We start from the raw sequence: 230,686 nt of genomic DNA, 5'->3' as shown, positions 1-230,686 counted from the left end.
TGATCCCGTTCAGCATGCGGCCGGCGCAGCCGATGCCGGTGCGCACGTTCCTGGTCAAGCGCTTCTTCCGCATCTTCCCGGCGTACTGGCTGTCGATCCCGTTCGGTGCGCTGACCGGCTGGTGGCTGTGGGGGCGCGAGTTCGGCGCGGCGGATTTCCTGGTCAACCTGACCTTGCTGCAGGACGTGTTCGGCATGCGCTCGGCCGAAGGGCTCTACTGGACCTTGCTGGTCGAGTGGGTGTTCTACGCGGTGTGCGTCGGACTGCTGCTCAGCGGTAGCCTGGACAAGCCGCGCCGGCTGCTGGCGCTGGCGGCGGCAGCCGGCGCGGTGCATTCGGCGGCGATGGTCGCGCGCTGGCTCGGCACGCCGCTGATGGGTTCCACCGCGGCGTTCTGGTTCCTGAACCTGTCGATCATGCTGTGCGGCACGTTGTATCGGCAGGTCGTGTTCGAACGGACGCCGGCGACCGACGGCGTCGCGCGCATCGGCACCTTGCTGCTGCTCGGCTACTACCTCGTGGTGCTGCCGCTGGCCGCGGCCTGGGCGGTCGGCTTCGAACACAATCCGCTGATCGCCTACGCGCTCGGCCTGCTGCTGTTCGTGGTCGGCACGCGCTACGTGCGCATCCAGACGCGCCTGACCGACTGGCTCGGCGCGCTCAGCTATTCGATCTACCTGTTCCACCCGGTGGTGTTCATGTCGCTGCTGTGGCTGCTGTCGCGGCAGCCGGCCGGATCGTGGTGGCGCACGCAGCACCTCGGCGTCTATCTCGCGCTCGTCGTGGCGCTGACGATCGCGATCGCGGCGCTGGTGCATCGCTGGGTCGAGCAGCCGTGCATCCGCCTCGGCCGTCGGCTGGCGCGGTCGATGCGGGATCGTGCCCGCATCGACCTTTCCCGCGACAACGCGGCTGCCCCTACGCGAGCGATGCCGCTGCGCGGCGATCGGTGATCGCCGCGGCCGCGTTCAGTGGCACTGGTAGTCGCCGCTGCCGGGCGTGCCGGTGATCCGGATCTGGTCGAGGAAGAAGCCGTCGAAGCCGGTGTTCTGGTCCGACGAGAAGCGCCAGCGGATCTGTACGGTCTGGCCGGCGTAGCTCTGCAAGCTCGTCGTGAACGGTTTGAACACGGCAGTGGCCGTCCCGTTGCCTGGATCCGAATTGGATGACGCAGTCGAGACACCGCTGAACGCTCCCTGCGCGGCGGAGTAGCCGCAGGCGTTGATCGGCGCAGCGCCGGTGCGCGCGAACGAACTCGGATAGCCGCCATCGGGCGGCAAGTCGGTCCAGCTGACGCCGCCGTCGGTGGAGATTTCCTGTGCGACGCCGTCCCACTGGTATTCGAGGTCGTAGCGCGCCTGCAGGCTCAGCACGGCATCCGCGGTCAGGGTCAGCGGCGGCGTGCTCAGGCTGCCGCAGGTCTGGTCCGGATAGGGCGCGCCATCCGCGCCGGTGAGATAGCTGTAGGTTCCGGCCGCCGCGGCGGTGTCCGTGACCCGCCACGGCGTCTGCAGCACGGCATGGCTGCGCGTGTCGACGTCGTCGAGATAATCGCTCGGGTCCGGGCCGTCCGGGCCGGTCGGCGTCACCACGATCGGATACGAAGTCAGGCTCGGATTGCCGGCGGCGTCGTGCGCGGTGACGCGGTAGTAGTACGAGGTGCCGTTCGCCACTGCCGTGTCGACGTACTCGGGCGTGCTCAATGCCGCGGCCACGGTCTGCGGATTGCCGAAGTACGGATCGGTGTCGCGCTCGACCTGGTAGGTCATCGTCGTCTGCGTCGGGCAGCTCGACGTCGCCGCGCTCCACGACAGGTCGACGCTGCACGTGGCGTGCGCGCCCGACGCGGTCACCGACGCGCGATTGAAGTCCGGCGTCAGGCCGCAGTCGTCCTGCGACACGACGTCGACGCATTCGGACAACTCGCCTTCTACGTCGTTGCGCACGCCGCGCAGGCGATAGGCATATGCGAAGCCGCCCTCGCTGTGCGTGTCGGCGAGCGGCAGCGCCGGCCCGTTCGCGACCAGGTGGAAATCGCCGCGCGCCGCCGTCGCGCAGTGGCCGTCGGCGCGATACAGCTGGAAGCCCTGCGCATCGCCGGCGGCGTTCGCGTCGACGCTCACGCCGTCGCTGCTGTTGGCGGCGATCGACAGTGCCGTCGGCGCCGGGAACGCCGGCGCGTCGGGCAGGCCGAACGCGCCGGACACGGCGACGGCGTAGCCTTGCCGGTCGGTGTCCGCCTCGCCGTTGCCGGGCACGTCGGTCGCCTTCACGCGGATCGTGTACGCGCCGGCGAGCGGCGCGGTGAAGCGCACCTGTTCCACCGTGTCCTTGCGGTCGCCCGAGCCGCCGGGAACCGAGACGCCGTTGCTGAAGCGGTTGCCGCGGTAGACGGTTCCGTTCGGCGCGACGACTTCGAGGTCGAGGTTGTTGACCAGCGCGGCGGCCGTGCCGGTCGAGGCCGCCGGATCGAACCAGGTCAGTGTCGCGCGGAACTCGATGCCGGCGGCGACCTCGGCGATGGCGTACTCGTCGGCCTCGCCGGTGACCAAGCCGGCCGCGTTGCTGCGCTCGAACACGCGCAGGCGGCGGCTGTCGTCGCCGCCGGGCAGCGTTTGCTTGAACCAGACGTTGCCGTCGAGCCACGGGCGGCCCCAGCCGGTGCCGGTATTCGGGAAGGCTGCCGGGGTCGTGGTCGGCACGGTGCCGTTGAGCAGCACGGCCTTCAGCATCGCGCCGGTCGGGTTGAACGCATCGACCGCCTCGCCGCCGGTGAGCGGCGGCGGCGCGACGCCGTCGAAGCCGTCGGCGAACACGCGATCGGCCGCGGCGGCGGTATTGGCGAAGCCGCGCGGATAGAAGCCGTCGACGAAGTATTGGCGCAGCAGCACGGCGTTGCCGGCGACGACCGGCGTCGCCATCGAGGTGCCGGTGTTGGGCACGGTTTGCGGGGCGGTAACCTGCGCGGTGACTTCGCCGACGGCCGCGGCGGAAATCGTCTCCGTTCCCGGCGCGGCGAGGTCGGGCTTGAGGCGACCGTCGGCGGTCGGGCCGGCATTGGAAAGCGAGGACTTGACCAGGCTGCCGCCGTGGCCGAGCGCCGCGACCGTCACGCCGTTCTTGGAATTGCCAGGCGAGCCGACGGCCATCGCGCCGGTCTGGTTGTTGCCGGCCGCGATCACCACCAGCAGATCTTCGAGCCGGTGCGTCATGCGGTCGACATTGGCATCGACGGCGCTGTATTGGCCCGAGGTCGACCCGCCCCAGCTGTCGCTGTGGATGCGCACGCCGCCGCCGTGGGCCTGCTGCAGCGTACCCTCGAAGTCCTGCACGATCAGCTCGATCGGATTGTCGCCGCCGATGTCCTGCATCAGCAGCTGCGCGTTCGGCGCCATGCCGTCGGCGAGGTCGTGGTTCGGCAGCCACGGCGTCGACGGCAGGAAGCTGTCCGCGCCGAAGGTGCCGGCGGCGTCGCCGACCAGGGTGCCGCTTGTATGCGTGCCGTGGCCGGAAAAGTAGTCGTAGTCGATCGGACCGCCCGGCTGCGTCCAGTACGCGACGATCTTGTTGTCCGGATGCAGCGTGCCGAGCGCGGGCGGCAGCGGCGGCGGATTGTCGGCGAAGGTCACTTCGGTGTGCGGCCCGTCGCCCTTGTCCAAGGAGGTGAACCAGGCCGCGTTCGGCGTCGTGCCGGAATCGGCGATGCCGACGATCTGGCCGCTGCCGGTCAGGCCGTGGCCGAACATCGGCGAGGTGCCGCAGAGACGGCCGCTGCCGGCGCAGTCGTCGGTCATGTTGCCCTGGATCGCGCCGATGCTGGCGGCGTTGCTCGTGCGCAGCGGATGCCACGGCGAGACGAAGGCGACGCCGTCGATCGCTGTCGCGCTGGTCAGCAACGCGTCCAGCGCGGCGGCCGGCACGCGGGCGCGCACGTAGGGCGTCGCCTCGCTGCGCTGGCTGCGCATGGGAATCTCCACGTCCGGCACTTCGCGGCGCAGCGTGGCTTCGATCTGCGCCGCGGAGACGCCGCGGAAGGCTTCGACGAGGATCTCGTAGCGGCCGTCGTTCTGCAGCGCGGCCGAGTTCGTGCGCGCCGCCGTCCACAGGTTCGGATCGAGCTTCATCGCCGGACGCAGCGGCCCGGCCCAGCGCACGGCGGGATCGCTCGTCAGCGCGGGCAGCCCCTCGCGTCCGAGACGGACGAAGTAGGCGTGGTTCGGCACGTAGCCGAGCACCTCGATGCCGCGCGCGGCCAGCGCCTTGTGCGCGGCCGTCTTGCCCGGCTGGAATTGCACGATCGCGTAGCGCGTGGGCGCATCCGGTGCCGCGCCGACGGCGGAGACGTTCAGCGATTGCTGCGTCGGATCGAAGATGCCCGAGCGCAGGATCAGCTGCGTCGAGTCGCCGCGCGCCGCCTCGACGGCGTCGAGCGCGGGAGGCGAAGCGGGTACATGTTCCGAAGCGATCGCCTGGCCGAATGCCAGCATCAGCGCGGCGGCGAGGGCGGTGCGGGGGAGGGACGGGCTGGGCATTGAGATGTTCCGAAGAGGATGTGTTCGCGAATGGGCGCGGCGAGTCGTGCTCGACGCGGCATTTGAAACTCGCCAAGGTGAGGCAGCGCTCCGCTTTCCCTCACCCCGGCCCTCTCCCGCAAGCGGGAGAGGGAGAAAGGCCACGCAAGTTTTCATCTCTCCCGCGTGCGGGAGAGGTCGCGCCGAAGGCGCGGGTGAGGGCAGTAGGAGCACAGCACTCCGCTTTCCCTCACCCCGCTACGCTGTCCTGCTCCGCATGCCGCCAGCGCATCCCTGCGCTGGCCCTCAGCCGCCGGGGGGCGGCCTCGACCCTCTCCCGCAAGCGGGAGAGGGAACAATGCAGCATCAGGGGCGCGCGTCGAACCCGTCATTGAAGATCGCATCGCCTGCTTCGCTCACCGTCAGCTCGACCGGCACGCGCATCATCGACGGCAGCGGACCCTTGGTCGCCACGCACAGTTCGGTCGAGTAGCGGCCGGGCGCGAGGTCCGAGGCGTCGATCGTCACCGCGAGATCCTGCGAGGAACCGGCCGCGATGCGCCCTTCCGTCGGCGCGGCGACACGGAGCCACGGCGTGCTCTCCGGCGTCGCGCAGCGGATGCCCGAAGCGGCCGGATCCAGGTGCGGCGAAATCAGGATGTGCGAGGTCTGTCCCGCATACAGGTAATCGCCGCGGAAGGAAGTTATGAACGTCGAATGCGTCTGCGGCGAGGCGTTGGCGCCGGGCACGAACGCCGGCAGACCCGGATGCTCGTCGACGTGGTATTCGACGACCAGATCTTCGAAGGCGGTGTCCTGCACCGTCACGGTACCGTCCATCGGAACGCGCAGCAGGCTGTGCGGCGTGCCGTCGGTGACGGCGGTGCCGCCGCCGATGTATTCGAGCTGGAAGGAGTCGAGCGTGTCGACCGCGCCGTCGTCGTGCGGCTTGGTGTACAGCTTGACCGACACCGGAATGCCGGCCTGCGAACCTTCGATGCCGACGGTGACGGCGTCGATCGTCGCGCTGGCGCCGACGTGCGGGTACTCGCCGAAGTAGAAGCGGCGATACCAACTGGTGGCGGCGGTGCCGATCACTTCGACGCACTCCTGTACGACCTCTCCGCGCAGGCGGCATTGCGGCATGCCGATGCCCATGCCGGGAATCGGCGCTTCCTCGCTGATCTGTGTCAGCGTGCCGCCGTCGGTCAGGCTGAAGGTCAGCGCGGCGCCCGCGCCGGCATTGCCGATCCGCACCGAGGCCGAGGTCTGCTCGCCCGGTGCGAGCGAGAGCGTCAGCGATTCCGGCGCAGCGGTGGGCTGCGCCGGGAAATCGAAGATGCCGACGCTGCCGAAGTCCACGCCGACGTCCCTGGCGGCTGTCGACACCACGGCGCTGCCGTCGATTCCGATCACGCCGATACCGCCGCTGTTGTCGTTCAGATAGCCCGGCCCGCCGCGAACGACCTTGTCGGATACGCTCCAGCCCGATCCGCTTCTATTGAAGACGTAGATGATGCCGCCCGCGAGATACGGATCGCCGCCGAAGGATCGAACCGAACCGATCGCCAGAAGATCGCCATTCAGCGCGGAGGATATGCCGAACAGGTCGCCTGCCGTCGGGTCGTCCGCGGTCAAGGCCTGGCTTGGGGTCCAGGTGCCGTTCGATCGCGTGTAGACGCAGGCGATGCCGGTTTGTTCGCTGACATCGGGCGTGGTCAGGGATCCGATGGTGTCGGCGATCACCGCGGTGTCGCCAGCCAATTCGATCCTTCCGGTGCCGAAATTGTAGACGTAGCTGTCTTCTTCGGTGAGCCCGCAACTCGTCAAGCTTTGCGTGGCATTCCATTGGCCGCTCGATACGTCGAGTTCGTAGGCATAGACGACCGGATTGGTATGTGGCGTCGGCTCCCATCCGACCATGGGGGCCGTGATCATGGCGGTCGAGCCGTTCAGGCCGAGGCCGTTGCCGAACTGCGCGAGTTCCGGCGCATCGGCGAGCACCAGTCGTTGCGTCTGCATCCAGGTGCCGTCGCCGGATTTGCCGAATGCGTATACCGCGCCGCGCAATCCGTTCTCGGCGACGTCGGCGATGAGCGCGCGGTCGCCTTGCAAGGTCATGAACGCGCCGAAGCCCGAGCCGTGGTTCTGCACGACGCCGTCGGTCAGGATTTGCGTTTGCTGCCAGACTCCGTCGGTGCGTTTGTAGACGTATACCTTGCCGGGCCGTGACGCGGCGACATTACCTCTCGGGGCGCCGACGAACAGCGTGTCGCCGGAAATGGCCAACATCTTGCCGAAGTTGGCATTCGTTCCAATAACTTCCGCCGGGAATTCCAGCTTCTGGACACGTTGCCATTTTCCATCGCGCTTCTCGAAGAAATGAATCGCGCCCGGACCTTCTTGCGGACCGTTTTCCGGGTCCGGATAGAGCGGATTCACTCTTTCTGTTTTGGCCAGGATGACCATGGTGTCTTCGGATAAGACGATGGCGTTGAATCGATTGTTTTTCTGGAATGTCCAACCCGTATCCAGGGGAATGACGCCGTCGTAGATCTCGCTGGTGATCACCTGAACTTCGCGTCGCGTGGCGCTTCCCAGCGGGCTCGCCAGCAGCCCGGCACCGACACTGTCGGCCCAGCGTCGTCGCGCCGTGCCGTCGTGCTGGAAGTCCGGCGCCCACGGCACGAAGGCAACAGGATCGGACTCCATCGGATCGTCCGCGGCCACGCGCAGATAGGGAGAGCTCGTCGCGGAGGCAGGAGACGGCTGGGATGAAGCGGCCGCCGGAGCGAGTGCTGAAGCGCTTGCGGCGGCAGGAATGGCGAAGCCGATCGTGGCGAGTCCCAGCACGGCGGCCACGGCCGTGCAGCGGGCGAAGCGGATGTTCATGGGCGGTCTCTCGATGATGGTTCAGGCGAGGCTCGCCCCTCCGCCGGTCTTGCGGACCGATGGACGGGGCAGATTCATGGGCTCCTCAAAGAGTGAAGCGGAATGGGCAGGGCGGAACCTGACATCGGGTTTTTGGACGCAGTCGTCTCGCTTGCGTGCGGGCGCGCAGGCGGGGCAAATGGATGCCCGCGTTCGCGGGCATGACGTCGGCGGGCGGCGTGGGTCTTGCTTTGCCTTTCCGCAAGCGAGACAAGAGGGTCGAGATCGCCCCGCAGATTCAGAACGGGCTGAGGCCGACATAGGCCGGCGCCTTCGAACTGCCGGCGATGCGGCGCAGACCCGCCTCGGCGCGCGCGCGCCGCTCGGCGTCGATGCCGGGCCGGCCGAGGCGGCGGGAAAGATCGTCGAGCAGTTGATCGAGCTGCCAGACCTGCAGCTTGTCCTCGCCGCCGAGCGCGGCGACCAGTGCGGCGCGCTTTTCCTGCAGGCGGTCGAGGAGCCGTAGATCCTTCGTTGCCAGCGCGCGCGCCCACAGTTCGTGGATCTCGCTGCGCAGCACGCCGGCCTTGTCGGGCCCCTGCATTCGACGAAAGCCTTCCGCGGCGCGTTGCAGCGGTTCGATCGCCGCTGCGGCGTCGCCGTCAGTCAGCCGCGCTCGGCCGATGCCGTCGTCCAGCAAGGCGCGGCGGATGAGGCTGTCGCGCACGTTCACATCGTCCGACGCGCTTTCGAACGCCGCCAGGGCCGCCGCGGGCCGCCCGAGTTGCAGCTCGGCTTCGCCGAACCGGCGCAGCACGTTGTTGTGGGGGCGCTTGCTCGCCGGATTTCGCCCCGTCGCGTCGAGGAAACTGCGCGCGAGCCGCGAGGCCTCCTCGAAGCGGCCGATCGCGAGCTGGTAGTCCAGCATTCCGATCACGACATAGAGCCGCAGACGGATCTGCTGCGGATCGGTCGTCACCGGAATGGCCCGCAGCTCGTCGTAGATCGGGCGGGCGCGAAGCGGGTCGCCGCTGGCCAGATAGCATTCCAGCAACGTCGCCTTCGACGTCACCACGTCGAAACTCGATGCGCCGCTGAGCGTTTCATGTTGTCGCAAGGTCGATTCGAGCAGTTCGATCGCCTCGGCCGTTTCGCCGGTGCGATACAGGCTGGCTGCGAAGTTCTCCTTCAGCGACAGCCGCACCGACGTGCCGATCGACGGATCGCGCTCGGCGATGGCGATGGTACGGCGCCAGGCACCGTTGGCCTGCCGGTAGTCGGACTTCAGCACGGATGCGGAGGCCAGCGTGTTCAACGCCATGATCGCGTCCTCGCCGTTGTCCTCGCCGCTTTCCTCGAGGGATTCGATCGCCGCGCGCGCATCGGCTTCGGCGTCGTCGGCCTTCCCCATCAGCGCATGCGCGAAGCCCCGCTGCGCGAGTAGGGCGGCGTGCCAGTTGTGCCCGCCGCCGCGCGTGCGCTCCGCCAGCGGCAGCGCTTCGGTCGCGCGGTCGATCGCGTCCTGCTGGCGCGCGAGGCCATTGTCGATCAGCAGCAACGGCAGCAATGCGCCGAGAAATTCGACGGCGTGGCGGTCGCGCTGCGGTTGCAGCATCGCGACCGCGCGCTCGGCTGGCGCCAGGCCGAGCTTCGGTTCGCCGAGATTGTTGAACGCGTCGGCGATCTCGGCGAGCAGGACGGCGTGCGTCGGCTCGTCGACGTCGGTGCGCTGGTCGAGCGCGTCGGCGGCGCGCGCGAGCAGAGCGGGGGCGGAGATGTCCAGAGTGCCGAACTGGTCCGGATTGGCCTGCCGAAACACGCTGCGCAAGAAGCCGACCATCGCCTCCGACCGCTCGCGCTGACTGCGCGCCAGATCGCGTTGCTGCTCGGCTTCGCGCCGCTGGGCTTCGGCCTGTTCGCGCTGGTGCCGCTCCGAGGCGGCCTTGTCGAACGCGACCACCGTCGCGGCGACCAGGCCGAGGCTGAGGACGACGATTGCCGCCGCCGCCCACGCGTGCCGGCGCAACAGCTTGCCGAACGAATAGGCCAGCGACTTGCGGTGCGCACGCACCGGCAGGCCGGCCAGCCAGCGGTGGAGGTCGTCGGCGAGCGCCTGCGCGGTGTCGTAGCGTTCGGCCGGCCGCGCGGCGGTCGCCTTCGCCACGATGTTGCCGAGGTCGCCCTTCAGCAAGCGCACGAGCCGGTCCGGCGATTCGCCGCGTGCGCGTGCCGCCTGTTCGGCGGCGCTGCGGTCGCCGACGATGCGCGTGGCGAGCGCCTGGTGCGGCCGCGGCAGCTCGCCGTTGCTGTCGGCGTCGCGCGCGGCGGCGCTGCGCGCCTGCTGCACCGGCACGCCGCTGAGCAGTTCGTAGAGCACGCTGCCGAGCTGGTAGACGTCACTGGCGGTGGTGGCCGGATCGCCGCGCAATTGCTCGGGCGCGGCGTAGGCCGGCGTCAGCGCGAGCGTGCGCGTCTCGTCGGTCTGGTCGGCGTCGATGACCTTGGCGATGCCGAAGTCGAGCAGCTTGGGCACGCCCTCGTTGTCGATCAGGATGTTCGACGGCTTCAGGTCGCGATGCAGGATCAGGTTCTTGTGCGCGAACTGCACGGCGTTGCAGATGTGCACGAAGCGCCGCACACGGTCGCCCACGCTGGAACGGCGGCCGTCGCACCAGGCGATCAGGCGTTCGCCGTCGACGTAGTCCATCGCGAACCACGGCCGTCCGCTGTCGCTGACGCCGGCGTCGATCAGGCCGGCGATGTTCGGGTGCGACAGCTTGGCCAGGATCTGCTGCTCGCGCCGCGCGCGCGCGCGCGACATCGCGCGGCCGCCTTCGTGCAGCAGCTTGATCGCGACGTACTGCTCGATCTCGTCGGTGCGCTGCGCCAGGAACACCTCGCCCATGCCGCCGCTGCCGAGCGCGCGCAGCAGGCGGAAGCGTCCGCCGACCAGCGAGTCGGGACCGAGGCGGTGCGGATCGGGCGAGGTGTCGTCGACGGCCTCGTCGACGTCGATGGCGTCCGCCGACGACAGCAGCTCGCGCACGGCCGCGGCCAGTTCGGCGTCGTGCGCGGCGAGTGCGGCCAGTTCCGTCTCGCGTGCGGAAACCGGCAGGTCGAACAGGCGGTTCAGCCATTGCAGTTGCGCGAGACTGCGCGTGCGGTCGGGCGAATTCGTCACGGCGCCATCTGCGTCTGCAGCCAGCTGCGCGCGACCGCCCAGCCGCGGTAGACGGTGCGTTCGTCGACGTCGAGCGCCTTGGCGATGTCCTGCATGGTCAGGCCGACGAAGTAGCGCAGCTCGACGATGCGCGCCAGGCGCGGCTCGACCTGATCGAGATCGTCGATGGCGACGTGCAGCCGCTCGATGTCCATGTCGTGCGGCAGCGGCAGGTTGATCGCCTCGATCAGGTCGACGCGCTCCCAGTCGCCGCCCCGCTTCTCGGCGCGCGCTTCGCGGATGCGGTCGACGATCAGATGGCGCATCAGCCGCGCGGATGCGCTGAAGAAGTGCTGGCGGTCGACGATGCGCAGCGCGTCGACGCGCAGCACCTTGAGCAGCGTGTCGTGCAGCAGTTCGGTCGGCTGCAAGGTGCTGGCCGATTCCCCGGCCAGGAGGCGCGCGGCCATCGCGCGCAGGTCGGCATAGACCAGCGGCAGCAGCTGATCCAGCGCGCCGGCGTCGCCGCCTTGCCACGCGTCGATCAGCAAGGTCACGTCACCGCTTTGATGCATCGACGCCGCCCCGAACACCCCACCAGTGCGGGGCATTGTAGGGACGCGGGCGAGCGAACGTCACGCGAGTTCCGTGCTCGCGCGTATGGCGCCTCCCGTGCCCGGTCGGCGCGGAAGCCGGTGGAAAAAGCGGGCTGAATCGCGACGACGCGCCGTCTCCCCATGCATCGTGCGGCCGCGGATCCTCGCTCGATCGAAGAGGCCGGCGATGACGCCGGCCCGGCGTCAGCCGTCGCGGCCGAGGGGCCGCGACGGCTGCGGGAGGCTAGTGGCAGACGTAGTCGCCGCCACCCGAACCGGCGCCGTCGAAGCCGTCGGCGAAGAGGCGGTCGACGACGGCATTCGCGTCGCCGATGCGGATCTGGTCGAGGAAGAAGCCGGCGAACTCGGTGTTGCCGTCGCTGGTGAACCGCCAGCGGATCTTTACCGATTGGCCGGCGAAGCTCGCCAGGTCGACGGCGAACGGCTTGAACACCGGCGTCGCGGTGCCGTTGCCGGGATCGGCATTGGAAGCGGCGGTGGAGACGCCGCTGAACACGCCGCGCGTGGACGGGAAGCCGCACGCGTTGTTGTTCTGCGTCTGCGCCAGCGTGGTCGGATAGCCGCCGTCCGGCGGCAGGTCGGCCCAGGTCGCGCCGTCGTCGGTGGAGATCTCCAGGACGGCGCCGTCCCACTGGTACTCCATGTCGTAGCGCGCCTGGAAGCTCATCGTGGCGCCGGCGGGCAGGGTCAGCGTCGGCGTGGTCGCGCTGCTGCACGTGTCGGACGGATAGACGCCGCCGTCCGGTCCGTTGTGGTAGCTCAGCGTGCCGTCGGCGGCGAACGTGTCGGTGGCCTGCCAGGCCGGATCGAGCGTGAGATAGGTCGCGTCGTCGACGTTGTCGAAATAGCTCGACGGATCGGGGCCGGCCGCTCCGCTCGGCGTGACGCCGACGGCCGGCGTCGGCGCGCTCGGATTGCCGAGGCTGTCGCTGGCCGTCACGCGGTAGTAGTACGGCGTGCCGTTGGCGACGGTAGTGTCGGTGTAGGACGCGGTCGCGAGCGCACTGGCGAGCGGTTCGGGTGTCGTGAAGTACGGATCGCTGGCGCGCTCGACCGCGTAGGTGATCGAGCCGCCGGCCGGGCAGGAGGCAGCGGCGGTCGGCCAGTTCAACGTGACGCTGCAGCTCGCATGGGCGGCGCCGGCGCTCACCGCGCCGGCACCGAACAGCGGCTGCAACGTGCACGGCGCCGCGGAAACGACGTCGACGCAGGCGGATGCGTCGCCTTCCACGTCGTTCTGGATGCCGCGCACCTTGTACGCATAGGAAAAGCCCCCTTGCGTGTGCGTGTCCGTCAGCGGTGCCGCCGTGCCGTTGGCGACGAAGCGGAAATCTCCGGGCGCTGCGCTGGCGCAGGTGCCGGCCGCGCGATAGAGCTGATAGCCCTGCGCGCCGCTGCTGCCGGTGAAGCCGATGGCGACACCGCCGGCGTCGTTCGACGCGACCGCCAGGGCGCTCGGCGCCGGCAGCGCCGCGGTGTCGGGCAGGCCGAAGCCGCCGGTGACGGCGAGCGCGTAGCCTTGCGCGTCGGTATCGGACTGGCCGTTGCCCGGCACGGCCGTGCCGCTGACCTTGATCGTGTAGGCGCCGGCGACCGGCGTGGTCAGCCGCACCTGCTCGACGGTGTTGATCGCATCCGCGTCGCCGCCGGTGGCGGATTGGTCATTGGCGAACACGTTGCCCTTGTAGACGCTGCCATCGGGCGCGGTGACTTCGAGATCGAGGTTGTTGACCAGGGTCGTGGCCGCCGCCAGCGCCGCTTGCGGGTCGTACCAGGTCAGGCTGACGCGCAGCTCCTTGCCCGCTTCGACGTTCTGGATCGTGAAGCTGTCGCTTTCGCCGGTCGTGAGGCCGGCCGAGTTCGGGCGGTCGATCAGGCGTGTGCGGCGGCTGTCGTCACCGCCGGCGAGGGTGCTGCGGAACCACAGGCTGGCATCGAGCCACGGGCGGCCCCAGCCGCTGTGCTGGTTCGGCCATGGCAGGGTCGTGCCGGTGGATTTGGTGTTGCTCAGGTTGGTGACGGTCGCATTGACCAGCACGGCCTTGAGCAGCGCGCCGCTCGGGTTCAGTGTGTCCGCCGGCGTGCGTTCGCCGCGCGGGTAGAAACCGTCCTGGTAGAACTGCCGCAGCAGGGTGGCGTTGCCGGTGATCGTCGGCGCCGCCATCGAGGTGCCCGAGAGCAGCTTGGACACCGGCGCCTGGATCGTGTCGCCGTCGTTGCTGTTGCCGGCGGCGGAGCTGATGCCACCGGAGCCGAGGATGTCCACGGATTCGGCGCCGGCGCCGGGTGCGACGATGTCGGGCTTCTGGCGGCCGTCGGCGGTGGGACCACGGCTAGAGAAGCTGGTCATTTCGTTGAGGCCGCCATGCGTGGAGGCGCCGATGGTCAGCACATTCTTGGCGTTGCCGGGCGAGCCGACCGTCTGCAGGCACAGGTACTTCGAGTTGCCGGGAATCGGCTCGGTCTGGCCGGTAGCGCAGGCGCCGACGATGCCTCCGGCCATGCCGTCGTTGCCGGCCGAGACGACCAGCAGCATCGTGTCGAGATCGCGCGAGTGCGCGTCGGCGATGGTGTCGCTGGCGCTGTAGGCGCCCTGGGTCGGCCCGCCCCAGCTGTTGTTCTGCAGGCCGGCGCCGGCGGCATGCGCCTGGTCGATCGAAGCGCCGAGATCCTGGATCGCCAGGCAGCCGGTGCTGTCGTTGCCGATATCCTGGAACAGCAGTTGCGCGTTCGGCGCCATGCCGTCGGCGAGGTCGTGATTGGCCGCGTTCGGCGTCGCGGCGAGATAGGTCGCCGAGCCGAACGTGCCGGCGGCGTCGCCGACGATCGTGCCGGAGGTGTGCGTGCCGTGGAACGAGAGGCCGCCGGCGCCGGGGGAGCATTCGACGCCGTCGCTGTCGTACGCGGTCGATCCGGGCTGCACGAAATAGCCGACGATCTTGTTGTCCGGATGCAGCGTGCCGAGCGCCGGCGGCGTGGTGTCTTCGGCGGGCGTCAACGCGGTGACCGGTCCGCTGCCCTTGTCGAGCGTGGTGAACCAGGCTTCGTTGTGGTCGACGCCGGAATCCATGCTGGCGACGATCTGCCCGCTGCCGAAGATCTGGTGATCCCACAACGGCGTCGGTGCGCCGACCGCCCCGACGCCGGCGACGTCGCCGCTCATGTTGCCTTGGATCGTCGCGATCGAGCCGCTGTTGTCCAGGCGCGGCGCGACGAACGGCTCGATGTAACCGACCGCATCCAGCGCGCTGGCCGCCGCGACCGCGCGCGCGAGGTCGTCGGCGGCGACGCTGAGACGCAGCGTCGGCAGGAAGCGGTCCGCCGTGACGTCGGCGATGCGCACGTCGGGCAGTTGCGCCCGCAGCGTCGCCGCGGCCGCGTCCAGGCTCTGACCGGCGAAGCCGGACACCTGCAGTGCGTAGCGCTGGTCCGTGCCGGCCTTCAGCGCCGAGCGCCGGCTGGTCCACAAGCCCGGATCGACCTTGAATCCGGCCCGGTAGGCGCCGGCCCAGCGCACGCCGGGGATCGCGCGCAACGTGTCCAGCGACGTGGCGCCGAGCCGGACCAGGTAGGCGTTGTTCGGAACGTAGCCGACGATGTTCACGCCGAGCGCGGCGAGCGCCTTGCTCTCGCCGAGCCGTCCCGCCTCGAACTGCACGATGCCGAGCCCGCTCGCTGCGGCCGCTGCCGCGCCGGTCGCCGTCAGGTCGAGCTGCTGCGCGGCCGGATCGAAGATCCCTGCACGGAGCAGGATCAACGAGGCGTTCCGGCGCGCCGCGGCCAAGGCGTCGATCGTCGGCGAGGTGGCCTCGAGGAAGTGCGGTGGCGGGCTGGCCTGCGTCGAGGAAATCGCGGCGGCCAGCGCCAGGGCGAGACCGCTGCGGCGGAGGTTGATCGAGCGGGAAGACGGAGAGGCGGTGACGCGGCGGTTCGATTTCACGATTCGGACTCCGGGTGGATGGTGTCGCCGGGTGCGCGGGAGTGGAACGCGGACGTTCCGTGGACGGCGCCCGGCAAGATCGAAGATCGCCTGTGTCTTGCCGGGGGCGACGGCTCCGGGTTTCGGCCAGCCGTCGCCGAGGGCGGGCGGACGGCTCGCGAGACACTCGCGTGTGGTCCGCCGGCCGTCGAGGGTAGCGGCCGGCGGACGTTGCGCTACCAAGTGCTCACGGCGCGTCTCCGTCGAAGCCGTCCGCGAAGATGTCGTCGCCGGCCGCGCCGAGGTCGAGATCCAGGCACCAGGTGTTCAATGTGCCGGGCAGGAACGCGCCCAGGCCGTCGGTGATCGTCAGCGTCCAGTCGCCGGCCGCCGCCTGCCCGGCGAACGCGGCGCCGAGCGGATTGAGCGGCAGGTAGGTGCCGCTTGCCGGCGCGAGCAGCGGGCAATCGACGGGCGCGCTCGCCGCGTCGTCGAAGACGACGTTCATCGAGCTGGCATTGCACTGGTCGTTCTGGAACACGGTGACGGATTGTCCGCCGTGGCTCAGGGAGATGCCGACGCCGCTCAGGATCAGGCCGCTCGTCTGATCGACGCGCACGCGCACGCCGTCGACCGTCTGCTTCTGCGCGACCGTGATCACGTCGCTCAGTTCGGCGCCGATCGACGCGGCCGGATTGCGGCAGAGCGTGGCGCTGGTGGTGAAGGAGAACACGGCCGAATCGCTGCCGCCGCCGCAGACGTTGGTCGCGCGCACGCGCCAGTAGTAGCGGGTCGTCGGACTGAGGCCGCTGGCGTGCCAGCTCGTGGTCGTCAGTCCGCTCTGGCTGGCGACGATCTGCGTGAAGGCCGCGTCGGTCGCGACTTCGATCGTGTACGAGGCGGCCTGGTCGCTCGCCTGCCAGGTCAGCGTCGCGTCGCTGCTGTTGACGCTGTCGGCGCCGTCGGCGGGACTGGTCAAGGTCGGCGCGCCCGGTGCCGCGGTGAACACGGTCAATTCGGCGTGCGTGCCGTGTCCGGGGCTGTCCTGCGCGGTGCCGGCGATGTCGATCGTGTAGTCGCCCGCCGCGCTGGCGCCGGTGCCGCCGATGGTCAGCGTGGTCGCATTGCCCGGCACGACGGGATTGGTCGAGAAGCTGGCGCTGGTGCCGCCCGGCTGTCCGCTGGCCGCGAGCGTGACGGCGTTGGAGAAGCCGAGGGTCGAGCGCACCTCGACGTTGAAGCTCGCGTCGGTGGCGGCGCAGATCGCCTGCGGACTGTCGGTCACGCGCAGGGAGAAGTCCGGCGCGTCGACGGTGCAGACCGGCCGCTCGCCGCAGGCGATGCCGTGTGCATTGAACGCGTCCCAGATGCGGCAGGCGTTCGGCGTGCCGTTGTCGAGGTCGCCGTCGTCGTCGTCGACCGCGAGGTAGACGGTGTACCAGTTCGTCGCCGCGCAGCCGTTGACGGTCGCCTTCGGATTGCACTGGCCGCCGTCCTGCACCTGATAGGCGCTCTTCGACGGCAGCAGGCTGCCGTACCAGATGCCGTCCATCGCGGCGTAGCCCTCGTCGGTGCCGAAGCGTTCGGCCAGGGCGTTCTTCAGATCCCAGTTCGCCGACCCGGCGATGTAGCTTTCGCAATGGCCTTCGTAGCCCATCGGGCCCTGGTAGGGGATGAAGCCGCCCACCAGCCACGGACAGGTCAGCTGGCCGCCGCGGCAGTTGATGCCGTCGCTGGCCTCGACGTTCGGCGGCGAGGCGATCGTGCGCGTGCCGGTCTGCGAGAAGTCGTTGAGGTCGCGCACGCCGGTGCAGGTCGTGCAGCCGCTGCAGGTCTGCCCGCTGGCGTAGAAGCCGGGGCCGATGCAGGACTCCTTGGTCTCCAGGAACGCGAAGGTGTCGCCGACCGCTTCGCCCGAGCCGTTCTCGCTGGCCGCGCCGCCCTCGTTGTTGTCCAGGCCGTGGCCCCACTCGTGCAGGAACACGGCGGCGATTTCGCCGGTGTTGCCGCAGTGGATCGACGGGTCGCTGGGATGCGTGCCGGACTTGTAGAAATTGACCGTTCCGTTGAGCGGGCTGTAGCCGGCATTGCAGACGTCGTCGACGTTCATGTTCGCCGTGACCTTGCCCTGCAGCCAGGTGTTGTCCGGCAGGATGCCGCGCGCCTTCTCGTTGATGCGCGTCAGATGGTAGAAGCCGGTGCGCGAGGCGTGCGTGTTGCCCGGTCCCGCCGTGTTGCCGTCCGGCGTGGCGCAGTCGGTGCCCGGCCCGGTGCCGAAGGCGAGGTTGCCGTCGGTGCTGCTGGACAGCAAGATCGCGCCGCAGTTGTCGACCATCTTGAAGTACTTGCCGTCGAGCGAGGTGCTGGCGGTACCGCCGGTGTAGTCGTAGATGCCGAGCGTGTCGGTGATCGTGGTGGCCGCGTCGACGGTCACGGTCGCGAACGGAAACGGCATCACCACTTCCGCTTCGAGATTGGTGGTCGGATACACGCCGCCGCTGACCGTCGCGTCGGCATTGAGGTTCAGGTCGCGCACGTCGAGCACGCGGTTCGACGTCGCATCGACCAGCACCTGCCAGCTGGCGTCGTTGCCGTCGACGCGGAAGACGTAGCGCCAGGCGAGCACGTGCCGATAGCCCTCGCCGCGCGTGCCGGCGAAGGCGGTGGCGGCGAGCTCCTGCGGCGGCGCGCTCGGATAGATGCGCAGCTCGCCGCGCTCGCCCCAGGTCTGCACGACGGTGCCGGCCGGAAAGCCGAGTTCCGACCAGGCGGCACGGAAGGCTTCCTCGCGCGTGGACTTGGGCAGCGCGTCGATGCGCACCTCGCCGACGCGCTCGGCGCCGAACTGCACGACGTTGCCCTGCGACACGCGCGCGTAGACGAACGCGCCGTCGACCGGCACATTGCCGACGACCTGCGCGAACTCGATCGTCCAGAAGCCCTTGTCCTTGCCGTAGGAACCGCTGCGCTTGGGGTCCGGGCGCAACTGGATGCCGTCGAGCTTGAGCAGGTCCTTCTGCGCGTCGAGGAAGCGCCGCGCTTCGCGGGTGACCGTGGCGAGGTCCATTTCCTGCGCCGCGGCGACGCCGAAGCGGCTCGGCGCGAGCCGGTTGCCGCGCCCCGGAATCAGTGCGACGCCGCTGCCTTGCACCAGGTTCGGGCGATCGCCGCGCGAATCCCAGCGCACTTCCCAGCGGCCGCCGACGCGGCGCTCGAACGCGGCCACGCGCGCGGTCACCGCGGCGTCGTTCTGCGCGCTCGTCGTCAACGACGGTTTCACGTCGAGCGAGGGCTCGACGAAGGCCCGCGCCGGGCGGTGAAGATGGTCGAGGCTTTCCTGGAGGGTGACGGCTCCCAGTGGAACCGCCGCGCAAGCAGCGATCATGGGCGCCGCGCAACGCAGCACCATGCGATAGATCCCCATCGTTCGATCTCCCGTTCAGTCATCGTCGGCGGATGCGCGAGAGCGCTTCAGGCCTTTCGGCCTCGCCGTCGCGGATGTCCGACTCGTGCCTCCAGCCGTCGGCGGCTCGAGGCTCCCAGACGCCAGCCCGTACAGCGGGAGATGCGCGGTCGCGGAGACTGCCGATCCGCACCGCCTCCCGCCCGATTGCCGCAGACCGATGTCGAGATCGGCGAGCGAGGCATCGGGCGGCTCGATGCTAGCAATGGCGAGTGGGTGGAAATCCGACACGGCTGATGATCGCCATGTGCGTACGGGTTCACATTCGGCGCGTGCGTCGTGCGCCGTGGAACGGGATTTCCAGCGCCGCGCCCGGCGAATGCCAGATTGGGAAGATGTAACAAAGTGATACGTGGGCGGGGGTGAGGCGCGTTCTCGACAGTCTGTGCTGTTCTGATCGCTCCGCTCCCGCCGCGTCGAGGCATGCGTGATGCTCGCTGCGGCTTTCGCGTCGGATTTCGGCCATTGCCATGCCCACGGACCCGCAACAAGACAGCGAAGGCCTGCGCGTCATCGGCCTCGCCGACGAAGAACTCCACTTCTACGAAGTCATGCTGCGCCGGCCGGGCGCTGCGCTGGACGAGCTGGCCGCCGCCGCCGGCTGGCTGCCGGCCGACGCGCAGCGCGTCCTGCACGCCATCGAGAGCAAGGGTCTGGCCAGCCATACGCTGGAGCAGCCGCCGCGCTACCGCGCGGCACCGCCGGACGTGTGCTTCGGCGCGCTGATAGACAAGCAGCAAACCCGGCTGCAATCGGCGCGCTCGCTGGTCGACCGGCTCGGCAAGATCCGGCCGTCGAGCGGCGCCGAGGACGAGGAAGCGCGCGCCGAGGTCATCACCGGGCACCAGTCCTTGCTGCAGGTCATGGAGCGGCTGTACGCATCGGCGCGCGAAGAGGTGCTGTGCTTCGACCGCCCGCCGTACGTCAGCGAGCTGTCGACCCAGATCGACCAGAAGAAGCAGACGCTGCGGCAGGGAGTGAGTTACCGCACGATCGTCGACACCGAGGCGCTCGCGGTGCCGAGCCGGCTCGACCACCTGCGCATCGAGATGGGACTCGGTGAACAGATCCGCGTCTGTCCGGGCATTCCGATCAAGGCCCTGATCGTCGATCGCCGCCTGGCGCTGGTGCCGCTGCACATCGAGTACACCTCGCAGGCCGGCTTGCTGCTGCGGCCGTCGTGGCTGTTCGACGCGATGTACGCGCTGTTCGAGCTGCTCTGGAATCAGGCCGCCTCGTTCGGCGCCGACGGCGCGCGCGACAAGGTGGAGAAGGAGGTCGGCGAGCTGGTTTCGCTGCTGTCGAGCGGCAGCAAGGACAAGGTGGTCGCGCACCAGCTCGGCATTTCCGACCGTACGCTGGAACGCCGCATCAACGAGATGTACCAGCACCTGCAGGCGCGCTCGCGTTTCCAGGCCGGCTGGAAGGCCGCCATCGCCTCGCTCGGCAGGGCGCCGAAAGGCTAGTCCTGCGACGGCACGTAGGGATTCGCAGCGCGGCGCGCCGGCGAAGAACGGGACTCCGCCTCGGGATCGCGACGTCGCCCGCGCCGCGAATCTGGCGCGAGCGAAGCGTCATGTGGTCGCTCAGCGCGCCGAAGACGCGCCGCCGGCGCGGCGCCCGTCCTCGCGCAGCACGTGCGCCAGCGTGTCGATGCTGTCGGTCATGCGGTCGAAGGCCTCGGTGATCGCGCCGGCGACGTTGCGCGCCTCCTCGTCGGTGGCGGCGGCTTCGAGCGCCGCGACCAGGGCGCGCTCCTCCTCGCGCAGACTGCCGATCTGCGGCGGCGTGCCGCCGCGCAGGTCGCGCGCCAGCGCCGCGAGGCTCATGTCGATGCGCTCGATGAAGGCGAGCACGGCGTCGCGCTGCGGCAACGTGCGCGCATCCAGCGTGACCGCTTCCAGCGCCATGCCGGCGCGGATGAAGCGGTTCGCGTTGGCGAACACGCCTTCGGCGAGCGCGATCAGCGCGCGGTCGCGGCGCGGTTCGCCGCGCAGGCGTTCCAGCGAGGCCTGCGCGTTGGTGCGCGCCGCGCGCGCGGAGGTGCGTGCGGCGGCGCGCTGGTCGGGCTCGCCTTGCAGCAGCACGGCGAAGTAGGCGCGATAGGCGTCGAGCATCGCCGCCAGCGCGGGGCGCACGCGCAGGTGCTCCCAGGTCGGCCAGACCACGTAGGCGACCAGCGCCAGCGCGCTGCCGATCGCGGTCGCCAGGCCGCGCGCCTGCAGCACGTCGGCGGGCGCGGTGCCATCGAAGGTGAACAGCAGCACCACCAGGCCGGTCAGCATCATCACGCCGATGCCGTAGTGCACCGTGGTCAGCAGGCGGAAGCCGAACGCGAACAGCGCGACCAGCACGACGCGCTCCCACACGCCGCCGAAAGCGTAGTGGACCAGCGCGGTGACCAGCACCAGGCCGAGCATCGTGCCGATCACGCGCAGCAGGCCGAAGCTGAAGGTACCGGCGAAGTCCGGCTTCAGCACGATCGCCGCGGTCATCGGAATCCAGTAGCCGTGCGGAATGCCGGCGAGGCGCTCGCCGACGATCGCCAGCGACAGGCAGACGCCGCAGCGCAGCGCATGGCGGAACGCGATCGAGGAGAGGGTCAGGTTCGCGCGCAGCGTCTGCGCCGCGTTGCCCGGCCGCATCGCCGCCGGCAGGCGCAGCTCGGCCGCGCCGGCGCGCAATTCGCCGCGGCTGCCGGCGAAGTCGGCGTTGCGCGCGGCGGCGCGCAGCTGGCCGCCGAGGCCGTCGGCGCGCGCCAGCGCGATCATCACTTCGCGCGGCGCGTGTCCGGACGCGCAGATCTCCCGCAGCGAACCCAGGGCGGCGTCGAAGCCTTCCATCGCCGCCGCCGCGCCGTGTGCGCTGGCGCCCTGGTCGAGCGCGAGCGCGATGGTCTCCAGCGCGCGCGCGGCGTACTCGAGCACGCGCGCGAGGGTGCGCTTGGCGTCGCCGTCTTCGAGCGTCTCGTGCAGGTCGTGCAGCGCCAGCAGTTCGAGCCGGATGCGCTCGACCAGCTCGGCCAGCACGCGGAAGGTCTCCATCACGCCGCCGCGCGCGCGGTGCTCGCCGTGCAGCAGGCTCTCGACGTCGAGCAGGGCCTGCGTCACCGGCGGCGCGCTGCGCGAATCGTCGCCGCCGCGCACGCTCGCGGCGAGCTGGCGGCAGACGTCGGCCAGCGCCTGACGCTCCGGCCGGTAGCGCTGCAACGGCCAGGCCGCGATCGCGAACAGCATCTGCAGCACGCCGCCGCCGACGATCAGCGCGGCCGGCCCGAGCGCGGTCAGCGGATCGAGCGGCGTCGCCGCGCTGATCACCAGCAGGATCATGCAGGCGAGCCCGGTGCGACCGGCGTTCGGGCCGAGCGCGACGAGCAGGCCTCCGGTGACGCCGCAGAGCAGCGCGGCCAGTGCCAGCAGCACGATGTGCGCGCCGAGCAGGCTGCCGACGTAGGCGGACACGCCGGAGGCGAGCGAGGCCAGCAGCATGCGCTGCATGCGCAGCCGGTACGGGCCGGGCTGGTCGATGAACATCGTGTTCAGCGCGCCGGCGGCCATGCCGAGGCCGATGCCGGGCCGGCCGGCGAGGATCGCCAGCGCCAGCGGCAGCACGATCGCCAGCGTGTTGCGCAGCGCGACGCGCAGCGGCACGTCACGGGGCTTCAGTTCGAGCAGCGTATTCAGCATGCGCGCGTTTCCGCGGCGCCGATGCGGGCGGCGGAGCGATCGTTCAGCGGTACTTTTCCGGCGCCGGGTTCAGGTGGGCGCAGGCCTTGCAGGTGCGCGCGTCGAGCGAGCGGTAGAAATGCTCGAACACGCGCGGGAAATCCTTCTCGATGTCGACGAGGTGGAAGTATTCCTCGTACAGCGGATGGTTGCAGCGCTCGCAGAACCAGAGTAGGCCGTCCTGCTCGTGCGGCAGGCGCTTGCGTTCGATCACCAGGCCGACCGAGTCCGGCATGCGCTGCGGCGAATGCGGCACGCGCGGCGGCAGGTAGAACATCTCGCCGGCGCGGATCGGGATGTCGCGCACGCGGCCGTCTTCCTGGATCTTCAGCACCATCTCGCCTTCGAGCTGGAGGAAGAACTCGGGGCCTTCGTCGAAGTGGTAGTCGGTGCGCTGGTTCGGACCGCCGACCACCATCACGATGAAATCGCCGTCGACGATGCACTTGTTGCCGACCGGCGGCTTGAGCAGGTGGCGGTGCTCGTCGATCCAGGCTTGCAGGTTGAACGGGGGAACCAGCATGGCGTGTCCTGCATGGGTGCTCGGCGGGAGAGTTTACCTCGCACGAGCGCGGCGGCCGCAGGAAAAGGCGCGTGCGGAGAGAAGGCCTTGCGAAAGAGCGTTCTCTCGCAGAGGCGCAGAGGGCGCAGAGAGAGAGAAAGATTCAGGCGAGGAGAGAACAAAGAATGCTCTTCTCTGCGCTCTCTGCGACTCCGCGGGATCAGCTTCCTGCTTCAGCCCCAGGCCGCATCACCGCGATGCACTTCAGCTCGATCGCGATCGGCGTCGGCAGCGCGGTGATGCCGAGGGTGGTGCGGCAGGGCGCGCTGGCCGGGTCGGTGAAGTGTTCGGCGTAGACGCGGTTGTAGGCGGCGAAGTCGCGCTGCATGTCGGTCAGGAACACGGTCACGTCGACCAGGTCCTGCCAGCGCGCGCCGGCGGATTCGAGCACGGCGCGCACGTTGGCGAACACCTGGCGGCATTGCGCCTCGATGTCGTAGGCGAGGAGGCCGCCGTCGGCGTCGTAGACGTTGCCGGGAATCGCGTTGCTGCCCGGCGTGCGCGGGCCGACGCCGGACAGGAACAGCAGGTCGCCGACGCGGCGCGCGTGCGGATAGGCGCCGACCGGAGCGGGGGCGGCGGCGCTGTGGATCGGGCTGGACGTGCCCTCACTCACGGCGAGCCGCCGACCGTGTTGATGGTGCTGCCGAGCTGGCGGTTGCTGGCGTCGCGGGCGACGATGCGGTAGCGGCCGGGGCGCAGGTAGAAATCGCTGGCCGGCACCGGATCGGACGAGGTGCGCACGCGGTCCTTCGCGTCGCCCATGTTCGAGTTGAGCTCGAACACCAGCCGGTCGGCCGGGATCGCGTCTTCGCCCTCGTCCGCGTAGCGCGCCTCGACCAGGCACGGATAGGTCTGCTTACACAGGTCGCCGGTGATGGCGTACGGCACGCGCAGGTCGCCGATCGTGGCCCAGGTCGGCCGGCCGCGGCGATAGACCTCGGCCGGGAACACGACGCTGACGTCGAACGCCTGCGGCCGCAGCGACCACAGCGCGCCGGCGTCGTTGCGGAACACGATCGGCGCGTCGAACTGCACTTCCTGCGCGATGCGGCGGTAGACCGGATGGTCGCCGGTGATGATGTCGTGCGGAATCATCACGGTCTGCTCGACGGAGATCGGCTCGATGCCGCTGAGCGTGCTGAAATGCTGCGCCATCGCCGCGCCGTCGAAATACTTGCCGGCCTTCTGGATGTGCGTGAAGCCGGCGTTGACGACCAGCCGCGCCTTCGGATGCTGCTTGTCGTAGACGCGCTGGTAGAGGTTGCGCGCCTGCTCGCGCTCGCGCGCGTCGCCGGTGGCCATCGACTCGGATTCGTAGGCGACCACGCGATAGCCGAGCTTGAGCGCGGTGCGCACCATTTCGGCGTAGATCGGTTCCTGCGTGTAGAAGCCGGTGTCGGCGTTCGGATAGCCGCGCTTGGCGAGGTTCTCGTCGTCGTGGTACAGCGTCTCGGCGGCGAAGGTGTCGTAGCCGGCCTCGCGCAGCTTGCTCAGCAGCTGCACGGTCAGCGTGCGCGTCAGCGCGATGTTGTGGTTCTCGTTGAGGAAGATCGCCTGGCGATCCTTGGCGAGCGCGACGATCGCGTCGAGCGCCGGAGTCTGCTTGTAGCCGGTGTCCATCGGCGCGGCGCTGTCGCCTTTCTCCGGCGGCTGCGCGATCGAGAAGGTCGTGCGCGAGCCGGCGTAGTCGCCGACCCAGGTCTGGAACCAGCTCAGGTACTGGTTGAAGATCAGGCGGAAGGCGACGTCCGGATCGCGCTGGCGCGCCTCGCGCATGTACAGGTACTCGGAGAGGATGCCGGGACGCTTCAGCGCCTCGGCCATGAGGCGCTCGGACTTGGCCACGGCCGCGCGCTGCTGCGTGATCGAGGCGCCGCTGGTCGGCGCGGGCGGCGGTGCCTGCATGAGCTGCGTGGCGAACAGCACCGTGGCGATGCTGGTGGTGATGGACATGGTCATTCCCCCGTAGGTTCGGCGCCGCTTCGCGGGCTGCGCTCGAGCTGCGCCAACGCGAGCTCGTGTCGTTCGGCGATCAGCGAAGTGTCCTTCACGTCGAGGCCGAGATCGCGAACGCGGCCGTTGCGCAGGCTGTAGATCCAGCCGTGGACGGAAAGTTTCTGGCCGCGCTCCCAGGCATCCTGCACGACGGTCGTGTGGCAGACGTTGACGGCCTGCTCGATCACGTTCATTTCGCACAGGCGCGCGTGGCGCACGGACGGATCGGGCATGCCGCGCAGCGTTTCGAGGTGCTTCTGGCGCACGTCGGCGACGTGCCGCAGCCAGTTGTCGACCAGGCCGAGGCGCCGGTCCTCGAGCGCGGCCTGCACGCCGCCGCAGCCGTAGTGGCCGACCACCAGGATGTGCTCGACCTTCAGGACGTCGACGGCGAACTGGATCGCGCTGATGCAGTTGAGGTCGGTGTGCACGACGACGTTGGCGACGTTGCGGTGCACGAACACCTCGCCCGGATCCATGCCGATGATCTGGTTCGCCGGCACGCGCGAATCCGAGCAGCCGATCCACAGGTACTTCGGTGCCTGCTGCTCGGACAGGCGCTTGAAGAAATCCGGATCCTGCGCGCGCAGCGCCTCGGACCAGGCGCGGTTGCGTTCGAGCAGGTCGTCCAGTTCGGCCATGATGGTGGATCCCTTTCGAGTCGTGGCGAGGGTCAGCCCAGGCGCAGGCAGACGTTCTTGGCGTCGGTGAAGAAGCGCAGCGCCTCGAAGCCGCCTTCGCGGCCGACGCCGGAGTTCTTCACTCCGCCGAACGGCGTGCGCAGGTCGCGCAGCAGCCAGCAATTGATCCAGACGATGCCGAACTCGAGCCGTGCCGCCACGCGGTGCGCGCGGTCGAGGTTCGAGGTCCACAGCGACGCGGCCAGGCCGTAGTCGGTGCCATTGGCCAGCGCGATCGCATCGTCCTCGCCGTCGAACGGAATCAGGCTGACCACCGGGCCGAAGATTTCTTCCTGGTTGGTGGCGGTGTCGTTGGCGAGGCCCTCGATCACCGTCGGCGCGACGAACCAGCCGTCCGCGCAGCGGCCCTCGACCCGCACTGGCGTGCCGCCGCAGAGGATCGTGCCGCCTTCCGCGCGCGCGCGCTCGATGCAGCCGACGACCTTGTCGTAGTGCGCCTTCGAGACCAGCGCGCCGAGGTCGCTGCCGGAGTCGCGCGGATCGCCGACGCGCAGGCTGCGCACGCGCTCGAGATAGCGCCGCTTGAACGTCTCGTAGATCGAACGCTGGACCAGCAGGCGCGAGCCGCACAGGCAGATCTCGCCCTGGTTGGCGAAGCCGGAGCGCACGATCGTGTCGAGGTCGGCGTCGGACAGCTCCGCGTCGGCGAACACGATCGCCGGATTCTTGCCGCCGAGTTCCAGCGACAGCTTCTTGAATTTCGGCGCCGCCGCGGCAGCGATCGCCGCGCCCGTGCGCGTGCTGCCGGTGAAGGAGATCGCCTTGACCTGCGCGTGTTCGACCAGCGCCTGGCCGACGCCGGCACCGTGGCCGTGCACGATGTTCAGCACGCCCGGCGGGAAGCCGGCTTCGACTGCCAGCTCGCCGAGTCGCGCGGCCGTGCACGGCGTCACCTCCGACGGCTTCGCCACGACCGCGTTGCCGGCGGCGAGTGCCGGCGCGATCTTCCAGGTGAACAGGTAGAGCGGCAGGTTCCATGGCGAGATGCAGGCGACGACGCCGAGCGGTTGGCGCAGCGTGTAGTTCAAGGTGCGCTCGTCGGTCGCGTGCGACTCGCCGGCCCATTGCGTGATCGCCGCTGCGAAGAAGCGCAGGTTAGCCACCGCGCGCGGGATGTCGAGGTGACGTGCGAGCTGGACGGGTTTGCCGGAGTTGCGCGATTCGAGTTCGGCCAGGACATCCAGCTCGCGCTCGACCAGGTCGGCGAGGCGGTTCAGGCATCGCGCGCGCTGCTCGGGCGAGGTCGCCCCCCAGGCCGCGGCGGCGTTTCGCGCGGCGTCGACGGCGGCGTCGACGTCGGCCGCGTCGGAGTCCGGGCAGCGCGCGAACACGGCGCCCACGGCCGGTTCGAACACGTCGAGATAGCGACCGCTGCGCGGCGCCTGCGCACGGCCGTCGATCAGGTTCGCGAGGAGAGAGGTCATCGCGCGCAGCTTAACGATTCGCGCTGGGCGGTGAAATGCCGATCGTCATCCCCGGGAGGTTTCCGGTCCCGGCGGGTTTCTCGAGAAGCCGTTCTCGCAGAGTCGCGGAGAACGCCGAGAAAAAAATACTCTTCTCCGCGCCCTCTGCGGCTCCGCGAGCGATCGCCTTTCGTCGTCTTCGGCGGAACGCATCGCGGCTGCGCCGCGCCGGGCTCAGCCCTGCTCGGCGACGGGACGCAGCGAGGGATCGAGTGCGACGCGCTCGTCGAAGACGAAGCAGGCGCCGTCGTAGCCGGCGCCGCCGACGTCCTCGAAGTAGCCGAGGATGCCGCCGTCGAGCTGCCAGACGTGCTCGAAGCCGTTCGCCTGCATCCACAGCGCGGCCTTTTCGCAGCGGATGCCGCCGGTGCAGAAGCTGACCACGGTCGCGTCGGCCAGCGCCTCGCGTTCGGCCGCGAGCGCCTCGGGAAGGTCGGTGAAGCGGTCGATCGGCAGGGCGAGCGCGCCGGCGAAGGTGCCGTGGCGCACTTCCTCGCGATTGCGCGTGTCGAGCAGCACCAGCCGGCGCCCGTCGTCGTCCGCGCCGCGCTCGATCCAGCGCGCCAGGGTGGCCGGCGCGACGGCGGGCGCGCGCTCGGCCTTCGGTGCCGTTTCCGGGCGCCGGAACGTGATGATCTCGCGCTTGCGGCGCACCTTCAGGCGCGCGAACGGCACGCTGTCGCTGCGGCTGAACTTCACGCGGATGCCGGCGAAGCGCGTGTCGCCACGCAGATCGACGAGAAAGCCGTCGACGGCCTTCGCCGCGCCGGCGAGGAACAGGTTGATGCCTTCCTCGGCGACCAGCACCGTGCCGCGCAGCGAACGGCTCTCCGCCGCCTCGCGCAGACGCGCGACGAGCGCATCGGCGTCGTCGATCGGTACGAAATGGTAGGCGGCGATGTTGAGGATCATCGGAGGATTGTCGCGAGGAAGGGTTGTGGCGGGCAAGGGAAGGTCCGACCGACCCTCGTGGCGTCATGCCCGCGAATGCGGGCATCCATTGAGAAAAGCGCCGGAGGCGATCGTTCCGTTTCGTATGAGCGATTGGAAGAGTGCCTTCGAGCGAAGCAGCAGTTGGATTCCCGCGTTCGCGGGAATGGTGTCGCCAAGGGGCTGAAGGTTTTGCCGTCAGGCGAGGCGCGGGGCAGCGAGGCACTCGAATCGCGCTCCTCGCAAGAGATGCCTCGATGAGTTCCCTACGTCGTGCTTTCCATGAAAAGTGCGGCCATGGATGGCCGCTTCTGGACTCTCCAGTGGCATCGGCGACACACGCCCGAAGGGCCAAACCAGATCGCAGCGATCACGGACGATCGCAAAAGCTACAGCGAAAGCGTCCGGCCGCCGTCGACGGGCACGTTGATGCCGTTGACGTACGCCGCCGCCGGCGTCGCCAGGAACGCGATCACGTTGGCGATCTCGCTGGCCTTGGCGAAGCGGCCGAGCGGCACGGTGGCGAGCATCGCCTGTTCGATCTCGGCGCCGTTCTTGCCGGTCGCGCGCGTGCGCTCGGCGAGGATCTGCTCGAGCCGCTGCGTCTGCGTATAGCCGGGCAGCACGTTGTTGACCGTGACGCCCTGCGCGCCGAGTTCGCCGGCGAGCGTCTTGGCCCAGCTCGCCATCGCGCCGCGGATCGTGTTCGACACGCCGAGATTCCGGATCGGCTCCTTGACCGAGGTCGAGATCACATTGACGACGCGACCGTAGCCGGACGACTTCATGCCGGGCAGCACGACCTGCAGCAGGACCTGCGCGGCGACGACGTGCTGGTCGAACGCGCTGCGGTAGTCGTCGGCCGCGGCCGTGTTGGCCGGACCGCCCGGCGGGCCGCCGGTGTTGTTGACCAGGATCTGGATCGGCTGCGCGTTGACGATCGCTTCGACCTTCGCGCGCAGTTCGGCGTGGTCGAGCATGTTGACCGCGACCGTCGCGTGCTGCTGCGCCTCGTGCGTCTTCGGCAGCGCCGCGACGGCGGTCGCGAGCGCTTCGCGCGAGCGCGCGAGCAGGGTGACGTCGGCGCCGAGCGCGGCCAGTTCGATCGCCGCGGCGCGGCCGATGCCTTGCGAGCCGCCGCAGACGAGCGCGTGTTTGCCGGTGAGGTCGAGGTTCATCGTATGGGCCGTTTGCGGAGAGGGTGGAAGTGTGAAATACGAAGGACGGAGAGGAAAGGATCGCGTGTTCGCCGGGTCGATGAAGGATTTCTCTCGCAGAGCCGCGGAGCACGCGGAGAAGGGCGGAAGCAAGTTTCCTCTGCGTTCTCTGCGGCTCTGCGAGAAATTCTTCTCGTCGGCTTCGAATCTGCCTCGCGATCAATGCCGCGGCGGCAGCTTCTGCACCATGTGCTTGAGCAAGTCCTCGTCGCTGTCGCCGGACGGCGGCTCGACGCTGTCGAGGTCGAAGCCGAGCGCTGCGGCGTCGTCTTCGTCGAGGCCGTCGAAGGAGCGGAATTCGGCGTCGAGTAGGGCCATGCGTGCCGCGGTCTCGTCGTCGTAGCGCAGGATGCGGCCGTCGCTGTCGAAGACCTCGGCGATGCCGGAATCGAGGACGCTCAGGCGCGCCCAGATCAGCGTGTCGCCGAGCGCCGCCAGCCACCACCCGGCGCTGTTCACAGCGCGGCTCCGTTCGAGGCGAGGAACTTGACCGCGATCGCGCACAGCGCGCCGACCGCGATGCCCCAGGCGCCGATGCTGCCGAGCACGGCGAGCGCGCTGAGGCTGCGGTCGTGCAGCTTGCGCCAGGCCGCGCCCAGGTACCAGCCGAACGCGCGCGGCGCGAACAGGAAGCCGCCCAGGCGCTCGCGTTCGCCCGGGTGGTGGTCGCGCAGATGCACGGCGACCAGCATCCAGGCGATGACGTAGGTGGTCAGGCCGGCGACGGCGACGCCGAGGCCGCCGGTGAAGAGGAACTGATGCCAGGCAGAGGCGCTCATCGACGGTTTCCGAAGCGGAGGGCGGTGTGCATCGCGCGCCGACGTCCGCCGCGCGGATCGAGCGCTCGGCAGGCGAGATGTGGGATGCGGCGGGTCCATTCCCCTGCGGCAGGAACGAAGGCGGACATCGGCTAGAACTCCGCCGAACCCGGCGCGCGCGGATACGGGATCGCGTCGCGGATGTTGGCCAGGCCGCAGACGTAGACGACCAGGCGCTCGAAACCGAGCCCGAAGCCCGCGTGCGGCACCGTGCCGTAACGGCGGAAGTCGCGGTACCACTGGTAGTGCGCCGGATCGAGGCCGAACTGCGCCATGCGGCGGTCGAGCACGTCCAGGCGCTCCTCGCGCTGCGCGCCGCCGATGATCTCGCCGATGCCGGGCGCGAGCACGTCCATCGCGGCGACGGTGCGGCCGTCGTCGTTCACGCGCATGTAGAACGCCTTGATCTTCTCCGGGTAGTTGGTCACCACCACCGGGCGTCCGACGTGCTCCTCGGTCAGGTAGCGCTCGTGCTCGGTCTGCAGGTCCGCGCCCCATTCGACGGCGTAGTCGAATTTCCTGCCGGATTTCTTCAGGATCTCGACCGCGTCGGTGTATTCGATGCGCTCGAACGGCGCCTCGACGAATGCTTCCAGGCGCGACACCGCGGTCTTCTCGACGCGGTCGGCGAAGAAGGCCATGTCGTCGGCGCGCTCGGCGAGCACCGCCTTGAAGACGTACTTGAGCAGCTCCTCGGCGACGCGCGCGTCCTCGGCGAGGTCGGCGAACGCGATCTCCGGCTCGATCATCCAGAACTCGGCCAGGTGCCGCGTGGTGTGCGAGTTCTCGGCGCGGAACGTCGGCCCGAAGGTGTAGACCTTGCTGAGCGCGAGGCAGTAGGCCTCGACGTTGAGCTGGCCGGAGACGGTCAGGAAGGTCTCCTTGCCGAAGAAGTCCTTGTGGAAGTCGACCGCGCCCTTGTCGGTGCGCGGCAGGTTCATCAGGTCCAGCGTGGAGACGCGGAACATCTGGCCGGCGCCCTCGGCGTCGGACGTCGTGATGATCGGCGTATTGACCCAGAAGTAGCCGCGTTCGTGGAAGAAGCGGTGGACGGCGTTGGCCAGCGTGTGGCGCACGCGCGTGACCGCGCCGAACAGGTTCGTGCGCGGACGCAGGTGCGCGACCTCGCGCAGGAACTCCGGCGAGTGCGGCTTCGGCTGGATCGGGTAGGTCTCCGGATCGTCGACCCAGCCGAGCACCTCGATGCGGCTCGCCTGCAGCTCGAAGGACTGGCCCTTGCCCTGCGAGGCGACCAGTTCGCCTTCGGCGGCGAGCGCGCAGCCGGAGGTCAGGTGCAGGATCTCGCCGTCGTAGTTCGGCAGCGTATTGGGCGCGACGACCTGGATCGCATCGAAGCAGGAACCGTCGCTGAGATTGATGAACGACAGCCCCGCCTTCGAGTCGCGCCGCGTGCGCACCCAGCCGCGCACGCGCACGCGGGTACCCGCGGCGACGGCGCCGGACAGCGCGCGCTTCACATCAATGGTTTCCACGGTGTCGACCGCCGGCATCGCTTGAAACTCCTGGAATGGGCGCCCACGTTCGATGGGCGCGAAGGACTTTCGATGATAGCGGAATCGTCGTACCGGCAAAGGCGCCGCGCCGCGCAAGGCGATACAATCGTCCGCGAACCGAATCCTGAATCTCCAATCCCCAATCGCCGCTCTCCCATGGCCATTCAGCTCACCGCCGCCGCGCGCCAGCGCATGCAGGACTTCCTCGCCAAGGAGCCGTCCGCGGTCGGCGTGCGTTTCGGCATCAAGCGCACCGGCTGTTCGGGTTTCGGCTACACGGTCGACCTGGCGGATGCGATCGCCGAGAACGACCAGGTGTTCGAGCAGGACGGCCTCTCGATCGTGATCGACCGCAAGGCATTGCCGTTCGTCGACGGCACCGAGATCGACTTCCAGCGTCAGGGCATCAACGCGAGCTTCGTGTTCCGCAATCCGAACGCGACCGGCGAATGCGGTTGCGGAGAGAGCTTCACGGTAGGCTGAGCGTCGCCGCCGCGCAGGGGGCATGACGGGGAGCGGACGGGGTGATGGAACCAGACAGGGGCGGCGGCCTTCCGTCGGCCGATGCCGGGGAAAGAAAGCGCGATTCGGCGCTGCACAGCCTGCTGCCGCATCTGGTGAAGCTGCTCCGGCGCGAACCCGCGCTCGGCATCACCGTGGCCTACCTGCTCGTCGCGATGGCGGGCATTTTCTACAACTACCGCTACTACACGAAGTTCGACATTCCGGTGCTGAGCCTGTCGCAGATCAGCGATTTCCTGATCGCCGGGATCCAGCAGCCGGTTGCGCCGCTGCTGGTGCTGTCCACCTTCGCGGTCATCTGGGTGTTCGACCGCATCAACGTCTGGTCGCGGCGACGGCATCTGGCGCGGCGCGAGCGGTTGCTGGCGCAGGACGGCGCGCCGTCGTGGCGGCAGCGCGCGATGCTGGCCTGGGCGCGCTGGAACCTGGTCGGGCACGGACACGCGGTCACGCAATGGGCCTACGCCGCCATCGTCGTCTGTTACGGCTGGCTGTTCGTGGCGATCTACGCCGACCAGCGGGTGGAGCGGATGCGCGCAGACGGGATGGCGCAGGTGCGGGTGCGTCTCAACGGCAGCGAGACGGATCTCGCCGCGTCCAGGTCGCCGACCTGGACCTACCTCGGCGCGGTGTCGAACTACGTGTTCCTGTACGACGCGGCGGCACGGCAGTCCCTGATACTGCCGACGAACAACGTCCTGCGCCTCGAACCGGTCAGCGCGGCGGGCAAATCCGCTCCCGATCCGGCGAAGGCGGGCTCGGCGAAGCCGGTGGCGGATCCCAGGCTTGCGCCAAGTTCGTGATTTCGCCTAGAATTTGCGGTTCTCCGCCCGGTTCGTTCACCGGCGGAGCCTTGCCTCACCGCGCCGCGGGAGGCTGTCGAGCGGAATCCTCCGCGCCGATACCCACAAGGAGTTTCCATGCGTCATTACGAAGTGGTGTTTCTGGTCCACCCTGACCAGAGCGAGCAGGTGCCGGCGATGGTCGAGCGCTACAAGACGCTGATCGAGAACGACGGCGGCAAGGTGCATCGTCTCGAAGACTGGGGCCGCCGCCAGCTGGCCTATCCGATCCAGCACCTGGCCAAGGCGCACTACGTGCTGCTGAACATCGAGTGCAGCGCGGCCGCCCTGGGCGAGCTGGAGTCGGGCTTCCGCTTCAACGATGCGGTGCTGCGCCACCTGATCGTCAAGCGCGAGAACGCGGTGACCGAGATGTCGCCGATCATGAAGAACAAGGACGACAAGGGCGGTCGCCGCCGCGACGACGAAGGCGTCGGCTTCGGCGACACCGACGACGAGCCGCGTCCGCGCCGTGAACGCGCGCCGCGCGAAGAAGCCGCGGCCGCCGAACCGGCCGCCGAATAAGCGCCTGCCCAGGTCCTCAAGGAGAATTCATCATGTCCAAGTTCTTCCGCCGCAAGAAGTTCTGCCGTTTCACCGCCGAGAACGCCACCGAGATCGACTACAAGGATCTCAACCTGCTGCGCCAGTACATCAGCGAGACCGGCAAGATCGTGCCGAGCCGCATCACCGGCACCAAGGCGCGCTACCAGCGCATGCTGGGCAGTGCCGTCGAGCACGCGCGCTTCCTCGCGCTGCTGCCGTACAGCGACGCGCATTGATCTATCCCTTCCGTCCGGGCGCGCGCCCGGACGAAGGCAACGCATTCGGACAGCGCAAGCTGCGCCGGACCATCCGACGCTAACGAATAGGAACATCCCATGGATCTGATTCTTCTGCAGAAAGTGAAGAACCTCGGCAACCTCGGCGACAAGGTCAAGGTCAAGCCGGGTTACGGCCGCAACTACCTCGTGCCGCAGGGCAAGGCGACCGCCGCCACGCCGACCAACATCGCCGAGTTCGAGCAGCGCCGCGCCGAGTACGAGGCGCGTGCGAACCAGCAGCTCGCCGGCGCCGAAGCGCGCAAGGCGCAGTTCGAGAACCTGTCGGTCACGATCAAGGCGAACGCGAGCCCGGAAGGCAAGCTGTTCGGCTCGGTCGGCCCGCGCGACATCGCCGACGCGTTCACCGCCGCCGGCGCCGCGCTCGACAAGAGCGAGGTCGTGATGTCGGAAGGCCCGCTGCGCCACATCGGCGAATTCGAGGTGCAGGTGCACCTGCACGCCGACGTCAACACGACGGTCAAGGTCGTCGTCGCGAACGACGACTGATCCACCGCCGCATCGGTACTGAAGACAAGGGCGCCTCTGGGCGCCCTTGTCGTTTCCGCGTCCGGTGAGCGGTGATACGACTGCGTGCGAGCGCGCGAAGAGTACGAAGCAGGAACGCCGCCGGCCTTTCTCCGCGCCTCTGCGTCTCTGCGAGGGTGTCTTTCTTGGGATGGTGGCAAGAAAGCAGTTCTCGCAGAGGCGCAGAGACGCAGAGGAAGAAGGGCGATAGGAGGAGGGATCGGATCGTCGGCGGCATGCTGCGGCTGGGACTTCCTGTTTTTCGTGCCGTTCGGTCGCCTGCTGAGCGCACAGGTTTTCCACAGGTTGTTGTCTCGACAGCTGAGACCCGCCCGCGGATGATGCGTGGCCGAATCTCGCGCGCGCGCCATGGCCCAGACCGAACGCAAATCCTCCGCCACCATCGAAGCGCTGCGCGTGCCGCCGCATTCGATCGAGGCCGAGCAGGCCGTGCTCGGCGGCCTGATGCTGGCGCCCGACTCGTGGGACCGCGTCGCCGACCGCCTGGTCGAGGACGACTTCTACCGGCGCGACCATCGCCTGATTTTCCGCGCGATCGGCGACCTCTCCAGCAAGAGCATGCCCTACGACGCGGTCACGCTCGGCGAGTGGTTCCAGTCGCAGAATCTCTCCGAGCTGGTCGGCGGTTCGGCCTATGTGATCGAGCTGGCGAACTCGACGCCGAGCGCGGCGAACATCACCGCCTACGCCGACATCGTGCGCGAGAAGTCCGTGCTGCGTCAGCTGATCGACGCCGGCACCGAGATCGCGGGCGACGCGTTCCAGCCGGAAGGGCGCAGCAGCCAGGAGCTCCTGGAGACCGCCGAGCAGAAGGTGTTCCACATCGCCGAGGCCGGCGCGCGCGGGCGCAAGGGTTTCGTCTCGATGCGTTCGGCGGTCAAGGAAGCGTTCCAGATCCTGCACCACCGCTACGAGAACCGCGGCGCGGTCACCGGCCTGCCGACCGGCTTCATCGATCTCGACGAGATGACCGCCGGCCTGCAGCCGTCGGACCTGATCATCGTCGCGGCGCGCCCGTCGATGGGCAAGACCGCCTTCTCGGTCAACATGGCCGAGAACGCGGCGATGCGCACGAAGAAGGCGGTCGCGATCTTCTCGATGGAAATGTCGGCCTCGCAGCTGGCGTTCCGACTCATCTCCTCGATGGGGCGCATCGACGCGCGGCACCTGCGCACGGGCGACCTCGCCGAGGAGGAATGGCCGCGCGTGACCAATGCGATCACGCTGCTCAGCGAGGCGAAGATCTTCATCGACGACACGCCGGCGCTGAGCCCGAGCGAACTGCGCGCGCGCGCGCGGCGGCTCAAGCGCGAGCACGACCTCGGCCTGATCGTGATCGACTACCTGCAGCTGATGCAGGTGCCCGGAACCAAGGAGAACCGCGCCACCGAAATTTCAGAAATCTCGCGTAGCTTGAAGGCGCTCGCGAAGGAACTGAACATCCCGGTGATCGCCCTGTCCCAGCTCAATCGCTCGCTCGAACAGCGCACCGACAAGCGTCCGGTGATGGCCGACCTGCGCGAATCGGGCGCCATCGAGCAGGACGCCGACGTGATCATGTTCATCTACCGCGACGAGTACTACAACCCGGAATCGGGCGAGAAGGGCGTCGCCGAAATCATCATCGGCAAGCAGCGAAACGGCCCGACCGGCGCGGTCAAGCTCGCCTTCCTCGGCCAGTACACGAAGTTCGAGAATCTGGCCAGCGACAGTTATGTGGGGTCGTTCGAGTGAAAGCCGTGATTGGTGATTGGGGATTGGTGATTCGGAAAAGCGGGCTGGCCGCACGCGGCTGCAGTACGCAAGCACGTCTTCCACCAATCTCCAATCCCCAATCACCAATCACGGCTCCCCGCTGATGCGCGCCACCTGCGCCACGATCCATCTCGGTGCGCTGCGCGAGAACCTGCGCCGTGTGCGCGAGCTCGCGCCGGGCGCGAAGGTCATGGCCGTGGTCAAGGCCGACGGCTACGGTCACGGCCTGGAGCGCGCCGCGCGCGCGCTCGAAGGCGCCGACGCGTTCGGCGTCGCGGCGATCGCCGACGGCCAGCGCCTGCGCGCGGCCGGGACGTCGCAGCGCATCGTCGTGCTGTCGGGGCCGGACGAGGCGGGCGATCTGGCCGAGATGCGCCGCCTCAGGCTCGACGCGGTGATCCATCACGAATCGCAGATCGAGCTGCTCGCCGCCGACGCCGATCCGCGGCCGCTGCGCGTCTGGCTCAAGCTCGACACCGGCATGCACCGGCTCGGCTTCCCGCCCGAGCGCGCGCGCGACGTGCACGCGCGCCTGCGCGCGCTGCCGAGCGTCGATCGCGACGTCGCGCTGATGACGCACTTCGCCAACTCCGACGTGTTCGACGACGCGTTGACCACGCATCAGATCGAGCGCTTCGAACGCAGCGTGTCCGGTCTCGACGGCGAGCGCTCGCTGTCGAACTCGGCCGGCATCCTAGGCTGGCCCGAGGCGCAGGGCCAATGGGTGCGCGCCGGCGGCGCGCTGTACGGCATCTCGGTCGTCGCCGGCAAGATCGGCGCCGATTTCGGCTTTCGTCCGGCGATGACCCTGTCGACGCGGCTGGTCGCGATCAACCGCGTGCGCCGCGGCGATCGCGTCGGTTACGCGGCGACCTGGGAAGCGCCGGAGGACATGCCGGTCGGCATCGCCGCGGTCGGCTACGGCGACGGTTACCCGCGCCACGCCGGACCGGGCACGCCGGTGCTCGTCAACGGCGTGCGCGCGAGTTTGATCGGACGCGTGTCGATGGACCTGATCACGATCGACCTGCGCGACGTGCCGGCGGCGAAGGTCGGCGACGCGGTCGTGCTGTGGGGGCGCGGGCTGGCGGTCGAGGAGATCGCCGAGCACGCCGACACGATCGGCTACGAGCTGACCTGCGGCGTGACGCGCCGCGTGCGCTTCGTCGAAGACGAAAGCTGAATGGGCGTCCGCGACGCGCAAATTCCCGCGCGAGGGCTGCGGTAGTATCGCCGGACGGCCCGCTCGGGTCGCCACGCGGAGGCGGGCGATGAAGCGCGATTCCGAAACACGCCCCGAACGGGCGCCGCGAGACGACGATGCGACGCGAGCCGGTGCGCCGTTCGACGGCGAGCACGGCCGCGACGGCGCCTTGGCGGCCGCGGCGACGCTGGCGTCGGTCGTGCCGGGATTGCGTCTGCTCACGGGCCTGGCGATCGCGACGATCCTGATCGCCGCGCTGTATTTCGGGCGGTCGCTGCTGATTCCGCTCGCGCTCGCCGCGCTGCTCGGCTTCCTGCTCGATCCGCCGGTGCGTCTGCTCTGCCGCTGGGGTCTGCCGCGCACGCTGTCGGTGTTCTTCGTGGTGCTGCTCGCGGTCGGCGCGCTGGTCGGCGTCGGCGCCTACGTGACCAATCAGCTCACCGCGCTGAGCGGCGACCTGCCCACCTACCAGAGCACGATCCGCAGCAAGCTGCACGTCCTGCGCGAGGCGGCGACCCGCCCCGGTGCGTGGGAAGGCGCGCTGAAGACGCTGCAGACCGTGCAGAAGGAAATCGACACCGCGCCGAAGGCCGGCCAGGCGGCCAGCGTGCAGAGAGTGGAGATCGTCGGGCCGGAATCGCGTCCGACGCGCGTGGTGCTGGACTGGCTCGGCCGCGTCAGCGAGCCGGTGGCGACCGCGGGCATCGCGCTGCTGTTCGTGATCCTGATGCTGATGGATCGCCGCGACCTGCGCGATCGCCTGCTGCGCCTCGCCGGCGGCGACCTGCACGTGGCGACCGATGCGATGGACGAAGCCTCCGGGCGCATCGGCCGCTACCTGCGCATGCAGTTCCTCATCAACGCGTGCTACGCCGTGCCGATGGGGCTGGGGCTGTGGTGGATCGGCGTACCCGCCGCCGCGTTGTGGGGTTTCGTCGCCGCGGTCATGCGCTTCGTGCCGTACGTCGGGCCGATCGTCTCGGCGGTGTTCCCGATCGCGCTGGCCTTCGCGGTGTCGCCGGACTGGGGCATGGTGCTGTGGACGATCGGCCTGATCGTCGCGCTGGAAGTAGTGTGCGGCAATCTCGTCGAGCCGTGGCTGTACGGATCGAGCACGGGACTGAGCGCGATGTCGATCATCGTCGCGGCGATGTTCTGGACCGCGTTGTGGGGTCCGCTCGGCCTGATCCTGTCGACGCCGCTGACGGTGTGCCTGCTGGTGATCGGCCGCTACCTGCCGTCGCTGCACTTCCTCGAAGTGCTGCTCGGCAGCGCGAGCGCGCTGGCGCCGCCGCAGCGGCTGTATCAGCGTCTGCTCGCCGGCGACGTGGAGGAGGCGCTCGATCTCGCCGACGAAGTGATCGCCGAGCGCGCGTCGAAGAACGGCGCCGACACGACGGCCGATGCGCTGGCGCGCTTCTACGGCGAAGTCGCCGTGCCGATGCTGCGCATCGCGACCGCCCATCACGCCGACGCCGCCAGCGCGGAGCATCGCCTGCGCCTGTCCACCGGCGCGGCCGAGCTGGTCGAGGAACTGCGCGAGCAGTACCCGCCATTGCCGGTCGTGCAGGAGGAAGCGGCGTGCGTTCTCTGTCTCGGCGCACGCTGGGAGGTCGACGTGCTCGCCGCGGCGATGGTGGCGCACGCCCTCGAGCTGCGCGGCCGCGACGCGCGCGCGGCGACGCAGGCGATCCTGTCGGCGCCGGCCTTCGACGTGCCGGCGGATTGCCCGCGACCGGAGGTGATCTGCCTGTCGGTGTTCGGCACGCAGCCGCAGGCGCGCGTACGCCTGATCGTGCGGCGTCTGCGCCGCCGCCTGCCGGACGTGCGCGTCGTCGTCGCGGCGTGGAATTCCTCCGCGGCGATGTTCGAAGAGGACATGCCGCGCCGCCTCGACGTCGAGGCGATCGTCTCCGACCTCGGCAGCCTGGCGCTGCACGTCGATCATTTGCTGAGCGACGCCGACGGCATCGGCGCCACACCGGTTCCGCCGGACGACGCGGCACGCGTCGAAGCCCTGCAGCGCAGCGGTGCACTGTCACCGACACACGAGGCGCTCTACGAGGAAACGATCCGCCGCGCCACCAATGCGTTCGACGCGAAGTACGCGGAGATTTCCTGGGTCGACGCGGAGCGCGTGCGCAAGCCGGCGAGCGCGCTCGCCGGCGCAGGCGACGGCGTGCCGCGCGAATCGTCCGTCTGCGCCCATGTCGTCGGCGGCGATGCCGACGTGGTCGTCGCCGATCTCGCGCGCGATCCTCGTTTCGCCGGCAGCGCGCTGCTGCGCGAGTACGGCATCCGTTTCTACGCCGGTACGCCGATTCGCGATCGCGACGGCCGCGCGCTCGGCGCGCTGTGCATCATGGATTCCGCCCCGCGCGAGATGAAACCTGCCGAGATGGAATTGCTGGCGGAGATGGCGGCCGAGCTGATGCGGCGCGTCCACGAGCGCGCCACGGACGCCGCCGCCGGCTGATTCGCATCCGGTCTCGCCTCCTGCGACGCGCCGGCACGAACCTGCGCCGTGCGCATCGGCTTCGCCGCCTCGATCCGGCGATCCCGGGTACGATTTCGGCGGGTACGATTCTTTTGAAGGCACTCGCAGCCGCGGGGCCGCACGATCACGGAATGTTCCGCGTCCGGCCCGCCGCCGGCGCGGCGAATGGAGCCCCGATGGCCAAAGCGAAGACCGCCTACGTCTGCACCGAATGCGGTGCGGAACACTCCAAGTGGCAAGGGCAATGCGTCGAATGCGGCGCGTGGAACACGCTGACGGAGTTCGTCGTGCAGCCGGCGGCGAAATCGGCGGCCGCCGCGCGCTCGGGTTACGCCGGTGCGTCCGGCGCGGCGAAGGTCACGCGGCTGGCGACGGTCGCGGCCGAGGCGGAGCGGCGCAGCGCGACCGGCATCGGCGAACTGGATCGCGTGCTCGGCGGCGGCCTGGTCGCGGGCTCGGTGGTGCTGATCGGCGGCGATCCGGGCATCGGCAAGTCGACCCTGCTGCTGCAGATGCTCGGCACGCTCGGCCAGAGTCTGCGCGGCCTCTACGTGACCGGCGAGGAATCGCTGGCGCAAGTCGCCGCGCGCGGGCAGCGGCTGGGTATCGCGCTGGACGGTCTGGAGGCGCTGGCGGAGACCTCGATCGAGCGCATCCTGGCCGAAGCCGCGACGGCCAGGCCCGAGGTGCTGATCGTCGATTCGATCCAGACGATCTGGACCGAACTGCTGACCGCGGCGCCGGGCTCGGTCTCGCAGGTGCGCGAGTCGGCCGCCCGTCTGGTGCGCTTCGCCAAGGAGAGCGGCACCAGCGTGTTCCTGGTCGGTCACGTGACCAAGGAAGGCGGCATCGCCGGGCCGCGCGTGCTCGAGCACATGGTCGACGCGGTGCTGTACTTCGAGGGCGAGTCCGGTTCGCGCTTCCGCGTGCTGCGCGCGTTCAAGAACCGCTTCGGCGCGGTCAACGAACTCGGCGTGTTCGCGATGGGCGACAAGGGCCTGCGCGAGGTGCCCAATCCGTCGGCGATCTTCCTGTCCGCGCACAGCGCGCCGACGCCGGGCAGCGCGGTGATGGTCACGCGCGAAGGCACGCGGCCGCTGCTGGTCGAGGTGCAGGCGCTGGTCGACCAGAGTTCACTCGGCAATCCGCGTCGCGTCGCGCTCGGTCTCGAGCAGAACCGGCTCGCCATGCTGCTCGCCGTGCTGCATCGGCACGGCGGCGCGGCGGTCTACGACCAGGACGTGTTCGTCAACGTCGTCGGCGGCATCCGCGTGCAGGAGACCGCGGCCGATCTGCCGGTGCTGCTGGCGGTGCTGTCGAGCTTCCGCGACCGCCCGCTGCCGGACAAGACGGTGGCGTTCGGCGAGATCGGCCTGTCCGGCGAGATCCGCCCGGTGCCCAACGGCGAGGAACGCCTGAAGGAGGCCGCCACGCACGGGTTCCGTCGCGCGATCGTGCCGAAGTCGAACGCGCCGAAGAAGAGCCGCGTCGGCGACATGGAGGTCGTCGCGGTCGAGCGGCTCGGCGAGGCGCTCGCCGCGGCCTGGGAGCTGTGAGGGAAAAGTACCAATAGAGGGAAAAGTATAGAAGTGCGCATCCCGTCAGCATTCCGTCCGCCGGCGCCGGCTACGCTGCCGCGAAGGATCGGGGGAGGGCAGGGGCGATGCGCATTCTTTTCCTGTGTACGCGGCACAACAGTCTGTCGCAGCGGTTGCAGGTCGAACTCGAGGACTGCGGCCACGAGATCGTCGTCGCCGAGGTCGCCTCGGGCGAGCAGATGGAGGCCGCCGCGCTGGCGGCCGATCCGGCGCTGATCGTCGCGCCGATGCTCAAGCGCGCGATTCCGCCTTCGGTGTGGAAACGCTGGACCAGCCTGATCGTGCACCCGGGCATTCCCGGCGATCGCGGCCCGTCGGCGCTCGATTGGGCGATCCTGGACGGCGCGGCGGAGTGGGGCCTGACGGTGCTCGAGGCACGCGCCGAACTCGACGCCGGACCGGTGTGGGCCAGCGCGGAATTTCCGATGCGCGCGGTGAGCAAGAGCGCGCTGTACCGGCGCGAATCGACGCAGGCCGCGGTCGACGCGGTGCTGCGCGCGGTCGCCACGTTCGACGGCGGTGCGCGCCCGCCGCGCCTGCCGGTCGGCGAGCAGCGCGGACGCGAGCGGCCCGCGTGCCGGCAGGCCGACCGTCGTTTCGACTGGCGCGAGTCGAGCGCCCGCATTCTCGCCTGCATCCGTTCCGGCGACAGCGCTCCGGGCACGCTGGCGCGCGTCGCCGGCGAATCGCTGCACGTGTTCGGCGCGCACGAGGAAGGCCGCCTGCGCGGCGAGCCGGGCGCGTTGCTCGCGCGCCGCGACGAGGCGATCTGCGTCGCCACCGGCGACGGCGCGATCTGGCTCAGCCACCTACGGCGCAAGGACGGCATCAAGCTGCCGGCGACGCAGGTGCTCGGCGAACGCGCGCAAGCGCTGCCGGAGCTGGCGCTGCCGGCGCAGGAGCAGCCCGATCACGCCACGTACCAGGACATCCGCTATCGCGAGCGCGGCCGCTTCGGCCTGCTGCATTTCGATTTCCTCAACGGCGCGATGAGCACGACGAACTGCGCGCGCCTGCTCGCTGCGTATCGCCACGCGTGCGAACGTCCGACGCGCGCGATCGTGCTCTGCGGCGGTGGCGACTTCTGGTCCAACGGCATCGATCTGAACGCGATCGAGGCGGCGGCCGATCCGGCCGAGGAATCCTGGCGCAACATCCTCGCGATGAACGCGCTGGTGCGCGCGATCGCGACGACGTCGGACAAGCTCGTGATCTCGGTGCTGCAAGGCAACGCCGGCGCCGGCGGCGTCACGCTCGCGCTCGCCGCCGACCGCGTGTACGCGCGCGACGGTGTCGTGCTCAATCCGCACTACAAGCGCATGGGCGGCCTGTACGGCTCGGAGTTCTGGACCTATCTGATGCCGCGCCGCGTCGGCGAAGCGACCGCGCGGCATCTGACCGATTCGCTGGCGCCCGTCGGCACCGCGCGCGCGGCGCGCATCGGCCTGATCGACGGCGCGCTCGACGGCGACGCGCTGATCGAGCGCGTCCTGCGCATCGTCGAGCCGGAACTCGGCTTCTGGCGCTATCGCGCCGCCCTGGCGCTGAAGGTGCGCCAGCGCGAACAGGACGAGCGCAGCAAGCCGCTCGACCGCTACGCCGAAGAGGAACTGGCCGAAATGCATTCCAACTTCTTCGGCGCGGATCGCAGCTATCACGAGGCGCGGCGGCGCTTCGTGTGGAAGCTGTGCGCCGAACCGGTGTGCGCTGCGGTGACCGCGCGCGAGACGGCGTGAGGCGGACGCCGCGATCCTAGGCGGTCCGGTGCAGCACGACTTCGAGCACGAACTTCGAGCCGAAGAACGCCAGCAGCAGGATCGTCATGCCGATCAGGGTCAGGTTCACCGCGCGGCGGCCGCGCCAGCCGTAGCGCCAGCGGCCGAGCAGCAGCGCGCCGAACACGAACCAGGCGACGATCGACAGCGCGGTCTTGTGCACGAGGTGCTGACCGAACAGGTCGTCGACGAACAGGATGCCGCTGAGCAAGGTCAGCGTCAGCAGCACGAAACCGGCGCCGATCAGGCGGAACAGCAGCGCTTCGGTCAGCGTCAGCGGCGGCAGCGCGCGCAGCCAGGCGCCGAACTGGCGATGGCGCAGGGCGCGTTCCTGCAGCGCGAGCAGGATCGCCAGTGCGGCCGCGATCGAGAGCACGCCGAAGGCGAGCAGGGCGACCGTCACGTGCAGCTTGATCTGCCAGTCCATCGCCAGCGGCGTCGTGCGCGGCGAGGCGAACATGTCGATCGCCAGCAGCACGGCGGCGAGCGGGAACACGATCACGCCGAGCGCCGCCACCGGGCGCGTCAGGTTCACGATCAAGGTCAGCGCGGCGACGACGCCGGCGACCAGCGACAGCGCGGCGAAGAAATGCAGGTCCAGCGCGCCCGGATGCATGCCGAACAGCACTGCCGCGTGCGTCACCACGGCGAGCGCCGCGGCACCGTCCGCGCTGCGGCTCAGCGGTTCGCCGCCGCCGAGCAGCGGTCGCGCGAGCAGTCCGGCCGCGGCGAGATAGAGCGCGATCGCGAGCAGGGCGAGGAGGGAGATCAGCATGCCCGCAGTGTCGCACGAGCGGGAATCGGGATCGAGAATCGGCAAACGGGGGAGCACGCATTGCCCTCCGTCACTTGCGCCGATCCCCAGACCTGCGAGCCTCGCCCGCTCACCGCTCACCGCTCACCGCTCACCGCTCACCGCTCACCGCTCACCGCTCACCGCCTCCCGATCCCCGATACAATAAACGGCTCACCCGCCACACCGGTCCACCCATGTTCGAGTCGCTCAGCCAACGTCTTTCCGCCACCGTCCAGCGCCTGCGCGGCAAAGGGCGATTGACGGAAGCGAACATCCGCGAGTCCCTGCGCGAGGTGCGCATCGCCCTGCTCGAGGCCGACGTCGCCCTGCCGGTGGTGCAGGCGCTGATCCAGCGCGTGCAGGTCAAGGCGCTGGGCCAGGAAGTGCTGCGCAGCCTGACGCCGGGCCAGGCCCTGGTGAAGGTGGTGCGCGACGAGCTGACGGCGGTGATGGGCAGCGCCAACACCGATCTCAACCTCGCGGCGGCGCCGCCGGCGGTGGTGCTGATGGCCGGCCTGCAGGGCGCCGGCAAGACCACCACCGTGGCCAAGCTCGCGCGCCTGTTGAAGGAGCGCAAGAAGAAAAAGGTCATGGTGGTCAGCTGCGACGTCTACCGCCCGGCCGCGATCGAGCAGTTGCGCACGCTCGCCGAGCAGGTCGACGTGCTGTTCCATCCGTCCACCGGCGAGCAGGACCCGGTCGCGATCGCGACCGGCGCGCTGGATGCGGCGAAGAAGAATTTCGCCGACGTGCTGCTGGTCGACACCGCCGGCCGCCTGCACGTCGACGCCGAGATGATGGCCGAGATCAAGGCGCTGCACGCGGCGCTGAATCCGGTCGAGACGCTGTTCGTGGTCGATTCGATGACCGGCCAGGACGCGGCGAACACCGCCAAGGCGTTCTCCGAGGCGCTGCCGCTGACCGGCGTGGTGCTGACCAAGACCGACGGCGACGCGCGCGGCGGCGCGGCGCTGTCGGTGCGCTACGTGACCGGCCGGCCGATCAAGTTCATCGGCGTCAGCGAGAAGCCGGACGGCCTGGAGCCGTTTCACCCCGACCGTATCGCGCAGCGCATCCTCGGCATGGGCGACGTCCTTTCGCTGGTCGAGCAGGTCGAGCAGAGCGTCGACCAGGAGAAGCAGCGCAAGCTGGCCGAGAAGGTCATCAAGGGCAAGCGCTTCGACCTCAACGACATGAAGGACCAGCTCGAGCAGATGGTCAACATGGGCGGCATGGCGTCGCTGATGGAGAAGCTGCCGGGGGTGTCGAACCTGCCCGATCAGGTCAAGTCGAAGGTCAACGATCGCGAGGTGCACCGCATGATCGCGATCATCGGCTCGATGACGAAGAAGGAGCGTCGCCATCCGGACCTGCTGAACGGTTCGCGCCGCGCGCGCATCGCGCGCGGCTCCGGCACGCAGCCGGCCGACGTCAACCGTCTGCTGAAGCAGTACCAGCAGATGGAGAAGATGATGTCCAAGCTCGGCAGCGGCGGCCTCAAGGGCCTGATGCGCCAGATGGGCTCGGCGATGAAGGGCATGGGCGGCGGCGGCTTCATGCCGCCGCGCTGATTTCCCGCGTCGTCATTCCTCGCGCAGCCGCTCGAAGCGCGTGACCAGATAGTCGAGCAGGGCGCGCACCGACGGCAGCAGGCAGCGTCGCGAAGCGTAGACGGCGTGGATGATCTCGCGCCGCGGCGCCCACTGCGGCAGCACGTCGACCAGGGTTGCGGCCGCCAACGACTCGCCGACCATCATCGTCGGCAACTGCACCACGCCGACGCCGGCGATCGCCGCGCTGCGCAGCGCCAGCATGCTGCCGGTGACCAGGCGCGGGCGATGGTAGATCTCCGCCTGCGCGCTGTCGGGACCGTACAGCCGCCACAGGTATTCGGCCTGCGGCGCGCCGAGCGCGAGGCTCGGATAGCGCGCCAGGTCCGCCGGCGACTGCGGCAGGCCGCAGCGCTCGACCAAGTCCGGGCTCGCCACCAGCGACTGGCCGCGTTCGGCCAACGTGCGCAGCACCAGATCGCTGTCCTGCAACGGCGGCGGGCGCACGCGGATCGCGATGTCGACGCCTTCGCCGATCACGTCGACGCGGCGATTGGTCGATTCGACGTGCAGCTCCACGCGCGGATTGGCGACCATGAAATCGGCCAGCATCGCGTCGACGCGCGTGTCGAGCAGGGCGGTCGGGCAGGTGAGGCGCACGATGCCGCGCGGTTCCGAGCGCGTGATGTCGATGGCTTCCTGTGCCGCCTCGGCCTCGACCAGCATCGCCTTGCAGTGCGCGTAGTAGGTCTGGCCGACTTCGGTGACCGAGAAGTGCCGCGTCGAGCGCTGGATCAGGCGCACGCCGAGGCGTTCCTCCAGCAGCGCGATGCGTCGGCTCAGTTTCGACTTCGGCAAGCCCAGCGCGCGGCCGGCCTGGGCGAAGCCGCCGTGTTCGACGACCTGGACGAAGTAGTAGAGATCGTTGAGGTCTTGCATCCCGCGCCTCCCAGTGTTCCATGGATAGGACTCTGAGGGCGCATTTTGCCGTCTACCGGCCTCAGTGTCCTGAATCTATCTTGTTCGCCATGAAGCCGCTCCCAGGGAGCGGCGTGGAGAACGAGAGATGAGAAACGTGATCGGCCTGTTCAGCGCGCCGCGCGGCCATTGGGTCGGCGACGGTTTTCCGGTGCGCTCGATGTTTTCCTATGACAGCCAGGGGCGGAATCTGAGCCCGTTCCTGCTGCTCGACTACGCCGGTCCGTACGCGTTCGACGCGACGGATGCCAAGCGCGGTGTCGGACAGCATCCGCACCGCGGCTTCGAGACCGTGACGATCGTCTACGAGGGCGAGGTCGAGCACCGCGATTCGACCGGCGCCGGCGGCAAGATCGGCCCCGGCGACGTGCAGTGGATGACGGCCGCGTCCGGCATCCTGCACGAGGAGTACCACTCGCGCGAATTCGCCAGGACCGGCGGCAACTTCGAGATGGTGCAGCTGTGGGTGAACCTGCCGGCCAAGGACAAGATGGCCGCGCCGGGCTACCAGACCCTGCTCGACGCCGAGATCCCGGCGGTCGCGCTGCCCGACGACGCCGGCAAGGTCCGCGTGATCGCCGGCGAGTACGACGGCCATCGCGGCCCGGCGCGCACGTTCACGCCGATGAACGTCTGGGACGTGCGCCTGAAGCACGGCCAGAGCGCCGCGTTCGACGTCGAGGACGGCCACACGCTCGCCCTGGTCGTGCTGCGCGGCGCCGTGCAGATCAACGGCAACCAGATCGCGCGCGAGGCGCAGCTGGCCACATTCGGTCGCAGCGGCGGCGGCATCCAGGTCGAGGCGAACGGCGATGCGACCTTCCTGCTGCTCAGCGGCGAGCCGATCGACGAACCGATCGCCGGCTATGGCCCGTTCGTGATGAACACGCAGGAGGAAATCGGTGATGCCATCACCGATTTCAACAGCGGCAAGTTCGGCCGCATGCACTGACTGTGCGCCGGGTCCGCAAGGGCCCGGCATTTCCCGTCACCGCAACCGATCCACGACCACCGAGGAAATCGCCGTGAGCACCCCCGCCAACTTCGACGGCCGCAAGCCCGTCATCGACCCGAACGACGTCGCGATGCTGCTGATCGACCACCAGAGCGGTCTGTTCCAGACCGTGCAGGACATGCCGTTCACCACGCTGCGCCGTCTCGCCGGCGCGCTGGCGAAGGTCGCCTCGCTGGCGAAGATTCCGGTCGTCACCACCGCGTCGGTGCCGCAAGGCCCGAACGGTCCGCTGATTCCGGAGATCCACGCCAACGCGCCGCACGCCAGGTACGTCGCGCGCAAGGGCGAGATCAACGCCTGGGACAACCCGGAGTTCGTGCAGGCGGTCAAGGACACCGGCAAGAAGCAGCTGATCGTCGCCGGCACCATCACCAGCGTGTGCATGGCGTTTCCGTCGATCGCCGCGGTCGCCGACGGTTATCAGGTGTTCGCCGTGATCGACGCCTCGGGCACCTATTCGAAGATGGCGCAGGAAATCACGCTCGCGCGCATGGCGCAGGCCGGCGTGGTGCCGATCGACACCGCCGCGGTGGCATCCGAACTGCAGAAGACCTGGAACCGCGCGGACGCGGCCGAATGGGCGCAGGCCTATACGCAGATCTTCCCGAACTACCAGTTGCTGATCGAGAGCTATTCGAAGGCGCAGGAAGTGGCGCAGAACCACGAGCCGCTCGATTCGCAGCGCACCTGATCCGGGGCCGGTGCGAGCCGCGCTCGCATCGCGCCCGGACGAGCGCCGCGGTCGGCGCGCATTCCTTCAACCCAACGGAGACTTCCCATGGCCAGCGAGCCCATTCGCGATCCGAAGAGAGACGATCTGCTGACTCCGCAGAACTCGGCGCTGATCGTCATCGACTACCAGCCGGTGCAGGTCAACTCCATCGCCTCGATGGACCGGCAACTGCTCGTCGACCACATTGTCGGCGTGTCCAAGGCGGCCGTCGTCTACGGACTGCCGATCGTGCATTCCACGGTGAACGTCCAGACGGGTCTCAACAAGCCGCCGATTCCGCAGCTGCGCAAAGTGCTGGGCGCGTTCCCGACCTACGATCGCACCACGATCAATTCGTGGGAGGACGTCGAGTTCCGCAAGGCGGTCGAGGCGACCGGGCGCAAGAAGCTCATCATGACGGCGCTGTGGACCGAGGCCTGCCTGACCTTTCCTGCGCTGGACGCCTTGCGCGAGGGTTACGAGGTCTACGTCGTCGCCGATGCGGTCGGCGGCACCTCGGTCGCGGCGCACGAAATGGCCTTGCGTCGCATCGAACAGGCCGGCGGCAAGATGATCAGCGTGGCGCAGCTGTTCTGCGAATTGCAGCGCGACTGGGCGCGCAAGGACACCGTGCCCCAGTTCATGGACCTGTTCGTGGAGACCGGCGGCACGGCCGGCATCCAGTTCTCCTACGACAGGACCGAGTGATCTTCCGCGCGGGCGGCGCATGATCGCCGCTCATGGAGATGCGCATGTCGCCGCGGTCGAGTCGGCGGCAGCATTCCGTAGAGCATTATGGAGTGCTTCGCGTAACGCGGGCCAGCGTGCGTGGGATGCGAAGGTGCGGCGGATGACAGGCGCCTTCGCGTCGATGATGATGCTGTTCGCGGTCCGCGGTGGGGAAGCGACAGTCGCCGCGAAGTCAAGGCGGGTGCGGCGAGGCCGATGGCCTAACCCCGCGCGGGGCTTTATTTTTCCCTGAGTTCCGCTAAAATGCCCGGCTCCCTCGGGGGTGGCCAGCGGCTTCGCTGCGCCCAAGAAAAAAATCCTAGAGAATTCAGAGAGCTACGATGGTCAAGATTCGCCTTTCCCGTGGCGGCGCGAAGAAGCGTCCGTTCTATCACATCGTCGTGACCGACGGGCGCAGTGCGCGCGACGGCCGCAACCTGGAGCGCGTCGGCTACTTCAACCCGATCGCTGCGGGCAAGGAAGTGCGCCTGGAGCTCGACACCACCAAGGTCAAGGCCTGGGTGGAGAAGGGCGCGCAGATGACCGACAAGGTCAAGGCGCTGTACAAGGAAGCCGGCAAGCAGACCGCTGCCGCTGCCTGATGGCCTCCGGCGGAGCGGGCGAAAAGCTCGTCCTGCTCGGCCGCGTGGTGGGAGTTCACGGTGTACGTGGCGAGCTGAAGCTCGAGTCGTACACCGAGCCGAGAACGCAGATCTTCCGCTACCAGCCGTGGCGGATCCGATCCGCGGCCGGCGAGAAGACGATCGAAGGTTGCCGTGGGCGTGCCCAGGGCAAGGGCATCGTCGCCGAAATTCCCGGCATCGCCGATCGCGATGCGGCGGCGGCGCTGGTCGGTACGGAAATCTGGGTGGCGCGCTCGGTTCTGCCGGCGACCAAACCCGGCGAGTATTACTGGTCCGACCTGGAAGGACTCGAGGTCGTGACGACGGACAAGGTGTCGCTCGGCCGCGTCTCGCATCTGATCGCGACCGGCGCGAACGACGTGATGATCGTGCGGGACGGCGAACGCGAACGCTTGATTCCGTTCCTGCCCGGACGCTACGTCGGCGACGTGGATCTCGAAGCTGGCCGAGTGACGGTCGATTGGGACCCGGAGTTCTAGTTTTCCGGGCTTCGGAATAGAAAAAAGCGCAGACAGGACGTCCGCTCTTGATTTCGTGCTCGGGGATGAGCGTACGAGCACATGCGTATCGATGTAATCACGCTGTTTCCGGACTTCATCGAAAGCAGCAGCAAGATCGGCGTGGTCGGGCGCGCGCGCGAGCGCGGCCTGATCGAGATCGCGACGTGGAACCCGCGCGATTTCGCCAGCGACAACTACCGTTCGGCCGACGACCGGCCCTACGGCGGCGGTCCCGGCATGGTGATGATGATCGATCCACTGCGCAGAGCGCTGGCCGAAGTGCGCGCCGCGAGCGGATCGAGCGAGGCGAAGGCGATTTATCTGAGTCCGCAGGGAACGCGGCTCGACCAGGCCAAGGTGGCGGAACTCGCGCGGCGCGACCATCTGGTCCTGCTGAGCGGACGCTACGAAGGCGTGGACGAGAGATTTCTGCAGCACGCGGTGACCGAGGAAATCTCGATCGGCGACTACGTGCTGTCGGGCGGCGAGCTGGCGGCGGCGATCCTGATCGACGCGGTCGGGCGCTTGCAGGACGGCGTGCTGAACGATGCCGAGTCGGCCGCGCAGGACTCGTTCTCGAACGGCCTGCTCGATTGCCCGCACTACACGCGCCCCGTGCGCGAAGAGTGGGGCGAGGTGCCGGCGGTGCTGCTGTCGGGCGATCATGCGGCGATCCGCCGCTGGCGTCTGAAGCAGTCGCTGGGGCGGACCTGGCTGCGCCGGCCGGATCTGCTGGAGCGGTTGGAGCTGGACAAGAAAACACGCGCATTGCTGGTCGAGTTCCAGCACGAGCATGCGCAGCAACGGACGACGCCGGACGCCGACGTCGAATCGAAATAGTCACATCCTTTTGGTGAGTGTCATGAGCAACCTGATCCAGCAATTCGAAGCCGCCCAGATGACCCGTACGCTGCCGGAGTTCAGCCCGGGCGACACCGTCGTCGTCAACGTCAAGGTCAAGGAAGGCAACCGCGAGCGCGTGCAGGCCTACGAAGGCGTCGTCATCGCGCGCAAGAACGCCGGCCTGAACTCGGCCTTCACGGTGCGCAAGATCTCGCACGGCTTCGGCGTCGAGCGCGTGTTCCAGTCGCACAGCCCGACGATCGACTCGGTCGTCGTCAAGCGTCGCGGCAAGGTGCGTGGCGCCAAGCTGTACTACCTGCGCGGCCTCGAAGGCAAAGCGGCGCGCATCAAGGAAGACCTCAGCGCGCACACGAAGGGCTAATCCTTCCCCTACATCCCTCTTGGAGCATCGAGTCGCGTCTGTGCTCCTCGTCAGAAGCGGCCATCGGCAACGATGGCCGCTTTTTATTTGTGCGATCGTCCGTGATCGCTGCGATCTGCGGGGCCTTGGGCCTCGCTGGACAGCAGCTTCGGATCGTCTACCAGCGGCCATCCATGGCCGCACTTCTCAATTTATGCAATCGTCCGTGATCGCTGCGATCTGCGGGGCCTTGGGCCTTGCTGGACAGTAGCTTCGGATCGTCTACCAGCGGCCATCCATGGCCGCACTCCTCAACTAACAGCAGGCTTCGGTGGGGGTTTCGTCGGTTGGCTCGAAGCTCAAGCCGCTTCTTCCGCGCTCGTGGGAGGAAGAGCCCGGCAGGGCAGAACGGCGCATGAGCGCGAGTCTTCGGTGCGCGGGTCGACTTGAACCCGCCGCTGCGGGCTACCATCTGCGCCGCATTCCAATTCGAAGGGAAACCGCATGAATTCCGCCACCGAAACCCGTGCGTTCGAGGCCGAGGTCTCCCAGGTTCTGCACCTGGTCACGCATGCGCTCTACTCGCACAAGGAGATCTTCCTGCGCGAGCTGATCTCCAACGCGTCCGACGCCTGCGACAAGCTGCGGTTCGCCGCGCTGTCCGATGCCGCGCTGACCGCCGACGACGCGGATCTGCGCATCGAGATCGTCGCCGACAAGGACGCGCGCACGCTGACGATCCGCGACCACGGCATCGGCATGACGCGCGAGGAGGTGATCGAGAACATCGGCACGATCGCGCGCTCGGGTACGCGCAAGTTCCTCGAATCGCTGTCCGGCGACGCGCGCAGGGACACGCAGCTGATCGGCCAGTTCGGCGTCGGCTTCTATTCGGCCTTCATCGTCGCCGACAAGGTCACGCTGACCACGCGCAAGGCCGGCGCGGCGGCGGACGAGGGCGTGCGCTGGGAGTCGGGGGGCAGCGGCGAGTACACGCTGGAAAACGTCGAAGCGCCCCGGCGCGGCACGTCGGTGACCTTGCACCTGAAGGAAGACGAGAGCGAATTCCTCGACGCCTGGAAGCTGCGCGAGCTGATCACGCGCTACTCCGATCACGTCGCGTTCCCGATCCGGCTGCCCAAGCAGCAGGACGGCGGCGTGTCCGACTCAGGCAGGACCGACGAGTTCGAGACGGTCAACCACGCCGCGGCGTTGTGGACGCGGCCGAAGAGCGAACTCACCGACGAGGACTACCAGAGTTTCTACAAGTCGATCTCGCACGACTACGGCGACGCGCTCGCCTGGACCCACAACCGCGTCGAAGGCTCGCAGAGCTACAGCCTGCTGCTGTACGTGCCGGAGAAACCGCCGTTCGACGCGGTGTTCAGCGGCCGCGACGAGCGCAAGGGACTGAAGCTCTACATCCGCCGCGTGTTCATCATGGACGCGAGCGAGCAGCTGCTGCCGGCCTACCTGCGCTTCGTGCGCGGCGTGGTCGATTCCGACGACCTGCCGCTCAACGTCAGTCGCGAGATCCTGCAGGAAAACCGCCTCGTCGCGCAGATCCGCAGCGCCTGCGTCAAGCGCACGCTCGACCTGCTCGAGAAGCTCGCCAAGGACGAACCGGAGAAGTTCGCCAAGTTCACCCAATCGTTCGGCAACGTGCTGAAGGAAGGCATCGCCGAGGACGGCGCGAACCGCGAACGCATCGCCAAGCTGCTGCGTTTCGCCTCGACCGCCTCCGAAGGCGAGGCGAAGACGGTGTCGCTGGACGACTACGTCGGTCGCATGCAGGCCGGCCAGGAAGCGATCTGGTACATCACCGCCGATTCCTACGCCGCGGCCAAGGGCAGCCCGCAGATCGAAGGTCTGCGTGCCAAGGGCGTCGAGGTGTTGCTGCTCAGCGATCGCATCGACGAATGGATGATCGGCTACCTGAGCGAATACGCCGGCAAGAAGCTGCGTCACGCGGGCAAGGGCGATCTCGAAACGGACGTGGACAGCGCCGAGACCGAGCGCCGCCAGCAGGCGGCGGACGCCGCGCAGCCGGTGGTGAAGAAGCTCGCCGACCTGCTCGGCCCGCGCGTCGGCGAAGTGCGCGTCAGCCATCGCCTGACCGAGTCGCCCTCGTGCATCGTGCTCGGCGAGCACGACATGGCGCTGCACATGCAGCGCCTGCTGCGCGAAGCCGGCCACGACGTGCCCGGCAGCGAGCAGGTGCTGGAGATCAATCCGCAGCACCCGCTGGTGCGCGCACTGGCCGAGGAGGCCGACCCGGCGCGTGCCGAGGATCTCGGCCTGCTGCTGCTCGAGGAAGCCCAGGTCGCCGCCGGCGACCAGCTCGCCGATCCGGCCGGTTTCGTCGCGCGCGTGAATCGGCTGCTGCACGCGTAGCGATCGCGATGCGGCGGGCTCGAAGGACCGGTCGGTCCGGTGAGTCTCCCGATCTCGTGCACGCGGAAGGGGAGATCCACGTTCCGGCGCTCCGGGAGCACGATGGACATCCGCTGTCGCAGTGCGACGTCGGTCCGTAGCGGGAGCGACCGAATAAGGTGAAACGAAAACGGCGGCCGGTTCGCACCGGCCGCCGTTCGTCTTTGGCTTCGTCGATCGCGCTACGGCGTGTAGTTCGGCGTCAGCGTGACGCCGGAGAACGTCGAGTAGGCGCGCACGGCGACGTAGTACGTCCCCGCCGTCGGCGCGGTCCACGAGCAGGTCTCGCTATTGCCGCTGAGGTACGGACGGCAGGTGTAGCTGGTCGTCGACGGCGCGCCGCCGAGACGGACGTACAGGTCCGCATCGCCGGTGCCGCCGCTGATCGCGAACGACAGGTTGGTCGCGCCGGACGGCACCACCAGCGTGTACGTCGGCGTCCAGCTGCCGCTCGCCGCCGCCAGGCCCGTCACCGGCACGCCGTTCGTCAATGTCGTACCGCCGCCCCCGCCGGCGCTGTAGCTGCCGGTCAGGCTGAGCCCGCTGAAGGTCGAGTAGGCGTAGACCATCACGTAGTAGGTGCCCGCCTGCGCGGTGGTGATGGTGCAGGTCTCGCTGTTGCCGGAGTTCCACGAGCGGCAGTCGTAGCTCGAGGTCGTCGGTGCGGAACCGAACTTCACGTACAGGTCGCCGTCGCCGCTGCCGCCGGAGGTGACGAACTTCAGGTTCGTCGCGCCAGCCGGCACGCTCAGCGTGTAGGTCACCGAGTTGCCGGTGCTGGCGGTGAGACCGGTCGCGGCGACACCGTTCTGCAACACGTTGCCGCCACCGCCGCCGGAGACCGTGACCGACTGGGTCTTGGTGTTGGTCAGTCCGCCGTTGTCGGTCACCGTCAGCGCGACGCTGTAGGCACCGGCCGCACCGTACGTGTGGCTCGGACTGGTCGCGGTCGAGCTGGTGCCGTCGCCGAAGTTCCACGAGCGCGCGGTGATGCTGCCGTCGCTGTCGGTCGAGGAATCGATGAAGTTCGCCGTGAGCCCGCTGGTGGTGAAGCTGAAGTTCGCGACCGGCGGCACGTTGGTGGCCGGCGGCGTGCCGGTGAAGTCGGCGCCGCTCACGTTCGCACCGCTGACCGTCACGCTGCGGCTCGCCGGAGAGAACGTATAGCCGGACAAGCTCGGCGTCAGCGTGTAGCTGCCGTTGGCGAGGCCGCCGAGTGTGTAGGCGCCGCTGGAGTTGGTCGTCGTGCTCGACGCGCCGGTGCCGACCGTGACGCCCGAGATGCCGACGCCGGCGCTGGTGGTCACCGTGCCGGATACCGACCAGGTGCTCGGCGCCGCGCCGCAGTCGTTGAACTTGAAGTCCTGGATGCGCGTGTTCCAGCTGCCGGACGGGCGGTACATGCCGACCATCCAGAACGTGCAGTCGTCGGTCGGATCGACCGCCATCTGATAGTAGTCGCCCCAGCGGCCGGAGGTTTCCGCGGCGCTGCCCGCGGCGACGGTATTCTCGCCGAGCGTCATCACGCCGGACGGATCGGACGCCTTGCGGCCGGTGTAGCCGAGCGTCGCGTAGATCGTCGGCGAGCTGGTCTTGGTGACGTTGTAGCCGAGGCCGATGTTGCCCTTGTTGTCGGTGGCGATCGAGCCGTCGAAATGATTGGTGGCGGTGTCGCCGGGACCGAACGTGCCTTCCTGCTGCAAAGTCCAACTGCCGCCGCCGGTGCGGCGCAGCTCGAACCAGCGGATGCCGGCGTTGACCGTGCTGCCGCTGCGCGCGGAGTTCATGTTGGTCGAGAACTGGCCGACGATCGACTCGTAGCTGCCGAGGTTGCGGTAGACCAGCGAGTTGAGGATGACTTCGCGGATCGGATCGAGCTTGGACGTCGAACCCGGCTGCGGCACGGTCGCGAAGGTCGAGTAGTTCACGAACCAGCTGTTGAACTCGGTGATCGCGATGCGCGGCAGCGCGGTGACGGCGCTGTTCGCCGGCGTGTTCCAGTCGACGTTGATCGAGTACAGGTCGATGAAGTCGCGGCTCGTGTCGGCCGACGTGCCGGCGTGCGCCTCGTCGTCGTTGTGGCGCGCGAGGATCTGCTGCGTTCCGGCGGCGGGCGCGTGCGCGCTGTCGCCCATGAAGGTGGCCGGCGTCAGCGCCTGGAAGCCGTAGCCGGCGAGCTTGGGCACGCTGACGAAGCGCTGCTGCGGACGCGCGGTCGCGCCGTTCAGCATGTTGGCGCGGTCGTAGGCGTAGGCGGTCACGTTCGCCTGGCCTTCGTTGTCGGTACACACGTAGGCGTTGGTCCACACGCCGCAGTGCGGATAGTCGTTCTGCGTCGGCGTCGAGAAGCCGTAGAACCACCAGCCGCCGGAGACCGGGTTTTCGGTCTTGGAGATGTAGATGCACATCTTCGGCGCCGACGAGGTGCCGCCCATCTCGAGCAGGAACCAGCGATTGGCGAGGCGATCGAACAGCACGATCGGATCGCTGACCGAGGTGCGGCAGCCGTCGCCGGACGGCGCCAGCGACGCGAACGTGGTCGGCCCGGCGAGCTTGGTGCCGCTCTTGTCGTAGACGGTGAAGTTGGTGCCGCTGCTGCCGTTGACGCCGTACAGGATGTAGTTGGCGCTGACGTCGACGACCGGGTCGCCCGGCGAGACGCCGGTCGAGCCGTTGTTGATGCTGACGCGGGTCTGCGCCGCGGCGCGGTTGGCCGGCGCGTCGTCGTCCCACATCTTCTGCAGTTCGGGCAGGGTGTCGGGGGCGGCCTGCAGCCAGTCCGGTGCGGCGGTGTCGAGCCGGTCGGGCGGGAAGAACTGGCGCTTGTGCGCTTCCTTGATCGCCATGCCGGCGCGCCACGCGGGCGTCACGGGCAGCGTGCGCAGATCGACGTCGATGCTGACCGGCGTCACCGGCTCGCCGAGTTCGACGGGGACGGGCGCCGGCGCGACGGGAGCGGCCGCATGCGCCGCGCCGCAAAGCAGTATCGACATCGCCGTGCCGGCGAAGACGGTCCTGAAGCGTTTCATTCGCGATTCCTCCAATGGAAGGGTTTTGCCGAGGGTCGTTGCCGACGTCCGTCGACGCGCGCGCGCGTCAGTCGCTGTCGTCGTCCCCGTACTCCTGCTCCGCCGGCTTTCCGGCCGGCGAAGTGAATGCGCTCCGGCGCAGCAGGCGGATCTCGCCGCGCCGGCTGGCCAGTTCGATGCGCGCCTTGTCGGCGCCGATGACGGCACGCGCGCGCTTGTTCGGTTCCTGCCCGGCGAGGGGTTCCACCTCGAGCGAGAATTCCGTCGCGAACACGCCCGATGTGGCCAGTTCGAGCGCAGCGTCGAGGCGGTCGTCGACCGCCAGCACGATGTTGCCGGTGGTGGTCTCCAGGCGCTGCCGGGAACCCGGCGGCGCGCCGTCGAAGGAGGCTTCGATGCTGCCCGCGCCGGTGGCCGCGCGTACGCGGCCCTGCGTGCCGCGGATGGCGATGTCGCCGGCGACGCTGGAGAGATCGACGTCGCCGCGCACGCCGCGGCTTTCGATCAGGCCACGCTCGGTGCGCACGCTGACCGCGTGTCCCAGCGGAACGAAGGCGACCAGGTCGATGCGCTGCCCTTCGGCGAGCAAGGCTCCCGCCGGCAGGCGCGGCGCGAACCGGTAGCGCGTCGCGTCGCCGGCCGGTTCCATCGCGATCGGCGAAGCCCCGGCCGGCTGCTGCACGACGGCGTGGATTTCCAGGGCGTGGGCGTAGCCGCCGAAGCGCAGGCGCACGTCGCCGTAGGGGTTGTCGATGGTCAGGCCCTGGCCGTCGGCGAGCGTGGCGCTGAAGTCGCGGCGTTCGGCGGAAGGCTCCGGCGAAGGCTGCGCCGCCGCGTGCGCGCAGGCTGGTGACACGCACAACAGTGCGCCGAATAGGACCGCCTTCATCCTTAAGCTCTCCCCGAAATGCGATGGCCCGACCATCGTCGCCCGGCGACCGCGCATGCCGGACTTACGCCTTAAGGCTTAGTGTCAATAGGCCTAAAGTCCCAGGTTGCACATCTGGTGGGCCGAATTCAATTGGGGCTTACCCGAATTTGCGCGATCGATTGCACAAAACATCGTGCTGCGGCGCGTCATGTCCGTGTGATCCGCGGCGGCCGGGGCGGCAGCTCCCGAGGGCGCAATACCGGCGTGCTACCATCGGCTGTTCTGGCCATTTGGCCGTCCAAACGCGCGAGCGACATGCAGATCGAGACGAAGCTGCCGAAGGTCGGCACCACGATATTCACCGTCATGAGCCAGCTCGCGCTGGAGCACAAGGCGGTGAACCTGGGCCAGGGCTTCCCCGATTTCGACGGTCCGCAGGCGCTGCGCGACGCGCTCGCCGCGGCGATGAACGCGGGGCGCAACCAGTACGCGCCGATGACCGGCGTGCCGGCGCTGCGCGAGCAGATCGCACGCAAGACCGAGCGGCTGTACGGCCGCAAGGTCAATCCGGATACCGAAGTCACGGTCACCTCCGGTGCGACCGAAGCGCTGTTCGCGGCGATCGCCGCAGTGGTGCGCGCCGGCGACGAGGTGATCGTGCTCGATCCGTGCTACGACAGCTACGAGCCGGCGATCGAACTGAACGGCGGCCGCGCCGTGCACGTGCCGCTAGATCCGCGCGATTTCTCGCCGGACTGGCAGCGAATCAAGGATGCGATCACGCCGAAGACGCGCATGATCCTGATCAACACGCCGCACAACCCGTGCGGTTCGGTGTTCGGCGCGGCCGATCTGGATCGGCTCGCCGAACTCGTGCGCGGCAGCGAGGTCCTGGTGCTGTCGGACGAGGTCTACGAGCACATCGTGTTCGACGGCGCGCCGCACCAGAGCGTGCTGCGCCATGCGGAGCTGGCCGAGCGCAGCTTCGTCGTCTCCTCGTTCGGCAAGACCTACCACACCACCGGCTGGAAGGTCGGCTACTGCGTGGCGCCGCGCGCGCTGTCGGCCGAGTTCCGCAAGGTGCACCAGTACCTGACCTTCTGCACCTTCACGCCGGCGCAGGTCGCCTTCGCCGACATCCTCGAGAACGATCCGCAGCACTATCTCGACCTGCCGGCGTTCTACCAGGCCAAACGCGACCGCTTCCGCCAACTGCTCGCCGGCAGCAGGTTCACGCTGCTGCCGGTCTCCGGCGCGTATTTCCAGGTCGTCGACTACTCGGCGCTGAGCGATGCCGACGACCTCGCGTTCTGCGAGTGGCTGATCAAGCAGGCCGGCGTCGCGGCGATCCCGATTTCCGCGTTCTACGAGACGCCGCCGGCCGAGCAGCGCCTGATCCGCTTCTGCTTCGCCAAGAGCGACGCGACGCTGGAGCAAGCGGCCGAACGCCTGCGCGCCCTCTGAACGGAAACGCGCGGCGGGAACCGCCGCTGCGAGACCTGCGCGGCCACGGACGGCCGCATCCCGGAAGCCGACCATGACGATGCAACCTCTGCGGATCTCCCTCGTGCAAGGCGCGACGCGCTGGCACGACGCGGCCGCCAATCGCGCCTACTACGGCGACCTCGTGCGCGGCCTGAAAGGGCAGGGCGATCTGGTCGTGCTGCCGGAGACCTTCCTTTCCGGCTTCACCAACGAGACGCTCGGCAATGCCGAGACGATGGACGGCGAAGGTCTGCGCTGGCTGCGCGCGCTCGCGGGCGACGTCGGCGCGACGATCACCGGCAGCCTGGTGGTGCGCGAGGGCGAACGCTGCGTCAACCGCCTGGTCTGGATGCGTCCGGACGGCAGCCACGCGCAGTACGACAAGCGCCACCTGTTCCGCATGGCGAAGGAACACGAGCGCTATGCCGGCGGCGAGGAGCGTCTGATCGTCGAGTTGAACGGCTGGCGCATCTGCCCGCAGGTCTGCTACGACCTGCGCTTCCCGGTCTGGCTGCGCAACCGCTACGACCGCGCGGCGCAGCGCTTCGACTACGACCTGTTGATCTTCGTCGCCAACTGGCCGAGCGCGCGCCGCCATCCGTGGAGCACGCTGCTGCGCGCACGCGCGATCGAGAACCTGAGCTATTGCGTCGGCGTCAACCGCGTCGGCGTCGACGGCAACGAACTGCACTATTCCGGCGACAGCGCGGCGCTCGATTTCCTCGGCCAGCCGCTGGTCGAACTCGGCGCGCAGGAGCAGGTCGTCACCGTCACGCTCGATCCGGTCGCGCTCGCGGCGCATCGCGAGCGTTTTCCGGCGTGGATGGACGCGGACGAATTCACCATCACGCGTTGAGTCCGCGTCGGCGTCGATGCGTGCATCGACGCCGATCCGCTCAGAGGATCGAGAGCACGTTCTCCGGCGGGCGGCCGATCGCCGCCTTGCCGTTGGCGAGCACGATCGGGCGCTGGATCAGGCGCGGGTGCTCCTGCATCGCGGCGACCAGTTGCGCGCGGCTCAGCGACGGGTCGTCGAGATTCAATTCCGCGTAGTCCGGCTCGTCGCGGCGCATCAGCGCGCGCGGCGGCAGGTCGAGCTTGCCGAGGATGCGTTCGATCTCGTGCGTCGACGGCGGTGTCGCCAGATAGTCGACGACTTCCGGTTCGATGCCGCGCTCCTGCAGCAGCGCCAGGGCGGCGCGCGATTTCGAGCAGCGCGGGTTGTGCAGAATGACGATCTTGCTCACGTTCAAGCCGCCGCCGCGCGCGGCAGCGCCGCGAGTTCACGCGTGACGATCGCGCGCTCGGCTTCGGCGCGCTGCGCGAAACGGCCGAGCAGGCGGCCCGATTCCGGCGCCAGCACTTCGTACCATTGCATCGTCACTTCGTGCTGCGCGTCGATCTGACGGACGCGTTCGATGCGATAGCCGAGGACGTTCACTTCGATGTGGCGCTGATGACGCATGGCGTACTCCTGATTCGATGGCGCGAACGATACGCGAGAGCGGTGTGCCGACGCGGTTAACGCGGCGTTGCGAGCCGGTTAACCGCATCGCCCCGCCGTCGATCGACGGCGGCGGGGCCCCTGTTTCCGACAGGAGTGCTTCGCGAAAGTTGCGTGCCGCCGATCGCGTTCGAGCCGCGTTCATCTCAGCGTGCGGCACCTCCGTCGAAGCCGTCGGCGAAGATCGTGTCCGTGTCCGGCGCGTCGTAGCTGCCGGTGATGCTGAAGTCGCTGAGGTCCGAATACGCATTCACGATCGCGGTGTATGTGCCGGCTTGCGGCGACGGCGTTCCGCAGCTCTCGTCCGCCGTCGGACCGGCGGATTGGCAGATGACCTGATCGCCGAGCTTGACCACCAGATCGGCGTCTTCGCCGGCGGCGCCGTCGACGACGAAGTTCAAGTTGGTGGCGCCGTCGGGAACCACCAGCGTGTAGTACAGATCGTCGCCCTGCGGCGCGTGCTGCGCGGTCAGGGTGACGCCGTTGCTGAGCGGAATCGGCGGCAGCGGGAAGCGCACGATCTTGGCGTAAGTGCCGCTCAGGCCGCCGTCGTCGGTCACGGTCAGGCTGACGGTGTATCTGCCGTAGGACGCATAGGTGTGCGTCGGGTTGACGTCGGAGGAAGCGGCGCTGCCGTCGCCGAAGTCCCACTGGTGCGAGACGATGCTGCCGTCGTCGATCGAGCGGTCGGTGAAGCTGGCGTCGAGGTCGGCGACGCTCGCCGTGAAATCGGCGGTCGGCGGCAGGTTCGTGCTGCTGCCGCCGAGCACGACGCGCCAGGCGCCGCGCGCGTAGGTGCCGGCGGTCAGCACGTGCGGATCGTCGTCGATCTCCAGATCCTGCACCACGACGCCGAGCGGCATGCCGGTCGAGAACGCGGCGAAGTTGTCGCCGCCGTCGACGCTCTCGTACACGCCGATGTCGGTGGCGACGAAGATGCGGTCGGTGTCGAGCGGGTCGATCGCCACGCTGTTCGCCGGCACGTTCGGCAGGCCGGCGCCGACCGCGTCCCAGGTCGTGCCGCCGGTGGTGGAGCGGTACAGGCGCGAGGCGTTGAAGCCCTCGCGGGTGAGGAACACGCGCTGTGGGTCGACCGGGTCGATGGCGATGTCCGACACGTAGCCGCCGGCGTAGTTGCCGGTGACGTTGGTGAACACCGGCGACGGCACGCCGGCGTCCGGGCTGGCGTAGATGCGGCCGCCCGAGGTGCCGACGTAGGTCGGCGTCATACTGCCGTGCAACTGCGGCGTGATGACCGAGGCCGGCGAGCCCATGCCCGGCGAGATCGCGGTCCACGTGTTGCCGGTGGTCAACGTGCGGTAGAGGACGTCGGAAGCGACGAACAACTGGTCGCCGGCGGTCGCCAGCGGCGTTACCCAGGGAAAGTTGCCGGCGACCAGGCCGGCGTTCGACATGCCGCTGTAGCTGCCGTTGCTGCCGCCTTGCGTCGAACGCACGATGCTCGGATACCCGCCGCTCGGATAGCTGGTCTGGAACACGATCAGCGGGTTGATCTGGTCGAACGCGTTCATGAAGCCGTCGCCGCTGGCGAAGGTGAGATCCCACAGCAGGCTGGTGCGCCGGCCCGAGGAACCGTTGTCCTGCGCGCCGCCGAGCACGATGTTCGGGTCGCTCGGATGCACGGCGATGTCGTAGAACTGCGTGATGTTGAGGTTCGCGTTCATGTTGCGGAACGACGCGCCGTCGTCGTCGCTGCGCCAGATGCCGCCGTCGCTGCCGACCCAGAAGCGATCCGGATCGTTCCGCGAATAGCGCACCACGTGCGTGTCCTGGTGCACGCTCTGGTTGGTGCCCCAGGTGTCGGTCAGCGGCGTGAAAGTGGCGCCGCCGTCGGTCGAGCGCGCGGCGCGGATCGTGCCGACGAGGATCGTGTCCGGATCGGTCGGGTGCACGGCCAGGGTCTGGTTGTAGGTGCACTGGCCTTCGCAGACCGCGGTGTTGCGCTGCGTCCAGGTCGCGCCGCCGTCGCCGCTGCGGAACACGCGGCTGCCGTTCGAGCGGCCGACCAGCGCGTACAGCACGTTGCTGTCGCTCGGCGCGATCGCCAGGCGCATGCGCGAACCGGTCGCCACCAGGCCGGTGCCCGAGCTGGCCCAGGTGGCGCCGCCGTCGGTGGACTTGAACACGCCCTGGCCGATCAGGCCGGCGTACACCGTCGCCGTGCCGGGCACGAACACGATGTCCTCGACGTTCTTGTCCAGCACCTGCGTCCAGGTCAGGCCGCGGTCGGCGGAGCGGTAGACGCCGGGGTTGATCATGCTGCCGTTCGCGTCGCAGCTGCCCGCGCCGCCGGCCAGGATCACGTTGCCGTCGGTCGGCTGGATCGCGACCGCGTTGACGACCGACAACGGCATCGCGCCGGTGCCGCTGCCGTTGCGCGCGTTCCAGCTCGCGCCGCCGTCCTCGCTGAGGTAGACGCCCTGGCCGAAGTAGCCGGCGCAGCCGCCGCCGTTCTTGTCGCCGGTGCCGACCCAGACCACGTCCGGGTTGCTCGGGTCGAGCGTGACGGCGCCGGCCGGCAGCGTGCCGACCTCGTCGAACAGCGGCGTCCAGTCGGTGCCGCCGTTGGTCGTCTTCCACACGCCGCCCGCGGCAGCGGCGATGTAGACGGTGTCGTCGTCGGTCGGGTGCGGCGTGATCGCGTTGAGGCGGCCCGCGACGCGGCCCATGATCCAGTCGACCATGTCCATCGACGACGGTCCGAGCTCCTGCCAGACCTCGCCGCCGGCGATGTGGCGCGCCTGCGTGATGCTGCGCTGGCGCTGCAACTCCTTGGACGCGTTCGCGCGCAGGCGGGCCGCATCGGGCACCTGGCGCAGGCCGCGCGTCTGCTCGAACCAGCGCTGACGCTGCTCGATCTGCCAGCTTTCCTCGCGTGGATTCTCGCCTTTCTCCCGTTCGACCGCCGTTGCCGGCAGCATGGCGAGAAGCGGTGAGGCGGCCAGGACGAACCGGCCGAGCCGGCGCAAAACGGAGTGCGACATGGACTTCCCCCGGAAGTCAGGATTCGAAAGCCGAGCGTGACGTAGCTCCGTCGAAAAGACCAGGGTTCCATACGTCCCCGGGCGTACGATCGACTGATCAAATTGGCCGAAATGTCCAGGCTGGTACTATGCGCGCCCGCCTCACGCGCCGATCGCCATGTACCGCACCGATTCGCCCGATGTTCCGGCCGCCGTCCAGCGCCGCGAGTTCTGGCTGTTCATGCTGTTCGCCCTGGTCCTGCTCGGCGTCGGCATCGGCTTGCGCGATCCCTGGCCCTCGGACGAGCCGCGCTTCGCGCTGACCGCCAAGCAGATGGTCGAGTCGGGCGACTGGCTGTTCCCGCATCGCGGCCGCGAGCTGTATTCGGACAAGCCGCCGGTGATGTTCTGGCTACAGGCGAGCGCGTACGAGGTCGTGCGCAACTGGCGCATCGCCTTCCTGCTGCCCTCGCTGCTGGCCGGCCTGCTGACCCTGGGGCTGACCTACGACCTCGGACGAAGATTCTGGAACCACCGCGCCGGCCTGTACGCCGCGATCGCGGTGCTGTTCGCGTTCCAGTTCATGTACCAGGTCAAGCGCGCGCAGATCGACCCGGTGATCATGGGCTGGATCACCCTGGCCAACTGGGGACTGCTGGTGCACTTCCTGCGCGGGCCGAACTGGCGCGCGTACTGGCTCGGCTGTTTCGCCGCCGGCGTCGGCGTCATCACCAAGGGCGTCGGCATTCTCGCCTTGCTGATGTTCGCGCCGTACCTGTTCGCGCGCGTGAGAGGCTGGGACGGCGTCACGCGCACCTCCGACTCGGCGCTGCGCTGGCTCGGCGGCGCGCTCGCCTTCCTCGTGCCGATCCTCGCCTGGGGACTGTCGGTGATCGTGATGGCGAAGGCGCGCGGCGGCGCGGAATACCAGGCCTACATCGACGACCTGTTCTTCCGCCAGACCGCCGGCCGCTACGCGAAGTCCTGGGATCACGCGCAACCGGTCTGGTACTACCTGCCGATCGTCCTGTTCAACTGGTTCCCGCTGTCGCTGGCCTACTTCGGCGCGGTGCCGCGCTGGTGGAAGGACCTGCGCCTCGGCGAGGCGCGCGTCATGCTGCCGCTGGCCTGGGGCCTGCTGACGATCGTGTTCTTCAGCATTCCGACCGGCAAGCGCGACGTCTACCTGATGCCGACGCTGCCGATGATCGCGCTGGCGATGGCGCCGTATCTGGTCCAGCTCGCCGGCTCGCGCTGGTTGCGCAACAGCGCGTTCGCGATCGCGCTCGGCGTCGGCCTGGTGGTGGTCGGCGCCGGCGTGTGGGCGGCGCTCGGCCACTCGGCGCGCTTCGAGGACATGCTGCAGCGGCGCGAACTGGAAGACCTCGATCACGCCGTGTGGGGCATGTTCCTCACCGTCGGCGCCGCTTTCGTGCTCGCCGCCGCGTGGTTCCGGCCGCGCCGCGGCGTGCACGCGCTGCTCGCCGGCATCGCCGCGCTGTGGATCGTGTGGAGCGTGTGGGCGTATCCGCTGCTCAACGATTCCAGCTCGGCCGCCGCCGTCATGCGGCGCGCGCGCGAGATGGCCGGGCCCGACACCGAGATCGGCCTGGTCGCGTGGAAGGAGCAGAACCTCCTGATGGCGAGCGGACCGGTGCGCGAGTTCGGTTTCGTCGCCGGCTGGAACCGCCAGTACGAGGAAGCCGTGCACTGGCTGGCCGAAGCGCCGGACAAGCGCCGCCTGTTCATTCTCGACGAGGCGATGGGCACCTGCGTCGACCAGTCGAAGGCGACGCGCGTCGGCCGCGCCAACCGCCGCGAATGGTGGCTGCTCGGCATCGACGCGGTGGTGCCGGACTGCATTCCGGTGACGCGCAAGGACGAGGACGCGTTCAAGGACGGCGGCGACCCGTGAGCCGCCGCCGCGCGCCGATTCATTCCGCGCGATCGGTGCGCAGCAGCAGCCTGCTCGCGCCGTAGGCGACCGCGAAGGTGATGCAGGCCAATCCCAGATTCGCCTGCCAGCGTGGCGCCAGTCCGGCCGGTCCCTGCGCGAGAAGGACGACGGGGACCGGCAAGATCACGAACGCGTTCTTCGGCTCGGGCACGACCTGCAGATAGCTCGGCGAGACGAACGCGATCGCGGCGAGGCCGACGACGATCCACGCCGTCGGCGGCCTCGCGCCGAGTTCGCGCGCCGCCAATCCAGTCAGGACGACGCAGGCGAGGCCGACGCACCACGCGGCGACGGCGAAGATCGCGTAGAAAGCGAGCGCGAACTCCATCGTGCGTCACCCGCCCGTCGACGACGAGGTTTCGGTTTCGAGCGGCACCAGCCGCACCAGCTGCTCGCGCATGCGCCGGAACAGCTTGCGCGTATTCCAGGCATTGAGGCGGCGGCTCATCGACGAGCGCGGCAGCACGTGCTTCTCGCCGAAGCCGTCGATCAGCACGAAGCGCGGGCCGCCGCGCGAATCCACGCCGTGCACGATGTTCCAGGCGTGCATGTCGCCGACGATCACGTTGCAGGCGAGCAGGCCGTCGAGGAACTGCGCCAGGTCGCGTTCGAGGTCCGCGCTGAAGCCGCCTTCGCGCCCGTACCGCGCGGCCAGCGTCGGCGCCAGGCTGCCGTCGGCGGCGCGCACTTTTTCCGAGACCAGGCCGAGGCCGAGATCGGTTTCGGCGAGTCCCACCATGCGCGCGATCGGCGCGTTGCCGGCGGCGAAGCGCGCCTGCGCGGCGATGTATTCCTTCAGCTCGCGCACGTAGCCGGCGTACTGGCGCGCGCGCACGAGTTTCTTGTACCAGCGCCCGCCGGCGCCCCAGCGCGCTTCGACCGCGTCCTCGCGCATCACCTTGACGACGAAGTCGGGCTCGAGCGGGTGCTGGTACACCTTGCGCAGATGGCCGACGGCGAGTGGGTCGACCTGCGCCAGCCGCAGGATCGACGCGGACGCTTCCGCCGCCGCCATCAACGCCGCCCGCCGAGTTCGTCGATGTGTTCGAGCAGGTCGGCGGGATCGTCGAACACGCGATAGGCGCCGGCGCGTTCGAGTTCGTCGGTCGAATAGCCGCCGGAGAGCAGGCCGATGCCGAGCGCGCGCGCGCGGCGCGCGGCGAGCATGTCCCACACCGCGTCGCCGACGACCGTGGCCTGTTCGATCGGCACGCCGAGTCGATCGGCCGCGGCGAGGAACAGGTCCGGATCGGGCTTGGCGTACTTCACCTGGTCGCGCGTGACGACCGGCGTGCGCGCGAGGTCGACGCCGAGCGATTGCAGTACGGGACCGGCGGTTTCCATGCGCCCGCTGGTGGCGATCGCCCACGGCAGCTTCGCGGCGTCGAGCCAGGCGACCAGTTCGCGCGCGCCGGGCAGCGGCCGGATCGCCGCGGAGCGGCGGTTGTAGGCTTCCGCGTGGCGCCGGCGCAGGCGTTCGGCGCGCGCCTCGTCGACCTCGACGCCGCTTTCGCGCGCGAGGATGTTCAACATCAGTCCGCCGCTCATGCCGATGCGGCGATGGATGCGCCAGACCGACAGCACGATGCCTTCGGCGTCGAGCGCTTCCTGCCAGGCCAGCACGTGCTCGTACACGCTGTCGACGAGCGTGCCGTCGAGATCGAACAGGAAGGCGGGCGGTGGCGAAGTTTTCATCGGCGGCGACGATCGGGCGGCGGTGAACGTCCAAGTGTATTCGCTGCGGCGCGGATTCGCGCGCGGCGATCCGCAAGCGGCTAACCTAGGACGGATGATCTACCGTTTCGACGATTTCGTACTCAACCCCGCAACCCGCGAGCTGCACAAGGGCGGCGAACCCGTCGTGCTGCCGGCGCGCGCATTCGACTGTCTCGCCTATCTGATCGAGCATCGCGAGCGTGCGGTCGGCCGCGACGAGTTGATCGCGGCGGTGTGGGGGCGTGCGGAAATCAGCGAGGCCTTGCTCAGTCACACGGTCGTGAAGATCCGCCGCGGCCTCGGCGACACCGGCAACGAGCAGCGCACGGTGCGCACGGTGCCGCGCTTCGGCTATCGCTGGGGCAGCGCGACGACGGTCGAATCGGTCGAATCCGACGAGGGGATTGCCGCGACGCCGGCGGACGACGCGCCGGACGCGAATGTGGGCGATGCGTCCGCCGTGATCGACGAGCCGTCGCCGCTCGCCGCATCGTCTCGACCCGAGATCGAACCGGCGGGCGCGAACACGGCGGAACAGCCGTCGACGACGATACGCCGCGGTCGTCGTGTCGCCGTTCCGCTGGCCATGGCCGCCGTCGTCGTCGCCGTTGCGGCAGCGACGTTCCTCGGTGCATCGCGTCGATCGCCGGTCGCGCCGCCGCCGCTGCCGGTCGTCGAGATCGCCTCCGCGGCACCGGCGATGGTGCTGCCGGCCGAAGTCGACGCGCCGGACGACTGGCGCTGGCTGCGCTTCGGCCTGATGGACCTGATCGCCAATCGCCTGCGCGACGGTTCGGTACCGACCGCGCCGAGCGAGAGCGTGGTCGGCCTGCTCAAGCAGCGGCCGGCGACGGACGGCGAGGCGCTGCTGCACGATGCCGGCCTCGCGCAGTTCGCGGCGGTGCGCGTGCTGCCGCGCGTGCGCAAGGAAATGGGCGTGTGGAAGGTGCGCCTGGATGCGTTCGGCGCGCAGCATTCCTTCCGCGTCGACGCGGAGGCCGGCGATGCGATCCAGGCCGCGCGCGAAGCCACCGACGCCTTGCTGCGGCGGCTCGGCCGCGCCGCCAACGCGACCTCCGCGCAGCCGCGTTCGCTGGCGCTGGAGGAACTGTTGCAGCATTCGGGCGCGGCGATGCTGGCCGACCAGCTCGACCAGGCGCGCGACCTGATCACGCGCGCGCCGCCGGAGATGCAGCAGGAGCCGTCGGTGCAGCAGCGCATGGCGCAGATCGAGCTGCGCGCCGGCGACTATCCGGCGGTCGAGGCGCGCCTGCACGCCTTGCTCGACCGTCTGCCGCCGGAACGCGACGACGCGCTGCGCGCACGCGCGATGATGACGCTGGCCGTGTCGCATTCGCGCCGCGGTCAATCCGATCGCGCGCTGGAGCTGTACGAGGAGGCCATCGCGCTCCGCCAGCCCGCCAACGATCACCACGTGCTCGGCGTCGCTCGCCTCGGGCGGGGCGCGATGCTCGCGCAGCGCGGCCGCTTCGACGAGGCCACCGCCGAGCTGGCGCGCGCGCGCACCGAACTCGAAGCCGTCGGCGACGGACTCGCCGTCGCTGCGGTTGACGTCAATCTCGGTGAGTTCCAGCAGTTGCAGCATCGGCCCGCCGACGCCTTGCCGATCCTGAAGAGCGCCGTGCGCCAGTTCGAGCGGCTCGGCGCGCGCGAGGGCCGCGCCTACGCGCTCGCGCAACAGGCCGGCGCGGAGACCGAACTGCTCGACGCCGACGCCGCGCTCGCGACCAGCGAGCGCTTCTGGCCGCCGGAATCGAACACCAACAATCTGCGCATGCGCTGGAGTCTGGCCGCCGCACGCGCGGCGGCGCTGTACGGCGTCGGCCGCTTCGACGAGACGCAGGCGCTGCTGGAGCGCATCGATCGCGACGCCGATCCGAACCAGGACGCGCTGGCGCGCGCGCGGTCGCGGCTGCTGGCGGCGCGGCTGGCCTTGCAGCGCGGCGACGCGAAGCTCGCCGTGGATCGCGTCGACGCGGCGCTGGTGCCGGCGCTGCGCAACGAGGATCCGTCCGCGTGGACGCGCGGCCTGCTGCTGCAGGCCCGTGCGCAGCGCGGCAGCGACCGCGCGGCCGACGCCGCGCGCACGACGCAGTCGCTGCAGACGTGGGCCGCGAACGACGACTGGCGTTCGATCTATGCCCACCTCGCCGCCGCCGAACAGGCCGCGGCGGAGCGGCGGCGCGAGCCGGCGCTCGGCCAGTTCGCCGAGGCGATGCGCACGGCCGAGAAGATGAACGTGCCGGAGGATCTGGTCGCGGTCGGCGCGTCCTACCTCGATCTCCTGATCGAGGCCAGCCAGCTCGACACCGCGCGCGGCGTCAGCGGCCGCATCGCGATGTGGGCGGAGCGCGACGTGCGTGCGGCCGCCGCCCAGGCGCGCCTGTTCCGCGCGCTCGGCCAGGACGACGCGGCGCGCAAGGCGGAGGAGAACGCGGCGCGCATCCGCACGGCGCGCTCGGCGCAGCTGTGAGCCGAGGGTGCGGGCACTCGTAAAGAGCGTCTCTCGCAGAGACGCGGAGAACGCAGAGTCAAATGCCGTTTGCCGGTGCCTTTCTCCGCGCCCTCTGCGTCTTTGCGAGAAATCGCTTCTGCGGTCCGCCTTCCACGCATTCGGCCCGCCTGGCTCGGATGTTTGAAGAGAGCATTTTCTCTTGGAGACGCGACGTTCGATGTCGCTTGCCGGCGCTTTCTCCGCACATCCGGCATCTCCGCGAGAAAATCGCTCCCGCCGCGCGACTTCACACGCTTGTAGCGGCTTCCTAGCACGACGGCCATCCATCGCACATCGATCCCTCATGTCTGCGCGCCCGCGCGCGTCGAGCATGCCGGTTCGGCGCCGGCCCGCGCGGCAGTGGCGTTTCCTTCATGACCACGGGAAGAAGCTCGATGGACGCAAGACCGGTTTGGATGAGCGCGGCATCGTTCGCCGCCTGCGTATTGACCACCTCGCTCGCCGCCGCGCCAGGCGCTCCGCGGCCGTCCGGCGCGACGCCGCCGCCGGCGTACGAGATCGTCGACCTCGGCGATTTCGGCGGCGAGCTGGCCAACGCGCATTCGATCAACGACGCGGGGCAGGTCGTCGGCACGGCCGAGGATCCGGAGCTGGACACCTTGCCGTTCCTCTGGCGCGACGGCACGCTGACCGATCTCGGCACCCTGCGGCCGGATCGCGAGCACGGCCACGGCATCGCCTATTCGATCAGCGCGAACGGGCAGGTGGCCGGCTATTCGATGGCGCCGTCGCCGAACGGCATCGGCACGCTGGCGCACGCGTTCTTCTGGTCCGAGCAGGACGGCATGGTCGACGTCGATCCGCGGCCGGGCACGATCATCAGCTCGTACGCCTGGGGTGTGAATTCGGCAGGCCAGGTGGTCGGCCAGATCCTCGGCCAGGACGGCGGACCGTTCCTGTGGACGCGCGAGGGCGGCGTCACCATGCTGAGGCTGCCGGACGCACCGGTCGGATACGGCGGCATGGCCGAGGACATCAGCGAGACCGGCCTGGTCTGCGGCGAGCAGTACAACGCGAACTTCGACTACGTCGGCTGGGTGTACGACAGCGCGACCGGCGAGATGCGCGAACTCGGCCACATCGGCAAGCCAATGTCGGAAGCCCGCTCGATCAACAACGCCGGCCAGGTGGTCGGTTCCTCCACGCGCGAGAACAACCAGCAGCGGCCGGTCCTGTGGCTCGACGACGGCGTCATCGTCGACCTCGGCTTCCTGTCCGTGCCGAATTTCTCGCAGGGCGTCGCCGAAGGGGTCAACGACCAGCTCTGGGTCGTCGGCGAGGACAGCTACGACGGCAACGGCGTGCCGACCAAGGGCTGGCTGTGGATCGACGGCAGCAAGCACGAGCTGCGCACCCTGGTCGCCGACGCCGCGGAACGCGACCGCTGGGACGAGCTGACCGCCCCGCTGGACATCAACAACCGCGGCGAGATCGTCGGCATCGGCATCCGCGAGGGCGTGCCTGGCCGCGCCTTCCTGATGCGGCCGCTGCCGGCGGACGCGATCTTCGCCGACGGCTTCGACTGAGCCTCCGCGCGGCCCGGCCGCGAGGGTACATCGTTCGTACATCGAGTTCGCATCGTTCGTGCATGCGCCAGGGTTGCGCCTGACCGCAGGATTGGGTTGCGCCGCGGCGCGTTACCTTCATACCTGCGTTCCGGCCCGCCAACAGGGGCCGGGCGAACGATACGGGAGTTCTGATGTACGCAAGACAGACTTTGCTCGGGGCCGTTTCGACCGTCGGACTGCTGTTCGCCGCCTCGGTGGCGGCCCAGCCCACCGTGGTCGGCTTCGACGACGGTGCCGAAGGCTGGCTCTGGACCGGCGGCGACCTTTCGATCGAGGCCGACGGCGGTCATCCGGGCGCGCACGCGCATCTGGCCGGTTCGGACCTCGGCTCCTTCGAGCTGCGCACGGACGCGAACGCCGCCTTCATCGGCGACTTCAGCGCGTCGAAGGGCGTCGGCTTCTCGCTCGACGTCAAGGTCGAGTCGCTGAACGCGAACGGCAGCCCGGTCTCGCGCGACCTGATCGTCGAGCTGCGCAGCCGCGCGCTGGCGCAGGACGGCTATCCGTGGGCCTCGGTCTGGACCACGCTCGGTACCTTGCAGGCGACGCCGGACTGGACCCGCTACACGGTCAGCTTCGACCCGCGCTCGACCGTGCTGCCGAAAGGCTGGCACGGCACCGGCGCCGAGGACCCGGTGACCTTCGATCCGACCCTGCCGCCCGGCGTCAGCTTCGCCGACGTGCTGGCCCAGGTCGACGAGATCCTCGTCACCACCGACAAGCCCGGCCTCTCGGTCGGCCTGATGGACGTCGACCTGCGCGCCGACAACCTCAGCATCGACCGCGCCGCCGGTCCGGCGCCGGTGACGCCGCCGCAGTACGAGATCGTCGATCTCGGCGACTTCGGCGGTGAACTGGCCAACGCGCACGACATCAACGACGCCGGCCACGTCGCCGGCACCGCCGAGGCCACCAACCGCGAGGCGCAGGCGTTCTTCTGGCACGAAGGCGCGATGCTCAACATCGGCAGCCTGATGCCCGACAACGCGCCCAGCTACGGCGTCGCGCGCGGCATGAGCGAGAACGACTTCCTGGTCGGCGAGTCGATGACGCCGATGGTGGGCTTCCCGGGAGCGAGCGTCAGCCACGCGTTCTTCTGGTCGGAAGACACCGGCATGATCGACCTCACGCCCGGCACCGACAATATGTCGCAGGCCTGGGACGTCAATTCGTCCGGCCAGGTCGTCGGCAGCTACACCGGTGCGTTCCTCTGGTCGCAGGCCGACGGCCTGCGCAACATCGGTCTCGGCGGCGGCGACGGTGCGGCCGAAGGCATCAACGAGAACGGCGAAGTCTGCGGCTACGAGTGGAACGTCGAAGGCACGCGCGTGGTCGGCTGGGTCTACGACAGCCGGACCGGTGCCATCCGCGAGCTGCCCTCGTACGGCGGCACCTCGCAGACGCGCCGCATCAACAACGCCGGCTACGTGGTCGGTTCCAGCCGCGAGGCGAACTTCAGGCCGCACTCGGTGCTGTGGGCACCGGACGGGCAGATGACCGACCTCGGCGTGATCCCGGTGCCGGACTACTCGCCCGGCGAGGCGAACGCGCTCAACGAGGCGTTGTGGATCGTCGGCGCCGACGACTACAACGGCGGCGGCAATCCGATCGGCTGGCTGTGGCTCGACGGCAGCAAGTACGTGCTGCGCGACCTGATCGCCGACTCGGCGCAGCACGAGGCCTGGAGCGACCTGACCACGCCGCTCGGCATCAACGCCAACAACGAGATCGTCGGAATCGGCATCCGCGACGGCATTCCGGGACGCGCATTCCTGATGCGCCCGCTGGTCGTCGATAGGATCTTCGTCGACGGCTTCGAAGCGAAGTGACTCCGATCCGCTGCGCGAGCCGCGTCGCGGCTCGTGCAGCGGATCGAATGAAAAGAGAGGTGGCGGCAATGAACGGTGCGGCTCGCGCGATCCTCGGTATGGCCGGACTGCTGTCCTGCGGCGTCGCCGCGGCGCAGTCCACGGTGGTGACGTTCGACGACGGAGCGGAAGGCTGGGACGGCAACGCCCTGGTCGAGCCGGACGGCGGCCATCCGGGCCCGAACGCGCATTTCTTCCTCGAAGCGACCGGCATCGAGTACCGCACCGACTCGAATGCGGCCTTCCTCGGCGATCTGACGCAGGACGCCGTGCTCGGCGTCGGACTCGACGTCAAGGTCGATTCGATGACGTACGAAGGCAGCGAGATCACGCGCAACCTGATCGTCGAGTTCCGCAGCCACGCGCTGGCGCAGGACGGCTATCCCTACACCGCGGTCTGGACGCGCCTCGGCGTGCTGCAGGCCGGCCCGGACTGGGGCGGCTACGCGATCAGCTTCGCGCCGGGGGCGCCGCAGCTGCCGGCGGGGTGGGGCGGCTACGGCGCCGAAGATCCTTCGACCGGCGAGCCGGTGCTGCCGGACGGCGTGACCTTCGCCGACGTGATGGCGCAGGTGGACGAACTCGCCTTCACCACGTTCGAGCCCGGTTACATCTACGGCTTCGCGATCTACGACGTGCGCTTCGACAACCTGCGCATCGAGCGCGGCAGCGACACGATCTTCGCCGACGGCTTCGATCCGGCGCCGACCCTCGCGCACTGACGCCCGCGCCGCATCGGCGCGCGTCGAGGTTCGCCGCGGGCAGGCGGCACGGCTACACTGGATGTTTTCCGGAAGGCCGAGCACCATGGACGAAACGAGCGCGCAGGAATCGGACACCACGCTGCCGCCGCTCGACGCGGCCGAAGCGCGCATCCTCGGCTGTCTGGTCGAGAAAGCGGCGATCACGCCGGAAGTCTATCCGCTGACCCTCAACGCACTGGTCGCCGCGTGCAACCAGAAGACCAGCCGCGAGCCGGTCATGAACCTCGAGCCGGGCGCGGTCGGCCACGCCTTGAACGAGCTGGAGCGCCGCTCGCTGGTCAAGATCGCGCCGACCTCGCAGCGTGCGCTGCGCTACGAACACCGCTTCGACACCGTCTACGGCACCACCGCGCGCCAGCGCGCCGTCCTGTGCGCCTTGCTGCTGCGCGGGCCGCAGACCTTGAGCGAACTGCACACGCGCACCGATCGCCTGGCCGACTTCCCGAGCATCGAGGATCTGCGCGACACGCTCGACCGCCTGATTCAGCGCGAGCCGGCGGCGTACGTGATCCGCCTCGGCCGCGGCCCCGGCCAGCGCGAGGATCGCTACATGCATCTGCTCGGCGGCCCCGTCGATGCCGAAGCGTTCGCGAGCGCGGTGCCCGCCGCACCGTCGTCGCGTTCCGGCGCCGGCGAGCGGATCGATCAGCTCGAAGCCGAGATCGCCGAGCTGCGTGCGGAAATCGCCGAGCTGCGGCAGCGGCTGGATGCAGCGGGCGCGTAAGAGGCGGCGTCAAAGCGCCCCTCACCCGCCGCGCTGCGCGCGTCGACCTCTCCCGCAAGGGGAGAGGCGAAAGCCGCGCTGTTCCCCCTCTCCCGCTTGCGGGAGAGGGCCAGGATGAGGGCGCTTTTCGCGCAGCCTCCATGCGCGTCGAGAAAGCTTCCCTCGCAGAGCCGCAGAGCGCGCGGAGAAAAGCGTTTCCTTCCACATCATCTTTTCCCCCTCTCCCGCTTGCGGGAGAGGGCCGGGGTGAGGGCGCTTTTCGCGCAACCTCCGTGCGCGTCGAGAAAGCTTCCCTCGCAGAGCCGCAGAGAGCGCGGAGAAAAAATCATCTTTCCTCTGCGCCCTCTGCGCCCTCTGCGCCCTCTGCGGCTCTGCGAGAGAGGCTTCTAGACGAGGCCGGAGAAGGCCACGAACACACCCAGGCCTTTCGACCCATCCCAATCCCGCCCCAGGCAAGGCAGACTCGGACGTTCCGGTCCATCAGGGGTGTCACGATGAAGCTTGCCCAGTCCATCGCCTGCGTGTCGTTCGCCGCGGCGTTCGCGTTGTCCGTGCACGCGGCCGACGCGCCGCCGAAGAAGCCCGAGGCTGCCGCCGGCATCGAGTCGGCCACGCGCGGATTCGCGCGCACGGCGGGTTTCTTCGACGTCTACCGCGACGAGGCGAAAGGACGCGTGCTGCTCGGCCTGCGCGCGTTCGAGCAGCCGTTCCTGATGACCAGCTCGCTGCCGTGGGCGCTCGGTTCCAACGACATCGGCCTGGATCGCGGGCAGAGCAGCGATTCGCATCTGGTCGAGTTTCGCCGCGTCGGTTCGCGCGTGCTGCTGGTCGAGGACAACACCCGGTTCCGCGCCGTGTCGAACAATCCGGACGAATCGCTGAGCGTGCGCCAGGCGTTCGCCGAGTCGGTGCTGTGGGCCGGCGACGTCGTCGCCGAGCGCAAGGGCGCGAATGCCGAAGTGCTGGTCGACGTGAGCTCCCTGCTCACCTCCGATCGCCACGGCATCGCGCAGCGCCTCGGCGACACCAAGCAGGGCAAGTACGAAGTCGACGACAAGCGCAGCGCGGTATCGCTCGCCGATGCGAAGAGCTTTCCGGACAACACCGAGCTGGAGGCGCTGCTGACCTTCCGCGGCCCCGGCGAAGGCACCTTCGTCAAGGACGTGGCGATGGATCCGCAGAGCCTGACCGTGCGCCAGCACCTCAGCTTCGTGCGCCTGCCGGCGCCGGGCTATTCGCCGCGCGCGTATCACCCGGCATCGGGTGGATTGAGCGTCGGCTGGTACGACTTCGCGCAGCCGCTCGCGTCGAGCATCGACCGCCGCGTGCAGCCGCGCTTCCGCCTGGAGAAGACCGATCCGTCCGCCGCGCTGAGTCCGGTGAAGAAGCCGATCGTGTTCTACCTCGACCGCGGCACGCCCGAGCCGGTGCGGTCGGCCCTGCTCGAAGGCGCCAACTGGTGGCGGAGCGCGTTCGAGAAGGCCGGCTTCAAGGACGCCTACCGCGTCGAGCTGTTGCCCGAGGGCGTCGATCCAATGGACGTGCGCTACAGCCTGATCACCTGGGCGCACCGCTACACGCGCGGCTGGTCCTACGGCCAGCCGATCGTCGATCCGCGCACCGGCGAGATCATCCGCGGCAACGTCACGCTCGGTTCGCAGCGCGTGCGCCAGGACATCCTGATCGCCGAAAGCCTGCTCGCGCCGTACGACAAGGCGAACGCGGCGGAACTGAAGAACCAGGCCGAGCAGATGGCGCTGGCGCGCCTGCGCCAGCTGGCCGCGCACGAGGTCGGCCATGCGATCGGCTTCGCGCACAACTTCGCCGCCAGCCGGCACGGCAACGGCTCGGTGATGGACTATCCGCATCCGCTGCTGAAGGTCGGCGCAGACGGCGCGCTGTCGCTGGCCGATGCGTACGGCGTCGGCGTCGGCCCCTGGGACGACTTCATCGTCGCGCACGCCTACGCCCAGTTCGCGCCGGGCGCGGAAGCGGCCGCGCTGGCGAAGCTGCGCACCGACATTGCCGCGGCCGGTTTCGGCTACGTCAGCGACCAGGACGCGCGCGGTCCCGGCGACGCGGAGCCGGACGGCCTGCTGTGGGATTCCGGCAGCGACAGTCTGCAGACCTTCGACGCGCTGATGACGGCACGGCGCAAGGCGCTGGCGGATTTCTCGCTCGGCGTGCTGCCGCCCGAGCGCCAGGCCGGCGAACTCGAAGCGCGGCTGGTGCCGGTGTACCTGCTGCATCGCTACCAGACCGAAGCGGTGGCGCGCCTGCTCGGCGGTGCCCGTTACGCCTACTCCGAAGGCGGCGATCGACGCGCCGGCGCGAAGCCGGTGCCGGCGCCGATGCAGCGCGAAGCGCTCGCGCGTCTCGTCGGTACGCTCGGCGCCGACGCGCTCGCATTGCCGGCGAACGTGCTCGATCTCGTTACGCCGCCCGCCGCCGACTACGCGCGGAGCCGCGAATACTTCGCGACCCGCACCGCACCGCTGTTCGACCCGCTCGCCGCGGCCGAGGCGGCGACGGCGCAGACGACCTTGTTCCTGTTCGCGCCGGAGCGGCTGAACCGCCTCGCCTGGCAGCACGCGCGCGACGCGCAGCAGCCCGGCGTCGCCGACGTGCTGGCGGCGACGTTCCGCAGCACCTGGCAGCAGGCGCCGCGCGACGCGTCCGCGGCGGCCGTGCAGGAGGCGGCGAACTGGGTCGTGCTCGACGCGCTGCTGCACGCGCTCGACGACGGCAAGCTGCACGCGCAGGTCGACGCCGAGCTGCGCGCTTCGTTGCAGGCGTGGCAATCCACGCTGGCGAAGCAGGGCGGCGGCGATGCGGTCGCGGCCAGTCGCGCATCGGCGGCGGAGACGATCCGCAAGTACCTGGCCGATCCGAAGTCGGTGAAGCTGCGACCGCTGCCGGCGATTCCGCCAGGCGCGCCGATCTGAGCGGTACGGCCGGCGGGTTTTTCCGGTGTAGTGCCCGCGCAAGCGGGCATGCCCGCACGAGGGCGCGTGCGTCCTGCTTTCGCGGGCGAGGCGTCGTCGGCCTCGCCCTCGAAGCGCAGCGGCACCGGCAGAGCGAATGCGTTTCCGATCCCCGCCGGCCGATCGCTCAGGGCGGATCGCCGGCGTTCTTCAGCGTCTCGCGCACCGCGTCGAAGCGCGGATCGAGCGCGATGCGCCGCTCGGACATGACGGTGCCGGCCGGCAGGCGCAGCAGTTCGCGCAGGTGCCGTGCGGCCTCGTCGAGATGGCCGGTGGCCGTTTCGATCTCCGCCAGCGCGGCAAGATAGGTCGGGCCGTCCATCGCGTCGCGCGAAACCGGGAAGCGCTCCAGCGCGCGCCGCCCGTTCGCCAGCGCAGCGTCGTTCTCGCCGAGGCCGGCCTCGGCCAGCCCGAGCAGGCTCAGCAGGTGCGCATCTTCGCCTTGCGCGCGCAGCTTTTCCAGCAGCACGTCGCGCGCTCGCGCGTACGCCGCGTGCGCCTGCGTGGCGTCGCCCTTGAGTGCGAAGGCGTGCGCGCGCAGCAGGTCGCTCGGCATCGTGGCTGGAAAATAGACCGCCTCGAGCCACTCCGGCGCCGAGGTCAGCGCGGCCAGCGCGCCGTCGGCGTCGCGTTGCATGTAGCGCGTGGTGGAACGCAGCGCCGTGCTCAGGCCGCCCGGATCGAAGCCGGCCGGCAGCGTGTCCAGGGCGCGCTGCGCGCCTGGCAGGTCGCCGGAAATCAGCAGCGCCAGGGTGCGGTACAGCGCCGGGCCGTGGTTGTTCGGATCGGCCGATTGCGCGCGGTCGTAGGCTTTCAGCGCGTCGTCGTAGCGGCGCAGCATCGCGTAGGAGTCGCCGAGCACCATCGGCCAGCGCGAATTGCGCGGATCGAGCGCGGCGATGCGTTCGTAGCCGGCAATCGCTTCCTGCACCTGGCCCATGCGGCGCTGCACGCTGGCGATCGCCGAGCCGATCTCGACGTCGCCGGGCAGGGCCTGGCGCACGCGTTCGAACTCGCGCAGCGCGGCGGCGTAGTCGAGATCGCGGTAGTAGTGCACGTAGCCGCGCGCGAGATGCGCCTGCGGCAGGTCCGGCGCGAGTTCGAGCGCCTTCTTCGCGGCGTCTTCGGCAGCGGCGATGGTCGCCGGCGAAGGATCGAGATGGAACCAGTAGGCCAGGCTGTCGAGATAGGCGAGCCGCGCCCAGGCCAAGGCGAACTTCGGATCGCGCGCGATCGCCTGCCGATACAGCGCCCGCGCCTGCGCCGCCGCGCCGGCCATGTCGTCGGCGCCGACGCGACCGACCTGCTCGGCCAGGTACTCGGCCTTGAGGAAGTCGTCGTAGGCCTGCGCGTCGCGCGTGGGCACGTAGGCGACGTGCTCGGCTTCCGAATGCAGCAGCTTGGCCTTCAGCGCCGCGGCGACGTGCTCGGCGATCTCGTTCTCGACGTCGAACAGGTCCTCGATGCGGCGCGTATACGACTCCGCCCACAGGTGATTGCCGCTGCCGCCGTCGATCAGCTGCACGTTGACGCGGAAGCGCTCGCCGTCGCGCTGCACGCTGCCCTCGAGCAGGGCGGCGACGCCGAGCTGCGTTGCCACGGCGCGCGCGTCGGCCGGATGGCTTTCCTCGTTCTTGGTCGCGGCGCGCGACATCACCTGCAGATCGCCGATCGCGGCGAGCTTGGTCAGGATCGTGTTCTGTACGCCGGCGGCGAAATACGCGGCGTCCGGATTGCGCGCGAGTTCGGCGAACGGCAGCACCGCCAGGGAGTGCGGCGACGCCGCCGGCGCGCGCAGGCTGCGGTAGGCGAGGCCGATCGCGCCGGCGATCGCCGCCAGCGTGAGCAGGGCAATGCCCGCGGCGAGGCGCCATCGGCGCCGGTTCGGCGTCGGCACGGCCGGAGTACCCGCCGTTGCCGGCGAGGTTCCGGCGTCGACGCCGCTGTCGGATTCCTCCTCGATCGGCGGCGAGACCGGCCCGGCTTCCGGCTCCGACCCGGACTTGCCGACGAAGCGGTAGCCGTGCCCGCGCACGGTCTCGATGTACAGCGGCGTTTCGCCGGTGTCGCCGAGCGCCTTGCGCAGGGCGCGGATGTTCCAGCTGAGGTTGTTCTCCTCGACGATGGTGTCCGGCCAGACCTGGCTCAGCAGCGTCTCGCGGCTGCGCAGCTTGCCCGGCGCCTCGGCCAGGGCCAACAGCAGGTCGAACGCCTTCGGGGTCAGCGCGATCGCGACGCCGTCGCGGTACAGGCGCCGCTCGGTCGCGTCGATGCGGAACGGGCCGAAGGTCGGCAGGTACTGCGTTGCCGGGGACGACGGCGGTTCCAAGCGAAGACTCCCACACAAATCACAGAGAAATACCACGCGCCCCACAGGCGCTGTCGGCACCGTCGCAGGCAACATAATTTACCCCATCGCGTCCGCCCGCTCGGCGCGCGCGCCCGCCACTCCGACATTCCCGCGAGGTCTCCCCTTGAAGTCGCCCTTGCTTGCCGTCGTCGCGTTGACCGCCGCGCTCGGCGGCGCTTTCACGCTCGCCGCCGCCGATCCGATCTCCAGTCCGCTCCCGTGGGACGACGTGCGCGGCGAGGCCGGCTATCGATTCGAAATGGTCGCGCCGATGCCGCAGGCACTGGTCCTGCACAGCGCGACCGTGCTCCCGTCGGATCAGGTACTGGTCGCCGGAGGGACGAATGCCTTCCTGTACGACCCGGCGCAGCGCAGCTGGGCGACGACGGCTGCGATGATCGAGGCGCGATCCGGCCACGGCGCGGTGCGCCTGGCGTCCGGCCGGGTGCTGGTGTTCGGTGGCGGCACCGACAGCACTGTGGCCAGCGCCGAACTGTACGATCCGGCGAGCGCAACCTGGGCGGCGACCGGATCGATGGCGACGCCGCGCGATCGCTTCGCCTACGCGACGTTGGCCGACGGCCGCGTGCTGGTCGCCGGCGGCAACAATTTCCAGAACGGTCAGGGCAACGTGCTGGCCGGCGTCGAGATCTACGATCCCGCCAGCGGAACCTGGAGCACGGCCGCGCCGCTGGCCGAGGCGCGCATGAATCATGTCGCCGCCCTGCTCGCGAACGGCAAGGTACTGGTGGCGGGCGGCTACTCCGCCGCACAGAACGCGGCCCTGGCCACGGCCGAGATCTACGACCCGGCCAGTGACACCTGGAGCCCGGCGGCGGCGATGCCGGAGCGGCGCCTCCAACCCACCGCGACGCGCCTGCTGTCGGGCAAGGTGCTGGTCGTGGGCGGCGCCCCGGAGCCGTTCACCAGCGGCTTGAACAGCGCCACCCTCTACGATCCGGCCACCGACACCTGGCAGGCGACGCCCGCGCTGGCTCTGCCGCGCAGCGGCCACAGCTCGAGCCTGCTGCCGTCGGGCAAGGTCCTGGTGGCGGGGGGCGGCGGTGCCGGCCCCGGCGACATCGAATCCACCAACACCTCGGAACTCTACGATCCGGACGTCGGCACTGCCGGCAGCTGGAGCGAAGGCCCGCGGCTGACCACGCGACGCTTCGTCCATGAAGCCACCGTGCTGACGTCGGGAGAGGTGCTGCTGACCGGTGGTTTCATACCGGTGGGCAAGCCGATCCCCACCTCCGAGGTTGATCTGTACACCAACCTCGGCAGCGCGGCGGCGAGCGTCGGTCCGGCGCAATTGACCTTCCGCGTGGCCACGGGAACCACGGCGAGTCGTGTACTGACGGTCGCCAATACCGGCGCGGCGACGACGACCTTGACCTACGCGATTACGGATTCGGCGCTCGACTGCGTCGAGCCGAGCGATGTCGCCTGGCTGGGTGCGAGTCCGGCCAACGGCAGCGCCGTCGGCGGCAGCTCGGGCGCGGTCGACGTCACCGTCGACGCCGCCGATCTGGCCGTCGGTTCGTACTCCGCCTGGATCTGCCTGACCACGAGCGATGCGAGACAGCCGCGTGTCGCCGTACCGGTGCAGGTCGTCGTCGAGCGCGCCTCGGACTCGATCTTCCAGGACGGCTTCGACGGCGTGCAGCCGGTGCAGGACCCGGGTTTCGAGACGCCTCTCGTCGAGCCGCCGTTCTGGGCCGGCAGCGATGGTCAGGGCGGCGCCGACGCGTCCTTGTTCCAGACCGGCAGCAACCAGGCACATGCCGGCAACGGCTTCGTGCAGTTCGGCGGACGTTTCACCGACGCGTTGACGCAGTCCGTTGCGCAGCATGTGGTGATTCCGGTCGGCTCGGCTCGGCTGAACTACTGGCGCAAGGTGTCCAACCCGCCCGCGGGGCTCGAGGCGACGTGGACGGTGCGCATCGACGGCCAGATCGTCGAGACCGACAGCGTACTAGGCGCGGAATTCGAGTCGGAATACGAGGCCCGTTCGGCCAATATCGGCGCCTACGCAGACGGTTCCTCGCATCGGATCGAGATCCGCTACGACTATGTGCCGGACCCGGACAGCTTCGCCAACGACGGCATGATTCAGCTCGACGACGTCACGATCGAGTCTGCGCCGTAACGGATTGTCGGGGATGCGTGCCGCGTCGGCGGAGGCCGCCGACGCGGCTGCGGTCGGCGCGTAGTGATCGCGTTGGTTGTGCGCGGCCGCCCCATTCTTGAGGATGCCCCATGCAAGGGATGCCCCTCGTTCGCGGGCATGACGCTTGAGCCGTCGTTCAGAGGTTGATCTCCGGTCAGCGTGGCTGGCGCCGTGCCGAAGGTCGTGCGCCGCGGCTCGCCGAGGGCAGGCCTATGATCGCTGCCGACCGGCGTGGGTTCAGGGCGAATCGCCCGCCTGCTTCAGCGTCTCGCGCACCGCGTCGAAGCGCGGATCGAGCGCGATGCGCCGCTCGGACATGACGTTGCCGGCCGGCAGGCGCAGCAGTTCGCGCAGGTGCCTGGCGGCGTCGTCGAGGCGGCCGGTGGCGGCTTCGATTTCCGCGAGCATGGACAGATACATCGATCCGTCCATCGCGTCGCGCGAAACCGGAAAGCGTTCGTGTACGAGCCGCCCGTTCGCCAGCGCGGCGTCGTTCTCGCCGAGCCCGGCCTGGGCCAGTCCGAGCAGGCCCAGCAGGTGTGGGTCGTCGGCTTGTGCGCGCAGTTTCTCCTGCAGCGCGTCGCGCGCCCGCGCGTAGGCCGCGCGCGCCTGCGCCGTGTCGCCCTTCAGCGCGTAGGCATACGCGCGCAGCAGGTCGCTCGGCATCGTGGCCGGCAGATAGACCGCTTCGAGCCAGTCCGGTGCGGTCGCCAACGCGGCCAGGGCACCATCGGCATCGCGCTGCATGTAGCGAGCAGTGAACAGCAGCGCAGTCGTCCAGCCGCTGGGATCGAAGCCGGCCGGCAGCGCGTCCAGCGTGCGTCGCGCGTCCTGCACGTCGCCGGACGTCAGCAGCGCCAGCACGCGGTACAGCGCCGGGCCGTGGTTGCCCGGGTCGGCCGCCTGCGCGCGGTCGTAGGCCTTCAATGCGTCGTCGTAGCGGCGCAGCATCGTGTACGAGTCGCCGAGCGCCATCGGCCAGCGCGAGTTGCGCGGGTCGAGCGCGGCGATGCGTTCGTAGCCGTCGGCGGCCTCCTGCACGCGGCCCAGCCGTCGCTGCACGCTGGCGATCGCGAAGCCGATGTCGGCGTCGCCCGGCAGCGCCTGGCGCGCGCGCTCGAACTCGCGCAGCGCGGCGGCGTAGTCGAGGTGGCGGTAGTAGTAGACGTAGCCGCGCGCGAGGCGCGCCTGCGGCAGATCCGGTGCGAGCCGCATCGCCTCGACGGCGGCGTCCTCGGCGGCGGCGATGCTCGCCGGGGCGTCGTCGATGTGGAACCAGTAGGCGAGGCTGTTCAGATAGGCCAGACGCGCCCAGGCGAGCGCGAACCTCGGATCGCGCCCGACTGCCCGGCGGTACAGCGAGCGCGCCTGCTCGACGGTGCTGCGCAGGTCGCCGGCGCCGACGTGACCGACCTGTTCGGCCAGGTACTCGGCCTTGAGGAAGTCGTCGTAGGCTTGCGGATCACGCGTCGGCACGTAGGCGACGTGCTCGGCCTCGGCGTGCAGCAGCTTGGCCTTCAGCGCGGCGGCGACCTGCTCGGCGATCTCGTTCTCGACGTCGAACAGATCCTCGATCCGGCGCACGTACGACTCCGCCCACAGGTGGCTGCCGCTGCCGCCGTCGACCAGTTGCACGTTGACTCGCACGCGCTCGCCGTCGCGCTGCACGCTGCCTTCGAGCAGGGCGGCGACGCCGAGCTGGGCGGCGATCGCGCGCGCGTCGACCGGATGGCTTTCCTGGTCCTTGGTCGAGGCGCGCGACATCACCTGTAGATCGCTGATTGCGGCGAGCTTGGTCAGGACCGTGTTCTGCACGCCGACCGCGAAGTACGCCGCGTCCGGGTTGCGCGCCAGGTCGGTGAACGGCAGCACGGCCAGCGAATGCGGCGGCACCGCCGGCGCGCGCAGCGCGCGATAGGTCAATCCGGCGGCGGCGAGCAGGAGCAGCGCGAGCAGGGCGATGACGCCTGGGCGAAGCCGGCGGCCCTTGGGTGACCGGGCTATCGGCGTTGCGCGGTCGGGGAATGCCGCCGGCAAGGCAGGCGAGGCGGAAGTACCGCCGGCCGGCGGCAACGCGACGGCGTCGCCGAGAAAGCGGTAGCCGCGGCCGCGCACGGTCTCGATGTAGAGCGGGGTTTCACCGACGTCGCCGAGCGCCTTGCGCAGGGCGCTGACGTTCCAGCTGAGGTTGTTCTCCTCGACGATCGTGTTCGGCCAGATCCGGTCCAGCAGTTCTTCCCGCCCGCGCAGACGTCCGGGCGCCTCGACTAGAGCGAGCAGCAGGTCGAAGGTCTTCGGCTTCAGCGCGATCGGAGCGCCGTCGCGATACAGCCGCCGTTCGCCCGCGTCCACCAGGAAGGGGCCGAACGCTTGGCGCTCCGTCCGTGCCGGGCTGGGTGACGTTTTCACAGGCGGCAAGACAACTCACAGAGAAAAACAAGACTCGGCAAAGGCTCCGTGCCGGCGCCGCGGGCAGCATGAATGTACCGCATCGCGCTTGCAGATGGCCGGCGAGACATTTTTTCACCTGAGTGTTTCCGCCAGCCCCGCTTTTCGGCGTCGCGATCGCTCGTTGTTGCCGCCTTCTACTTGTACTTGTTCCACATATGGGAGACCTGAGATGACTCGATCGATACTCCGCCATCCTCTTTTCTTGCAGCAAGGCAGCGCCGGCTCTTCAGCCGAGAAGAGTCGCAAGCGCCAATGGCGTGGCCGCGCGATTTCTTTGGCTTTGTCGGCGGGTGTCCTGTCGACGAGCGGCTCGGCATACGCGCAGTCCGGCGATATGTTTACCTACGCCATTATTCCAACGGTCATGGACTACAACTATACGCCGGTGCCCGTACCTAACGCGGAGTATGTATTTACCATCCACTGCTCGGGTGCGGCTGGCGACTTGGCGCAGCCTTCGGTGACGTTCACGTCCAACGGCGAGGGCGTGATTTCGCCTCCCGTGGGAGAGTTCGACATGCCCGTGCCGAACGATTGCATCATGACGTGGACTACCCCATCGGATCCTCCGCCCGGGTATAGCTGGGAGGTTCGCCAGCCATATAGCTTTCAACCCTCGGAGCCTGGCGGCATGAAGGTCTGGTACATGATCGGCGTAATGACCGGCAGCTTGAAAATCACCAAGACCGTGAACATGCCGCTGCCGCGAGACGCCACGTTCGATTTCACGGTCGACTGCACTCACCCGGAAACGGCCGTTACGCCGATCGCCGCCACCGACGCCACCCAGCACATCGCGATGACGGCTGGAGCCACCACCGGCAGCGTGAAGGTCGCGCATATCGCTGCAGGAAGCACCTGCACGATCGCCGAAAGGCCGCCGGCGCCGATTCCCGGCTACGCGTGGGGCTCCATGCCGGAACCTCACTCCGGCTTGGCGATCGCCAACATCACCGAAACCGCAACGGAATTCACCAACATCCTCACGCCGACGGATCCGGATTTCATCTTCGCCAACGATTTCGACGCCGAGTGAATTCGGTGCGGCGCGCCGGCGAGGGTTCCGACGCGTCATTTCTTGCTTGCCGGGTTCGCGCGGCGCGTCGGCGCCGTGCGGCTCGCGCAGGACGAGCCGCGAACCCCGCACCGGTGGCGTGGATCGTGGCGGCGGCCCTTCTCAGTGCTGCGTCGGCGAAGACTCCTCCGGCGCATCCGCGGCGAACACCGCGGCGATGTCGTCGTCGTCGAACACGTAGCGGCGGCCGCAGAACTCGCAGGTGATCTGCACCGAGCCCTGTTCGGCCAGCACCGCCTCGTTCTCCTCGCGGCCGAGCGAGCGCAGCATGCCGGCGACGCGCTCGTGCGAGCAGGTGCAGCCGAAGGCGAGCGGCTGGGCCGGCTGCAGGCGCACGCCTTCCTCGTGGAACAGGCGCAGCAGCACTTGTTCCGGCGGCAGCTCGAGCAGTTCCCGGTCGGTCAGCGTGGCGAGCAGGTGCTGCGCGCGGTTCCAGCCGTCGGCGTCGCCGAGCGGCGCGCCGCCGGCGGTGGCGATCTGCTGCAGCATCACGCCGCCGCAACGCGCCTCGCCGGCGCCGAGCACGAGCCGCGTCGGCAACTGCTCGGAGCGCTCGAAGTAACCCTCGAACGCGCGCGCGAGGTCGTCGCTCTCGACCGGCACCAGGCCCTGGTAGCGCGCCTCGGTGGCGGCGTTCTCGATCGTGATCGCGAGCCGCGCGCCGGTTTCCAGCCGCGCGCCGGCGGACGCGGCCGACGGGTCGACGCGCGCGATGCCGCGCACCAGGCCGTCGTGCGTGCAGTCGGCGAACAGCAGGCGCAGCGCGCCGCTGCCGCGCAGGTGGATCGACAGGCGTCCTTCGAACTTCAGCGCGCTGGTGAACAGGGCGCTCGCGGCGAGCGCGCGGCCGAGCAGGCTGGCCGTCGCGCCGTCGTAGCCGCCGGTCTCGCGCACGGTGCGCCAGGCCTGGTCGAGCCGGACGATGGCGCCGCGCACGCCGGCGCGTTCGAGTTGGAAACGGTGGAGGAAATCGTTGGATGTCGTCATGTTCGGATTCGTGAAGCGGTGCGAGCGACGCCGCGCGGCGTCGCTGTCGAAGCGAAGGGGAGGCCCATCACATGGAGGCGCGCGGGGTCGCGGACAACCGCGCTTCCCCTGCCGTCGCGGACCGGACTGTAGCCCGAATTTCGTCGTACGTCGGCTTTTCGCGCACCGACCAAGGTCGAATCGCACGAATCTTCGTTTTTTGCCAGAGCAGTTGTGAATGCGCGAAGACCGCCGCGCGCGGCCGTGCGCTTCACGCCGCCTTGCGCGCGCCGAGGGTGGCGAGCAGGTCGCCGGCCGCGCGCAGGCGTTCGCTGGCGCCTTCCAGCGGCATCTTGAACTTCAGCTTGTCCTGGCCGTCGAGCGCATACACGCGCGGCTGCGACTGGATCAGGCGGATCACGGTCATCGGCTCGATCGCCGGCTGCGGGCGGAAGATCACGCGGCCGCCGTTCGCGCCGATCTCGAGCTTGCGGATGCCGAGCGGCGTCGCGGCGAGCTTGAGCGAGGTCACCGCGAACAGGTGCTTGAGCGGATCGGGCAGCAGGCCGAAGCGGTCGATCATCTCCACCTGCAGGTCGCGCAGGCCTTCCTCGTCGCGCGCGCTGGCGATGCGCTTGTACAAGGTCAGGCGCGCGTTGACGTCGGGCAGGTAGTCGTCCGGGATCAGCGCCGGCAGGTGCAGTTCGACTTCGGCCTCGTGCTCGCTGGAGAGATCGAAGTCCGGCACTTTGCCCTGCTTGAGCGCGCGCACGGCGCGGTCGAGCATCTCGGTGTAGAGCGAGAAGCCGACTTCCTCGATCTGTCCGCTCTGCTCCTCGCCGAGCAGTTCGCCGGCGCCGCGGATTTCCAGGTCGTGCGTGGCGAGGGTGAAGCCGGCGCCGAGCTCGTCGAGCGAGGCGAGCGCGTCGAGGCGCTTTTCCGCGTCGGCGGTGATCGAGCGGCCTTCCGGCACCATCAGGTAGGCGTAGGCGCGATGGTGCGAACGGCCGACGCGGCCGCGCAGCTGGTGCAGCTGCGCCAGGCCGAATCGGTCGGCGCGGTTGATGATGATGGTGTTCGCGCTCGGCACGTCGATGCCCGACTCGATGATCGTGGTCGCCACCAGCACGTTGAAGCGCTGGCGATAGAAGTCGAGCATGATCTGCTCGAGTTCGCGGTCCGGCATCTGGCCGTGCGCGTAGCGGATGCGCGCATCCGGCATCAGCTCGGCCAGCTCGCGCGCGGTCTTCTCGATCGTCTCGACGTCGTTGTGCAGGAAGTAGACCTGGCCGCCGCGTGCGTGTTCGCGCTGCATCGCCTCGCGGATCAGCGCCGGGTCGTACGGGCCGATGAAGGTCTGCACCGCCAGGCGGTGCGCCGGCGGCGTGGCGATGATCGACAGGTCGCGCAGGCCGGCCATCGCCATGTTCAGAGTGCGCGGGATCGGCGTCGCGGTCAGCGTGAGCAGGTCGACCTCGGCGCGCAGCTTCTTCAGCGCTTCCTTCTGGCGTACGCCGAAGCGCTGCTCCTCGTCGATGATGACCAGGCCCAGATCCTTGAACTTCACGTCCGGCTGCACGAGCTTGTGCGTGCCGATCATCACGTCGATCTGCCCTTCGGCGAGCTTGTCCAGCGCGGCGCGGATTTCCTTGGTCGACTTGAAGCGCGACAGCACCTCGACGCGGATCGGCCAGTCGGCGTAGCGGTCGCGGAAGTTCTGGTAGTGCTGCTGCGCCAGCAGCGTGGTCGGCGCGAGCACGGCGACCTGCTTGCCGGCCATCGCCGCGACGAACGCGGCGCGCAGCGCGACTTCGGTCTTGCCGAAGCCGACGTCGCCGCAGACCACGCGGTCCATCGGCCGCGCCGCGGCGAGGTCGGCGATGACGGCGTCGATGGCGGTCGCCTGGTCGGCGGTCTCCTCGAACGGGAACGCCGCGGCGAACTGCTCGGTGGTCTCGCGGTCGACCGCGATCGCGCTGCCCTGGCGCGCCTCGCGCTGCGCATAGATCGCCAGCAGCTCGGCGGCGACGTCGCGCACCTTCTGCGCGGCCTTCTTCTTCGCGCGCTCCCAGGCGTCGCCGCCGAGCGCGTGCAGCGGCGCCAGCTCCGGCGCGGTGCCCGAGTAGCGCGAGACCAGATGCAGCTGCGCCACCGGCACGTACAGCTTGTCGCCCTTGGCGTACTCGATGGCGAGGAATTCCGACGACTCGCCGCCGACGTCGAGCTTGAGCAGTCCCTGGTAGCGGCCGACGCCGTGGTCGATGTGCACGATCGGCGCGCCGGGGACGAGTTCGGACAGGTCGCGCAGCACCGCTTCCGGGTCGCGCGCGGCGCGCTTGCGCCGGCGCACCTGCTGCGCGCGTTCGCCGTACAGCTCGCGCTCGGTGAGCACCGTCAGCGCGGGCTCGGTCAACGCGAAGCCCTGTTCGAGCGGCGCGACGGCGATGCCGAAGCGGTTCGCGTCGGCGGCGAATTCGCCCCAGGCGGCGTAGGTCTGCGGGCGCAGGTGCGCCGCGGCGAGTTGTTCGATCAGCGCCTCGCGGCGGCCGGCCGAGTCGGTCGCGATCAGCACGCGGCCCGGATAGGCGGAGACGAAGCGCCGCAGCGCGTCGCCGGCTTCCTCGCCCTTGCGGTTCAGCGGCAGCGACGGGGCCGGCTGCGTGCCGAGGTCGACGGCGTGGTCGTTGCCGCCCTTGGCGACGATGTCCACGCGCAAGGTCGCGTTCAGCCGCTCGCGCAGCTGCTGCGGCGACAAGTACAGCTCGGCCGGCGGCAGCACCGGCCGTTCGACGTCGTGCGCGCGCTGCTCGTAGCGCTGGCCGGTCTGCGTCCAGAACGTCTCGGCGGAATCCAGCGCGCCTTCGCCGAGCACGAACAGCGCGTCACCCGCGAGGTAGTCGAACAGCGTCTCGGTGCGTTCGAAGAACAGCGGCAGGTAGTACTCGATGCCGGCCGGCGTGGCGCCTTCCTTGATGTCCTGGTACAGCGGACAGCGGCGCGGGTCGATCGGGAAGCGTTCGCGCAGCGTGTTGCGGAACGCCTTCGCCGACTCCTCGGTCAGCGGGAACTCGCGCGCCGGCAGCAGGCGCACCGAGTCGACCTTGTGCGAGGAGCGCTGCGTTTCCGGGTCGAAGCTGCGGATCGAATCGATCTCGTCGTCGAACAGCTCGATGCGGTACGGCTCGACCGTGCCCATCGGGAAGATGTCCAGCAGCGCGCCGCGCACGGCGAAGTCGCCGGGTTCCTGCACCTGCGGCACGTTGCGGTAGCCGGCCGCTTCGAGGCGGCGCTGTTCATGCGCCAGATCGAGTTTCTGCCTGAGTTCGAGCACCAGGCCGGAGCCGCTGACGTAGCTGCGCGGCGCCAGGCGCTGCATCAGCGTCGCCGCGGAGGCGACCAGCACGCCGCGGCGCAGGCCGGGCAGCCGGTACAGCGTGGCGATGCGCTGCGAGACGATGTCCGGGTGCGGCGAGAACAGGTCGTAGGGCAGGGTTTCCCAGTCCGGGAACTGCAGCACCTCGACCTCGCCGCCGGCGAACACCGCCAGCTCCGCCTCGAGCGCGTGCGCCGCGTGCGTGTCCGGCGCGACGACGACGACCAGTCCGGCATGCACGCGCGCGGTCTCGGCCAGCGTCAGCGCCAGCGCGGAGCCGTGCGGCGCGTTCCAGTAGCGGCGCTGCTTGGTCGAGGTCGGAAGAGGCGGGCGGATCAGCGGCGAGGACATGGCACTGGGAATCGGGCGACCGGCAACCCGGCAGACGGGAATCGGACGAGCGGAAAGATGAGAAGATGCGGCACCCATCGCCGCGAACCAAGCCGGGCAGTTTAACCGACCGGGGGTCCGGGCCGGATGCCCGTCACATCGCGGGCGCACGATGGCCACGGGCCGGCACCGTCTTCGACGGCGCTCGAACCCGCAGCTGCGCGGGCCGAAAGTCATGCCGTTCCTTGCTCTTTACGTCGGTTTACCGGCGGGCGCGGAACCTGGTTCGCCGCGATCGTTCACAATGAGATTCGTTCTCGATAACAACGGAATGCAAGGCATGCGAGGAACCGCCCCTCAACGTCGCCGCGTCGCGCTGTCGCTCCTGTTCGCGGGCGCGCTCGTGTCGTGCTCGAAGGAGCGCGCGCCGCCGCCGGCGCAGCCGGTGCCGGTCAGCGTGACGCAGGCGGTCGCGCGCGACATGCCGATGCTGGCGACGGCGCCGGGCAACGTCGAGACGATCAACAGCGTGGCGGTGAAGTCGCAGATCGACGGCCAGTTGCTCGAATCCTTCGTCAAGGACGGCGCCGACGTCGCCAAGGACCAGTTGCTGTTCCGCATCGATCCGCGCCCGGCGCAGGCCGCGTTGCAGCAGGCGCAGTCGGCGCTGGCGAAGGACCAGGCCACGCTGGCGCAGGCGCGCTCGCAGGTCGGGCGCTACAAGGACGTCGCCGCCAAGGGTTACATCTCGGCCGACCAGATGGAGCAGTACCGCACCAACCTCGGCGTCGCGCAGGCCGCGGTCAAGGTCGACGAGGCCAACGTCGCCGCGGCGAAGCTGACGCTCGGCTACACCGAGATCCGCTCGCCGATCGCCGGCCGCATCGGCCGCATCCTGATCCAGCCCGGCAACGTGGTGAAGGCCAACGACGTCAATCCGCTCGTCGTCATCAACCAGGTCGAGCCGATCTACGTCAACTTCGCGCTGCCGAGCTCCCTGCTCGGACACGTGCTGAAGGCGCAGAGGCAGGCGCCGCTCGCGGTGCGCGCCAACGTGATCGGCATCGACGCCCCGGTCGAAGGCAAGGTCGCCTTCGTCGACAACGCGGTCGACACGAGCACCGGCACGATCCGCCTGCGCGGCGAGTTCGCCAACACCGAGCACGTGCTCTGGCCGGGGCAGCTGGTCGGCGTCAGCCTGACGCTCGGCCACGACGTGAATGCCGTCGTGCTGCCCGACGCGGCGGTGCAGAACGGCCCGAACGGAACCTACGTCTTTGTGGTGAAGCCGGATCGGCACGCCGAGCAGCGCGCGGTCAAGGTCGCGCGCGTGGTCGAAGGCCACGCGGTGATCGAAAGCGGCCTCGCCGCCGGCGAGACCGTCGTGCTCGACGGGCAGTCGCGCGTCGAGGACCAGTCGCCGCTGAAGATCGACGAGCCGGCGGCAGGCGCCGGACAGGCCGCGGAAGCCGCGCGGTGAACGTGTCGGAGATTTTCGTACGACGCCCGGTCATGACCACCCTGGTCATGATCGGCATCCTGGTGTTCGGCGTCGTCGGCTATCGCGCGCTGCCGGTGGCGGCGCTGCCGAACGTCGACTTCCCGACCATCTCGGTCAACGCCAGCCTGCCCGGCGCGTCGCCGGAGACGATGGCGTCGGCGGTGGCCACGCCGCTGGAGAAGCAGTTCTCGACGATCCCGGCGATCGACTCGATGACCTCGCAGAGCTCGCTCGGCTCGACCAACATCACGCTGCAGTTCGCGCTCGACCGCAACATCGACGCCGCCGCGCAGGACGTGCAGGCGGCGATCTCGGCCGCGCTGCGCCAGCTGCCGACGCAGATGACCACGCCGCCGACCTTCCGCAAGGTCAACCCGGCCGACGCGCCGATCTTCTACATCGCGTTCACCTCCAAGACGCTGCGCCTGTCGACGCTGAACGAGTACGCGGAGAACACGCTGGCGCAGCGCATCTCGATGGTCGGCGGCGTGGCCCAGGTCAACGTCTGGGGTTCGCAGAAGTACGCCGTGCGCATCGACCTGAACCCGGACGCGCTGTCCGCGCGCGGGCTCGGCATCGACGCCGTCGCCGACGCCGTCGGCCGCGGCAACGTGAACCTGCCGACCGGCACCTTGTACGGCCCGAACCGCGTCTACAACGTCATGGTCGACGGCCAGATGTTCGACGCGGCGGCGTTCGGCGACCTCATCGTCAGCTACCAGAACGGCGCGCCGGTGCGCCTGAAGGACGTCGCCCACGTCTACGACGGCGTGCAGAACGACAAGGGCGGCGCGCTGCTCAACGGCGAGCGCGGCGTGGTGCTGGCGATCCAGAAGCAGCCCGGCGCGAACACGATCCAGGTCGTCGACGACATCAAGCACCTGCTGCCGGCGTTCGAGCGCTCGCTGCCGGCCGGCGCCGAACTGAACGTGATCTACGACCGCTCGCAGAGCATCCGCGAGTCGGTCGCCGAGGTGAAGTTCAGCCTGGTGCTCGCGCTGGGCCTGGTGGTGCTGGTGATCTTCCTGTTCCTGCGCAACCTGTCGGCGACGGTGATCCCGTCGCTGGCGCTGCCGATGTCGATCGTCGGCACCTTCGCGATCATGTACGCGTTCGGCTTCAGCATCGACAACCTGTCGCTGATGGCGCTGACGCTGGCGGTCGGTTTCGTCGTCGACGACGCGATCGTCATGCTGGAGAACATCGCCCGCCACATGGAGATGGGCAAGGACCGCCTGACCGCCACGCTCGACGGCGCGCGCGAGATCGGCTTCACCATCGTGTCGATGACCTTGTCGCTGGCGGCGGTGTTCATCCCGGTCGTGTTCATGGGCGGCATCGTCGGGCGCCTGCTCAACGAGTTCGCGGTGACCATCGTCGCCGCGGTGCTGGTGTCCGGCTTCGTCTCGCTCAGCCTGACGCCGATGCTGTGCAGCCGCTGGCTGCGTTCGCCGCATTCGATCCGGCACGGCCGCGTGTACCAGTGGAGCGAGCGCGCGTTCGACGCGGTGCAGAATTTCTACCGCCGCACGCTGGAGGCCTGCGTCAGGCATCCGCGCAGCGTGATGGCGCTGTTCCTGGTGCTGGTGGCGGTCACCGGCGCGATGATCGTGCGCATGCCCAAGGGCTTCCTGCCCAACGACGACACCGGCCAGCTGTTCGTGTTCACGCAGGCGGCGCAGGACATCGGCTTCGACGCGATGCTGGAGAAGCAGCGCGCCGCGATCGAGATCATCCGCAAGAATCCGAACGTCGGCTTCGTGATGGCCTTCGTCGGCGCCGGCGGTGGCGGCGGCGCGCTCAATCAGGGCCGCGTCATCGTCAACCTGAAGCCGCCGCACGAGCGCGTCGGCGCGGACGAGGTGGTGCAGCAGCTCCGGCCGCAGCTGCAGGGCATCGCCGGCCTGCAGGCGTTCCCGCAGAACCTGCCGCTGATCCGCATCGGCGGCCGTCCGACCAACAGCGTCTACCAGTTCGCGCTGCAGGACACCGACAGCCAGCGCCTGTTCGAGTGGACGCCGAAGCTGGTCGCGGCGCTGTCCAAGCAGCCCGGATTCCTCGACGTCACCAGCGACATGCTGATCGCCAACCCGCGCCTGGACGTGAGCATCGACCGCGACGCCGCGGCCGCCTACGGCGTCACGCCGCAGGCGATCGAGAACGCGCTGTACTACGCGTTCGGCCCGGCCCAGGTGTCGACGATCTACACCGACTCGGACCAGTTCTGGGTGCTGCTGCAGGTCGATCCGAAGCGGCAGGCCGACACCTCGGTGCTGTCCTCGATCTACGTCACGCCGACGCTGCCGCCGAAGAGCGCCGCCGGCGACGCGACCGCGGTGCCGTCGACGCAGCTGGTGCCGCTGTCGGCGGTGACGCGCACCGGCCATTCGGTCGGCGCGGCGACGATCAACCACCTCGGCCAGGTTCCGGCGACGACGGTGTCGTTCAATCTCGCGCCGGGCATGTCGCTCAGCGACGCGGTCGCCGGCGTCGATCGCGTCGTCGCCGAGCTGAAGCTGCCGGAGACGATCACCACCTCGTTCCAGGGCACCGCGCAGTCGTTCCAGGATTCGGTCGCCGGCATGGGCGTGCTGCTGCTGCTGGCGATCTTCGTGATCTACCTCGTGCTCGGCATCCTCTACGAGAGCTTCATCCATCCGCTGACGATCCTGTCCGGCCTGCCGACCGCGATCTTCGGCGCGCTGCTCACGCTGATGCTGTTCGGCAAGGAGCTCGATCTCTACGGCGCGGTCGGCCTGATCATGCTGATCGGCATCGTCAAGAAGAACGCGATCATGATGATCGACTTCGCGCTGGAGAAGCAGCGCGAAGGCGAGATCGCCACGCGCGCGATCGTCGACGCCAGCGTGATCCGCTTCCGCCCGATCATGATGACGACCTTCGCCGCGCTGATGGGCACCTTGCCGATCGCGCTCGGCATCGGCGCCGGCGCCGATGCGCGCCGGCCGCTCGGCCTCGCCGTGGTCGGCGGGTTGATCACCTCGCAGCTGCTGACGCTGTACATCACGCCGGTGATCTACATCTACTTCGAACGCTTGCAGGAACGCTTGCGGCGGCCCAGGGCGGTTCGCCCGGCGGTCTGATCCGCGGGCGGCACTCGTCGTCGCGAAGGCGCACCGATTCCGTACCGGAATCGGTGCGCGCATTCGGAACGATGCGAATCCTGCGGATCCCGGCAAACCTCCGCCGGGATCCGCGGGAGCGTCACTGGCAAGCCGGATCGAACCCGTTGCGGAACAGCACGTCGAGATTCAACTCCGCATAGGCCAGCGCGCTGTCGTTGCCGGCGTACGGATCGGGCGTGGTCTCGCTGCCGGTGGCTTGCAGGCGAAGCGGCTGGTTGGAGCCGTATCCGGCCGGAACGCAGACGGTCGTCTGTACCGTGCGCGTCGCGCCGGCGGCGAGATCGCCGATCGAGCACGGCCACGCGCCGGTGCAGTCGCCGGCGTTGCCGACGAACACCAGTCCCGCCGGCAGGCTCGCGTTCAACTGCACGCCTTGCGCGGCGCTCGGGCCGTTGTTGGTGATGCTCACCGAATAGACGAAACGCTCGCCGCGCTGGACCAGCTCCGGTGCCTGCACCGTCACCGCGATGTCGGCGCCGGCACCCACCGTGGTGTGCGCCGCGAACACGTTGTCGTCCATGTCCGGGTCCGGTGTGGTGCTGCTGACGGAAGCGGCGTGCGTGACCGGGTTGCTGCCGGCGTAGTCCGACGGCACCGTGAAGTTCACCACGAAGCTGCGCGTGGCTCCCGGCGCCAACGTGCCGAGCGCGCAGGGCAGGGCGGTGCAGTCGCCGGTCACCGCGCCGGCGACGAGTCCGGCCGGCGGCGTGTTGCCGACATTGACGCCGGCGGCGGCGCTCGGTCCGGCGTTGGCGACGGTCACGGTGTAGGCGATCGTTCCGCCCGCGAGCACCGCGGGAGTGCCGGTCTGCGTGATCGACAGGTCGGCCGAATCGCCGAGCGCAACACTGGCGTCGGCGCTGTTGTTGGCCGGGGTCGGATCGTTGGTGGCGGAGCTGACCGTGGCGACGTTCGCGACCGGACCTGCGCCGGCGTAGTCGTACGGAATGCGGAAGGTCGCGTTGACGATCCGCAGCGCGCCGCTGGGCAGCGTACCGAGATCGCACGGGAACGCCGTGGCGCACGCTCCGCTGTTGGACACGAAGACCAGTCCCGCCGGCGTCGGATCGGCGAGGCTGACCGCGCTCGCGCTGGCCGAGCCGTTGTTGCCGACGGCGATGGCGTAGGTCACGGTGCCGCCGCGAACGGCGCCGGCCGGGGCCTGCATGGTCAGCGTCAGATCGGCGTCGTGCGAGACGCTGCTGGTGAACGAGGCGGCGTTGTTCTCTGGCACCGGATCGTCCGTCGTGCTGGCGACGCTGGCGTTGTCGACGATGTCCGGTTGCGCGTAGCCGTCCGGGATCGAGAAGGTGGCCACGATCGTCTTGCTCGCGCCGGCGGCGAGGTTGCCGAGCTGGCACGGGAACGCCGTCGCGCAGTCGCCGGCGGTGGACGCGAACGTCAATCCCGCCGGCGTCGGATCGGCGACCGACACCACCTGCGCCGGACTCGGGCCGGCGTTCGACACGGTGATCGTGTAGCTGATCGTGCCGGGCGCGCCGGCGCTGGACGGGCCGCTCAGCGCGATCGACAGGTCGGCGCTCGCCCCAATCGTCGTGGTGACCGACGCGCTGTTGTCGGCGGGGTTCGGATCCTCGGTCGCGCTGCTCGCGCTGGACTGGCTGACCAGTGTGGCGGCGGTGTAGCCGGCCGGAATCGCATAGGTCAGCGTGACCGTGCGGCTCGCCGTCGGCGCGAGGCTGGCGATCGTGCACGGCAGGCTGGCGCAGTCGCCGCTGATCGCCGACAGCATCACGCCGGCCGGGGTCGGGCTCGACAGCACGACCTGGTTGGCGGTGTCCGGGCCGTTGTTCTTCACCGTGATCGCATAGGTGGCCTGGCCGCCGGCGACCGCCGTGGCGGAGCCGGTCTGCGTGACCGCGAGGTCGGCGCCGTGGCCGATCGCCGCGTCCGGCAGCGGCCAGACCCAGGCGCCGCGCGAGCGCGTGAACGCCGCCAGCGTGGTGAAGCCGCGATCGACCGCGAGGTCCCACACCATCACGCGCGGGAAGTCCTCGAAGTAGTGCCAGGTCGGCGCATCGGCCGAGATGTCGTCGGTGTAGTACAGGCCCCAGTCGGTGCCGATGAACACCTGATCGGGACGGTTCGGGTTCGGCATGATCTGCTCGACCGGAATGTTCGGCAGGTTGCCGCTCTTGTCCTTCCAGGCGAAGCTCGAACAGCCGTAGTCGGCGCAGGTCGCCTGGAACACGTGGCCCGGGCGTCCCGGCGTGTTCTGGTCGAAGCCGCCGACCGCCGCGTAGACGACGAGCGCCGAGCGCGGATCGAAGCGCACGCCGAAGATCGGACGGTTCGGCAGCACGCGGTTGCCGTCGGTCAGGTCGATCGCCTGCGCGCAGTTGCCGTCGGTCGGCGGGGTCGCCGGACAGTTGGCCGCCACGCTGGTGCCGAGGCCGAACACGATCTGCACGTTGCCGTCGGTGGTGCCGACCGCCGCCACCGTCGGATCGGTGAAGGAGTAGGCGACGTAGTTGATGTAGGAACGGTTGCTGGTGCCGAGCACCAGCGTGTTCTTGGTCAGGTTCGGCGTGCGCGCCTTCCACGACGCGCGCATCGCGGTCGTGTTGGCGTTGGTCATGTCGATCGTCTCCCACAGGCGGTTGGTGCCGGCGATCATGTGGTTGCAGCCGTTCGCCGTGCTGCATCCGCTGTCCGGCGCGTCGAGCGCGCCCCATTTGTAGATGTCGTAGGACATCGCGAAGATCGTGCTGGACAGGTCGCCCGTGCCGCCCCAGGTGCCGCCGGTGTTGCCGGACGCGGTGGAGAAGCCGCCCGACATCGTGTTGCCGTAGGTGAGGCTGCGCGCGAGCGAGCCGTACTGGCTGGAGTTGAACCAGATCGCGTTGCCGATCGGCTCGATCTTCGTGGTGGTGCCGTCGCCGGCGCAGTTGGACGTCCATTTGACCGGCCCGACCGGCTGGCCGTCGAACTTGACCGCCGAGCAGCCGTTGTCCTGCGCGCCGGCGCCGATCGCCGGCGTCGCGGAATTGGCGAAGTTCGACGTGATGTCGCCGAAATAGAACTCGATCGTGTTCAGCGTCTCGTTGAGCTGGCGGAAGCTCGGGAACGGCGCGGTCGAATTCTCCGTGTAGTACACGCCGCCGTCGCTGCCGATCAGCATCTTCTCGCCGCCGCCCGGCAGGAACGCGCGCGCGTGGTGGTCGACGTGGACGTGGTCGAGCGTTCCCGCCGGCTTGGTCGTCCAGCCGCAGGTGATGTCGACGTAGCTGGCGCCGCCGTCGGTCGAGCGGTACAGGTCGAAGCCCGACAGGAAGGTGATTTCCGGATTGGTCGGATGCACGGCGAGGCCGGCGTCGTACCACATCTGCGTGCCGCCGCCGGTCGAGTTGCCGTCGCTGCCGCAGCGGGCGACGTTCGCGGTGGAAGCCGTCTTGGTCCAGGTGTCGCCGCGATCGTTGCTGCGCCATACGCCGAGCACGTTGGAGCCCGACACCGAAGCCGCCATCGCGTAGATCGTCTCCGGTTGGCTCGCCGAGACGGCCAGCTCGATGCGGCCGATGTCGGTGCCCCCGGCGGTGCCGGTCGGATTGCCGCTGCCGGTTCCCGCCGGCCAGCCGTTGGCGAGCAGCGTCCACGCGCCGGTGGCCGGGCAGCCGCCGCCCGGAATGCGCTCCAGGCGATAGACGCCGTTGGCGCCGTTCTGGCCGATGTCCGGCTGCGTCGGCGTCGCGTTGCCGCGCGTGCCGATCGCCACGTACAGCCGCGTGCTGCCGTCGCCGTTGCTGACCGGGATCAGGCCGGTGACGTCCTGGCGCTGGCGGTTCGCGCTGGTGGCGAATTCGTTGACGAAGCACGGGCCGGTCCAGTTCTCGCCGGCGTCGTAGGAGAAGTACACGCTGGTCTTGGTGCCGACGACGATGGTGCGCGAGTCGTTCGGATCGACGGCGACCTTACCGATGGCCTGGTACTGCGGGAAGCCGCCGCCGATCGGCGCGTAATACGGACTGAACACCTCGGTGCCGAGCAGGCGCCAGCTGGCGCCCTGGTCGGTGCTCTTCAGCACACCGTTGGCGCCGAAGGAGAAGTTGCCGAAGTTGAGGTCGCCGGTCGCCGCGTAGATCGTCCGGTGGTCGTTCGGATCGATCGTGAGATCGGAGATCGACAGGCCGGCGATTTCCGGGATGTCGGTGACGATCTCCCAGGTGGTGGTGTTGTTCGGCGGCGCATCGAGCGAGCAGCAGGTCGTGGTCTTCCAGATGCCGCCGCCGTCGGTGCCCGCGTAGGCGATGGTCGGATCGACGGGATCGACCGCGATGACGTTGACGCGGCCGGAGACCGAACCGTAGCTCTGCTGGGTGTTGTTCTCCGGCATCGGCCCGAGCGGCGTGAAGCGGTTCGCGTCGAGGGTCAGCGGAGAATCCGGAACGCGGGTCTTCTGGTAGGTCCTGACGCCGGCCGGCGCCGCCTGCGCGATGGCGCGGTTGGCCACGGCGGCCTCGGTGGCCCAGGCCGGGTCGAATCGTCCGGTCGGATAGGTGTAGCGGAGAATCCAGTCGTCGCCGTTGGGAGGACCGTCGTCGTCCTCGCCTTCGTCCTGCTCGTGCCATCCGTCGGGATGGGCGAACTGCAGATAAGCGGCCGTGGCGCCGGCCGCGATGGTCAACGTGAAAGCGAAAGGCAATAGCAACTTGCGCATGAAACCCCCGGAATGCGAATGCAGAATGGACTTCGCGCCCGGGCGTGCGTATTCCGGGCGCGACGCAACGCCGGCTGCGGCGGCTCGCGACGCGCAGCGGAGGGATTCCAATGGGATGCCTTGGCCGGGTGGATGAACCCGACACGCGACCGTCGTGATGATCTCCAGCCGGACCCCCACTTGTCCGTCTGAAGAATGATTCCTTTCCCCCTGGGGATGGAGTCTATGTGACGACAGATTGATTACAAGCGCTTTCGCCCGTCTTTACATCGGCGACTGCCGGAACGCCTCAATCGGTCGCGGCGAGGCGCGGATCGTCGAGCGCGAAACGCACGCGCACGGTGTCGAGTTCGCCGGGAATCGCCTCGCGCTCGGCGCCGAGATAGGCGGCCAGATCGAGCATCGCGGTGTTCTCGGTCAGCACCAGGCCCCACAGCTCGCGCAAGCCGCGGCGACGGCTTTCGGCGAGCAGCCGGCGCAGCAGCGCGCGGCCGACGCCCTTGCCGGTGAGCGAGGGATCGACGATCAGCGCGAACTCGGCGCTGTCCAGCGTGCGGTCGACGTAGAGGCGTCCTTCGCCGCGGATCTCGCCGTCCGCATCGGTCGCGACGAAGGCGGCGCCCCGCTCGGGATCGACGTTGGCGAGCAGGTGCAGCATCTCCGGCGACAGCTCGTTCATGCGATGGAACACGCGCAGGCGGATCTGCTCCGGCGTCAGCCGCGCGAAGCCGCGCTGCAGCGCCTCGACGTCGTCCGGCCGCACCGGGCGCAGCCACAAGGTCTGCCCGTCGACGGTGCGGAACGCATCGCCGTCGACGGTCGCCGGCGACGTGGTGGCGGCGCGGTGGTCACGGCGCGGCGGGCGGGTGGGGGAGTGATAGGGAGTCATTGCTGCGTCGCAAAATAGCGAAACCCCGAAGCCGGCGCGACCCGAGGCGAAATGCGCGTCAGCGCGCAGTCAGTCTCGAATGATCGTCAATGTCGGTGAACGCAACGTATTCGGACAGCAACGTTTCAACTCGAACCGTGCGCGCAATCGAACGGCAGCCACGCATGCATCCAGTGCGCGCCGGGCAGCCAGGGTCCGGCCAGGGTCAGGGCGGCGCTGGCGAGCAGCACGCAGCCGGCGGCGCGGCGCGCGCCGGGGCGGCCGGCCCAGCCGGCCAGGCGCTGCGCGCCGAGGCTGCCGGCGAACAGCGCCGGCGCGGTGCCGAGGCCGAACGCGGCCATCGTCGCGGCGGCGTCGAGCGCGTCGAGGCGCGTCGCCGCGATCAGCAGCACGGTGTAGACGAAGCCGCACGGCATCCAGCCCCACACCAGACCGAACGCGAACGCGCGCGGCAGGTTCGTCACCGGCAGCAGGCGGCGGCCGAGCGGGGCCAGTTTCGACCACAGGCGCCGGCCGATGCCGAAGCCCGGATCGCGCACGCGTCCGAACGCGACCAGCGCGCCGAGCAGCAGCGCCGCCGCGCCTAGCGCGCGCAGGGTGGCGCGCACCGCGTCGAGATCGAGCAGGCCGAACAGCCCGCCGAGCACGCCGCCGATCACCAGGCCCGCCAGCGTGTACGAGACGATGCGGCCGAGCTGGTAGCCCAGCAGCAGCATCGGATGCGGACGACCGTCGGCGCGCTTGGCGGTGGCGATGCCGAGCGCGGCCGAGATGCCGCCGCACATGACCAGGCAATGCCCGCTCGCGGCGAGACCGAGCAGCAACGCGGCGCCGAGCGTGAGACCGCCGCTCATGCCGTCGCGTCCCGCGACTCGCCGCGTGCGGCATCGTCCGAAGCGGCCGGCGCTCCGGCGCGGCCGGAAACGGCGGCGGGTTCGGGACTTCCGCCGACACCGGGATCGTCGAGCAGCGGCAGCAGCGCGGGCGTGTCCATGTCGTCGAACTGGTCGTGATCGACCGCCCAGAAGAACGCGATGCCGGCGGCGATCAGCAGCAGGATCGACACTGGGATCAGCGCGAGCAGGATGTTCATGCCGCCGCCTCGCGGCGCAGGCGCGCCGGTCGCGCCGCGCGCTCGCGCCGGCGGCCGATGCGCAGCGCGTTCAGCACGACCACCAGCGAGCTGATCGACATGCCGAGCGCCGCCAGCCACGGCGGCACGAAACCGAGCGCGCCGAACGGCACCACCGCCAGGTTGTAGCCGAGTGCCCAGCGCTGGTTCTGGCGCAGGATCGTCATCGTCTCGCGCGCGATCGCGCGCGCCTCGGCGATCGCGCCGAGGCGTTCGCCGGCGAGTACCACGTCGCTCGAGGCTTGCGCGAGTTCGGCGCCGGCGGCGAGCGCGACGGCGATGTCGGCGCCGGCCAGCACCGGCGCGTCGTTGATGCCGTCGCCGACGGCGATCACGCGCGCGCCATCGGCGCGCAGCGCGGTCAACCGCGCCAGCTTGTCGGCCGGTCGCTGGCGCGCGTGCCAGGTGTCCACGCCGAGACGCGCGGCGACGTCGGCGACCTTGCCTTGCGCGTCGCCGCTGACGATCTCGATGGCCAGGCCGTCGGCGCGCAAGGCGTCGAGCGCCGCGCGCGCGTCCGCGCGCAGGCGTTCGGCGAGATGGAAGGCGGCGATCGCGCCGTCCGCATCGGCGAGCACGACGGCGTCGTCGTCGTGCGCGGTCGCGCGCGCCGTGCCGGCCAAGGCGAAATCGCCGCGACCCAGGCGCAGGTGGCGGCCGTCGACGATGCCTTCGAGGCCGTCGCCGGCGTGCGCGCGCAGCGCGTCGACGACGCGCGGCGATGCCGGCGTCGCCGCGTCGGCGAGCGCGCGTGCGACCGGATGGCGGCTGCCGTGCGCGAGCGCGCCGGCGAGCGCGAGTGCCTCCTCGCGCGAATCGCCGCGCAGGAGTTCGACGCGTTCGAGCCGGAGCGGCGCCTGGGTCAGCGTGCCGGTCTTGTCGAACACCACCTGCGTCGCCGTCGCCAGCGCTTCTATCGCGTCCGGCCGCACCACCAGCACGCCACGCTGCGCCAGCACGGCGAGCGCGCGCGTCAGCGCAGCCGGCACCGCCAGCGCCAGCGCGCAGGGGCAGGAGACGACCAGCACCGCCAGCGTGGCGGTGAACGCGCGCGCGGGATCGAGCAGGCTCCAGCCGAACGCAGTGAGCGCGGCCAGCGCGAGCACGCGCGCGACGAAGCCGGCGGCGGCGCGCTCGCCGGCGACGGCGAGGCGCGGCCGTTCGGTCTGCGCGCGCGCGACGAGGGCGAGGATGCCGGCCAACACGGTGTCGGCGCCGATCTGCTCGACGCGCAGCCGCGCCGGTCCCTGCACGAGCAGGCTGCCGGCGACCAGCATGTCGCCGGTGCGCTTGGCGACCGCGGCCGATTCGCCCGACAGCAGCGCCTCGTCGACGCGGCAGTGCCCGCTTTCGAGTACGCCGTCGGCCGGCACCGCGCCGCCTTCGGCGACGTGCACGCGATCGCCGCGCGCGAGCTCGGCGGCGGCGACGCGTTCGAGCGAGCCGTCGGCGCGCACGCGGTCGGCGAACATCGGCGTCAGTCGCGCCAGCGCGTCGCCGAGATCGCCGGCGCGATGGCGCGCGCGCATTTCCAGGTAGCGGCCGACCAGCAGGAAGAACACGAACATGCCGATCGAATCGAAGTAGACCTCCTCGCCGCCGCGGATCGCCTCGACCAGGCTGGCGAGATAGATCAGCGCGATCGCCAGCGCGACCGGCACGTCCATGCCGAGCCGGCGCGCGCGCACGGAACGCAGCGCGCCGGCGAAGAACGGCGCGGCCGAATAGAACACCACCGGCGTCGCGACGAGCAGGCCGAGCCAGCGGAACAGGTCGCGCGTGGAGGTGTCGGACGCGTCGAACGCGCCGAGGTAGAGCGCACTGGCGTACATCATCGCCTGCATCGCGCCGAAGCCGGCGACGATCAGCCGCTTCAAGGCGAGGCGCGATTCGCGCCGGCGTGCGTCGTCGAGCGCGGCGACGTCGAGTGGCAGGCCGCGATAGCCGGTGCGCGCGAGCGCGGCGAGGATCCTGGGCAGCGAACAGCGCGTCGCGTCCCACACCACGCGCGCGCGCTGCGCGCCGGCGTTGACCTGCACGCGGCGCACGCCGGCGAGGGCGCCGAGCGAGCGTTCGATCAGCCAGACGCAGGCGCTGCAGCGCAGGCCGTCGACGAGCAGGATCGTCTCACGCTCGTCGCCGTCGAGTTCGCGCACGACGTGGCGGGCGAGATCGGCGCGCTCCCAGGCGTCCGCATCGGACGCGGCCGCCGACGGACGCTGCGCCGGTTCGCTGCGCAAGCGGTAGTAGTCGGCCAGGCCGAGCTTGTCGATCCATTCCGCCGCGGCGCGGCAACCCTGGCAGCAGACCGTGCGCGCGACGCCGCCGACCTGCGCCTGCGGCGCATCGGCCGCGGGCAGCGGTTCGCCGCAGTGCCAGCAGCCGTCCGCGTTCACCGCGGCGTCGCCTGTGCCGGCGGCGGTTGCGCCGTCGGCACCTTGAACACACGCTCGCCGGTTGGCACGGCTTCGTCGGCGTTCTGCACGCCGAGCACGATCATCCAGATGCAGCCGCCGAGCGAACCGGCCAGCAGCAGCGCGCCGAGCCACAGCACCGGCTGGCGGTACCAGGCCCGGCCGGCGTCGGTGCGCGTCGGCGTGGCGGCGGATCGGGCCACCGGCTGCTCCGTCGCCTCAGTGCCGCTCGGCGTCGCCGCCGTGCGACTTCGCGTAGATCCACGCCGCGATCAGGCGCACGTCGCCCTCGCCGAGGCGCGTGCGCCACGCGGGCATGGTGCCGCTGCGGCCGTAGCGGATGGTCTGCTCGATGGTGGCGAGGTCGCCGCCGTAGAGGCGCCTGGCGTGGGTCAGATTCGGCGCGCCGAGCGCCGGATTGCCCTTGCCCTCGACGCCGTGGCAGGTCGAGCAGACGGTGAACTGCGCCTTGCCTTCGGCCGCGCGCGACGGCGAGTGCGGCGGGCCGGACAGGCTCTGCACGTAGTTGGCGAGGCGTTCGATGTCCTCGTTGCTGAAGGTCGCCTGGAACGGCGGCATGGTGCCGCGGCGGCCGTCGAGGATGCTGGTCAGGATCGCCTCGCTGCTGCCGCCCCAGAGCCAGTCCTGGTCGGTCAGGTCGGGTGCGCCGACGGCGTGGTTGCCGCGGCCATCCAGGCCGTGGCACGCGGCGCAGTTGTCGACGAACAGGCGATGGCCCATGCGCGTCGCCTCCGGCATCGCGGCGAGCTGCTCGACGCTGCGGCCCTCGAAGCTCTGCAGCACCGGCGTCAGCTTGGCCTGGTTCGCGGCGCTCTCGCGCGCGAGCTGGTCGTGCGCGCTCCAGCCGATCAGGCCCTTGTAGCTGCCGAATCCGGGATACAGCACCAGATAGACCATGCCGATGACGAACACGCTGGCCGACATCAATACCCACCACAGCGGCAGCCGGCGCACGCCTTCGCGCAGCACGCCGTGCGCCCAGACGTGGCCGCTGGTGCCGTCGGGCTGGGTCGGGATCGCGACGAACTGTCCCCAGACGAACAGGAACAGCGTGATGCCGAAGTTCAGCACGACCAGGAACATGATCCAGCCGGACCAGAATGCGCTCATCGCCGTGTCCTCCCGTTTTTCCGCGGCTCGCTTTCGATCGGTTCGTCTTCCATCGGCAGGCGCGCGAGCGCGTCGAACTTGCTCTTGTGGCGGCCGTTCCAGACCCAGATCCAGATGCCGACGAAGCTCGCCATCATCAGCACGATCAGCACGCCGGTGAGATGACCCCAGAGGGCGTTCATGGCTTGGCCTGCGCCGTCGACGCGGTCGCTGCCGCCGGTTCGTTGGCGATGCCGAGGCCTTGCAGGTAGGCGATCAGCGCTTCCATCTCGGTGCGGCCGACCACCGCGGCGGCGGCGTTGGCGATGTCCTCGTCGGTGTAGGGATCGCCGAGCAGGCGCAGCACGCGCAGCTTCTGCGTGATCTCGTCCGGATCGACCAGCGCCTGCATCAGCCACGGGTAGCCGGGCATGTTCGATTCCGGCACGACCGCGCGCGGATCCTTCAGATGCACGCGCTGCCACTCGTCGGAATACTTGCCGCCGACGCGCGCGAGGTCCGGCCCGGTGCGCTTGGAGCCCCATTGGTGAGGACGGTCGTAGACCGATTCCTCGGCGGTCGAGAACGGCCCGTAGCGTTCGGTCTCGGCGCGCAGCGCGCGGATCATCTGCGTGTGGCACAGATAGCAGCCCTCGCGCACGTAGATGTCCTTGCCGGCGAGGCGCAGCGGATCGTAGGGCTTCACGCCCGGCGCCGCCTTCACCTCGTGCGCGCGCATGAACAGCGGCGTGATCTCGGCCAGGCCGCCGATCGACACCATGATCGCGGTCAGGATGCCGAGCAGGCCGGCATTCTTCTCGATCGCCTCGAAGTACTTGTAACCACCTGCCATTGTCGTGGCCCCTAATTAGAGTGCTGACGAAATGAGATCGCGCTTCCGGCTCGAATACCTGACCGAAGCAGTGCTCATGGACGGGCGCATCAACTCAGCGCCGGCAGCGGCGCGGGAACCTGGCGCGGTTCGGGTTCGGGGATCGGCACCGGGATCGGCTTGATCAGATGCGCGCGCGCGTCCGCCGCCGTGTGCCACAGGTTCCACGCCATCACCACCATGCCGCCGACGACCAGCACGCCGCCGAACCAGCGCACCACGTAGTACGGCTTGGCGGCGAGCAGGCTGGCGATGAAGGAGTGCGTCAGCGATCCGTCCGCTTCGGTCGCGCGCCACATCAGGCCCTCGGTGACGCCGGCGAACCACATCGCGATCACGTACAGCAGCAGGCCGACCGTGTGCATCCAGAAGTGCACGTTCATCGCGCGCGTGGAGTACATCGCCGGCTGGCCGAGCGCGCGCGGCGCCATCGCGTAGAGCGAGCCGATGGTGATCATCGCGACCCAGCCGATCGAGCCGGAGTGCACGTGCGCGACGGTCCAGTCGGTGTAGTGCGAGAGCGCGTTGACGGTCTTGATCGCCATCATCGAGCCTTCGAAGGTCGAGGCGGCGTAGAACACCAGCGCGATGACCATGAACTTCGCCGCCGGATCGGTGCGCAGCTTGTCCCACGAGCCGTTGAAGGTGAGCAGGCCGTTCGCCGCCGAGCCCCAGCTCGGCATCAGCAGCACCAGCGAGAACGCCATGCCGACCGACTGCACCCAGTCCGGCAGCGCGGTGTAGATCAGGTGGTGCGAGCCGGCCCACATGTAGACCGAGATCAGCGCCCAGAAATTGACGATCGAGAAGCGGTAGCTCCACAGCGGCTGCTGCGCCTGCCGCGGCACGAAGTAGTACATCATGCCGAGGAAGCCGGCGGTCAGGAAGAACGCCACCGCGTTGTGGCCGTACCACCACTGCACCATCGCGTCGACGACGCCGGAGTAGATCGGATAGGACTTCCACAGCGACACGGGCACGACCAGGTTGTTGACGATGTGCAGCAGGCCGACCGCGATGATGAAGGCGCCGTAGTACCAGTTGGCGACGTAGATGTGCCGGATGCGCCGGCGCGTGAGCGTGGCGAAGAAGACCACGCCGAAGGAGACCCAGACCACCGCGACCAGCAGGTCGATGAGCCACTCGGGCTCGGCGTATTCCTTGCTCTGCGTGATGCCGAGCGGCATCGTCACCATCGCCAGCACGCAGATCAGCTGCCAGCCCCAGAAGGTGAAGTGCGCGAGCCGGCCGAGCGCGAGCCGCGTGTGTCCGGTGCGCTGCACGACGTAGTAGCAGGTGCCCATCAGCGCGGAGCCGCCGAAGGCGAAGATCACGCCGAAGGTGTGGTCGGGCCGCAGCCGGCTGAAGGTCAGCCACGGGATGCCGAAGTTCAGCGCCGGCCAGGCGAGCTCGGCGGCGATGTACACGCCGACCGCCATGCCGATGATGCCCCACACCGCGGCGGCGAGCAGGAACAAACGTACGACGTGGTCGTTGTAGGTCTCTACGATGCGCATGACGTCCCCTTCGTATTGGCGCCCGCCATTCTCGCCGAGGCGACGGGCGCATCCCGTGATGCGGATGCAGGCAGGTTGTCGCAGTTGCGCGTTTCGGCGCGCGGCGTATCGACGCATTCGCGGCATTTCGTCGCTAGACTCGTCCGTCCCCGCCGCTGGAGCCCGGATCGTGGCGCCCGATTCGTTCCGCCGTCTCGCCCTGCGCCTGCCCGAGGCGAGCGAGGGTTCGCACCTGGGCACGACGGACTTTCGCGTGCGCGGCAAGATTTTCGCCACGCTGGGTGGTGGCGGCGTGAACGGCCGCGCGGTCGTCAAGCTCACGGCGGCGCAGCAGGAAATGTTCCTGCATCTCGACGCGCAGGCATTCGCGCCGGTGAGCGGCGCCTGGGGCGGCAAGGGCTGGACCTGGCTGCATCTGCGCGACGCGAAGGAGGCCCTGGTGCGTGACGCGCTGCTCGCGGCCTGGCGCAACGTCGCGCCGAAGCGCCTCGCGGCGCAGATGGATCGGGGGAGCGGGAACGAGTGAGTCCGGACGGGGGAAAGGAATGAGGAATGACGGTTCGGCGCGAATCGTTCGCGGCGATTCGCGCTCGACACGCAGGCGCGCGATCCGCTTCGCGGCCTTGACGTGCGGGCTCGCGCTCGTCGGCGGTTGCGTCAGCGTGCCCCTGTCGACCTTGTGGAAGATGCGCAACTTCGGGCCGCAGGATCTGCTGCAGCTCGATCCCGCCGCGCTTCGCGTCGCCGCGACGACCGCCGAGGGCGTGCAGCCGGACCCGGCGAAGACGACGCTGAGGATCGGCCTCGTCGAGAAGGACGGATCGAAGCGGACGCTGAACCTCGCGCTCGAGGAAGCCGGGCACGAGGCGCCGCCCGACGCGACGCTGCCGTGGACGGTCCTGAGGACCGACGCCGCGTCTTCGCGCGTCCTGCTCGAACTGCGCGATTCGCTGCGCGCGCATCCCGAAGCGATGCCGAAGAACGCGAGCATCGACGTCGACGTCTTCATGAAGGAGCGGCCGGCCGCCGAGGTGAAGACCTTGCACCTGCACGTTTCGCTGCGGCTCGGCGCGGATCAGGCGTGGATGCCGCTGTTCGACGGCGTCGCCATTCCGGTCGGATCCAGGCAGACGCTGTAGGCGCGAGGCGGACCCGGAAGAACTCGTCCCTTGCCGCCGCCGCGCGGGCCGCAACCCGGCGCTGCCGCGACGGCGACGATCAGCGCGGATCTTCCAGGCCGAAACGGCGCCGCAGCGCCTGCTGCGAGTGCGCGAGGATCTCGTCGGAGCGTTTCGGATCGGTTTCCGCGCGCGCCATCGCCAGCGCGCCGACGAGTTCGGCCAGCATCGAATCGGCCTGCGCGCCGGCGTCGGCGCAGCCCAGCGCCGTGAACTGCGCGGCGATCAGCGCGCGGATGCGCCGCGCGCCTTCCGCGTAGCGCTTGCGCGCGTCGGCTTCGAGGCGCGGCAGATCGGAAGCGAGCGCGGCGATCGGGCAGCCGCTGTGTTTCGCGTCGCGGTGTTTGCGCGAGAGGTAATGGCGAACGTACAGCTCCAGCGCCTCGGCCGGACTGCGCCCCGCGCTCGCCTCGAGGATCAGCGCTTCGCGTTCCTCGAACATCTGGCCGATCGCCGCCGCGACCAGGGCGCCCTTGGACGGGAAGTGCGCGTAGAAGCCGCCGTGCGTCAGCCCGGCCTTCGCCATCACGTCGGCCACGCCGACACGGTCGGGGCCGTCGACGCGGATCGCGGCCGCGGCGGCCTTCAGCAGGGTCTTGCGGGTGTTCTGCTTGTGCTCGGCGGCGTAGCGCATGGCGATCGGATTGGTTTTTGTATGATCATCATCATATCATCCTCGCAAGCGGTCGCGCCGATGCGACCGACCATCCTCCAAGGAGCCGTGCGATGTCCGACATCTATCTCGTTCCCGGTCTGCGTACCCCGTTCGTCAAGGCCGGCGGCGTCTACGCGAAGCATTCCTCGATCGACCTGTCCGTGCCGCTGGTGCGCGCGATGGCCGAGAAGGCGCGACCGGACTTTGTCGTCTGGGGCCAGGTCATCACGCATCCGGACGTCTCCAACATCGCGCGCGAAGTCGTGCTCGACGCGGGCATCGACCCGACCATTCCGGCGTTCTCGACCACGCTGGCCTGCTCGACCAGCTTCATGGGCGCCGTCGAGGCTGGCGCGATGCTCGGGCGCGGCGGCGCGCACCTCGCGCTGGTCGGCGGCAGCGAATCGATGAGCCACGTGCCGATCGCGTTGAAGCAGCGCGTCGCCGACGAACTGATGATGCTGTTCGCGAAGGACAAGGCCGCCGCCACGGAGCGCCTCGCGCGCGTCGGCGTCGCCGACTTCAACCTGCCGGCGCGCGGCTGGGCCAACCGCAAGAGCGGGCGCTCGATGGGCGAGCACACCGAGGACACCGTCAAGCGCTTCGGCATCTCGCGCGAGGACCAGGACGCGCGCGCGCTGCTCAGCCACCAGGGCGCGATCCGCGGCCAGGACGAAGGCTTCTTCGACGACCTGATCCTGCCGTTCGACGGCGTAGGCACCGACAACCTGCCGCGCCGCGACACCTCGGCGGAAAAACTCGCCACGCTCAAGCCGGCGTTCGATCCGGCCAGCGGCACCATCACCGCCGGCAACGCCTCGCCGCTGACCGACGGCGCTGCCTCGCTGTGGGTCGCCGATCGCGAAGGTCTCGCGCGGCTCGGCGTGGCGCCGACCGTCAAGCTGGTCGACTGGGAACTCGCCGCGATCGACTACCTCCACGGCGACGAAGGCATGCTGATGGCGCCGGCGCGCGCGATCGCGCGCCTGCTCGCGCGGCATCGGCTGAGCTTCGCCGACGTCGCCTCGTGGAACGTCCACGAAGCCTTCGCCGCGCAGGTCGTCGCCAACCTGCGCCTCGCCGCCGACGCCGGCTACCGCAAGGAACGCGCCGGCGTCGACGCCGATCTCGGTGCGTTCCCGTGGGATCGGGTCAACCCGCACGGCGGCTCGATCGCGCTCGGCCATCCGTTCGCCGCGACCGGCGCGCGCGTACTGAGCCAGGCGGCGAAGGAACTCGCCGCGCTGCCGAGCGGATCGCGCGGCATCGTCTCGCTCTGCGCGGACGGCGGCACCGGCACGGTCGGCTTGCTCGAGCGCGTCTGAGATCCCGCTCGCGCCGCGAGGAGTCCCGCCGGCCCCGCCGGCGTTGTGCCGGCGCGGGCACTGCGCTCCAATGGTCGTCCGCAACCGTGGAGCGCCGATGCAGCGCACGTCGTATTCGCCGCCGGGCCTGCGCTTCTGGCTGATCTACGCCGCCGTCTGGCTCGCGCTCGGCCTGTGGCACGGCGTCAATGTGATCGTCGGATTGCGCAACGCCGGCGAAACCCTGCCGGCGTGGCAGCCGCTCAGCTGGGAGCTCACCAGCGTCAGCGTGATCGCCGTGCTGGCGATCGCGCTGGCGCGCTTCGAGCGGCGCTTTCCGCTGTCGGGGCCGGGCTGGCCGGCGCGGCTGCTGTGCCACCTGCCGGCCGCGGTCGCGTTCTCGCTGGTGCACACGGCCGCGATGGTCGGCTTGCGCAAGCTCGTCTACGCGCTCAACGGCGCGCACTACGACTTCGGCGACTGGCGGCTGGGCCTGTTCTACGAATTCCAGAAGGACCTGATCACCTACGCGATGATCGCCGGCGCCTGCGTCGGCTGGCGCCTGTGGCGCGAACGTCGCGCGCACGAACTCGCTGTCATCCGGCTCGAACGCGATCTCGGCACCGCGCGCCTGGCCCAGCTGACGGCGCAGATCGAGCCGCATTTCATGTTCAACACCTTGAACGCGATCTCCAACCGCATGCACGAGGACGTCGACGCCGCCGACCGCATGATCGCCGCTTTCGCCGATCTGCTGCGCGCGGCGCTGACCGAGTCGGGCGAGGCCGAGGTGCGCGTCGGCGACGACGCGGTCTGGCTGGAGCGCTACTTCGAGCTGATGCGCGAGCGCTTCCGCGGCAAGCTGGTCACGCGCGTCGCGGTCGACGACGCGGCGCGCGCGGCGCGCATTCCGCGCCTGCTGCTGCAGCCGCTGGTGGAGAACGCCTTCGAGCACGGGCTGGCAGGCGGTCGAGGGCGCGTCGACGTGGTCGTCGCGGCGCGCGGCGATCGCCTGGTCTGCACGGTCGAGGACGACGGCGCCGGCGTCGCGCCGCAGTCGATGCCGGGCGTCGGCCTCGCCAACGTGAAGGACCGGCTCGCGCTGATGTATCCGAACGATCATCGCTTCGCGATCGCGCCGCGCCCTGGCGGCGGCACGCGCATCGAGATCGACCTGCCGCTGCGCCGCGATGACTGAGACGCGCGTCGCCATCGTCGAGGACGAGCCGCCGGCGCGCGCCAAGCTCCGGCGACTGCTGGCCGAGCGCGCCGGCTACCGCGTGGTCGCCGAGGCCGAGGACGTCGCCGGCGGTCTGGCCGCGCTGCGCGAGACACGGCCGGACCTCTTGTTCCTCGATATCCGCCTCGGCGCAGAGAACGGTTTCGACCTGCTCGCGCGCGCCGCGCCGCCGCTGCCGCTGCTGGTGTTCACGACCGCCTATCACGAGCACGCGCTGCGCGCGTTCGAAGTCGCCGCGCTCGACTACCTGTTGAAGCCGTTCGACCGCGAGCGCTTCGCGCACATGCTCGCGCGCGTGACGCAGCGGCTGGCCGAGCGGCGCGACGGCGACGGCGCGAGCCTGGGGGAGGAACGCCTGCGCCGCATCGACGCCGGATTGACGCGCATGCCGCGGCTGCAGCGCCTGATCGTGCACGAGCGCGGTCGCTCGCTGGTGGTGCAGCTGGCCGACGTGCTGCGGTTCGCCGCCGCCGGCAACTACGTCGAAGTGCACACCCGCGAGCGGCGGCACCTGATCCGCGCGACATTGTCTCGGTTGGCGCAGCGCCTCGATCCGGCCGAGTTCCTGCGCGTGCACCGCTCGCATCTGGTGCGCGCGGATTTCGTCGCCTCGATCGCGCCGTGGGCGCACGGCGACCTCAAGCTGATCTTGCGCGACGGCAGCGAGCTGATGCTGAGCCGCCGCTATCGCGCCCTGCTACCGGACGCGTTCGGCGCGGTGTAGCGCCGCTCGTCCCGCGGCGCGTCCCCGTCGTCACTCTTTCGTTGCCGGACGCGCGCACGCCCGCTGCAATCGCGCCGGGAATCCACGGAGAGATCGACGATGCGACATCTTCTGGCGATCGGACTGGCGGTCGTACCGGCAATCGGAGCGGCCGGCGTCGCGCGCGCGCAGGCCGCATTCGACTGGAACGCCTACGGCGGCGACGGCCGCGGCCAGCGGCACGCGCCGCTGGCGCAGATCACGCCGGCGAACGTGGCCGGGCTGGAACTCGCCTGGAGCTTTCGCACCGGCGAGCTCGGCGAGGGCTTCGCGCGCGCACACGAGGCGCTGACGTTCGAGGCGACGCCGCTGAAAGTCGGCGACACGTTGTACTTCAACACCGCGACCGGCAAGGTCTTCGCGCTCGACGCGGCGAGCGGCCGCGAGCGCTGGCGTTTCGACGCGAACGTCGATCGCGGACGCGACTATTCGGAGATGACGACGCGCGGCGTGTCGTGGTGGCGCGACGCGCGCGCCGCCGCCGGCGCCGTCTGCGCGGAGCGCATCGTGTTCCCGACGATCGACGCGCGCCTGCTCGCGCTCGACGCGAAGACGGGAAAGCGGTGCGCGGACTTCGGCGTCGACGGCGAGGTGGACCTGTCGCGGAACGTGCGCCTGATCGAACGGCGCCTCGGCCAGTATCAGGCGACCTCGCCGCCGGCGATCGTCGGCGACGTCGCCGTGATCGGTTCGTCGATCGGCGACAACGGCGGCACCGACCTCGAGCTCGGCGTCGTGCGCGGCTACGACCTGCGCAGCGGCGCGCTGCGCTGGCACTGGGATCCGATCCCGCGCACGGCCAGGATGCCGGGCGACGCGGCCAATCCCGAGTTCGGCGAGATCGCCGCGCAGCAGGCGCGCTGGACCGGCGCGGCGAACGCGTGGGCGCCGCTCGCGGTCGACGCCGAGCGCGATCTGGTCTTCGTTCCGACCGGCTCGGCCAGTCCGGACTTCTTCGGTGGCGAGCGGCCGGGCGACAACGCTCACGCCAATTCGGTGGTCGCGCTGCGCGCGGCGAGCGGCGAGCTGGTCTGGGGGCGCCAGCTCGTGCACCACGACCTGTGGGACTACGACACCGCCTCGCAGCCGATGCTGATCGACCTCGATCGCGACGGCGCGACAGTGCCGGCGCTGGTGCAGCTGACCAAGACCGGCCAGGTGTTCGTGCTGAACCGCGAGAACGGCGAACCGCTGTTCCCGATCGAGGAGCGCGCGGTGCCGCAGGGCGCGGTCGCCGGCGAGACGCCGTCGCCGACGCAGCCGTTCTCGTCGCTGCCGCCGCTGGTGTCGCATGCGAAGGTCACGCCGGACGACGCCTGGGGCCTGACGTTCTGGGACCGCGGCGTCTGTCGCGACAAGATTGCCGCGCTGCGCAGCGAGGGCATCTTCACGCCGCCGAGCCTGCAGGGCACGATCGAGCGTCCCGGCTACGCCGGCGGCTCGAACTGGGGCGGCGGTGCCTGGGACCCGCAGCGCCGTCTGCTGATCGCCAACGTGATGGACCTGCCGTTCGTGGTCGCGCTGATTCCGCGCGGACAGCTCGACGCGCAATACGATTCCGGCCTCTACAAGGACTGGGAGTTCGCGCGCCAGAGCGGTACGCCGTATGCGATGCGGCGCGCGCTGCTGAAGTCGCCGCTCGGCGCGCCGTGCACGGCGCCGCCGTGGGGACGGCTGGTCGCGCTGGATCTGGGCAAGGGCACGATCGCCTGGTCCAAGCCGCTCGGCACCTCGCGCGATCGCGCGCCGTGGCCGTTCTGGAACATCGAGGGCGCGCCGAACATGGGCGGCCCGCTGACCACCGCCGGCGGGCTGGTCTTCATCGGCGCGACCACCGACCAGTTCCTGCGCGCTTTCGACACCGCCAGCGGCGCGGAAGTGTGGAAGGCGCGGCTTCCCGCGGGGGCGCAGGCGACGCCGATGAGCTACGAGATCGCCGGGCGCCAGTACGTCGTCGTCGCCGCCGGCGGCCACGCCAAGCTCGGCACGACGATCGGCGACTACGTGCTCGCGTTCGCGCTGCCTGCGGCGCGATGAGTCAGGCGCGCGTTTCGCCGGTGCGCAGCGGTCGATAGGTGAGCGCGAGGCAGACCAGCAGGATCGCCGCCAGGATCAGCGACGAGCCGATCGTGCCGAAGCCGAGGCCGCCATGGTCGGCGGGTTTGGTCAGCAGGTCGCCGAAGGTGGCGCCGAACGGGCGCGTCAGCACGAATGCGATCCAGAACAGCAGCACGCGGTCGATGCGGGTCAGGTACGCCGCGGCGGCGGTCAGCGCGATCGCGCCGCCGACGAGCGCGGCACCGCCGAGGAAGCCGAGTCCGGAATCGTCGGCGAGGAAATCGCCGAGCGCGGTGCCGAGCGTGTTGGAAACCAGGATCGCCAGCCAGTAGAACAGCTCGGCGCGGCGCGTGCGGATCGCGTCGACGGACAAGCTGCCCTCGACGAGCCGCCACACCACCAGCACGACGGCGAGGCCGGCGACGAGGATCGCAGCGCCGCGCATGTAGCCGAGGCCGAGCGTGCGGTCCATGAAATCCGACATCGTCGTGCCGGCGGTGCTGGTCGACACGATCACCGCCCAGTACAACAGCGGATGGAAGCGGCGGGCGGCGAGCTGCGCCGTCAGCGTGGCGAAGAAGAAGCCGAGCAGGAGCACCGAGCTCAGCGCGTAGCCGATGTTCAAGGTCATCGACAGCAGGTCGCCGGCGGTTTCGCCGAGCGTGGTCGCGCAGATCTTCATGATCCAGAAGGCGAGGGTGATCTTGGCGACTTTGTCGGCGGGCATGCTCGTGGGTTCGCTTCGTTCGCGCGGTCGTGCATGGTGGCGCCGTCGGCTTAGGCGAGCCTTAAGGGAGCCTCGAAACTTTCGACGGCGCGACAGGAACGAGGGGATCCTCGAGAAGGGGCGGGCCCGGGTGCGTATTCGACGTCGCGCGCCGCCGGAATGCCGTTTCTTCCAGCACGCCGGAGCGACCCTTCGTGATAGCGTTCGGCCTGGTCCGGAAAGGAGACGCGGGATGAGCGAACGTCACGAGCGCAGCGAAGGAAGCCTGTGGTTCTCGGTCGATCGCGCGCGCCTGGACGTCGACCTGATCCACGCGTTCCTCAGCGAGGAGTCGTACTGGGTGCGCGGCATCCACCGCGAGCTGGTCGAGCGCAGCATCGCCAACTCGATCTGCTTCGGCGTCTACGAGGACGGGCGCCAGCTCGGCTTCGCGCGCATCGTCACCGACGGCGTCGGCTTCGCGTATCTCGCCGACGTGTTCGTCGTGCCGGCGGCGCGCGGACGCGGGCTCGGCAAGCGGCTGGTCGAGTTCGTCATGGCGCATCCGGATCTGCAGCGCATCCGCCGCTTCCTGCTCGCCACGCAGGATGCGCACGGCCTGTACGCGCAATACGGCTTCGCGCCGCTGGCCGCGCCGGAGCGGTTCATGGAACGCTTCGACGCCGACGCGCTGTCACGTTGAGCGGTGCTCCCGGCGGCGCGCCGCGACGCCGCTTCGGTGAAAAAGCGTATCGAAAGGCTCGCGTAAGCATCCGCGCGTAGCGTCCTTCTCGCGCGGGCCGCGGTGGCCCGCCGCGTCGATCCCCAGCATACGAGGAGCCTGTCATGGGTTTGATCTGGACCATCCTGATCGGATTCGTCGTCGGTCTGTTGGCGAAGTTCGTCACGCACGGACCGGGGCCGAAAGGTTTCTTCCTGACCGCAGCGCTCGGCATCGCCGGCTCGCTGCTCGCGACCTTCATCGGCCGCGCCCTGCACTGGTACGCGGCCGGACAATCGGCCGGCTTCATCGGCGCCTTCGTCGGCGCACTGGTGCTGCTGTTCATCTATCACATGGCGATCAAGGGCCGCGGCCCGGCCGCCTAGGAGCACGACGATGGCATTGCTCGAAGACATCCTGAACCGTTATCTCGGCGGCGCCGCGGGCGCGAATTCGGCGGCCGAGGATTTCAGCCACGTCGCGCAGAACGTGCCGCCCGACGTGCTGAGCAAGGGCATCGGCGCCGCGTTCGGCTCCAACGCCACGCCGGACGTCGGCCAGATGGTCGCGCAGACGTTCGCCAACGCGACGCCGGAGCAGCGCGCGGCACTGCTCAATCATCTCGCCGAGATGCTCGGCCCGAACGCCGGCGCCGTGCTCGGCGGCCTGCTCGGCCAGGGCGGCGCAGTCGGCAGCGTCACGGCGGACCAGGCGCAGCAGGTCGATCCACAGCAGGTGCAGGTCGCCGTCACGCAGGCGCAGCGGCACGATCCGGGCATCGTCGACGGACTCAGCGACTTCTACGCGCAGCACTCCGGCCTGATCAAGACGCTCGGCGGCGCCGCGTTGACGATCGCGCTGGCGAAGATCTCGCAGCACATGAAGACGGCTTGACGCATTCCGTCTCGTCGCGCGCGGGTCGGCATGGGGGGCTGAAAAAAGCATTTCTCTCGCAGAGGCGCAGAGGGCGCAGAGAAGAAAACCGGCAGAAAAGCTTTTCTCAGCGTCCTCTGCGTCTCTGCGAGAAATCGTCTTGCTTGAAGCCTTTCGCCGAACTCCATGCGCCTCCGCGAGAAATCCTTCTCGCAGAGGCCGCCGCGCTCAAGCAGGCGGCGTCTGTTCGTCCGGCGTCCGTTTCAGCAGCGCCGACAGCACCGGCGGCGTGACGATCGAGGTCAGCAGCGACATCGCGACGATGACCGCGTAGGTCTGGTTGGTGAACACGCCGGCGGCGAGGCCGAGGCTGGCGATGACGACGCCGACCTCGCCGCGCGGCACCATGCCGACGCCGACGATCAGCGCGCTGCGGCGGCCGAGCGCGAGCGCGCCGAGGAAGCCGCCGATCAGCTTCGAGACGATCGCGATGACAGTCACGACCAGCAGCGTCCACAGCGCCGCGCCGCTGGCGAACACGCCGAGGTCGATCTTGGCGCCGGTGATGACGAAGAAGAACGGCGTCAGCAGCGCCAGCAGCGGCTGCATCTGGTGCTCCAGCTCCTCGCGCTGGTGCATCTCCGAGGCGATCATGCCGGCGAGGAACGCGCCGATGATCGCGGCCAGGCCGAACTCGGTCGACAGGTAGGCCAGGCCGAGGCAGATCGCCAGCGCGATCGTCAGCGGCGACAGCGGATTGATCGGCCGGTCGAGCCAGTGCGCGCGCTTGCGCATCACGCGCGTGCCGACCCAGCCGATGACCGCGACGAAGCCGACCGCCTGCGCCAGCACCAGCAGCAGGCCGACGACGTTGACGCCGGCGTCGCCCTGCAGCGAGGTGACCACGCCGAGCAGCAGCATGGCGAGGATGTCGTCGATGACCGCGGCGCCGAGGATCACGCGGCTCTCGATGCGCGTCAGCACGCCGAGCTCCTGCAGCACGCGCGCGGTGATGCCGGCCGAGGTCGCCACGAAGGCGGCGGCGACGAACATCGACTTGGTCCATTCGAAGCCGCTGCCGTGCGCCCACAGCGCGCCCAGCGCGAACGGCACGATCACGCCGAGCACGCCGACCAGGAAGGCGCTCTTGCCGACCTTCTTCAGGTCGTCCAGCCGCGTTTCCAGGCCGACCGAGAACAGCAGTAGCACCACGCCGATCTCGGCCAGCACGTCGAGAGGCGTGCCGCCGGCGATCTGCTCGGCGCTGACCAGGCCGAGCGCGGCCGGGCCGATCGCGCAACCGGCGACGATCTCGCCGACCACGCCGGGCAGCTTCAGCCGCTGCGCGAGTTCGGCGCCGATCTGCGCGGCGACGAAGATGGCGAACAGGGCGAGCAGGATGTCGGCGCCGTGGTGCATGCTGGATTCCTTCTTGAATGACGAATCAGGCCGCGCGCCCGGGGTGCGGCTGTCTGGCGTCGAACGCGCGCTGCGCGGCTTGCACCGATTCGATGTTGCGCTCGGACCAGTCGATCAGCGCGCCGAGCGAACTGGCCAACGTGGCGCCGAGCGGCGTGATCGCGTACTCGACCGTGACCGGCACCGTCGCGAAGGCGGTGCGGCTGACCAGCCCGTCGCGTTCGAGGCGCTTGAGCGTCTGCGACAGCACCTTCTGCGACAGGCCTTCGATCGTGCGCAGCAGCGCGTTGAAGCGCCACGGATGCTCGCTGAGCAGGCCGAGCACGAGCACGGTCCACTTGTCGGCGATGCGGTCGAGCACCATCCGCGTCGGGCATTCCGCGGCGTAGGCGTCCCAGGGTGGCGAGGCGTTCATCGGGTGGTTTCTCCGAGGTAACCAAGTGGCGTCGCGGTGCGTTCTTCACGTCGCCGCATCGGGCTCCTATAGTTTCCGACGGAGCCCAGATGACTTTCGGATACTACCAAGCTTCACCGGTATTGCCAGGATCGCCGCGACGCGCGGCGACGCCGGCTCCGCAGTCGGGCAGCAGATTCGCCATGGAGAAGCAGAAATGAACATCGCCCTCGTCGGCGCTTCCGGCAACGCCGGTTCGCGCATCCTCAAGGAACTGTCAGACCGCGGCCACGCGGTCACCGCGATCGCGCGCCAGCCGGAGAAGATCGCCGCGCTTCCCGGCGTCACCGCGAAAGCCGGCGACGTGTTCGACCAGGCCGGCCTGACCGCGCTGCTGCGCGGGCACGACGTCGTCGTCAGCGCGGTGCACTTCGTCGCCAGCGATCCGTGCATTCTGATCGACGCGGTGAAGGCGGCCGGCGCGAAGCGCTATCTCGTCGTCGGTGGCGCCGGCAGCCTCGAAGTCGCGCCGGGCGTGCCGCTGGTGACGACGCCGGAGTTTCCGGAGGCCTACAAACCCGAAGCACTTGCCGGCGGTCGCTTCCTCGACCTGCTGCGTGCGGAGAAGGAACTCGACTGGACCTTCCTGTCGCCGTCGGCCTCGTTCGAGCCCGGCCGGCGCACCGGCACGTTCCGTCTCGGCGGCGACCGGTTGCTGGTCGGCGAGCAGGGCAGCCGCATTTCGTTCGAGGACTACGCGATCGCCCTGGTCGACGAGATCGAGAAGCCGGCGCATCACCGGCAACGCTTCACGGTCGGCTACTGAGGGCACGCCGTTGAACGCGCCATTCGCCGATCTGCCCGTCACGCCGCGCCTGCCGGCACTGTTCGTCGGCCACGGCAGCCCGATGAACGCGATCGAGGACAACGCCTGGAGCCGCAGCTGGCGCGATCTCGGCGAGCGGCTGCCGACGCCGCAGGCGATCCTGTGCGTGTCCGCGCACTGGATGACGCGCGGCGCGACGCTGGTGCACGTCGGCGAGCATCCGCGCACGATCCACGACTTCGGCGGCTTCCCGGCCGCGCTGTATGCGCAGCAGTATCCGGCGCCGGGCGCGCCGGACGTCGCCGCGGCGGCGGGCGGGCTGGCCTCGTTGCAGCCCGATCTGCAATGGGGCCTCGACCACGGCGCCTGGTCGGTGCTGATGCATCTGTTTCCGCAGGCCGACGTGCCGGTGTTCCAGCTCTCGCTCGACCTGGCCAAATCGCCGCAGGCGCAGTTCGAACTCGCGCGCGACCTCAAATCCCTACGCGAACGCGGCGTGCTCCTCGTCGGCAGCGGCAACCTGGTGCACAACCTGCGCCGGATGCAGCCGGGCGGACAGCCCTACGAGTGGGCCGAGGAGTTCGACGCGCGCATGACCGCCGCGATTGAGCGGCGCGACTACGCGGCCGTGATCGAGGCGGAGAAGCTCGGCGAACTCATGCGGCTCGCGCATCCGACGACCGAGCACTTCCTGCCGCTCCTGTACGCGCTCGGCGTCGCGGATGCGGCGGACGAGCTGCGCTGGTTCAACCAGGGCTTCGACCTCGGCTCGATCTCGATGCGCTCGTTCGTGCTCTCGTAAGAGGCTGCGCGGGTGTCGCCGGTTTCGCGGGTGTGGGGGATGCGAAGAAGCGTTCTCGCAGAGGCGCAGGGACGCAGAGGGAGAAGCTCTTCTTCCCACGTCCCGCGTGCATGGCTTCTCGATGCAGGGTCACGGCCTCGGGAGGCGGCGTGCAATCGTCGGTCGGCGCGATCGTTCGCATGGTCCTCATTGGACGCCCGCGTTCGGGCATGACGTCGAGCTGCACCCGGGTGCATTGCTTCTGACAAAGGCGAACAGCGCTTCTCGCCGAAGCGCGAGACATCGAGGAAAGCACTCTTTCTCCGCGCCTCTGCGTCTCTGCGAGAAATCTTTCTGTGACACCGCTCGCCCGCCGCCGATCCGGTTGCGTTTTCACCGGGCCGCGTCGATGCTAGGCGCCGAAGCGGCGGTGCGTATCCGGCGCACGGGGAGATCCCATGATCGATGCGGAGCGCGGCACGCGCGAGGCCATGTCCAAGGTCGACACGGCATGGCTGCGCATGGAACGGCCGACCAACCGCATGATGATCACCGGCGTGCTGATGTTCACCGGCTCGCTCGATCCGGCCCGCTTCAAGCGGCTGCTGCTCGAACGCTTCCTCGCCTTTCGCCGCTTCCGCCAGCGCGTCGCCGCCGGCGTCAACGGCGCCTGGTGGGAAACCGACACCGAATTCGACATCGACTGGCACGTGCGCGTCGCCGCGCTGCCGGGCGCCGGCGGCAAGGCGGAGCTGGAAGCCTTCGTCAGCGATCTGGCCTCGACCTCGCTGGACCGCTCAAAGCCGCTGTGGCAGTTCCACGTCGTCGAGAACTACACCGCGCCCGACGGCGGCCGCGGCAGCGTGCTGGTCGCGCGCATCCATCACTGCTACGCCGACGGCCTCGCGCTGGTGCAGGTGCTGCTGTCGCTGACCGACACGGCGCCGCGGCCGGAAGCGCACGCGGAACTGGCCAGGACCTGGCTCAAGCGCGATCGCGGCACCGTGCTCGAACGCCTGCTCGAACCGATGCAGGGCGGCCTGCAGAAAGTGTTCACGGTCGGCGAGAAGACCTGGGGCAAGGTCGCGCAGATGCTGTCCGACCCCGGCGTCGCCGCCGAGATCGCGCACGAAGGCAGCGAAATCACGCGCGAGCTGGGCATCGCGCTGACCTTGTCCGACGATCCGCAGACCGCGCTGAAGGGCAAGCTCGGCGTGACCAAGCGCGTCGCCTGGGCCGAGCCGCTGCCGCTGGACGAGGTCAAGGTGCTCGGCAAGGCGCTCGGCTGCACGGTCAACGACGTGCTGCTCGCCTGCGCCGCCGGCGCGATCCGCGGCTACCTGCGCGATCTCGGCGAGGACGTCGACGGCCTGACCATCCGCGCCACGGTGCCGGTCAACCTGCGTCCGCTCGAGCACGCCAAGAAGCTCGGCAATCATTTCGGGCTGGTCTTCCTCGATCTGCCGATCGGCGAGCCGAATCCGCTGCGCCGGCTCGAACGCGTCGCCGCCTGCATGCGCGAGCTGAAGGGACGGCGCCAGGCGATCGTCGCGTTCGGCCTGCTCGCCGCACTCGGCATGGGGCCGGCCGCGCTGCAGCAGCCGGCGCTGGAACTGTTCAGCCGCAAGGCGACCGCGGTCGCGACCAACGTGCCCGGCCCGCAGCAGCCGCTGTACCTGGCCGGCGCCGAGGTGCGCGAGCTGATGTTCTGGGTGCCGCAGACCGGCTCGATCGGGCTCGGCCTGTCGATCCTCAGCTACAACGGCCGCGTGCATTTCGGCGTGATCGGCGACCACAAGCGCGTCAGGGATCCGGACGCGATCGTGCAGCGCTTCGACGCCGAGTTCGAGAAGCTGATGCTGATCGCGCTGATGGAAGACTGGAGCGAGGACTTCGGCGCGGCGGACGCGGCGGCGACGCTGGCGCGCTTCGTCGCTTAGCCGGCCGTCAACGGCGAGGCATGGAAAGCGTTTCTCGCAGAGCCGCAGAGAACGCAGAGAAAGGCTTCTTGTCGATGCTTTCCTCTGCGTTCTCTGCGGCTCTGCGAGAGAGCTCTTTCGCCGGGCTCCCCCGTGTTGCGAGCGATCAGCGCAGCACCATCAAGCGCCGCTCGGTCATGTCCTCGATCGCGTAGCGGATGCCTTCGCGGCCGAGGCCGGAGCGTTTCACGCCGCCGTAGGGCATGTTGTCGACGCGGAAGCTGGGCACGTCGTTGACGATCACGCCGCCGGCCTCGATCTCGTCCCAGGCGCGCATCGCATGGGCGAGGTCGTTGGTGAAGATGCCGGCCTGCAGGCCGTAGTCGGACGCGTTGACCGCGGCGATCGCCTCGTCGAGCGTTTCGAACTTCGCCAGCACGGTGACCGGGCCGAACGCCTCGAGCGCATTGATCTTCGCGTCGCCCGGCACTTCTTCGAGCACCGTCGCTTCGAGCATGTTGCCGTCGCGGCCGCCGCCGCACAGGAGCTTGGCGCCGGCTTGCCGCGCCTCGGCGACCCATTGCTCCAGACGCTTGGCCGAGGCCTCGTCGATGACCGGGCCGAGGAAGGTGTCGCGCTGCTTCGGATCGCCGGCCTTCAGCGCCCGGGTCGCGGCCACGAAGCGCTCGCGCAGCTCCTCGTACAGCGAGACGTGCGCGAACACGCGCTGCACCTTGATGCAGCTCTGGCCGGACTGGTAGTACGCGCCGAAGATCAGGCGCTCGATGACGTGCTCGAGCATGCCGCGCTGGTCGGCATCGACGATGCAGGCCGCGTTGCCGCCGAGTTCGAGCACGACTTTCTTGCGCCCGGCCTTGGCCTTGAGATCCCAGCCGATCTGCCCGCCGGTGAACGACAGCAGCTTCAGGCGTTCGTCGGACACGAACGGATCGGCATCCTCGATGCGGCAGGGCAGGACCGAGAACGCGCCTTCCGGCAGGTCGGTCTCAGCCAGGATCTCGCCGATGATCAGCGCGCCGATCGGCGTCTTCTCCGACGGCTTGAGCACGAACGGGCAGCCCGTGGCGATCGCCGGCGCCACCTTGTGCGCGACCAGGTTGAGCGGAAAGTTGAACGGCGTGATGAACGAACACGCGCCGATCGGCACGCGCTGCACGAAGCCGCGGTAGCCCTCGGCGCGCTTGGAGATCTCGAGGTTCAGCACCTCGCCGTCGAGGCGCACGGCTTCTTCGGCGGCGACGCGGAACGTGTCGATCAGCCGCGTCACCTCACCCTCGGCGTCCTTGATCGGCTTGCCGGCCTCGACGCAGAGCGCGAGCGCGAGTTCGTCGAAGCGTTCGCGGAAGCGCGCCATGCAGTGCTCGAGCACCGCCTGGCGCGCGTACGGCGGCAGCTGACGCATCGGCCGGGCGGCTGCGGCCGCGGCGGCGATCGCGCGTTCGATCGCCTCGGCGTCGGCGAGCGCGACGCGCGTGGCGACCGCGCCGGAATACTTGTCGAGAACCGCCAGCTCCGTGTTCGGCTGGTGCGCGTGGTTCGCCAGGAAATACGGGTAGGTTTTCGCGAGCATGGCCGTCGATGGTGGTGGTGGCTCCCCGCCGGGACAGCGTAACCGAATCCCGCGCCGCCGCGAAAAGAAAACCGCTCCGGTCGTGCGCGCGGGTTCAGCTGGGCGAGGCGCCGGCGAACCGGCTCGCCTCGATCGGCTACTCGTCGACGACGCGCAGCGCGATCTCGCCGTCGGCGAGCCGCGCGCGCACGGCGCCGTTCGGCTCGACCTGCGCGGCCGAGCGCACGACGCGGCCTGATTCGCGTTCGAACAGGATCGCGTAGCCGCGCTCCAGGGTCGCCAGCGGACTGACCGCGTGCAGCGTGCGCGCCAGTTCGGTCAGGCGCGCGCGACGGCGTTCCAGGCTGCGTCGCATGCCGGTGCGCAGGCGTTCGATCCGGCTGCGCGCGGCGTCGGCGTCGCGTGCGAGCCGCGCCGACGGATGTTGCGCGAGCAGACGCAGCCGCAACTGCGCGAGCCGCGCGCGGCGTCGTTCGCCGCCGCCGCGCTCGCGCTCGAACAGGCGCCGCTGCAACGACGACAACCGTTCGCGCGCGCGCGCCAGCCGCGCCTGCGGATGCTGCGCGTTGATTCGCGCCAGCAGGTGATCGAGCCGCTGCGTGCGCGTTTCGAGCGTGCGGCGCATGCGCTGGCGCAGTTGCGCGTGCTCGCGCTCGAGCGTGCGCGCGAGCGCCTGCGCATCCGGTACCAGCAGCTCGGCGGCGGCCGATGGCGTCGGCGCGCGCAGGTCGGCGGCGAAGTCGGCGATGGTGAAGTCGATCTCGTGGCCGATCGCGCTGACCACCGGGATCGCGCTGGCGCGGATCGCGCGCGCGACGCTCTCGTCGTTGAACGCCCACAGGTCTTCCAGCGAACCGCCGCCGCGCGTCAGCAGCAGCACGTCGTGGCGGCGCGCCTGCGAGGCGGCGGCGAGCATCGCGACGATCGCCGGCGGCGCCTCCTTGCCCTGCACCGGCACCGGCAGGATCTCGACCTCGGCCAGCGGAAAGCGCCGCGCGATCACGCTGAGCACGTCGCGTATCGCCGCGCCCGTCGGCGAGGTGATCACGCCGATGCGCCGCGGCAGCGGCGGAATCGGCCGCTTGCCCGCGGCGTCGAACAACCCTTCGGCGGCGAGCTTCGCCTTCAGCTGCTCGAACGCGCGCTGCAATGCGCCTTCGCCCGCTTCCTCCAGCGATTCGACGATCAACTGGAACTCGCCGCGTGCCTCGTACAGGCTGACCCGTGCACGCGCCGTCACGCGCAGGCCGTCGCCCGGCTTGAAGCGCAGCCAGGTGCTGCGCGGCCGGAACATCGCGCAGCGCACCTGCGCGCCCGAATCTTTCAGCGTGAAATACAGATGGCCGGAGGCCGGACGCGAGAAGTTCGAGATCTCGCCTTCGATCCAGATCAGCGGCAGCGTGTCCTCGAGCAGGTCGCGCACGAAGCGCGTCAGCGCGGACGGCGTGTAGACCTCGCGTTCGCGCGCGGGCATTTCGTCGCTGGGGTCGTCGATCCGTGGCATCGGCGTATTGGAGCACAGGCGCGCTCGATGAATGAGAAGTTCTCGTGAGCGCCGGCGCGGAGCGCGAAGACGAGCGCGCCGCCTCCGCGACGGGCGAATGCTTCCGGTGCTAGCGCTTCTTCCGACGCATCGCGGCGTACTGCGCGACCAGGCTCGCGCCGAGCCAGATGCCGAGCGCCGCCAGCGGCCAGGCGATCGCGCGCGGCCAGACGACGGCGATCGCGGCCGCGCCGAGCAGCAGGGCGGCCGCGAACAGCAACGGACCCGATTCGGCGCGACCGAGCGTGCGCCGGTTCGCGATCGCGGCGCCGACCGTGTTGGCCAGGCGCAGCGCGCCGGCGGCGGCGCGGGCGGTGCTGCCGCCTTGCGAGCCGCGCGGCAGGTCGGCCGGCTCGGCGGCCTTGCGCGATCCGCGCGGCGGGTCGGCCGATTCCGCGGCCTTGCGCGCGCTGCGCGGCATCTTCAGCACGATCTCGGTCGAATTGCCGAGGTCGGCCAGGTATTGCGCTTCCATGCGTCGCGCGAACGCCTCGTCCTCGACCGCGACGTCGATCTCGCAATTGCCGATCCAGCTGGCGACGTTCAGATTGCTCGAGCCGACGCGCGCCCAGCGGCTGTCGGCGACTGCGGTCTTCGCGTGCAGCATCGAACCCTTCCACTCGAACACGCGCACGCCGGCTTCGAGCAGCGGGCGGTAGCCGGCGCGCGACAGCGCGGCGACCGCCGGCACGTCGCTGCTGCCCGGTACCAGCAGGCGCACGTCGACGCCGTCGCGCGCGGCGGCGACCAGGGCCTGCACGTAGGGCGCGACGCCGACGAAGTAGGCGTCGGTCAGCCACAGGTTGGTGCGCGCCATGCCGGCGATCAGCTGATCCAGGCGGTACAGGCCGGCGGTGTTCGGCACCGTGGCGACGACGCGCAGGTCGACGGTGCCGGCGGGCAGGCAGAGGGTGCTGCGCGCGACCGTCTCGTCCGGCAGCGCCGTGCCGAGCTGGGCCCAGCTTTCGGCGAACGCGCGCGCCAGGTCGGCCACGGCCGGGCCGCGCACCGCGACCGCGGTGTCGCGCCACGGATCGATGCCGCGCGCGGGATCGCCGAGCCACTTCGCGCTGACGCACACGCCGCCGAGGAAGCCGACCTCGCCGTCGACCACCAGCAGCTTGCGGTGATCGCGCGAGAGCCAGCCGAACGGGCTGGCGAAGCGCGGCGGGTTGTAGACGCGCACCTCGCCGCCGGCGTCGAGCAGCGGCTTCCAGAACGACTTGCGCGACTGACCGAGGCAGCCCATCCAGTCGCGCAGCACGAATACGCGCACGCCGGCCCGCACGCGCTCGACCAGCGCGTCGCGGAAGGCGCGGCCGATCTCGTCGTCGCGGAAGATGTAGTTCTCGAACAGCACGGTGTTGCGCGCGGCGCGGATCGCCGCGAGCCAGGCGTCGAAGGTCGCGCGCATGTCGATCATCAGCTCGACCGCGTTGCCGTCGACCAGCGGCGCGCCGGCGGCGCGGCTGAACGCCTGCTCGGCGAGCAGGCGCAGGCTGGAGGGTTTGGTGTGAGGCGAAGGCGGCGCGGCGGACATCGGTGCAGTGTAGCGGCAGGTTGCGGCTCTATACTCCGTCACGAACTGGAGGGGCGCGTGTGAGCGAAGCCTATCTGCGACTCGGCGCGGCGCTGCCGCCGCGCAAGACGCCGGGGACGGATGCATTCAGGACCGAGCCGCGCGCGCTGCGCGCCTGGCTCGACGCCTTGCCGCTGGCGAACGTCGGCGCCGCCGCGGCGAACGTGCTGCACGGCCTGCGCCGGTTCAACGGCCAGCGCGTCGACGCGATGCCGCGGCTCGACGCGCTCGAAGCGCTGCGGCCGACCGTGCTGCAACTGGCCGCCGCGGTGGATCAGCAGATCGTCGGCGCGAGCTTTCCGCTGCCGGACGCGAAGGCCGAGCTCGGCGAGGTCGCGCTGGCGTTCCAGCACGAACTCGCGCTCGGCTATCGCATCGCCCTGGTCGAGCTGTGCGCGCCGGCCGGCGCGGTCGGCTTCCTGCGCGGCAAGCCCGTCGCGCTCGCCGCGCTGCGCGCCGCGCAGCACGGCCACGAGCATCTGCTGCGCGCGTACCGGCTGTATCGCGCGCCGCCGCAGGGCGCCTGGCAGGCCCTGCACGACGTGCACCGCTTCGCCGCGACGGCGCGGCTCGACGATCGCGAGGTCGACGGCTCGACCTCGCGCGCGATCTACTTCGAGGCGCTGCTGCTGGCCTTGATGAATCCCTACCGGCACACGCAGCGCGGCCAGGCCGAGGCGGCCGCGTTCGCGCGCCTGCTGGCGCCGTACGCCGAGCTGCGCGAGCGCGGCGGCGTGCGCGACATCCTCGTGCAGAGCGGTCCCGATCGCGGCCCCGGCTACGTCGCCGAGGAGCGCGCGGACGCGACGGCCGGCGCGTCGATGCTGCACCTGGATCGCGTGCTCGCCTTCGTCGAGGAGCAGTTCGCGCGCGCGCCGGCCGGTGCGCTGGCGACGCCGTTCCGCCAGCGCGGCGGCACCGCGCTGACGCTCGACAACGAACTGGCGCGCCGCTTCGTCGCCGATCTGGGCGCGCACGCCGCGCGCGGCCACGAGCGGCTCGGCGGCGGCTATCGCCTCGACAGCGTGCTCGGTCTGCACGATCTCCACTACATGCTGGCCGGCGAGGACTTCGGCCGCTTCCTGCAGCGCACCGGCGGCGAGTCCGCCGAAGCGGAGCACGGCCAGCGCGGATCGTCCGCCGCGCGCGCGACGCGCGTGCCGGTGCGCGTGCTCGACCAGAGCCTCGGCGGCTACCGCCTGCTGTGGGATCGCAGCGCCAGGCAGAACGCACGCGTGCGCGTCGGCGAGCCGGTCGGGCTGGCGCTGCCGGAGAGCGAGCCGGACGCGACGCAGGATTGGCTGGTCGGCGTGGTGCGCTGGATCCGCATCGACGAACACGGCGCGGTCGACGCCGGCATCGAGCTGCTGGCGCGGCGCGCCTTGCCGGTGGGCATTCGCCCGCTCGAACGGGATCGCGAACGCGCGCCGCTGCGCGGCGTGCTGCTCGCGCCGCTGCAGGGTGGTGTCGCGGCCGGCTACGGCGCGCTGCTGGCCTCGACGGAATTCGCCGGCGACACGGGCGAATTCGAGCTGCTGCGGCCGGACGACGAGCAAGGCGCGCCGGAGCCGGCGCGCGTCGAGCGCATGGCCGGCCTGGCGCTGGTCGAGGACACCGGCGTCTGTCGCCGCTTCGCTTTGTCGGCGCACGCGCCGGAAGCCGTCGACGACGGCGTGTCGGAGCCGCTGGACGCCTGAATCCGGTATTGCCCGGCCCTGTCCGATCGCGCAAACGAAAACGGCGCCGGGACGAATCCCGGCGCCGTCGTTCGCGGATCGCGACGCGTCGCTTACTGCTGCAGCGCGGCGGCGGTCGGATCGTCCAGCTGGCCGGTCACCGGCAGGCCGCGGATCTGCTGGAACTTGCGCAGCGCGCCGGAGGTGCCCGGACCGGAAATGCCGTCCGGCTTGCCGTTGTAGAGACCCAGGTCCTTCAGGCGACGCTGCGCGTCGATCAGCGACATGCCGGGTGCGCCGGCGCTGCTGGCGCCGTCGACCTTCAGCTCGCCGCCGGTGCCGAGGCCGCCGTTCACGCGCTGCGGCGCGTAGGAGCGCAGCGCCTGCACCATCTGGTTGTAGGAATCCATGAACGCGCTGGCGATGACCTTGCCCTGCGGGGTCTTGGCGTAGGCGCCCGCACCGGCCGCCGCGGCGCCGCCGGCGAGCACGCCGCCGAAGCCGAAGTCGGTGTTGCGCGCGCTGCCCTGCGCGGCCGAGACCTGCACGCCCGAACGCGTGTCGGTCAGCATCAGCACGGTCGAGGCTTCCGAGGTCTTCATGCTGCCGGCGACGGCGCCGGCCAGCGGGTGGAACGCGCCGGCGATCGCGCCGAGGCCGCCGCCGCCGGTTTCCTGCGAGAACTGGATCGTCGGGGTGATGATGTAGTCCGCCGCGACCATCTGGCCGCCGCCCATGTTGCTGCGGTTGCGCAGCTCGCCCGACTTGGCGAGGTCGCGCTCGGCCATCATCGAACCCATCGCGCGGCCGCGGTCGACGATCACGAAGCAGTTGCTCTGCTGGATCATCAGGCGCAGCAGCGGGGTGGTCGCCGGCAGCTGGTACTGCGAGGTCAGGATCACGTACCACTGCTGCGAGGTGTCTTCCTCGACCGCGGCGGTGCCGAGCGGGCGATCGCAATGCTCGAGCTGGGTGCTGCGGTTGACCGAGGACGAGCCGCCGGCGGCGCCCGTCACCGGATTGTTCTTGCCGCCGCCCATCTGCGGCCCGGTGGCGCAGCCGGCCAGCAGCGTGGCGATGCCGAACGCGCAGGCGATCTTCACGGAATTCATGTGCTTCTCCATTGCTTGCTCCAGTAGAGGGGTACGCCGGCGGCGGACAGACGTACGGCCGGCGCGGCGAAATCGCCGCATCGCGTGCCAGATGTGCCTGGAAAGAAAAAAGACCCGCCCCCGCGGCGCGCGACTATAGCAGACCGCCGCGGCGGGCCGCAGGTCGCGCCCGCTGCGTAAGGGGCCGACTCTAGGCCGGAAACGGGGGCGTGTCGGCACGGGCCGATAACGGCTCGGTAACGAATCGGTAATTTCGCCGGGGCGGCCCGCGCGCGGGCGGTGCGGCGGCCGGATGCGCCGCTGGCGTCCGTATAATGCGCGTCCAGCTGTGCGCCGCGTAGGCGCGCCCTGTCCCGGACGACCCACGAGCTTCGCGCCGCACAGGCGCGTCTACCCGCAGATGACCCATTCCAGTGAAAGCGCAGCGTTGAAGCGGCGCGCCAGCGTACCGGTGCGTATCGGGCCGACCACGGTCGGCGGAGCGGTACCGATCGTGGTGCAGTCGATGACCAACACCGACACCGCCGACGTCGCCGGCACCGCCAAACAGGTGGCCGAACTCGCCCGGGCCGGTTCCGAGCTGGTGCGCATCACCGTGAACACGCCGGAGGCCGCCGCGGCGGTGCCGCGCATCCGCGAGCGGCTCGACATGATGGGCGTGGCCGCGCCGCTGATCGGCGACTTCCACTACAACGGCCACCAGTTGCTGGAGCGCGAACCGGCCTGTGCCGAGGCGCTGGCGAAATACCGCATCAATCCCGGCAACGTCGGCTTCGGCAAGAAGAAGGACACCCAGTTCGCCGCGATCGTCGAGACCGCACTGCGATACGACAAGCCGGTGCGCATCGGCGCCAACTGGGGCTCGCTCGACCAGTCGATGGTCGCCGCGCTGATGGACGAGAACCACACACGCGCCGAGCCCTGGGACGCCGCGCGCGTCGGCCGCGAGGCGCTGATCCGCTCCGCGCTCGACTCCGCCGCGCGCGCCGAGGAACTCGGCCTGCCGCGCGCGCGCATCGTGCTGTCGTGCAAGGTCTCCGGCGTGCAGGAGCTGATCGCGGTCTACCGCGACCTCGCCGCGCGCTGCGACTACGCGCTGCATCTCGGCCTGACCGAGGCCGGCATGGGCTCGAAAGGCATCGTCGCCTCCAGCGCTGCGCTGGCCGTGCTGCTGCAGGAAGGCATCGGCGACACCATCCGCATCTCGCTGACGCCGGAGCCCGGCGAATCGCGCACGCGCGAGGTGATCGTCGCGCAGGAACTGCTGCAGACGATGGGCCTGCGCGCGTTCACGCCGCTGGTCACCGCCTGTCCGGGTTGCGGGCGCACCACCAGCACGCTGTTCCAGGAGCTGGCCAAGACCGTGCAGGACCACGTGCGCGCGAAGATGCCCGAGTGGCGGCTGAAGTACGACGGCGTGGAGAACCTCACGCTGGCGGTGATGGGCTGCGTGGTCAACGGCCCGGGCGAATCCAAGCACGCCGACATCGGCATCTCGCTGCCCGGTACCGGCGAGGCGCCTGCGGCGCCGGTGTTCATCGACGGGCAGAAGGCGATGACCTTGCGCGGCGACAACATCGCGCACGAGTTCGTCGGCATCGTCGAGGACTATGTCGCGCGACGCTACGCCGCGCGCGCCTCGGCCTGACTCGGGGCCGTTGTGGCCATTCCGTAAGGTTTCCGGCGCAGGCTGCGCGGATCGAAGGAGCGATCCGACATGCCGGCGATACCGATCGACCAAAAGCAGCCGTGGTGGGATCCGCGCTCGGCGCGCGCCTGGGCGACGTTCGCGTTCGCGCTGCTGCTCGTGCTGCGCGTGGTGCGCGCGTTCACCCTCGCGCCCGACACGGACGAGGCGCAGCACCTGCACGTGGTCTGGGCCTGGACGCAGGGCCTGGTGGTCTATCGCGACGTGTTCGACAACCACACGCCGCTGTTCCACCTGCTGTGCGCGCCGCTGCTGATGCTGCTCGGCGAGCGCGCCGACGTCGTCCTGTGGGCGCGGCTGGCGATGATCCCGTTGTACTTCGGCGCGCTGTACGCGACCTGGCGCATCGGCCGCGACCTGTGGTCCTCGCGTGTGGGCGTCTACGCGGCCCTGCTCGCCGGCGCGACGCCGGTGTTCTTCAACACCTCCGCACAGTTCCGTACCGACGACCTGTGGATGCTGCTCTGGTTGTGCACGGTCGCCGCGGCGCTGGTGCGCCCGTTTACCACCCTGCGCGCGTTCCTGGTCGGCGTCTTGGCCGGCGCGACGTTCTGCGTGTCGGCGAAGACGACGCTGCTGCTCGGGACTGCGCTGCTCGCCGTGGCCACCGTCTTCGTCCTCGATCGACGGCGGCTCGCGCTGCGGCCGAAGCTTTGGGCCGAGTGCGCGGCGGCCGGTCTCGCCGGCGCCTTGCTGATTCCGGCCGCCTTCGCCGTGTATTTCATTGCGCACGACGCCTGGCGCCAGGCGCTCTACGCGATCTTCGAGCACAACGTGGTCGCGGATCTCGGCCGCTGGAAACACGGCGCCTGGTACTTCTGGCTGTTTCCGGTCGGCTACGCGCTGGCGATCGCTGCCGCGCGGCACTGGCGATCGCGCGCCAAGCCGTCGCGCTGGCGACGGGGCAGCGTCGTGCTGCTGTCGGCGATCGGCTACCTGCTCGCGCTGTTCGCGTACTGGCCGCTGTTCACGCACCAGGACCTGCTGCCCGTGCTGCCGCTGATCGCGCTGCTGCCGGCGGCGCTGCTGGCGGAGGGCGGCGGGCACCGCGCCGCGCCGATGCGCTTCGCATTGCGATATGTGCCGCTGGCGCTCGCGTTCGGCGCGCTGGCGATCGGGGTTCTGGGCAGCCCGGATCGCTATGCGCCGTCGAAGGACGAACTCGCGCGGATCCTGTCCCTGAGCCGGCCCGGCGAGTACGTGATGGATCCGAAGGGCGAGTCGATCTTCCGTCGACGGCCGTTCTTCTGGGTGATCGAGCGGGTCACCGAGCAGCGCCTGCGCGACGGCTCGATCCGCGACGATCTTCCCCAACGCCTGGAGGCGACCTCGACCGCGCTGCTGGTGGACGACCATCTGCCCGCTGCGGACCGCGCCTTCGTCGAGGCGAACTACCTCTCGCTCGACGGCTGGCTGCGCATCGCCGGCCGCCATCTGGGACCGCTCGCGGCGGGGAAGGGCGTCGACTTCGACGTCGCGATCGCCAGCGACTACCGCTTCGTCGATCGCCACGGCGGCGTGCCGGGGTGGCTCGACGGCGACCGTTTCGTCGACGGCCCGGTGCACCTGGCGGCCGGCGGGCACCGGTTCGCGCCGCTCGCCGCGGGCGACGTCGCGCTGGTCTGGGCGCCGGCTCTGGAACGCGGCGTGTCGCTACAGTCGCTGCTGTCGACGGTCGAGCGCGGAGCGACCGCCTCGCGCTAGGGTGGATCGCCGCCGCGCGGCTGCGGCACACTGGGCGACCGTTCGCTGCGCCGGTTCGCGGCGGCGTCCATTCCCTTCCGCGGACCTGCCCGATGTCTTCTCGAACGCGCTCCTCGATTCTCGTCGCCGGCTCCGCGAACCTCGATTTCGTGGTGCGCGCACCGCACGTGCCGGCGCCGGGCGAGACGGTCCTCGGCGGCGAGTTCCGCACGTTCCCGGGCGGCAAGGGCGCCAACCAAGCCGCCGCCTGCGCGCGTGCCGGCGGCGCGGCGACGCGCATGCTGCTGGCGCTCGGCGAGGATGCGTTCGCCGAGCCGATCGAGGACTCGCTGCGTTCCGCCGGCGTCGAGCTGGACATCCGCCGGCAACGCGAGCAGCCGACCGGCACGGCCTTCATCTGCGTCTCCGACCGAGGCGAGAACGCGATCACCGTCGCGCCCGGCGCGAACTCGGCGCTGCGGCCGCAGGACCTGCCGTCGCTGGACGGTGTCGGCCACCTGCTGCTGCAACTGGAAACGCCGCTCGCCAGCGTCGCCGCCTACGCGCGCGCGGCGCGCGCGGCCGGCGTGCGCGTCGTGTTGAACGCAGCGCCGGCGCAGGCGCTGCCGGCGGAGCTGCTGGCCGACGTCGACGTGCTGATCGTCAACGAAGGCGAACTCGCCGCGCTGGCCGGCGCGGAGGCGGCGATCGAAGCGAATCTCGCGCGCATCGGCGTGCCCTGGGTCATCGTCACGCTGGGCGAGCGCGGCTGCCTGGCGCGCATCGGTACGGAAATGCTGGAGCAGCCGGCGTTCCCGGTCGAGGTCGTCGACACCACCGGCGCCGGCGACACGTTCTGCGGCGCCTTGGTCGCCGCGCTCGCGCGCGGCGCGGAGGTGCCATGCGCGTTGCGCGAGGCCTGCGCCGCCTCGGCGCTGGCCTGCACGCGGTTGGGCGCGCAGGCCAGCATCCCGCGGCGGGAAGAAGTCGAGGCGTTCCTGGGTCAGGCCGGGATCGACGAGGATCGGTGAGAAGCGCGGCCGGCGATGGCCGCGGGCGGACTCACCGAAGGCGCATCTGCGCGACGCGTCGGGCCAGCCGGATCGCAGGGATCGAGCACGATCGCACGCGTCACTGCTCGAACTGCGTCCCGTCGGTCGTGCAGCGGTCCACAGGGTCGACCTGCCAGCGCTGCCAGTGCGCGACCCAGCAATCGTCGTAGACCGAGCAGTAGCAGATGTCCATCTTGAAGCGCGGGATCGCGTCCTTGAACAAGGCGGCCAACTCGCGGCCATGCACGCGAAGCGCCGCGACCGTCGTCTCGCGGTTCGTGTTCGGCGGAATCACCGCGCCGGCGAAGCTGGTGGTCGCGGTGCTCGTGCGCTCGCGCATGCCGAGCGCGGCGATCATCTCGTCCCAGTTGCGCACCGGCTTGTCGTCGAGGCTCACCGTGACCGACTGCACGCGCGCCGGGCCGACGCCGTTGTTGTCGATGGTCCAGATGAAGCCGTTGGAGTCGACGTTGTTGCTGTAGGTGTAGCCGATGGCGAGGTATGGCCACACGCTGGCGCGCGCCTGGCTCTGCATCAGGCGCGTCTGCCAGGCGCCGATGGCGAGTGCAAACACGCTGACCGCGAGTGCGATGACGCTGATCAGGTCCGGCCGCGACGAAGGCTTGGGTGTGGGAGTGGGTTCCGGCGGCGTTTCGGTCATGAGGCGTCTCAGATCTGCGGTTCGGCTTTTTCCGACGGCGGCTGCCGGCGGTGCTGGCGCGCGAGCAGCGCTTCGCGCCGCGCGATGTAGAGGCTGGCGCCGATGACGATCGCCGCGCCGAGCGCGGTGTAGCGGTCCGGCGCCTCGCCGAACAGCAGCCAGGCCAGCACCGCGACGAAGACCAGCTGCAGGTAGCTGAACGGTGCCAGCGAGGAGGCGTCGGCGAGTTTCAGCGCGTGCGTCCAGGCGTACTGGCCGAGCGTGCCGAGCACGCCGATCACGACCAGCCACGGCCACAGGTCCGCCGGCGGCCATTGCCAGACCAGCAGCGCGGCCGGCAGCGACAGCGGCACCCACAGCCAGGTCGTCAGCAGCACGATGGTGTCGGCCGGATCGCTGCGCGAGAGGAACTTGATGCTGATCGTGACCACGCCGGTCATCGCCGCCGAGAACAGCGCGACCAGGCTGGCGGCGGTGAAGCCGTCGCCGCCCGGGCGCACGATCACCAGCACGCCGACGAAACCGGCGGCGACCGCGGTCCAGCGGCGCAGGCGCACGGCTTCGCCGAGGAACAGCACCGCGCCGATGGTGACGAACAGCGGCGAGGAATACGACAGCGCGATCGCCTGCGCCAGCGGCAGGTGTGCGATCGCCCAGAAGCCGGCCAGCATCGACAGCGCGCCGATCGCGCAGCGCAGCGTGTAGAAGCCGAGCCGGTCGGTGCGCAGGATGCCCGGACCGCGCATCCACAGGAGCGGCAGCGCGGCGAGCGCGCCGAACAGGCTGCGCAGGAAGGCGATCTCGAACGGATGCACGCGCGCCGAGGCGATGCGGATCAGCACCGCCATCGTGCCGAAGCTGAGCGTGCTGGCGACCATCCAGGCGACCGCGCGCAGCGGCAGGGCGGTTGCCGTGGGCGACGCGGCGGCGGGCGTGTTCACGAGTGGGCGGAAGGGACCGGCGGAAGAGGCGCGCATCCTAGCATCGTCCACCGCGCGGCTCGCGTTGTCGCGGCGGCGCGCGCTCCGCTACGCTGACGCATTCGCCGGCGCCTGCGCAACGCAGTCGACGGACACGTTCGACGGACAGCGACTTCATGGGCACCGATTTCATGGGCACCGAGCCGATGCGCAGCGAGACTCCTCCCTTCATCGTCGCGATCCCGGCGCGCTACGGCTCGACGCGCCTGCCCGGCAAGATGCTGCTGCCGCTGGCCGGCGAGCCGATGATCGTGCACGTGGCGCGGCGCGCGCGCGCGGCCGGGGCGGCCGACGTCGTCGTCGCGACCGACGACGCGCGCATCGAAGCGGCGCTCGCGGGCAGCGGCGTGCGCGTGGTGATGACGCGCGCCGACCACGCCTCCGGCAGCGACCGCCTGGCCGAGAGCGCCGACCTGTGCGGCTGGGCCGACGACGCGATCGTGATCAACCTGCAAGGCGACGAGCCGCTGGCGCCGGCCAGCGGCATCCGCGAGGTCGCCGCGGCGCTGGCCGCGGACGACGCGCCGATGGCGACGCTGGCGACGCCGCTGCACGACGCCGCCGAGTTGTTCGATCCGAACTGCGTCAAGCTCGTGCGCGCCGCCTCCGGGCGCGCGCTGTACTTCAGCCGCGCGCCGCTGCCGTGGCCGCGCGACGCGTTCGCGCAGACGCGCCAGACGCTGCCTGCGGGCCCGTTCCTGCGCCACATCGGCATTTACGCCTATCGCGCCGGTTTCCTGCGCCGCTTCGCCACGCTGCCGCGCACGCCGCTGGAGCAGCTCGAATCGCTGGAGCAGCTGCGCGCGCTCGAGCACGGCCATGCGATCGCGGTGCGCCTGGCGCCGGAGCCGTTCCCGCCCGGCGTGGACACGGCCGAGGATCTCGCGCGCACCGAGCGGCTGCTCGGCGGCGCGGCTGGCTGAGCGACGTTCGCGAAGGCGCCTCGGCGTCGAGGAGCCTTCGCGTTCCCGATCGTGGGCTCAAGTACTCACCACGGCGTCGCGACGAAGCCGTGGTTGTGGTTCTCCGTGTCGACGTAGTAGCCGGCGATCACGCCGAAGCTGTTGATGTGGGGCGGAAAGGTCTGCACCGCGTAGGGCACGTCCGTACGTAGCCTTCCCCGTCAAGTAGAGCGTTCAAAAGGAGAAGGTGGCCGCTCGCTGAGCTGGCGAAAGACGCTCGGCGTGCTGCTGGCCGGGCTGCTCGGCGGCGACCAGCCCGTACGGGTCATGTGGCGCCCGTCCACGACGGACGGCTACGCCGAGCTGATCGTGCACATCCACGCTAGCGAGGGGAACGCAGGCTACGTGGCGAAGATTCAGCAGGCGAACGTGCGGCTCTACCGCGGCGCGGAGTATCAGGGGCAGGCGCCGCACGGCGTCGATCCGGCCACCCAGGCGCTGACGCTCCGGCTGGCCAACGGCGGCGGCCGCGTCCGGGTGTGCCTCAACGGTAGCGCGCAGCCGCTATTGGAGCTGGTCGACCCGGACCCCATCGTCGACGGCGCGCAGAGACTGAACATCTACGCGAATGGAGATACGTCGCGACATTGGGTGGGCGAGTTCCGCTATTCGTAAGTCGCTGCGCGTGACGCCTACAAGAAGCGTCAGCCGCGGCCCGAAATTTCAAACTGGGGCGCTGCTGACAATTGAGGGTAGTTGACCGACGAAACTAACCGAGCAAGCTTAGTTCGACGGTGCAATTACCTGGTTTTTTTGCGGATCGGTAGAAAAGATGATCCTATACTCGACACTGCCGTTGTCGAGAACCATGTCGTACCGCCCAGCCGCATTAGGGCGAGCCGATTGGTTTTCAACAAAAGCTTTGAACCATGCTTCAAATGCATCTTTCGTCGGCGCAGTGGCCGATACGCCACAGACGACCATGCCGCACGCAATATTGATATTAATTGAGTTGTCAACAGCGGCGTTCGCCTCATCTGCTGCATGGGTATATAAATCAGTGATATCGCGAGCCAAAGGTACGCTCGAGGATTCTAGCGAAAGGCGCTCCATGAAATCGCCGAATTTCTTACCCATCATTAAAGAAGTCGAAACTCTAACATCAATACCTTGATTTCCGTCAATTTCAGCAACTAGTGATTTCTCTGAATTCAAAATAAGGGCGGCCGGCTTGTTCGCAGGAGCCTTCCTTATGGAGGATCCGCCGCCCTCATCATTGGCCTGGCCAGAGATGTTTGCCGGCTCCTTCTCAACGGGAATGACTTGCTCATCGGAAAAAACAGTTGACCGCGGGGCATCCACCCCGCGGTCAATTTTCTGTGCAGGTAACGTAGATCGATTCATATAAATTAAGATTCCAGCCGTCGCTGCAGCTGCAATTAGGAGAGCTGAAATCGTCAATTTATGAATTTTTTTCATGTTAAAATGTCAACTTAAAGAAGCTGCGAATTAATTTATTCGGCCATAAGAACGTAGTAGACGCTCCCGCCGCCTCTGTCGGTTACGCTCCATCCACCTCCGGAGTATAGATTAAGCACGCATTGGGATTGGCAGGTGAATGTATATCGTATCCCCTGATCTCGGATTATCATTATATCATCAGCCAGGGCATAAGTTGATAACGCCATAAGTACTGTTATAGTTGCGATCTTAATCTTATTCATTTAATATATCTCCCTATATTAATTGATATTTGATATCAAGCGATCGCATTAATTGAATCGAACGAATCTTTCTGAGGCCAGCTGTGTGAGAACTCAGGGCTTTGCCAGAAGCCCACCGTCATACTACTCATGAGTAGTATGACGATGCAACATAAGATTGGTCGCTCAGTGCCGCGTAGGAATTTTCTGACGATGGGCGAAAACGCCTTTGGTTCAGCCTTACACGGCTTTATTTCATTATGTTGCATTTGCATGTTTTTGCATGTTTTTTTTTGTGACTGGAAGTAAACTATAAGAGCATGAATATTAAAGAGAATCCGGCAATTTTGTTCGTCTGCATGGGCAACATCTGCCGCTCGCCGACGGTCGAAGCGGTCGCGCGCGTCGAGTTCGCGCGGGCGGGTTTGGCGATCGAGGTCGCGTCGGCGGGGACCGAGGGCTATCACGTCGGCGACGCGGCCGATCCGCGCTCGATCGCCGTCGCCGAAGGGTACGGATATCCGCTGGCCGGGCATCGCGCACGCCAGGTCGTGCGCGCCGACTTCGAGCGCTACGACTACGTGCTGGCGATGGATCGCGTCAACCTGCGCGCGCTGGAACGCGCGCGTCCGGACTCCGGCGGCGCGGAACCGCGGCTGTTCCTCGGCGATGACGAGGTGCCCGATCCGTACTACGGCAACCACGCCGATTTCGAGAAAGTGGTCGCGCTGGCGCGGGCCGGCGTCGACACGTGGATCGAGCGGTTGCGCAAGGCTTGAGCGGGAAGTCCCGCGATTCGGCTCGCCGTGGCGCTCAGCGAGGCGATTTCGCGGGCGCCTTCTTCGGCAGCGTCAGCGTGAAGTCCAGCGCCTGCCGAAGCCAGGTGGCGAGGGTTTCCTGCTGCTCGGCATCAGTCGGCGGCACCAGCACGTACCCCGTCATGGTGCGGCCGGGCATCGGCGCGAACTGCCGTGCGCCGTGCTCTGCGACGGCACGAGCGGCGCCGTCCTTGCCGAGCCGGACGACGACCGCGTCCTGGTACAAACTGCACACCAGATTGCCTTCGGCGAAGGCGGCGGGGTAGCCGAACATCGGCTTGCGCACGATGCGCGGATCGGCTGGCAGCGCCGCGGTGAAGCGCTCGACCCATTCGGGCGGCGACGATTTCCGGGAAGAGGGTGACGGCATTCCGGTGCTCCGAAGGCGGCCGAACAATGGTCTGACTGGTGACGTCGCGAGGCCGAGGAGTCAGATTGCGCCACGAGTGACGGCGCCGACCAATACCGCCGCGAGGAGTCCGACGGTGGGCAGCACCGTCAACACGTAGCCGGGGCCGCGCTTGGCGGGATCGGCGAGGTAGTGCTGCCGATAGAGAAACCGGCCGGCCAGATAGACGACGCCGGCGCCGGCAACGATCGCATCGGGCCAATACGCGCTGGCGAGCAGCAGCGCCGGCAGGAACGCGACGAGCTGCTCGAGCGTATTGGCGTGCACGCGGAAGGCGCGTTCGAACATCTCGTGGCCGCTGGTGGCGGGCGCCTTGATCCCGTACTTCGCCCTGGCCCGGCCGACCAGGATGCCGAACAGAAAGAACTGCAGAACGGCCAGCACCGCGACGATGTGTACGTAGTTCATGGGGATTTCGGCCTCCTAGGACACTGCGTCGGATGATGCCTCATGCGGGAAGGCATGCCGCGCAGGCACGACGTGCCGCGGCTTCCACCGCCGTGGCTCTTCAGATGGGCCGATCCGGCCGTGAGCAGGTCGCGTGCGACGCGTTGCGCTGCGCGCGCGAGACCAGTCGTTCCTGCGACGCGTGCCGGTTCGCCATCATCGAGCCCGCCGCGATGCCCGCACGGGCTTCTTCGCATGAGCGTGTTCCGGTACGCGGCGCGTACCGAGCGAGCAGCAGCCGATCCGGACGCGCTCGCTCGGCAAGCGATGCGCTTACTCCGCCACCGGCGGCAGATGCGTTTCGTACGCCGCCAGCGCGCGCTGCATCGACTGCACCAGCAGCTCCTTCTCGGCCTGCGGAATGTTGCCGAACACGGCCGGATACTCCTGCCACATCTGCGTCATGAGCTGCGCCCAGATCGTCCGCAGAGCGGCAGGATCGGGATGGCTGGCCAGCAGCGACCGCAGCGCGGCCTGCACCACGATGCGTTCGCCCATGTTCTGAACTTCATACATCCGCCACTCTTGTTCGCCAGCCATGCCGTTCTCCGAGTCGTTCGAGGGAAGTCGAGGACACGCAGCCTACCGCGACTGCATGCGTTTCGCCCTCCCCGAAACGGATGCCTGCGACGGAATGCTGCACGTATGCGCGGAGGAACGATCCGGATTGACGCGGAAGAGGCGGACGACATCGGCGCAACCGCGCGCGCGGCGGGAATGCGCGACCGGGAGCGAAGACGCTGCGGACGAGGGCGAGTCGTCGGAAAAAAATCACCGCGAAGCCAGGCGGCGACGAGGCGATGCGAATCTGCGGAGGATCGCGCGTCGCACGAGAAGTCGTGCGGAAGGGATGTCTACGATAGGGCCCGAAGCCATCGCGATGGCGGGGGACGACGGCTCGGCCGAGTCGTCGAGCGCGCTGGAGGCCTGGGTCGGAATCGAACCGGCGTACACGGATTTGCAGTCCGCTGCATGACCACTCTGCCACCAGGCCGGCGGCGAACACGTTGCTTCGACAACCACCGTCCGTGGAGTGCCATCCGCTCGCCGATCCTGGCTCGCGCTCGCGCGATCTCACGACCGCGCATGACCACCTCGATGCAGAAAAACGAAGCCCCGGCGTACCGGGGCTTCGACTGCAATCTGGAGCGGGAAACGAGACTCGAACTCGCGACCCCGACCTTGGCAAGGTCGTGCTCTACCAACTGAGCTATTCCCGCGTGGGACGCGCATATTACGGTTTGACGCCGCAGAGTCAATAGTTTTTGCGATTCGTCGTGAATCGCCGTCATCTGCGAGGGTCGTACGAACCTTCGCGGCGCAGCGTCGGATCGTCTACCCGCGGCCATCCATGGCCGCACTTCTCAAGAAAAGCATGGCAGCAGGAACATTCCGCTCGTGCTACTTGTGGTCGCGCAGGATCGGCCAGGCGGCGCGCACGTACTGCAGGCCGGACCAGATCGTCAGGACCGCGGCGATCACCAGCAGGCCTTCGCCGATGCGGTAGTAGCGCAGCTCCTGGAAATCGCGCTGATGCAGCAGCACGACGATCGCGACGACCTGCATCACCGTCTTGATCTTGCCGATGGTGGCGACGCGCACCGTCGCGCGCTGGCCGATCTCGGCCATCCATTCGCGCAGTGCGGAGATGCTGATCTCGCGGCCGACGATGACCGCGGCCGTCACCGCCAGCAGCGGCTGCGGATTGTCCTGCACCAGCAGGAACAACGTGACCGCGACCATCAGCTTGTCGGCGACCGGATCGAGGAAGGCGCCGAACGCGGACATCATGTCGTAGCGGCGCGCGATCCAGCCGTCGAGCCAGTCGGTCAGCGCGGCGAAGACGAAGATCACCGCGGCGGCGATGTTGGAGCCGCGGAACGGGGCGTAGAACACCAGCACCATCACCGGCAGCAGCGCGATGCGGAACAGCGTCAGCGCGGTCGGGATGGTGATCTTCGCGGAGGGACGCGGTGCTTCATCCATGGAAACTCGCATAGATCCGTTCGGCCAGATCTCGACTGATGCCTTTCACTTGCATGAGTTCCTCGATGCCCGCCTTCGACAGTCCGCTGATTCCGCCGAAATGCCGGAGCAGGGCGGAGCGCCGACGTGCGCCGACGCCGGCGATTTCTTCCAGGGTACTCGTTTCGCGTGCCTTCTCGCGACGGCCGCGGTGGCCGGTGATCGCGAAACGGTGCGCTTCGTCGCGCACGCTCTGGATCAGATGCGAGGCCAGCGATTCCGGCCCAGGCCACAGGGTGCGGCCGGAACGCGCCAGGATCAAGGTTTCGTCGCCGGCGCGGCGCGCTTCGCCCTTGGCGACGCCGACCACCGGCACGCCTTCCAGGCCGAGTTCGTTGAGCACGTCGACGGCCTGCTGCAGCTGTCCCTTGCCGCCGTCGATCAGCAGCAGATCGGGCAGCTTCGCCAGCGATTCGTCGACGCGGCGAACCTTCGCCGCGGCCGCGTTTCCGTTCGCCGCCTCGTCCGCGGCCGGTTCGGCGGCCGACTCGATCGTCGCCGCCGCGCGGCGGAAGCGCCGCTGCAGCGCCTGGCGCATCGCCGCGTAGTCGTCGCCGCCGGTGATGCCGGTGATGTTGAAGCGCCGGTATTGCGACTTCTCCGGCCCCTCAGGCCCGTACACCACGCAGGAGGCCACGGTGGCTTCGCCCATCGTGTGGCTGATGTCGAAGCATTCGATCCGCTGCGGCGTCTCGTCGAAACCGAGCAGGTCGCGCAAGGCCTCGAAGCGCGCCAGCAGCGTCTGCCTGCTGGCCAGGCGCGAAGCCAGCGCGGCTTCGGCGTTGCGCACGGCCAGATCGCGGAACCGCGCACGCTCGGCGCGCACGTTCGCCTTCACCTCGACCGCGTGCCCGGCGCGCTCGCTGAACGCCTCGGCCAGCAGCGCGGCGTCCTCGATCGCGTGGCTCACGATCAGCTCGGACGGCAGCGGCCGCTCGAGGTAGTACTGCGCGACGAACGAGCCGAGGACCGCCGCCTCGTCGGCCTCGACGGCCAGGCGCGGAAAGAAATCGCGCGAGCCGAGGCTGACGCCGTTGCGGAAGAACAGCACGCTGACGCAGGCGATGCCGGCGCGGATCGTGCACGCGATCACGTCCATGTCGGCGCTGGCGCCCTGCACGTAGTGGTTCGCCTGCACGCGCTTGACCGCGGCGATCTGGTCGCGGATCTGCGCCGCGCGCTCGAAGCGCAGCTCGGCGCTGGCGCGCTCCATCGTCGCCACCAGTTCGTCCATCACCGCGCCGGCGCGGCCGTCGAGGAACATCTCGGCGTGGCGCACGTTGTCGGCGTAGTCGGCGACCGAGACCAGCCCGACGCAAGGCGCCGTGCAGCGGTTGATCTGATGCTGCAGGCACGGCCGCGAGCGATTCCTGAAGTAGCTGTCCTCGCAGTTGCGGATCTTGAACAGCTTCTGGATCAGGTCGAGGCTGGCGCGCACCGCGCCGGCGCTCGGGAACGGCCCGAAATAGCGCCCTTGCGCGCCGCGCGTGCCGCGATGGAACGCGAGCCTGGGGAAATCGCCGGCGGTGAGATGGATGTAGGGGTAGCTCTTGTCGTCGCGCAGGACGATGTTGTAGCGCGGCTTGAGCGTCTTGATCAGCTGCGCCTCGAGCAGCAGCGCCTCGCCCTCGGTGCGCGTGACGGTGGTCTCCATGCGCGCGATCTGCGCGACCATCGAGGCGATGCGCGGTTGCAGCGCCGGCTTCAGGAAATAGCTGCCGACGCGTTTCTTCAGATTGCCGGCCTTGCCGACGTAGAGCAGTTCGCCGCGCGCGTCGAACATGCGATAGACGCCCGGCGCGCCGGTCAAGGTGCGGACGAAGGTCTTGCCGTCGAAGGGTTCGGTGGTGGTGGTGTTCAAGATCGGTCCAGGAGGTTCCGCGACGCCGCCGGCGAACTCGCCCGGCGCAGCCGCGGCGGTATCGGGCGGATGGCCTGCCGGGCACGCCGCTCCGGCAGTTCCCGGCGCGGCGCGAGTGCATGCCACCGCACGCGTGCCGGCGGTGCACGGCGTCCGCCCGGCGCGGAACTCGACGATACCGGCATCGCGCGGCTCGAGGGATGCCGAGAGTCCGCGGGAGTCGCGCCGGTGTCGGATTCCGGCGCCGTGCCGGTCGCGTCGCGTATGCTGCCGGATGGTAGGTTTGGCCACTCAGGCGCGCAAGCAAGTGCCGCCCCGGCGACACCGCTTCGTGACGGAGGTACCGGCGTCGGATGGCGACGGCCCGGATATTGCGGTGGACGCAGCGCCTTCCCATTCCCGAGGAGCGAACGATGTCGATCCTGCGCGCGTGGTTCCTGCTGGCACTCGGAGCGGTTTCGCTCGCGGCGCATGCCGCGGACGACGGCGTTCCGCTCGACCGTTCCAAGTTCGCCGGGCGCCCGCTGCTCGCCGACTTCACCGCCGCCGATTGCCCCGACAATCCGCGCGGCCTCGATCGCATCGACGGCAACCTCTACCGCCACACGACGGGAGCCGGCCTCGCCGTCCACAGCGGCCTGGTCCTGATCACCCGCGAGGGCGCCCTGGTGATCGATCCGGCGATGACCTGCACCGCGACGTGGCTGCGCGACGAGATCCGCAAGCGCTTCGACGTGCCGGTCAAGTACGTCGTCTACACCCACGCGCACGCCGACCACATCAGCGGCGCGCAGGTCTTCCAGCGCGACGGCGCGATCGTCGTCGCCAATCAGCGCGCGGTGGAACCGATCGTCGGCGAGAAGCTGCCGACCGCCGTCCCCGACCGCGTGTTCGACACCGACATGACGATCACGCTCGGCGGCGAGAAGGTGCTGCTGCACCGGGTCGCGCCGAGCCATTCCGACAGCATGGTCATGGTGCTGTTCCCGAAGTACAGGGCCTTGCAGTGCACCGACGTGTGCGAAAGCAAGTCGATGCCCTACAACGACTTCCTGGATTTCTACTACCCAGGCTGGATCGAGACGCTGGACTGGGTCGCCGCGCAGGACGTCGACGTCATCGACGTCGGCCACTACAGCCCCGCGACCAAGGCCGACCAGGCGGCGCTGCGCAGCTACCTGGTCGACCTGCACCAGCAGGTTCTGGACCTGGTGCGCTCGGGGCAGTCGTGGGACCAGCTCTACCGCAACGTGAAGTTCAGCGACGAAGTGAAGCGATGGATCGGCTTCGACGGCATGAAGACGCTGAACATCCTCGGCATGCACCGCTGGGTGACGAATCACCGCCGCGGTACGTGGTAGAGGAGAGATGCAATCCGCGGCGCTTCCTCACGAACGCCGGCTTTCTTCGGACGAGGACTTTTCGATGATGGGACGAACGCTGTCGCTGCTCGCCGCCGCGCTCCTGCTTTGCTCTTGCGCCACCGCCGAGAAGGCCACGAAACCCGCGCCCACGCGGCACGACGCTCTTCTCGCCAGCGCCGATCCGGTGCTGGCCGCCAACAAGCGCCTCGTCTACGACTTCTGGCGCGAGGTCTACGAGGCCGGCCATCTCGAACGATCGGAGAAGTATCTGACCGACGCCTACCTCCAGCACAACCCGAACGTTCCGTCCGGCCGCGCGGGCTTCGTCGATTTCTTCGCGAAATTCAAGAAACCCAAGCCGATCGAGAATTCCGTCGAAACGCCGTTGATCGCCATCACGGCGGAAGGGAACCTGGTGATCCTTTCCTACCCGAAGGAATATCCGGACCCGAAGGAACCCTCGAAGACCTACGTCACCACGTGGTTCGACATGTTCCGCATCGAGAACGGGAAGATCGCGGAGCATTGGGACTCCGCGTTGAAGAAATGACGCGATCAGGTGCCGGGCTAGCCGGAGGGTGGCGTACGGAATGGGTCCGCCGCTTTCCCGTCCGCGAAACTCCTTCCGCTCGCAGCGATGCTAGCGACTCGCCGGCGGCAGGCTCGACAGGTAGCTCGCCAGCGCACGCATCGACGGCTCGTCGAGCGTCTGCGCGACGCCGTGCATGACGAAGTCGTTGCTGGAGTCCTTCAGTTTGCCGTCGCGGTAGTTCTGCAGGCGCTGCACGAGGTAGTCGCCGTTCTGGCCGCGCAGCGACGGCCAGGCGCGGTAGTGCTCGGCACCCGCCTCGGGTCCGGTCGCGTCGGCGCCGTGGCAGCCCTGGCAGGGCGGGGCGCCGCGCGCGGGATCGCCTTGCCGGTACAGCGCCTCGCCGCGTGCCAGCGTCTGCGAATCGGGCGGCGGCAGCGTCGACGGCGTATGCGTCTGCGCGGCGAAATACACGGCGAGGTTGCGGATGTCCTCGTCCGTCAACGGCATCGCCAGTGCGGTCATCGGCGACTCGGGCCGCGTGCCGCGCTTGAACTTGTGCAGTTCGCCGGCGAGATACTCGGCGCGCTGGCCGGCCAGTCGCGGAAACGCCGGCACGATCGCGTTGCCGTTCGGTCCGTGGCAGGCGACGCAGACCGTCGCCTTGGCGGCGCCGGCGGCGACGTCGCCTTGCACGGCGTCGACGCGGCGCTGGTCGATGTAGGACGCGGCATGCGCGCTCGCGCAGCCGCCGGCGAGCAGCAGGGCGCCGAGCAGAAGCGAGGTCGGACGGTTCATTCGGCAGTTCCTCTCATCTGACCCTCGGTGGTGCCTCTCCATTCCCGCGCATCGCCCGCGGCGATACCCGATCTGCGTTCTCCCGGCGGAGCGCGGCGGTCTACAGCTTCACGTTGACGAGCATGCCGACGACGTTGTTGCTGTAGCTCTGCGGTCCGCCGTCGGTGTAGAGCATGCCGCCGATGTAGCGGCTCTGATCGAAGCCGAGGTAATGCCAGTCGTCGACGCGGCCGCGCTCGTAGTAGTCGAAGACGCGCAGCGAAACGCGCTCGACGATCGGAATCGTCACGCCGAGATTGAACGAGTTCACGCGATAGACCATCGGCGAGAACGCGCCGCTGCCGGGGCCGGGCGGCACGGTGGTCGGGTAGGCGAGGGCGTCCGGACCGGCGTAGCGATAGCTGTCGGTGCCGCGGGAATAGGTGTAGTTCCAGCCCGCGTCGACGCGCACGCGGCCGATGCGGTGGTCGAACAGCGCGCCGGCGTAGTAGTTGCGCTGCTTGTCGCGCAGCCACCATTGCGCGTCGTACGGGTAGGTCGGGCCGCCGAGGCTGGGATCGGTGCCGGCGCCGTTCTCGAGCGCGTCGTTGACGTTGGACATCTTCAGGCGCGAGCGGTCGTAGCCGAGGAACGCGCTGAGGTTGGTGGTCGCCGCCGGCTGCCATTCCCACTGCAGCGTGGCGCTGCCGGTGTCGTAGTCCTGCCGGCCGATGCGCGCGTCGTAGGACTTGCGGTCGAGCCGCGCCGACGCGCTCACGGTCATGTCGTCGCGGAGGGCCAGCGTCGCCATCACGTCGAGCTTGTTCTGGTCGAAGCTCGACATGTCGTACTTGCGCATCGCCGAGGTTGTGATCACCGGCGTGCCGCCCGCCGGCGGCGTGTAGCCGGGCAGGCTGGCGGAGACGAATTCCTCGTAGGGATCGTAGTCGTAGCGGTCGCCGCTCTGCTTGAGATAGGTGTAGTTCACGCGCAGGGTCAGCGCGTCGAGCGAGCGGTTGATCCAGGTCAGCTTGACGCTGGAGTCGTTGATCTCGCTGCGCTCGCGATGCGTCGGTTCGTAGCGGTTGTAGCCGAAGGTGACGCCGAGCGTGTTCTTGTCGTCGAACTTCCAGTCCGCGCCGAGGTTCGCGTCGACGGTCTGGATGTCGAGCGGGATGTTGCGGATGCGCATGTTGCCGACTTCGGTGAAGCGTCCGACCGGGAAACCTTCGCCGGGAATGATGCTCGGCTGCGAGCCGTTCTCGGCGATGTAGCCGTACTGGCCGGTCAGCGGGTTGTACAGGAGGTAGTCGCCGGTGCGGTAGTCCTGGCGGTCGTACTTCACGTTGCCGCGCAGCGTCCATTGCGAGGTCGGATTGAGCACCATGCGCGCGTCGACCATCGAGGTGTCGATGCGCATCTTCGCGCTGCGGCGCGACAGCGCGGCCGGCGTGTTCCACTGGCTGCAGTCGCCGAGCAGCGGATTCTGCGGGCCGAGCTGCAGGTCGCCGAAGCCGACGCCGAACACGCCCCGGCAGTCGATCGGCGCGATCAGCGTGTCGTCCTGCTGCATGCGTCCGGCGGCGGCGCTCAGCGAGACTTCGCCGTTCAGCGACGGCAGCTTGCGCGTCAAGGTGGCCTGCAGGTTGTGGTAGTCGTTGTCCGGCTCGGTCGACATCTGGCCCTGGTACACCGGCGCCGACAGCGCGCCGGGGACCGGTGATGCCATCACGAACGGCGACTCGAACGTGTAGCGCGTGTTCGCGTCGCGATAGAACGAGCCGCTGTAGCTGAAGTCCATGCGCCAGGCCGCGCCCGCGTAGCGGAATCCGCCGTTGACGTTGATCGTGCTGTCGTCGATCGGCTTGACCGTCTCCATCGAGCCGCCGAGGCCGGGGAAGAAGAACGAGCCGCCGTACGGCCGCGCGCCTCGGCGTTGCTCGTCGGTGACGTTCGCGTAGGCCGTCCACTCCGGCGTCAGGAACATGCTGTAGCTGAGCCCCTGCTTCTCGCGCGTGACGCTCAGCGTGCGCTCCGGCGCGGCGGCCGAAGCGGCGGCGATCTGCGCCGGCGTGCTGCCGCCCGGCGTCAGGCCGCTCGGCAGGGTCAGGCGGTTCGAGCCGACGCCGTTCCAGACCGGCTTGGCGTTGCCCGACACGATGTTCGGCATGTCGCGCACGAACGCCTGGACCTTGAACGCGCCGGCGCGGCCGAAGGTCGCCTGGTAGTACTCGTCGTCGTCGCTGATGCGGCTGCCGCGGAAGTTCGCGTAGGTGCCGTCGGAGGCGCGCTCCAGCGTGTAGTCGAGCAGGCCGAGGATCGGTCCTTCCTTCCAGTCCGCGTAGCGGTTCCACAACGCGTTGCGCTGGTCGCCGGTCGGAACCATCAGCACGCCGACCTCGAGCGTGCCGTAGCCGCGCCAGTCGCCGTACTGCTCCGGCTGCGGCGGCGTGAACGGGCCGAGATACAGGTTGCCGGTCGGCGAGCGGTTCTGGCCGGGCTTCAGCCAGGTGGTGCCGTTCTCGTCCGGCGTCTCGCTGCGCGTTCCGGCGGTCGGATCGAGCTTGTTGCCGCGCCACAGGTCCACGCCGATGCCGCTGTCGGCGAAGGCGAGCGAGGAGCACGCCATCGCCGCCACTCCGGCGCAGGCCGCGGCCAAGGCGCGCCGGGGCGGGAACGAGGAACGGGAGGAAGCCGAAAGCAGGTTCATCGCGTGCCTCCTCGTCTCATTCGTGGAATTTCGGACCCGACGGCGCGTTCGAGCCGTGGATGTTGGCGTGGCAGGTCAGGCAGCCGCGGCCCATGACGCGGAAGTCGGGATTGGAGCCGGTGCCGGTCGACTGCATCGTGTGCAGGTTGTCGGGATGGCGCTGCGCGGTGTGGCACTGCTGGCACAGGAACGGAATCGGCGCGACCAGCAAGGTGTTCTGGTTCGAGCCGTGCGGGCTGTGGCAGTTCAGGCAGCTCTCGCGCACCGGCGGATGCTCGAACAGGAACGGTCCGCGCTTCTCGGCGTGGCACTGGTAGCAGGTCTCGTTGACCGTGTTGGTCTTCAGGAGCGGCGCGGTCAGGCTGCCGTGCGGGTTGTGGCAGTCCGCGCAGCTCATCTGCCCTTCCGGCAGCGGCATGTGCGAGCGGCGGTTGAACTGCATGCGCACGTCCTGGTGGCACTGCGCGCAGGTGTCGTTGATCGAGCTCTTCGCCAGCGAGCCTTCGACGGAGAACTTCGCCATCGGATTGTGGCAATCGCTGCACGACAGCCCGTTGCGCTGGTGGATCGAGCCGAGCCAGTGATCGCGCGGGCCGCCTTCGTGGCAGGTCAGGCAGGTCTGGGTCTGCACGTCGATCGGCGTGCCGCCGTTCTTGGTGTAGGCAATGATCGAGCCCTTGGTCAGCGGCGCCTGCGCGTGCTGCGAGCCGGGGCCGTGGCAGGTCTCGCAGACCGGGATCGACGCATCGGCCTTGTTCGCCGCGTGCAGGCCGAGCGCGTGCAGCGTATGCGTGAAGTGATCGGCTTCGAGCTGATGGCAGGCCGTGCAGGTGCGCTCGCCGACCGGCGTCGCGTCGGGGAACGCGGGATTGACGGCCACCTTGGCCTTGGCGAAGCCAGGCGCCGCGAGCAGGGTGCGCCCGGTCGATTGCACTTCTTCGTTGGAAAGGCCCGAGGCGGGGAGATTGCGCGACAGCTCCTCGCGCGTCTGCTGCGCCTGGGCGGCGGCGCCGAACAGCAGCCAGAAACCGCACACGACGACGGCGCGAACGAGGCGGTTTTGCAGAAGCCGGTTTTGCATTTCGTCTCCCTGGCTGGCTGGCGTCGCAGCTGGCTGGCTTGGGGCAGATGAGCCGTCGGCGTCGCTCCACGCGCCTCCGCCGCGAGACTTCCGCGGTCGATCGAAGCGTGCGTGGGCGCGTGCCCTTCCTGACGTCCGAGTGTGTCCGCCGCCCGCCGTTTTGAGTAGGCGCATCCGGCGAAAAGATTGTTCGGAAATCGGAACGATCGCGCTGCGCGATCCGAACGCCCGCGGGATCGCGTCGCCGCCGCCGCGCATCGGCGTGCCGCGGCGGCGCCGACCGCGTGATTCTATTTTTGTAATCGCGCCCCGTCGGCGGCCTGTTAAGCTCGGAACCCATCTCGTTCGCGCGGAGCGCCCGTCTTGAACGATCTCAACGACCTGTTCTACTTCGCCAAGATCGTCGAGCACGGCAGCCTCAGTGCGGCCAGCGCGACGCTCGGCGTGGCCAAGTCGGTGCTGAGCCAGCATCTGTCGCGGCTCGAGGCGCACCTCGGCGTGCGCCTGTTGCAGCGCGATACGCGCAAGTTGCAGATCACCGAGGTCGGCGCACGCTACTACCAGCGCTGTCGCGCGGTGCTGGCCGAGGTCGAACGCGCGAACATGGTCATCGACGACGCGCGCGGCACGCCGCGCGGCGTGGTCCGCGTGACCGGGCCGGTCAATTTCGCGCAGACGATCCTGGCGCCGCTGCTGGCCGACTTCATGCTCGAATATCCGGAGGTCGAGATCGTGCTCGACCTGACCAATCGCGAAGTCGACCTGATCGCCGAAGGCTACGACGTCGCCCTGCGCATCGCGCCCGGCATCCGCGCCTCGTCGCTCGCGGTGCGCTCGTTCGTGCTGCGGCGCCATCAGCTGGTGGCGAGCCCGGCCTACGTCGAGCGCTACGGCCTGCCCGGCACGCCGGAGGACCTGCGCGGCGCGATCGGCCTCGGCGGGCTGCTCGATCTCGGCCGCGGCAACCGGCACAGCTGGCATCTGACCGGCCAGGACGGCACCGTCAGCGAGGTGGCGTTCGCGCCGCGCCTGGTCACCGAGGACATTGTCGTCATCAAGCACGCCGCGCTGCGCGGCTGCGGCATCGCCGAACTGCCGACGATGGTCTGCCGTGAAGAGATCGCCGACGGCCGCCTGATCGTGCTGCTGCCCGAATGGTCGCTGCCGGAAATGACGCTCTACACCGTGTTCCCGTCACGCAAGGGGCTGGCGCCGGCGGTGCGCTGCTTCATCGACTACCTGTCGGAGCATCTGCGCGAGGCGCTGGACAGCGCGCTCGCCGGCGTGAGGTCGGCCAACGAGCCTTGGCTCGGAGCGTCGCCGCGGTTGCGCGTGGCTTCTTCGGCCTGACGCTACTGCTGCGCGCCCTTGTCCACGTGCGCGGTCTTCGCCTTGGCGATCGCGTCGGCCACTTCCTTCGGCATGTAGGTCTCGTCGTGCTTGGCCAGCACCTCGGTCGCGACGAAGCGGCCGCCCTGCAGGCTGCCGGTGGCGACCACGCTCTGACCTTCGCGGAACAGATCGGGCAGGATGCCGGTGTACTCGACCGGCATCTGCTTGAAGCGATCGGTGACGACGAAGTCGACCTGCAGCGAATCGCTGGCGCGCCGGATGGTGCCTTCGAGCACGACGCCGCCGAGGCGGAAGCGCGCCGCCTCCGGCGCATGCCCGGCCTCCACTTCGGTCGGCGAGTAGAGATAAGTCATGTTCTGCTGCAACGCGAGCACGGTCAGGCCGGCCGCCGCGGCGACCGCGACGAGGATCAGCGAGATCACGATCAGGCGGCGTCGGCGCGTCGGCGTCATGGCGTTTCCCCGCGGCCGTCGCGCGCCGCGCGGCGCTGTACGCGGCCGCGGATCTCGGCCAGCACGCGCCGGCGCTGCAGGCGCGGCGCCAGCGCCTCGGCGGCGAGCACGAGGAAGAACACGGCGTAGGACGGCCAGACATAGGCGCCGTAGCCGCCCATCGAGAGAAATTCGCTCATCTGTGCGGTATCCGCGCCGGTGGCGCGACGGAGGGGAACGCGCAGCCTACCAAATTCCCGCCGGCTGGCCGTACGCGCCGCAGCGATGCGGCGAAGCGCCGCGCATCCGCCGCGGCGACGGCGGCGAATGCGCAGTGCGGGGCGACGCTTACGGAACGGCGTCGAACCCGTTGGCGAAGATCCGGTCGCCTTGCGCGGCGAGGCGGAGAGTCGCGTATTCCTGCGTGTAGCGCTGGCCCACCGGCGCCGACTCGAAGCGGCGCACGTCGCCAGTCGCGGTGAAGGTGCCGTCGGCGGAGGCGACCACGCCCCAGAAGCCGTTGTGGCGCGAGCGCGCTCCGCCGGGGGTGTCGTTGTAGGCGTAGCCGCGCCAGGATTCGATCGCGCCGTTCGTCGCGTCGATCACCGCCAGTTCTCCGTCGACGTTGTCTTCGGGGCAGGGGTCTTCGTCGCAGCGGCCGGCGCCGTAGATGTTGAGGCCGACCACGCCGATCTTGCCGTCGGCGTAGGCGATGTCGGTCGGCCAATCCGCGCGGATGGCGCCGACCATGTAGTTGGGATCGCACACCTGGCCGTCGCCTTCGTCGCTGCCGCCGTAGCGCACGCGTCCGGCGCTGCCGAAATCGGTGGCGAAGGTGCCGTCCTGCCCGTGCTTGATCACGGCGATGCCGCCCTTGCAGCGCTGCACGACGTTGGCCATCACGAAGATTTCGTCGCTGCCGGAGAGGAATCCGGGTTTGACGGCGATGCCGCGGCCGCCGCTTTCCACGCCGATGCCTTCCGTGCTGACCCAGCCGTCGTAGAGATTGGAGCCCGGCGTGCCGCTCGAATTGACGTTCATCACGAAATAGTCCCAGCCGGCGTCCCAGCCGATCGTGCCGGGCGGAGGGCCGGGGTGCCACTTCGAACCGGACAGGTAGATGCGTGGCGGCGAAGTGCCCGAGCGCCCGCCGAGAGCGACGTCGAGCAGTTCGCAGGGCGCGCTGGCGGGGCATTGATTGCCGGGATTGGGTTCCATGATCGCGGTGTCGGTGGTCAAGCTGCCGTCGCCGCCGACGGTGAATTTGCCGAAGCGCGGGCGGTGCGGGCCGGCGCCATCGGTGAAGCCGGTGCCGGCGTACACCAGCGAGGTAACGGTGGGGAAGGCCATGTTGTCGTACAGCGCGATGCCGCCGCCGGCGACGGTGCGGAAGTCGTCCGGGTCGGCCGCCGGCTCGCCGTCGATCGCGGTCGCGTTCTGGTACGAACCGTCCGTGCCGAACACGAAGACGTCGCTGCCGTATCCGTAGAAGCGCAAGCCGAACGGCGGCTGCGCGGTGAGGCGCCAGCGGTCCGAATCCACCAGCACGTAGAGCCGGCTGCCGAACAGCTTGAGATCCTTGACGTCGCGGCAGCGGCTGGTGCCGGGGCAGGGATAGACGACGTACTGGTCGTCGAAATGACCGTTGTCGCCCGCATTGCTCCACGGCCGGCGCACGCCCGTGGCGTCGTAGCGCACCAGGCCGATGGCGCCGTTGGCGGCATCGCCGGATACCGGCGGCACGATGCCGGCGACGATCACGTCGCCGTTGTCGGCCTTGACGATCTTCTTGCCGACGCGGAAGTCCGGAGCGCCGGCGAAGGCGTCGGTGTAGAAGCGTCCGTTGTTGAAGCCGGGATCGGCGACGTAGGGTTCGGCACGGGTGAAGCCGGGCGCGATCGCAGCGATCGCCAGCACGGCCAGGCCGCGAAGCGTGCGCGCACGCCGGAGGCGCGCGACGATGGTCGGATTCATGGTTTCTCCTCGCATGGGCCGCGGATCAGGGCCGCGTCACGAGGGGATACGCGGGTTTTCGCGCGGACCGGACATCGACGTCGCGCCGGCCGGCGGGGATCGACGCGGAAAACCCTAGGCGCGCTGCTGGTCGAGCGCGATCTTGCGCACCCAGTCCTTGCCGGCGTCGAGTTCGAGCAGGCCGATGCGCGTACGCGCGAGCACGCTGCCGAAGAACCAGATGTGCGTCGCCAGCGCCATCGTCAGCAGCGGCCAGATCATCGCCGAGTCGATCTTCGACGGCCCCATCAGGCGCACCGTCGAGCCCTGGTGCAGGGTGTTCCACCAGTTCACCGAGAAATGCACGATCGGCAGGTTGACGATGCCGATCAGCGCGAGGAAGCCGGCCGCGCGCGCGGCCTGGCGGCGGTCCTCGATCGCGGCGTACAGGCCCATCACGCCGAAGTAGAGGAACAGCAGCACCAGCTCGGAGGTCAGGCGCGCGTCCCAGGTCCACCAGGTGCCCCACATCGGCTTGCCCCACAGCGAGCCGGTGACCAGCGTGATGAAGGTGAACGCGGCGCCGATCGGTGCGCTCGCCATGGCGAGGATCTCGCTGAGCTTGATGCGCCAGACCAGCGCGACGAACGCATTCGCCGCCATGAAGAAATAGGCGAACAGGCTCATCCAGGCGCACGGCACGTGGATGAAGATGATGCGGTAGGCGTCGCCCTGCTGGTAGTCGCGCGGCGCGAGAACGAGGCCGCCGTACAGCGCGACCAGGCCGAGCAGCAGCGCGATGCCGTAGCACCACGGCGCCAGCGCGCCGGCGATGCGGTAGAAGGTCGGCGGCGAGCCGATCTTGTGGAACCAGAGCGTCAGCGCATTCATGAGAGGGAGATTCTAAGCGCCGCCGCGCACGCCAGCGGCGCCAGCACCAGGGCCAGCACCAGGGCCGCGGCCAGCCACAGCAGCGGTGCGAGATACGGCAGACCGATTTGCGCGGCGTTGCAGGCGCCGGCGCCGAAGATCAGCACCGGCACGTACAGCGGCAGCACGAGCAAGGCCAGCAGCATACCAGAGCGATGCATGCCGACCGTCAGCGCCACGCAGACCGCGCCGATCAGGCTCAGCAGCGGCGTCGCCAGCAGCAGCGCGGCGACCAGCACCCAGCGCACCGAATCGGCCAGATGCAGCAGTTCGCCGAGCAGCGGCGCGACGACGATCAGCGGCAGTGCCGTGGTCAGCCAATGCACCGCGATCTTGCAGGCGAGCAGCAGCGACAGCGGATGCGACGACAGCACGAGCTGTTCCAGCGAGCCGTCCTCGTAGTCGCTGCGGAACAACGTGTCGAGCGCGAGCAAGCCGGCCAGCAGCAGCGCGACGAAGACGACGCCGGCGGCGATGCGCTGCAACTGCTGCGGTTCGGGTCCCAGCGCGAGCGGGAACAGTGCGATGACGATCAGCGCGAACAGGATGGGGTTCAACGCATCGCCGCGCCGCCGCCAGACCAGAGTCAGGTCGCGGCGGACCAGCGCCGAGCACGCGGCGAGAGTCGACCCGGAACTCATCGAACCTGCTCCGCAGCCGTTTCGATGGCCGATTGTCGATGGCCGATTCCCGGCCGCAACGGAATGCGCCGCGGCGTGCCGGAGGTGTACGCGTACGCGCCGTGCGAGGTGATCAGCGCGGTGCCTCCGCCGTTGGCGTGGCGTTCGAGCAGACGGTTGACCAGCTTGATGCCGTCGAGATCGAGGTTCGCGTACGGCTCGTCGAGCAGCCACAGCGCGACCGGCGCGAGCAGCACGCGCGCCAGCGCGACGCGCTTCTTCTGCCCGGCCGAGAGCTGGCGTGTCGGCACGTCGGCATAGCCGTCGAGGCCGACGCCGGCCAGCGCCGTCATCGGCGAGAGGCCTTTGCGCTGGCCGTGCAGGCCGGCGGCGAAGCGCAGGTTTTCCAGCGCCGTCAGTTCGTGCTTGAGCCCGGCCTGGTGCGAGAGCAGCGCGACCTGCGGCGACAACCGCGCCAGCGTCAGCGGTTCGCCGCGCAGGCGGATCTCGCCGGAGCTCGGCGCGAGCAGACCCGACAGCACGCGCAGCAGGGTCGTCTTGCCGGCGCCGTTGTCGCCTTCGATCAGCGCGACTTCGCCGGCGTGCAGCGAGAAGTCGAGCGGGCCGAAGATCGGCTCGTCGTTGCGCGCGAACGCGAGTCCGCGCGCTTCGAGCAGAGGCGGGCGGTCGTGGAAGTCGTGGGAGGTATCGGAAATCGGCGGCATGCGGCGCGCATGCTAACGGCAGGCGCGTCGCAAGGCCACGTACGCGATGTCGCGCGGCGGCGTCCGGCCGTCACCGCGAAAGGCGTCGCGCACGTCCGATCGCGCGCGAGGCGATGGATTTCACGGGACGGACTCGAAGCCGTCGGCGAAGATCTGGTCGGCGTTCAAGCGCGTGATGACGGCGTCGAAGTCGGTCACCGACGAAAGGCTGTCGACCGCGCTGCCGAGGATCACCGGTTGTGGGCCGTCGAAGCGCACACGCTTGAATTCCGTGTGGTAAGACTGGGAGCCGCTGCTCGGTGCGACGATCAGATAGCTGCCGTTGATGCCGAAACCGCTGTCCGGGGTGCCGTCCGGATTCAGCCGCGTGACCAGTCCCGCGTGGCTGAAGGTATTGCCCGCCGGGCCTTCGATGCCGTCGAGGAATGCGCCGCTGACGCCGAAGCTGGACGTGTCGCCGACCAGCAGGATGCGTCCGTCGCTGCGGACCGCCGCCGATTCGCCGGACGAGCCGGTCGTGCTGCCGACGTAGCAGTAGTCGCAGTCGGCGCCGGCGGGGTGGCCGGTGAAGGTCGGATCCGCGGTCAGCGTGGTGTACTGGCTGCTGCCGTTCTCGGTGCCCGCCTTGATGCGCGTCGCGGCGAACCTGCCGCTGGCCGAGCCGACCAGCAGGATCGTGGTCGGATCGACCAGGATCGCATCGCTCAGGTTGTCGAACAGCGAGCCGCCGGATCCCGGCACGTCGATCGGGAACGCGACCGATCCGACGAAATCGGCCCACGGCCCTCCCGACGGCGTCAGGATGCGCGCGGCGAAATCGGTGTCGGTGCCGGAGTACACCGAGGTTCCCGCGACGACGTAGTAGCCGCCGGCGATGTGCAGGATTCGGCTGGCGTACGCGTCCCGGCCGTTGGCGAATTTGTCCTCCGTGCCGAGGAAGCCGCCGTGGCCGTCGCTGACGTTGCCGAACGTCGAGTCCTGCGTACCGTCCACGTCGAAGCGCACGACGCCGAAGCGATGCTCGCCGGTGCTGTAGCGAACGTTGCCGGCGACGACGATGCGCCCGTCCGGATCGACCAGCACCGAGGTCGGCGCATCCTCGGTGTCTAAACCGGTCACGTCGAACCCGAACGAGGTACCGCCGTCGCCGGCGAAGCTGGCGTCGTCGCTGCCGTCGGCGTCGAAGCGCACGACGCCGAAATCGCTGACGCCGCCCTGTCCTGGCGTGCCGCCGACCACGACGATGCGGCCCTGCGCGTCGACGGTCATGTCGGTGACGCTGGTCAGCCAGGCGTCCTTGACGACCTTGCCGCTGTCGCCGAAGCCGGAGGTGACGTAGTTGCCGTCGCGGTCGAGCCGGAACAGGCCGATGCGCTTGCCGGTGCCGCCGTCGGCGCCGCCGCCGGGCAGTTCCGCGGCGATCACGTAGCCGCCGTCCGCGGTGCGCGCGAAGGCGGCCGCCTTCTCGTCCTGCGTGCCGCCGCCCGATTCGAACATCCTCCGCCAACCCGACTGGGCGAACGAGAGGTCGACGCCGGTGTCGGCGGCCGAGGCGGACAGCGGCAGCGCGCACAGCGCGGTGAGAACGAGGGTTCGCGACGACATGGCGACACTCCGGGCGGGTTTCGGTCATGCAGTACGCAAGCCGGCGCCCGATCGGGACATCCACGGGAATTCAGCCGTGGGCGTTCATCGTCGAGGCCAGCATCAGCCGCGCCGCCTGCCAGTCGCGCTTGATCGTGCGCTCGTTCAGCCCTTCCAGTTCGGCGATCGCGCTGAAGCTGAGGCCGCCGAAGAAGTGCAGCTGCACCACGCGCGCGGCGCGCTCGTCGATCTTCTCCAGTTCGCCCAGCGCCTGGTCCAGCGCGAGCACTTCGACGGCTTCCGACGGTGTCTCCGGCACGCGCTCGTCGAGCGTGACGAAGGCCGCGCCGCCGCCGCGCTTGCCGGCGCCGATGCGCCGCGCGTGGTCGACCAGCACCTGCCGCATCGCGCGCGCCGCCAGCGCCATGAAGTGCTGGCGGCTTTGCAGGCGCAGCGTGTCGGCGGCGATCAGCTTGACGTAGGTCTCGTGCACCAGGGCGGTGGTCGACAGCGTCTCGCCGCCGCCGCCGAGCTGGCGATGCGCGCAGCGGCGCAGCTCGTCGTAGAGCAGGGAGAACAGCCGGTTCTGCGCCGCTTCGTCGCCGCTCTCGGCGGCGCCCAGCAGTTCGGTGACGCTGTCGCTCATGGATTCCCTGGCCGCTGCCCCCTCACTGCCGGGCAGCATCGCCATCGGGCGCGCCGGCGTCAATCGCACGTGTCTCATCGGCGGCCGGTCGCGCGGCACGCGCCGCGGCGATCGCGGCCAGGCGCGCGTCGCTTTCGCGCGCGGCCGGGTGCGCGGCGCCGGCCAGGGCGGCGTAGGCGGCGCGCGCGGCCTGGTAGTGGTCGCTCGCGGCGACGTCGTGGCCGGCTCGCTGTTCGGCTTCGGCCAGCGCGAATTCGGCGTGCGCCCACAGCATGTTCCGCTGCGGCGTGGCGCGATGGCTGCGCGCGACCGCGTCGACGACCTGCGCGTAGCCGCCGGCGTCGCCGAGGTCCATGCGCGCCTGGCCGAGCGCGATGTCGAGCCCGGCCAGGTCGGTATGCGCCTCGCCGACGTTCTTCAGCAGCGGCGGACGGATGCGTTCGAGCAGGGCGCGCGCCCGCGCCGGTTCGCCGAGATCGCGCAGGCTCTTGCCGAAGGTCGATTCGGCCCACAGGCGCGCCGGCTGGTCGGCCGGCACATGCGCGGCGAACCAGTCGACGACGCGTTGGTAGGCGGCGATCGACTCGTCCTTGCGGCCGGCCAGCTGCAAGGTATAGGCGAGGTTGTTGAGCGCGCGCAGCGCGGCCGGATTCATGTCGTCCGGACCGGCCTGCGCGAGCGCGAGCGAACGGCGCAGGGCGGCTTCCGAGTCGGCGTAGCGACCGAGGTCGCGCAGCACCCAGCCGCGCACGGCCTCGATGCGCGCGGTGTCGCGCGGATCGGCGGCGTCGCCGCGCAGCCGTACGGCACGCTCGAGCGCGGACAGCGCCTGCTCGTAGCGGCCGAGTTCGGCGTAGGCGGAACCGCTCAGCGTTTCGATGCGCGCCGCCAGTGCGTCGTCGCCGTCGCCGGCGAGTCCTTCGCGCGCACGTTCGAGCAGATCCACGCCGGTCTCGAAGCGGCCGAGGTTCATGTAGCTCAGCGCCATCGTCTCGTAGAGTTCGGCCTGCAGGCGCGGCTCGCCGGCGAGGTCGCCGGCGATCTGCCGGGCGCCGCGGTCGAGCAGTTCGTCCGCGCGCGGCATCGCGCCGCGCGCCTGCTCCGGGTCCGGCGCCTGGAACAGGCCGATCATGAAGCGCTTGACGCGTTCGGCCGTCTCGGCGCGTTCGAGTGCGAGGCGTCCCTGCGCCGCCGCCGCGCGCGCCTGCCACAGCGCGATGCCGGCGCCGCCGACGATCGCCGCCAGCGCCAGCGCCGCCGCGGCGACCATCAGCCGGTTGCGGCGCACGAACAGGCGCAGCCGATAGCCGGCGCTGTCCGCGCGCGCGCGGATCGGCTGCCCCGCGCGCCAGCGGCGCAGGTCGTCGGCGAAGGCTTCGACGGTGGCGTAGCGGCGCATCGGGTCGGGGTCGGTCGCGCGCGCCAGGATCACGCCCGGATCGCCTTGCAAGACGCGCGGCTCGATGACCGAGGCGGTCTTCGCGCGCGCCTGCGCCAAGCGCTGCGACACGCGCGGCGTGGTCGGCGCATCGGCGTGGCGCGAATCGGTCAAGAGCTCGAACAGCAGGGCGCCGAGCTGGTAGACGTCGGTCGCGGTGGTGATCGCGCCGTCGCCTGTCTGCTCCGGCGCGGCATACGCTCGCGAGACGAAGCGCGTGACCGTGGCCGTGCGTTCCGGCTCGTCGCCTTCCTCGAGCAGCTTGGCGATGCCGAAGTCGAGCAGGCGCGGCCGGCCGGCGGCGTCGACCAGCACGTTGCCGGGCTTGATGTCGCGATGCACGACCAGCTGCCGGTGCGCGTAGGCGACCGCGTCGCAGAGGTCGAGGAACAGCGCGACGCGCGCGTCGAGCGCGGCGTTCGTGCGCGCGATCCAGGTCGCGAGCGTTTCGCCGTCGACGTATTCCATCACCAGGAACGGCTGGCCGCTCTCGCGGATGCCGCCGTCGAGCAGATGCGCGATGTTGGGATGATTGAGGCGCGAGAGGATCTGCCGTTCGCGCCGGAAGCGCGCCAGCACCGCGGCCGAATCCATGCCGCGCTTGATCAGCTTCAGCGCGCCGCGCTGCGCGTAGCCCTCGCCGTCGCGCTGGACCAGGTAGACCACGCCCATGCCGCCGCTGCCGAGCACGCGCACGACGCGCCAGGGGCCGACGCGGGCGCCCGGCGCGAGCAGGTCGGCGTGCTGCGCGAGGTCGGCGGCGATCTCCTCGGCGGGACGGTCGAGCAGGTCGGAGCGGGTGTCGGCGGCGAGCCAGGCGCGCAGTTCCTCGGCCAGCAGCGGATCCTCGCCGCAGTGCGCGGCGATGAATCCGGCGCGCTGCCCGGCGGGCAGGTCGAGCGCTTCGCGCAACAGCGCGAAGGCGTGGCGCTGGCGTTCGATGCTCATGCGCGGCCCGGGCGGATGTGCGGACATTGTGCCCGAACTGCGGTCCGCCACGTTTTCCTTCAGCGCCGCGCGATCTCGCGCAGCAAGTACGGGTCGGGCGCGCTCATGCCGGCGACGATCTGCTGCGCGAGCGCCCGTTCGCGCTGCGCGTCCGCGCGGCGATGGCGCGCGTCGGCGATGCGCGCGCGCAGCGCGTGCAGCGCGGCGAGGCCGCCGGCGTCGTTCGGCGTGCGACGCCGGTAATCGGCGAGCACGCTGTCGGCGAGCGCCTGCGCCTCGTCGAGCCGGTTCATGCCGAGCAAGGCGTCGGCGCGCGTCGCGCGCGCCGTCGGCAGGCGCGACTCGTCGGCGGACAGTCCTTCGAGCGTCGCGATCGCGCCGTCGACTTCCCTCAGCGCATCGGCCGGCCGGCCGGCGCGATTGAGCACGTTGGCGTACGAGAGGTGCGCGTAGGCGCCTTCGCGCGGCGGCGCGGCACCGGAATCGGCGACGGCCACGGCACGGCGCGCGTGCTCGACCGCGCTGTCGAGGTTTCCGCGCCGCAGCTCCAGCTGCGCGATGGAATTGAGATCGCTCATCACCGCCGGATGCTTTTCGCCGAGCCGGTCGAGATGGATCTGCAACGCGTGGCGCGTCAATGGCTCGGCTTCTTCGTAGCGGCCGAGCTGGACCAGCACCGTGGCCAGATTGTTCGCGGTGGTCGCTGCGGACGGCGTGTCGGCCTGACCGAGCGAGCGGTAGATGTCGACCGCCTCGCGGAAGTAGGGTTCGCCCTCGACCGGACGACGGCGCGCGAATTCGAGCATGCCGAGCGAGTTCAGCGTGTTGGCGATCAGCGCATGGCGATTGCCGAACACCGCGCGTTGGATGCGCAGGGCTTCCTCCTGCGCGGCCTGCGCTTCGTCGAGGCGGCCCTGGGCGCGCTGCGTCGCGCCGAGCACCTGCAAGGTCTCGGCGACGGCGGGGTGGGCGTCGCCGAGGCGCTTGCGGCGGATCTGCAGCGCGGTCAGCAGTTGCGCTTCGGATTCCTTGTTGCGGCCTTTCTGCGCCAGTGCGGCGCCGTAGTCGTTGAGCATCAGGGCGACGCGCGTGTCCTCGTCGCCGTAGACCGCGCGCGCGTCGCCGATCGCCTGCTCGAACGTCGCGGCGGCTTCGTCGAAGCGCGCGCGGCGCGCCAGCATCAGCGCTTCGATCTGGCGGTCGCGCGCCTGCTCCGCGCGCGCGGCGGAGCCACGCGCGAGGTCGGCCTGCAATGCCTCGCGCGCGTCGGCCAGCGCTTCGTCGAAGCGCCCCTGTTTCTCGCGCAGCAGGGCGCGTTCGGCGAGCGCGCGCGAGCGCAGCGCCGGTTCGGCCGTCGCGGACACGGCCGCCAGCGTGCGTTCGGCGTCGTCGAGCTTGCCGAGTTCGCGTTCGACCGCGCTCAGCTCCAGCGCGGCGCGTGCCGCGCCGGCGGCGTCGGTCGGCGCCAGCGTCGCGCGCGCTTCCCCGAGTTGCCGCGCGGCCTGGTCGTATTGGGCGAGCTGCGCGTAGAGCGAACCCAGCGTGAGCAGCATCTCGCCACGCAACCGCGGCTGGTCGGCCAGTTCCGAGCCGATGCGCTCGCTGCCGCGATCGAGCAGTTCGCGTGCGGTGACGTGCTCGCCGGCCGCCGCATCGGGCGCGGCGGCGTCGAACACGCTGGCGAGAAAGGCCTGCGCCGAGCGTGCGAGGCGCGCTTCCTCCGCCGCCTTGCGCGCCTGCCAGATCGTCAGCGTCGTACCGGCCAGGATCGCGGCGAGGGCGAGCGCCGCCGCGACTGTCACGACGCGGTGGCGACCGACGAAGCGGCGGAAGCGATAGCCGGCGCTGTCCGGCCGCGCCGCGATCGGGCGGCCTTCGCGCCAGGCGCGCAGGTCGGCGCTGAGCGCTTCGACGGTCGCGTAGCGCCGCGCCGGGTCTGCGTCGGTGGCGCGCGCGACGACGATCGCCGCGTCGCCGCGCAGGCGCGGCGCCGGCACGGCCTTGCGCGTGGCCGCGTCGCCCTGCGCTTGCGCGCGCACCAGCCAGCCGGACACCGCGCCGGTCGGGCGCGGCTCGCCGAAGCGCGTTCCCGTCAACAGCTCGAACAGCAGCGCGCCGAGCTGGTAGACGTCGGTGGCGGTCGTCGCCGCGTCGCCGGTGATCTGTTCCGGCGCGGCGTACGCGCGCGAGACGAAGCGGCGCTGGGTCGCGGTCCGCTCGCCGTCGTCTTCGGCGCCGAGCAGCTTGGCGATGCCGAAGTCGAGCAGGCGCGCGTGGCCGTCCGCCGCGATCAGCACGTTCTCCGGCTTGATGTCGCGATGCACGACGAGGTGACGATGCGCGTGCGCGACCGCTTCGCACAGCTGCAGGAAGGCGTCCAGGCGCGCGTCGAGATCGGGCCGCGAGTCGGCCATCCAGCCGCGCAGCGTGGCGCCGTCGACGTATTCCATGACGAAGTACGGCTGTCCTTCGGCGCTGACGCCGCCGTCGAGCAGGCGCGCGATGTTCGGGTGCTCCAGGCGCGACAGGATCTGCCGCTCGCGGCGGAATCGCGCCAGCACGGCGGCGGAGTCCATGCCGCGCTTGACCAGTTTCAGCGCGCCGCGCTGCGCGTAGCCGTCGCCGCCGCGTTCGGCGAGGAACACCGTGCCCATGCCGCCGTGGCCGATGCGGCGCACCAAGGTCCAGTCGCCGAGCCGCGTGCCGGCGGGCAGCGTTTCGTGCGTCTCGTCCTCGTCGATCAGGCGCGCGGCGATCACGCCGACGTCGTCGTCGAGCAGGTCGGTCTTCTCCGTGCCGAGCAGGGCGCGCAGCTCGTCGGCCAGCGCGTCGTCGCCGTCGCAGCGCCGCGCGATCCATGCCCCGCGCGCCTCGTCGGCGACGTCCAAGGCCTCGCGCAGCAGGACGAACGCGCGCCGCCGACGCGCGAGGATGTCGCTCGAATCCGAACTCATGCCGCCCCCGTTCCCCCCGCCGTCCGCGTCGCGACGGGCCATTCCTACAGAGTACGTGCTGACGCGCCGGAGCGGGACATCGGACGATGCAGGCGGCTGCGCGCGAACAGGATCAGCCGTCGTCCCATTCCAGTGCGTCGCCGGGCGGTGCGAGGCCGCGCCAGTCGCCGCGGTGCAGGCGCAGGCGCGCCGGAGCGTCCGCGCGGACGTGCACGCTGGCGTTCTGGCCGAATGCCCGCGCCAGCGTGTCGAAGCGTTCGAGCGGCAGGCCCGCGGTGAGCAGGCTTGCTTCGCGCCAGGGCTGGTCCGGGATCGCCGCAGTCCCTTCGAGCCAGCGGGCGCCGGCCCGACGCAGGCGCCGGCGCAGCTCGTCCAGGCGCGCTTCGTTGTCGGCGGCGGTCAGCGTGCGCGAGTGCGGGTTGCACGCGGTCAGATAGACCGCGTGCGCGTCCGCGGCGATCCATTCGGTGATCGAGCGCGGCGGCGGTTCGTCGATGCGCAACGTCGCGCGGATGCCGCCGGGCAGGGCGACGTCGTAGTGCGTGCGCCGGTACAGCGCCAGCAGCTCGGCGATCCGCTGCGGCGACTCGGTCACGCCAGCGGCGTCAGGCGTTCCCGCACGCGTTCGTCCGCCCGCGCCAGATCCACTTCGTCCAGACGCGACTTGCCTTCCGTCAGCTCGCGCAGCAGCGCGTCCTGCGTCGCGCCGCGCGCGAACGCCTGCGCGTACGGCATGCGCGTGAAGGTGACCATCGAGTAGCGCGGCACGAAGCGTTGCGGGTGGCGTTCGGCCAGCGCGCGGCCGAGCTCGCGGCGCAGCAGGAAGCCGGCGTCGGCGACCGAGTCGCGCATCTCGACATAGTTCTCCAGCGCCATCCTCGCGATCGCTTCGGCGTTGGGTCGGCGTCGGCGCTCGAATTCGGCGAAGGTCCAGGCGAGGTCGTCGTGGTGCGCTTCGAGCAGTTCGGCGAGTTCGACCGCGTCCTCGAAACCGCAATTCATGCCCTGGCCGTGGAACGGCACGATCGCGTGCGCGGCGTCGCCGAGCAGCAGGGCGCGGCGGTCGAGGTGCCAGCGATCGAGATACAGGGTCGCCAGCACGCCGACCGGATTGGCGGCGAAGTCGGCGTCGAGCTCGGGAATCAGCGGCACGAGGTCGGCGAACTCGCGCTCGAACAGCGCGCGCGCGGCGGCCGGCGTGTCGACGGTGGCGAAGCTCGGATCGCCCTGCGAGGGCAGGAACAGCGTCACCGTGAAGCTGCCTTCGGCGTTCGGCAGCGCGATGCACATGTAGTTGCCGCGCGGCCAGATGTGCAGCGCGTTGCGCTCGATCGCGAACGGGTCACCCCGCGCCAGCGCAGCGGCGGCTTCCGCCGGTACGGCGTTGGTCGCGAATTCGGTCAGCGCGGGGATTTCCAGTTCCTTGTAGCCGTGGCCGAGTTCTTCGATGCGTTCGCCGAGCGGCAGCTCGAGGTTCATCGCCGCGCGCAGCGCCGAGCCCGCGCCGTCGGCGCCGAGCGCGAACGCGGCGGCGTGCTCGTGCAGGCTGCCGTCCTGGTCGTCGCGGAAACGCAGGTGTACGCCGTCGCCGAACTCCGCCGCTTCGAGCCGGCGCGAGAAATGGAAGCGCGCGCCGGCGCGTTCCGCAGCGTCGATCAGCGCGATGTTGAGGCGGCCGCGGCTGATCGACCAGATCACCTCGCTGTCGTCGCGGCCGTAGCGCAGCAGCTCGGTGCGGCCGTCGCGATGATGCACCATGCGTCCGCGCATCATCACCGCCAGATCCATGACCTCCTCGGTCAGGCCGGCCAGGCGCAGGCCGTGCAGGCCGCGCTCGGCCAGCGCGAGGTTGATCGAGCGCCCGCCGGCGTAGCCGGCTTGGCGCGGATCGGGGCGTCGCTCGAACACCTCGACGGCGAAGCCGCGTTGCGCGAGCAAGGTCGCGAGCAGGGCGCCGACGAGGCCGCCGCCGACGATCGTGGTGGCCGGCTTTTCGCTCATGACTTGGACGCCCAGTCCTTCACCGTCGACACGAAGCGCAGGCAGTCGATGCGGCGGTTGTACAGCGGCGTCGGCGCGGCGCGGATCACGTCTGGCTCGCGCCAGTCGACGACGATGCCGTTGGCGTGCAGGTGATCGTAGAGCGAGCGGCCGGCTTCGCGTGGGCCGCGCACGCGCAAGCTGAGCTGGCAGCCGCGGCGCTCGGGTTCGCGCGGGGTGGTGATCTCGATCACGTCGGCGAGCTGTTCGCCGATCAGCGTCTCGAAATAGGCGGTCAGCGCGATCGACTTCTCGCGCAGCGCGGCCATGCCGGCGCGGCGGAACAGCGCCAGCGAGATGCGCAGCGGCACCAGCGCGAGAATCGGCGGATTGGACAGCTGCCAGCCCTCGGCGCCCGGCGTCGCGGCGAAGTGCGGCCCCATCTGGAAGCGCGTGGTGCGGTCGTGGCCCCACCAGCCGGCGAAGCGCGGCAGGTCGGCTTGCGCGTGGCGTTCGTGCACGAAGCAGCCGGCGACGGCGCCGGGCCCGGAGTTCAGGTACTTGTAGCTGCACCACACGGCGAAGTCGCAGCCGGCGTCGTGCAGCTGCAGCGGCAGGTTGCCGACCGCGTGGGCGAGGTCGAAGCCGACCGCGCAGCCTTTCGCGTGCGCCGCGGCGGTGATCGCGCCGAGGTCGAAGGCCTGGCCGCTCAGGTACTGCACGCCGGGCAGCAGCACCAGGGCGATGCGCTCGCCGTGCTGGTCGAGTGCGCGCAGGATCGCATCGGACGAGATCGCGCCGCCGGCTTCGTCGCCTTCCAGTTCGATCTTCGCCGTGGCCGGATCGTAGCCGTGGAAGCGGATCTGCGAGGCGACCGCGTGGTGGTCGGACGGGAACGCGCTCTTTTCGATCAGGATCGCGTTCCGCTCACGCGTCGGCCGGTAGAAGCTGACCATCATCAGATGCAGATTGGTGGTCAGCGAATTCATCGCCACGACTTCGTGCGGCAGCGCGCCGACGAGGTGGGCGAGATCCTCGCGCACGAGTTCGTGGTACGGCATCCACGGATGCTTGCCGCGGAAGTGCGCCTCGACGGCGAGGTCGCGCCAGTCGTCGAGTTCGTCGATCAGCGCCTGGCGCACCGCGCGCGGTTGCAGGCCGAGCGAGTTGCCGCAGAAATAGGCCTGCTCCGAGCCGTCGGTGTGCGGCGGGATCAGGAATTCGTCGCGGAACGGCGCGAGCGGGTCGCGGGCGTCGAGGGTGAGGGCTTCGGATTCGGCAGGAGTCATCGCGGCTACGTTTTCCAGAATAGGCGCTGCTTTTCCTCTCTCCCGCTGGCGGGAGAGCGTGGCGCTGGCGAGGAGGATTTCTCGCAGTGGCGCATGGAGCTAGGAGAAAAGTATCAAGAGCAGAGACGGTCTCTCGCAGAGACGCGGAGAACGCAGAGTAAAGATGCCGGAAAAAAGCTTCTCTCCGCGCCCCTGCGTCTGTGCGAGAGACTGAGGGCTCGGGTTCGGGAAGTCGGAATGGTGCGCTCCGATTCCCCTCGCCCGTGCCTTCGGCGCGACCTCTCCCGCCAGTGGGAGAGGTGAACTGCATTCAATGCGGATCGAAAAAAGTCACTTCAACGACGCGGCCACCGCGTCACAGGCGCTGTCGAACTGCGCGTTCCACGACGCCGGCGTCTTGTCGATCAGCGGCCGCTGGCAGCGCACCTCGACCGCGATCTCGCCGGTGAGGTAGTAGCTGTCGCGCACGAGGTAGCGCGTGTTCGCGCGCTGCACGTAGTACTGGTGCACGGACGCGTTCTTGTTCGTCGCGTCCTTCTCGTAGCCGCCTTGCGACTCGGCGCGCGCGTGCTCGTCCTGCACGAAGCCCGGAAACGCCGCGGCGGCCTTCAGCTGCCGCGTCTTCACCATCACGGTGGCGCTGTCCTCGGTACCCTGCGCGGCTTCGTCCGGCACCTGGAACGCGACCGCCTGCGGATTGCCGTCGTTCTTCTCCATCACCGCGGTCCAGCTCGGCGGCACGCGGAAGTGCACCTGGCCGTCGTTGAGCGTGAAGTCGGTCTTGCCTTGCGCGAAAGCGGTCGATGCGGACAACAGCAGAAGGGGGACGAGCAGCCTCACGGGATCACTCCGTATCGTTGGCGAATCGGGTCAGCGGAAGACCGAGCCATTCCAGCGCGGTGCCGTGGAACAGTCGGGCCTGCTCGGCCGGCGGCAGGCCGAGCGCGGCGATGCCGGCGCCGGGTTCCTGCTCGCCGAGCGGGAAAGGGTAGTCGGTGCCGAGCATGACGTGCGCCGGCCCGACCACGTCGATCAGGTAACGCAGGGCGGCGCGGTCGTGCACGCAGGAATCGACGTAGAGGCGATCGAGGTACTCGCGCGGATTGCGCGCGTTGTCGGTCGCGACCAGGTCCGGGCGCATGCGGAAGCCGTGCTCGATGCGGCCGATCGTGTACGGGAACGCGCCGCCGCCGTGGGCGAGGCAGACCTTCAGCCGCGGCAGCCGCTCGAGCACGCCGCCGAAGATCAGGCAGCACGCCGCGCGCGACTGCTCGGCCGGCATGCCGACCAGCCACGGCAGCCAGTACTTCGGCATCGAGGCGGCGCCCATCATGTCCCACGGGTGCACCAGGATCGCCGCGCCGAGTTCGGCGGCGGCCTCGAAGAACGGGAACAGCTCCGGCGCGTCGAGGTTCCAGTTCTCGCAGTGCGAGCCGATCTGCACGCCGGACAGGCCGAGTTCGTCGACGCAGCGCTCCATCTCCTGGATCGCCAGCCGCGGCGACTGCAGCGGCACCGTGCCGATGCCGGCGTAGTGGCGCGGGTAGTCGCGGCACAGGCCGGCGGTGTGGTCGTTGAGGTGGCGGTGCAGTTCCAGCGCCTGGTTCGGCTTGGCCCAGTACGAGAACAGCACCGGCACCGTCGAGACCACCTGCACGTCGACGCCGAAGCGCGCGTAGTCGGCGATGCGCACTTCCGGATCGAAGGCGTTCGCCCAGACCTCGCGGAAGAACTTGCCGTCCTTGTAGATGCGGTGGCGGCCCTCGGTCTGCACCATCACCGGGAAGCGGTCGTCGCCGTACTTCTCGGCGAAGTTCGGCCAGCTCGGCGGCAGGATGTGGGCGTGGGTGTCGATCTTCAGCATCGGCGCAGTGTACCCGGACGGAACAGGGCGCGAATGCGATGCACCAGACAGCTCCTCATGCGCGACCGCCTAGGCGCCGATCACGCCGAGCTTGCGCCCGACCTTGACGAACGCGGCGACCGCGCGGTCGATCTGCTCGTGCGTGTGCGCCGCGCTCATCTGCGTGCGGATGCGCGCCTGGCCCTGCGGCACCACCGGGTAGAAGAAGCCGATCACGTAGATGCCCTCGGCGAGCAGTTCCTGCGCGAAGGCCTGCGCCAGCTTGGCGTCGCCGAGCATGACCGGCGCGATCGGATGCGTGCCGGGACGGATGTCGAAGCCGGCTTCGGTCATGCGCTTGCGGAAGTACAGCGCGTTGTCGTTGACCTTGTCGCGCAGCGCGGTCGAGGAGGACAGCATCTCGAACACCTTGATCGAGGCGGCGACCAGCGGCGGCGGCAGCGTGTTGGAGAACAGGTACGGGCGCGAGCGCTGGCGCAGCAAGTCGACGATCGCCTGGCGCCCGGTGGTGAAGCCGCCGGAGCCGCCGCCGAGCGCCTTGCCGAGCGTGGAGGTGAACACGTCGACCTCGTGCATGACGCCGTGCAGTTCGGCCGAGCCGCGCCCGGTCGGGCCGACGAAGCCGGTCGCGTGCGAATCGTCGACCATCAGCAGCGCGTTGTACTTCTTCTTCAGCGCGACGATCTGGTCGAGCTTGGCGATGTAGCCGTCCATCGAGAACACGCCGTCGGTGGCGATCAGGCGCGTGCGCTTGTCCTGCGTCTCCTGCAGGTGCTTTTCCAGTTCGGCCAGGTCGCCGTTGGCGTAGCGGCGGCGCTCGGCCTTGCACAGGCGGATGCCATCGATGATCGAGGCGTGGTTGAGCGCGTCGGAGATCACCGCGTCCTGGTCGGACAGGATCGTCTCGAACAGGCCGCCGTTGGCGTCGAAGCAGCTGGTGTAGAGGATGGTGTCGTCGGTGCCGAAGAAGGTCGAGATGGTCTTCTCGAGCTGCTTGTGCAGGTCCTGCGTGCCGCAGATGAAGCGCACCGAGGCGAGTCCGAAGCCGTGCGTGTCGAGCGCGTCCTTCGCCGCCGCGATGATGTCCGGATGGTCGGCCAGGCCGAGGTAGTTGTTGGCGCAGAAGTTCAGCACCTCGCCGCCGTCGGTGGTCTTGATCGCGGCCGACTGCGGCGTGGTGATGACGCGTTCGGTCTTGTACAGGCCCTGGTCGCGGATCGAGTCGAGTTCGGCTTCGAGGCGGGGGCGGGCGGAGTAATCCATGAGTTCGGCTCTGGCTCGGGCGGAAAGATCGCCATTGTCGCGCGATCGGGGCATATGCGTCAGCCGCCGCGGCGCCGCGCGGGCGGCGGTGCGCGTGCAGTTCGCGCACGACCCGACGAGCGATCGCGGCCGGCGTGGTGCGCACGCCGACCTAGGGCAAACCCCGATTGAAAGGCCGCGGCACGGGGCATGTACTCGGTTTTCGAGTCTTGCAGCGCGGGAGTACGGCATGTCCATCGCACCGGTATCCGCCGTCCGCTACGGCAGCGACGCCCTGGCCGATCAGGGACAGGTTCACGTCGCCCAGCGCGGCGACACGCTGCCGACGATCGCCGAGCGATTCGGCGTTTCCACGGACGACCTGGCCGCCGCGAATCCCGAGGTCGTCAATCCCGAGGTGATCTATCCGGACCAGGTCATCCGCATTCCCGCGCGAGCCGATTCCGCTCGAGTCGTCGACGCGCAGCCGTATCCGGAGCCGAACGATCCCGCGCCTCCCGGCGCGGGAGGCGCCGTCGGCGGCGTGGTGGGCAGCGGCGTCGGAGGCATCGGCGGTGGTGCCGGGGCGCCTTCGGCGTCTCCGGGGCTGCACGCGGCGAGGGACCGCCTGCGCCAGCTCGAAGCGAATCCGCCCAAGCGCGAGGATTTCCCCGGCGGATTTCTCGGTTCGTTCGCCTACGACTTCGCCAAGGCGCTGCACGCCGGCCAGGTCGAGACGGCCAAGGTGGAAGTGAAGTACGAGCAGTTGAAGCTCGACCCGCCCAATGAGCACGACTTCCCCAGCAAGGACGCGTACGACCAGGCCAGGGCCGAGTACCAGAAGCAGATCGCGTCGTGCGTGAAGACGCTGGGTCCGCTGCTGGTCGAACGCTACGAGGCGAAATCGGCGCAGGCCTCGCCGACGGCGGCGAAGATCCTGGCCGAGGCGAAGCGGCTGGGCGTACCGGTGACGGTGCTCAGCGACGAGGAATACCAGAAGCGGTATCCCGACACCGGCGGAGTGACCGTCGGCGACCACGTCTACCTGCCCGTGTCCTCGCTCGAAGACGGCACGGACACGCTCGAACACGAATCGATGCACGCCATCCTCGGCCGTAACGGAGAAATCTTCGATACCTCGAAATCGATCGACGAGCGGGTCGACAAGGCGCGGGCTCTGTTCCAGAACATGGGGCTCGATCCGGACGACGGCGAACGGCTCGTACGCGTGACCGACGGCTGGGGACAGAGCGCGAGCAGCGACCACGTGCAGACCTTCGTCGACAGTATCGACATTGGCCGCGAGAAGGCGGGGCTGCCGCCGCTCAGTCCGCAGCAGCGCGACGAACTGTACTCGCTGGCCGCGGTGCGCGAAGCCGCGCTCGACGTGCAGCGCGATCCTCTGGACGGCATCGAATCGAAGCCGCCGGAAGAACAGAAGAAGCTCCTCGCCGAGGCCGAGGCGAAGTGGGCGAACACCGCGCAGGGACGCGCGAATCCGCCGTCGGGCGACACGTTCGAGGAGCGCCTCGCGAGCCTGCAGGGCATTCTCCAGCGCTGCGCCGACGAAGGACAGTTCGCCAAGTTCACGTCCTAGCGCACCGGAGCGCGCGACGCGGGACTTCAGGGGCGCCGCAGATCGCGATGTCCCCGACCGGCGCGAAAGCCGGCGGGGCATCGCCGATCCGGCTGCGCCGCTCGTGGCGGGCATCCACGAAACACCGGCCGGCGAGCGTGCGCCGGCCGAGACGATGACGTAGTCTGCGCCGGCGGCGGCGCGCCGCGTCTGCAAGGGGAGAATCGACGTGATCATCAAGCGTGTCGGCGTGCTCAAGGCCGCCATCGTGCAGGGCTGCGTCATGGCCCTCTTCGGATTGCTGATGGGCCTTTGCTTCCTGTTCTTCGGCACCATGCTCGGCGGCTTGTTCGGCGCGGCGAACAACCAGGCCGGCGCCGGTCTCGGCTTCGGGCTTCTCGGCGGCATCGGCATGGTGATCTTCCTGCCGATCATGTACGGCGCCATCGGTTTCGCGGCCGGGGCGATCGGCGCGGCCGTCTACAACCTCGTGGCCGGTTTCGTCGGCGGCATCGAGATCGAGGTCGAATAGGCGGCGGGCCGCCGTTCGGCGGCCATGCCTTTCGTCAGGGGTTGCGCCCGGCCGGTTTTGGTAGTCTCGGCGGTCCTTTACGTTCAGGTACCGACCGATGAAGCATCCTCTCGCTCTGGCGCTGACCGCGGCGCTGTCCACCCTGGCGCTCGGCGCCTGCACCGCGCCGACCAAGCCTGACGCCGCCGGTTCGCACAAAGCCGCGGCCGGCTCGACGAGCGAGGCGGCCAATCCGCTGTTCGCGCAGAGCCCGCTGCCGCTGCAGTACCCGCAGTTCGACAAGGTCAAGGACACCGACTTCGCGCCGGCCTTCGATCGCGGCATGGCCGAGCAACTGAAGGAAGTCGACGCGATCGCGAACGATCCGGCGGCGCCGACGTTCGACAACACAATCGTCGCGATGGAAAAGAGCGGCCAGCTGCTCGACCGCGCGACCACGCTGTTCTACAGCCTGGTCGGCGCCGACACCAACGATGCGCGCAAGAAGATCCAGGCCGACTACGCGGCCAAGATGAGCGCGCACCAGGACGCGATCCAGCTCAATCCGAAATTGTTCGCGCGCCTGCAAGCGCTGTACGAACAGCGCAGCGCGCTCGGCCTCGACGCCGAGGGCGTGCGCCTGGTCGAGCGCTACCACGACGATTTCGTGCGCGCCGGCGCCAAGCTGTCGGATGCCGACAAGGCGCGCCTGAAGCAGATCAACGGCGAGCTGGCGACGCTGGCGACGCAGTTCAGCCAGAACGTGCTCGCCGAGGTCAACGAGTCGGCGATCGTGGTCGACAGCAAGGAAGAACTCGACGGTCTCTCCGACGAGGCGATCGCCGCCGCCGCCGAGGCGGCCAAGACGCGCAAGCTCGACGGCAAGTACGTGCTCGCGCTGCAGAACACCACCGGCCAGGCGCCGGAAGCGTTCCTGACCAACCGCGCGCTGCGCCAGCGCCTGCACGAAGCCTCGATCGTGCGCGGCAGCCGCGGCAACCAGTACGACAACACCGCGATCGTCTCGCAGATCATGAAGCTGCGCGTCGAGCGCGCGAAGATGCTCGGCTATCCCACCTACGCCGCCTACAGCCTGTCCAACCAGACCGCGAAGACGCCCGAAGCGGTCAACGCGATGCTCGGCAAGCTGGCGCCGCCGGCGGTCGCCAACGCCAAGCGCGAGGCGGCCGAGCTGCAGGCGGTGATCGACAGCGAGCAGAAGGCGAAAGGACAGCCGAGCTTCAGGCTCGAGCCCTGGGACTGGGCGTTCTACTCGGAGAAGGTGCGCCAGAAGAAGTACGCCTTCGACGAGTCGCAGATCAAGCCGTACCTCGAGATGAAGAACGTGCTCGAGAACGGCGTGTTCTACGCCGCCGGCCAGCTCTACGGGCTGAAGTTCAAGCAGCGCACCGACCTTCCGGTGTACCAGCCCGACGTGCTGACCTACGACGTCTTCAACGAGGACGGCTCGCAGCTCGCCATCTTCATCGCCGACATGTACGCGCGTCCGTCCAAGCGCGGCGGCGCCTGGATGAACGCCTACGTGCAGCAGAACACGCTGTTCGGCACGCTGCCGGTGGTCGCCAATCACCTCAACATTCCCAAGCCCTCGGCCGGCAAGCCGACCCTGCTGACCTGGGACGAGACGCGCACGATGTTCCACGAGTTCGGCCATGCGCTGCACGGCATGTTCTCGAACGTGAAGTACCCGTACTTCGCCGGTACCAGCGTGCCGCGCGACTTCGTCGAGTTCCCCTCGCAGGTCAACGAGATGTGGGCCGACTGGCCGAGCGTGCTGGCCAACTACGCCAAGGACTACCGCACCGGTGCGCCGATGCCGAAGGAACTGCTCGACAAGGTGATGGCCGCGGCGCAGTTCAACGAAGGCTTCCGCACCACCGAATACCTCGGCGCGGCGATGCTCGACCAGAACTGGCACCAGATCGGCAGCGTCGACGCGGTGCCCGCCGCCGGCGGCGTGATGGCCTTCGAGGCGGCTGCGCTGAAGAAGGACGGCGTCGACTACGCGCCGGTGCCGCCGCGCTACCGCACGCCGTACTTCAGCCACATCATGGGCGGCTACGCGGCCGGCTACTACGCCTACATCTGGTCCGAGGTGCTCGACGCGAACACCGTGCAGTGGATCAAGCAGAACGGCGGCCTGACCCGCGCCAACGGTGACCGCTTCCGCCGGACCCTGCTCTCGCGCGGCGGCAGCAAGGACGCGATGCAGCTGTTCCACGATTTCACCGGCCACGATCCGCAGATCGAGCCGCTGCTGGAGCGCCGCGGCTTGACCGCTGCGCCGGCGGCGAAGGGCAAGGCGAAGAAGTCGAAGAAGAAGTAAACGGTCGAAAGGTGTCCAACGAAGCCGCCCGACTGTGTCGGGCGGCTTTTTTTTTGAGCGAAGAGGAAATCTCGGAAGACGGGATCTCTGCGAACGCGAGATTCCCTGATCTTTTCCGGGAAGATCCGATCGGCTGACTCGTAGAGGGGGGCGCGCCCGATCGTGCAGCGAATTCCTACGCGAGATCACCCTGTCGTCCGATAGGCAAAGCCGCAGGGCCTGGACATACTGAGGTGGCGTCGGTCGAGCCCGCGCTTCCGCACGGCTTCGCCGGTGAGAGCCTACTCACAAGGACTGAAATCATGACGTCGCTCAACATCGCTCTGTGGTTCTACGTGATTGGAATACTCCTCGGACTCTCGCTGGCGGTCGTATGGTTTTTCGTCCCATTTGCGATCTTCGGAACGAAGGCGAAGCTGGACGCTATCGCGGTCGAGCTCCGGAAGCTCAACGAAAACATCGAGGCGGCGCAACGGCGCTCCGCCTGATCTCAGTGCGGCGATTCGCGGCCTCATCGGTAAGCGGCGTGTCGATCGAGAGCGGCCTCACGGGCTGCTTCCGGAAGCGGCGCGTCAGGCGGACGGCGTGGCGATAGTCAGCTCCGCGGCAGCGGCGGAGGTCTTGCTCTTCCGATGCCCGAGCCGAAGCAGCGGCCGCTCCACGAAACGGTACGACAACGCCGCCACCAGCCCCGTCAGCAGCAGAAGAACGGGCAGCGACCAAGGCAGGCGATAGCCGTCGATGCGATCGAAGGCGCCTGCGTTGGTCAGCCACTCCAGGATCGGCGGATGCCAGAGGTACAGGCCGAAGCTGATCAGGCCGAGCTGCCGCAGCGGCCGGTTGTCGAACAGCAGTCGCGCGATGCGGCTGCCGGCGGCGCTCGCATAGAGCACGAGCGCGATCGCGGCTCCCATGCCGCCGTGCCAGACGAACAGCAGCCAGCTGCCGCTCCAGAAGGTTTCGGAGCCCATTTGCAGCAGCGCGAGCATGAGCACCACGCCGGCCACGCCGGCGAGGAACGAGGCGTCGGCCGCGCGGCGGCCGGGCAATCGGCCGGTCGTCGCGGTGCGCACGTAGGCGTACGCGGCGAGCATGCCGAACACGAACTGGTCGAGCCGTCCGGGCAATTGGTTCAGGACGACGACCTTGCTCATCGTATCGGCCGCCGGATCGAACATCAGGTGCCGATAGAGCTGCGTTTCCGCGACGGCGAACAGCAGCAACAGAACCCACCAGCGCGGACGCAGCAGCAGCGCAAGCAGCGGCAGCACGAGATAGAACGAGAACTCGATCGGCAGCGTGTAGGCGACGCCGTTGAGCGGGGCGACGCCGGAACTGCCGAAGTTGAACCAGAGCAGCAGATTGCCGATCAGGCGTCGAGCATCGGGCCAGGTGCCGATGCCGAACACGCCGGCCAGGAACAGGAGCACGGCCAGCTGCGCGTAGTAGGCGGGAAAGATCCGCACGATGCGGCGGATCCAGTAGATGCCGAGCGACGGCCTGGCGACGAGTCCCAGCCGCCACTGCACGAACGGAAGCGCGAGCAGGAACGCCGACAGGGTGAAGAACACGTCCACGCCGGCGCCGCCGCCGGAGAACGCGACGGTCAGATTGAGCGAATACGAGCCGAAGCCGATCTCGATCGCGCGCGGCGTCGCGTTGACCCAGGCGTGATAGAGCAGCACCCAGAACGCCGCCACGCCGCGCAAGCCCGTCAAGGCGGGAATGTCGGTGGCTATCGTCGCCGGGCGGACGGTGGACATGACAAGTGCTCGCGCTCGGCGGGGGCGGATCAGCGGGCCGGGGCGCGGACCGGCCTACGGGCCGTCGGCGTCGCGCGTCGATCCGGTCCCGCGAGCGTCGCCGGAGCGATCCGGCTCCACGCGGTCGCGAGCGAGGTCGCAACCGGCGACACCGCACAGAGCCCGCGGCTGCGCATCGCGCACACTCACGTCTCGAGGAACGCGCCGTGTCGCCGCAGGCGCTGGTAGCGCTGTTCGAGCAGGGTCTTCTCGTCGAGTGCCTGCAGCTCGTCGAGCTGGTTCAGCAGTACGGCCTTCAGACGCACCGCCATCCCCTTCGGGTTGCGGTGCGCGCCGCCGAGCGGCTCGCGGACGATCTTGTCGACCAGGCCGAGTTCCTTCAACCGCGGCGCGGTCAGGCCGAGCGCTTCGGCCGCGTCCTTCGCCCGCTCGGCGGTCTTCCACAGGATCGAGGCGCAGCCTTCCGGCGTGATGACCGAGTAGGTGCTGTATTCGAGCATGTTGGTGACGTCGCCGACGCCGATCGCCAGGGCGCCGCCGGAGCCGCCTTCGCCGATCACGGTGCAGAGGATCGGCACGCGCAGGTCGGACATCTCGAGCAGGTTGCGCGCGATCGCCTCGCTCTGGCCGCGCTCCTCGGCGCCGACGCCCGGATAGGCGCCGGGCGTGTCGATGAAGGTCAGGATCGGCAGCTTGAAGCGTTCCGCCAGCCGCATCAGGCGCAGCGCCTTGCGATAGCCTTCCGGCCGCGGCATGCCGAAGTTGCGCTTGATCTTGGACTTCGTGTCGCGACCCTTCTGGTGGCCGATCACCATCACGCTGCGGTCGGCGATGCGGGCGAGGCCGCCGACGATCGCGGCGTCGTCGGCGTAGGCGCGATCGCCGGCGAGTTCGTGGAACTCCTGGCAGATCACGCCGACGTAGTCGAGGGTGTACGGCCGCGCAGGATGCCGCGCGACCTGCGCGACCTGCCAGGGCGAAAGATTGCGGAAAATCTCCGCCGTCTTCGTCTTCAGCTTGCCTTGCAGCGTCGCGATCTCGTCTTCGATGTTGATCGCCTGGCCGTGACTGGCATGGCGCAGCTCCTGGAGCTTGGCGTCCAGGTCGGCAATCGGTTGTTCGAAATCGAGGAAGTTCGGGTTCATTCGCGGACGTTCGAGCCCGGCGGGCAAAGGCGGGAGTATACCGGTTTGGCGGACTCGATCAGAGTCGGTCGTCATCGGATGTCGTGCGCGTCGATTCGCGTCGCCGGAAGCGTCGCGGAAACGCACGATTCCGCGCTAGGAACGCGCCGTCGCGCGGTGTGCGCGGGGATCGCCTCGACGAGGGGAGGCGAGTTCCCCATCGGCGATCACGGCGAAAGCCCGGCCGGCGCGGGCGGATTCTCGCCGAGCTGCGCGTGCAGGAAGGCACGCGCGCGCTCCCAGTCCCGCTTGGCGGTGCGCAGCGAGCAGCCGACGATCTCGGCGATCTCCTCGAACTCGAAGCCGCCGAAGAAGCGCAGCTCGACGATCTCGCGCTGGCGCGGGCTGATCGCATCGAGCCGGCGCAGGGCGTGGTCGATGCCGAGCAGATCCAGGCCGGCGTCGGGAGCGGGCACCGGCACGTCGTCGAGCGGCTGCGCCGCGTCGCCGCCGTTGCGCTTGTCGGCCGTGCGGCGGCGCAGGTGGTCGACGGCGACGGCGTGCATCGCGCGCGCGGCGCAGGCGAAGAAGTGCCGCCGATCGCGCAGGTCGAGCTGGCGCGCGCGGATCAGCCGCACGAACGCTTCGTGCACGAGCACGGTCGGCGTCAGCGTGCGCGGATTGTTTGCCACGCGCGTTCGCGCGATCTGGCGCAGTTCCGCGTAGAGCTGGCCGAACACCTGTGCGAGCGCGTCGCGGTCGCCGCCGTGAACCGCCTCGAGCAGCAGCGTGATCTCGCTCGCCGGTGCGCGCGCCGCGGCCTGCGGGAAAGCCGCGTCGGTCATGATGTGGATACGTTCATGCGCTTCCCCCTGGCCTGCGAGCCGCCGGGAAATGGGCGCGACGTGCCGGGAGCAGGCCGCGTTCGCCGTCCGTCCTCCGCGGGCGGACGCGCCCGTCGGCGGGTCGATCACGGTGGAAGGTCGGGCGGAGTGTGCTCTTTTTTGCGGAAGCTGCAAAATGGAAGTCCGCGACGGCTGTCTGCCGGACATCCGTCGTCGGCGACGGCAGCGATGCCCGGGTCGAATGGTCAGGCGTGGGACATGAATCCGACGACGGCGATGTGGCACGAAGCTCACGACGCGTTCGACGCGCTGCTGGACCTGCCGTCCGCGGAGCGCGAGGCGCGTCTGGCGGCGATGACGTTGGCGCCGGAGGTGCGCGAATGCGTGCGCCGCCTGATCGACGCGCACGAGCGCGGCCCGGGGCCGCTCGACGCACGCATCGGCAATGCCGGCGGCCTCGCCGGCCGACGGCTCGGCGCCTGGACGCTCGACGGCGAAATCGGCCGCGGCGGCATGTCGGTGGTGCATCGCGCGCGCGGCGACGACGGCCGCGTCGCCGCGGTCAAGGTCATGGCGCTCGGCGCGCTGGTATTGTCCGGCGCGGAGCGCTTCCGGGCGGAACAGGCGATCCTGGCGCGCCTCAACCACCCCCACATCGCGCAGCTGTTCGACGCGGGCATGGCCGACGACGGCACGCCGTGGTTCGCGATGGCGCTGGTCGACGGCGTGCAGATCGACGCCTGGTGCGAGCAGCGCAAGCTGCCGCCGCGCGCGATCGTGCGCCTGTTCACCGACGTCTGCGAAGCGGTCGCGCACGCGCACCAGAACCTCGTCATCCATCGGGACATCAAGCCGTCCAACGTGCTGGTCGACGTCGACGGCCACGTCCGCCTGCTGGACTTCGGCATCGCGCGGCTGATCGACGGTGCCGGCACGGCGGCGGACACGCGCTGGCGACCGTTGACGCCGCAATACGCCGCCCCGGAGCAGTTCGAGGGGGCGCCGCCGAGCACGGCGATGGACGTCTACGGCCTCGGCGCGCTGTTGTGCCGGCTGCTGGTCGGCCATCCGCCGCACGGCGGCGCGAAGGCGGCGGCCGCGCCGTTGCGCCGCCTCGGCGATCTCGGCGCGATCGTGCAGAAGGCGCTCGCCGAGGATCCGCGACATCGCTACGCCACCGTGCAGGCGCTCGCCGACGACTTGCGCCGCTGGCTGGCGGGAGAACCGCTGGCGGTGCGACGCCCGACGCTGCGCTATCGTGCGGCCTGCTTCGTCTCGCGCCATCGCTGGGGCGTCGCCGCGGCCGCCGCCATCCTGCTCGCCCTGATCGGCGGCCTGGCCGCCACCAGCTGGCAGTCGCGACGCGCCACGGCGGAGTCGGCGCGAGCGCGCGAGGTGCAGGAATTCCTGGTGAGCCTGTTCGACGCGGCCAGCCCGGAGACCAATCCGGCCGATCCGCGCGCGCTGCTGGCGCGCGGCGCGGACACCGCGCGTTCCGATCTCGCCGACGGCCCACTGAAGGCGGAACTGCTGCTGGTGATCGGCTCGATCCAGACGCGGCTGGGACAGTTCGTGCAGGCGCACCGCCAGATCGACGACGCCGAGGCGTGGGCCGCCGATCCCGCCGCGTCGCGCAGCCTGCGCGGGCGCATCGCGCTCGAACAGGGCGTGCTGGCGATGAGCGAAGCGCGGCGGCGCGAGGCGATCGACGCGTTCGACCGCGCGATCGCCTTGCTCGAGCGCGAGCCGGAGTGGCGCGAGAAGGTCGTGCAGGCGCATCTGCATCGCGCGTCGGTCCATGAGATCCTCGGCGATCTGGACCGGGCCTTCGACGACGAAACGCGCGCCGCGACGATCGAGGCGACCATCCAGCCGCCGTCGCCGCGCCGGCGCATGAACATCCTCGGCAATCTGGCGCGCACGCTGTTCGCGGCCGGGCGGCTGCAGGAGGCCGACGCGCGCATGACCGAAGCGATCGACCTGATCGGCACGCCGGTGCCGGAGGACCACGCGTTCTTCGCGCTCGGCGGCGACATCGCCGAATCGCTCGGGCGGTGGGATCGCGCCGAGGCGTCGTATCGCCGCGCGCTCGAGATCGCCCGCGCGGGTTATCCGGCGGGTAGCTCGATGCTCGCGATGCCGCTGACGTATCTGGGAACCTTCCTCGTGCGCATCGGCTACTTCGACGAGGCGGATGCGCTGTTGCGCGAATCGGTCGCGGTGCGGCGCGCGAACGATCCCGCGGCGACCACTTCGCTGGCGATGCCCTTGTTCAACGTCGGCGGTCTCGCGCGCGACCGCGGCCGCTACGACGAAGCGCTCGGCACGCTGCAGGAGGCGCGCCGCCTGTGCGTCGAGGATCCGCTCGGGCGATTGCTGATCTCGGCGCAGATCGTCCGCACGCTGGCCGAGGCCGGCCGCTTCGACGAGGCGGCCGCGGAGACGTCCGGCACGCGCGACGGCGTGGAGGAATTCCTGCGCGGCGGCGCACGCCATCCGGCCAAGGTCGCGCGCGTCTACGGCTGGCTGGCGGTGGCGATGGAGCAGGCCGGCCGCCCCGAGGAGGCGCTGCAGCTGCTCGACCTGGAAACCAAGGCCGACGCCGCCGAGGCCGAGGTGTCCGTGCAGGTCAGGCGCCGCGCCGAGCGTCTGCGCGTGTCGATCGCGCTCGGGCGGCGCGCGGAAGCGGCCGACCTCGACGCCCTCGCCGCGGAGGTGAAGCGGCTGCCGCCGACCGGCGAGCGCGAACGCATCGACGCCTACGCGGCGCTGGCGCGCGCCGCGCGTGCCGCCGGACTGGAGACGCGCGCCGATGCGTTCGCCGCACTGGCCCGGCAGCGCGCGCCCGGCCGTCAACTGCCGGCCTATCTCGAACGCGAACTGGCCGTGCTCGGCGAAGGCACCGCGGCGCGCTGAACGTCCCCTGGCACTCGCCGGCGCGCCATTGCGAATGCAACGGGCCACCGGTGCGAGCGAGCGCGCCGGTGCGCAGCGAGATCGCTTTCGTGCCGCTCGCCCCGAGAGGACATTCCGATGTCGAAATGGTCTTTGCCCGCCGTGGCGCTCGTGCTGGCCTTGTCCGCGCCGCCGGCGCCGGCGGCGCATCCCGACGTGCTGTTCGGTGCCGCCGACGTGCCGCAGCTGCGCGCCAAGAGGGAGAGCTACCCGCAAGCCTACGAGAACCTGCGCCGCGTCGCGCAGCAGCACTGGGGCAGCCGCGTGGCGCGGAACGGCGAGGTGACGCTGGCGAACGGCACCACCTACGCGAGCGGCGACCGCCGGACGATCGGCGACATGCTGGTGATGTTCGCGTTCGTCGCCACGCTAGAGAGTGACACGCGCTACTTCGATCTCGCGCGCGACTGGCTGACCACCGTCGTCGACTGGGGCGACCTGGACCTCGACGGCACCCAGGACCTGATCCTCGCCCATCTCGTGGCGGCGGTGTCGCTCGCCTACGACATGCTGGCCCCTCGGCTCGAATCGACCGACGCGATCGTCGAGACGATCGCGCGCAATGCGGACGTGCTGATGGATCCGGTGCCGCCGCACGACTGGTGGCAGCGCTCGTTCCTGCAGAACCACAACTGGATCAACCATGCCGCCATCGGTTTCGCCGCGCTGGCCACGCGCGGCGAAGTGGACGCGGCGACGACGGCGCGCTGGCTGGACAAAGCCAAGACCAACGCGCGCGACGTCGAGACGCTGCTCGACCCGATCGCGGATGGCACCTGGCACGAAGGGCTCAGCTATCTCGCCTACGGCCTCGGCTGGCACCTGCCGTTCGTCACCGCGCTGGCGCGCGCGGGGCAGCCGGACTACGGCGATCTCGGCCTGATGCGCGGCTACGGCGCGATGCGTGCGCACGTGCAGCTGCCGGAGCGGCCGAACCAATACCTGATCATGAACGGGGATTTCTCGCACTTCTCCAAAGTCGACGAGATGCCGCTGCTGCGCTACGCGGCCGCGCGCTACCGCGATCCCGTCGCACAGGCCGCCGCCGACCGCTGGATCGCCGGCACCGCGCAGACGACGTGGGCGCCGTCGCTGCTGCCGCGCGTGTTCGAGTTCCTGTTCCACGACGCGTCGGTGCCCTCGGCCGATCTCTCCACCGAGCCGCTCGACTGGTACGGATCGAATCAGCAATCGGTGGTCTTCCGCAGCGGCTGGGGCGCGGGCGCGACGCTGTTCGGATTGAAGAGCGGCACGTTCGGCGGCCTCTCCGGATGGGACTGGCAGGCGGCGGGAACGGCGCCGACCGGGCGGCTGAACATCGGCCACGACCATGCCGACGACAACGGCTTCTACCTGTACGGCAACGGTTCCTGGCTCGCGCCCGAAGCGCCGGGGTACTACATCGGGCATCGCGATTCGCCGCCGCCGGCGGCGAACAAGGCGATCTTCCACAACGTGATCCTCGTCGACGGCGAAGGGCAGTCGGGCGAGGGCGTGCGCGATCACGGCGACGATCTCGACGCCTATCCGTGGTTCCCGTCGCGCCGCGGCGGCATTCTCCGGCACGACTCGACCGCGCATTTCGCCTACGCCGCGGCGGACGGTTCTTCCCTCTATCCGGCCGCGGCGCGCCTCTCGCTCTGGCATCGGCAGGCCTTGTTCGTCGACCGGCGCTGGATCGTGCTGCGCGACGTGCTGCGCTCGCCGGTCCCGCACCGCTACACGTGGCTGTGCCACTTCATGAACGGCGGCGCGCGCGAGGACGGCGGTCGATGGTTGCGCGGCACGGGCGAGAACGATCAGCTGCTCGGCGTCGCGGTGGTGTCGCCTTCGACGTTCGACGTGTCGTTCGAAGCGCAGAGGCCGCAGCACATCGGCGACTTCAACCCTGCCGGATCGGTGACGCTGGCCCAGGTGAGCGCGCCCGCAGCGGCCGCGACGACGTTCCTGACCGCGCTGGTGCCGGCCTCCGCCGACGGCCGGAGCGACCGGCCGGTCGTCGAGGCGATCGACCCGGTGCAGCCCGACGGCGGCGTACGCATCCGCGCCGGCGGAGCGCGCTCGCTCGCCGTGTTCAACGACGAGCCGGGCACCGCGCGCACGATCGGCAGCTTCACCTTGCTCGGCAGCGTCGGCGTCGCGGCCTACGGCGCCGACGGCGCGCCGACCCGCGTCGCCTTGATCGACGCGACGCGGCTGTCCGACGCCACGCGCGTGCTGGCGTCGACGGACGAAGCGGGACCGGCGCTCGAAGCGGACGGGCTCGATCGTACGGATCTGGCGATTTCCTCGAGCGGAGCCGGGCCGGTGCGGCTGTATGCGCCGGCGGCGACGCGCGTCACTTGGAACGGAGCGGCGACGTCGTTCCGTCGCGAAGGGGAATTCGTCGTCGTGCCGGACGCCGCCGACCTGATCTTCCGCGACGGCTTCGATCCGCGCTGACGCGGCGGCCCGGGCCGGAACACCGGCCCGGGCACGTCCGGCTCATTGGAATCCGTCGGCGAAGATGCGATCGCCGCCGACGCCGAACAGCGAACAGGCCTCGGTCATGCCCGCGACGTAGATCGTGCTCGGCATCGGCAGATTGCCGCTGCGGTTGAGGCCGAGCTTGAGGTAGTCCTCCGCGTACGTCGCGCCGGCCTGCGGCGGGACGACGAGCCGATCGTCGTGATACAGCGCGACGCGTCCGGTCGAGGGATCGTCCGAGTACTTCACGTACAGCGTGAACGTCTGCCATCGCGCGCGCTGCAGCGCCTGGCGCCAGACGACGGCGTCGTTGAACGACAGCTGCAGTTCCTCGCCGAGCGTGCGCAGCACGACGGGCGGCAGCGCGACGTCGTCGCGGCGATTGAGCGTCAGCAGCGCCTGCGATTCGCCGACGCTCGGATAGTCGCCCGGGAAGTACGCGTGCCAGCGATACAGATGCTCCGATCCCTCGTAGGCGTTCTGCAGATGCACGAGCTGGGCGCGGTTGCCGTTGGAGACCAGGTCCCCCGGCTGCACCGTCACGCGCGCGGCCGGCAGCCCGCGCGGCGCAGGCGTCGGCGCCGCTTCGAGCGCGATGCGATCCGGCGCGGCGACCTGCGTGCGCGTCCACTGCGTCAGGTCGCCGGTGCTGAAGTCGCCCGACCACATCGCTGCGTTGCAGTCCGGAGCGGCGACGTCTTCCATCGTGGTGCCCTGGATCATTCCGGCGTGGTAGACCACTCCGGTGGTGGACATCGAGGCGTTGCGATACAGGCCTTGCTTGAGATAGTCGAGCGCGCGCGTGCGGCCGAAGGTCTTCTCGACCACGACCGCGCCGTCGTGCCAGAGCTTGACGAAACCCGTGTTGCGGTTGTCGGAGAACTTCACGTTCAGGATGAAGTCGTGCCAGACGCCGCGCACCAGCGGCGTCGTCCAGAGCACGCGCTGCGGATCCTCGATGGCGAAGTTCATGGTCTCGCCGTTGAGGAAGAACTGCACCGGCGGCACGCCGCCGTCCACCTTGGTGTGCCACTGGGTGAACACCTGCCACGTCGGGTCGGACTGGTAGTCGGTGGGGAACCTCGTCTGCCAGCGGTAGTAGTACTCCGAGCCTTCCGGCTCGTGCACGAAATGCACGAGTTCGTTGCGCTCGCCGCCGTTGTTCCAGTCGTTCCGCTCGACCGAGGTCTCGACCGCGCGCACGTCGCCGCGCGGCAGGCCGCTGGCGGGAACGAGTTCGAACCGATTGCCCTGGTGGACGTTCCACTGCGACAGGTCGCCGGTCTCGAAATTGCCTTTCCAGACCACGTGCGCCTGCGTCGTCGGGCCGAAGGCGGCGAATGCCGCGAGCAGCGCGGCGGAGATGAGCGGCTTGCCGATCATGGGTCGAATCCTTCGCGGAAGATGGTGTCGTCGTTCGGCTCGATCTCGCGCACGCTCAGATGCTTGAAGGAGATCTTGCGCACGTTGTCCCAGCGGAACGTGGCGAGCGGGCCGCCCCAGGTGATCGGAATCGCTTCCGGCGCATTGCAGTACACCTCGTCGCTTCCCCAGCCGCCGACGTCGTCGGTGGCGAGGGCCTGCGTCCAGTGGCCGTCGCCTTCTCCGTCCACCCACAGTTCCAGGTGCACGCCGGCGTCCGTGTCGTACATGACCGTCTTGAACCCGACCCATCGCCCGAGGATGCTCCGCGTGGCGGGCACGCCGTCGCCGGGACGGAAGTAGTAGTTCACGTGCCAGGGCTCCTTGGCGAAACGCACGCGGCCGCTGAACTTCAGATCGCCCTTGTAGGCGACGCCTTCGCAGAACGGTTGCGGGTTGCTGTGCTTTCCGCCGCGCGCGTACCAGGTGATCTCGTCGCCGGTATTGCTGACGTCGGTCACGCGCACGTAGCCGGTGATCTCGACGTTCTTCCAGTCGCGCGGACTCTGCATGTAGCCGCGCTCGGCGAGTGCCGCGTGGTCGGTGACGACCTGGTTCTGGTGGTATCCGGCCGAGGTCGTCACGCTCATGCGGACCTTGGCGTTCTCGGCGTCGTTCTCGAACCGCCACGAGCCGTCGGAATTGCGCGCCAGCGTTCCTTGCGTGATGAACCGGTCGTCGTGATTGGGATCCTCGCCGATGGCCCAGGTCTCGCCGCCGGCGCGCGTCGGATAGATCATCCGCACGCCGAAGCCGTCGACGCCTCGCTCGGCGGGCGACGGAGATCCGCCACCGGGATCGGCCGGGACGGCCTCTCCGCCGTCGCCACCGGGCGCGCGAGAATCCGCGTGGGCGGTGACGGAAAAAACCATGGCCGCGACGGACGTGAACACGCTACGTCGGACCTGCACGGATCGGAGCATGAATGCCCTCCTGGAGTGAGTCGCCAAGACCCACTCGCAATCGGGCGCCCGCGGGTGTCACCGGATGGAGGGTGACGTTCGAGGCGTGAAGGCGGGCGACACGAAGCGTCCGCGCTGTTCGCGGCCTGGACGAGCGGAAGGGAGGATCCGAGCGCGACCGGCGCCGGAACGACAGGGACTCAGCCGAACACCAGCTCCGCGGCCAGGACGCCGTCGAGGGCGGCGAGCGTCTCGCGCAGTTCGGTGTTGGCGCGCACGCGCCACTCGGCGCCGAGTTCGACTTCGGCCTGTCCGGTCGCATTGCGCACGCTGATGCGCACCGGCGTGGCGCCGCCGCGCCAGGCGGCGAGCGCGTGCTGCAGTTTCGGGACGAAGTCCGGCCGCACGCCGTTGAGGCGCAGGCGCAGCAGGCGCGCGCGTCGTTCGCAGGCCGATTCGATCGTCGACACTGAGTTCACGCGCAGCTGGTAGCCGCCGGAGAATTCGTCGACGCTGAGGCCGCCTTCGAACAGGAGGATCGCGTCGCGCGTCAGCAGCGGACCGTATTCGACCCAGGTCTCGCGATAGAGCACGGCTTCGAACTTGCCGGAGAAATCCTCGACGGTGACGAACGCACGCGAATCGCCCTGCTTGCGCAAGCCGATCACCGAGCCGGCCAGCGCGACCTGCTGCAGGTCGGAGAAGCGGCTGCGGCCTTCGCGCGCGGACGGCCGGTAGTGCTTGTCGAGTTCGCCGATCGGGCAGGTCGCGACGGCGGCGATCAGCTCGCGCCAGACGTCGGTCGGATGGCCGGACAGGTAGTAGCCGAGCGTGTCGCGTTCGCCGGCGAGGCGCTGCGCGGCCGGCCAGTCGTCCACTTCCGGCAGCACGAGTTTCGGCGCGGCCGGGCTCGCCGCGCCGAACATGTCGTTCTGGCCCGCCATCGCGTCGCGCGCCTGCTGCTCGGCCGCACGCATGCATTCGGGCAACTGCACCATCAAGGTGGCGCGATTCTTCGCCAGCGCGTCCATCGAGCCGGACAGGATCAGCGCCTCGAGCGTGCGCTTGTTGAGCTTGGACGCGTCGATGCGGCGGCAGAAGTCGGCGAGGTCGGCGAACGGGCCGCCCTGCCTGCGCACCTCGACGACGTTCTCGACCGCGCCGCGGCCGACGCCCTTGACCGCGCCGAGGCCGTACTGGATGGTCTTCGCGTCGGTCGCCTCGAACATGTAGCCGGAAGCGTTGATGTCCGGCGGCCGCACGACCAGGCCGAGCGCGCGCGCCTCGCCGAGGAAGTTGACCACCTTGTCGGTGCCGTCCATGTCGCTGGACAGCACCGCGGCCATGAATTCGGCGGCGTAGTGCGTCTTCAGCCACGCGGTCTGGTAGGAGACCAGCGCGTACGCGGCGGCGTGCGACTTGTTGAAGCCGTAGCCGGCGAACTTCTCCATCAGGTCGAAGATCGCGTCGGCCTTGCGTTCGTCGAGGCCGTTGCCGGCGGCGCCTTCGCGGAACTTGGCGCGCTCCTTGGCCATTTCCTCGACTTTCTTCTTGCCCATCGCGCGGCGCAGCAGGTCGGCGCCGCCGAGCGAGTAGCCGCCGACGATCTGCGCCATCTGCATGACCTGTTCCTGATAGACCATGATGCCGTAGGTCTCTTTCAGGACGGGCTCGACGCGCGGATCGGGATACTCGATCGGTTCGCGGCCATGCTTGCGCGCGCAGAAGCTCGGGATCAGGTCCATCGGACCCGGGCGGTACAGCGACACCAGCGCGATGATGTCCTCGAAGCAGTCGGGCTTGGCGTCCTTCAGCATGCCTTGCATGCCGCGCGATTCGAGCTGGAACACGGCGACCGTGCGCGCCTTCTGCAGCAGCTCGAACACCTTGGGGTCGTCGAGCGGGATCGACATGATGTCGAGCGGCGCTTCGCCGTTGTGCGCGCGACGCACGTTGATCGCCTTGACCGCCCAGTCGATGATCGTCAGCGTGCGCAGGCCGAGGAAGTCGAACTTGACCAGGCCGACCGCTTCGACGTCGTCCTTGTCGTACTGCGTGACGAGGCCTTCGCCACCCGATTCGGAGAACAGCGGGGCGAAGTCGCTCAGCGGGCCCGGCGCGATGACGACGCCGCCGGCGTGCTTGCCGGCGTTGCGCGTGAGGTCTTCGAGCTTCAGCGCGAGGTCGACCAGCTCGGTGACGTCCTCGTCGTTCTCATATAGGCCCTTGAAGTCGGCGACGACGCGGTCGGGTTCCTTGCGCGACTTGTCCGAGCGGCCGAGCGCGTCCTCCAGCGAGAGGTCGAGCGGCATCTTCGGGATCAGCTTGGCGATCTTGTCGACCTGGCCGTAGGGCATGCTGAGCACGCGGCCGGTGTCGCGCAGCACGGCCTTCGCCGCCATCGTGCCGTAGGTGATGATCTGGCTGACGCGGTCGCGGCCGTACTTGCGGCCGACGTAGTCGATCACCTCGTCGCGGCGGTCCATGCAGAAGTCGACGTCGAAGTCCGGCATCGACACGCGTTCGGGATTGAGGAAGCGTTCGAACAGCAGGCCGTAGCGCAGCGGATCGAGGTCGGTGATGCCGAGCGCGTAGGCGACCAGCGAGCCGGCGCCGGAGCCGCGGCCGGGTCCGACCGGGATGTCGTTGGACTTCGCCCAGTTGATGAAGTCGGCGACGATCAGGAAGTAGCCCGGGAAGCCCATCTGCACGATGACGTCGAGCTCGCGGTCGAGCCGGGCGAGGTAGTCCTCGTGCGTGAAGCCGGGCGCCGGCGCGTGCGCGGTGAGGCGCCCGGCGAGTCCTTCGTGCGATTGCGCGCGGATGAAGCTGTCGAGCGTGTGGTCGTCCGGCACCGGGAACGCCGGCAGGAAGTACTTGCCGAAGCTGAGTTCCAGATTGCAGCGCTTGGCCAGCTCGACCGAGTTCTCCAGGAGTTCGGGCAGGTCGGCGAACAGCGCCTGCATCTCCTCGGCGGATTTCAGGTACTGCTCCGGCGAGTAGTCGCGCGGTCGCTTCGGATCGGCCAGCACGCGGCCGGCGTGGATGCACACGCGCGCCTCGTGCGCCTCGAAGTCCTCGCGCGCGAGGAAGCGCACGTCGTTGCTGGCGACGGCCGGCAGGTCGAGTTGCGCGGCGAGGTCGAGCGCGCTGGCGAGGAAGGCGTCCTCGTTGGCGCGCTGCGTGCGCGCGACTTCGAGATAGAGCCGCTCGGGGAAGCGCGAGCGCCACCACTGCGCGCGCTCCAGCGCGGCCTCGTCGCGGCCGCCGAGCAGCATCTGGCCGACGTCGCTGTGCTGACCGAGCAGGACGATCAGGCCTTCGTGCGTGCTCTCGAGCCAGTCCGGCTCGACCAGCGCGTGGTCGCCGTGGCGGTTCTCGGCGTAGGCGCGCGAGAGCAGGCGCGAGAGATTCAAATAGCCCTGGCGGTTCTGGCACAGCACCGTCGCGCGTTGCGGGCGGCTGCGGTCCTGCGCGTCGGCCAGCCACAGATCGCTGCCGGCGATCGGCTTGACGCCGGCGCTCTCGGCCGCCTTGTAGAACTTGACCAGCGCGAACAGGTTGGCCTGATCGGTCAGCGCCACCGCCGGCATGCCCGCGCTCGCGCAGCTCGCGACCAGATCGCCGACGCGGATCGTCGAGTCGGTCAGCGAATACTCGCTGTGGACGTGGAGGTGGACGAAGCCGGAGGGCATGGCGAGGCGGGGCGAAGATCGAAAGGACAGCCTAGCCCCGGGGCGGAGGCAGGGCAAGATTGACAGGGCGTCGCCGAGCGCTCGTGGCGCACCGGACGTCGCTTGACGCCGATCGCCGGATCAGCGCAATCGCGCGGCGCGCATCAGAGCAGTTCCGGCGCGATCAGCCGCCGCACCGGCGCGAAGCCGCGGCGATGGATCGCGCACGGGCCGAGCCGTTCGAGGCAGGCCAGATGCTCGGGCGTCGGATAGCCCTTGTGCTGGGCGAAGCCGTAGCCGGGGTGGATCGGATCGAACTCGCGCATGATGCGGTCGCGTTCAGTCTTGGCCAGGATCGAGGCGGCGCTGATGGCCGGTTCGTTGGCGTCGCCGCCGACGATCGCGCGCGCCGGGCAGGGCAGAGACTTGGGCAGGCGGTTGCCGTCGATCAGCGCCAGCGACGGCGCGACGGCGAGCGCCTGCAGCGTGCGCGTCATGCCGAGCAGGGTCGCGCCGAGGATGTTCAGCCGTTCGATCTCGTCGATGTCGACCGCGATGACGGCGTAGGCCAGCGCCTGCGCGCGGATCAGCGGCGCCAGCGTTTCGCGCTGTGCCTCGCTGAGCACCTTCGAATCGGCCAGGCCGTCGACCGGCCGCTGCGGGTCGAGGATCACCGCGGCGACCACGACCGGCCCCGCGAGCGGGCCGCGGCCCGCTTCGTCGACGCCGGCGACGAGTTCGGCGCGTCGCTGCCTCATTCCTGCAGATCCTTGAGCTTGGTGAACACGTAGTCATGATACGAGGTCACCATGCGTGCGTCCTTGCAGTCGACGTAACGGCCCTTGCAGCGTTCCCGCAGCAGGGTGTTGGCCTGGAAGAACTCGTCCTTCGGCACGCCGGCGACGTCGAGCAGCAGCGAGCCGAGGAAGGCGATGTCGAGCACCGGATAGTCGAACTTGCGCCGCACGGCGAAGTTCGACTTCAGCATGTAGTAGGTGATCCAGTGCGCGTTCGGCCCCGCGCCCTTGGGCAGCACCTTCGGAATCTCGTTGATCGCGCCGTCGAAGGACGGTTGGTGGTCGCCGAAGTGCATCAGCACCGCGGGCCGTTCGGCACCGAGCAGGAATTTCTCCAGGTCCGCCAGCATCGCGTCGGATTCCTGCAGGCGCTCGAGGTAGTTGCCGAGATTGAGGTTCAGCCATTCGTCGAGCTTCTTCGGCTTGAAGCGGTCCGCGAACAGCGGCTTGTCGAACGGCGGCTTCAGTTCGGCCAGCGGCTTCATGTGCGGGCCGTGCTGGTGCAGGGTCAGCATGAAGACGAACAGCGGCTGCTCGGGATGCACGCGCTTCTCGTCCTGGTAGATGCGCTTGAACACTTCGAGCAAGTCGGCGTCGTGGCTCTCCCAGCCGAGTCCGTACTGGGTGCCGTCGTAGAACGCGTCGAAACCGTAGTAGTCGTAGGCGTTGCGCGCGTTGAGGAAGTCGCCGGTCATCGGATACACCGCGATCGCGCGATAGCCGGCGCGCTTGAACGCCTTCGGCAGGGTGTGGGCGACGCGCGGCGCGAGGTTGTACGGCGCGTACAGGCCGGCGTTGCCGAACAGCGTGTGCGCGAGGCCGGTCAGCAGCGAGAACTCGCTGGTCCAGGTGCCGCCGCCGAAGGTGTGCACGCTGAGCGGGCCGTGCGCGCGCGTCGACTTGTCCGGCTCGAACATGCGCAGCTTGCATTGCGGCAGCGTGCACGGCTTCAGCAGGCGCGGATCGAAGGTGCTCTCCTCGAGCACGGCGACCACGTCCGGCGGCGTCGGCGGGGCCTGCAGCGGGCGATCGAGCTTCCAGGAGATGCCGCGGTCGACGTCCGGCGGAATCGTCGGCTGCTCGATCACGGTGTCGTTGAACGAGGTGACGAAGTCGGTGATGAAGCTCTTGTCGTTGATCGCGATCCACATCGGCTTGTTGAACGCGGTGCCGAACGGACCGCGCGCGCTCAGGCACACCAGCAGCAGCGCGGCGGCCGCGCCGGCGCCGAGCGCGCGCACGAGGGCGCGCTGCGCGCGCGAACGCGGCGCGAACGGCACGACGCGCTCGCCGGCGAAGGAAACGATCAGCAGCAGCGGCACCAGGATCAACGCCGCGACGCCGATGCCGAGCAGCAGCGGGTAGTGCGTGAACAGCTCGATGGTGTCGCTGTTGACGAAGTATTCGAGGTCCGGCGCGAGCAGCGGCGTGTTGAGGTAGAGGAATTTCAGGCGGCCGGCGATCTCGATCAGGCCGAACAGCAGCGCAGCCGCGATCAGCGAAAAGGCGAGCCGCGCGCTGGCGAACAGCGCGAACAGCAGCACCAGCAGCACCAGGGTGCCGGCGAAGATCTTCTCGCTGGTCGTGTTCTCGGTCAGCGGGCCGAAGGCGAACATCAGCACGAACGCCGATGCGGCGAACGCGCGCAGCAGGATCCGGCGGCGCGAGGCGGGAGCGGGCACGTCGCTCATGCGGCGCGCGCCGCCGTGGTCGCGTCGAGCACGTCGGCGATCGCCGACGCCGCGCTGCGGTCGGCGTCGTGGCGCAGTTCCAGATGCAGCCGGCGGTACTCGGCCAGCAGGGCCGGATCGATGTCGCGGCCGAGCAGCGAAGGCGCCAGCGCCTCAGCTAGCGCGGGAGGCGTGCAGTCGTCCTGCATGCGCTCGGGTACCAGCTCGCGACCGGCGAGGATGTTCGGCAGCGCGTAGCGCTCGGTCTTGAGCAGGCCGAGCCCCTTGACGATGCGATAGGTCGTCGGCGCGATGCGGTAGGCGACCACCATCGGCCGCTTCGCCAGCATCGCTTCGAGCGCGGCCGTGCCGGAGGCGAGCAACACCGCGTCGGCGGCGAACATGGCGAGGTGGGACAGGGGCCGGGATTGCGGATTGGGAATTGGGGATTGGGGAGAGAGCAGACGTACGATCGGGGCTTTGTCGCCGGCCTCGGCTGGATCGGTTCCCGCTTCGTGGATGGCGAAGCCGGCGTCGCGGGCGAGCGCGGCGAAGGCGGCGCGGCATTCCTCGTTGGCCATCGGCGCGACGACGCGCAGGTTCGCGACACGCCCGGCGAGCAGGCGCGTGGCGGCGATGAAATCCGCACCGAGCCGCGCGATCTCACCGAGCCGGCTGCCGGGCAGCAGGGCCAGCACGGGTGCATCGTGGGGCAGGCCGAGCGCGGCGCGTGCGTCGGCCTGGTCGGGTTCGAGCGGCATCGCGTCGGCGAGCGGATGGCCGACGAAGCGCGCGTCGACGCCGTGGCGCGCGTAGATCGGCGGCTCCATCGGGAACAGGCACAGCACGCGGTCCGCGCTGCGGCCGATCTTCGCCGCGCGCTTCTCGCGCCAGGCCCAGATCGACGGGCTGACGTAGTGCAGGGTGCGTACGCCGGCGCGCTTGAGCTTTCGCTCCAGGCCGAGGTTGAAGTCCGGCGCGTCGATGCCGATGAACGCGTCCGGCCGCAGCGCGATGGCGCGGCGCGCGACGTCGCGACGGATGGCCAGCAGTTCGAACAGGCGCGGCAGCACTTCGACCAGGCCCATCACGGCGAGTCGTTCGGCCGGATACCACGCCTCCAGCCCGGCGGCGATCATGCGCGGGCCGCCGATGCCGGCGAAGCGGGCGTCGGGATAACGTTCGCGCAAGGCCTGGATCAATCCCGCGCCGAGCAGGTCGCCGGAGGCTTCGCCGGCGACGAGGACGAAGAGCCGTGATGGGTGATGGGTGATGGGTGATTCGAGTGGGCTCGCCATAGTCTGAAAGTGTTCGCAGTTGGCGAGGGGAACGCAAAGGCAGTCGATCCGTGCGATGCGCTGTCCGCTATGCTCTGCCGAATCACCAATCACCAATCACCAATCACCAATCACCAATCACCAATCACCGCCTCACCGCACCAACGACCGCTCGCCGCCGTCGATGAAGTCGAGCATCGCCGCGACGTCGGCGCTGTCCTTCGCCTGCTCGGCGAGTCTCGCGCGCGCTTCGGCCAGCGGTGTGCCGGCGACGTACAGCGTGCGGTAGGCGCGCTTGATCGCCGCGACGCGTTCGGCGTCGAAGCCGCGGCGCTTGAGTCCCTCGCTGTTGATGCCGCGCGGGCGTCCCTGCGAGTCGGCGGCGACCATCAGGAACGGCGGCACGTCGCCGGTCAGCAGCACGCCCATGCCGACGAAGGCGTGGGCGCCGATGCGGCAGAACTGGTGCACGCCGACGAAGCCGGACAGGATCACGTGGTCGCCGATCTCGACGTGGCCGGCGAGGGTGGCGTTGTTGGAGAACACGCAGTGGTTGCCGACGCGGCAGTCGTGCGCGATGTGGCTGTAGGCGAGGATCCAGTTGTCGTCGCCGACGCGGGTGACGCCGCCGCCGTCGCCGGTGCCGCGGTTGATCGTGACGAATTCGCGGACGACGTTGCGGTCGCCGATGACCAGCTCGCTGCGTTCGCCGCGGAATTTCTTGTCCTGCGGCTCGCCGCCCAGCGAGACGAACTGGAACACGCGGTTGTCGCGACCGATGCGGGTCGGCCCCTGGACGACGACGTGCGGGCCGATCTCGGTGCCGTCGCCGATCTCCACGTCGGCGCCGACGACGCTGTAGGCGCCGATGCGCACGCCCTGGCCGATCCTTGCCGCGGGGTCGACCTGGGCGGTCGCGTGGATCATCAGCGCGCGACCTCGGCGCAGAGGAACTCGGCTTCGGCGGCGACGCTGCCGTCGACGAAGGCGCGGCCGAAGAACTGGCTCATGTTGCGCAGGCGGCGCTTGTGCTCGACTTCCAGGCGCAGCTGGTCGCCCGGTACGACGACGCGGTTGAAGCGCACCTTGTCGACCTTGACCAGATAGAACACGACCGGCTGGCTGGGGTCGTGCGGCTCGGAGAGCTTGATCAGCACGCCGGCCGCCTGCGCCATCGACTCGACGATCAGCACGCCGGGCATCACCGGATGATTCGGGAAATGGCCCTGGAAGAACGGTTCGTTGGTGGACACGTTCTTGATCGCGGTGACGCTCTTGTGCGGATCGAGCGCGACGACGCGGTCGATCAGCAGGAACGGGTAGCGGTGCGGCAGCACCGCGGCGATCTGTTCGACACCGAGCGGTAGCTGGATCGGCGTGGCCGGTTCGGTCATGACTTCGTTTCCTTTTCCGCGGCGTCGACGCGCCGCGCGAGTTCGTCCAAATGCTTGAAACGCGCCGCATTGCGGCGCCATTGCCGATTCGGCTGGATCGGCGTGCCGGAGGAATATTCCCCCGCTTCGCGGATCGAGTGCGTGACCAGGCTCATGGCGGTCACGGTGACGCGGTCGGCGAGGCTCAAATGACCGAGTATGCCAGCGCCGCCGCCGATCAGGCAGTAGCGGCCGATGCGCGCGCTGCCGGCGACCGCGGCGCAGCCGGCCAGCGCGGTGTGCGCGCCGATGGTCACGTTGTGTCCGATCTGGATCTGGTTGTCGAGGCGCACGTCCTCTTCGAGCACGGTGTCGCCGAGCGCGCCGCGGTCGATGGTGGTGTTCGCGCCGATCTCGCAGTCGTCGCCGACGCGCACGCCGCCCAGTTGCGGAACCTTGATCCAGTGCCCCGGCTCGCCGTCGCCGCGCTCGAAGGCGAGCCCGAAGCCGTCCGCGCCGAGCACGGCGCCGGGGTGGATCAGCACGCGGTGGCCGAGGACGACGTCCTGCACCAGGGTCACGCGCGCGACCAGGCGCGACTGCGCGCCGACGCGGCAGCGGGGGCCGACGACGCAATGCGGACCGAGCACGGCGCCGTCCTCGATCTCGGCGCCGTCTTCGATCACGCAGCACGGGCCGACGCTGGCGCCGGCGGCGACGCGCGCGCCGGGCGCGACGACCGCGCTGGCGTGCACGCCCGTTGCCGCGGCCGGCGTGGATTCGAACAGCGCGGCGATGCGCGCGAACGCGACGTAGGGATCCTTCGCGATCAGGCTGGCGCCGTGCCAGCCGTCCGCCTCGGCTTCGCGCAGCACGATCGCGCCGGCGCGCGTCTCGGCCAGCTGCGAGCGGTAGCGAGGGTTGGCGAGGAAGCCGAGCCGGCTCGCGTCCGCCTGCGCGAGCGTGGCGACGCCCTCGATGCGCACGGCCGGGTCGCCGCGCAGGGTCAGTTCGAATCGCTCGGCGAGTTCGTCGAGCCGGAACGCGCGTGTCGTCACGGCGTCTCCGTCTTGGTGGTGCGGCGCAGGCGTTCGAGCACGCGGTCGGTGACGTCGACCTTCGGGCTGGCGTAGACGACCGGGCTCGGCACGATCAGGTCGTAGCCCTGTTCGCGCGCGAATTCGACCACCGCGTCGTTGATCTCGCGCCAGCTCTTGTCCAGTTCCTGGTCGCTGCGCGTCTTGAGGTCGGCGCGCAGGTTGTCGCGGCTGCGCTTGATGGAGCGGTCGAGCGCGTCGATCTCGCGCTGCAGCGCGTCGGCTTCGGCCTGGTTCATGGTCTGCGCGTCGCGCTTCTGGCGTTCGCGCAACGACGCGGCGCGCGCCTCGTCGGCTTTCAGCGCGGTGTCGCCGGCGGCGAACTCGCGTTCGAGCTTGCGTCGGCCGGCGACCACTTGCGGGGCGTTGTCGAGCAGTCGCTTCATGTCGACGTAGCCGATGCGGACGGAGGGCGAGGGCGCCTGCGCCTGCGCGGAGAGCGCGAACGCGAGCGTCGCGGCCGCGGCAGCGCGGATGCACAGGCCTGGTCGTGCGCGAAACCTCACCCGGCGTCTCCTCGCTGCCCCCGACGATGTGCCCGCCCCCTGTGCGCGGATCTCAGAACGTGTTGCCGAAGGTGAACTGGATCACTTCGGTGTCGTCGCCTTCCTTCTTCTTGATCGGCCGCGCGAGGTTGATCACGATCGGGCCGACCGGCGCTCGCCACTGGAACGACAGGCCGACCGAGGCGCGCAGCTGATCCTTGCTGAAGGTGCGCATGCGCACGCAGTCCAGGCGCGAATCCTCGCTGTAGACGTCGTACTTGCAGAGGTTGTTCTTGAACACGTTGCCGACGTCGAGGAACGCGGACAGGCGCGTGCTGTCGTCGTTCTCCTTCACGAACGGCGTCGGGAAGATGATTTCGGCGGAGGCGACGGTCTTGAACGCGCCGCCGAGCGGCAGGCGGCAGTCCTTGTTGGTGGCCGGACAGGAGCCCGGGTTGTAGACCGTGTACGGTCCGAGCGTGTTGTCGCGGAAGCCGCGCACGTCGGAGACGCCGCCGGCATAGAAGTTCTCGAAGAACGGCATGCCGCTGAGATCCTTCATGTAGATGTCCTTGTACGGGCCGTTCGGATCCAGCACGCTCTTCGGATCCTTGTACGTGTCGCCGTAGGCGAGCTTGATCTTGCCGAGGAAGGTCAGCGAATTGGTCAGTCGCAGGTACTGATTGAACTGATAGTTGATCTTGTAGTACTCGACCGTCGAACCCGGCAAGGTCGCTTCGAGCGAGACCTGCTGCAGCGAGCCGCGGGTCGGGTTCCAGAAGCGGTTGCGCGTGTCGTGCGCCCACGACAGCACCGTGTTCATGGAGTGGAACGTGCGGTGGCCGAGGTTGTCGATGTAGTCGATGATGATCGGCGGCGAACCGATGGGGTCGATGCGCGTCTTGTTGATGCCGATCTGCGTGTTGATCGTGTCCGCCTCGGTGATCGGGAAGGACAGGTAGATGTCGAACGCGTCGGTGCTGGTGTAGTAGCTGGCGAGGTTGCTTTCGCCGGCGTCGAAGCGCGAATGCGTCAGGTTGTAGCCGAGGCCGATGCCGTCGTCGGTCAGGTAGGGCTCGAAGTAGGACAGCGAGTAGCGCTTGATGAACGAGCTCTGCTGCGCGGTGATCGAGATGCGGTCGCCGCTGCCGAGGAAGTTGTTCTGCGTCACGCTGATGCTGGCGATGACGCCCTGCACTTGGCCGTAGCCGAGGCCGAAGGTGAACGCGCCGGAGTTCTGCTCCTCGACCTTGATCTCGAGGTCGACCTGGTCGTCGGTGCCCGGCACCTTCGGCGTGTCGATCTCGACGGTGCGGAAGTAGCCGAGGCGCTGCAGGCGGATCTTCGAACGGTCGATCGCCGCCTGCGAGTACCAGGAGCCCTCGAGCTGGCGCATCTCGCGGCGCATCACGTCGTCGCGCGTGTGGGTGTTGCCCTTGAACACGACCTGGCGCACGTACACGCGCTTGCCGGGCACGATGAAGAAGTTGATGCCGACCTCGCGCTTCTCCTTGTCGATCGCCGGGATCGGCTGCACCTCGGCGAACGCGTAGCCGATGTTGGACAGCACCGAGGTGATCGCGTCGACCGACTGCTCGATCTGCTTGCGCGAGAAGGTGTCGCCGGGCTTGAACTGGATCAGCTTCTGCAGGTCCTCTTCCTTCAGGACCAGGGTGCCGGTCAGCTTGATGTCGTTGATCTTGTAGACCTCGCCTTCCTTGATGTTGGCGACGACGTACATCTTGCGCTTGTCCGGGCTGATGCTGACCTGCGTCGAGGCGACGTTGAAGTCGGCGTAGCCGCGGTCCATGTAGAACGACTGCAACTTCTCCAAGTCGCCGGAGAGCTTCTCGCGCGAGTACTGGTCGTCCTTGGAGTACCAGGAGGTCCAGTTCGAGGTGCTCGACTCGAACTCGCCCTTGATCTCCTTGTCCGGGTAGGTCGTGTTGCCGACCACGTTGAGGTGCTTGATCTTGGCCGCCTTGCCCTCGGCGACGTTGATCGCGATCTCGATCCGGTTGCGGTCGAGATTGACCTTCGAGGTCTTCACCGAGACGTTGTACTTGCCGCGGTTGTAGTACTGGCGCGTCAGCTCGTTCTGCACTTCGTTGAGCTTGAGCTCGTCGAACGCCTCGCCCTCGGCGAGGCCGATGCCCTTGAGGCCCTTCAGCAGGTCCTCTTCCTTGATGTCCTTGTTGCCGCGGATGGCGATCTTGGAGATCTGCGGCCGTTCCTTCACCGTCACGACCAGGATGTCGCCCTGGCGCGCCAGCTGCACGTCGCTGAAGAAGCCGGTCTTGTACAGCGCGCGGATCGCCTGCTCGGCGCGGTCGCCGGTGAGCGTGTCGCCCTTCTCGACCGGCAGGTAGGTGAACACGGTACCCGGCGCGATGCGCGACAAGCCTTCGACGCGAATGTCGGAGATCGTGAAGGTATCGAACGCGAACGCATCCTGGGCGGCGAACCAGGCGAGCAGGATCAGGGCGGCAATACGCTTCATCGTCACTTCCATAGGGCATGCATGCGGCTCGCGGCGGACGCCCGCCGCGGTCGCACTTGTTGTCGGGCAGACCGCGCGATCAGGATGCGATCCGCAGTATGTCGTTGTAGAACGCGAGCCCCATCAGGGCCATCAACAGGGTCAGCCCGACGTACTGGCCGGCGATCTGCATGCGATCGCTGACCGGGCTGCCCTTGACCAGCTCGATAAGGTAATACAGCAGGTGGCCGCCGTCCAAGATCGGGATCGGCAGCAGGTTCAGGATGGCGAGGCTCAGCGAGATGATCGCCAGGAAGTTCAGGAACCAGGCGACGCCGAGCTGGGCCGAGCTGTTGGCGACCTGGGCGATCGTGATGACGCCGGACAGGTTCTTCAGCGAGGCTTGGCCGGTGAGCATGCTCCACAGCATGGTCAGCGTCTGCCGGCTGCGCTCCCAGGTTTCGCCGATGGCCTTCGGGATGGCGGCCAGCGGCCCGTAGTGCAGGGTCGCGTCGTAGGCCACTTCGGGCGCCTGCACGCCGATGCCGAGCACCCAGGTCGGCGCGCTGGTGCCGGCGCGCGGCTTGCCCGCGTCGGCCGGCACGTTGCGCGCCGGCGTCGCCGCCAGCTGCAGGCGCTGCCCGTTGCGCTCGACGGTCAGCGCCAGCGCCTTGCCTTCGGCCGCGTGTTTCTGGATCAGGCTCGGCACCTCGCGCCAGTCGACGACCGGCTCGGCTTCAATCGCGACGATGCGGTCGCCGACCTGGAGCCCGGCGCGCGCGGCGGCGCCGTCCGCCTCGACTTTGCCCACCACCGGCGGCGTCGCCCATTGGCGTGGCGTCAGGCCGATCTCGCGGAACACGCCTTCCTCGTTGAGCGAGGCGGGCAGGGTCGACAGCGGCAGCGTGCGATCGAGCTGCTGGCCCTGCGCGTCGACCACCGTCAGATGGAGATCCTGGCGGTTGATGCCGCCTTGCAGCAGTTCCATGCTGGCGTCGGTCCAGGTCTCGACCGCATGGCCGTCGATCGCGGCGATGCGGTCGCCGTTCTGGAAACCCGCCGTGGCGGCGACGCGGTCGACGTGGCCGACGACCGGCTGGTAGTCCGGCTTGCCGATGACGAACATCAGCCAGAACGCGACCAGGGTGAAGACCAGATTGAAGGCAGGCCCGGCCGCGCTGATCGCCATGCGGTTGCCGACCGGCTGGCGGTTGTGCGCGCCCTTCAGTCCTTCCGGGCCCACCACGCCTTCGATTTCGCGCTCGTCGAGCATCTTGACGTAGCCGCCGAGCGGAATCGCCGCGACCACGAACTCGGTGCCGTGGCGGTCGAAGCGCGACCACAACGCCGGACCGAAGCCGATCGAGAACTTCAGCACCTTCACGCCGCAGCGCCGCGCGACCACGAAATGACCGTACTCGTGGAACGTCACGAGCAGGCCCATCGTCACGATCAGCCACCAGACGGAACCAAAAAATTCATGCATGACGCGGGCTTGCGGGTCTCGGGTTAGAGGGAGGCGATGATACGTCGAGCTTCTCGGCGCGCAGTTAAATCGGCGTCAAGGATGGTCTCCAGCGTCGTCGCCGGCGCCGAATCTACCGCATCCAGGCAACGTTCGATCGTTTCGGCGATGCCGAGGAACGGCAAGCGTTCATCCAGGAAGGCGGCAACGGCTTCCTCGTTGGCCGCGTTCAAGACCGTCGTCGTCGTGCCGCCGGCGCGCAGTGCCTCGTAGGCGAGGGCGAGGCAGCGGAACGTGGCGAGATCCGGCGCCTCGAAATCCAGTCGCGCGGTCTTCAAAAGGTCCAGCGTCGCGACGCCGGCGTCGACGCGCTCCGGCCAGGCCAGCGCGTAGGCGATCGCCGTGCGCATGTCCGGGTTGCCGAGCTGCGCCAGCACCGAGCCGTCGACGTACTCGACCATCGAATGCACGATGCTCTGCGGATGCACCACGACCTCGATGCGTTCCGGCGCGGCGTCGAACAGGTGATGCGCCTCGATCACTTCCAAGCCCTTGTTCATCAGCGTGGCCGAATCGACCGAGATCTTGCGCCCCATGCTCCAGTTCGGGTGCGCGCAGGCCTGCGCCGGCGTGATGCCGGCCAGGTCCGCGCGCGTGCGGCCGCGGAACGGTCCGCCGGACGCCGTCAGCACGATCCGCCGCACGCCGGCGGCGGCGAGGTCGGTGCGCGCGGCCGGCGCGTGCGCGACGTCCGCGGCTCTCGGCTGGCGGGGCAGGCACTGGAAGACCGCGTTGTGCTCGGAGTCCAGCGGCAGCAGCTCGCCGCCGCCTCGTTCCAGTGCCGCGGCGAGCAGGCCGCCGGCCATCACGATCGCTTCCTTGTTCGCCAGCAGCAGGCGCTTGCCGGCATGCGCGGCGGCGAGGGTGGATTGGAGTCCGGCGGCGCCGACGATCGCCGCCACCACCACGTCGCAGTGCGCGCCGGCGGCGGCTTCGATCAGCGCCTGCGCGCCGGCCAGTACGCGGCAGCCGGCGCCGTTCGCGGCGAGGCGCTCGTGCAAGGCGTCTTCGCAGGCGGGGTCGGCGATCACCGCCAGCTCCGGCCGGAAGCGCGCGCACAGCTCGGCCAGCGCGTCGACGTTGCGATGCGCGGCCAGCGCGGTGGCGCGGAAGCGGTCCGGATGGCGCGCGACGACGTCGAGCGTGCTCGCGCCGATCGAACCGGTCGCGCCGAGGATGGCGACGCGCTTCATGCCGCGAAAGCGAGGTCGAGCAGCGCCTTGCCGGCGACGAATACGGGCATCGCCGCGAGCAGGGCGTCGACGCGGTCGAGCAGGCCGCCGTGGCCGGGGAACAGCGTGCCCGAATCCTTCACGCCGGCCTGCCGCTTGAGCAGGCTCTCGAACAGGTCGCCGGCGATCGAGGCGAGCACGGTCACCAGCGCCAGCGCGACCAGCGCGACCAGCGGCGCGCCACGCACGTCCAGCAGCCAGCCGCCGATCACTGCGATCACGCCGGCGCCGAGCAGGGCGCCCCAGGCGCCGGCGGTGGTCTTGTTCGGGCTGATCTGCGGCGCGAGCTTGGTGGTGCCGTAGCGGCTGCCGGCGAAATAGGCGGCGGTATCGGCGGTCCAGATCAGGACGATCGCGAGCAGGGTCCAGGCATGGCCGCGGTCCGGCTCGTCGTGCAGGCGCATCATCGCGAGCCAGGCCGGCAGGATCGCCAGTTCGCAGGCGATCAGCTTCAGGACGGTGTGCTCGCGCGTCGGCGCGGCGCCGTAGGAGAAATGCCGCATCCAGTACAGCGCGAGCAGCCAGCCGACCAGGCCGGCGCCGATCACGTACCAGGCCGCCGGCTCGTTGCGGATGGTCCACAGCAGGCCGAGCAGCAGTGCGTTCGCGACCACGAAGGCGATGCGCGAGGAGAGCGAGAAAGGACCGACGAGCTGGGTCCATTCCCAGGTGGCCTGCAGGCACACCGCCGAGATGATCAGGGCGACCGCCCAGGTCGGCAGGAACAGGATGATCGCGATCGCGATCGGCGCGAGCACGAGGGCGGTGAGGGTGCGCTGTTTCAGCATCGTCCGGGGCTCAACTCGCCGCGCGCGCTTGCGCGCCGGTCAGACCGAAGCGGCGTTCGCGCCGCGCGTATTCGGCGAGGGCCGCATCGAGCGCCGCGGCGTCGACGTCCGGCCACAGCGCCTCGGTGAAATACAGTTCCGCGTAGGCGACCTGCCAGAGCAGGAAGTTGCTGATGCGCAGCTCGCCGCCGGTGCGGATGAACAGGTCCACCGGCGGCTGGTCGGCGAGGCAGGTGTAGCGCGCGAAGGCGGCCTCGTCGATCGCCTCGGGCGCGAGTTCCCCGCTCGCCGCGGCCTGCGCCAGCCGGCGCGCCGCCTGCGCGATGTCCCAGCGGCCGCCGTAGTTGACGGCGACGTTGAGGCGCAGTGCGGCGTTGCCCTGCGTGCGCCGCATCGCCGCCAGCATGCGCTGGGCGAGTTCCGGCGAGAACGCGGACAGGTCGCCGACGAAGTCGATGCGCACGCCGTTCGCGTGCAGCTCGTCGACCTCGCGCTCGAGCGCCTTCAGGAACAGCTGCATCAAGGCGCCGACCTCGCCCTGCGGGCGTTTCCAGTTCTCGCTGGAGAACGCGAACAAAGTCAGCGCCTCGACGCCGCGGCGGCGGCAGAACTCGACCGCCGCGCGCACCGCCTTCTGGCCCTCGCGATGGCCGAAGCTGCGCGGCCGGCGCCGGCGTTCGGCCCAGCGGCCGTTGCCGTCCATGACGATCGCGATGTGGCGCGGAATGCGGGGGGCGGCGTCGGTTTCCATGAACTCCGGGGAGGGCGGCAGCGACCAAGATTCTAAACACGAGAAGACCGCGAGCGTGTCGCCGCCTTCTCCGGCTCTCACGCCGGCATCCGTCCCTGAAGCGTCCGACGGTCGGCTTCCCGCCTCCCCCTCAGCCGGTCGACGCCGGCCTTACATCGACATCAGTTCTTCTTCCTTCGCCTTGACCACCACGTCGACGTCCTTGACGAACTTGTCGGTGTACTTCTGGATGTCCTCTTCCGCCCGACGCTCCTCGTCCTCGGTGATCTTCTTGTCCTTGAGGAGTTCCTTGACGTGGTGCAGCGCGTCGCGGCGCACGTTGCGCACGGCGACCTTGGCGTTCTCGCCTTCGTGCGCGACGTGCTTGGACAGCTCCTTGCGGCGCTCTTCGGTGAGCGGCGGCAGGTTGATGCGGATCACGTTGCCGACCGTGGTCGGGGTGAGGCCGAGATCGGAGGCCAGGATCGCCTTCTCGATCGGAGCGACCAGGCTCTTCTCGAACGGCGTGATGGTGATCGAGCGCGCGTCGGCGAGCGCGACGTTGGCGACCTGCGACACCGGCGTCTCGGCGCCGTAGTAGGACACCTTCAGCGGCTCGACCAGGCTGGTGCTGGCGCGGCCGGTGCGCAGGCGCGTGAGATCGTGTTTGAGCGAATCGACGCTCTTCTGCATGCGCGTCTGCGCATCCTTCTTGATGTTGTCGAGCATGGCGCGGTCACCTTGATGCGTCTGCGATCGGCCGCGGAGTATAGCAGCGGCGGTGCGAAGCTCCGATGCGCAGCGACGACCGGCGCCGCGCGGGCGCGGCTCAGCGCCCGTAGACCAGCGTGCCGATCGGCTCGCCGCGCATGATGCGCATCAGGTCGCCTTCGCGCGACATGTCGTAGATGCGCAGGGGGATCTTGTGGTCGCGGCACAGCGCGATCGCGGTGGTGTCCATGACCTGCAGGTTGCGCTGGATGACGTCGTCGTAGGACAGCTTCTCGTAGCGCGTCGCGCTGGCGTCCTTGGCCGGATCGGCGCTGTAGACGCCGTCGACCTTGGTCGCCTTCAGCAGCAGGTTCGCGCCGATCTCGATCGCGCGCAGCGCGGCGGCCGAGTCGGTGGTGAAGAACGGATTGCCGGTGCCGGCCGCGAACAGCGCGATGCGACCCTTCTCGAGATGGCGGATCGCGCGGCGGCGGATGAAGTCCTCGCACACCTCGTTGATCTTGATCGCCGACATCGTGCGCGCGACGCCGCCGGCCTTCTCGATCGCGTCCTGCATCGCCAGTGCGTTCATCACGGTGGCGAGCATGCCCATGTGGTCGCCGGTCACCCGGTCCATGCCGGAGGCGGCGAGGCCGGCGCCGCGGAAGATGTTGCCGCCTCCGATGACCACGCCGACCTGCACGCCGACGCGCTGCACCTCGATGATCTCGCGCGCGAGGCGGATGAGCACGTTCGGATCGATGCCGTAGTCGGCCTCGCCCATCAAGGCCTCGCCGGAGAGTTTGAGCAGGATGCGCTTGTACTTGATCTCGGCGGGCATGGGTCTTCCTGCGGCGGACAAACGACGCATTGTAGCCCAGCGCGCACCGTCGGCGACGATCGGTCAGATCATGTGCGCGATCCACGGAATGCGGCGCAGCGCCGCAACGGTCGCCCAGCTCGCGGCCAGCGCGACGGCGAACACGACAATGCCTTTCGCGGCACCGGACCAGTCCACGCCGAGCAGGGCGAACTGCAGCCAGCTGACGAAGGCGTAGTGGAGAAGGTAGATGCCGTAGGCATTGCGGCTCAGGCTGTCGAAGACGGCCGTGCGCCTTTGTCCGAAGCGCAGGAAAATCGACAGGAGTGCGACCGAAGAGGCGGCGCAGGACACCGCGAACGCGAACAAGGTCGCCGTTTCCAGCCCCGCGATCGGCTGCTGCTTCGCGTTGACCACGATGAGAGTGATGAACAGGGCGACGAGCGCGGCATAGGCACCGACCGCCAGATTCGGCCACAGCATCCAGTGCCGGGCGAGGCCGCCGTCCGCGGCGAGCACGTCATGGGCGGTGCGCCGGGCGCCGAGGACGATGCCGATGGCGAAAAAGCCCAGGTACAGCGCGACGCGGCTGGTCTGTACGAAGAACGGTCCGACGCTCGACCAGGTCGACGGATCGACGAACGAGGCGAGCGGAACGAAGGCGGCGATCGCCAGCGCACTCAGCCAGGCGAAGAATGCCGCCGGCGAACGCGATCCCAGCCAGCGCCCCGCCACGTCCGCCCAGGCCGGCGCGATCCGCCAGGCGAATGCGGCGAACGCGTCGAACGCGAGCAGCACCCAGAGAAACCACGCCGGCCCCGCCGGCCACACGCCGAGCGCGAGCCAGGCCGTCGCGAATCCGCCGAGGCCGGACTCGCCGCCACGCTGCAGCCATGCCGGGTAATAGGCGAGCGGCGCGAGGATCGCGACGCAGGCGATGAACGGCACGCCCAGGCGCAGGCATCGATCGCGCAGGAACGCGCCCGCGCCCTTGCGCTGCAGGGCCGGCCAGACGAACAGCCCCGAGAGCAGGAACATCAGCGACATGAAGAAGACGTCGTTGAAACCGACGAACAGGTCGATGCCGGCCCAGCGTTGCGCGTCGACGACGGGAAACGCGCTCCAAAGCCGCTTGCCGTCGTCGAAGGTTCCCGGCGGCGGCGCATAGGGGTGGTAGGCGAGTACGGCGTGGTGCGCGACCACGAGCACGGTGACGAAGGCGCGCAAGTAGTCGAGCGCCGGATCGCGTGCGGGTGGCGGGGCGGTTGCAGCGGCCGCGTTCACGGGGACGGGGTGCGAAAGAGGACGCATGGTCGTGGCTCTCGTCGTCGAGTTCGGTGGAAGGAAACGGGTGGGGCGACGGACGCGCGCCGTCGCGGCTTCAGTTCGACGGGCGCCGCTTGCGCAGGGTGCGGACGTACGCGATTCCCGGCACGCCCATCAGCAGCACGATCGCGGCGAGCCCCAGGTTCAGGAGCTGGTCGAAGCGGTATCGGCGGAAGAATTCGCCCGCGACGACGTCGTTCGCATGCGCGGCGATCGCGAAACCGCCGCCGGCGATCTCGTGCGCGACGGCCAGTCCGCCGGCGGCGGCGCTCCACGCGGCGGCGAATCCGCCCAGAGCGTAGTCGCCGAGCGCGATGCCGCCGAGCGCGAACCAGCCGACCGCGATGGTCGCCAGCGAGACGATCCCGACGCTGACCGAGCCGATCGAGACGACGCCGACGGAAATCGCGCCGACGCTGATGACGCCGCAGCTCGTCGGGCCCATCGCGTACAGGACGCCGACGGCACGCGCAGGCCCGATCGCGATCCAGCCGCAGGCGGGCCCCGCGCCGCGCGGCGGCACGCCGAATTGGACGTGCAGCAGCGGCAGGCCGAACAGCGAGGCCTTGCTGCGGTACTCGCTGAAGCCGCGCGCGGCGGATGCGTCGCCGTCCGCGAACAGCTCCGGATGCGCGGCGCGTTCGGCTTCGCGCAGCCGCGCCGTGGCGCGCGTCGAGACGACGATCGTGCGCACGATCCACGCTCCGAACGTCAGCGGCAGTGCGATCGCGGCGACGAGAAAGAGCCGCGGGTACGCGGCCCAGAACGGCCCTGCGAACGTGAAGGCGAACAAGGCCGGCAGGAAGAAGGCGAGGCCGAACGCGATGTCGCGCATCTGTCGGCGCAGCAGGGCGCGCTCGCGCGGCGTGCGCGTCGCCTCCAGGCCCATGCGGTAGCCGAGGTAGCTGCCGGCGAAGCCGAACAGCAGGCCGGACAGTGTCTGGAACAGCGCGGCGAAGCCGGCCCATTTGGTCAGCAGGCTGCCCTGGGTCGCGGTCGCGCCGATCGCCGCGGCCGCAACGGAGGTGCTCGTGGCGGGTAAGGCGGCGACGACGGCGAGCGTGAAGGCGGTGCTCGGTGCGCTGCGCGCGAGCGCGCCTTCGACGAAATTCGCGATCTGCTCCTGCAGCAACCTGCGTCCGCGCGAAAGGCGCTGCTTGACGGCTTCTTCGCTCAGATTCAGCGCGGCGCCGACGGCTTCGATCGATTGCTGCTCGCGATAGAACAGCACCAGCGGCTCGCGGTAGATCGGCGGGATGTGGGCGATCGAGCGCCACAGGATCGCCTGCTCCTCGTCGCTGATCGCCTGTTCGTGCGGCAGCGGAGCCGCCGCCGGTGCGTCGAGCGTCGCTTCGATCGGCTCGGCCGCATGGCTGGGTTCGCGGCCGTCGCGACGGCGCGTGTTCTGCGAGACGTGGCGCGCGATGCCGCAAAGCCAGGCGCGCAGGCTGCCGGGATCGCGCAGGTCGCGCAGCTGCCTCCAGGCGCTGATGAAGGTTTCCTGCGCCAGGTCCTCGCTCTGGCTGAGGTTGCCGGTCGCGCTGTAGCCGATCGAGCAGATCAATGACTGGTAGCGCGCGACGATGTGCGCGAACGCGTCACGGCTGCCGGCCAGGCTCTGCGCGACGAGCGCCGCGTCGTCGCTGCGCGTGTCGAATGGGCGTGCGGTCATGTGCATGGTGACGCACAAGTGGCGCGGTCGACGGAAAAGGTGACAGAAGCGCGCGCAACAAAAAAGCCCGCGGATGGCCGCGGGCTTCGAATCGAGACGAGCGGCCACGGGGGCCGCTCGTCGGTCCGCGATCGAGGACGATCGCAGAAGCTTCCTCTCAGACCTGCATCGCCTTGGCGACTTCGGCGGCGTAGTCCTCGACCACCTTCTCGATGCCCTCGCCGACGGCGAGGCGCTGGAAGCCGACCACGTCGGCGCCGGCGGCCTTGGCCGCGGCTTCGACGGTCTTGTCGGTGTCGAGCACGTAGGGCTGGCCGTAGAGCGTGTTCTCGTTGACGATCTTGGCGATCTTGCCGCCGATGATCTTCTCGAGGATCTCGGCCGGCTTGGCCTTGTCCTTCTCGCTCATCTTGGCCAGCTCGATTTCCTTTTCCTTGGCGACGAAGTCGGCAGGAACGTCGGCCGCTTTGTTGTACGGCGGATTCATCGCCGCGATGTGCATCGCGACGCCGCGCGCGAAGTCGGCGTCGCCGCCCTTGACTTCGACCAGCACGCCGATGCGGCCGCCGTGCACGTAGGCGGCGACGTTGTTGCCGCTGTCGATGCGCACCAGGCGGCGCACCTGCACGTTCTCGCCGACCTTGGCGATGACGGAGGCGCGGGCTTCCTCGACGGTCTCACCGGAGGCGAGCTTGGCCGTCTTCAGCGCTTCGGCGTCGGCGGCGCCCGAGGCCAGCGCGGCCTTGGCGACGGCGTCGGCGAACGCCTTGAAGTTGTCGTCGTTGGCGACGAAATCGGTTTCGGAGTTGATCTCCACCAGCACGGCCTTGCCGCCGTCCTGCGCGGAGATGATCTTGCCTTCGGCGGCGACGCGGCTGGCCTTCTTGTCGGCCTTGGCCAGACCCTGCTTGCGCAGCCACTCGGCAGCGGCGTCGATGTCGCCGTTGTTCTCGGTGAGTGCCTTCTTGCACTCCATCATGCCGGCGCCGGTGCGCTCGCGCAGTTCCTTGACCAGTGATGCGGTGATTTCCATGGGGTACCTCATGCGGGAGCGGCGCGCGGCGCCGCTCGATTCACAAGACTCGTCGTCCCGGCGAAGGCCGGAACCCGGGGTTTCCTGCGTCGGAAGCCGGATTCCGTCCCGATCCGCCCTTCGGCTGCCGAAAAGCGTCTCGTCGGGACGACGACGGATGGGTTGCTTGAAGCCGGTCGCGTCCTCCGGGCCGCATCATGCGGCCCGGAGATGACGATTACTCGGCAGCCGGCGAGTCGGCGTCGGCCTTCGGCGCGCGATCGCGCGGGGCCGGACCGCGGCGGTTCGACGGCGGACGGCGGTCGCCGCCCGGCTTGCGCGGACCCGGCTTGCGGCGGTCGTCGCGCTCGCGCGATTCCTTCTTCGTGACCGGGTTGCCTTCGGCGTCGAGCTCGACGAAGTCGTCCTTCTCGCTGGCGACGATCGCCGGCGCGGCGGCCTTGCCTTCCAGCACCGCGTCGGCGGCGGCGGCGGCGTACAGCTGCACGGCGCGGATCGCGTCGTCGTTGCCCGGGATGGCGTAGTCGACCAGGGCCGGGTCGTAGTTGGTGTCGACCACGGCGATGACCGGGATGCCGAGCTTCTTGGCTTCCTTGACCGCGATGTCCTCGTGGCCGATGTCGATCACGAACAGCGCGTCCGGCAGGCGGTTCATGTCCTTGATGCCGCCGAGCGACTTCTCGAGCTTTTCCTTCTCGCGCACGAGGCCGAGCACTTCGTGCTTGACCAGGCGCTCGAAGCGGCCGTCGGTCGACATCGCCTCGATTTCCTTCAGGCGCGCGACCGAACCCTTGACGGTGCGGAAGTTGGTCAGCATGCCGCCGAGCCAGCGCTGGCTGATGTACGGCATGCCGCAGCGGGCCGCTTCTTCCTTGATCGCCTCGCGCGCGGAGCGCTTGGTGCCGACGAACAGGATCGTGCCGCGCTTCTGCGCCAGACCCGAGATGAAGTTCATCGCGTCGGTGAACAGCGGCAGGGTCTTTTCGAGGTTGATGATGTGGATCTTGCCGCGCGCGCCGAAGATGTACGGCGCCATGCGGGGATTCCAGTAGCGGGTCTGATGACCGAAATGCACGCCGGCTTCGAGCATCTGGCGCATGGTGACTTGGGGCATTGCAGGTATTCCTTCATGAGAGGGAGTTGCAGCAGGTCCTTCCATGAAAAGTCCGCACACGGGTGTGCGGGCTCTTGCGCGGGACTTGCATACAGCTCCGGGGTTGAGACCTCCACGCATCCGCCGCGTGCGACTCCGGCGAGCCTAGGCTCTTGAGGAGCACCCCGAACGCGGTGACGATGCGTGTGCGGATTCGGTCCTGGAACCCGGCGGGTGCCGGATTCTCGACCGTCGCGGCCTTGCGGGTTGCCCGCGCGACCGCATCTTGCGTTCCGCGTCAACGACTTACGAAAGTCGGGGCGTGGAATCGTAAGATTGTAGCTTGTGTGGGGCGTCCGCGCCACAGTCAGGTTTTCGAGGGAACATGGCCGTCACCGTAAAAAATCCGGATCAGATCGAGAAGATGCGCGTCGCCGGCCGTCTGGCCGCCGAGGTGTTGGAGATGCTGGTGCCGCACGTCAAGCCCGGCGTCAGCACCGAGCAGTTGGACCGCCTCGCCTACGAGCACATCGTCAATGTGCAGAAGGCGATTCCGGCCAACGTCGGCTACAAGGGCTTCCCGAAGACGCTATGCACGTCGGTCAACCATGTGATCTGCCACGGCATCCCCAATCCGGGCAAGGTCCTCAAGGACGGCGACATCGTCAACATCGACGTCACCGTGATCAAGGACGGCTGGCACGGCGACACCAGCCGCATGTACTTCGTCGGCACGCCGTCGGTGCTGGCCAAGCGCCTGGTCGACACCACGCGCGAAGCGATGCTGATCGGCATCGCCCAGGTGCGCCCCGGCGCGACGCTGGGCGACATCGGCCACGCGATCCAGAAGCACGCCGAGGCGCAGGGCTTCTCGATCGTGCGCGAGTACTGCGGCCACGGCATCGGCCAGATCTACCACGAAGACCCGCAGGTGCTGCACTACGGCCAGGCCGGCGCCGGTCTCAAGCTGCAGAAGGGCATGACCTTCACGATCGAGCCGATGGTCAACGCCGGCAAGCCGCAGACGCGGCTGCTGCCGGACGGCTGGACCGTGGTGACCAAGGACCACTCGCTGTCGGCGCAGTGGGAGCACACGATCGCGGTGACCGACGACGGCTACGAGATCCTGACACCTTGGCCCAGCGCCGCCTGATCTCGCCGGGCCGCATTGTTCGAAGCGGATTTCTCGCAGAGACGCGGAGATCGCGGAGAAAAGCTTCTTCCCTCCGCGTCTCCGCGAGAGCCGCTTTCCTGAAACCCCCGCATCCACTCGATGAGCGGGACCGCTAGAGTAGGGCGCATGCCCTCCAATCCCCCCAGCGCACTGCCGCCATTGCCGCGCCTGCCGCCGGCGATGCCGCGCAGCGGCGTGTCGGCCGAGGCGCGGCTGGCGCTGCGCCAGGTGCTCGGCGACGTCGATCGCGCACTCGCCCAGGCGTTCCATGGCGGCGCCGACGCGCGCGATCTGGTGCGCCGGCGCGCGGGCGCGATCGAGAGCGTGGTCGCGCACGTCTGGCGGTCCTGTGTCGGCGACGCCGCCGACTGCGCCTTGTTCGCGGTCGGCGGCTTCGGTCGCGGCGTGCTGTTTCCGCATTCCGACGTCGATCTGCTCGCGCTGGTCCAGCCGGACGCGGCAGCGCGCCAGGCGCGCGCGCTCGAGGCCTTCTTCACCTGCCTGTGGGATCTCGGTCTGAAGCCCGGCCACGCGGTGCGCACGCCCGCGCAATGCCGCGAACTCGCCGCCGCCGACGTCACCGTGTTCACCACGCTGCTCGATGCGCACCTGCTCGCCGGCGACGAAACCCTGCTCGCCGCGTTGCGCGGCATCGTCGACGATCCGGCGCTGTGGCCGCCGGCCGAATTCTTCCTCGCCAAGCGCGACGAGCAGCGCGCGCGCTACGCACGCTTCGACGACACCGCCTACAACCTGGAGCCGAACCTGAAGGACGGCCCGGGGGGGCTGCGCACGCTGGATCTGATGCGCTGGCTCGGCCGGCGCGTCGCCGGCGCCGGCGATTTCGCCGCGATGGTCGAGCACGGCCTGCTCGACGCGACCGAGCGCGCCGCGCTGGAGCGCTCGGAAGCGACGCTGTGGCGCTACCGCTACGCGCTGCATCTGGCCGCCGGGCGGCCCGAGGAACGCCTGCTGTTCGACCATCAGCGCCGTCTCGCCGCCGATCTCGGCTATGCCGACGAGCACGAGAAGAATCTCGCCGTCGAGCAGTTCATGCAGCGTTACTACCGCGCGGCAACGGTGGCGGAGCGGTTGTGCGTGCAGTTCAAGGAGCGCTGCGCGGAACTGCTCGAGCCGGCGTCCGGCGAGCCGCGCGTGCTCGACGAAGGCTTCGTCGCGCTCGGCCCGCGGCTGGAGCTGCGCGACGCCGGCCTGTTCCTGCGCCGGCCGCGCACGATGGTCGATGCGTTCGCGCTGCTGCTCGATCATCCGGAACTGCGCGGCCTGTCGGCGCAGACGATGCGCCTGCTGCAGCAGGCGCTGGCGCGTCATCGCGGCGGCTTCGCCGAGGATCGCAACGTGCTCGCCGCGTTCCTCGCGCTGTTGCGGCGCGGCGCGCCGGCGGTCGAGGCGCTCGCCGCGATGAATCGCCACGGCGTGCTCGCGGCGATCCTGCCGGTGTTCCGCCGCGTCGTCGGCCGCATGCAGTACGACCTGTTCCACGTCTACACCGTCGACGAGCACACGCTGCGTGTGCTGCGCAACGTCGCGCGCTACGCGGACGCGTCCGCGCGCGAGGAATTGCCGCTGGCCTGCCAGGCGTTCGAGGCGCTGGAAAAACCCGAGCTGCTGCTGCTGGCCGCGCTGTTCCACGACGTCGCCAAGGGCCGCGGCGGTGATCATTCGGTGCTCGGCGAGGAAGACGCGCGCGCGTTCGGCGCGCGGCTCGACCTGCCGCGCGAGGACGTCGACCTGGTCGCCTGGCTGGTGCGCTGGCATCTGCTGATGAGCGTGACGGCGCAGCGGCAGGACATCACCGATCCGGAGGTCGTGCATCGCTTCGCCAGCCAGGTCGAGGACACCGAGCGGCTGGATCATCTGTACCTGCTGACGATCGCCGACATCGCCGGCACCAATCCGAAGCTGTGGAACGAATGGAAGGCGCGCCTGCTCGCCGACCTCTACGTCGCCGCGCGCTACGCCCTGCGCGCAGGGCTGATCCGTCCGCCGCACGCCGGCGTGCGCGCCGAAGCGTGCCGCACGCGTGCACGGGAACTGCTCGCCGAGTCCGGTCTCGACGCGGCGCGCGCGGACTCCGTGCTGTCGGGCTTTCCGGAAGCGAGTTTCCTGCGCCATCGCCCCGAGCAGATCGCGCGGCAGGCGCGGGCGCTCGAACGCGCCGGCGCGCAGGATCTGGTCGTCACGGTGCAGGCGCGCTCGACGCGCGGCGGCAGCAGCGAGCTGTTCGTACGCGCGGCGGATCGCGACGGCCTGTTCGCCGCGATCGCCGCGACGCTGGACCGGTGCGGTCTCGACGTCGTCGACGCGCGCCTGCTCGCCTCCGGCCGCGGCCTGGTGTTCGACACGTTCGAAGTGCTCGACGCCGCGAGCTCGGCCGCGCTGAGCGCCGCGCGCGCGGCAGAGCTGGAAAGCGCGCTGGCGCGCGTGCTGTCCGGCGACCGCCTCGATGCGCGCGTCGCCCGCCGCAGCCTGCCGCGGCGGCTGCGCCATTTCCAGCGCACGCCGCAGATCGAGTTCAGCGCGACCGGCGAGGCGACCCAGCTCGCGCTGGTGTGCAGCGACCGGCCCGGCTTGCTGGCGCAGGTCGCGCAGGCGCTGCGCGATGCGCGCGTGCGCGTGCACGACGCGCGCATCGCGACGTTCGGCGAACGCGTCGAGGACTTCTTCGTGCTGACCGACGAGGACGACCGCCCTCTCGACGGCACCGCGCAATCCCGATTGCGCGGCCTTCTGCTCGATCGTCTCGGCGGCGGAGTCGAAGCGGCCGGCTGAGCGCGATCGCCGCGCTCCGGGCGCGATTCCGCCGGCGTGGTCCGCGTCAGGGCGCGGGGTCGGGAATCAGCGCGGTCGTCCACGGCGAGTGCAGCGTCCAGCCGAGATCGGCGTATAGCGCGCGGCCTTCCGGCGTCGCCACCAGCACCGGTCGCGACGCTTCGGAGCGGCGCGCCGAGTCCAGGGCGGCCATCACGGCGCGGCCGAGGCCGCGTCGCCGATGCGCCGCCTCGGTCACGATGCGGTCGTAAGCGAACACGCCGGCGTACTCGATGGCGTAGCCGCCGGCGGCCAGTTCGCCGTGCGCGGTCAGGATGCGTACCTCGGTGGTCGCGCCCGCCGTCGACCGTTCCAGCCGGTATCCGTCCGGGCACGCGGCGGCAGTGGCGTGCGGCCGTTCGCGGATCATCATGAAGCCCGGTTCGGCGATGCGCCATCGCGCCGGCAGCAGCGACGCCAGCTCCTCGCGCGTGCCGGCGAGCTTCAGCGCGACGCGCGGTTCGCGGATCGATTCGGCGAGTTCGCACAAGCCCTCGGTCCGGCGCGCGAAGACGTAGCGCCGGCGCTCCTCCGGCCGGTCCGTGTCGACGCGCAGTCCGCCGCGGTCGGGCACCGGCAGCGGCAGGCCGCGTCCGATGGAACGTGCGCCGACCCAAGAGTAAACGAGCAGGGGATCGGCAACGGACATGGGGCGCTCGTCTTTCGGGGTGCGATCGCGGCATCTTCGCAGAATGTGTCCTCGCAGAAGCGGGCGCGCCTCGTGCCATTCGCGGCCCACGACTGCGTCGCGACAGTGTTCGCGTTCGGTACACTTCGACTTCGCCGCCGCGACGGGGATTCCGTCGTCGCACGCGAGCCGCGCGAAGATCGCGCGACTCCCCCATTCGAGGAACGCAATGCCATCACATCAAGCCCTGATCGACGAGGCCTGGGAGCGCCGCACGGCGCTCGCCGAGGAGGAAATCGCCGAACGTCTGCGTCCGGTCATCGACGAGGTTCTCGACGCGCTCGAAGCCGGTACGGCACGCGTCGCCGAGCCGGACGGCCACGGCGGCTGGCGCGTGCATCAATGGCTGAAAAAAGCGGTGCTGCTGTACTTCCGCATCAATGCCAACCGCGTGATGGACGGCGGCCCGATGGCGGCGTTCGACAAGGTGCCGCTGCGTTTCGTGGACGCGTCGGAAGCGGCGTTCCGCGACGCCGGTGCGCGCGTCGTGCCGGGTGCGCTGGTGCGCCGCGGCGCGCATGTCGCCAGGGACGCGGTGCTGATGCCGAGCTACGTCAACATCGGCGCGCACGTCGGCGCCGGCACGATGGTCGACACCTGGGCCACGGTGGGGTCCTGCGCGCAGATCGGCGCCAACGTGCACCTGTCCGGCGGCGTCGGCATCGGCGGCGTGCTCGAGCCCTTGCAGGCCAATCCGACCATCATCGAGGACGACTGCTTCATCGGCGCGCGCTCGGAAGTCGTCGAGGGCGTGGTGGTCGAGAAGGGCAGCGTGATCGGCATGGGCGTGTTCCTCGGCCAGTCGACCAAGATCTACGACCGCGCCAGCGGCGAGGTCAGCTACGGCCGCGTGCCGGCCGGCAGCGTCGTCGTCGCCGGCTCGCTGCCGGCGACCGACGGCAGCCACAGTCTGTACGCCGCGGTCATCGTCAAGCGCGTCGACGCGAAGACGCGTGCGAAGACCGCGATCAACGAGTTGTTGCGGGCGTGAGAAAAGCGTATTGGACGCGGATCAGAGCGCGTGAACGCGGATAAGAAATTTCGTTGATCCGAGCTCATGCGCTTTGATCCGTGTCCGGCTTTCCGTTTCGCTCACGCAGACGACACGTACAATCCCCACCCTCCTTCACGCAAGCATCGAGCATGACCACGACGATCTACGGCCTGGAAAAATGCGACACCTGCAAGAAGGCGCGCAACTGGCTCGACCGCAAGAAGGTCGACTACGCGTTCGTCGACTATCGCGAGCAGCGCATTCCGGCCGAATCGCTGAAGCGGTGGGCCAAGCAGGTCGGCGGCTGGGAGAAGTTCGTCAACCGCGCCTCGACCACCTGGCGCAGCCTGCCGGAGGCGCGCAAGTCGCCCGGCAGCGACGCCGAGTGGACGCTGTTGATCAAGGAATACCCGGCGCTGGTACGCCGGCCGCTGGCGGTGCTGGACGACGGCGAAGTGCGGCAGGGCTTCACCGACAAGCTGTACGCGCAGCTGTTCGAGGGGAAATGACCGCCACGGTGGTAGGGGGCGTACGGGATTGTCCGTCGTCATTCCTGCGAAAGCGGGAATGACGACCATGTAGGCTTTTCCCGCTCACCGCTCACCGCTCACCGCTCACCGCTCACCGCTCACCGCTCACCGCTCACCGCTCACCGCTCACCGCTCACCGCTCACCGCTCACCGCCCCCATGTCCGCCGTCCTCACCCTCACCTCCGACCTGATCCGCCGGGCCTCCGTTACGCCCGACGACGCCGGCTGCCAGGACCTGATCGCCGAGATCCTCGCCCGCGCCGGTTTCGCGATCGAGCGCCTGCGCTACGGCGAGGTCGACAACCTGTGGGCGACGCACGGCGGCGACGGGCCGGTGCTGGCCTTCCTCGGCCACACCGACGTGGTGCCGAGCGGGCCGGCCGAGAACTGGGCCAGTCCGCCGTTCGAGCCGGCGATCCGCGACGGACGTCTATACGGCCGCGGCGCGGCGGACATGAAATCCGGCGTCGCCGCGATGGTCGTCGCGCTGGAGGACTTCGTGCGCGCGCATCCGCGCCATCCGGGCCGCGTCGCGTTGCTGCTGACGTCGGACGAGGAGGGCGTCGCCGTCGACGGCGTGCGCCGCGTCGCCGCCGAGTTCCGCGCTCGCGGCGAACGGCTCGACGCCTGCGTGGTCGGCGAGCCGTCGTCGAAGCAGCGCCTGGGCGACCTGATCCGCGTCGGCCGTCGCGGCTCGCTGACCGGCCGGCTGCGCGTGCGCGGCGTGCAGGGGCACGTCGCCTACCCGGAGAAGGCCGACAACCCGATCCATCGACTCGCGCCGGCGCTGGCCGAGCTCGCGGCGGTGCGCTGGGACGAGGGCGACGAGGCGTTCCCGCCGACCTCGTTCCAGATTTCCAATCTCAACTCCGGCACCGGCGCCGACAACGTGATTCCGGGCGAGCTGCGTGCGGTATTCAACTTCCGCTACGGCACCGCCAGCACGGCCGAGGGCCTGCGCGAGCGGGTCGAGGCGATCCTGCACCGTCACGGCGTCGCCTTCGAGCTCGACTGGTGGCTGTCCGGCGAGCCGTTCCTGACCCGCGGCGGCGCACTGCGCGAGGCGACCATCGCGGCGATCCGCGCGTCGTGCGCGGTCGAGCCGGAGCTCAGCACCGGCGGCGGCACCTCCGACGGGCGCTTCATCGCGCCGCTCGGTGCCGAGGTGGTCGAAGTCGGTCCGTGCAACGCCAGCATCCACAAGGTCGACGAACACGTCGCGCTGGACGAGCTGGAACGTCTGCCGGCGCTGTATCGCTCGATCGCCGAGCGCTACCTGCTCGCTTCGGCGACCTGATCGGATCGAACGCTGCGCTTCGTGCGCAGGCGCAGCGTGACGCCCGCGCGGCATGGCCCTACACTCGGGCCCCGGCGTTGCGGAGTCGGGGTGTCGACGTGGTTCCGCAGTTCGACGCGCAGGCGTCGGCGGACGTCGTCCCTGCCACGAATTCCTTGCATCCGATGCGCTTGCCGAGCACGCCGTTCCGCTTCCTCCTCGCGATTGCGATCTTCTCCACGTCGACGCTGACGGCGCAGGCCAGGCCGGCGCAATGGATCGACGTTTCACGCCAGCTCTCGCCGGGCGGCGGCGCGGCCGATTTCACGCCGCACGGCACGCAGCCGGGGCTCGATTTCGATCTGCAGTACAGCGAGCAGTGCAGCAACTGCCACGGCAGCGGTGGCGGCGGCAGCGTCGCGGTCGACCGCACGATGCGCCCGTTCTCGACCTGGGCCGGGTCGATGATGGCGAACGCGACGCGCGATCCGGTGTTCTGGGCCGCGCTCGACGTCGCCAACAACGACGTGCCCGGCGTCGGCGACTATTGCCTGCGCTGCCACACGCCGCAGGGCTGGTTCCGCGGCAACGTCGTCAAGCAGGGGCTGAATCCGACGCCGAACGACCCGGTCAAAGGCGCCGCCGGCTGCCTGCTCTATGGAACCTACGCCTCGCCCGACGACAGCAACAGCGATTTCGGCGGCACCAGCTGCCACTACTGCCATCGCCTGATGGCACAGGGACCGCAGGGCCAGCCGCCGTACGAGGACAACGGCAACGCCTGGGTCGACGACCTGCCTTGCGACCCCGAGAACGGCATGTTCGAGCCCTGCCGCCGCGGTCCGTACGACTACGCCACCGGCGGCTCGCCGCCGCCGCACGCGTGGAAGTATTCCGAATTCCACACGCAGAGCGCGATCTGCGGCACCTGCCACAATGTCAGCTCGCCGGACCTCGGCAGCGGTCCGCTGAAGACGCTCAAGCTCGGCGACGGTACCGACACGGCACGCGCGTTCCCGATCGAGCGCACCTACAACGAGTGGCTGCAGAGCCAGTACGCGCAGGCGCCGGAACGGACCTGCCAGTCCTGCCACATGCCGTCGACACCGTCGGAAGACGCCTACGCCTGCATCTATCGCGACAATCTCCGCCAGGGCAACCTGCCGGTGCACCAGCTCGCCGGCGGCAACACCTGGGTTCCAGGCATCATCAAGGGCGAGTACGCCGCGCAGATCGAGAACAACGGCGGCCACGTCGACCGCACCAGCGCCTACGACCAGACCATCGACTGGGCGCGCCAACTGCTCACCGAACAGTCCGCGGACGTCGCCACGACGATCACCAGCTACACGCCGGCCGGCGCCGGCGCCGGCGCGCTCGCGCTGCGCGTGAAGGTGACCAACAAGACCGGCCACAAGCTGCCGACCGGCTACGCCGAGGGCCGGCGCATGTGGCTGAACCTGCAGGTCAAGGACGCCAACGGCGCGCTGGTGTTCGAGAGCGCCGCCTATGATCCCGCCAGCGGCGTGCTGACGCAGGACAAGCAGGCGCGCGTGTACGAGGCCTTGCAGGGCATCTGGAATCACCGCGGCAACGACACCTGCGACGTCGACGACGTCGACGGCACGCCGATGTTCCATTTCGCGTTGAACGACTGCGTCGCCAAGGACAACCGCATTCCGCCGCTCGGCTTCAAGCCGGCGTCCGCGTCCGACCCGAATGGTTACGAATTGCTTCCGGTCGGCGCGAACTATCCGGAAACCACGCCCGGCTCGGGCATCCTGATCAACTACGACCAGGTCGACTACGCGGTCGCGCTGCCGCCGGGCACGCAGGGCCCGCTGACCGCGACGGCGCGGCTGTACTACCAGACCTCGAGCAAGGAATACATCGAGTTCCTGCGCGACGAGGCGCTGGAGAATTCGTTCCAGGGCGAGAACCAGATGTGCGGCCCGGGCGACGCCAATCGCCCGCGTCCATTCAGCGTGGGGCCGCAGAACAAGACGCGCGGCCAGTACCTGTTCGACCTTTGGAACGAGCCGGTCGCCGGCGAGCGCATCTTCGCCGACGGCTTCGACGGCAAGGCGCCGAAGACCGGCTACGGCAAGTCGCCGCCGGAGCTGATGCAGACGGCGAGCGCGACCACCAACTGAGCCTCCGGGAAGGGGCTTTCCGACAATCTGGCCTTTTGCTTCGCAACATGGGGTCTCGGGGCAGGCGTGTTAGATTCGGCGCTCCGCCCGTCGGTTTCATTCGCAACTTTCCCATTGCGAAACCAGCCGGCGTGCATCGCTCATGGGGTGAAATCGTGAAACGAAGCATCAGTGTCCTGATCGGCCTGTGCTGCGCGCTGCCACTCGCGCATGCCGGGGTGATCGAGAAAGCGCAGCAGGAAGAAGCCGCCGCGCAGCAAGCCTGGTCCGCCTGGGGAGGCGAGGTCGGCTTTCGCTGGAATCGCGACCTGCTCGGCAACCTCGGCGTCAAGGTCGAAAGGCAGCCGCACGAGCGGCTCGAGAAGAGCGATCGGCGCCGGCACGAGTGGTTCGCCGTGCGCGAGGCCGGCAGCCTGAAGTTCCAGGTGCGCAACGGCGCGCTGAAGCAGTTCGGCGGCGGCTCGCTGCAGATGCGCGGCGGCTACGTGCTGCGCCTGCCCGACAACACGGTGATCGATCTGCGCGAGCTGACGCTGCGCGTGCGCGAGGACGGTTCCAACATCCTCGACGTGGTCAGCGGCGACGGCAAGAGCTGGTTCTTCATCGATCGGGTGATGTTCGAGCTGGTCGACGGCAAGCGCACGCTGGCGATCCACGCCGCCGACATGCGCATGGCGCCGCAGTTCGCCGCGCGCATCGGCCGCCCGGAAGCGGCTGGCTGGGCTGCCTCGGATCTGGCGCTGGACACCAAGGTCTACGTGCAGGGGGACGACGAAGTCACCGGCGGCACCTGCGAGCCGTACCCGTGGCCGGGCGTGGGCGTGCCGGGCGTGACCGGTGCGGCCTATCAGGCCGACCTGTTCATGAAGGCGATCGACTTCCAGCCCGCCGGCTGCCAGAACTGCACCGGCCCGGGCGGCGCCAACGACGGCCTGGTCGCGTTCGTGCCGAACTCGACGCTGAGGAACAACGTCAACGACGGCACCGCGCAGGAGACCATCCCGGGCGATCCGCTCGGCACCAGCACCGCGCTGTACACGGCGAGCATCGCCTGGCACCAGATGTTCAGCGGTAGTCCGCCGACGTACAACCCGCCGTACAAGAACGACCAGCATCCGTTCCTGATCTGGAACATGTATCGCATCAACGCGAACGGCGGCATCGAGCAGATCGCGCGCTCCGGCGTCAAGCATGCGTGGCTGACGACCAACAGCGGCTGCCAGGGCAGTTGCTACGCCTCGCACATCCTCGGCCGCGGCTGCAGCGACACCTACAGCACGTTCAACAACGACAACCCGAGCGACCTCGGCCCGCGTTCGGAAATCGTGCCCGCCACCGGCACCTGGGGACGCTGCGGCTCGATCTGGGATCCGGACTGCACCGGCAGCGAGCAGAGCAACGGCAACGACGACTGGACCCAGCGCATGACGATGCGCGAGTCGCAGATCGATCCTGCCGCCCATCCCGGCGCGACCTTCCTGATGGATTCCTGGTATATCGCCAAGGAAGACATCAACATCTACAACTCGATGGCCACGGTCACCGGCACGCCGCGCTACACCAGCGGACAGTGGTCGTTCGGCGGCCAGGCCAACTATCGCCTCGGCGCGGCGATCGACCGCTGGGTCGATCCGGCCGATCCGGGCGAGAACGCGATGAACACCGAGCTGGTCGCCACGCCCGGCGGCCACGCCAAGCTCGCGGTCAAGGTCACCGATCTCGGCGACGGCACGTGGCGTTACGACTACGCGGTGATGAACTTCGATTTCGCGCGCGCCGTCGTGGAAGGCGCGGCAAACGGGCCGGATCCGCGCGTGGTCAGCAACAAGGGTTTCGACAATTTCAGCGTGCCGCTGCCGTCGTCGCAGACGGTCGTGGCGACGACCTTCAGCAACGGCACCCTCGACAGCAGCAGCGCCTGGGCGGTGAGCACGGCAGGCGACCGCGTGACGTGGAGCGTGCCCAAGGGCGGCCAGACGCTGGACTGGGGCACGCTGTATTCGTTCTCGATCACGGTGGCGGCGCCGCCGATCGCCGGCAACGCGAACCTGCACGTGGCGCAGACCGGCAATCCGGAGGCGTTCGACGTCGCCACGCTGGTGCCCGACGTCAAGGTCGTCAACGACAGAATCTTCAAGGACGGTTTCGAGTCGGCGCCCTGAACGATCGCCGACCGGCGATCGTGAGAGCCGATCCGCTCGCCGGCTCTGCGCAACCGCGCAGTCCGGTTTCCCGACCAAGGAACGGCGCTCCGGAAGCGGCGCCGTTCCCGATCATCCATCGACGAGGTGAAAGATGAAACAGATTCTGCTGGCCGCGGGCATCGCGCTCGCGTGCGTCACGGCCGCGCATGCCGGCGTCATCGAACAGGCGCAGCGCAAGCAAGCGCAGACGTGGTCCGCCTGGGGCGGCGAGATCGGCGTGCGCTGGAATCGCGACCTGCTGGCCAATCTCGGCGTCACGCTGGAGGCGCCGAGCGGGCGCATCGCGCGCGAAGATCGGCGCCGGCACGAATGGTTCCAGCTGCGCCAGACCGGCGGCCTGGAATTCTCCGTGCGCAACGCGACCTTGCAGCGCTTCGAAGGCGGCTCGCTGCAGATGCGCGGGGGCTACGTGCTGCGCCTGGCCGACGGCAGCCGCATCGACCTGCGCGACCTGTCGATGCGCGTGCGCGCGAGCGATCCGAACATCCTCGACGTCGTCAGCGGCGACGGCAAGGTCTGGTTCTACACCGACCGGGTCATGTTCGAGCTGGCCGACGGCAACCGCACGCTGGCGGTGCGCGCCGCCGACCTGCGCATCACGCCGGAACTCGCGGCGCGCATCGGCGTACCGGAAGTGGCGAGCTGGGAGCTGGCGGATCTGTCGCTGAACACCGAAGTCAACGTGCAGGGCAGCGGCGGCCAGCCGGACGGCGTGTGCAGTCCGTATCCGTGGCCGGGCGTGGCAGTGCCGGGCGTGCCGGGGGCGACCTATCAGGCCGACCTGTTCATGAAGGCGCTCAACTACCAGCAGGCCGGCTGCCAGAGCTGCGACGGCCCCGGCGGCACGGACGGCATCGTCTCGTTCGTGCCGAGCTCGACGCTGCGCAACAACGTCAACGACGGCGCCACGCAGACGACCATCAGCGGCGATCCGCTCGGCACCAGCGGCGCGCTGTACACCGCCAACGTCGCCTGGCGCCAGATGTTCACCGGCAACAACCCGCCGTACAACAACGACCAGCATCCGTACCTGATCTGGAACATGTACCGCATCAACGCCGACGGCAGCATCGAGCAGATCGGCCGCTCCGGCGTGAAGCACGCGTTCCTGACCACCAACGGCGGCTGCGCCGACAGCTGCAATGACTCGCATTCGCTCGGCCGCAGCTGCAGCGACACTTACGGCACCGGCAACAACGACAGCCCCGGCGATCTCGGACCGCGTTCGGAAATCATCCCGGCGACCGGGCAGTGGGGACGCTGCGGTTCGATCTGGGATCGCACCTGCACCGGCACCGAGCACAACAACGGCAACGACAACTGGACGCAGCGTCTGAAGACGCGCGAGTCGCAGGTGGATCCGGCGGCGAATCCGGGCGCGACCTACGTGATGGATTCCTGGTACCTGGCCCGCGAGGACATCAACATCTACAACTCGATGGCGACGGTCACCGGCATTCCGCGCTACACCAGCGGCCTGTGGACGCTCTCCAACCAGGGTGCGATGCAGCTCGGCGCGGCGATCGACCGCTGGGTCGATCCGGGCAATCCGGGCGCGAACGCCAAGAACACCGAGCTGGCGACGGCGGAAGGGCACGCCAAGGTCGCGGTCAAGGTCACCGATCTCGGCGGCGGCAACTGGCGCTACCACTACGCGGTGATGAACTTCGACTTCTCGCGCGCGGTGACCGAGGGCTCGGAACCGAACCTGCGCGTGCTCAGCAACAAGGGTTTCGACAGCTTCACCGTGCCGGTTCCGGGCACCGCGACGGTCAGCACGAAGACCTTCCGCGACGGCGATCTCGACGCGACCAACGACTGGGTCGCGCTCGGCGGCAACCGTGCGAGCTGGAGCACCAGCGGCCGCACGATGTCCAATCCGGGCGGCGCGCAAACCAAGCCGACGCTGGACTGGGGCACGCTGTATTCGTTCTCGGTGGTGGTCAACCGCGCGCCGGTCGCCGGCCAGGCGACCCTGCACGTGGCGCAGGCCGGCACGCCGGCGTCCTACCAGGTCGCGACGCTGGTTCCGGGCAACTGACGCGCCGCGCTCACGGGCCGGGCAGGCCCGGTCCGTGAGCATAGGCCTGCCGCCCGAAGGTACCCGCGGGAGCGATTGCTCGCAGAGGCGCAGGAAGCGCGGAGGAAAAGCGAAAGGCGGTTTGAGCAGGAGCGCTTCTTACTCTGCGTTCTCTGCGCCTCCGCGAGAGACGCCTCTCTCGACCGTCCTATTCGCTATCGCGTCGCCGGCGTCATCGTCAGCACGTGCTGCGCCGGCCCCGGCAGGAACGGCGTCGGCCGGCCCGCGGCCCAGTCGGCGTGGCCGGCGCCGTAGTACGGCGACAGCGGATGGCCGCTCTGGCCGCCGGCCATCATGAAGTAGCCGTTCGCCTCGTCCCCCGGTGCGACCGCGAAGCGTTCCGACGCGCCGAAGCTCGGCCCCTGCACGCGCGGCATGTTGCTGTCGCCGGGCAACGCTTCGTAGGGCATGTCGAGAAAGCGCGCGAGAAAGGCCGGCAGGCCGCGCGAGACCGGATGCGCGATCCGCATCGTGTTGCGTTCGCCCCAGCTGCGTGCGGCCAGTCTCCCCGGCTGCGCATCGAGCTTGCCGCCGACGCGCTCGGCGCAGGCGAGCAGCAGCGCATCCCAGTCGGCGTAGCCCGGCGGCAGCAGATGCGCGGGGCGCTCGTCGACGAGCTTCCACGCCGTGTATTCGCCTTGCGCGAGCGTCGGCAGGGCGAAGTCGGCGAAGCGCCGGCGCACCACCGCGGCGAAGCCGTCGAGGACGGTGTCGACGACCTCGTTGCGCCACGCGCGCACCAGCCGGTACGCCACCGAATCGGTCGAGGCGTGTCCGTTCCAGCCGGCCAGCGCGCCGCGCATCGCCTCGTTCAACGCCGACTTCGGCGCGCGTTCGAGCTCTCGCTGCAGCAAATCCTTCCAGCGTTCGAGGAACAAGGCGCGATCGTCGAGCTGGATCGCCAGCAGGTCGGCCGGCGCGAAGCGTTCGCGCGCGGCGAGGTCGTCGCGGATCTGCCCGGCGCGCGCGCCGAGGTCGTAGCCGCCGTCGCCGAGCGCGGACAGCCACGGCGCGTCGGCGACGCGCTGGTTGGCGGTCCACAGGCGCTGCGAAGCGGGATTCTCGATGCGCGGATAGTCCTGCGCCGGCAGCCAGCCGTCCCAGCCTCTGCCGGCCTGCGACCAGTCCGTCGGCAGTGCGGCGTCGTAGCCGCCGGCGCGCCTGGGAATGCGTCCCGCGAGCGTCCAGCCGATGCGCCCGTCGCGATCGCCGACGAGGAAATTCTGCGGCGGCAGGCCGCTCGCCTGCGCGATCGCCAGCGCCTCGCCGGTGTCGTGGGCGAGTTCGAGCCGTTGCAGATCCAGGTTGAACGCACCCGGCATCTGCGCCGTCCAGGCCAGCGCGAGCGGCGTGCCGTCGGCGTCCTCGGCCAGGATCGGACCCCAGCGCGTTTCCTCGATGCGCAGCGTCTCGTCCGGCGCGCCGTGGACGTGCAGCGTTTCGGTGATTTCCGACAGCGGCGTCCATCCGTCCGGCGTTCGATAGCGCGTGCGGTCCTGCGCATCGCGCGTCACGCGCACCCAGTCGGCGGTGTCGACGTAGCTGTTGGTGAAACCCCAGGCGACGTGGCCATTGCTGCCGGCGATGAGCGCCGGTGTGCCCGGCAGGCTGGCACCGCCGACGTCGACCTCGCCGCCGCGCGGGTCCGGGTAGAGGAGGCGCGCGCGGAACCACAGGCCGGGTACGCGCAAGTCCAGGTGCATGTCGTTGGCGATCAGGGCCGCGCCGCCCGCGAGCGCGCCGCCGACCGCGAAGCTGTTGCTGCCGGGCAGGTTCGCGACCGCCGTGTCGGCCGGCTTCAGCAGCTTCGGATCGAGCGTGCGCAGGTCGAGATCCGCGACGCCCGGCACGTCCGGGATCGCCAGTGCGGCGCCCGCGAGCGGCGCGTCCCAGTCCCCGCCACTCGTGGTCAGGAGACGGAACGCGGTTTCCGGCAGCGTCGCGCGCATTTTCGTATAGGCGAGTTCGCGCTTGTTCTCCGCGTCGTTCAAGGTGAAGGCCATCGCGGCGACGACCAGCAGGCAGTCTTCGCTGCGCCACGGCGCCGGTTGGTTGCGCGTCAGCAGGTAGGCGAACGGCCGCACCGACAGCGCGGCGAGCCCGGCGTTGGCGCCGTCGGCGTAGCGCTCGATCTGCTCGCGCTGATCGGCCGGCAACGCGGCGACGGCCGCCTGCATGCGTGCGCGCATGCGATGCGCGCGCGCGATGCGATCGACCGGCAGCGCGACGGCGCCGAACAGTTCCGCCAATTCGCCCGCCGCACGCCGGCGCAGCAGGTCCATTTCGAAGTAGCGTTCCTGCGCGTGCACGTAGCCGAGCGCCCAGGCGAGGTCCCGGCGGTTGGTCGCGCGGATCGTCGCCGTGCCGAGCGAATCGCGCTCGACGGTGACCGCTTGCGTCAGCGCCGTCGACGAAATCCCGCCTTCGTATTGCGGCAGGCTGCCGCGCAGCGACAGCCAAAGAGCGACGAGGAGGCCGATCGGAAGCAGCACGAAAGACGAAATCAGAAAACGTCGAAGTCGGTTCGGATGGCGCATCGGCGTGCTCGGTGAGGTCCGCGCATCATAGGCGCGGCTCGTTCGCTTGGAGGAGTCTGATTCGTCGGGTCATTTTTCGGCCCGGCGCGCATCCGCCGATGCGCGATCCGGGCGCGGCGGGAAAATTCCAGGAAGAGAAAATGTTGCAGTGCACTGTCGATTTCTCTGCCTGCTGCGCAGGAAAAGTTGTTCTGGCTCTCAAAACGAGCATATAGTTCAGGTCAGCCAGCGCGCGTTCAGGGTGAGCAGCGCGGCTCACTGCAGAAATCGATGCGAAGCTGCCGAGGCAGCGCGCCTGCGCGCGCGCTCGGCAACCGGCGCGAACCTTGGGGAAGGGCGATGAAGCAACACCGCACGAAACATTCCTGCCGCAGCTGCCGGCGCTGCGCCTTTTCCTGAATCATCTTGCAAGAAATTTGCCCGACGCCGGCTTGCCGGCGCGTACGGCGATGCTTGGACGGGCGTCATGCGTCCGTCCGAATTCGGTCCTTGGGGAGTATTGGCATGAGAAGCAAGGTAAAGAGAACTTGGATTTGGCTGGGCTTGACGACGGGATTGATGGCGAGCGGTTCGGCGTTCGCCTTCCCGGAACCTTATTGCGTGCGCGGCTACGGCAGCGGCGTCGAGCCGATCACGTCGGTCGCGATCGACGGCATCAACAAAACCAGTCCCACGACGGGCGGGGCGGCTGACGAAGACTTCACCGCCACCACCGGCGCACTCGCGCCCGGTGGCAGCTATCCGATCACGGTCGGCGGCAACACGGGCGGCAACTTCACCGACGCCGTCGTCGTCTACGTCGACTGGAACCAGAACGGCACCTTCGACGCGGACGAAGGCTATTTCGTCGGCACCCTCAACAACACCACGGGCGCCGACGGCAAGACGGTGGCCTCGAGCGTGTCGGTGCCGGCAGGGGCGACGCTCGGCAATACGCGCATGCGCGTCACCAAGCAGTACTTGTCGGGCGCAGCGACCGGCACGCCGGCGGACGCACCGGCCTGCGGCACGACCGGCTTCGGTCAGGCCGAGGACTACACGGTCAACATCAGCACGTCCGCTCCGGTCCCGCCGTCGTTGAGCATGGCCTTCTCGCCGACCAACACGCCGGTGGGAACGCCGAGCACGTTGACGCTGACGATCGGCAACACGTCGGCCGCGGCGATGAATCTGACGGCCGACTTCACCAATACCCTTCCCACGGGCCTGACGCTCGCTACGCCGGCTGCGGCTTCGTCGACTTGCGCGGGTACGTTGACCGCCGCCGACGGCGGCAACTCGATCACGTTGGCCAACGGCGGTTCGGTTCCGATCGGCGGATGCACGATTTCCGCCAAGGTCTCGGCGGCTGCCAGCGGAATCTTCATCAACACCATCGCCGCAGGCGCGCTGGTCACCGACCAGGGTTCCGCCGGCGGTGCCAGTGCGACCTACGAGGCGACGCAGGGCGGCACCGCCGTTTCCTACAGTACCGGCTTCGAGTCGCCGTTCACGGTCGGCACGATCAACGGCCAGCAGGGCTGGGCCGCGCGCAGCGTGAACGTCGCGACGACCATGCCCGCGAACGGCACGCAGCATCTCGGCATCACGTCGACGGCCAGCCCGACCACGAGCAACTACGCTCTGGCGATTTCGCCGACGACCCCGGTCGGTACCACGACGCATGCGGCGATCAGCGCGAATCTGCGACTGTCGAGGTTGACCAATGGCGCGTTCTGGCGCTTCAACCCGCAGGATCCCGCCGCCGGCAAGGTGATGACCTACGTCCAATTCGAGCCCACGGCGCAGAAGATCCAGGCGATCACGTTCGACGCCAGCGGTAACGGAACCTTCGTGGACACCGGCGCGACGTACACCGCGGACACGTACTTCAGCATCAAGGCGATCGTGGATCGCTCGACCGGCGCGCTGACGCTGTGCAAGGACGGCCAGCAGATCTATCAGGACACCAGCGGCAACAGTACGGCGGCACGCAACATCGGCAACGTGGCGATTTCCCAGGTTGCCGGTTCCGGCCAGACCGCGAACAACACGTTCTTCGCCGACGATCTCAAGATCGAATACACCAACTCCAGCGCCTGCGACGGATCGATTTCGACGCACACCGTCACCTCCAGTGTCGGCACGCCGTCGGGAACGATCACCCCGCTGGGTGCGCAGACCGTGGCCGACGGCGGTTCGGTCAGCTTCACGCTGACGCCGGACAGCGGCTTCCACGTGGACAACGTCGGCGGCACCTGCGTCGGCAGCCTCGCCGGCAGCGCCTACACGGTGAACAACGTCGCAGCGGATTGCACGGTCGTCGCGAATTTCGCGGCCGATGCCGGCACCGACCACACGGTGACGCCGAGCGTGGGTACGGGCAGCGGCACGATCGATCCCTCGACGCCGCAGACGGTGGCCGACGGCGGCTCGATCAGCTTCACGCTCACCGCGGACAGCGGCTTCCAGATCGGTACGGTCGGCGGCACTTGCGGCGGCACTCTTTCGGGCAGCACCTACACGACGAGCGCCGTCACCGCCGATTGCACGGTCGTGGCGAATTTCACGGCGATCAGCGGCCCGCCGGTGGCGAGCATCACGCCGGCTTCGCTGTCGTTCTCGGTCGCGCAGAATTCGACCGGTAGCAATCCGCTGACGATCGCCAACACCGGCGGCGGCAATCTGACCTTCTCGATCACCGAGGCGCTCGCCAGTCGCGCTCCGGTGCGCGACGGCGCTCCGTCGATGACGAGCTCGCGCGAGAGCAGTCCGTCCGCAGGAACGACGCCGCGCCGGAATCCGCAGCCCATGGCCGTGGCCATCGACGAAGGCTTCGACAATCTGGAAACGCTCGTCGCGACCGGCGGCTGGATACGCGGCAACCGCAGCAATCCGCTGGGACAGTCGACCTGGGCGCAGTGCGGCGGCAGCGCGATTCCGCCGGCGTTCGACGGCAGCGCCAATTCGTGTGCCCTGGTCAACTTCAACAGCACGACCGGCGCCGGCACGATCAGCAACTGGCTGCTGACGAAGGAGATCACGTTTGCGCCGGGGACCACCGGCAGCTTCTACACGCGCACCGGCGGAACGGCGCAGTTCGCCGATCGTCTCGAAGTGCGCGTCTGCACGAGCGGCGATTGCACGAACTTCGGCACCGGCGCAACGGACGTCGGCAACTACACGAGCGTGCTGCTGACGATCAATCCGAACCTCGTCTCGGGTGCGGATCCGACCGGAGTGAACGGCTATCCGACTTCGTGGACCCAGTTCACGATTCCGAACCTGCCGACCTCGGGCACCGGGCGCATCGCGTTCCGCTACTTCGTCACCAGCGGCGGTCCCGACGGCGACAATTCGAACATCATCGGTCTGGACCGCCTCGTCGTGAACACCGGAACGGTGACACCGACGGGCTGCACCAATCCCAGCGACGTTCCGTGGCTGAGCGCGTCGCCGAGCTCCGGTTCGGTGGCGGCGGGCGCGAACACGCCGGTGACGGTCAGCGTGAACACCAATGGACTCGCGGCGGGCAGCTACGCGGCTCACGTCTGCGTCGCCACCAACGACACGGCGAATCCGTCGGTCGACGTGCCGGTCAGCCTGACGGTGACCGGCGGCGCCACGACCCACGTGGTGACGCCGAGCGTGGGCACCGGCACCGGCACGATCTCGCCGTCGACGCCGCAGACCGTGAACGACAATCAGACGACGAGCTTCACGCTCACGGCCGGCAGCGGCTTCCAGATCGGCAGCGTGACGGGCACTTGCGGCGGCAGCCTCAACGCCGGCGTGTTCACCACCGCCGCCGTCACCGCGGATTGCACGGTGATCGCGAACTTCACCGCAACCGGCGGCGGCGTGGTCTGCTCGAACCCGATCAACCATTCGATCGCGACGGACCTCGACGGCAGCTACTTCGGCTGGGTCTCCGGCCAGGTGTCGGACGACAGCTTCACC

General features: G+C 69.4%; 173 protein-coding genes and 2 tRNA genes (1 of these 175 cut by a window edge). 71 read left to right on the top strand and 104 right to left on the bottom strand.

All coding sequences use genetic code 11. From position 1 onward, the window contains the following. Positions 1-953: the 3' portion of an acyltransferase gene (locus J7520_RS09180; protein WP_291187073.1), read on the top strand. 232 nt of this gene lie to the left of the window's left edge; 953 of the gene's 1,185 nt are visible here — the last part of the coding sequence; its start codon lies off the left edge, out of view; the stop codon is at positions 951-953. A gap of 15 nt (positions 954-968) precedes the next feature. Here J7520_RS09180 and J7520_RS09175 read toward each other — a convergent pair whose 3' ends face one another. The 6 genes from J7520_RS09175 to J7520_RS09150 form a co-directional block, all read right to left on the bottom strand. Continuing rightward, positions 969-4,532: a S8 family serine peptidase gene (locus tag J7520_RS09175; RefSeq protein WP_291187070.1), complete on the bottom strand. Its 3,564-nt coding sequence runs from the start codon at positions 4,530-4,532 to the stop codon at positions 969-971. A gap of 345 nt (positions 4,533-4,877) precedes the next feature. Then, positions 4,878-7,223: an FG-GAP repeat protein gene (locus J7520_RS09170; RefSeq protein ID WP_291187067.1), complete on the bottom strand. Its 2,346-nt coding sequence runs from the start codon at positions 7,221-7,223 to the stop codon at positions 4,878-4,880. A 457-nt stretch (positions 7,224-7,680) separates the two neighbouring features. Next, a complete protein-coding gene (locus J7520_RS09165; RefSeq protein ID WP_291187064.1) occupies positions 7,681-10,563 on the bottom strand; it encodes a serine/threonine-protein kinase in 2,883 nt (960 codons plus the stop codon). Beyond that, positions 10,560-11,117, bottom strand: coding sequence for an ECF-type sigma factor (locus J7520_RS09160; protein WP_291187060.1), 558 nt, complete (start codon positions 11,115-11,117; stop codon positions 10,560-10,562). Before J7520_RS09160 ends, J7520_RS09165 begins: the two co-directional genes overlap by 4 nt. Before the next feature lie 265 nt (positions 11,118-11,382). Further along, positions 11,383-15,099, bottom strand: coding sequence for a S8 family serine peptidase (locus J7520_RS09155; protein WP_291187057.1), 3,717 nt, complete (start codon positions 15,097-15,099; stop codon positions 11,383-11,385). A gap of 226 nt (positions 15,100-15,325) precedes the next feature. Then, positions 15,326-18,502, bottom strand: a complete 3,177-nt coding sequence (locus J7520_RS09150) for a fibronectin type III domain-containing protein (protein WP_291187054.1) — start codon at positions 18,500-18,502, stop codon at positions 15,326-15,328. Between the two features lie 509 nt (positions 18,503-19,011). Here J7520_RS09150 and J7520_RS09145 point away from each other — a divergent pair. Beyond that, positions 19,012-20,007: a helix-turn-helix domain-containing protein gene (locus J7520_RS09145; RefSeq protein WP_291187051.1), complete on the top strand. Its 996-nt coding sequence runs from the start codon at positions 19,012-19,014 to the stop codon at positions 20,005-20,007. Positions 20,008-20,127: 120 nt separating this feature from the next. Here the strand turns inward: J7520_RS09145 and J7520_RS09140 are convergent, their stop codons facing one another. The 11 genes from J7520_RS09140 to asnS form a co-directional block, all read right to left on the bottom strand. Beyond that, positions 20,128-22,227, bottom strand: a complete 2,100-nt coding sequence (locus J7520_RS09140) for an FUSC family protein (protein ID WP_291187048.1) — start codon at positions 22,225-22,227, stop codon at positions 20,128-20,130. 43 nt (positions 22,228-22,270) lie between these two features. Continuing rightward, on the bottom strand, positions 22,271-22,789 hold the full coding sequence (locus tag J7520_RS09135; protein ID WP_291187045.1) for a 3-hydroxyanthranilate 3,4-dioxygenase: 519 nt from the start codon (positions 22,787-22,789) through the stop codon (positions 22,271-22,273). 199 nt (positions 22,790-22,988) lie between these two features. Then, a complete protein-coding gene (locus J7520_RS09130) occupies positions 22,989-23,444 on the bottom strand; it encodes a Rid family hydrolase (protein WP_291187042.1) in 456 nt (151 codons plus the stop codon). Continuing rightward, positions 23,441-24,784: a hypothetical protein gene (locus tag J7520_RS09125; RefSeq protein ID WP_291187039.1), complete on the bottom strand. Its 1,344-nt coding sequence runs from the start codon at positions 24,782-24,784 to the stop codon at positions 23,441-23,443. The genes J7520_RS09130 and J7520_RS09125 overlap by 4 nt, the downstream gene beginning before the upstream one ends. A gap of 2 nt (positions 24,785-24,786) precedes the next feature. Further along, positions 24,787-25,467, bottom strand: coding sequence for a carbonate dehydratase (gene can, locus J7520_RS09120; protein WP_291187035.1), 681 nt, complete (start codon positions 25,465-25,467; stop codon positions 24,787-24,789). 32 nt (positions 25,468-25,499) lie between these two features. Beyond that, the gene (locus J7520_RS09115; protein ID WP_291187032.1) at positions 25,500-26,951 is read right to left on the bottom strand and encodes an aldehyde dehydrogenase; all 1,452 of its coding nucleotides are present in this window, start codon (positions 26,949-26,951) and stop codon (positions 25,500-25,502) included. Positions 26,952-27,164: 213 nt separating this feature from the next. Beyond that, positions 27,165-27,902: a sulfurtransferase gene (locus J7520_RS09110; protein WP_291187029.1), complete on the bottom strand. Its 738-nt coding sequence runs from the start codon at positions 27,900-27,902 to the stop codon at positions 27,165-27,167. A gap of 407 nt (positions 27,903-28,309) precedes the next feature. After that, positions 28,310-29,098 (bottom strand): SDR family oxidoreductase, encoded by a 789-nt coding sequence (locus J7520_RS09105; RefSeq protein ID WP_291187026.1) that lies wholly within the window; start codon positions 29,096-29,098, stop codon positions 28,310-28,312. A 198-nt stretch (positions 29,099-29,296) separates the two neighbouring features. Next, positions 29,297-29,596: a hypothetical protein gene (locus J7520_RS09100; RefSeq protein ID WP_291187023.1), complete on the bottom strand. Its 300-nt coding sequence runs from the start codon at positions 29,594-29,596 to the stop codon at positions 29,297-29,299. Next, positions 29,593-29,916, bottom strand: a complete 324-nt coding sequence (locus tag J7520_RS09095) for a hypothetical protein (RefSeq protein ID WP_291187020.1) — start codon at positions 29,914-29,916, stop codon at positions 29,593-29,595. Before J7520_RS09095 ends, J7520_RS09100 begins: the two co-directional genes overlap by 4 nt. A gap of 131 nt (positions 29,917-30,047) precedes the next feature. Next, the gene (gene asnS, locus J7520_RS09090; RefSeq protein WP_291187788.1) at positions 30,048-31,448 is read right to left on the bottom strand and encodes an asparagine--tRNA ligase; all 1,401 of its coding nucleotides are present in this window, start codon (positions 31,446-31,448) and stop codon (positions 30,048-30,050) included. Between the two features lie 177 nt (positions 31,449-31,625). Between asnS and J7520_RS09085 the strand changes: the two genes are divergently transcribed. The 10 genes from J7520_RS09085 (at position 31,626) to J7520_RS09040 (ending at position 42,993) form a co-directional block, all read left to right on the top strand. Then, positions 31,626-31,952 carry an iron-sulfur cluster assembly accessory protein gene (locus J7520_RS09085; RefSeq protein WP_291187017.1) on the top strand — a complete coding sequence of 109 codons (327 nt, stop codon included), beginning with the start codon at positions 31,626-31,628 and terminating at the stop codon, positions 31,950-31,952. Positions 31,953-31,996: 44 nt separating this feature from the next. Beyond that, the gene (locus J7520_RS09080) at positions 31,997-32,794 is read left to right on the top strand and encodes a hypothetical protein (RefSeq protein ID WP_291187015.1); all 798 of its coding nucleotides are present in this window, start codon (positions 31,997-31,999) and stop codon (positions 32,792-32,794) included. A 117-nt stretch (positions 32,795-32,911) separates the two neighbouring features. After that, the gene (gene rpsF / locus J7520_RS09075) at positions 32,912-33,358 is read left to right on the top strand and encodes a 30S ribosomal protein S6 (RefSeq protein ID WP_291187011.1); all 447 of its coding nucleotides are present in this window, start codon (positions 32,912-32,914) and stop codon (positions 33,356-33,358) included. A 32-nt stretch (positions 33,359-33,390) separates the two neighbouring features. Next, positions 33,391-33,615, top strand: a complete 225-nt coding sequence (rpsR, locus tag J7520_RS09070) for a 30S ribosomal protein S18 (RefSeq protein WP_291187008.1) — start codon at positions 33,391-33,393, stop codon at positions 33,613-33,615. Between the two features lie 99 nt (positions 33,616-33,714). Next, positions 33,715-34,164, top strand: coding sequence for a 50S ribosomal protein L9 (rplI, locus tag J7520_RS09065; RefSeq protein WP_291187005.1), 450 nt, complete (start codon positions 33,715-33,717; stop codon positions 34,162-34,164). 387 nt (positions 34,165-34,551) lie between these two features. Next, the gene (locus tag J7520_RS09060; RefSeq protein ID WP_291187002.1) at positions 34,552-35,937 is read left to right on the top strand and encodes a replicative DNA helicase; all 1,386 of its coding nucleotides are present in this window, start codon (positions 34,552-34,554) and stop codon (positions 35,935-35,937) included. Positions 35,938-36,061: 124 nt separating this feature from the next. Continuing rightward, positions 36,062-37,141: an alanine racemase gene (gene alr, locus J7520_RS09055; RefSeq protein WP_291186999.1), complete on the top strand. Its 1,080-nt coding sequence runs from the start codon at positions 36,062-36,064 to the stop codon at positions 37,139-37,141. Between the two features lie 88 nt (positions 37,142-37,229). Then, positions 37,230-39,638: an AI-2E family transporter gene (locus J7520_RS09050; RefSeq protein ID WP_291186996.1), complete on the top strand. Its 2,409-nt coding sequence runs from the start codon at positions 37,230-37,232 to the stop codon at positions 39,636-39,638. A gap of 197 nt (positions 39,639-39,835) precedes the next feature. Next, positions 39,836-41,215, top strand: a complete 1,380-nt coding sequence (gene radA / locus J7520_RS09045) for a DNA repair protein RadA (protein WP_291186993.1) — start codon at positions 39,836-39,838, stop codon at positions 41,213-41,215. Positions 41,216-41,322: 107 nt separating this feature from the next. After that, positions 41,323-42,993 carry a hydrogenase maturation protein gene (locus J7520_RS09040; RefSeq protein ID WP_291186990.1) on the top strand — a complete coding sequence of 557 codons (1,671 nt, stop codon included), beginning with the start codon at positions 41,323-41,325 and terminating at the stop codon, positions 42,991-42,993. A 16-nt stretch (positions 42,994-43,009) separates the two neighbouring features. On the opposite strand, the gene ccsA is transcribed toward J7520_RS09040, so the two are convergent. Beyond that, entirely contained in the window at positions 43,010-43,807 is a 798-nt protein-coding gene (gene ccsA / locus J7520_RS09035) for a cytochrome c biogenesis protein CcsA (RefSeq protein WP_291186988.1), read from the bottom strand. A gap of 215 nt (positions 43,808-44,022) precedes the next feature. Between ccsA and ffh the strand changes: the two genes are divergently transcribed. Further along, positions 44,023-45,399: a signal recognition particle protein gene (gene ffh, locus J7520_RS09030; RefSeq protein WP_291186985.1), complete on the top strand. Its 1,377-nt coding sequence runs from the start codon at positions 44,023-44,025 to the stop codon at positions 45,397-45,399. Between the two features lie 12 nt (positions 45,400-45,411). On the opposite strand, the gene J7520_RS09025 is transcribed toward ffh, so the two are convergent. Further along, positions 45,412-46,317 (bottom strand): LysR family transcriptional regulator, encoded by a 906-nt coding sequence (locus J7520_RS09025; protein ID WP_291186982.1) that lies wholly within the window; start codon positions 46,315-46,317, stop codon positions 45,412-45,414. A gap of 127 nt (positions 46,318-46,444) precedes the next feature. Between J7520_RS09025 and J7520_RS09020 the strand changes: the two genes are divergently transcribed. From J7520_RS09020 to htpG, 8 genes are all read left to right on the top strand, one after another. Next, entirely contained in the window at positions 46,445-47,308 is an 864-nt protein-coding gene (locus tag J7520_RS09020; protein WP_291186979.1) for a pirin family protein, read from the top strand. A 73-nt stretch (positions 47,309-47,381) separates the two neighbouring features. Then, entirely contained in the window at positions 47,382-48,062 is a 681-nt protein-coding gene (locus tag J7520_RS09015; protein WP_291186976.1) for a hydrolase, read from the top strand. An 87-nt stretch (positions 48,063-48,149) separates the two neighbouring features. Next, positions 48,150-48,791 carry a hydrolase gene (locus tag J7520_RS09010; protein ID WP_291186973.1) on the top strand — a complete coding sequence of 214 codons (642 nt, stop codon included), beginning with the start codon at positions 48,150-48,152 and terminating at the stop codon, positions 48,789-48,791. Positions 48,792-49,153: 362 nt separating this feature from the next. Next, positions 49,154-49,414: a 30S ribosomal protein S16 gene (gene rpsP, locus J7520_RS09005; protein WP_291186970.1), complete on the top strand. Its 261-nt coding sequence runs from the start codon at positions 49,154-49,156 to the stop codon at positions 49,412-49,414. Further along, positions 49,414-49,935 carry a ribosome maturation factor RimM gene (gene rimM, locus J7520_RS09000; RefSeq protein ID WP_291186967.1) on the top strand — a complete coding sequence of 174 codons (522 nt, stop codon included), beginning with the start codon at positions 49,414-49,416 and terminating at the stop codon, positions 49,933-49,935. The genes rpsP and rimM overlap by 1 nt, the downstream gene beginning before the upstream one ends. An 81-nt stretch (positions 49,936-50,016) precedes the next feature. Next, positions 50,017-50,796 carry a tRNA (guanosine(37)-N1)-methyltransferase TrmD gene (gene trmD / locus J7520_RS08995; protein WP_291186964.1) on the top strand — a complete coding sequence of 260 codons (780 nt, stop codon included), beginning with the start codon at positions 50,017-50,019 and terminating at the stop codon, positions 50,794-50,796. 22 nt (positions 50,797-50,818) lie between these two features. Continuing rightward, positions 50,819-51,181: a 50S ribosomal protein L19 gene (gene rplS / locus J7520_RS08990; protein ID WP_291186962.1), complete on the top strand. Its 363-nt coding sequence runs from the start codon at positions 50,819-50,821 to the stop codon at positions 51,179-51,181. 483 nt (positions 51,182-51,664) lie between these two features. Beyond that, positions 51,665-53,554, top strand: a complete 1,890-nt coding sequence (gene htpG / locus J7520_RS08985; RefSeq protein ID WP_291186959.1) for a molecular chaperone HtpG — start codon at positions 51,665-51,667, stop codon at positions 53,552-53,554. Between the two features lie 221 nt (positions 53,555-53,775). Here htpG and J7520_RS08980 read toward each other — a convergent pair whose 3' ends face one another. Together J7520_RS08980 and J7520_RS08975 are read right to left on the bottom strand one after the other, a co-directional pair. Continuing rightward, positions 53,776-56,622: a pre-peptidase C-terminal domain-containing protein gene (locus J7520_RS08980; RefSeq protein ID WP_291186956.1), complete on the bottom strand. Its 2,847-nt coding sequence runs from the start codon at positions 56,620-56,622 to the stop codon at positions 53,776-53,778. A gap of 67 nt (positions 56,623-56,689) precedes the next feature. After that, the gene (locus J7520_RS08975) at positions 56,690-57,511 is read right to left on the bottom strand and encodes a hypothetical protein (RefSeq protein ID WP_291186953.1); all 822 of its coding nucleotides are present in this window, start codon (positions 57,509-57,511) and stop codon (positions 56,690-56,692) included. Between the two features lie 297 nt (positions 57,512-57,808). On the opposite strand from J7520_RS08975, the gene J7520_RS08970 reads away from it, so the two are divergent. Beyond that, positions 57,809-58,957, top strand: a complete 1,149-nt coding sequence (locus J7520_RS08970; RefSeq protein ID WP_291186950.1) for a pyridoxal phosphate-dependent aminotransferase — start codon at positions 57,809-57,811, stop codon at positions 58,955-58,957. Positions 58,958-59,036: 79 nt separating this feature from the next. After that, positions 59,037-59,834 carry an amidohydrolase gene (locus J7520_RS08965; RefSeq protein WP_291187786.1) on the top strand — a complete coding sequence of 266 codons (798 nt, stop codon included), beginning with the start codon at positions 59,037-59,039 and terminating at the stop codon, positions 59,832-59,834. A 40-nt stretch (positions 59,835-59,874) separates the two neighbouring features. Here the strand turns inward: J7520_RS08965 and arsC are convergent, their stop codons facing one another. From arsC to J7520_RS08950, 3 genes are all read right to left on the bottom strand, one after another. Next, on the bottom strand, positions 59,875-60,225 hold the full coding sequence (arsC, locus tag J7520_RS08960) for an arsenate reductase (glutaredoxin) (RefSeq protein WP_291186947.1): 351 nt from the start codon (positions 60,223-60,225) through the stop codon (positions 59,875-59,877). 2 nt (positions 60,226-60,227) lie between these two features. Then, a complete protein-coding gene (locus tag J7520_RS08955) occupies positions 60,228-60,443 on the bottom strand; it encodes a hypothetical protein (protein WP_291186944.1) in 216 nt (71 codons plus the stop codon). Positions 60,444-60,628: 185 nt separating this feature from the next. Beyond that, on the bottom strand, positions 60,629-63,487 hold the full coding sequence (locus tag J7520_RS08950; protein ID WP_291186942.1) for a PKD domain-containing protein: 2,859 nt from the start codon (positions 63,485-63,487) through the stop codon (positions 60,629-60,631). Positions 63,488-63,644: 157 nt separating this feature from the next. On the opposite strand from J7520_RS08950, the gene J7520_RS08945 reads away from it, so the two are divergent. Continuing rightward, positions 63,645-65,381 (top strand): glycosyltransferase family 39 protein, encoded by a 1,737-nt coding sequence (locus J7520_RS08945; protein ID WP_291186939.1) that lies wholly within the window; start codon positions 63,645-63,647, stop codon positions 65,379-65,381. Between the two features lie 19 nt (positions 65,382-65,400). Here J7520_RS08945 and J7520_RS08940 read toward each other — a convergent pair whose 3' ends face one another. Genes J7520_RS08940 through J7520_RS08930 form a run of 3 tightly spaced genes read right to left on the bottom strand, consistent with a single transcriptional unit; the run spans position 65,401 to position 67,118 of the window. Next, on the bottom strand, positions 65,401-65,751 hold the full coding sequence (locus J7520_RS08940; protein ID WP_291186936.1) for a hypothetical protein: 351 nt from the start codon (positions 65,749-65,751) through the stop codon (positions 65,401-65,403). A gap of 6 nt (positions 65,752-65,757) precedes the next feature. Further along, the gene (locus J7520_RS08935; protein WP_291186933.1) at positions 65,758-66,438 is read right to left on the bottom strand and encodes a YrbL family protein; all 681 of its coding nucleotides are present in this window, start codon (positions 66,436-66,438) and stop codon (positions 65,758-65,760) included. Then, positions 66,438-67,118 (bottom strand): HAD family hydrolase, encoded by a 681-nt coding sequence (locus J7520_RS08930; protein WP_291186931.1) that lies wholly within the window; start codon positions 67,116-67,118, stop codon positions 66,438-66,440. The genes J7520_RS08935 and J7520_RS08930 overlap by 1 nt, the downstream gene beginning before the upstream one ends. A 94-nt stretch (positions 67,119-67,212) precedes the next feature. On the opposite strand from J7520_RS08930, the gene J7520_RS08925 reads away from it, so the two are divergent. The 6 genes from J7520_RS08925 (at position 67,213) to J7520_RS08900 (ending at position 77,544) form a co-directional block, all read left to right on the top strand. After that, on the top strand, positions 67,213-69,633 hold the full coding sequence (locus J7520_RS08925) for a winged helix-turn-helix domain-containing protein (protein ID WP_291186927.1): 2,421 nt from the start codon (positions 67,213-67,215) through the stop codon (positions 69,631-69,633). A 437-nt stretch (positions 69,634-70,070) separates the two neighbouring features. Continuing rightward, positions 70,071-71,201 (top strand): hypothetical protein, encoded by a 1,131-nt coding sequence (locus tag J7520_RS08920; protein ID WP_291186925.1) that lies wholly within the window; start codon positions 70,071-70,073, stop codon positions 71,199-71,201. 173 nt (positions 71,202-71,374) lie between these two features. Beyond that, on the top strand, positions 71,375-73,072 hold the full coding sequence (locus J7520_RS08915; RefSeq protein ID WP_291186922.1) for a hypothetical protein: 1,698 nt from the start codon (positions 71,375-71,377) through the stop codon (positions 73,070-73,072). 68 nt (positions 73,073-73,140) lie between these two features. Next, on the top strand, positions 73,141-73,833 hold the full coding sequence (locus tag J7520_RS08910; protein WP_291186918.1) for a hypothetical protein: 693 nt from the start codon (positions 73,141-73,143) through the stop codon (positions 73,831-73,833). 85 nt (positions 73,834-73,918) lie between these two features. Next, the gene (locus tag J7520_RS08905; RefSeq protein ID WP_291186915.1) at positions 73,919-74,599 is read left to right on the top strand and encodes a DUF480 domain-containing protein; all 681 of its coding nucleotides are present in this window, start codon (positions 73,919-73,921) and stop codon (positions 74,597-74,599) included. A gap of 494 nt (positions 74,600-75,093) precedes the next feature. After that, positions 75,094-77,544 carry a zinc-dependent metalloprotease gene (locus J7520_RS08900; RefSeq protein ID WP_291186912.1) on the top strand — a complete coding sequence of 817 codons (2,451 nt, stop codon included), beginning with the start codon at positions 75,094-75,096 and terminating at the stop codon, positions 77,542-77,544. 166 nt (positions 77,545-77,710) lie between these two features. On the opposite strand, the gene J7520_RS08895 is transcribed toward J7520_RS08900, so the two are convergent. Beyond that, positions 77,711-79,912, bottom strand: coding sequence for a winged helix-turn-helix domain-containing protein (locus J7520_RS08895; RefSeq protein WP_291186909.1), 2,202 nt, complete (start codon positions 79,910-79,912; stop codon positions 77,711-77,713). 145 nt (positions 79,913-80,057) lie between these two features. On the opposite strand from J7520_RS08895, the gene J7520_RS08890 reads away from it, so the two are divergent. Then, positions 80,058-82,085, top strand: coding sequence for a kelch repeat-containing protein (locus J7520_RS08890; RefSeq protein WP_291186907.1), 2,028 nt, complete (start codon positions 80,058-80,060; stop codon positions 82,083-82,085). A 258-nt stretch (positions 82,086-82,343) separates the two neighbouring features. Here J7520_RS08890 and J7520_RS08885 read toward each other — a convergent pair whose 3' ends face one another. Next, positions 82,344-84,458, bottom strand: a complete 2,115-nt coding sequence (locus tag J7520_RS08885) for a winged helix-turn-helix domain-containing protein (protein ID WP_291186904.1) — start codon at positions 84,456-84,458, stop codon at positions 82,344-82,346. Positions 84,459-84,726: 268 nt separating this feature from the next. Here J7520_RS08885 and J7520_RS08880 point away from each other — a divergent pair, with 268 nt between their 5' ends. After that, positions 84,727-85,593: a DUF5979 domain-containing protein gene (locus tag J7520_RS08880; RefSeq protein WP_291186901.1), complete on the top strand. Its 867-nt coding sequence runs from the start codon at positions 84,727-84,729 to the stop codon at positions 85,591-85,593. A 141-nt stretch (positions 85,594-85,734) separates the two neighbouring features. Here J7520_RS08880 and J7520_RS08875 read toward each other — a convergent pair whose 3' ends face one another. Both J7520_RS08875 and mfd read right to left on the bottom strand, forming a co-directional pair. Further along, on the bottom strand, positions 85,735-86,619 hold the full coding sequence (locus tag J7520_RS08875; RefSeq protein ID WP_291186898.1) for an Hsp33 family molecular chaperone HslO: 885 nt from the start codon (positions 86,617-86,619) through the stop codon (positions 85,735-85,737). A 250-nt stretch (positions 86,620-86,869) separates the two neighbouring features. Beyond that, the gene (gene mfd / locus J7520_RS08870) at positions 86,870-90,322 is read right to left on the bottom strand and encodes a transcription-repair coupling factor (RefSeq protein ID WP_291186895.1); all 3,453 of its coding nucleotides are present in this window, start codon (positions 90,320-90,322) and stop codon (positions 86,870-86,872) included. Positions 90,323-90,641: 319 nt separating this feature from the next. Here mfd and J7520_RS08865 point away from each other — a divergent pair, with 319 nt between their 5' ends. Further along, positions 90,642-91,781 carry an efflux RND transporter periplasmic adaptor subunit gene (locus tag J7520_RS08865; RefSeq protein WP_291186893.1) on the top strand — a complete coding sequence of 380 codons (1,140 nt, stop codon included), beginning with the start codon at positions 90,642-90,644 and terminating at the stop codon, positions 91,779-91,781. Then, positions 91,778-94,906, top strand: coding sequence for an efflux RND transporter permease subunit (locus tag J7520_RS08860; RefSeq protein WP_291186890.1), 3,129 nt, complete (start codon positions 91,778-91,780; stop codon positions 94,904-94,906). The genes J7520_RS08865 and J7520_RS08860 overlap by 4 nt, the downstream gene beginning before the upstream one ends. 121 nt (positions 94,907-95,027) lie before the next feature. Here J7520_RS08860 and J7520_RS08855 read toward each other — a convergent pair whose 3' ends face one another. From J7520_RS08855 to ccoN, 10 genes are all read right to left on the bottom strand, one after another. Then, entirely contained in the window at positions 95,028-99,626 is a 4,599-nt protein-coding gene (locus J7520_RS08855) for a DUF11 domain-containing protein (RefSeq protein ID WP_291186887.1), read from the bottom strand. Positions 99,627-99,915: 289 nt separating this feature from the next. After that, positions 99,916-100,515 carry a GNAT family N-acetyltransferase gene (locus J7520_RS08850; protein WP_291186884.1) on the bottom strand — a complete coding sequence of 200 codons (600 nt, stop codon included), beginning with the start codon at positions 100,513-100,515 and terminating at the stop codon, positions 99,916-99,918. A gap of 125 nt (positions 100,516-100,640) precedes the next feature. Further along, the gene (locus J7520_RS08845; protein WP_291186881.1) at positions 100,641-101,369 is read right to left on the bottom strand and encodes a sulfite exporter TauE/SafE family protein; all 729 of its coding nucleotides are present in this window, start codon (positions 101,367-101,369) and stop codon (positions 100,641-100,643) included. Then, a complete protein-coding gene (gene ccoS, locus J7520_RS08840) occupies positions 101,366-101,608 on the bottom strand; it encodes a cbb3-type cytochrome oxidase assembly protein CcoS (protein WP_291186878.1) in 243 nt (80 codons plus the stop codon). The genes J7520_RS08845 and ccoS overlap by 4 nt, the downstream gene beginning before the upstream one ends. Continuing rightward, entirely contained in the window at positions 101,605-104,043 is a 2,439-nt protein-coding gene (locus J7520_RS08835) for a heavy metal translocating P-type ATPase (RefSeq protein WP_291186875.1), read from the bottom strand. The genes ccoS and J7520_RS08835 overlap by 4 nt, the downstream gene beginning before the upstream one ends. Continuing rightward, the gene (locus J7520_RS08830; protein WP_291186872.1) at positions 104,040-104,264 is read right to left on the bottom strand and encodes a hypothetical protein; all 225 of its coding nucleotides are present in this window, start codon (positions 104,262-104,264) and stop codon (positions 104,040-104,042) included. Before J7520_RS08830 ends, J7520_RS08835 begins: the two co-directional genes overlap by 4 nt. 16 nt (positions 104,265-104,280) lie before the next feature. After that, a complete protein-coding gene (gene ccoP / locus J7520_RS08825) occupies positions 104,281-105,192 on the bottom strand; it encodes a cytochrome-c oxidase, cbb3-type subunit III (RefSeq protein ID WP_291186869.1) in 912 nt (303 codons plus the stop codon). After that, the gene (locus tag J7520_RS08820; RefSeq protein ID WP_291186867.1) at positions 105,189-105,374 is read right to left on the bottom strand and encodes a cbb3-type cytochrome c oxidase subunit 3; all 186 of its coding nucleotides are present in this window, start codon (positions 105,372-105,374) and stop codon (positions 105,189-105,191) included. Before J7520_RS08820 ends, ccoP begins: the two co-directional genes overlap by 4 nt. Continuing rightward, a complete protein-coding gene (ccoO, locus tag J7520_RS08815) occupies positions 105,371-106,024 on the bottom strand; it encodes a cytochrome-c oxidase, cbb3-type subunit II (RefSeq protein ID WP_291186864.1) in 654 nt (217 codons plus the stop codon). Before ccoO ends, J7520_RS08820 begins: the two co-directional genes overlap by 4 nt. 89 nt (positions 106,025-106,113) lie before the next feature. Further along, on the bottom strand, positions 106,114-107,580 hold the full coding sequence (gene ccoN, locus J7520_RS08810; RefSeq protein ID WP_291186861.1) for a cytochrome-c oxidase, cbb3-type subunit I: 1,467 nt from the start codon (positions 107,578-107,580) through the stop codon (positions 106,114-106,116). A gap of 169 nt (positions 107,581-107,749) precedes the next feature. Here ccoN and J7520_RS08805 point away from each other — a divergent pair, with 169 nt between their 5' ends. Then, entirely contained in the window at positions 107,750-108,106 is a 357-nt protein-coding gene (locus J7520_RS08805) for an MmcQ/YjbR family DNA-binding protein (protein ID WP_291186860.1), read from the top strand. A 136-nt stretch (positions 108,107-108,242) separates the two neighbouring features. Beyond that, the gene (locus J7520_RS08800; RefSeq protein WP_291186858.1) at positions 108,243-108,719 is read left to right on the top strand and encodes a hypothetical protein; all 477 of its coding nucleotides are present in this window, start codon (positions 108,243-108,245) and stop codon (positions 108,717-108,719) included. A 79-nt stretch (positions 108,720-108,798) separates the two neighbouring features. Here J7520_RS08800 and J7520_RS08795 read toward each other — a convergent pair whose 3' ends face one another. Next, positions 108,799-109,392 (bottom strand): TetR/AcrR family transcriptional regulator, encoded by a 594-nt coding sequence (locus J7520_RS08795; RefSeq protein ID WP_291186855.1) that lies wholly within the window; start codon positions 109,390-109,392, stop codon positions 108,799-108,801. 92 nt (positions 109,393-109,484) lie between these two features. Here J7520_RS08795 and J7520_RS08790 point away from each other — a divergent pair, with 92 nt between their 5' ends. The 4 genes from J7520_RS08790 (at position 109,485) to J7520_RS08775 (ending at position 114,757) form a co-directional block, all read left to right on the top strand. Beyond that, positions 109,485-110,738, top strand: a complete 1,254-nt coding sequence (locus J7520_RS08790) for an acetyl-CoA C-acyltransferase (RefSeq protein WP_291186852.1) — start codon at positions 109,485-109,487, stop codon at positions 110,736-110,738. A 97-nt stretch (positions 110,739-110,835) separates the two neighbouring features. Beyond that, positions 110,836-111,915: a histidine kinase gene (locus J7520_RS08785; protein ID WP_291186849.1), complete on the top strand. Its 1,080-nt coding sequence runs from the start codon at positions 110,836-110,838 to the stop codon at positions 111,913-111,915. Then, entirely contained in the window at positions 111,908-112,681 is a 774-nt protein-coding gene (locus J7520_RS08780; RefSeq protein ID WP_291186848.1) for a LytTR family DNA-binding domain-containing protein, read from the top strand. Before J7520_RS08785 ends, J7520_RS08780 begins: the two co-directional genes overlap by 8 nt. A 99-nt stretch (positions 112,682-112,780) precedes the next feature. Continuing rightward, a complete protein-coding gene (locus tag J7520_RS08775; RefSeq protein WP_291186845.1) occupies positions 112,781-114,757 on the top strand; it encodes a pyrroloquinoline quinone-dependent dehydrogenase in 1,977 nt (658 codons plus the stop codon). 1 nt (position 114,758) lies between these two features. On the opposite strand, the gene J7520_RS08770 is transcribed toward J7520_RS08775, so the two are convergent. After that, the gene (locus tag J7520_RS08770; RefSeq protein WP_291186842.1) at positions 114,759-115,505 is read right to left on the bottom strand and encodes a hypothetical protein; all 747 of its coding nucleotides are present in this window, start codon (positions 115,503-115,505) and stop codon (positions 114,759-114,761) included. A 232-nt stretch (positions 115,506-115,737) separates the two neighbouring features. Here J7520_RS08770 and J7520_RS08765 point away from each other — a divergent pair, with 232 nt between their 5' ends. The 3 genes from J7520_RS08765 to J7520_RS08755 all read left to right on the top strand — a co-directional run bounded on the left by J7520_RS08765 (position 115,738) and on the right by J7520_RS08755 (position 117,099). Then, positions 115,738-116,187 carry a GNAT family N-acetyltransferase gene (locus J7520_RS08765; RefSeq protein WP_291186839.1) on the top strand — a complete coding sequence of 150 codons (450 nt, stop codon included), beginning with the start codon at positions 115,738-115,740 and terminating at the stop codon, positions 116,185-116,187. 143 nt (positions 116,188-116,330) lie between these two features. Beyond that, positions 116,331-116,591, top strand: a complete 261-nt coding sequence (locus J7520_RS08760) for a GlsB/YeaQ/YmgE family stress response membrane protein (RefSeq protein WP_291186837.1) — start codon at positions 116,331-116,333, stop codon at positions 116,589-116,591. A 10-nt stretch (positions 116,592-116,601) separates the two neighbouring features. Beyond that, on the top strand, positions 116,602-117,099 hold the full coding sequence (locus J7520_RS08755; protein WP_291186835.1) for a hypothetical protein: 498 nt from the start codon (positions 116,602-116,604) through the stop codon (positions 117,097-117,099). Between the two features lie 207 nt (positions 117,100-117,306). Here the strand turns inward: J7520_RS08755 and J7520_RS08750 are convergent, their stop codons facing one another. Together J7520_RS08750 and J7520_RS08745 are read right to left on the bottom strand one after the other, a co-directional pair. Next, positions 117,307-118,497 carry a cation:proton antiporter gene (locus J7520_RS08750; protein ID WP_291186833.1) on the bottom strand — a complete coding sequence of 397 codons (1,191 nt, stop codon included), beginning with the start codon at positions 118,495-118,497 and terminating at the stop codon, positions 117,307-117,309. Positions 118,498-118,522: 25 nt separating this feature from the next. Then, positions 118,523-118,912, bottom strand: coding sequence for a helix-turn-helix domain-containing protein (locus J7520_RS08745; RefSeq protein ID WP_291186830.1), 390 nt, complete (start codon positions 118,910-118,912; stop codon positions 118,523-118,525). Between the two features lie 196 nt (positions 118,913-119,108). On the opposite strand from J7520_RS08745, the gene J7520_RS08740 reads away from it, so the two are divergent. The 3 genes from J7520_RS08740 (at position 119,109) to J7520_RS08730 (ending at position 122,438) form a co-directional block, all read left to right on the top strand. Further along, complete coding sequence (locus J7520_RS08740) at positions 119,109-119,717, top strand: NAD(P)-dependent oxidoreductase (protein ID WP_291186828.1); 609 nt, start codon at positions 119,109-119,111, stop codon at positions 119,715-119,717. Between the two features lie 10 nt (positions 119,718-119,727). Then, entirely contained in the window at positions 119,728-120,519 is a 792-nt protein-coding gene (ygiD, locus tag J7520_RS08735; RefSeq protein ID WP_291186825.1) for a 4,5-DOPA dioxygenase extradiol, read from the top strand. A 437-nt stretch (positions 120,520-120,956) separates the two neighbouring features. Continuing rightward, positions 120,957-122,438, top strand: a complete 1,482-nt coding sequence (locus tag J7520_RS08730) for a wax ester/triacylglycerol synthase family O-acyltransferase (protein WP_291186823.1) — start codon at positions 120,957-120,959, stop codon at positions 122,436-122,438. A 145-nt stretch (positions 122,439-122,583) separates the two neighbouring features. On the opposite strand, the gene J7520_RS08725 is transcribed toward J7520_RS08730, so the two are convergent. The 3 genes from J7520_RS08725 to J7520_RS08715 form a co-directional block, all read right to left on the bottom strand. After that, positions 122,584-124,008, bottom strand: a complete 1,425-nt coding sequence (locus J7520_RS08725) for an aldehyde dehydrogenase family protein (RefSeq protein WP_291186820.1) — start codon at positions 124,006-124,008, stop codon at positions 122,584-122,586. Positions 124,009-124,144: 136 nt separating this feature from the next. Then, positions 124,145-125,512 (bottom strand): exodeoxyribonuclease VII large subunit, encoded by a 1,368-nt coding sequence (xseA, locus tag J7520_RS08720; protein ID WP_291186818.1) that lies wholly within the window; start codon positions 125,510-125,512, stop codon positions 124,145-124,147. Positions 125,513-125,621: 109 nt separating this feature from the next. Further along, positions 125,622-127,091: a phospholipase D-like domain-containing protein gene (locus J7520_RS08715; RefSeq protein WP_291186815.1), complete on the bottom strand. Its 1,470-nt coding sequence runs from the start codon at positions 127,089-127,091 to the stop codon at positions 125,622-125,624. Between the two features lie 59 nt (positions 127,092-127,150). On the opposite strand from J7520_RS08715, the gene J7520_RS08710 reads away from it, so the two are divergent. Next, on the top strand, positions 127,151-128,827 hold the full coding sequence (locus J7520_RS08710) for a hypothetical protein (RefSeq protein WP_291186812.1): 1,677 nt from the start codon (positions 127,151-127,153) through the stop codon (positions 128,825-128,827). A 92-nt stretch (positions 128,828-128,919) separates the two neighbouring features. Here J7520_RS08710 and J7520_RS08705 read toward each other — a convergent pair whose 3' ends face one another. Then, positions 128,920-129,918 (bottom strand): peptidoglycan-binding domain-containing protein, encoded by a 999-nt coding sequence (locus tag J7520_RS08705; protein ID WP_291186809.1) that lies wholly within the window; start codon positions 129,916-129,918, stop codon positions 128,920-128,922. Positions 129,919-130,318: 400 nt separating this feature from the next. Here J7520_RS08705 and ispG point away from each other — a divergent pair, with 400 nt between their 5' ends. The 3 genes from ispG (at position 130,319) to J7520_RS08690 (ending at position 134,340) form a co-directional block, all read left to right on the top strand. Beyond that, a complete protein-coding gene (gene ispG / locus J7520_RS08700; protein ID WP_291186806.1) occupies positions 130,319-131,566 on the top strand; it encodes a flavodoxin-dependent (E)-4-hydroxy-3-methylbut-2-enyl-diphosphate synthase in 1,248 nt (415 codons plus the stop codon). A gap of 69 nt (positions 131,567-131,635) precedes the next feature. Beyond that, on the top strand, positions 131,636-133,330 hold the full coding sequence (locus J7520_RS08695; RefSeq protein ID WP_291186803.1) for a glycosyltransferase family 39 protein: 1,695 nt from the start codon (positions 131,636-131,638) through the stop codon (positions 133,328-133,330). 92 nt (positions 133,331-133,422) lie between these two features. After that, on the top strand, positions 133,423-134,340 hold the full coding sequence (locus tag J7520_RS08690; RefSeq protein WP_291186800.1) for a ribokinase: 918 nt from the start codon (positions 133,423-133,425) through the stop codon (positions 134,338-134,340). 100 nt (positions 134,341-134,440) lie between these two features. Here J7520_RS08690 and J7520_RS08685 read toward each other — a convergent pair whose 3' ends face one another. Then, positions 134,441-135,022, bottom strand: a complete 582-nt coding sequence (locus J7520_RS08685) for a hypothetical protein (RefSeq protein ID WP_291186797.1) — start codon at positions 135,020-135,022, stop codon at positions 134,441-134,443. Positions 135,023-135,030: 8 nt separating this feature from the next. Next, positions 135,031-135,999, bottom strand: coding sequence for a DMT family transporter (locus J7520_RS08680; RefSeq protein ID WP_291186794.1), 969 nt, complete (start codon positions 135,997-135,999; stop codon positions 135,031-135,033). Between the two features lie 149 nt (positions 136,000-136,148). On the opposite strand from J7520_RS08680, the gene kdsB reads away from it, so the two are divergent. Both kdsB and J7520_RS08670 read left to right on the top strand, forming a co-directional pair. Continuing rightward, complete coding sequence (kdsB, locus tag J7520_RS08675) at positions 136,149-136,925, top strand: 3-deoxy-manno-octulosonate cytidylyltransferase (protein ID WP_291187783.1); 777 nt, start codon at positions 136,149-136,151, stop codon at positions 136,923-136,925. A 261-nt stretch (positions 136,926-137,186) separates the two neighbouring features. Next, positions 137,187-137,579, top strand: coding sequence for a hypothetical protein (locus tag J7520_RS08670; protein ID WP_291186790.1), 393 nt, complete (start codon positions 137,187-137,189; stop codon positions 137,577-137,579). Between the two features lie 108 nt (positions 137,580-137,687). On the opposite strand, the gene J7520_RS08665 is transcribed toward J7520_RS08670, so the two are convergent. Continuing rightward, on the bottom strand, positions 137,688-138,383 hold the full coding sequence (locus tag J7520_RS08665) for a hypothetical protein (protein ID WP_291186788.1): 696 nt from the start codon (positions 138,381-138,383) through the stop codon (positions 137,688-137,690). A 544-nt stretch (positions 138,384-138,927) separates the two neighbouring features. Here J7520_RS08665 and J7520_RS08660 point away from each other — a divergent pair. Beyond that, positions 138,928-139,386, top strand: a complete 459-nt coding sequence (locus tag J7520_RS08660) for a low molecular weight protein-tyrosine-phosphatase (protein WP_291186785.1) — start codon at positions 138,928-138,930, stop codon at positions 139,384-139,386. A gap of 34 nt (positions 139,387-139,420) precedes the next feature. Here J7520_RS08660 and J7520_RS08655 read toward each other — a convergent pair whose 3' ends face one another. The 7 genes from J7520_RS08655 to uvrC all read right to left on the bottom strand — a co-directional run bounded on the left by J7520_RS08655 (position 139,421) and on the right by uvrC (position 144,167). Next, positions 139,421-139,822: a TfoX/Sxy family protein gene (locus J7520_RS08655; protein WP_291186782.1), complete on the bottom strand. Its 402-nt coding sequence runs from the start codon at positions 139,820-139,822 to the stop codon at positions 139,421-139,423. Between the two features lie 33 nt (positions 139,823-139,855). Then, the gene (locus tag J7520_RS08650) at positions 139,856-140,242 is read right to left on the bottom strand and encodes an MAPEG family protein (protein ID WP_291186779.1); all 387 of its coding nucleotides are present in this window, start codon (positions 140,240-140,242) and stop codon (positions 139,856-139,858) included. Positions 140,243-140,554: 312 nt separating this feature from the next. Continuing rightward, positions 140,555-140,797 (bottom strand): hypothetical protein, encoded by a 243-nt coding sequence (locus J7520_RS08645; protein WP_291186776.1) that lies wholly within the window; start codon positions 140,795-140,797, stop codon positions 140,555-140,557. Between the two features lie 404 nt (positions 140,798-141,201). Continuing rightward, positions 141,202-141,275 (bottom strand) — tRNA-Cys (locus J7520_RS08640). Between the two features lie 150 nt (positions 141,276-141,425). Further along, positions 141,426-141,501: transfer RNA gene (locus J7520_RS08635), tRNA-Gly, on the bottom strand. Between the two features lie 181 nt (positions 141,502-141,682). Further along, a complete protein-coding gene (gene pgsA, locus J7520_RS08630) occupies positions 141,683-142,267 on the bottom strand; it encodes a CDP-diacylglycerol--glycerol-3-phosphate 3-phosphatidyltransferase (RefSeq protein WP_291186773.1) in 585 nt (194 codons plus the stop codon). Continuing rightward, complete coding sequence (uvrC, locus tag J7520_RS08625) at positions 142,260-144,167, bottom strand: excinuclease ABC subunit UvrC (protein ID WP_291186769.1); 1,908 nt, start codon at positions 144,165-144,167, stop codon at positions 142,260-142,262. Before uvrC ends, pgsA begins: the two co-directional genes overlap by 8 nt. A gap of 413 nt (positions 144,168-144,580) precedes the next feature. Between uvrC and J7520_RS08620 the strand changes: the two genes are divergently transcribed. Further along, entirely contained in the window at positions 144,581-145,528 is a 948-nt protein-coding gene (locus tag J7520_RS08620; protein WP_291186766.1) for an MBL fold metallo-hydrolase, read from the top strand. Positions 145,529-145,592: 64 nt separating this feature from the next. After that, the gene (locus J7520_RS08615; protein ID WP_291186763.1) at positions 145,593-146,081 is read left to right on the top strand and encodes a nuclear transport factor 2 family protein; all 489 of its coding nucleotides are present in this window, start codon (positions 145,593-145,595) and stop codon (positions 146,079-146,081) included. Between the two features lie 90 nt (positions 146,082-146,171). Here the strand turns inward: J7520_RS08615 and J7520_RS08610 are convergent, their stop codons facing one another. The 3 genes from J7520_RS08610 to J7520_RS08600 form a co-directional block, all read right to left on the bottom strand. Further along, positions 146,172-146,858, bottom strand: coding sequence for a c-type cytochrome (locus tag J7520_RS08610; RefSeq protein ID WP_291186760.1), 687 nt, complete (start codon positions 146,856-146,858; stop codon positions 146,172-146,174). 100 nt (positions 146,859-146,958) lie between these two features. Further along, complete coding sequence (locus J7520_RS08605; protein WP_291186757.1) at positions 146,959-149,466, bottom strand: MtrB/PioB family outer membrane beta-barrel protein; 2,508 nt, start codon at positions 149,464-149,466, stop codon at positions 146,959-146,961. A gap of 97 nt (positions 149,467-149,563) precedes the next feature. Then, a complete protein-coding gene (locus J7520_RS08600) occupies positions 149,564-150,628 on the bottom strand; it encodes a DmsE family decaheme c-type cytochrome (RefSeq protein WP_291186754.1) in 1,065 nt (354 codons plus the stop codon). Between the two features lie 363 nt (positions 150,629-150,991). Here J7520_RS08600 and J7520_RS08595 point away from each other — a divergent pair, with 363 nt between their 5' ends. Further along, the gene (locus J7520_RS08595; RefSeq protein WP_291186752.1) at positions 150,992-151,978 is read left to right on the top strand and encodes a LysR substrate-binding domain-containing protein; all 987 of its coding nucleotides are present in this window, start codon (positions 150,992-150,994) and stop codon (positions 151,976-151,978) included. Between the two features lie 2 nt (positions 151,979-151,980). Here the strand turns inward: J7520_RS08595 and ccmE are convergent, their stop codons facing one another. From ccmE to kbl, 16 genes are all read right to left on the bottom strand, one after another. Beyond that, positions 151,981-152,433, bottom strand: coding sequence for a cytochrome c maturation protein CcmE (gene ccmE, locus J7520_RS08590; protein WP_291186750.1), 453 nt, complete (start codon positions 152,431-152,433; stop codon positions 151,981-151,983). Then, positions 152,430-152,612, bottom strand: coding sequence for a heme exporter protein CcmD (gene ccmD, locus J7520_RS08585; protein ID WP_291186747.1), 183 nt, complete (start codon positions 152,610-152,612; stop codon positions 152,430-152,432). The genes ccmE and ccmD overlap by 4 nt, the downstream gene beginning before the upstream one ends. 148 nt (positions 152,613-152,760) lie before the next feature. Continuing rightward, on the bottom strand, positions 152,761-154,386 hold the full coding sequence (locus J7520_RS08580; protein WP_291186745.1) for a hypothetical protein: 1,626 nt from the start codon (positions 154,384-154,386) through the stop codon (positions 152,761-152,763). A 114-nt stretch (positions 154,387-154,500) separates the two neighbouring features. After that, positions 154,501-155,256, bottom strand: coding sequence for a heme ABC transporter permease (locus tag J7520_RS08575; RefSeq protein WP_291186744.1), 756 nt, complete (start codon positions 155,254-155,256; stop codon positions 154,501-154,503). Further along, positions 155,253-155,936: a heme exporter protein CcmB gene (gene ccmB, locus J7520_RS08570; RefSeq protein ID WP_291186741.1), complete on the bottom strand. Its 684-nt coding sequence runs from the start codon at positions 155,934-155,936 to the stop codon at positions 155,253-155,255. Before ccmB ends, J7520_RS08575 begins: the two co-directional genes overlap by 4 nt. Further along, entirely contained in the window at positions 155,933-156,640 is a 708-nt protein-coding gene (gene ccmA, locus J7520_RS08565) for a heme ABC exporter ATP-binding protein CcmA (protein ID WP_291186739.1), read from the bottom strand. The genes ccmB and ccmA overlap by 4 nt, the downstream gene beginning before the upstream one ends. A 120-nt stretch (positions 156,641-156,760) precedes the next feature. After that, positions 156,761-158,245: a hypothetical protein gene (locus J7520_RS08560; protein ID WP_291186736.1), complete on the bottom strand. Its 1,485-nt coding sequence runs from the start codon at positions 158,243-158,245 to the stop codon at positions 156,761-156,763. Positions 158,246-158,315: 70 nt separating this feature from the next. Further along, entirely contained in the window at positions 158,316-158,870 is a 555-nt protein-coding gene (locus J7520_RS08555; protein ID WP_291186733.1) for an ECF-type sigma factor, read from the bottom strand. A gap of 22 nt (positions 158,871-158,892) precedes the next feature. Beyond that, positions 158,893-161,256: a serine/threonine-protein kinase gene (locus J7520_RS08550; RefSeq protein WP_291186730.1), complete on the bottom strand. Its 2,364-nt coding sequence runs from the start codon at positions 161,254-161,256 to the stop codon at positions 158,893-158,895. 59 nt (positions 161,257-161,315) lie between these two features. Continuing rightward, positions 161,316-164,210: a serine/threonine-protein kinase gene (locus J7520_RS08545; protein ID WP_291186727.1), complete on the bottom strand. Its 2,895-nt coding sequence runs from the start codon at positions 164,208-164,210 to the stop codon at positions 161,316-161,318. 112 nt (positions 164,211-164,322) lie between these two features. Continuing rightward, positions 164,323-164,805 (bottom strand): DUF3293 domain-containing protein, encoded by a 483-nt coding sequence (locus J7520_RS08540; RefSeq protein WP_291186724.1) that lies wholly within the window; start codon positions 164,803-164,805, stop codon positions 164,323-164,325. Continuing rightward, positions 164,802-166,211 carry an NAD(P)/FAD-dependent oxidoreductase gene (locus tag J7520_RS08535; RefSeq protein WP_291186720.1) on the bottom strand — a complete coding sequence of 470 codons (1,410 nt, stop codon included), beginning with the start codon at positions 166,209-166,211 and terminating at the stop codon, positions 164,802-164,804. Before J7520_RS08535 ends, J7520_RS08540 begins: the two co-directional genes overlap by 4 nt. After that, the gene (gene kynU / locus J7520_RS08530; protein ID WP_291186717.1) at positions 166,208-167,479 is read right to left on the bottom strand and encodes a kynureninase; all 1,272 of its coding nucleotides are present in this window, start codon (positions 167,477-167,479) and stop codon (positions 166,208-166,210) included. The genes J7520_RS08535 and kynU overlap by 4 nt, the downstream gene beginning before the upstream one ends. Positions 167,480-167,809: 330 nt before the next feature. Then, positions 167,810-168,319 (bottom strand): hypothetical protein, encoded by a 510-nt coding sequence (locus J7520_RS08525; RefSeq protein WP_291186714.1) that lies wholly within the window; start codon positions 168,317-168,319, stop codon positions 167,810-167,812. Positions 168,320-168,323: 4 nt separating this feature from the next. After that, on the bottom strand, positions 168,324-169,343 hold the full coding sequence (locus J7520_RS08520; protein WP_291186711.1) for an amidohydrolase family protein: 1,020 nt from the start codon (positions 169,341-169,343) through the stop codon (positions 168,324-168,326). Positions 169,344-169,412: 69 nt separating this feature from the next. After that, a complete protein-coding gene (kbl, locus tag J7520_RS08515) occupies positions 169,413-170,606 on the bottom strand; it encodes a glycine C-acetyltransferase (RefSeq protein WP_291186708.1) in 1,194 nt (397 codons plus the stop codon). Positions 170,607-170,835: 229 nt separating this feature from the next. Here kbl and J7520_RS08510 point away from each other — a divergent pair, with 229 nt between their 5' ends. The 4 genes from J7520_RS08510 to J7520_RS08495 all read left to right on the top strand — a co-directional run bounded on the left by J7520_RS08510 (position 170,836) and on the right by J7520_RS08495 (position 175,507). Next, the gene (locus J7520_RS08510; RefSeq protein WP_291186705.1) at positions 170,836-172,182 is read left to right on the top strand and encodes a LysM peptidoglycan-binding domain-containing protein; all 1,347 of its coding nucleotides are present in this window, start codon (positions 170,836-170,838) and stop codon (positions 172,180-172,182) included. Between the two features lie 208 nt (positions 172,183-172,390). Beyond that, entirely contained in the window at positions 172,391-172,693 is a 303-nt protein-coding gene (locus tag J7520_RS08505) for a hypothetical protein (protein ID WP_291186703.1), read from the top strand. Positions 172,694-172,790: 97 nt separating this feature from the next. Continuing rightward, positions 172,791-175,019 carry a M3 family metallopeptidase gene (locus J7520_RS08500; RefSeq protein WP_291186701.1) on the top strand — a complete coding sequence of 743 codons (2,229 nt, stop codon included), beginning with the start codon at positions 172,791-172,793 and terminating at the stop codon, positions 175,017-175,019. Between the two features lie 302 nt (positions 175,020-175,321). Beyond that, positions 175,322-175,507 carry a hypothetical protein gene (locus J7520_RS08495; RefSeq protein WP_291186699.1) on the top strand — a complete coding sequence of 62 codons (186 nt, stop codon included), beginning with the start codon at positions 175,322-175,324 and terminating at the stop codon, positions 175,505-175,507. A gap of 84 nt (positions 175,508-175,591) precedes the next feature. Here the strand turns inward: J7520_RS08495 and J7520_RS08490 are convergent, their stop codons facing one another. The 3 genes from J7520_RS08490 to J7520_RS08480 all read right to left on the bottom strand — a co-directional run bounded on the left by J7520_RS08490 (position 175,592) and on the right by J7520_RS08480 (position 178,751). Beyond that, entirely contained in the window at positions 175,592-176,782 is a 1,191-nt protein-coding gene (locus J7520_RS08490; RefSeq protein WP_291186696.1) for an acyltransferase, read from the bottom strand. Positions 176,783-176,967: 185 nt separating this feature from the next. After that, positions 176,968-177,927: an acetyl-CoA carboxylase carboxyltransferase subunit alpha gene (locus tag J7520_RS08485; protein ID WP_291186693.1), complete on the bottom strand. Its 960-nt coding sequence runs from the start codon at positions 177,925-177,927 to the stop codon at positions 176,968-176,970. A 206-nt stretch (positions 177,928-178,133) separates the two neighbouring features. Further along, on the bottom strand, positions 178,134-178,751 hold the full coding sequence (locus J7520_RS08480; RefSeq protein WP_291186690.1) for an ECF-type sigma factor: 618 nt from the start codon (positions 178,749-178,751) through the stop codon (positions 178,134-178,136). A 258-nt stretch (positions 178,752-179,009) separates the two neighbouring features. On the opposite strand from J7520_RS08480, the gene J7520_RS08475 reads away from it, so the two are divergent. Both J7520_RS08475 and J7520_RS08470 read left to right on the top strand, forming a co-directional pair. Beyond that, complete coding sequence (locus J7520_RS08475; RefSeq protein WP_291186687.1) at positions 179,010-181,667, top strand: serine/threonine-protein kinase; 2,658 nt, start codon at positions 179,010-179,012, stop codon at positions 181,665-181,667. A gap of 117 nt (positions 181,668-181,784) precedes the next feature. Further along, positions 181,785-184,148, top strand: a complete 2,364-nt coding sequence (locus J7520_RS08470; protein WP_291186683.1) for a heparinase II/III family protein — start codon at positions 181,785-181,787, stop codon at positions 184,146-184,148. Positions 184,149-184,190: 42 nt separating this feature from the next. On the opposite strand, the gene J7520_RS08465 is transcribed toward J7520_RS08470, so the two are convergent. The 21 genes from J7520_RS08465 to rpsB all read right to left on the bottom strand — a co-directional run bounded on the left by J7520_RS08465 (position 184,191) and on the right by rpsB (position 210,299). Continuing rightward, positions 184,191-185,555 carry a heparin lyase I family protein gene (locus J7520_RS08465; RefSeq protein ID WP_291186682.1) on the bottom strand — a complete coding sequence of 455 codons (1,365 nt, stop codon included), beginning with the start codon at positions 185,553-185,555 and terminating at the stop codon, positions 184,191-184,193. Further along, positions 185,552-186,334, bottom strand: coding sequence for a hypothetical protein (locus J7520_RS08460; protein ID WP_291186679.1), 783 nt, complete (start codon positions 186,332-186,334; stop codon positions 185,552-185,554). The genes J7520_RS08465 and J7520_RS08460 overlap by 4 nt, the downstream gene beginning before the upstream one ends. A 362-nt stretch (positions 186,335-186,696) precedes the next feature. After that, positions 186,697-190,191 carry a DNA polymerase III subunit alpha gene (gene dnaE / locus J7520_RS08455; protein WP_291186676.1) on the bottom strand — a complete coding sequence of 1,165 codons (3,495 nt, stop codon included), beginning with the start codon at positions 190,189-190,191 and terminating at the stop codon, positions 186,697-186,699. A gap of 143 nt (positions 190,192-190,334) precedes the next feature. Continuing rightward, on the bottom strand, positions 190,335-190,928 hold the full coding sequence (rnhB, locus tag J7520_RS08450; protein ID WP_291186672.1) for a ribonuclease HII: 594 nt from the start codon (positions 190,926-190,928) through the stop codon (positions 190,335-190,337). Then, complete coding sequence (locus J7520_RS08445) at positions 190,925-192,658, bottom strand: LTA synthase family protein (protein WP_291186669.1); 1,734 nt, start codon at positions 192,656-192,658, stop codon at positions 190,925-190,927. Before J7520_RS08445 ends, rnhB begins: the two co-directional genes overlap by 4 nt. Beyond that, positions 192,655-193,935: a lipid-A-disaccharide synthase gene (lpxB, locus tag J7520_RS08440; RefSeq protein WP_291186665.1), complete on the bottom strand. Its 1,281-nt coding sequence runs from the start codon at positions 193,933-193,935 to the stop codon at positions 192,655-192,657. Before lpxB ends, J7520_RS08445 begins: the two co-directional genes overlap by 4 nt. A 132-nt stretch (positions 193,936-194,067) precedes the next feature. Continuing rightward, positions 194,068-194,841, bottom strand: a complete 774-nt coding sequence (gene lpxA / locus J7520_RS08435) for an acyl-ACP--UDP-N-acetylglucosamine O-acyltransferase (RefSeq protein WP_291186662.1) — start codon at positions 194,839-194,841, stop codon at positions 194,068-194,070. Next, positions 194,841-195,308 (bottom strand): 3-hydroxyacyl-ACP dehydratase FabZ, encoded by a 468-nt coding sequence (gene fabZ / locus J7520_RS08430; protein WP_291186658.1) that lies wholly within the window; start codon positions 195,306-195,308, stop codon positions 194,841-194,843. The genes lpxA and fabZ overlap by 1 nt, the downstream gene beginning before the upstream one ends. Then, the gene (gene lpxD / locus J7520_RS08425; RefSeq protein WP_291186653.1) at positions 195,305-196,345 is read right to left on the bottom strand and encodes a UDP-3-O-(3-hydroxymyristoyl)glucosamine N-acyltransferase; all 1,041 of its coding nucleotides are present in this window, start codon (positions 196,343-196,345) and stop codon (positions 195,305-195,307) included. The genes fabZ and lpxD overlap by 4 nt, the downstream gene beginning before the upstream one ends. After that, a complete protein-coding gene (locus tag J7520_RS08420) occupies positions 196,342-196,890 on the bottom strand; it encodes an OmpH family outer membrane protein (protein WP_291186650.1) in 549 nt (182 codons plus the stop codon). Before J7520_RS08420 ends, lpxD begins: the two co-directional genes overlap by 4 nt. A 52-nt stretch (positions 196,891-196,942) precedes the next feature. After that, positions 196,943-199,369, bottom strand: a complete 2,427-nt coding sequence (bamA, locus tag J7520_RS08415) for an outer membrane protein assembly factor BamA (protein ID WP_291186647.1) — start codon at positions 199,367-199,369, stop codon at positions 196,943-196,945. A gap of 79 nt (positions 199,370-199,448) precedes the next feature. After that, positions 199,449-200,834, bottom strand: a complete 1,386-nt coding sequence (gene rseP, locus J7520_RS08410; RefSeq protein WP_291186643.1) for an RIP metalloprotease RseP — start codon at positions 200,832-200,834, stop codon at positions 199,449-199,451. 23 nt (positions 200,835-200,857) lie between these two features. After that, positions 200,858-202,066 (bottom strand): 1-deoxy-D-xylulose-5-phosphate reductoisomerase, encoded by a 1,209-nt coding sequence (ispC, locus tag J7520_RS08405; protein ID WP_291186638.1) that lies wholly within the window; start codon positions 202,064-202,066, stop codon positions 200,858-200,860. Beyond that, complete coding sequence (locus J7520_RS08400) at positions 202,063-202,893, bottom strand: phosphatidate cytidylyltransferase (RefSeq protein ID WP_291186635.1); 831 nt, start codon at positions 202,891-202,893, stop codon at positions 202,063-202,065. The genes ispC and J7520_RS08400 overlap by 4 nt, the downstream gene beginning before the upstream one ends. A gap of 10 nt (positions 202,894-202,903) precedes the next feature. Next, positions 202,904-203,644, bottom strand: a complete 741-nt coding sequence (gene uppS, locus J7520_RS08395) for a polyprenyl diphosphate synthase (protein WP_291186633.1) — start codon at positions 203,642-203,644, stop codon at positions 202,904-202,906. Positions 203,645-203,794: 150 nt separating this feature from the next. Beyond that, positions 203,795-204,352 (bottom strand): ribosome recycling factor, encoded by a 558-nt coding sequence (gene frr, locus J7520_RS08390; RefSeq protein WP_291186630.1) that lies wholly within the window; start codon positions 204,350-204,352, stop codon positions 203,795-203,797. Positions 204,353-204,452: 100 nt separating this feature from the next. After that, complete coding sequence (gene pyrH, locus J7520_RS08385) at positions 204,453-205,175, bottom strand: UMP kinase (protein WP_291186627.1); 723 nt, start codon at positions 205,173-205,175, stop codon at positions 204,453-204,455. 63 nt (positions 205,176-205,238) lie between these two features. Further along, positions 205,239-206,465: an acyltransferase gene (locus J7520_RS08380; protein ID WP_291186624.1), complete on the bottom strand. Its 1,227-nt coding sequence runs from the start codon at positions 206,463-206,465 to the stop codon at positions 205,239-205,241. Between the two features lie 70 nt (positions 206,466-206,535). Beyond that, a complete protein-coding gene (locus J7520_RS08375; protein ID WP_291186619.1) occupies positions 206,536-208,152 on the bottom strand; it encodes a sigma-70 family RNA polymerase sigma factor in 1,617 nt (538 codons plus the stop codon). Positions 208,153-208,309: 157 nt separating this feature from the next. Beyond that, positions 208,310-209,185, bottom strand: a complete 876-nt coding sequence (gene tsf / locus J7520_RS08370) for a translation elongation factor Ts (RefSeq protein ID WP_291186616.1) — start codon at positions 209,183-209,185, stop codon at positions 208,310-208,312. Between the two features lie 217 nt (positions 209,186-209,402). Continuing rightward, positions 209,403-210,299 carry a 30S ribosomal protein S2 gene (gene rpsB, locus J7520_RS08365; RefSeq protein ID WP_291186613.1) on the bottom strand — a complete coding sequence of 299 codons (897 nt, stop codon included), beginning with the start codon at positions 210,297-210,299 and terminating at the stop codon, positions 209,403-209,405. 364 nt (positions 210,300-210,663) lie between these two features. Between rpsB and map the strand changes: the two genes are divergently transcribed. Together map and glnD are read left to right on the top strand one after the other, a co-directional pair. Beyond that, positions 210,664-211,431 (top strand): type I methionyl aminopeptidase, encoded by a 768-nt coding sequence (gene map / locus J7520_RS08360; protein ID WP_291186610.1) that lies wholly within the window; start codon positions 210,664-210,666, stop codon positions 211,429-211,431. Between the two features lie 147 nt (positions 211,432-211,578). Further along, on the top strand, positions 211,579-214,245 hold the full coding sequence (glnD, locus tag J7520_RS08355; protein ID WP_291186607.1) for a [protein-PII] uridylyltransferase: 2,667 nt from the start codon (positions 211,579-211,581) through the stop codon (positions 214,243-214,245). 46 nt (positions 214,246-214,291) lie between these two features. Here glnD and J7520_RS08350 read toward each other — a convergent pair whose 3' ends face one another. Next, positions 214,292-214,933 carry a GNAT family N-acetyltransferase gene (locus J7520_RS08350; RefSeq protein WP_291186604.1) on the bottom strand — a complete coding sequence of 214 codons (642 nt, stop codon included), beginning with the start codon at positions 214,931-214,933 and terminating at the stop codon, positions 214,292-214,294. Between J7520_RS08350 and dapD the strand changes: the two genes are divergently transcribed. From dapD to J7520_RS08320, 6 genes are all read left to right on the top strand, one after another. Next, positions 214,932-215,963 carry a 2,3,4,5-tetrahydropyridine-2,6-dicarboxylate N-succinyltransferase gene (dapD, locus tag J7520_RS08345; RefSeq protein ID WP_345776906.1) on the top strand — a complete coding sequence of 344 codons (1,032 nt, stop codon included), beginning with the start codon at positions 214,932-214,934 and terminating at the stop codon, positions 215,961-215,963. The genes J7520_RS08350 and dapD overlap by 2 nt on opposite strands. A gap of 152 nt (positions 215,964-216,115) precedes the next feature. Continuing rightward, the gene (locus J7520_RS08340) at positions 216,116-216,475 is read left to right on the top strand and encodes a Spx/MgsR family RNA polymerase-binding regulatory protein (protein WP_291186599.1); all 360 of its coding nucleotides are present in this window, start codon (positions 216,116-216,118) and stop codon (positions 216,473-216,475) included. 179 nt (positions 216,476-216,654) lie between these two features. Beyond that, the gene (dapE, locus tag J7520_RS08335; RefSeq protein ID WP_291186596.1) at positions 216,655-217,794 is read left to right on the top strand and encodes a succinyl-diaminopimelate desuccinylase; all 1,140 of its coding nucleotides are present in this window, start codon (positions 216,655-216,657) and stop codon (positions 217,792-217,794) included. Positions 217,795-217,958: 164 nt separating this feature from the next. After that, the gene (locus tag J7520_RS08330; RefSeq protein ID WP_291186593.1) at positions 217,959-219,926 is read left to right on the top strand and encodes a hypothetical protein; all 1,968 of its coding nucleotides are present in this window, start codon (positions 217,959-217,961) and stop codon (positions 219,924-219,926) included. 155 nt (positions 219,927-220,081) lie between these two features. After that, on the top strand, positions 220,082-222,088 hold the full coding sequence (locus J7520_RS08325) for a hypothetical protein (RefSeq protein WP_291186590.1): 2,007 nt from the start codon (positions 220,082-220,084) through the stop codon (positions 222,086-222,088). Between the two features lie 133 nt (positions 222,089-222,221). Beyond that, complete coding sequence (locus tag J7520_RS08320; protein ID WP_291186587.1) at positions 222,222-224,171, top strand: hypothetical protein; 1,950 nt, start codon at positions 222,222-222,224, stop codon at positions 224,169-224,171. A 194-nt stretch (positions 224,172-224,365) separates the two neighbouring features. On the opposite strand, the gene J7520_RS08315 is transcribed toward J7520_RS08320, so the two are convergent. Then, on the bottom strand, positions 224,366-226,702 hold the full coding sequence (locus J7520_RS08315; RefSeq protein WP_291186584.1) for a penicillin acylase family protein: 2,337 nt from the start codon (positions 226,700-226,702) through the stop codon (positions 224,366-224,368). Positions 226,703-227,290: 588 nt separating this feature from the next. On the opposite strand from J7520_RS08315, the gene J7520_RS08310 reads away from it, so the two are divergent. Continuing rightward, the coding region (locus J7520_RS08310; protein WP_291186581.1) for a choice-of-anchor J domain-containing protein at positions 227,291-230,686 on the top strand (3,396 nt) is incomplete at its 3' end.

This window comes from Dokdonella sp., assembly GCF_017744955.1.
Taxonomy (GTDB): Bacteria; Pseudomonadota; Gammaproteobacteria; order Xanthomonadales; family Rhodanobacteraceae; genus Dokdonella_A.
This window is presented reverse-complemented; position numbering and strand designations above follow the sequence as displayed.

Bases quoted from the DNA above. Each gene is read 5' to 3' on its own strand.
- J7520_RS09175 (WP_291187070.1), bottom strand. From the start codon at position 4,532: ATGCCCAGCCCGTCCCTCCCCCGCACCGCCCTCGCCGCCGCGCTGATG.
- J7520_RS09170 (WP_291187067.1), bottom strand. From the start codon at position 7,223: ATGGAGTCCGATCCTGTTGCCTTCGTGCCGTGGGCGCCGGACTTCCAG.
- J7520_RS09160 (WP_291187060.1), bottom strand. From the start codon at position 11,117: ATGCATCAAAGCGGTGACGTGACCTTGCTGATCGACGCGTGGCAAGGC.
- J7520_RS09150 (WP_291187054.1), bottom strand. From the start codon at position 18,502: ATGGGGATCTATCGCATGGTGCTGCGTTGCGCGGCGCCCATGATCGCT.
- J7520_RS09145 (WP_291187051.1), top strand. From the start codon at position 19,012: ATGCCCACGGACCCGCAACAAGACAGCGAAGGCCTGCGCGTCATCGGC.
- J7520_RS09140 (WP_291187048.1), bottom strand. From the start codon at position 22,227: ATGCTGAATACGCTGCTCGAACTGAAGCCCCGTGACGTGCCGCTGCGC.
- J7520_RS09135 (WP_291187045.1), bottom strand. From the start codon at position 22,789: ATGCTGGTTCCCCCGTTCAACCTGCAAGCCTGGATCGACGAGCACCGC.
- J7520_RS09125 (WP_291187039.1), bottom strand. From the start codon at position 24,784: ATGTCCATCACCACCAGCATCGCCACGGTGCTGTTCGCCACGCAGCTC.
- can (WP_291187035.1), bottom strand. From the start codon at position 25,467: ATGGCCGAACTGGACGACCTGCTCGAACGCAACCGCGCCTGGTCCGAG.
- J7520_RS09115 (WP_291187032.1), bottom strand. From the start codon at position 26,951: ATGACCTCTCTCCTCGCGAACCTGATCGACGGCCGTGCGCAGGCGCCG.
- J7520_RS09110 (WP_291187029.1), bottom strand. From the start codon at position 27,902: ATGATCCTCAACATCGCCGCCTACCATTTCGTACCGATCGACGACGCC.
- J7520_RS09105 (WP_291187026.1), bottom strand. From the start codon at position 29,098: ATGAACCTCGACCTCACCGGCAAACACGCGCTCGTCTGCGGCGGCTCG.
- J7520_RS09095 (WP_291187020.1), bottom strand. From the start codon at position 29,916: ATGAGCGCCTCTGCCTGGCATCAGTTCCTCTTCACCGGCGGCCTCGGC.
- J7520_RS09085 (WP_291187017.1), top strand. From the start codon at position 31,626: ATGGCCATTCAGCTCACCGCCGCCGCGCGCCAGCGCATGCAGGACTTC.
- J7520_RS09080 (WP_291187015.1), top strand. From the start codon at position 31,997: ATGGAACCAGACAGGGGCGGCGGCCTTCCGTCGGCCGATGCCGGGGAA.
- rpsF (WP_291187011.1), top strand. From the start codon at position 32,912: ATGCGTCATTACGAAGTGGTGTTTCTGGTCCACCCTGACCAGAGCGAG.
- rpsR (WP_291187008.1), top strand. From the start codon at position 33,391: ATGTCCAAGTTCTTCCGCCGCAAGAAGTTCTGCCGTTTCACCGCCGAG.
- rplI (WP_291187005.1), top strand. From the start codon at position 33,715: ATGGATCTGATTCTTCTGCAGAAAGTGAAGAACCTCGGCAACCTCGGC.
- J7520_RS09060 (WP_291187002.1), top strand. From the start codon at position 34,552: ATGGCCCAGACCGAACGCAAATCCTCCGCCACCATCGAAGCGCTGCGC.
- alr (WP_291186999.1), top strand. From the start codon at position 36,062: ATGCGCGCCACCTGCGCCACGATCCATCTCGGTGCGCTGCGCGAGAAC.
- J7520_RS09050 (WP_291186996.1), top strand. From the start codon at position 37,230: ATGAAGCGCGATTCCGAAACACGCCCCGAACGGGCGCCGCGAGACGAC.
- radA (WP_291186993.1), top strand. From the start codon at position 39,836: ATGGCCAAAGCGAAGACCGCCTACGTCTGCACCGAATGCGGTGCGGAA.
- J7520_RS09040 (WP_291186990.1), top strand. From the start codon at position 41,323: ATGCGCATTCTTTTCCTGTGTACGCGGCACAACAGTCTGTCGCAGCGG.
- ccsA (WP_291186988.1), bottom strand. From the start codon at position 43,807: ATGCTGATCTCCCTCCTCGCCCTGCTCGCGATCGCGCTCTATCTCGCC.
- ffh (WP_291186985.1), top strand. From the start codon at position 44,023: ATGTTCGAGTCGCTCAGCCAACGTCTTTCCGCCACCGTCCAGCGCCTG.
- J7520_RS09025 (WP_291186982.1), bottom strand. From the start codon at position 46,317: ATGCAAGACCTCAACGATCTCTACTACTTCGTCCAGGTCGTCGAACAC.
- J7520_RS09020 (WP_291186979.1), top strand. From the start codon at position 46,445: ATGAGAAACGTGATCGGCCTGTTCAGCGCGCCGCGCGGCCATTGGGTC.
- J7520_RS09010 (WP_291186973.1), top strand. From the start codon at position 48,150: ATGGCCAGCGAGCCCATTCGCGATCCGAAGAGAGACGATCTGCTGACT.
- rpsP (WP_291186970.1), top strand. From the start codon at position 49,154: ATGGTCAAGATTCGCCTTTCCCGTGGCGGCGCGAAGAAGCGTCCGTTC.
- rimM (WP_291186967.1), top strand. From the start codon at position 49,414: ATGGCCTCCGGCGGAGCGGGCGAAAAGCTCGTCCTGCTCGGCCGCGTG.
- trmD (WP_291186964.1), top strand. From the start codon at position 50,017: ATGCGTATCGATGTAATCACGCTGTTTCCGGACTTCATCGAAAGCAGC.
- rplS (WP_291186962.1), top strand. From the start codon at position 50,819: ATGAGCAACCTGATCCAGCAATTCGAAGCCGCCCAGATGACCCGTACG.
- htpG (WP_291186959.1), top strand. From the start codon at position 51,665: ATGAATTCCGCCACCGAAACCCGTGCGTTCGAGGCCGAGGTCTCCCAG.
- J7520_RS08980 (WP_291186956.1), bottom strand. From the start codon at position 56,622: ATGAAACGCTTCAGGACCGTCTTCGCCGGCACGGCGATGTCGATACTG.
- J7520_RS08975 (WP_291186953.1), bottom strand. From the start codon at position 57,511: ATGAAGGCGGTCCTATTCGGCGCACTGTTGTGCGTGTCACCAGCCTGC.
- J7520_RS08970 (WP_291186950.1), top strand. From the start codon at position 57,809: ATGCAGATCGAGACGAAGCTGCCGAAGGTCGGCACCACGATATTCACC.
- J7520_RS08965 (WP_291187786.1), top strand. From the start codon at position 59,037: ATGCAACCTCTGCGGATCTCCCTCGTGCAAGGCGCGACGCGCTGGCAC.
- J7520_RS08955 (WP_291186944.1), bottom strand. From the start codon at position 60,443: ATGCGTCATCAGCGCCACATCGAAGTGAACGTCCTCGGCTATCGCATC.
- J7520_RS08950 (WP_291186942.1), bottom strand. From the start codon at position 63,487: ATGTCGCACTCCGTTTTGCGCCGGCTCGGCCGGTTCGTCCTGGCCGCC.
- J7520_RS08945 (WP_291186939.1), top strand. From the start codon at position 63,645: ATGTACCGCACCGATTCGCCCGATGTTCCGGCCGCCGTCCAGCGCCGC.
- J7520_RS08940 (WP_291186936.1), bottom strand. From the start codon at position 65,751: ATGGAGTTCGCGCTCGCTTTCTACGCGATCTTCGCCGTCGCCGCGTGG.
- J7520_RS08935 (WP_291186933.1), bottom strand. From the start codon at position 66,438: ATGGCGGCGGCGGAAGCGTCCGCGTCGATCCTGCGGCTGGCGCAGGTC.
- J7520_RS08930 (WP_291186931.1), bottom strand. From the start codon at position 67,118: ATGAAAACTTCGCCACCGCCCGCCTTCCTGTTCGATCTCGACGGCACG.
- J7520_RS08925 (WP_291186927.1), top strand. From the start codon at position 67,213: ATGATCTACCGTTTCGACGATTTCGTACTCAACCCCGCAACCCGCGAG.
- J7520_RS08920 (WP_291186925.1), top strand. From the start codon at position 70,071: ATGAGCGCGGCATCGTTCGCCGCCTGCGTATTGACCACCTCGCTCGCC.
- J7520_RS08915 (WP_291186922.1), top strand. From the start codon at position 71,375: ATGTACGCAAGACAGACTTTGCTCGGGGCCGTTTCGACCGTCGGACTG.
- J7520_RS08910 (WP_291186918.1), top strand. From the start codon at position 73,141: ATGAACGGTGCGGCTCGCGCGATCCTCGGTATGGCCGGACTGCTGTCC.
- J7520_RS08905 (WP_291186915.1), top strand. From the start codon at position 73,919: ATGGACGAAACGAGCGCGCAGGAATCGGACACCACGCTGCCGCCGCTC.
- J7520_RS08900 (WP_291186912.1), top strand. From the start codon at position 75,094: ATGAAGCTTGCCCAGTCCATCGCCTGCGTGTCGTTCGCCGCGGCGTTC.
- J7520_RS08880 (WP_291186901.1), top strand. From the start codon at position 84,727: ATGACTCGATCGATACTCCGCCATCCTCTTTTCTTGCAGCAAGGCAGC.
- J7520_RS08875 (WP_291186898.1), bottom strand. From the start codon at position 86,619: ATGACGACATCCAACGATTTCCTCCACCGTTTCCAACTCGAACGCGCC.
- mfd (WP_291186895.1), bottom strand. From the start codon at position 90,322: ATGTCCTCGCCGCTGATCCGCCCGCCTCTTCCGACCTCGACCAAGCAG.
- J7520_RS08865 (WP_291186893.1), top strand. From the start codon at position 90,642: ATGCGAGGAACCGCCCCTCAACGTCGCCGCGTCGCGCTGTCGCTCCTG.
- J7520_RS08855 (WP_291186887.1), bottom strand. From the start codon at position 99,626: ATGCGCAAGTTGCTATTGCCTTTCGCTTTCACGTTGACCATCGCGGCC.
- J7520_RS08850 (WP_291186884.1), bottom strand. From the start codon at position 100,515: ATGACTCCCTATCACTCCCCCACCCGCCCGCCGCGCCGTGACCACCGC.
- J7520_RS08845 (WP_291186881.1), bottom strand. From the start codon at position 101,369: ATGAGCGGCGGTCTCACGCTCGGCGCCGCGTTGCTGCTCGGTCTCGCC.
- ccoS (WP_291186878.1), bottom strand. From the start codon at position 101,608: ATGAACATCCTGCTCGCGCTGATCCCAGTGTCGATCCTGCTGCTGATC.
- ccoP (WP_291186869.1), bottom strand. From the start codon at position 105,192: ATGAGCGCATTCTGGTCCGGCTGGATCATGTTCCTGGTCGTGCTGAAC.
- J7520_RS08820 (WP_291186867.1), bottom strand. From the start codon at position 105,374: ATGAACGCCCTCTGGGGTCATCTCACCGGCGTGCTGATCGTGCTGATG.
- ccoO (WP_291186864.1), bottom strand. From the start codon at position 106,024: ATGGCAGGTGGTTACAAGTACTTCGAGGCGATCGAGAAGAATGCCGGC.
- ccoN (WP_291186861.1), bottom strand. From the start codon at position 107,580: ATGCGCATCGTAGAGACCTACAACGACCACGTCGTACGTTTGTTCCTG.
- J7520_RS08795 (WP_291186855.1), bottom strand. From the start codon at position 109,392: ATGCGCTACGCCGCCGAGCACAAGCAGAACACCCGCAAGACCCTGCTG.
- J7520_RS08790 (WP_291186852.1), top strand. From the start codon at position 109,485: ATGTCCGACATCTATCTCGTTCCCGGTCTGCGTACCCCGTTCGTCAAG.
- J7520_RS08785 (WP_291186849.1), top strand. From the start codon at position 110,836: ATGCAGCGCACGTCGTATTCGCCGCCGGGCCTGCGCTTCTGGCTGATC.
- J7520_RS08780 (WP_291186848.1), top strand. From the start codon at position 111,908: ATGACTGAGACGCGCGTCGCCATCGTCGAGGACGAGCCGCCGGCGCGC.
- J7520_RS08775 (WP_291186845.1), top strand. From the start codon at position 112,781: ATGCGACATCTTCTGGCGATCGGACTGGCGGTCGTACCGGCAATCGGA.
- J7520_RS08770 (WP_291186842.1), bottom strand. From the start codon at position 115,505: ATGCCCGCCGACAAAGTCGCCAAGATCACCCTCGCCTTCTGGATCATG.
- J7520_RS08765 (WP_291186839.1), top strand. From the start codon at position 115,738: ATGAGCGAACGTCACGAGCGCAGCGAAGGAAGCCTGTGGTTCTCGGTC.
- J7520_RS08760 (WP_291186837.1), top strand. From the start codon at position 116,331: ATGGGTTTGATCTGGACCATCCTGATCGGATTCGTCGTCGGTCTGTTG.
- J7520_RS08755 (WP_291186835.1), top strand. From the start codon at position 116,602: ATGGCATTGCTCGAAGACATCCTGAACCGTTATCTCGGCGGCGCCGCG.
- J7520_RS08750 (WP_291186833.1), bottom strand. From the start codon at position 118,497: ATGCACCACGGCGCCGACATCCTGCTCGCCCTGTTCGCCATCTTCGTC.
- J7520_RS08745 (WP_291186830.1), bottom strand. From the start codon at position 118,912: ATGAACGCCTCGCCACCCTGGGACGCCTACGCCGCGGAATGCCCGACG.
- J7520_RS08740 (WP_291186828.1), top strand. From the start codon at position 119,109: ATGAACATCGCCCTCGTCGGCGCTTCCGGCAACGCCGGTTCGCGCATC.
- J7520_RS08730 (WP_291186823.1), top strand. From the start codon at position 120,957: ATGATCGATGCGGAGCGCGGCACGCGCGAGGCCATGTCCAAGGTCGAC.
- J7520_RS08725 (WP_291186820.1), bottom strand. From the start codon at position 124,008: ATGCTCGCGAAAACCTACCCGTATTTCCTGGCGAACCACGCGCACCAG.
- xseA (WP_291186818.1), bottom strand. From the start codon at position 125,512: ATGCCACGGATCGACGACCCCAGCGACGAAATGCCCGCGCGCGAACGC.
- J7520_RS08715 (WP_291186815.1), bottom strand. From the start codon at position 127,091: ATGTCCGCCGCGCCGCCTTCGCCTCACACCAAACCCTCCAGCCTGCGC.
- J7520_RS08705 (WP_291186809.1), bottom strand. From the start codon at position 129,918: ATGAATTCCGTGAAGATCGCCTGCGCGTTCGGCATCGCCACGCTGCTG.
- ispG (WP_291186806.1), top strand. From the start codon at position 130,319: ATGACCCATTCCAGTGAAAGCGCAGCGTTGAAGCGGCGCGCCAGCGTA.
- J7520_RS08695 (WP_291186803.1), top strand. From the start codon at position 131,636: ATGCCGGCGATACCGATCGACCAAAAGCAGCCGTGGTGGGATCCGCGC.
- J7520_RS08690 (WP_291186800.1), top strand. From the start codon at position 133,423: ATGTCTTCTCGAACGCGCTCCTCGATTCTCGTCGCCGGCTCCGCGAAC.
- J7520_RS08685 (WP_291186797.1), bottom strand. From the start codon at position 135,022: ATGACCGAAACGCCGCCGGAACCCACTCCCACACCCAAGCCTTCGTCG.
- J7520_RS08680 (WP_291186794.1), bottom strand. From the start codon at position 135,999: ATGCGCGCCTCTTCCGCCGGTCCCTTCCGCCCACTCGTGAACACGCCC.
- kdsB (WP_291187783.1), top strand. From the start codon at position 136,149: ATGCGCAGCGAGACTCCTCCCTTCATCGTCGCGATCCCGGCGCGCTAC.
- J7520_RS08665 (WP_291186788.1), bottom strand. From the start codon at position 138,383: ATGAAAAAAATTCATAAATTGACGATTTCAGCTCTCCTAATTGCAGCT.
- J7520_RS08660 (WP_291186785.1), top strand. From the start codon at position 138,928: ATGAATATTAAAGAGAATCCGGCAATTTTGTTCGTCTGCATGGGCAAC.
- J7520_RS08650 (WP_291186779.1), bottom strand. From the start codon at position 140,242: ATGAACTACGTACACATCGTCGCGGTGCTGGCCGTTCTGCAGTTCTTT.
- J7520_RS08645 (WP_291186776.1), bottom strand. From the start codon at position 140,797: ATGTATGAAGTTCAGAACATGGGCGAACGCATCGTGGTGCAGGCCGCG.
- pgsA (WP_291186773.1), bottom strand. From the start codon at position 142,267: ATGGATGAAGCACCGCGTCCCTCCGCGAAGATCACCATCCCGACCGCG.
- J7520_RS08620 (WP_291186766.1), top strand. From the start codon at position 144,581: ATGTCGATCCTGCGCGCGTGGTTCCTGCTGGCACTCGGAGCGGTTTCG.
- J7520_RS08615 (WP_291186763.1), top strand. From the start codon at position 145,593: ATGATGGGACGAACGCTGTCGCTGCTCGCCGCCGCGCTCCTGCTTTGC.
- J7520_RS08610 (WP_291186760.1), bottom strand. From the start codon at position 146,858: ATGAACCGTCCGACCTCGCTTCTGCTCGGCGCCCTGCTGCTCGCCGGC.
- J7520_RS08605 (WP_291186757.1), bottom strand. From the start codon at position 149,466: ATGGCGTGCTCCTCGCTCGCCTTCGCCGACAGCGGCATCGGCGTGGAC.
- J7520_RS08600 (WP_291186754.1), bottom strand. From the start codon at position 150,628: ATGCAAAACCGGCTTCTGCAAAACCGCCTCGTTCGCGCCGTCGTCGTG.
- ccmE (WP_291186750.1), bottom strand. From the start codon at position 152,433: ATGACGCCGACGCGCCGACGCCGCCTGATCGTGATCTCGCTGATCCTC.
- ccmD (WP_291186747.1), bottom strand. From the start codon at position 152,612: ATGAGCGAATTTCTCTCGATGGGCGGCTACGGCGCCTATGTCTGGCCG.
- J7520_RS08580 (WP_291186745.1), bottom strand. From the start codon at position 154,386: ATGAATCCGACCATCGTCGCGCGCCTCCGGCGTGCGCGCACGCTTCGC.
- J7520_RS08575 (WP_291186744.1), bottom strand. From the start codon at position 155,256: ATGAATGCGCTGACGCTCTGGTTCCACAAGATCGGCTCGCCGCCGACC.
- ccmB (WP_291186741.1), bottom strand. From the start codon at position 155,936: ATGAGTTCCGGGTCGACTCTCGCCGCGTGCTCGGCGCTGGTCCGCCGC.
- ccmA (WP_291186739.1), bottom strand. From the start codon at position 156,640: ATGCCGCCGATTTCCGATACCTCCCACGACTTCCACGACCGCCCGCCT.
- J7520_RS08560 (WP_291186736.1), bottom strand. From the start codon at position 158,245: ATGTCGTCGCGAACCCTCGTTCTCACCGCGCTGTGCGCGCTGCCGCTG.
- J7520_RS08555 (WP_291186733.1), bottom strand. From the start codon at position 158,870: ATGAGCGACAGCGTCACCGAACTGCTGGGCGCCGCCGAGAGCGGCGAC.
- J7520_RS08550 (WP_291186730.1), bottom strand. From the start codon at position 161,256: ATGAGCATCGAACGCCAGCGCCACGCCTTCGCGCTGTTGCGCGAAGCG.
- J7520_RS08545 (WP_291186727.1), bottom strand. From the start codon at position 164,210: ATGAGTTCGGATTCGAGCGACATCCTCGCGCGTCGGCGGCGCGCGTTC.
- J7520_RS08535 (WP_291186720.1), bottom strand. From the start codon at position 166,211: ATGAGCGAAAAGCCGGCCACCACGATCGTCGGCGGCGGCCTCGTCGGC.
- kynU (WP_291186717.1), bottom strand. From the start codon at position 167,479: ATGACTCCTGCCGAATCCGAAGCCCTCACCCTCGACGCCCGCGACCCG.
- J7520_RS08520 (WP_291186711.1), bottom strand. From the start codon at position 169,343: ATGCTGAAGATCGACACCCACGCCCACATCCTGCCGCCGAGCTGGCCG.
- kbl (WP_291186708.1), bottom strand. From the start codon at position 170,606: ATGGATTACTCCGCCCGCCCCCGCCTCGAAGCCGAACTCGACTCGATC.
- J7520_RS08510 (WP_291186705.1), top strand. From the start codon at position 170,836: ATGTCCATCGCACCGGTATCCGCCGTCCGCTACGGCAGCGACGCCCTG.
- J7520_RS08500 (WP_291186701.1), top strand. From the start codon at position 172,791: ATGAAGCATCCTCTCGCTCTGGCGCTGACCGCGGCGCTGTCCACCCTG.
- J7520_RS08495 (WP_291186699.1), top strand. From the start codon at position 175,322: ATGACGTCGCTCAACATCGCTCTGTGGTTCTACGTGATTGGAATACTC.
- J7520_RS08490 (WP_291186696.1), bottom strand. From the start codon at position 176,782: ATGTCCACCGTCCGCCCGGCGACGATAGCCACCGACATTCCCGCCTTG.
- J7520_RS08485 (WP_291186693.1), bottom strand. From the start codon at position 177,927: ATGAACCCGAACTTCCTCGATTTCGAACAACCGATTGCCGACCTGGAC.
- J7520_RS08480 (WP_291186690.1), bottom strand. From the start codon at position 178,751: ATGACCGACGCGGCTTTCCCGCAGGCCGCGGCGCGCGCACCGGCGAGC.
- J7520_RS08475 (WP_291186687.1), top strand. From the start codon at position 179,010: ATGAATCCGACGACGGCGATGTGGCACGAAGCTCACGACGCGTTCGAC.
- J7520_RS08470 (WP_291186683.1), top strand. From the start codon at position 181,785: ATGTCGAAATGGTCTTTGCCCGCCGTGGCGCTCGTGCTGGCCTTGTCC.
- J7520_RS08465 (WP_291186682.1), bottom strand. From the start codon at position 185,555: ATGATCGGCAAGCCGCTCATCTCCGCCGCGCTGCTCGCGGCATTCGCC.
- J7520_RS08460 (WP_291186679.1), bottom strand. From the start codon at position 186,334: ATGATCTATCCGACGCGCGCCGGCGGCGAGACCTGGGCCATCGGCGAG.
- dnaE (WP_291186676.1), bottom strand. From the start codon at position 190,191: ATGCCCTCCGGCTTCGTCCACCTCCACGTCCACAGCGAGTATTCGCTG.
- rnhB (WP_291186672.1), bottom strand. From the start codon at position 190,928: ATGAGGCAGCGACGCGCCGAACTCGTCGCCGGCGTCGACGAAGCGGGC.
- J7520_RS08445 (WP_291186669.1), bottom strand. From the start codon at position 192,658: ATGAGCGACGTGCCCGCTCCCGCCTCGCGCCGCCGGATCCTGCTGCGC.
- lpxB (WP_291186665.1), bottom strand. From the start codon at position 193,935: ATGGCGAGCCCACTCGAATCACCCATCACCCATCACCCATCACGGCTC.
- lpxA (WP_291186662.1), bottom strand. From the start codon at position 194,841: ATGATCCACGCGACCGCCCAGGTCGACCCCGCGGCAAGGATCGGCCAG.
- fabZ (WP_291186658.1), bottom strand. From the start codon at position 195,308: ATGACCGAACCGGCCACGCCGATCCAGCTACCGCTCGGTGTCGAACAG.
- bamA (WP_291186647.1), bottom strand. From the start codon at position 199,369: ATGAAGCGTATTGCCGCCCTGATCCTGCTCGCCTGGTTCGCCGCCCAG.
- rseP (WP_291186643.1), bottom strand. From the start codon at position 200,834: ATGCATGAATTTTTTGGTTCCGTCTGGTGGCTGATCGTGACGATGGGC.
- ispC (WP_291186638.1), bottom strand. From the start codon at position 202,066: ATGAAGCGCGTCGCCATCCTCGGCGCGACCGGTTCGATCGGCGCGAGC.
- J7520_RS08400 (WP_291186635.1), bottom strand. From the start codon at position 202,893: ATGCTGAAACAGCGCACCCTCACCGCCCTCGTGCTCGCGCCGATCGCG.
- uppS (WP_291186633.1), bottom strand. From the start codon at position 203,644: ATGGAAACCGACGCCGCCCCCCGCATTCCGCGCCACATCGCGATCGTC.
- frr (WP_291186630.1), bottom strand. From the start codon at position 204,352: ATGCTCGACAACATCAAGAAGGATGCGCAGACGCGCATGCAGAAGAGC.
- pyrH (WP_291186627.1), bottom strand. From the start codon at position 205,175: ATGCCCGCCGAGATCAAGTACAAGCGCATCCTGCTCAAACTCTCCGGC.
- J7520_RS08380 (WP_291186624.1), bottom strand. From the start codon at position 206,465: ATGCGTCCTCTTTCGCACCCCGTCCCCGTGAACGCGGCCGCTGCAACC.
- J7520_RS08375 (WP_291186619.1), bottom strand. From the start codon at position 208,152: ATGACCGCACGCCCATTCGACACGCGCAGCGACGACGCGGCGCTCGTC.
- tsf (WP_291186616.1), bottom strand. From the start codon at position 209,185: ATGGAAATCACCGCATCACTGGTCAAGGAACTGCGCGAGCGCACCGGC.
- rpsB (WP_291186613.1), bottom strand. From the start codon at position 210,299: ATGCCCCAAGTCACCATGCGCCAGATGCTCGAAGCCGGCGTGCATTTC.
- map (WP_291186610.1), top strand. From the start codon at position 210,664: ATGGCCGTCACCGTAAAAAATCCGGATCAGATCGAGAAGATGCGCGTC.
- glnD (WP_291186607.1), top strand. From the start codon at position 211,579: ATGCCCTCCAATCCCCCCAGCGCACTGCCGCCATTGCCGCGCCTGCCG.
- dapD (WP_345776906.1), top strand. From the start codon at position 214,932: ATGGGGCGCTCGTCTTTCGGGGTGCGATCGCGGCATCTTCGCAGAATG.
- J7520_RS08350 (WP_291186604.1), bottom strand. From the start codon at position 214,933: ATGTCCGTTGCCGATCCCCTGCTCGTTTACTCTTGGGTCGGCGCACGT.
- J7520_RS08340 (WP_291186599.1), top strand. From the start codon at position 216,116: ATGACCACGACGATCTACGGCCTGGAAAAATGCGACACCTGCAAGAAG.
- dapE (WP_291186596.1), top strand. From the start codon at position 216,655: ATGTCCGCCGTCCTCACCCTCACCTCCGACCTGATCCGCCGGGCCTCC.
- J7520_RS08330 (WP_291186593.1), top strand. From the start codon at position 217,959: ATGCGCTTGCCGAGCACGCCGTTCCGCTTCCTCCTCGCGATTGCGATC.
- J7520_RS08320 (WP_291186587.1), top strand. From the start codon at position 222,222: ATGAAACAGATTCTGCTGGCCGCGGGCATCGCGCTCGCGTGCGTCACG.